Source organism: Paenibacillus lautus (genome assembly GCF_050482385.1).
In the GTDB taxonomy this organism is placed as follows: Bacteria; Bacillota; Bacilli; order Paenibacillales; family Paenibacillaceae; genus Paenibacillus_AQ; species Paenibacillus_AQ lautus_B.
The window spans coordinates 230,686-397,138 of the sequence record NZ_JBCNHV010000015.1 but is presented as its reverse complement, the minus strand read 5'-3'; the positions used below and the strand labels follow the sequence as shown (position 1 = coordinate 397,138).

136 protein-coding genes, 2 pseudogenes and 2 other annotated features (1 of these 140 cut by a window edge) are annotated in these 166,453 nt (G+C 47.5%); of the genes and pseudogenes, 116 read left to right on the top strand and 22 right to left on the bottom strand.

The genetic code is table 11. The annotated features are described in order from the left end of the window. Window positions 1-448: 448 nt before the first annotated feature. From ABEW73_RS20170 to ABEW73_RS20145, 6 genes and pseudogenes are all read left to right on the top strand, one after another. Entirely contained in the window at window positions 449-1,273 is an 825-nt protein-coding gene (locus ABEW73_RS20170; protein ID WP_430172375.1) for a class I SAM-dependent methyltransferase, read from the top strand. A 272-nt stretch (window positions 1,274-1,545) separates the two neighbouring features. Then, entirely contained in the window at window positions 1,546-2,295 is a 750-nt protein-coding gene (locus ABEW73_RS20165; protein ID WP_430172373.1) for a class I SAM-dependent methyltransferase, read from the top strand. Between the two features lie 196 nt (window positions 2,296-2,491). Next, entirely contained in the window at window positions 2,492-3,199 is a 708-nt protein-coding gene (locus ABEW73_RS20160) for a hypothetical protein (RefSeq protein WP_430172371.1), read from the top strand. Window positions 3,200-3,478: 279 nt separating this feature from the next. After that, window positions 3,479-4,360: a GNAT family N-acetyltransferase gene (locus ABEW73_RS20155; protein ID WP_430172369.1), complete on the top strand. Its 882-nt coding sequence runs from the start codon at window positions 3,479-3,481 to the stop codon at window positions 4,358-4,360. A gap of 88 nt (window positions 4,361-4,448) precedes the next feature. Further along, window positions 4,449-4,850 (top strand): hypothetical protein, encoded by a 402-nt coding sequence (locus tag ABEW73_RS20150; protein ID WP_430172367.1) that lies wholly within the window; start codon window positions 4,449-4,451, stop codon window positions 4,848-4,850. A gap of 316 nt (window positions 4,851-5,166) precedes the next feature. Further along, a pseudogene (locus tag ABEW73_RS20145) lies at window positions 5,167-5,369 on the top strand (helix-turn-helix domain-containing protein). A gap of 72 nt (window positions 5,370-5,441) precedes the next feature. Here ABEW73_RS20145 and ABEW73_RS20140 read toward each other — a convergent pair. Both ABEW73_RS20140 and ABEW73_RS20135 read right to left on the bottom strand, forming a co-directional pair. Continuing rightward, on the bottom strand, window positions 5,442-6,311 hold the full coding sequence (locus ABEW73_RS20140; RefSeq protein WP_430172365.1) for a cation diffusion facilitator family transporter: 870 nt from the start codon (window positions 6,309-6,311) through the stop codon (window positions 5,442-5,444). 1,001 nt (window positions 6,312-7,312) lie between these two features. After that, the gene (locus ABEW73_RS20135; protein WP_430172363.1) at window positions 7,313-9,259 is read right to left on the bottom strand and encodes a GTP-binding protein; all 1,947 of its coding nucleotides are present in this window, start codon (window positions 9,257-9,259) and stop codon (window positions 7,313-7,315) included. Between the two features lie 275 nt (window positions 9,260-9,534). Here ABEW73_RS20135 and ABEW73_RS20130 point away from each other — a divergent pair, with 275 nt between their 5' ends. The 5 genes from ABEW73_RS20130 to ABEW73_RS20110 all read left to right on the top strand — a co-directional run bounded on the left by ABEW73_RS20130 (window position 9,535) and on the right by ABEW73_RS20110 (window position 13,763). Next, the gene (locus ABEW73_RS20130; protein ID WP_430172361.1) at window positions 9,535-9,978 is read left to right on the top strand and encodes a GNAT family N-acetyltransferase; all 444 of its coding nucleotides are present in this window, start codon (window positions 9,535-9,537) and stop codon (window positions 9,976-9,978) included. A 237-nt stretch (window positions 9,979-10,215) separates the two neighbouring features. Then, window positions 10,216-10,980, top strand: coding sequence for a metallophosphoesterase family protein (locus ABEW73_RS20125; protein WP_430172359.1), 765 nt, complete (start codon window positions 10,216-10,218; stop codon window positions 10,978-10,980). Window positions 10,981-11,018: 38 nt separating this feature from the next. Further along, window positions 11,019-11,507, top strand: coding sequence for a translation initiation factor IF-3 (infC, locus tag ABEW73_RS20120; protein WP_430172357.1), 489 nt, complete (start codon window positions 11,019-11,021; stop codon window positions 11,505-11,507). Window positions 11,508-11,592: 85 nt separating this feature from the next. Continuing rightward, window positions 11,593-11,850, top strand: a binding site (T-box leader). A 78-nt stretch (window positions 11,851-11,928) separates the two neighbouring features. Beyond that, on the top strand, window positions 11,929-13,617 hold the full coding sequence (locus ABEW73_RS20115; protein WP_430172355.1) for a glutamine--tRNA ligase/YqeY domain fusion protein: 1,689 nt from the start codon (window positions 11,929-11,931) through the stop codon (window positions 13,615-13,617). Further along, window positions 13,593-13,763, top strand: a complete 171-nt coding sequence (locus ABEW73_RS20110) for a hypothetical protein (RefSeq protein ID WP_430172353.1) — start codon at window positions 13,593-13,595, stop codon at window positions 13,761-13,763. The genes ABEW73_RS20115 and ABEW73_RS20110 overlap by 25 nt, the downstream gene beginning before the upstream one ends. On the opposite strand, the gene ABEW73_RS20105 is transcribed toward ABEW73_RS20110, so the two are convergent. Continuing rightward, entirely contained in the window at window positions 13,760-14,623 is an 864-nt protein-coding gene (locus ABEW73_RS20105) for a pentapeptide repeat-containing protein (RefSeq protein ID WP_430172351.1), read from the bottom strand. The genes ABEW73_RS20110 and ABEW73_RS20105 overlap by 4 nt on opposite strands. 357 nt (window positions 14,624-14,980) lie before the next feature. On the opposite strand from ABEW73_RS20105, the gene ABEW73_RS20100 reads away from it, so the two are divergent. The 14 genes from ABEW73_RS20100 to ABEW73_RS20035 all read left to right on the top strand — a co-directional run bounded on the left by ABEW73_RS20100 (window position 14,981) and on the right by ABEW73_RS20035 (window position 28,860). Continuing rightward, entirely contained in the window at window positions 14,981-15,406 is a 426-nt protein-coding gene (locus ABEW73_RS20100) for a DMT family transporter (protein ID WP_071224242.1), read from the top strand. Window positions 15,407-15,457: 51 nt separating this feature from the next. Next, a complete protein-coding gene (locus ABEW73_RS20095) occupies window positions 15,458-16,159 on the top strand; it encodes a Crp/Fnr family transcriptional regulator (protein ID WP_430172349.1) in 702 nt (233 codons plus the stop codon). 39 nt (window positions 16,160-16,198) lie between these two features. After that, window positions 16,199-16,657, top strand: coding sequence for a DMT family transporter (locus ABEW73_RS20090; protein ID WP_430172347.1), 459 nt, complete (start codon window positions 16,199-16,201; stop codon window positions 16,655-16,657). 33 nt (window positions 16,658-16,690) lie between these two features. Next, the gene (locus ABEW73_RS20085) at window positions 16,691-17,095 is read left to right on the top strand and encodes an NUDIX hydrolase (RefSeq protein WP_430172345.1); all 405 of its coding nucleotides are present in this window, start codon (window positions 16,691-16,693) and stop codon (window positions 17,093-17,095) included. A gap of 340 nt (window positions 17,096-17,435) precedes the next feature. Then, window positions 17,436-18,683 carry an MDR family MFS transporter gene (locus ABEW73_RS20080; protein WP_430172343.1) on the top strand — a complete coding sequence of 416 codons (1,248 nt, stop codon included), beginning with the start codon at window positions 17,436-17,438 and terminating at the stop codon, window positions 18,681-18,683. Window positions 18,684-18,871: 188 nt separating this feature from the next. Then, window positions 18,872-19,324, top strand: a complete 453-nt coding sequence (locus ABEW73_RS20075; protein WP_430172341.1) for a DoxX family protein — start codon at window positions 18,872-18,874, stop codon at window positions 19,322-19,324. A 30-nt stretch (window positions 19,325-19,354) separates the two neighbouring features. Then, entirely contained in the window at window positions 19,355-19,981 is a 627-nt protein-coding gene (locus ABEW73_RS20070; protein WP_430172339.1) for a TetR/AcrR family transcriptional regulator, read from the top strand. Further along, window positions 19,978-20,439: a DUF2269 family protein gene (locus tag ABEW73_RS20065; RefSeq protein WP_430172337.1), complete on the top strand. Its 462-nt coding sequence runs from the start codon at window positions 19,978-19,980 to the stop codon at window positions 20,437-20,439. The genes ABEW73_RS20070 and ABEW73_RS20065 overlap by 4 nt, the downstream gene beginning before the upstream one ends. Window positions 20,440-20,615: 176 nt before the next feature. Then, window positions 20,616-23,123, top strand: a complete 2,508-nt coding sequence (locus ABEW73_RS20060; protein WP_430172335.1) for a WG repeat-containing protein — start codon at window positions 20,616-20,618, stop codon at window positions 23,121-23,123. A 112-nt stretch (window positions 23,124-23,235) separates the two neighbouring features. Next, window positions 23,236-23,649, top strand: a complete 414-nt coding sequence (locus ABEW73_RS20055) for a hypothetical protein (RefSeq protein WP_430172334.1) — start codon at window positions 23,236-23,238, stop codon at window positions 23,647-23,649. A 23-nt stretch (window positions 23,650-23,672) separates the two neighbouring features. Next, window positions 23,673-24,896 carry an MFS transporter gene (locus ABEW73_RS20050; protein ID WP_430172381.1) on the top strand — a complete coding sequence of 408 codons (1,224 nt, stop codon included), beginning with the start codon at window positions 23,673-23,675 and terminating at the stop codon, window positions 24,894-24,896. 115 nt (window positions 24,897-25,011) lie between these two features. Next, window positions 25,012-26,616: an alkaline phosphatase family protein gene (locus ABEW73_RS20045; protein WP_430172379.1), complete on the top strand. Its 1,605-nt coding sequence runs from the start codon at window positions 25,012-25,014 to the stop codon at window positions 26,614-26,616. 215 nt (window positions 26,617-26,831) lie between these two features. Next, the gene (hisC, locus tag ABEW73_RS20040) at window positions 26,832-27,959 is read left to right on the top strand and encodes a histidinol-phosphate transaminase (RefSeq protein ID WP_430172332.1); all 1,128 of its coding nucleotides are present in this window, start codon (window positions 26,832-26,834) and stop codon (window positions 27,957-27,959) included. 241 nt (window positions 27,960-28,200) lie between these two features. Further along, a complete protein-coding gene (locus ABEW73_RS20035; RefSeq protein WP_430172331.1) occupies window positions 28,201-28,860 on the top strand; it encodes an FMN-dependent NADH-azoreductase in 660 nt (219 codons plus the stop codon). A gap of 106 nt (window positions 28,861-28,966) precedes the next feature. On the opposite strand, the gene ABEW73_RS20030 is transcribed toward ABEW73_RS20035, so the two are convergent. Next, window positions 28,967-30,361 (bottom strand): PLP-dependent aminotransferase family protein, encoded by a 1,395-nt coding sequence (locus tag ABEW73_RS20030; protein ID WP_430172329.1) that lies wholly within the window; start codon window positions 30,359-30,361, stop codon window positions 28,967-28,969. 122 nt (window positions 30,362-30,483) lie between these two features. Here ABEW73_RS20030 and ABEW73_RS20025 point away from each other — a divergent pair, with 122 nt between their 5' ends. After that, a complete protein-coding gene (locus ABEW73_RS20025) occupies window positions 30,484-31,452 on the top strand; it encodes a DMT family transporter (RefSeq protein WP_430172327.1) in 969 nt (322 codons plus the stop codon). A 321-nt stretch (window positions 31,453-31,773) separates the two neighbouring features. Here the strand turns inward: ABEW73_RS20025 and ABEW73_RS20020 are convergent, their stop codons facing one another. After that, on the bottom strand, window positions 31,774-32,286 hold the full coding sequence (locus tag ABEW73_RS20020; protein ID WP_430172325.1) for a DUF3231 family protein: 513 nt from the start codon (window positions 32,284-32,286) through the stop codon (window positions 31,774-31,776). Window positions 32,287-32,557: 271 nt separating this feature from the next. Between ABEW73_RS20020 and ABEW73_RS20015 the strand changes: the two genes are divergently transcribed. From ABEW73_RS20015 to ABEW73_RS20005, 3 genes are all read left to right on the top strand, one after another. Then, window positions 32,558-33,151 carry a DJ-1/PfpI family protein gene (locus ABEW73_RS20015; RefSeq protein WP_430172323.1) on the top strand — a complete coding sequence of 198 codons (594 nt, stop codon included), beginning with the start codon at window positions 32,558-32,560 and terminating at the stop codon, window positions 33,149-33,151. 173 nt (window positions 33,152-33,324) lie between these two features. Next, window positions 33,325-34,305, top strand: coding sequence for a homoserine kinase (locus ABEW73_RS20010; protein WP_430172321.1), 981 nt, complete (start codon window positions 33,325-33,327; stop codon window positions 34,303-34,305). A 19-nt stretch (window positions 34,306-34,324) separates the two neighbouring features. Beyond that, entirely contained in the window at window positions 34,325-34,876 is a 552-nt protein-coding gene (locus ABEW73_RS20005; protein WP_430172319.1) for a GNAT family N-acetyltransferase, read from the top strand. 71 nt (window positions 34,877-34,947) lie between these two features. Here the strand turns inward: ABEW73_RS20005 and ABEW73_RS20000 are convergent, their stop codons facing one another. Beyond that, window positions 34,948-35,385 (bottom strand): SgcJ/EcaC family oxidoreductase, encoded by a 438-nt coding sequence (locus ABEW73_RS20000; RefSeq protein WP_430172317.1) that lies wholly within the window; start codon window positions 35,383-35,385, stop codon window positions 34,948-34,950. Between the two features lie 353 nt (window positions 35,386-35,738). Between ABEW73_RS20000 and ABEW73_RS19995 the strand changes: the two genes are divergently transcribed. The 4 genes from ABEW73_RS19995 (at window position 35,739) to ABEW73_RS19980 (ending at window position 38,381) form a co-directional block, all read left to right on the top strand. Further along, on the top strand, window positions 35,739-36,299 hold the full coding sequence (locus ABEW73_RS19995) for an RNA polymerase sigma factor (protein WP_430172316.1): 561 nt from the start codon (window positions 35,739-35,741) through the stop codon (window positions 36,297-36,299). Further along, entirely contained in the window at window positions 36,260-37,225 is a 966-nt protein-coding gene (locus tag ABEW73_RS19990) for a hypothetical protein (RefSeq protein WP_430172314.1), read from the top strand. Before ABEW73_RS19995 ends, ABEW73_RS19990 begins: the two co-directional genes overlap by 40 nt. Window positions 37,226-37,342: 117 nt before the next feature. Further along, the gene (locus tag ABEW73_RS19985) at window positions 37,343-38,134 is read left to right on the top strand and encodes a hypothetical protein (protein WP_430172312.1); all 792 of its coding nucleotides are present in this window, start codon (window positions 37,343-37,345) and stop codon (window positions 38,132-38,134) included. A gap of 130 nt (window positions 38,135-38,264) precedes the next feature. Further along, window positions 38,265-38,381: a YjcZ family sporulation protein gene (locus tag ABEW73_RS19980; protein WP_430172311.1), complete on the top strand. Its 117-nt coding sequence runs from the start codon at window positions 38,265-38,267 to the stop codon at window positions 38,379-38,381. A gap of 45 nt (window positions 38,382-38,426) precedes the next feature. Here the strand turns inward: ABEW73_RS19980 and ABEW73_RS19975 are convergent, their stop codons facing one another. Both ABEW73_RS19975 and ABEW73_RS19970 read right to left on the bottom strand, forming a co-directional pair. Further along, window positions 38,427-38,684, bottom strand: a complete 258-nt coding sequence (locus tag ABEW73_RS19975) for a hypothetical protein (protein ID WP_430172383.1) — start codon at window positions 38,682-38,684, stop codon at window positions 38,427-38,429. After that, complete coding sequence (locus ABEW73_RS19970) at window positions 38,681-39,304, bottom strand: ANTAR domain-containing response regulator (protein ID WP_430172309.1); 624 nt, start codon at window positions 39,302-39,304, stop codon at window positions 38,681-38,683. The genes ABEW73_RS19975 and ABEW73_RS19970 overlap by 4 nt, the downstream gene beginning before the upstream one ends. Window positions 39,305-39,661: 357 nt before the next feature. On the opposite strand from ABEW73_RS19970, the gene nirB reads away from it, so the two are divergent. The 6 genes from nirB to ABEW73_RS19940 all read left to right on the top strand — a co-directional run bounded on the left by nirB (window position 39,662) and on the right by ABEW73_RS19940 (window position 47,538). Beyond that, entirely contained in the window at window positions 39,662-42,091 is a 2,430-nt protein-coding gene (nirB, locus tag ABEW73_RS19965) for a nitrite reductase large subunit NirB (protein ID WP_430172307.1), read from the top strand. A 12-nt stretch (window positions 42,092-42,103) separates the two neighbouring features. Next, window positions 42,104-42,424, top strand: a complete 321-nt coding sequence (gene nirD, locus ABEW73_RS19960) for a nitrite reductase small subunit NirD (RefSeq protein ID WP_430172305.1) — start codon at window positions 42,104-42,106, stop codon at window positions 42,422-42,424. A gap of 22 nt (window positions 42,425-42,446) precedes the next feature. Continuing rightward, window positions 42,447-43,322, top strand: coding sequence for a formate/nitrite transporter family protein (locus ABEW73_RS19955; RefSeq protein ID WP_430172304.1), 876 nt, complete (start codon window positions 42,447-42,449; stop codon window positions 43,320-43,322). Between the two features lie 8 nt (window positions 43,323-43,330). Then, on the top strand, window positions 43,331-44,086 hold the full coding sequence (gene cobA / locus ABEW73_RS19950) for a uroporphyrinogen-III C-methyltransferase (RefSeq protein WP_430172302.1): 756 nt from the start codon (window positions 43,331-43,333) through the stop codon (window positions 44,084-44,086). A gap of 323 nt (window positions 44,087-44,409) precedes the next feature. After that, complete coding sequence (locus ABEW73_RS19945) at window positions 44,410-46,059, top strand: FAD-binding dehydrogenase (RefSeq protein ID WP_430172300.1); 1,650 nt, start codon at window positions 44,410-44,412, stop codon at window positions 46,057-46,059. Window positions 46,060-46,206: 147 nt separating this feature from the next. Then, on the top strand, window positions 46,207-47,538 hold the full coding sequence (locus ABEW73_RS19940) for an MFS transporter (RefSeq protein WP_430172298.1): 1,332 nt from the start codon (window positions 46,207-46,209) through the stop codon (window positions 47,536-47,538). 48 nt (window positions 47,539-47,586) lie between these two features. On the opposite strand, the gene ABEW73_RS19935 is transcribed toward ABEW73_RS19940, so the two are convergent. Next, window positions 47,587-48,504 carry an aldo/keto reductase gene (locus ABEW73_RS19935; protein ID WP_430172296.1) on the bottom strand — a complete coding sequence of 306 codons (918 nt, stop codon included), beginning with the start codon at window positions 48,502-48,504 and terminating at the stop codon, window positions 47,587-47,589. A gap of 429 nt (window positions 48,505-48,933) precedes the next feature. Further along, window positions 48,934-50,190, bottom strand: a complete 1,257-nt coding sequence (locus ABEW73_RS19930; protein ID WP_430172294.1) for a cytochrome P450 — start codon at window positions 50,188-50,190, stop codon at window positions 48,934-48,936. Between the two features lie 238 nt (window positions 50,191-50,428). Between ABEW73_RS19930 and ABEW73_RS19925 the strand changes: the two genes are divergently transcribed. Beyond that, a complete protein-coding gene (locus ABEW73_RS19925; protein ID WP_430172293.1) occupies window positions 50,429-50,938 on the top strand; it encodes an AraC family transcriptional regulator in 510 nt (169 codons plus the stop codon). Window positions 50,939-51,235: 297 nt separating this feature from the next. Here the strand turns inward: ABEW73_RS19925 and ABEW73_RS19920 are convergent, their stop codons facing one another. Then, on the bottom strand, window positions 51,236-52,246 hold the full coding sequence (locus tag ABEW73_RS19920) for a serine hydrolase domain-containing protein (protein WP_430172291.1): 1,011 nt from the start codon (window positions 52,244-52,246) through the stop codon (window positions 51,236-51,238). Window positions 52,247-52,584: 338 nt separating this feature from the next. On the opposite strand from ABEW73_RS19920, the gene ABEW73_RS19915 reads away from it, so the two are divergent. The 3 genes from ABEW73_RS19915 (at window position 52,585) to ABEW73_RS19905 (ending at window position 56,646) form a co-directional block, all read left to right on the top strand. Beyond that, the gene (locus ABEW73_RS19915; RefSeq protein WP_430172289.1) at window positions 52,585-53,568 is read left to right on the top strand and encodes a phosphotransferase family protein; all 984 of its coding nucleotides are present in this window, start codon (window positions 52,585-52,587) and stop codon (window positions 53,566-53,568) included. Window positions 53,569-53,760: 192 nt separating this feature from the next. Next, window positions 53,761-54,672 (top strand): NAD(P)/FAD-dependent oxidoreductase, encoded by a 912-nt coding sequence (locus tag ABEW73_RS19910; protein ID WP_430172287.1) that lies wholly within the window; start codon window positions 53,761-53,763, stop codon window positions 54,670-54,672. 237 nt (window positions 54,673-54,909) lie between these two features. After that, window positions 54,910-56,646: an ABC transporter ATP-binding protein gene (locus tag ABEW73_RS19905; RefSeq protein ID WP_430172285.1), complete on the top strand. Its 1,737-nt coding sequence runs from the start codon at window positions 54,910-54,912 to the stop codon at window positions 56,644-56,646. Window positions 56,647-56,757: 111 nt separating this feature from the next. Here ABEW73_RS19905 and ABEW73_RS19900 read toward each other — a convergent pair whose 3' ends face one another. Further along, window positions 56,758-57,582, bottom strand: coding sequence for a TerC family protein (locus ABEW73_RS19900; RefSeq protein ID WP_430172283.1), 825 nt, complete (start codon window positions 57,580-57,582; stop codon window positions 56,758-56,760). Window positions 57,583-57,857: 275 nt separating this feature from the next. Beyond that, a complete protein-coding gene (locus ABEW73_RS19895) occupies window positions 57,858-58,772 on the bottom strand; it encodes a DMT family transporter (RefSeq protein ID WP_430172281.1) in 915 nt (304 codons plus the stop codon). A 127-nt stretch (window positions 58,773-58,899) separates the two neighbouring features. On the opposite strand from ABEW73_RS19895, the gene ABEW73_RS19890 reads away from it, so the two are divergent. The 3 genes from ABEW73_RS19890 (at window position 58,900) to ABEW73_RS19880 (ending at window position 61,686) form a co-directional block, all read left to right on the top strand. After that, a complete protein-coding gene (locus ABEW73_RS19890) occupies window positions 58,900-59,769 on the top strand; it encodes a LysR family transcriptional regulator (protein WP_430172279.1) in 870 nt (289 codons plus the stop codon). A gap of 158 nt (window positions 59,770-59,927) precedes the next feature. After that, window positions 59,928-60,521 (top strand): RNA polymerase sigma factor, encoded by a 594-nt coding sequence (locus tag ABEW73_RS19885; protein ID WP_430172277.1) that lies wholly within the window; start codon window positions 59,928-59,930, stop codon window positions 60,519-60,521. Next, a complete protein-coding gene (locus tag ABEW73_RS19880) occupies window positions 60,487-61,686 on the top strand; it encodes a DUF4179 domain-containing protein (protein WP_430172275.1) in 1,200 nt (399 codons plus the stop codon). Before ABEW73_RS19885 ends, ABEW73_RS19880 begins: the two co-directional genes overlap by 35 nt. Window positions 61,687-62,044: 358 nt before the next feature. Here the strand turns inward: ABEW73_RS19880 and ABEW73_RS19875 are convergent, their stop codons facing one another. Next, on the bottom strand, window positions 62,045-62,647 hold the full coding sequence (locus ABEW73_RS19875; protein ID WP_430172377.1) for a flavin reductase family protein: 603 nt from the start codon (window positions 62,645-62,647) through the stop codon (window positions 62,045-62,047). A gap of 119 nt (window positions 62,648-62,766) precedes the next feature. On the opposite strand from ABEW73_RS19875, the gene ABEW73_RS19870 reads away from it, so the two are divergent. Further along, on the top strand, window positions 62,767-63,456 hold the full coding sequence (locus tag ABEW73_RS19870; RefSeq protein ID WP_430172273.1) for an ArsR/SmtB family transcription factor: 690 nt from the start codon (window positions 62,767-62,769) through the stop codon (window positions 63,454-63,456). A gap of 141 nt (window positions 63,457-63,597) precedes the next feature. Here ABEW73_RS19870 and ABEW73_RS19865 read toward each other — a convergent pair whose 3' ends face one another. Further along, window positions 63,598-64,137: an NADPH-dependent FMN reductase gene (locus tag ABEW73_RS19865; protein WP_430135282.1), complete on the bottom strand. Its 540-nt coding sequence runs from the start codon at window positions 64,135-64,137 to the stop codon at window positions 63,598-63,600. Between the two features lie 306 nt (window positions 64,138-64,443). Between ABEW73_RS19865 and ABEW73_RS19860 the strand changes: the two genes are divergently transcribed. Continuing rightward, window positions 64,444-65,616: a GNAT family N-acetyltransferase gene (locus tag ABEW73_RS19860; RefSeq protein WP_430172271.1), complete on the top strand. Its 1,173-nt coding sequence runs from the start codon at window positions 64,444-64,446 to the stop codon at window positions 65,614-65,616. A gap of 17 nt (window positions 65,617-65,633) precedes the next feature. After that, the gene (locus ABEW73_RS19855) at window positions 65,634-66,413 is read left to right on the top strand and encodes a GNAT family N-acetyltransferase (RefSeq protein WP_430172269.1); all 780 of its coding nucleotides are present in this window, start codon (window positions 65,634-65,636) and stop codon (window positions 66,411-66,413) included. Between the two features lie 1,422 nt (window positions 66,414-67,835). Here the strand turns inward: ABEW73_RS19855 and ABEW73_RS19850 are convergent. Beyond that, window positions 67,836-68,528: a DUF421 domain-containing protein gene (locus ABEW73_RS19850; protein WP_430172267.1), complete on the bottom strand. Its 693-nt coding sequence runs from the start codon at window positions 68,526-68,528 to the stop codon at window positions 67,836-67,838. Window positions 68,529-68,791: 263 nt separating this feature from the next. On the opposite strand from ABEW73_RS19850, the gene ABEW73_RS19845 reads away from it, so the two are divergent. The 13 genes from ABEW73_RS19845 (at window position 68,792) to ABEW73_RS19785 (ending at window position 88,604) form a co-directional block, all read left to right on the top strand. Then, the gene (locus ABEW73_RS19845) at window positions 68,792-68,938 is read left to right on the top strand and encodes a hypothetical protein (protein WP_179090733.1); all 147 of its coding nucleotides are present in this window, start codon (window positions 68,792-68,794) and stop codon (window positions 68,936-68,938) included. Between the two features lie 453 nt (window positions 68,939-69,391). After that, window positions 69,392-71,302: a threonine--tRNA ligase gene (thrS, locus tag ABEW73_RS19840; protein ID WP_430172265.1), complete on the top strand. Its 1,911-nt coding sequence runs from the start codon at window positions 69,392-69,394 to the stop codon at window positions 71,300-71,302. Window positions 71,303-71,412: 110 nt separating this feature from the next. Next, on the top strand, window positions 71,413-71,943 hold the full coding sequence (locus ABEW73_RS19835) for a ClbS/DfsB family four-helix bundle protein (protein WP_430172263.1): 531 nt from the start codon (window positions 71,413-71,415) through the stop codon (window positions 71,941-71,943). Between the two features lie 625 nt (window positions 71,944-72,568). Beyond that, window positions 72,569-73,690 (top strand): glycoside hydrolase family 88 protein, encoded by a 1,122-nt coding sequence (locus ABEW73_RS19830; RefSeq protein ID WP_430172261.1) that lies wholly within the window; start codon window positions 72,569-72,571, stop codon window positions 73,688-73,690. Then, the gene (locus ABEW73_RS19825; RefSeq protein ID WP_430172259.1) at window positions 73,680-75,851 is read left to right on the top strand and encodes an alginate lyase family protein; all 2,172 of its coding nucleotides are present in this window, start codon (window positions 73,680-73,682) and stop codon (window positions 75,849-75,851) included. The genes ABEW73_RS19830 and ABEW73_RS19825 overlap by 11 nt, the downstream gene beginning before the upstream one ends. 68 nt (window positions 75,852-75,919) lie before the next feature. After that, window positions 75,920-77,644 (top strand): cache domain-containing sensor histidine kinase, encoded by a 1,725-nt coding sequence (locus ABEW73_RS19820; RefSeq protein ID WP_430172258.1) that lies wholly within the window; start codon window positions 75,920-75,922, stop codon window positions 77,642-77,644. Further along, window positions 77,641-79,230: a response regulator transcription factor gene (locus tag ABEW73_RS19815; protein WP_430172256.1), complete on the top strand. Its 1,590-nt coding sequence runs from the start codon at window positions 77,641-77,643 to the stop codon at window positions 79,228-79,230. Before ABEW73_RS19820 ends, ABEW73_RS19815 begins: the two co-directional genes overlap by 4 nt. A gap of 360 nt (window positions 79,231-79,590) precedes the next feature. Next, window positions 79,591-80,511: a carbohydrate ABC transporter permease gene (locus ABEW73_RS19810; protein WP_430166272.1), complete on the top strand. Its 921-nt coding sequence runs from the start codon at window positions 79,591-79,593 to the stop codon at window positions 80,509-80,511. Between the two features lie 18 nt (window positions 80,512-80,529). Then, window positions 80,530-81,366, top strand: a complete 837-nt coding sequence (locus ABEW73_RS19805) for a carbohydrate ABC transporter permease (protein ID WP_430166288.1) — start codon at window positions 80,530-80,532, stop codon at window positions 81,364-81,366. A gap of 149 nt (window positions 81,367-81,515) precedes the next feature. Beyond that, window positions 81,516-82,898, top strand: a complete 1,383-nt coding sequence (locus ABEW73_RS19800) for an ABC transporter substrate-binding protein (protein ID WP_430166270.1) — start codon at window positions 81,516-81,518, stop codon at window positions 82,896-82,898. 122 nt (window positions 82,899-83,020) lie between these two features. Beyond that, the gene (locus ABEW73_RS19795; RefSeq protein ID WP_430166268.1) at window positions 83,021-85,372 is read left to right on the top strand and encodes a glycoside hydrolase family 95 protein; all 2,352 of its coding nucleotides are present in this window, start codon (window positions 83,021-83,023) and stop codon (window positions 85,370-85,372) included. Between the two features lie 75 nt (window positions 85,373-85,447). Next, a complete protein-coding gene (locus ABEW73_RS19790; RefSeq protein ID WP_430166266.1) occupies window positions 85,448-86,707 on the top strand; it encodes an alpha-L-fucosidase in 1,260 nt (419 codons plus the stop codon). A 37-nt stretch (window positions 86,708-86,744) separates the two neighbouring features. After that, entirely contained in the window at window positions 86,745-88,604 is a 1,860-nt protein-coding gene (locus ABEW73_RS19785) for a glycoside hydrolase family 35 protein (protein WP_430166265.1), read from the top strand. 15 nt (window positions 88,605-88,619) lie between these two features. On the opposite strand, the pseudogene ABEW73_RS19780 reads toward ABEW73_RS19785, so the two are convergent. Continuing rightward, window positions 88,620-88,769: pseudogene (locus tag ABEW73_RS19780) on the bottom strand (transposase); the annotation flags it as partial. A gap of 311 nt (window positions 88,770-89,080) precedes the next feature. Between ABEW73_RS19780 and ABEW73_RS19775 the strand changes: the two are divergent. The 9 genes from ABEW73_RS19775 (at window position 89,081) to ABEW73_RS19735 (ending at window position 102,519) form a co-directional block, all read left to right on the top strand. Then, window positions 89,081-94,060, top strand: coding sequence for a polysaccharide lyase family 8 super-sandwich domain-containing protein (locus tag ABEW73_RS19775; protein WP_430166263.1), 4,980 nt, complete (start codon window positions 89,081-89,083; stop codon window positions 94,058-94,060). 191 nt (window positions 94,061-94,251) lie between these two features. Further along, window positions 94,252-95,913 (top strand): hypothetical protein, encoded by a 1,662-nt coding sequence (locus ABEW73_RS19770; protein ID WP_430166261.1) that lies wholly within the window; start codon window positions 94,252-94,254, stop codon window positions 95,911-95,913. Window positions 95,914-95,939: 26 nt separating this feature from the next. Next, window positions 95,940-96,611: a bifunctional 2-keto-4-hydroxyglutarate aldolase/2-keto-3-deoxy-6-phosphogluconate aldolase gene (locus ABEW73_RS19765; RefSeq protein WP_430166259.1), complete on the top strand. Its 672-nt coding sequence runs from the start codon at window positions 95,940-95,942 to the stop codon at window positions 96,609-96,611. A gap of 242 nt (window positions 96,612-96,853) precedes the next feature. Then, the gene (locus ABEW73_RS19760; RefSeq protein ID WP_430166287.1) at window positions 96,854-98,323 is read left to right on the top strand and encodes a spore germination protein; all 1,470 of its coding nucleotides are present in this window, start codon (window positions 96,854-96,856) and stop codon (window positions 98,321-98,323) included. Between the two features lie 57 nt (window positions 98,324-98,380). Beyond that, window positions 98,381-99,589, top strand: a complete 1,209-nt coding sequence (locus ABEW73_RS19755; RefSeq protein ID WP_430166257.1) for a Ger(x)C family spore germination protein — start codon at window positions 98,381-98,383, stop codon at window positions 99,587-99,589. Then, window positions 99,586-99,807: a hypothetical protein gene (locus ABEW73_RS19750; protein ID WP_430166256.1), complete on the top strand. Its 222-nt coding sequence runs from the start codon at window positions 99,586-99,588 to the stop codon at window positions 99,805-99,807. The genes ABEW73_RS19755 and ABEW73_RS19750 overlap by 4 nt, the downstream gene beginning before the upstream one ends. Window positions 99,808-99,828: 21 nt before the next feature. Further along, window positions 99,829-100,923 carry a GerAB/ArcD/ProY family transporter gene (locus ABEW73_RS19745; protein ID WP_430166254.1) on the top strand — a complete coding sequence of 365 codons (1,095 nt, stop codon included), beginning with the start codon at window positions 99,829-99,831 and terminating at the stop codon, window positions 100,921-100,923. Window positions 100,924-101,086: 163 nt separating this feature from the next. Next, on the top strand, window positions 101,087-101,866 hold the full coding sequence (locus ABEW73_RS19740) for a MerR family transcriptional regulator (RefSeq protein WP_430166252.1): 780 nt from the start codon (window positions 101,087-101,089) through the stop codon (window positions 101,864-101,866). Further along, entirely contained in the window at window positions 101,863-102,519 is a 657-nt protein-coding gene (locus tag ABEW73_RS19735; RefSeq protein ID WP_430166250.1) for a GAP family protein, read from the top strand. The genes ABEW73_RS19740 and ABEW73_RS19735 overlap by 4 nt, the downstream gene beginning before the upstream one ends. Before the next feature lie 89 nt (window positions 102,520-102,608). On the opposite strand, the gene ABEW73_RS19730 is transcribed toward ABEW73_RS19735, so the two are convergent. After that, a complete protein-coding gene (locus tag ABEW73_RS19730; RefSeq protein WP_430166248.1) occupies window positions 102,609-103,307 on the bottom strand; it encodes an aspartate/glutamate racemase family protein in 699 nt (232 codons plus the stop codon). A 218-nt stretch (window positions 103,308-103,525) separates the two neighbouring features. Here ABEW73_RS19730 and metE point away from each other — a divergent pair, with 218 nt between their 5' ends. The 22 genes from metE to ABEW73_RS19620 all read left to right on the top strand — a co-directional run bounded on the left by metE (window position 103,526) and on the right by ABEW73_RS19620 (window position 130,948). Further along, window positions 103,526-105,814 carry a 5-methyltetrahydropteroyltriglutamate--homocysteine S-methyltransferase gene (gene metE, locus ABEW73_RS19725; RefSeq protein ID WP_430166247.1) on the top strand — a complete coding sequence of 763 codons (2,289 nt, stop codon included), beginning with the start codon at window positions 103,526-103,528 and terminating at the stop codon, window positions 105,812-105,814. 322 nt (window positions 105,815-106,136) lie between these two features. Next, the gene (locus tag ABEW73_RS19720; protein ID WP_430166246.1) at window positions 106,137-107,576 is read left to right on the top strand and encodes an N-acetylmuramoyl-L-alanine amidase; all 1,440 of its coding nucleotides are present in this window, start codon (window positions 106,137-106,139) and stop codon (window positions 107,574-107,576) included. Between the two features lie 89 nt (window positions 107,577-107,665). Beyond that, window positions 107,666-108,364, top strand: coding sequence for a winged helix-turn-helix domain-containing protein (locus ABEW73_RS19715; protein ID WP_430166244.1), 699 nt, complete (start codon window positions 107,666-107,668; stop codon window positions 108,362-108,364). A gap of 3 nt (window positions 108,365-108,367) precedes the next feature. Next, on the top strand, window positions 108,368-109,822 hold the full coding sequence (locus tag ABEW73_RS19710) for an ATP-binding protein (RefSeq protein WP_430166243.1): 1,455 nt from the start codon (window positions 108,368-108,370) through the stop codon (window positions 109,820-109,822). Continuing rightward, on the top strand, window positions 109,819-111,027 hold the full coding sequence (locus ABEW73_RS19705; RefSeq protein WP_430166241.1) for a hypothetical protein: 1,209 nt from the start codon (window positions 109,819-109,821) through the stop codon (window positions 111,025-111,027). Before ABEW73_RS19710 ends, ABEW73_RS19705 begins: the two co-directional genes overlap by 4 nt. A gap of 441 nt (window positions 111,028-111,468) precedes the next feature. Next, window positions 111,469-112,770 carry an ABC transporter substrate-binding protein gene (locus ABEW73_RS19700; protein ID WP_430166239.1) on the top strand — a complete coding sequence of 434 codons (1,302 nt, stop codon included), beginning with the start codon at window positions 111,469-111,471 and terminating at the stop codon, window positions 112,768-112,770. A gap of 21 nt (window positions 112,771-112,791) precedes the next feature. Next, window positions 112,792-114,210: an ABC transporter substrate-binding protein gene (locus tag ABEW73_RS19695; RefSeq protein WP_430166237.1), complete on the top strand. Its 1,419-nt coding sequence runs from the start codon at window positions 112,792-112,794 to the stop codon at window positions 114,208-114,210. A gap of 42 nt (window positions 114,211-114,252) precedes the next feature. After that, complete coding sequence (locus ABEW73_RS19690; protein ID WP_430166236.1) at window positions 114,253-115,647, top strand: ABC transporter substrate-binding protein; 1,395 nt, start codon at window positions 114,253-114,255, stop codon at window positions 115,645-115,647. Beyond that, a complete protein-coding gene (locus ABEW73_RS19685; protein WP_430166234.1) occupies window positions 115,640-116,521 on the top strand; it encodes a carbohydrate ABC transporter permease in 882 nt (293 codons plus the stop codon). The genes ABEW73_RS19690 and ABEW73_RS19685 overlap by 8 nt, the downstream gene beginning before the upstream one ends. 17 nt (window positions 116,522-116,538) lie before the next feature. Further along, window positions 116,539-117,417, top strand: a complete 879-nt coding sequence (locus ABEW73_RS19680) for a carbohydrate ABC transporter permease (RefSeq protein WP_430166233.1) — start codon at window positions 116,539-116,541, stop codon at window positions 117,415-117,417. Between the two features lie 24 nt (window positions 117,418-117,441). Beyond that, window positions 117,442-118,584 carry an efflux RND transporter periplasmic adaptor subunit gene (locus ABEW73_RS19675; RefSeq protein WP_430166231.1) on the top strand — a complete coding sequence of 381 codons (1,143 nt, stop codon included), beginning with the start codon at window positions 117,442-117,444 and terminating at the stop codon, window positions 118,582-118,584. Window positions 118,585-118,805: 221 nt separating this feature from the next. Continuing rightward, window positions 118,806-119,261: a hypothetical protein gene (locus ABEW73_RS19670; RefSeq protein WP_430166229.1), complete on the top strand. Its 456-nt coding sequence runs from the start codon at window positions 118,806-118,808 to the stop codon at window positions 119,259-119,261. Between the two features lie 76 nt (window positions 119,262-119,337). Beyond that, complete coding sequence (locus ABEW73_RS19665; protein ID WP_430166227.1) at window positions 119,338-120,225, top strand: YwqG family protein; 888 nt, start codon at window positions 119,338-119,340, stop codon at window positions 120,223-120,225. A 26-nt stretch (window positions 120,226-120,251) separates the two neighbouring features. Next, window positions 120,252-120,980 (top strand): class I SAM-dependent methyltransferase, encoded by a 729-nt coding sequence (locus tag ABEW73_RS19660; protein ID WP_430166225.1) that lies wholly within the window; start codon window positions 120,252-120,254, stop codon window positions 120,978-120,980. 148 nt (window positions 120,981-121,128) lie between these two features. Next, window positions 121,129-121,731 carry an RNA polymerase sigma factor gene (locus tag ABEW73_RS19655; RefSeq protein WP_430166286.1) on the top strand — a complete coding sequence of 201 codons (603 nt, stop codon included), beginning with the start codon at window positions 121,129-121,131 and terminating at the stop codon, window positions 121,729-121,731. Beyond that, on the top strand, window positions 121,698-122,678 hold the full coding sequence (locus ABEW73_RS19650; protein WP_430166223.1) for a hypothetical protein: 981 nt from the start codon (window positions 121,698-121,700) through the stop codon (window positions 122,676-122,678). Before ABEW73_RS19655 ends, ABEW73_RS19650 begins: the two co-directional genes overlap by 34 nt. A gap of 138 nt (window positions 122,679-122,816) precedes the next feature. After that, window positions 122,817-123,155: a bacillithiol system redox-active protein YtxJ gene (gene ytxJ, locus ABEW73_RS19645; protein ID WP_430166221.1), complete on the top strand. Its 339-nt coding sequence runs from the start codon at window positions 122,817-122,819 to the stop codon at window positions 123,153-123,155. A gap of 39 nt (window positions 123,156-123,194) precedes the next feature. Beyond that, window positions 123,195-123,527, top strand: a complete 333-nt coding sequence (locus ABEW73_RS19640; protein ID WP_430166219.1) for a thioredoxin family protein — start codon at window positions 123,195-123,197, stop codon at window positions 123,525-123,527. A gap of 98 nt (window positions 123,528-123,625) precedes the next feature. Beyond that, a complete protein-coding gene (locus ABEW73_RS19635; protein ID WP_430166285.1) occupies window positions 123,626-124,045 on the top strand; it encodes an N-acetyltransferase family protein in 420 nt (139 codons plus the stop codon). A gap of 507 nt (window positions 124,046-124,552) precedes the next feature. Continuing rightward, complete coding sequence (locus ABEW73_RS19630; RefSeq protein ID WP_430166218.1) at window positions 124,553-126,337, top strand: methyl-accepting chemotaxis protein; 1,785 nt, start codon at window positions 124,553-124,555, stop codon at window positions 126,335-126,337. A gap of 54 nt (window positions 126,338-126,391) precedes the next feature. Next, on the top strand, window positions 126,392-130,120 hold the full coding sequence (locus ABEW73_RS19625) for an amino acid adenylation domain-containing protein (protein WP_430166217.1): 3,729 nt from the start codon (window positions 126,392-126,394) through the stop codon (window positions 130,118-130,120). Window positions 130,121-130,270: 150 nt separating this feature from the next. Then, on the top strand, window positions 130,271-130,948 hold the full coding sequence (locus tag ABEW73_RS19620; RefSeq protein ID WP_213644743.1) for a serine/threonine protein kinase: 678 nt from the start codon (window positions 130,271-130,273) through the stop codon (window positions 130,946-130,948). Between the two features lie 122 nt (window positions 130,949-131,070). On the opposite strand, the gene glsA is transcribed toward ABEW73_RS19620, so the two are convergent. After that, complete coding sequence (gene glsA, locus ABEW73_RS19615) at window positions 131,071-132,012, bottom strand: glutaminase A (RefSeq protein WP_430166215.1); 942 nt, start codon at window positions 132,010-132,012, stop codon at window positions 131,071-131,073. 133 nt (window positions 132,013-132,145) lie between these two features. Between glsA and ABEW73_RS19610 the strand changes: the two genes are divergently transcribed. The 8 genes from ABEW73_RS19610 (at window position 132,146) to ABEW73_RS19575 (ending at window position 140,662) form a co-directional block, all read left to right on the top strand. After that, entirely contained in the window at window positions 132,146-132,466 is a 321-nt protein-coding gene (locus tag ABEW73_RS19610; RefSeq protein ID WP_430206394.1) for a hypothetical protein, read from the top strand. A gap of 217 nt (window positions 132,467-132,683) precedes the next feature. After that, window positions 132,684-133,451 (top strand): ABC transporter ATP-binding protein, encoded by a 768-nt coding sequence (locus tag ABEW73_RS19605; RefSeq protein ID WP_430166212.1) that lies wholly within the window; start codon window positions 132,684-132,686, stop codon window positions 133,449-133,451. Further along, window positions 133,438-135,369: an ABC transporter permease gene (locus ABEW73_RS19600; RefSeq protein WP_430166210.1), complete on the top strand. Its 1,932-nt coding sequence runs from the start codon at window positions 133,438-133,440 to the stop codon at window positions 135,367-135,369. The genes ABEW73_RS19605 and ABEW73_RS19600 overlap by 14 nt, the downstream gene beginning before the upstream one ends. Window positions 135,370-135,391: 22 nt before the next feature. Further along, the gene (locus tag ABEW73_RS19595) at window positions 135,392-135,757 is read left to right on the top strand and encodes a YxeA family protein (RefSeq protein WP_430166208.1); all 366 of its coding nucleotides are present in this window, start codon (window positions 135,392-135,394) and stop codon (window positions 135,755-135,757) included. A 26-nt stretch (window positions 135,758-135,783) separates the two neighbouring features. Then, complete coding sequence (locus ABEW73_RS19590; RefSeq protein WP_430166207.1) at window positions 135,784-137,988, top strand: M1 family metallopeptidase; 2,205 nt, start codon at window positions 135,784-135,786, stop codon at window positions 137,986-137,988. Between the two features lie 94 nt (window positions 137,989-138,082). Beyond that, complete coding sequence (locus tag ABEW73_RS19585; RefSeq protein WP_430166206.1) at window positions 138,083-138,790, top strand: response regulator transcription factor; 708 nt, start codon at window positions 138,083-138,085, stop codon at window positions 138,788-138,790. A gap of 3 nt (window positions 138,791-138,793) precedes the next feature. Next, window positions 138,794-140,266, top strand: a complete 1,473-nt coding sequence (locus ABEW73_RS19580) for a sensor histidine kinase (protein WP_430166205.1) — start codon at window positions 138,794-138,796, stop codon at window positions 140,264-140,266. A 45-nt stretch (window positions 140,267-140,311) separates the two neighbouring features. Continuing rightward, complete coding sequence (locus tag ABEW73_RS19575) at window positions 140,312-140,662, top strand: DUF2512 family protein (RefSeq protein WP_430166203.1); 351 nt, start codon at window positions 140,312-140,314, stop codon at window positions 140,660-140,662. Between the two features lie 90 nt (window positions 140,663-140,752). On the opposite strand, the gene ABEW73_RS19570 is transcribed toward ABEW73_RS19575, so the two are convergent. Further along, window positions 140,753-142,549, bottom strand: a complete 1,797-nt coding sequence (locus ABEW73_RS19570; RefSeq protein WP_430166201.1) for a hypothetical protein — start codon at window positions 142,547-142,549, stop codon at window positions 140,753-140,755. A 487-nt stretch (window positions 142,550-143,036) separates the two neighbouring features. Here ABEW73_RS19570 and ABEW73_RS19565 point away from each other — a divergent pair, with 487 nt between their 5' ends. The 13 genes from ABEW73_RS19565 to aac(2')-IIb all read left to right on the top strand — a co-directional run bounded on the left by ABEW73_RS19565 (window position 143,037) and on the right by aac(2')-IIb (window position 160,952). After that, entirely contained in the window at window positions 143,037-143,450 is a 414-nt protein-coding gene (locus tag ABEW73_RS19565; RefSeq protein ID WP_430166199.1) for a YugN-like family protein, read from the top strand. A gap of 266 nt (window positions 143,451-143,716) precedes the next feature. Further along, on the top strand, window positions 143,717-147,169 hold the full coding sequence (locus ABEW73_RS19560) for a glycoside hydrolase family 2 TIM barrel-domain containing protein (RefSeq protein ID WP_430166198.1): 3,453 nt from the start codon (window positions 143,717-143,719) through the stop codon (window positions 147,167-147,169). 149 nt (window positions 147,170-147,318) lie between these two features. Next, window positions 147,319-149,703: a polyprenyl synthetase family protein gene (locus ABEW73_RS19555; RefSeq protein WP_430166196.1), complete on the top strand. Its 2,385-nt coding sequence runs from the start codon at window positions 147,319-147,321 to the stop codon at window positions 149,701-149,703. Window positions 149,704-149,908: 205 nt separating this feature from the next. Then, window positions 149,909-150,577, top strand: a complete 669-nt coding sequence (locus ABEW73_RS19550; protein ID WP_430166194.1) for an alpha/beta fold hydrolase — start codon at window positions 149,909-149,911, stop codon at window positions 150,575-150,577. Between the two features lie 148 nt (window positions 150,578-150,725). Continuing rightward, window positions 150,726-151,589 carry an alpha/beta fold hydrolase gene (locus ABEW73_RS19545; RefSeq protein ID WP_430166283.1) on the top strand — a complete coding sequence of 288 codons (864 nt, stop codon included), beginning with the start codon at window positions 150,726-150,728 and terminating at the stop codon, window positions 151,587-151,589. Window positions 151,590-151,719: 130 nt separating this feature from the next. After that, entirely contained in the window at window positions 151,720-153,057 is a 1,338-nt protein-coding gene (locus ABEW73_RS19540) for a helix-turn-helix domain-containing protein (RefSeq protein ID WP_430166192.1), read from the top strand. A gap of 114 nt (window positions 153,058-153,171) precedes the next feature. Continuing rightward, window positions 153,172-153,582: a VOC family protein gene (locus tag ABEW73_RS19535; protein WP_098745104.1), complete on the top strand. Its 411-nt coding sequence runs from the start codon at window positions 153,172-153,174 to the stop codon at window positions 153,580-153,582. Between the two features lie 391 nt (window positions 153,583-153,973). Further along, window positions 153,974-155,209: an RICIN domain-containing protein gene (locus tag ABEW73_RS19530; protein WP_430166191.1), complete on the top strand. Its 1,236-nt coding sequence runs from the start codon at window positions 153,974-153,976 to the stop codon at window positions 155,207-155,209. A 461-nt stretch (window positions 155,210-155,670) separates the two neighbouring features. Then, window positions 155,671-156,330, top strand: a complete 660-nt coding sequence (locus tag ABEW73_RS19525) for a phosphatase PAP2 family protein (RefSeq protein WP_430166189.1) — start codon at window positions 155,671-155,673, stop codon at window positions 156,328-156,330. A 137-nt stretch (window positions 156,331-156,467) separates the two neighbouring features. Beyond that, window positions 156,468-156,827 carry a hypothetical protein gene (locus ABEW73_RS19520; RefSeq protein ID WP_430166188.1) on the top strand — a complete coding sequence of 120 codons (360 nt, stop codon included), beginning with the start codon at window positions 156,468-156,470 and terminating at the stop codon, window positions 156,825-156,827. A gap of 72 nt (window positions 156,828-156,899) precedes the next feature. Further along, window positions 156,900-157,164 (top strand) — a binding site (T-box leader). Window positions 157,165-157,359: 195 nt separating this feature from the next. Beyond that, window positions 157,360-158,445 (top strand): aspartate-semialdehyde dehydrogenase, encoded by a 1,086-nt coding sequence (asd, locus tag ABEW73_RS19515; RefSeq protein ID WP_430166186.1) that lies wholly within the window; start codon window positions 157,360-157,362, stop codon window positions 158,443-158,445. 233 nt (window positions 158,446-158,678) lie between these two features. Beyond that, complete coding sequence (gene nhaC, locus ABEW73_RS19510; protein WP_430166184.1) at window positions 158,679-160,055, top strand: Na+/H+ antiporter NhaC; 1,377 nt, start codon at window positions 158,679-158,681, stop codon at window positions 160,053-160,055. A gap of 174 nt (window positions 160,056-160,229) precedes the next feature. Beyond that, window positions 160,230-160,952 carry a kasugamycin N-acetyltransferase AAC(2')-IIb gene (aac(2')-IIb, locus tag ABEW73_RS19505; RefSeq protein WP_430166183.1) on the top strand — a complete coding sequence of 241 codons (723 nt, stop codon included), beginning with the start codon at window positions 160,230-160,232 and terminating at the stop codon, window positions 160,950-160,952. Between the two features lie 386 nt (window positions 160,953-161,338). On the opposite strand, the gene ABEW73_RS19500 is transcribed toward aac(2')-IIb, so the two are convergent. Then, window positions 161,339-162,208, bottom strand: coding sequence for a serine/threonine protein kinase (locus ABEW73_RS19500; RefSeq protein WP_430166181.1), 870 nt, complete (start codon window positions 162,206-162,208; stop codon window positions 161,339-161,341). 133 nt (window positions 162,209-162,341) lie between these two features. Continuing rightward, complete coding sequence (locus tag ABEW73_RS19495) at window positions 162,342-163,214, bottom strand: helix-turn-helix domain-containing protein (protein WP_430166180.1); 873 nt, start codon at window positions 163,212-163,214, stop codon at window positions 162,342-162,344. Window positions 163,215-163,362: 148 nt separating this feature from the next. Between ABEW73_RS19495 and ABEW73_RS19490 the strand changes: the two genes are divergently transcribed. Beyond that, on the top strand, window positions 163,363-164,922 hold the full coding sequence (locus ABEW73_RS19490) for a HEAT repeat domain-containing protein (RefSeq protein WP_430166178.1): 1,560 nt from the start codon (window positions 163,363-163,365) through the stop codon (window positions 164,920-164,922). A 205-nt stretch (window positions 164,923-165,127) separates the two neighbouring features. Beyond that, on the top strand, window positions 165,128-166,453 hold the 5' portion of the coding sequence (locus tag ABEW73_RS19485; protein WP_430166177.1) for a DUF5054 domain-containing protein. It continues 759 nt past the right edge of the window; the window shows 1,326 of its 2,085 coding nt (coding positions 1-1,326); it begins with the start codon at window positions 165,128-165,130; its stop codon lies beyond the right edge, outside the window.

Below are 166,453 nucleotides of genomic sequence, written 5' to 3'. Positions count from 1 at the left end.
GATTGGACAATTATGTAAGATACTTTAATTTGATTCAAATAGATTATGAACAATGGTAAAGAGCATATTACAGGTGGTGGTGAATAAGGGACGTACAAGAAATCCTAACCATTCAACGTATTTCACGACTGTGATGTTACTAACTAAATAATTGTTATCCACCAGGAGCGCCTCAGCAGACACGGAATGAGTTGCGTTAACGGGAAGCGATTAGTTAAGAAACAATGATTTTGTATTTCGAAGAAGACGCTGACATCCTATAACACAATATTCGCGCTGCGGGCCGTTGGCCCTTGATCTGCCAGGAGTTTTTTCGAAGAAGAGGAGACAGGCAGATACATCCATTCCCCTAAGATAGGAGCTATCTAAGGCCGGCTCGCGTCGTGAATACAAGAACGTTATAAGAAATCCCCGCCCGCAAATAAAAAACAAGATTTGGAGGAGCCCTATGAAAGACCAGCGTTCAACTTACAATATCCAAAGTGCTATCTTAGGTTTTCAAGAGGAAGTAGAGCGATTGAGAGTACAAGCAACGATGGGTTGGCAGAAAGAGTTTCGAACCATGAAGTGGTACGGATTGCAAGATGGTATGAGTGTTTTAGAAGTTGGAAGCGGACCTGGATATGTAACTGAGCAATTACTTAATAGCTTACCAGACAGTCATATTACCTCTCTCGAAATAGACAATACATTACAAGAACAAGCCAAAAAATTACTGAAAGACGTTCCTTCAGAACGATTAAAATTTGTAGAATCGTCGGTTTATAATACGGATCTACCCGATAATTCATTTGACTTTGTAGTAGCAAGATTAATTTTTCTCCATTTAAACAATCCACTTGAGGCAGCACGAGAGATTTATCGAGTACTGAAGCCTGGTGGGAGACTAGTAATCATTGATATTGACGATGGGGTTTTTGGTACCGTAAACCCAGAAGTCCCATTACTACATAACATATTAAAGAAAATCTCGGATTATGTTGCACAAAAAGGTGGAAATCGATTAATAGGTAGAAGATTACCGCGCCTCTTATTAAAGAGTGGGTATATAGATATAGATATTGATTCTGTAATTCAACATAGCGATGTGCATGGCGTTGATGGATTTAAACGACAATTGGATATTAATCGTTTTGTACATTTTTATAAAAATGGTGTGATCACTTCAGATGAATTTGAACAATTGAAACAAGCTTCTGAGGCAATTAATAATTCTTCTGAAGCGTATGCGATGATGAATTATATTATGGTATGTGGTAAAAAACCTTTGTAAGTCAATTAAAAACTATCAAAAGAAATCATAGAATCATAAATCAACAAGCAAAGCTTCGCTTTGAAGACAGGGACATCTTATAACAAAACATTCCTGCTGCGTCGCTTTCTCTCCTTGGTCGCCAAGAGGATTTTCTGAAAGTGGAATCAGGCGTCACATCCAACCGGCTAAGTCTGAGGACCCGTTACTACGGTCACTTAAGGCGTAATCAGGCGACAACGATAGCAAACTATTGTGAAGTAAGAGCATTTATATTACGTGGAGGTAATCATATGAACAAAACTATTAGCAATATACATAACACGAATAAGATTTATTGGGACGAGAATGGTAACGATTTTTTAGAAGCGATTGTACTGCCTTATTACGGTTGTAATACTTTTACGGAAAAAGAATTAAACTTATTTAGTGATGTAGCAGGCAAAAAACTTTTAGATATTGGCTGCGGCAACGGTGAATCTCTTAAATATCATGGCAATAACAAGGCCGCTGAGCTATGGGGAATAGATATTTCTAAAGGCCAACTTGAGAAGGCAGCGAAATGCCTTTCAGAAAGTGGCTATGCAGCTAAGCTGATTTGTGGGGCAATGGAAAAGGAACACGGACTACCAACCGATTATTTTGATTATGTTTATTCAATTTATGCAATTGGCTGGACAACGGATTTACAGGATACATTTAATAGGGTTGCATCATATTTAAAAAAGGATGGCGTGTTTATATTCAGTTGGTCGCATCCTATCCATATGAGCGTGGCATTCGAAGAAGGAAGAGCCTATTTTAAAAATAGTTATTTTGATGAAACATGGTCTGAGCGAGATCTTGACGGGAAAAATGTTTTACTTTGCTCCCGTAAAATATCAACTTACGTAAACGCCTTGGCGAAGGCAGGTTTTGTAATCGAGCAGTTGATTGAGCAGACAAACGACGAAACTTTGCAATTAACAGGCGAACTTAGCGATTGGAACAAAAAATCGCAAATGGTTCCGTTAACAGCTATTTTTAAAGCAAGGAAGCTGTAGTCGGGTGATATCATACTTGCAAATGGCTAGTACGAGATAACTCAGACGACACACGAGCCGACCTAAGATAGGAGTTATCTAAGGCCGGCTCTTGTCGTGATTGCTAGAGGGGTATCGAAGCAGCGGATTCACTATTGCCTAACATTAGAATTATGTGAGGTAAAGTTTACTTATGTTTGATGCAGGAGGTTCTGATATGAAAAAGACAATATTGATTTTTATGATATCTTCGCTAGTGGCACTCACAGGATGCAAACAAACCCATGATATAAAAGACAAAACATTAAGCGAAGAAACTCAATCAGTTCCAGCTGAAACCAGTATGGCATCCCTCGAGAAGAAGACAAAGGATATGCTGAACCAACTTGCAAATCAAGACTTTTCTATTCAAGGTGAACATCTTAGCAATGCAGATGACGAAACGATTATAGAGTTTGGGAAGGCATTTGTAAACTTATTTAACGGTGCAGTTGCAGAGCAAGAAAAAGTATTATTTGAAAAATATATTTCGAACAAGAACCTACGAAAATTCGCAGATAAAATGTTGGAGATAACGCAAAAACAGGATTTACAAAGTGAAAATTCTATAAATTACGGGTTGAAAAATGAGTTTAAACAAGCCAAGTTACAACATACAGAAGATAACTTTTACTATCTTGAATTGGCATTTCAATTTGAAGGTTCAGGAATGGAAAGTAAAATGCTGATTACCGCCGAAAATAAGTCTTTAAAGATTGTGGACTTCTACTTTGGAAGTAAGGACGGCGCGGATACGTTTGCCACAGGTCATCCTACGGAAAGAGAGATGAGCAATCCCAATTTATGGTTGGACGAGGAATGGCTAAAGAAGGTTTTTGATAAATTGGAGGATTTTGAGGCAGGATTGACTCTTGATGTCACATAATATGATGACCATAATCTGTTTCTGTAGTTAAGATACATTCTTCATACTAATGGAGGATTATAGAGTGCCAACGCCACATCACATTATACAATATAGCATTCCTACGTCGTCGCTGATGTTCTTATCGCCAAAAGGCTGGGGCGTTTCGTGAATGGCTAACGGAGTAGATCAATTCAGTTATAATTGAACTTTATCGCCTAACTATTGGAAATGCGCGGTATAATTTATTTATGGCCTTTGAAAAGCGTCGTGAATTTTTTTATTTTATGGGGGATTGAAGTGAAAATTGTTTTTAAAAATTTCGATAGTTCTTATTATGATAAAGTTTGTCAATTTTTGATTGAATTATCAAAGGATGATCGTAATCATATAAATTGGAACTGGGCAAGGTGGGAATGGATGTTTTTTCATCCTGACTTTAATAGTGACTTAATGGATAAGATTGGCTTGTGGTATTGTAATGACGAGATAGTAGGAATAACGACTTATGACCATTATTTCGGCGAAGCATTTTTTGCAACTAAACAAGGGTATAGAGAATTGGGAAAAGATATACTGGAATATGCCATTGCTATTTTTAGTAATGAAAAAGGCCTTGGGATTGCGGTGAATGATGCGGATACTCACACTCTAGACTTATTACGTAGCAAGAAATTTGTAAAGAATGATCAGACTGAAAATGTACTAGAACTTGAACTAGAGAATGTTAGTCTTGATTACATAACTCCAGAAGGCATAACAATGAAAAATCTCAATATAAAAAATGATTTATATAAGCATCAGAAATTACTATGGAAGGCATTTGACCATGAAGGACATGTGCCTGTTGATGAAATTACTATTCATAAGCAACAAAAAATGTTGTCAGCAGCGAATTTGAATCCATTCTTACATATTGTTGCAGAAAATGAAGATGGGGAATATGTTGCATACTGCGGCTTATGGTATAGTCAGAAAACGGATTATGCTTATGTTGAACCAGTATGTACGATTCCAGAGTACCGGCATAAGGGACTTGGTAAAGCGGTGGTTTTAGAAGCCTTAAAAAGAAGCTGTTCCTTAGGTGCTAAGAAAGCATACGTTATTTCTGATCATCCTTTTTATAAGTCCATAGGCTTTCATCAGCATTCACATTATACTTTCTATTGGCATAACATCTAAATAGCTTAATTAGATTTGTGTCATTTATGGGGAGTTTGGGAAAACCATAAAATATTAATTCAGAAATCGAGGAAGTGAAAGTTTTACAATGCAACATCAAATCATAAATACTGAACTAGGTGTAATCTCAGGTCGAGATGCAATCTACCTAGATAAGTTGAATTTTACATCTACAAATGAGGTAGAACTAATTGGAGAAATAAATGCAAGTCTCTGTTCACAAGTGAATGATGAAAAATACATACCATATAAGTTCATAGTAAAGGGGATTTACTACTTCAATATGGTTGAACTAGATATAAGTTATACAAATGTATTGAGAGACGTTGAAGTGAATTCAAGTTTGATTGAAGTAATTGGATCAGATCTACTGACAACAATTAAAGAAGTCAGAGGGCTTAATCTTAGACATCTAATTATCTGTACATATGATGAGATTTTTGAAATTGCTTGTAAAGCGTTTGAAATGAAATTCAACACAAGCGATTAGTAACTTGCTCTTTGAGGAAGCATGTACAGGTGATAACCCTGCGAGGCTAAGTCCGTCGAACGCGGTGGCTAAGCCCCTTAAGCCTCTCGTGTTCGTAGATACAAGAACGTTATCACGATAGAATCGAATGTAAAAAAGAGCCGACTGGCTCTCAATCTAATGATGTATGTAATTCGTTATGCAGATGAAGTGCGTCCTTAAAACCTTGCAAATAAATCTCACGTTCTAAAATAGCTCGAAGAGAAAGGTCTGCATCATCGTAAAGGAATAGGGTCTTTTGTAGAAAAATTCGCTTTGTGTGTGAAAGGGAAATCATATGATTAGTTACAAACCTTTTCAAAAATTGTTGATCGACAGGGATATTAAAAAGCAGGATTTACTTAAAATGACGGGGATTTCATCTGCTACAATGGCGAAGCTTAATACTAAGAATATGTTTCGCTTGAAGTCATTGATAAATTATGCAGCGCTTTAGGTTGTCAGCCAGGAGATCTGCTAGAACATATAGCAGAGCAATAAGAGAAAGGTCCGGCCAATAGAAATATGGCCGGACCTTCTTCGTTGGTTATGACACTTGGTAAAATTGGAGGTTTAATTCGGTTCTATATGAACATGTACGTCATAAACACCGTGTGTTTCTTTTAATTCATGCTCTACCTGGTCTGATATATCATGGGCGACCCGGATATCTAGATTCGACTTGACCAGGATGACGATGTCGACAACCGTGTTGCTGCCGTAATTCCTTGCCCGAATGTCTTTAACTCCCTTAACCCCAACCACTTGCTTTACGGTTTCTTTGTAGTCTTTGACAATGTTCTCATCGAAGCCATCAGTTAAATGATGAGAAGCATCCCGGAATATATCCCAAGCGGTTTTACATATCAGGAAGCCTACCAATACGGCGGTAAGCGGATCGAGCCACGGTAGATGGAATTGGGCGCCGATGATACCCACAACCGTACCGATGCTGACCCAGGCATCCGAAAGATTGTCCTTGGCCGCCGCCATAACGGCTTGACTGTTTACTTTGGTGGCCAGGCGCTTGTTGTAGCGGTAGACCAAGTACATCACAATGGCACAGCCTATGCCGGTCCATGCGGATATGAGATCAGGAGATTCATGGTTTCCTTCAAACATGGAAGAGACGGCCCCGAACAAGACCTGGATCCCGACGGCCATCATAATAAAGGAGGCGATCAAGGAGGCTACCGTTTCCGCTTTCCAGTGACCGTATGGGTGGTCCCGGTCTGCGGGTTTTTGCGATAATCGCAGTCCGATCAATACAGCAATGGACGCCACGATGTCTGTAGCATTATTTAATCCGTCTGCCCGCAGGGCCTCGGAGTTTGCCGTGTACCCTATTAATAATTTAATTGCAGATAAACAGATATAAGCAATGATACTGACGATGGCACCTTTTTCACCCAATTTTAAATCATGATAACGTTGTTGTTCCAAATCTAGCCGACTCCTTCCGCACGCCCCAAAAAATAGTACCTGATTATATTACCAAGCAGAGCAGGGGTGGGTCTAGAGCAACGTTTTTTCCTATCGCTTAATAAGTGACAAGGGGCAAAAAGAGTTGCACCAGACTAAGAAAGATAGAGTGGAGCCACGCTTGGGAGGCTTTAGACTGATCGTGTAGAGTTGAGCGTATTCACGATGGTTATATACTCGGCGAAACCTAGCGCAGGAATCAAATGAATGCACAAAAGCCGCCAGCATTAGACCGGCGGTCATCTGCAATGTATATCAAACGGCGATAGGCAGCCTCTACGAAGAGCGTTCGCCTATCGTTTTTTTCTCCGGGATTTGCGCCGGATAATGCCTATCGTCAGCATGATGGAGAGAATCCCGATTATGGCATGCATAGGCCTCTTGCCTCCTAAAGAATCATGATGGATCATCGCTACGCATTCATATTATTCGCAATGGGAGGACAGTGCTTGGGTTGTTTTACTCAGTACGGCTATATAACCGAGAGAGTACAATTCACATTGATTGCTTAGTCACTTGCTGTGGCGTTCGGTTCGTTTCCCTCGCTTTTGCTATTGATTGGCGGGGGACCAGAACCGTGGGGAGCTTGATCTGCTGGTACGCGCTGCTCTGATTCTCTATTTGCTCCATATACCGTCGAGTGGAGCGGGGGACATGGCGAGATGGCGATCGAGGCTTTAATCGTTAAGCAACTGGAAGAATGAAGTCACCATTATTCTTTATTTGCGCCAGGGAACCGGAATGAGAAGGCACGGGGATTGATTCGGGTTAGCCTGTGCATGTAATCGCTTGTAGCGGGCTTGCACAGGCTTTTTTCGTGTGGGAAGAAGAAGAAAAATAGCGGGCGAGATCCTCTCTCGACACCGCTATCTGTCTTTACATCCTATTTGGATGGCCGGCCTAACACGAAACACGCAGAATTACATGCCAACATTCCATCAGCCGCATTTCCACCTACATTCTTACATAATCTTGTTCAAGTGAAGCATATATTCACCGCGATTCAGCGGGTTGACTTGTCGCCGTATATTCTCAGGGATGGTGGTCTGCACCTTCACGTAGCCGCCTGGTCTAACGGAGAGCATGCCTTCACCGCTTGTCAGGGAATGGACTTCTGATTTCAACTCGTCGGAAGTGCGCACAGGAATCGTGCCATGAAGATGAACGGCGTTGTTATGGAATTCAGGTTCCTGATACGTTCCTTCAAGTGCAGCTAACCTGGATAAAACTTTGCTTAAGCTGCTTTCCGGCAGGATGAATTGGATATTGTTCATGGGTTCGTATACCTCCGTCCCGGCTTGGTTCAGCGCTTCCATGAGGACGAGCGGGGTCAGGCTGCGAAAATCCTTTGCCGTCGAAACCGGACTTGCGTAACCCGTATGCGTCAGCGTCACGATGATATCGGTCACGGACCATCCATACAGCCCCTCTTGCAGCACCTCAATCACGGTATCTTTAATCGCTTTCTGAAAGGATAAGGGGAGGGAGCCCAGCTCCACTTCCAGACGATACTGGAGTCCGGTTCCCTTCTCGCCAGGTTCAACTCGAAAGCCAACCGTTGCATAAAAAGGACACTCGCCCATATATTCAACAGCCTCTCCAGTCGCAACAGGTTTCTCGATACAAATGACCCGCGGTGCTGAAAATACAGCTTCAATGCCGTATTGCTGCTGGATCGTTTCCAGCAGAATTTCTTGCTGGACTTTGCCGAATACGTGGATGATATGTTCCTTGGTTTTCGCATCCTGGATATATTGCAGGAACGGATCTTCTTCGGTAAGATCGCTTAAGGCCGTGTGAAGTTGATGCTCCTCCGCTGGATTCTTGGCTGAGACCTGGACTTGAATCGGCGGCTTCTGAAAGTGGACCCTCTTCATCCTGTCGGAAACAGCACCGATGACGTCGCCCACCTTGAGTTCATCGGTAATGAGAATCGCAATGTCTCCGGCATCGATCTGGTTTACCGGAATGGATTTGCCATGATCCAGAGCATGTAGGTGTTTCACCTTGAGCATGGTGGTGTTTCCGTTCTGCGTGATCACCGTAATCTCGTCTCGTGCCTGGATACTGCCGGCGAACAGCCGGAGGTATACGTTCCGTTCCCCATTTGGAAGTTTGATGACTTTGAACACCAGGCCGGATAACGATTCATGCTGAAGCTCCAAGGCGTCAATGACAGGGAAACATTCACCAAGCGCATGAAGCAGGGACTCGATGCCGATCCCTTTGGCTGCTGATCCTGTAAATAGGGGGTACACTTTACCTTGTTGGGTTTGCCTGCGTAATTCCTGCTGCAGCCGCTCGCGAGATATGGGGATATCTTGGGCATAGTCGTTCAGCAGATCGTCATTGGCTAGTGCCAAAATTTCAACCCACCCGGCTTTATGGGGATCGGCCAAGTCCACCCGAACGGTTGTACTGCCTTCATGAGTTACAGAGCTCATCTCGCAAATATGTTCATCCAGCAGATTCCGTATCATGGTAGAGACTTTCTCGTAATTCGCGCCCATTCGATCGATCTTGTTCATAAATAGAAGGGTGGGAATCCCTTGTTCTTTCAGTGTTTGCATGAGCACCCGCGTCTGGGCCTGTACGCCCTCAACCGCGGAAATGACCAGAATGACGCCATCCAGCACACTTAGTGAATGCTCGACCTCCGAGATGAAATCGGCATGTCCCGGCGTATCGATCAAGTTGATTTTTAGATCGCCCAGCATGAACGATACCGCAGCGGATTTTATCGTGATGCCTCGTCTCCGTTCAATGTCCAGCGAATCCGTGATGGTATTGCCTTGGTCAACGGAGCCCGCTTGATCAATAATTCCGGATCTAAATAGGATTTGCTCCGTTAGCGTGGTTTTACCGGCATCAACATGGGCCAAAACTCCAATATTCAATATTTTCTTCATATATAATAACCCTCATTCGTTTCATTGTTAGTTGTCCTTTCCGTTGGATGTTCAATTGCCGCATAAAGATCGCCTCCATGAAAAATAAAGTTACTTATAGTTTATCTATTGAGAGATAATCGGAATATGTAATAAATGCTTATAATCATTCATTATCTTGTTCTCTATCTGGCAACGTGCAGCGTCATATTTGAATTTACATATTTAATACCGTGAAAAATGGTCGGCATTGGATTAGGATAAAGGCATACACCATATATGAAGGAGTCTTGCATTTGATAACACTTCATGCCATAGATAAGGACAATTGGGAGGATTGCATCCGACTTAAACCGAGACCTGAACAGGAGAAGTGGATTGCCCCCAATCTATACTCAATAGCGGAAGCTCAATTCATGGAGGGCTTCGAAACGCGTGCGATCTACCATGATGAAGAGATGATCGGATTTGTAATGTATGGTCTGCATCCGCACGATGATAACTACTGGATATACCGGTTTATGATCGACGGTAAGTTTCAGGGACTACATTATGCCAAACCCGCGATTCGTTTGATTCTCGAGGAGATTCGAACCTCGCCGGATACAACGGACGATGTTATGCTATGTTACAAACCCGAGAATGAGCGTGCGGAAAAACTATATTCCGAAATCGGGTTTAAAGAAGCCGGGATCGCCCCCTGGGGAGACGTGATGGCTAAATATCGTTTTATAAAATAGGCTATAAATAGAAAGCCGTGCATTCAGCCATTTACTATGGCAGAACGCATGGCTTTTTAGCTCGATTCTTTATGGGGCGGATGAATTTGGACTGTACACGAGTGTTTTTTTACCAAAAGCAGAGGTTTGCCAAGAGAAAGGAAGTTTGGTTTCCTCACAAGGCGTAGCTCCGAATTCAATTGCATGTTGGTATGAAGGAGAATATGCTATTATACCTAAATAGCAAAGTTGCTCGGAATGGAGGGGACTACGATTCGAATATTAGCGATTAGCGACATTCATGGCTGCTACGATGAGTTTAATCAGTTATTGTCTGACGTGCAGTACAATCCTGATAAGGACAAGCTGATCTTGCTTGGGGATTATGTGGATCGCGGATTAAGAAGCAGGGAAGTCATTGAGCAAGTGATGGAATTGCGGGATGAAGGTGCCATCACTCTTCGGGGGAATCATGATCAGATGATGCTGGATGCCATTTTGCTTGATACGGATGAAGTGAACTCACGCTGGATTCGCAATGGAGCTCGACATACAATTGAAAGCTACTGCGGCGCCGATTTTTTTGAGGGTGAAATGGATATTGCCAGATATAACGAAGGTAAAGCCTTTATTAAAAAACATTTTGAGCAACATCTGTCCTTTCTTGATACGCTGGCTCTCTATTATGAAACAGACACCCACATATTCGTGCATGCAGGGATCAATCCGGGTGTGGATGACTGGAAGTTGCAGCCTCACCATGATTTCATCTGGATTCGCGATCCATTCTATAAGTATCCAACAGGCCTTAACAAAACCGTAGTGTTCGGGCATACGCCGGTCATGAACTTGCATGATTCGGAGCAGATTTGGTTCTGTCGTGAAGGAGACAAAATTGGTATTGATGGAGCGTGCGTGTACGGTAAACAGCTTAACTGCCTGGAAATCACGGAAGAGCAGGAATACCGAACACATTCTGTTCGGTTCATGCACAATGATGTGAACGTAGAGGAAGCGCAATGAAATGAACGAATACATACTCTCGATAGGAGGATCTATCCATGTTAATAATGAATGAAAAGATAAAAGCTCGCGAAGTAGAGCTGACCGGCCTAAACGGCGAAGATCTGGGAGTCGTCTCCAGGGATGAGGCGCTTGCGCTGGCGAAAAATCACAAAGCCGATTTGGTGTGTACCTCCCTATTTAGCAGTCCCCCGCCCTGCAAGCTCGTAAGTCGGGGACAGGCGAAGCAGGAGGCCGTGAAAGAGAAGAAGGGTCAGCAAGCTTCATCCGGTCCGATGAAAGTAAAGGAATTCCGCTTGTCCGTACATATTGAAGAGCATGATTATGACACCAAACTGTCGCAAATGCATAAGCTGCTGGAAGCGGGCAAAGCGGTTCAGCCCGTTATTCGCATTCAAGGCAAGGAGGGCGAAGCCGCTCGCAAGCTGCTGGAGCGACTCGTTCAAGATCTGGCTGAGGCAGGCAAGAAGGAGACGGGCATTCAGGTCAGCGGCAAGCAGGCTACCGTGAAGCTGCTGCCGATCTAAGCTGACGGAACGCATTTTCAGGTGTTTATTTTAGTAAAGTTCCATGTTTACTTTTTTATATTTAGATGATACTATGGATCAAATTGTAAACGCCATGAAGAGAAGAGTAGATGAACGGGAATCCCCACAGAGAGCTCCGGTAAGCTGAAAAGGAGTTGGAAGCCATTCATTGAACCAAGCCTCTGAGCGGCGCATCGGAACTTAGGATAAGGGATGGTGCGACAGGAGCTCCTGTTACAGAGCTAGGGTATAAGCGATCGCGTGATGGCCGTACCCGATAAGGCTGGTATTGTGAAATACCGGCGAATAGGGGTGGCATCGCGAAACCAATCTCGTCCCCAAGACTTATGTCTTGGAGACGGGATTTTTTTGTTTTTTACGGAGTTACGTCAGAAAAAATCAACGTAAGGAGGAGTCAGGTATGAGCGAGAACAAAAACAAGGCAGAAGAAACGGTGGATTTTTTGACCAAGATGATCAAGGAGGATGTAGACAACAGCGTGTACCCCAGGCCGGTGGCTACGCGATTTCCGCCGGAGCCCAACGGTTATCTCCATATCGGCAGCGCCTATGCGATTTACATCAATCATTCCATCGCCAGCCGGTTCCATGGAACTTTCAACCTTCGGTTCGACGATACGAATCCACTGAAGGAAGATATCAAATACGTGCATGCGATTCAGGAGGATATCGAGTGGCTTGGACTTAAGCCGGACGTTTATTACGGGTCGGATTATGCGTTTCAAATCGCTGAAGCGGCCAAGAAACTCATAGCCAAAGGGAAGGCTTACGTCTGTGATCTCACGCCTGAACAAATGACGGAATACCGGGGAACGCTGACCGAAGCCGGCATCAACAGTCCGTTTCGAGAGCGCAGCGTGGAGGAGAATTTGGCGTTATTTGAGCAAATGATCGCAGGGGCATTCCAACCGTCGGAAAAAGTACTCCGAGCCAAAATCGATATGTCTTCCCCCAACATGAACCTGAGAGATCCGGTTCTGTATCGTATCCTTCATGCAGAGCATTACCGTACGGGGACAACATGGTGTGTGTATCCGATGTACGATTTTGCCCATCCGATCCAGGACTGGATCGAAGGAATTACCCATTCGTTATGCTCAGCCGAGTTTAAAGATCATCGACCGTTATATGAATGGGTGCTTATGGAGCTGGAAGTGACGGAGCCTCCAAAGCAGCGGGAGTTCGGAAGATTGAATATCTCGGGATACGTTACGAGCAAGCGATACCTGAGGGAGTTGGTAGAGGGAGGTTTTGTCGACGGATGGGATGATCCCAGATTACCTACGTTGAAAGGATTACGGCGGCGAGGCGTGACACCTGAGGGTATCCGGCGTTTCCTGGGAGAAATCGGGGTGTTTCGCGGCAACAGCTTGGTGGATTCGGGCATGCTTGATCATTATATTCGTCAAGACTTGAAGGAACGGTGTTATAACGCGATGGCTGTCATGAAGCCGCTGAAGGTGATCATCACGAATCTTTCAGAAGATTGCACCGAGGTGCTTGCCCTACCGAATCATGAAAGTGACGAAACGTTGGGTGAGCGGGAGGTTCCTTTTTCACGAGAGCTGTACATCGAGCGAGAGGACTTTATGGAGGAGCCCGTTCCCGGATTTCACCGGTTATCTCCTGGTAAGGAAGTGCGTTTGAAAGGAGCCTACTTCATCCAATGCGAACATGTGGTGAAAGCTCCAGCAACGGGGGAAATCATGGAGATCCACTGCACGTATGATCCATTAACGAAGAGCGGGAGCGGATTTAATGAACGGAAGGTGAAAGCAACGCTGCATTGGGTGTCTGCGAAGCACGGGATCCCGGCGGAACTTCACTTGTATGATAAGCTGCTGAAGGAATCAGCCGAGTTATCAGAATCGGATAATGTCTGGGAGGATCTGATGAATCCCGCATCGTTGATTCGAATCGAAAACGCCATATTGGAGCCTGCCATGCTGGAAGCGACGATGAACCGAACGTACCAATTCATCAGACACGGTTATTTCTGCGTGGATTCCAAGTATACGACAGAACGCAGGCTGGTGTTTAACCGTATTGTTCCTTTGAAGGATTCGTGGAAGAAGCCGATCCGAAAATAAAGCACAGCCGCCATAACCCCAAAGCGCTTAAAGTTGTTGAATACAAGCCGTTCAGCCAGCACCAAAAAGCCGGAAGCAAATCAGCTGCCGGCTTTTTGGTGCTTAAAGTAAATGATCAACTGTTTTTCCTATATATTGAGCGTTAACGCGTCCAATGTCCCGGTCGAGATAAGGATGGAGGCAGTTTGGTGCTGGCGTCTCCTTTTGCTGCGTTAACCTGGAATTGAGTAAGGAAGAGGCTGTTTGCTAGATTGGCCCCGCTAAGGTCTGCATCCCTGAAATCGGCACCGATCAGATCGGCAGCCCGCAGATCGGCTCCTCTGAGATCCGCGGCAATGAGATAAGCGCCTCTCAGATTGGCGTATCTCAGGTCTGCGCCTTTAAGTTTTGCTCCCATCAGGTCAGCACCGCGCCCCCCGATCTTTTGACGCACGGGTGGCCCTTTATGCTTCTTGCGCGCATCATCCCGCACAAGTTCACTGGTTCGAAGAAGCAGCTGATTCACTTCTGCCCGATGTGCTGCCACATCCAGCTCTAACAGGGATTCGGGAGGAAGCCGAGTCAATCGTCTCGTCTCTTCCAGCGACAATCTCAGATCGGTATGAATGTCTTGAGCCGGTTGCAAAGTAAGGGCTTCGTTCAGATACCATAACAGCTCGTGAAGTTGTCGCATAATCGGGAATACGTCAAACATTTCCTTTGCCGTCCCAGGAGCCTTCCTCCAGTCGTGTCCGTTATAGGTAACCTGTGAAACCATTTGACCTGCTCCAAAGCAGTCGTATACGGTGCAGCCTCTCATACCTCGCTGCCTCAAGCTGCTGTGCACACCGCAGCGGAAGTCGGATTGCAGATGGTGGCAAGGGGTTCCGCCGTCTTTGTCCATGGCAAAATCCGTGGAGGCGGCGAAGGGTAAAGCGACGCAGCATAATCCAAAGCAGCGTTCGCAATCTGCTTGTAATTGTAATCCTCCCTGTTCATCGGGGACTTGTTCTTGTTTGTCTAGCATAATGTTAGAGGAGCTCCTTCCAGTCGGTGTTACATCAATAAAGTGATATCTAGTTATATTTTAAAACAAAATGATCAAAGAGTCATAGATGCAATCTTGGTTTAAATGGTTTTATACCTTGTAAAGGGATTAAAATCAGAAACCCCGGGTGCTATAGTTCACCTTAAGCTGCCAAGGAAATTCCGGCGGCTTTTTGTATGTTACATGCTTAGCCAACCGATAGTATATAATGAAATTCGTGTCTTTGGACAATCGCTTAATTTGGAATTTACATCATTTCAGGACATATGTCCTTTCCTGAGTTTGGGGAATTCACTTTTAATAGTATACAGACCTATAGAAGAAGGAGTTATTATCGTGAGAGGAATCTTATTTGCATTCATTGGCGGTGCCTGCATCACGCTGCAAGGGGTGGCCAATGCCCGGATTAGTCAGGATATGGGCACCTGGCAAGCTGCTACGGTTACGCAGTTGACCGGATTTATTATGGCACTCATTATTCTTCTGTTCGTCCGCGACGGAAGCAGGCAAGGATTTGGACAAGTGAAGCCGCTGTATCTGATCGGTGGAGCCTTGGGGGCACCCATTATATTCAGTGAGGTGACAGCGATTCAGAATATCGGTGTCACATTAACGATATCCGCCTTATTGATCGCCCAGTTATTCTTAACGTTCCTGATTGATAGCAACGGATGGTTCGGCGTGGTGAAAAAGAGAATGAGCTTGCCTCAATTCATCGGGATCGGGATGATGATCGCCGGTGTCGTGATTATCAAATTATGATATGGAAGCAAGTGGTTCATTAGATGGAGTCTCGGGAAAGGGGAGAGGGACGTGAAGGAAATTCATAATGCGGAGCTCATGCAGCATTTTTTGCAGAGCAATCAGATCCAGTCCGTATTTCACGATGATTTGATGCCTTATCTGGTGTTGTATCACTACGATCAGGGCGACATCGTCTGCACGCAAGGCGAGCCGGCCGAGATGCTGTACATCCTGGTTCAAGGGAAGATTAAAATCTTCACGACCTCTGCGGAAGGCAAGGCGCTTGTGCTATCTTTCAAAACACCGCTTGAGGTGATCGGAGATATTGAATACATTCAAGGCAATCCGTTGATCAATACGGTACAGGCCGTATCGCCTGTCTATATGATCGGCGTACATTATCGCTGGCTTCGCAAATACGGACAGGAGCATCCGCCGCTGCTTCAATTCTTGCTGCGGATCATTACGCGGAAATTTTATATTAAATCCAATTTTTTAAGTTTCAATTTGCTGCATCCGGTGGAGGTACGACTGGCCAGCTATTTATTGTCCGTTTCGGAGGGGGAGTCGGATACGTTCGCTACCAATAATCCGGCCGCGTTCAACCTGACCGATATCGCGAATTTACTTGGAACCAGCTATCGGCATTTAAACCGGGTGATTCTGAAATTCAGTCAAGAAGGGCTGATCGAGCGTCACAAGGGGTACATTCTGATTAAAGACCGGGATGCGTTAACGCGCGTAGCCGGAGGCAATATTTACGAAGAATAACACACGGTGATGATGAAACATGAACGAAGGAGATGGATCATGTTAGCAGGATTGGTATTGGCACTAATCGCAGGTTCATTGGTTAGTTTGCAGAACATTTTCAATAATAGAGTTAATGAGAAAACAGGCTCCTGGTCTACAACGACGTTGGTGCTAGGCATGGGCTTCGTGGCTTCGCTTGGCATGAGTCTTGTTGTAGAAGGAAAGGGGACGTTCACCCTTCAAAACATGGAGCCTTGGTACTGGATTAGCGGGTTGATTGGGGTCGGCGTGGTGATTTGCCTGGTTCAGGCGACAAGGCTGCTGGGTGCCACATTCGCCATTTCGGTTGTCATGACCTCGCAGCTTGGCTTCGCGCTGTTGTGGGACTCCTTGGGATGGTTAGGTTTAGAGAAGGTTCCGTTTACCATGAATCAGCTGATCGGTGTTCTTGTCACTGTCGGGGGGATACTGGTATTTAAATTAGGCGGGAAACGGGAACAACAAGAGACGGCTTAGCATGAATTTTATAACATGAGGGGAGGAATCCGTATGATAACGGAGATTGACAAAATCGCTTGGATCCACATCGTAGACGGACGCATATTAGGCGCTCGTTCCAAAGGCAAGGATACGTATTATCTGCCGGGAGGAAAACGGGAACCGGGAGAATCCGATATCGATACGCTGGTGCGGGAAATCAAGGAGGAGCTGTCCGTTCGGATCAAACCGGAGACCGCGGCGAATGCAGGCAGCTTCCGGGCTGGCGCTCACGGCAAATCGGAGGGTGTTCGAGTAACGATGTCCTGTTACACAGCGGAGTATGAAGGAGAGCTAAGCTCGCCTTCGGAGATCGAAGAATTGGCTTGGTTAACGTATAATGATCGGGAGCGGGTCTCTGAGGTTTGCCAGATGATCTTCGATCATTTGCATGAATTGAAGAAGCTGGCTGATTAAGCCATAGGCCGGGAAAAGCAGCCTGCATTCAGGCTGCCAACCTGCTGAGCGTATTCTATATCCATGCGGGTCCAACGGAAGGATAATTGAATACATCATGCACCGAAAAAAAGACGCTCCCACGGGAGCGTCTTTCATATATGGAACAAATGTTCGTTTTGTGGGTCATCTAAATTGAAAAGGTCGATATTCGGCTTTCATATTATTAGTATAACTCAGCGCTCATTATAAGTCTATATTTTGCCAGGGAAATGTTTTATAGTTTGTAATACCCGGCCGGGGAACGTGCTATATTGTAAGCTTTATAACTTGAGTTGTTCGGATAGAGAGAGGGAGTCCTGTGCAAATACGATTATGGGATAACAATTTAAAGGTTCGATTATTGGGTGAAGCGCTGTTCAATATGCTGTTTTGGATGTACTTTCCGTTCATAACGGTTTATTTCGGAGCGGCATTAGGCAATCATATCGCTGGAATCCTCATGACGGTTCCTCCGATATTCAGTATCATCGGCAGCTTGCTCGGCGGTGCTTTAGCCGATCGGCTGGGACGCCGACCCATCATGCTGCTTGGCGCCTCGCTGCAGACGGTCATGTTTGCGCTGTTCGCGTTGTCGCCTTCGCGCTGGATCGATTATGCCGCTTTTATCGGCATCGGATTCGGGGGAGCCATCTATAGGCCTGCCAGCTCCGCGATGGTAGCCGATCTGGTTCCGCTTCAAGAACGGCGGCAAGTATTTGCAACGTTTACGACGGCGAACAACTTGGGTGCCGTGCTTGGTCCGGCACTTGGAGCCATTTTCTTTTTTCAGTATCGGCAAGAGCTTCTGTGGTCTTGTTCTTTCGTATTGCTAATCTATTTTATCGCGATTTACTTCATCGTTCATGAAACCCTGCCAGGGCCTGCGAAAAGCATAAAGGCAACGGGGTCGATTCTTCAGGTATTCAAGGAACAGTGGAAGGGATATGGCATCATTTTTCGGGATAAAGTGTTTCTGGTTTACATACTGGCGGGGATTTTTGCCCTTGTGACCATCATGCAGTTGGATTTGTATTTAGCGGTATATGTGATCGATTATGTACCATCCCAGGCGCTGTTCTCCTGGAACGGTCATTCGCTTAGGCTATCGAGCACGGAGATATTAGGGTGGGTGCTGGGGCTTAATGGTCTCTTGTTCGTTCTCTTTATTCTCCCGGTCACCAAGTGGTTTCGGAATTGGAAGGAGCGTGACGTATTCGTACTGTCTTCCTTGTTATCCGGAGTAGGTACTTTTGCCCTCGGACTGAATACGAACATCTGGTTTTTGTTCTTCGTAACCATTATTTTCACTTTCGGCGAAATGGTTCGTTCCCCGGTGACGCAAAGTTTTATTAGCCGTTATGCTCCAGAGCACGCAAGAGGACAGTATATGGGAGCTGATAGCTTACAGTTTACGATCGGAAGATTTCTGGCTCCGATGACGGTATTTCTGTCCACTTGGCTGCCGCCTATGGGTATATTCAGCATCATCTTGCTATCGGCATTAATCAGTGTGGCGCTGTATATCCTGCTATTTCGAATGTATGTAGAAGAAAAAGACGCGGTATAACAGGCAATGATATGTGCGTAGAAAAGAGAGCAAGCCCGGTTGTAACGCAGCCGCACGCTTGCTCTCTTTTTTAATAAGATACTGAACATGCCGGAAGCCATTAAAAGAATAAATTTGAAATTCCAATTTACAAACCGATGGTCGGTATATATAATAAAACTACGAAATTCGGAAGGTTGGTGAGGTCGATGATACCCTTTGTCGCCATGTTGGTTTCGCTTCTTTTGTTTCGGACGCTGGGCTTCGCAGGCTGGGAGTATGTAAATGACTGGGTCATTTCGCTCAGGTTTGCGGTTGCGGTCCTGTTCCTGGTAACAGCTTCTGCCCACTGGGGAAAACGACGACCCGATCTGATCGCCATGATCCCGCCGGGAATACCGAAAGCTGCTTTCTTGGTTACCATCACCGGGGTGCTGGAGATTGCGGGCGCTATTCTCATTCTTATTCCGGCTACCACAGCCTTGGCATCTGCAGGGCTGGCACTCATGCTGGTAGCCATGTTTCCAGCCAATGTATACGCAGCGAATCGCCATTTGTCACTCGGCGGAAAGCCGGTCACTCCAATCGGGCTGAGAACGGTTCTGCAAATCGTGTTTCTGGCCTCGGTTCTCATGGCGGGCTGGCTTCCGCCTCAGGGGTAGTCAATTTATCAATCAAGGAGGAGTTATTAGATGAAGCAGGAAGAAAGGCGAGAGCAAACCAAGCGAATACTGCTTGAAGCTACAGAAGAATTGATAAGGGAGCAAGGCTGCAGCCAAACCACCCTTAATGACATCATGAAGCGTTCCGGTTTGTCGAAAGGGGCCATATTTCATTATGTTTCAAGTAAGGATGAGCTGTTTGTGCACGTATTACGAGCTAAACTTGCCGAGCAGAACGAGCAGTTCATGAGTGAAGTGAACAAGCAAGGGGACATCAAACAGTTTGACGGACCGATGAATGCCATTACCAACAGCATGTCGAGACTGGAAAGCCGGGACGATGTAAGCAACCTGATCTTAATGTACCTTATTGGCAAAAGCGATCAGCCTGAAATCGCCGACATTGTGGCTGGTTTCTATAGGGAAGCGACAGCGACTTCGAAGAAATGGATTGTTACAGGCCAGGAAGCGGGGGTCATACCGGAATCCATCGATGCGGAACGGACGGCTGAGCTATTCGAGCTGTTGTCGTTCGGACTGCGGATGCGGGGACTAATCGGCGTAAATAGTCATGTATTCGGCACGAAGGAGTATGCGGATTTCATCATCGATATTCTTCGGCCCGGGCACCGGAAAGAGGGGAAGGATGGCTTATGACACTGTGGTTGTTTCTGCACATCGCCGGATGTGTGTTATTCCTTGGTAATATCATTACGGCGGCGTTCTGGAAAGTAAGAGCTGATCTGAAAGGGGATCCGGATGAAATTCACAACACGGTCAAGAATGTCATGTTAGCCGATATGGTATTTACCCTGCCAGGTTTGCTGCTGATCATCATTTCAGGCGTTGTGATGGCTGTTCAAGCCGGATATGGAATGGGTGGAATGAGCTGGCTGATGGCTTCCTTGATTCTGTTTGGTATGACGGGGATCCTGTGGGCTGGTTTTTTGATTCCGCTGCAAAAAGGGATGATTCGGCATAGTATGCAATCCATAAGGGACGGGGTCATTTCGGCAGGTTATAAAAGAGTTTCGGCGTATTGGGCGGTAGGCGGGACGATAGCCACGCTGCTCCCGGTCGTTATTTTATATTTCATGGTCAGTAAACCATTTTGAAGCGAAGAGAACGATCGATCTGATTCCCTCCCATGATCAGGTCGTTTTTTTTGATTTATCGGTCATCCAACAATGGAATAGGATTGAGAAGTCCCCCCTCCCCTCTGCAGGTGCATATTTGACCATCGTCTGCATACGATTAGGCGAGAAAGCTCTGAATAAGGGAGGATGCTCAAATGTCTGTTTACGATCAGCGGCTGGCCCAAATCGCCATGGCCTATCTGCCACGCGATGCTGAACTTGTGCGAATCGATAAGCCTGTCGAACATCCCGCAGTCATAGCAGCCGACGTCACGGGAGATCACATACCAGAGATTGTCGGTGTGTCCCGATTGAATCATGAGCTTTATTTATTTGTGCTGCTTTACCGCAATGGCGGATATGAGGTCGTTGCCAACGTCTTGGGACAGGGATATGGGGTTACTTCATTGACGGCGGCCCCTGTGTTGAACCCTGGTATGAATCAATTAATCGTAGGTTGGCAGCACGGTTCCATCTGGTCAAAATTGTCGATATACGCCTGGACGCCAGAGGGCCTTCAAGATATCGCACCTGCTGATATATATTACAGTTATATCGATATTGTGGATATGCCGGGTGCTTCAGGCCCGGATGGTCAGGCTGAAATCGCGCTTTGGATTCACGATACAGGCGAAGCTTATCGAGTCGAGGTCGTCAGGTGGAGCCAGGGGTCGTTCGTGACTGCACCGGATGTATACCCCTATTATTTTCCGGTCGTTGTAAGGTACTACGAGAGACTGACGTTAGAACATCCGGATTATTCTTATTATTGGTATTACCTGGCGGATGCACAATATCGGGCCGGGATGCCCGAAGCAGCCCTTGTATCGGTCCGCAAAGCACTAACGTTCGCCGAACCTTACCCGGCGCGTGACACGCTGCTTGAACTTGAGAAGCGGATCAAGGAGATGCTGGCAAGCAGAGGGCAGTCGCAGCAGCTTGTCGGGTTATTTCCGGCATCCGTGAAAACAACGAACGGAACGAAGTGGGGATACATTGATCGCAGCGGAAGCATGGTCATTCAACCGAAGTATGACGATGCACAGGATTTTCAGGACAATGGTCTTGCGATCGTAGGCGTGAACGGTAAGTATGGCCTCATTGACAGGTCTGACCGTTTCGTAGTGAAGCCTATATATCAGTCCATCAGCCCGTTCTCGGAGCATCGAGCGACCGTGATCGATGATCAAGGTTTTAAGATGATTAACGAACAAGGGGAAGTGCTGACACGACGAGGATATCCGTATATAGCAGGGCTAAGAGAAGGAAGGGCGGTTTATAATGTAACTGATAATGGCAGTGGAGATGGTGCGAACAGCCGATACGGCTACCTCGATTCCGCGGGCCAAGAGGTGATCTCAGCGCAATATGAGGAAGCGAATGATTTTGTTGATGGCAAAGCTGTTGTGAAAATAAAAGACAATCTTTACGCGCTCATTGATCTCCATGGCCGCCGATTGGCCAACTATCCGTTCGCCTACGTCGGACCGCCTGGTGAGGGCTTGCTTGCCTTTCAGAAGGATAGCACTGGAAAATACGGTTATATCGATGAACAGGGAAACATCGTCATTCCGCCGACATATACATCGGCATTTCCTTTTCATCATGACAGAGCGATCGTCAACACGGCAGAAGATTACAAGCCGAAGTATGGCGTCATTAATAAGCAGGGCGAGTGGGTAATCCGGCCGGAATATAACGATATCCGGGATTTGAAAGAAGATCGGTTTGCGCTTGGGCGTGCAATTGATCCTGAACAGCCGTATATTGGTTCGATTTATGCCATTGCAGATTGGGCCGGGAAGAGGTTATCTGGTTTTGCATATCGGGAAGTATCTGAATACAAACACGGATTGGCCTCGGTTTATGATGCGAAACAGACGTATTTTATTAATCGAACCGGCAGAGCGGCCCCAGGGTATCCTCGAGTGAATGGCAGCGGTTCGCTCACGCTGGAACCAGGCGGGCTAATTAAGGCCCTGGTCGATCAGCGACTCTCGTACCTGGACCGGTCGGGTTACGTCATATGGAAGCAGAACACGGTGATTCCGCTGCAGCCACCCTATAAGGTAATGGAAGAAAAGTATAAACCTAATCCGGATTACTTAGTCTACTACCCACAGATCGATGGAATGAGGGATCAAGCCGCTCAGCACACGCTGAATACGAAGCTTAAAGAAATGTCACAGGTGAAATTCATTCCTCCGAATCAACAGCTTGATTATACGTATACAGGCGATTTTGACGTCATTTTCTACAAGCAGAAACTGCTTGAATTGGAGTTGAACGGTTATAACTATCCCTCTGGTGCCGCACACGGCATGCCAACGAAAGTATATGCCATTATCAATCTGGAGAACGGCAGGATGTATGAATTGAAGGACTTGTTTAAGCCGGGCAGTGATTATGTGAAGGAACTCAGCCGCATCGTTGGCGAGCAGATTCAAGAGGATCCTCAGTATTCGTACGTATTTCCGGGCAGCTACAAGGGAATTGCAGCAAACCAATCCTTCTATGTAACCGAGGACGCGTTACATCTGGTGTTTGCACCGTATGAGATAGCCCCTTATGCAGTGGGTTTTCCGACGTTCACGATTCCTTTTGCACAGATCAAGGACATCATCGATACCGAGGGTGAGTTCTGGAAGGCGTTTCATTCCTAACCTTCCATCTTCTAGAAATGAAAGCCGTGTCGAATCTTTCCAGATGACCGAACAAGGTTTAGAATAGTTGAAAACTCCCCTTACATAGGCGCTGGAACTAGGAGGTTTGGTTATGGCAGATGGTGTTGCAGGCAAAGAAGATTTTCTTATCACATGCGAGGAGGATTGCGGGAACGCACCGAAGAAGGAGTTGCTGAAGAAACTCCACATCGCTTTGGCTGGCATGGATGCACAATTTATGAATGAGAATTTCACGGATGGGATACAGATGAATTACGTTGGGGAAAGAATCGTTCATGGGAAGGATCAAGTGATTGAATCGTTATGTCAGGTGAAGTATGGCAGGACAGCCGAACTGCATATTCATCATCTGATAACGCATGGCAGCACCGGTGCAGCGGAGGGAATCCTTGTATTCGATGACCGGAAGCGCCTGGCATTTTGTAACGTATACCGGTTCAGCAGCAGCGCCAAAATCGCCAAAATTAAGGAGATCAATTCCTATATAATTCCATTGTCTGAATGATCAAGTCGTAGAAAGGACCTTTCATTGTGGTAACATTTTTTCTTCTTATTATATATTTGGCCTTTATCAGTTTAGGGCTTCCGGATTCCTTGCTCGGGGTCGCCTGGCCGGCCATGCAGCCCGATATCGGTGCTGCCTTCGAATCCGCAGGATGGCTATCCATGGTTATAACCGGGGGAACAATCGTATCCAGCTTGATTAGCGGGAGCGTGATCGAACGTTTCGGGACGGGTATGGTTACGCTTGTCAGCTGTTTGTTGACAGCGAGTGCGCTGCTCGGTTTTGCGTATGCGCCATCGCTGTTCTGGCTTATTCTGCTGGCGATTCCGCTGGGCTTAGGAGCAGGGGCAGTCGATACTGGATTGAACCATTATGTGGCAAACCACTATAAGGCCCACCATATGAGCTGGCTGCACTGCTTCTGGGGCGTTGGCGCAACGTTAGGGCCGATTATCATGTCCTATTCCATGGGTACTTACGATGCATGGAGAGACGGATATTTTACCGTATCCATGCTGCAGTTCGCTCTGGTCTTCATCTTGCTGCTCACGCTCCCACTCTGGAGGATCGTGGCAAGTCAGCATCGGCAGCCCGAAGACATGATTGAAGAACAAACGGGAAATGAATCAACGAACAGCGATGAAGCCATTGTCCAGAAGCACGGAAAGCCTCTTCAAATCAGAGGGGTAAAGATAACCCTGTTGGCGTTTTTGTTCTATTGCGGAGTGGAAGCGACCATCGGATTATGGGGAGCTAGCTTTCTCGTAGGAACCAGAGATCTGCCTCCGGAAACAGCAGCAGTATGGGTGTCCATGTATTATGGAGGCATCACATTCGGTCGATTCATTACAGGATTCGTAACGCTGAGGCTGAATAATCGGACGCTCATCCGCGCAGGGCAAGTGACGGCCATTGCCGGTGCAGTCCTGTTGTTGCTACCGCTGCATTCCTATCTTTCTCTCATCGGACTCATTGTTATCGGACTCGGGCTTGCACCCATATTCCCTTGTTTGCTGCATGAAACACCGGCCCGCTTCGGCAAAGCTCAATCGTCCAGAATCATGGGTTATCAGATCGCTGTTGCCTATACCGGCACCACGATATTACCCCCTCTGTTTGGTATCGTTGCGGCTCAAATATCGATAGGTTTATTACCCGTCGTCATTCTGTTGTTTGCCCTGATCATGCTAGTGAGCTCCGAGAAGGTGAACCGGATCCTTTATCAAAGCAGGAAAAACGAGGCTTGATTAGAACTGGCGAACATCATATTTGAACATAAATGGATCATCGTAATATGCAAAATATCCCTCGAATGACATTTCCACTTTAGTGATAAAATGTACTAAGGTGGTGAATGTGAAAATGCGGATAAACAGGATGATCCTCGTAATGCTGTCCCTTGCACTGATCTTGGTAATGGGATGCCAGCATCAAAAACCTGCCGAACAGGATTTGCTGCGGGTTAAGTCCCACCAAGGGGCCGCGCATAAGAAAGTCATATTTCTGATGGTCGACTCATTAATGGCACAAGCGATCGATAAGGGCATTTCTCAAAAACAGCTGCCCACCTTTCAATATTTGATCGAACATGGACAATACTACAAGGATCTGGTCAGCTCTTTTCCTACGATGTCTGTCACGATTGACAGCACGATGTTGACGGGAAAATATCCGAATGGCCATGGCATACCAGGGCTTCTATGGTATTCGTCCGACGATAAAAAGATGATCAACTACGGAACAGGGCCGATGGAAATCCTCAAACAAGGCATCAATCCGGTTCTGACTGATGCATTAATCCATTTGAACGGGAAACATTTAAATCCAAATTCTCGTACAATCTACGAAGAATTAGCCCGTCTTGGCTTGAAATCAGGATCGATTAATGGCTTGATATATCGGGGACCGACCGAGCATACGCTGACGGTCCCCGATTGGATTCAAGGTCCGACCTCTCTGCCGAAAAAAATAAAAGTCAAAGGCCCCGATTTTTTAACCTTGGGCGCCTTGTCCAATCCCCTAGAAGGTACGGAGGATCTGCCTGATGATCTCACCGATCGGATGGGGCTGAACAATAAGTATGCCATCGAAGCCGTTAACTATCTGATTCAAGCCAACAAGCTGCCGGATTTTTTGTATGTTTATTTACCGGACTTGGACCAGAAGCTTCATAAAAAGGGTCCGTCCGAGCTCGAAGGCGTCAAAAAAGTGGATCAGCAGCTCCAAGCCTTATTAAATGCCTTCGGATCGCCGGAAAAGGCGTTCAACGAAGCGATTTTTGTCATCGCTGGGGACAGCGGAATGACACAGCTTCTTCCGGCGAAGCAACGTTCGGAGATTAATATGCCCGCGATGCTGAAAGGCATCTCTGTTCTAAAGCCGGGCGAAGACGTGAAAGCGGAGACCGAGGTCGCCCTCGCAGTCAATGAGACGATGGCTTATGTATATAATTTCAAGCCCAGTCGTTCCTTGCGAAGTTTGGCGGATATCCTGAGCAAGGATGACCGCATCGATTTTGTTGCTTGGAAAGAAAAAGGATGGATTCATGCCCTTCAAGGCTCCACTTCGAAGGAACTCCGATATAAGGCGAAAGGTAACCTGATCGATCGCTATAAACAAACGTGGACCGTGAAGCAGGATGCCGAGGTACTGGACCTTAAATTGAATGCCGATCATCGAACCTTGGATTACGGACAGTATCCCGATGTGCTGGAGAGGTTGTCCGGTTCGCTAAATTCTCATAAAGGAGAATTTTTGGTCGTGACGGCTAAACCGGGATACGAATTGGCGGACCGGAGCTCTCCGACGCATTCGGGGGGCGGGGGCCACGGCTCGATTCGCCAAAAGGAGTCGCTTGTCCCGCTGATCATTGTTGGAACTAACGAAAAGCCTACGTATTTACGAATGGTTGATCTAAAAGCCTATTTACTTGATCTGTTGACAAATCACGCACAGAAGACAAAATAATTTGCAAGGCAATTTAGTCATGGTTCATGACTATGCCATTGTTGTGAAATTTGCAAGATATTAGGCACTCTTTTTCGATTGTTATGGAAAAAGGTGCCTTTTTCGTAGCGATTTATTTGAACTTTACCGTTATAATATAATGTAACTTAGATTTGATTACAGCGAAGTGTCGAAGATGAATGTACATAAATACACGGTAACGGGGGGAGAACATATTGAATCAAGCAGGGGAAGATAAAGTGTTGCAAGTAACGCCGCGGCAGGCATTAGGACGATTGAAGCCTTACACGGCAGGAAAGCCCATCTGGGAAGTGCAGCAGGAATACGGCTTGGATCGCGTCATCAAATTGGCTTCCAATGAAAATTCACTCGGTCCTTCGCCCAAGGCATTACAAGCCATTCAAGAGCAGCTGCCTGATCTGCACCGTTATCCCGACGAACGTTCTTCGGGACTCACGGAAGCGCTTGGCGAGCACTTGGGGTTGACAGCGAATCAATTCATTGTGACTAACGGCGGTGATGAGCTGATTATGCTGATTTCCCGGGCTTATCTTGAGCCTGGCGACGAGATCGTGGTTCCTGATCCGACATTCAGCGAATATGAGTTTGGCGCTTTTCTTATGTCCGGTACGGTCATCAAGGTACCGCTGCGTGAACCATATGCCTTCTCTGCGGAGGATATATTGTCCGTGATTACGGAACGAACCAAAATTGTGTATCTATGTACTCCCAATAATCCAACAGGTACCTACATTCCCGAGCTTGAAATGAAAAAGCTTCTGGACCGTCTTCCAACTCGCGTGCTGGTTGTAATCGATACGGCATATCGTCATTACGCGACAGCCTCTGACTACTCGGACGGGATCGATTTCATCAAGAAGGGATATCCGGTCATCACCCTGAACACTTTCTCCAAAATCTACGGACTTGCGGGTATTCGCGTTGGCTATGGCGCTGCTTCGGAAGACATCATCCGCACACTGCTTCAGGTTAAGGAGCCCTTTAATGTCAATGCGCTGGCACAAGCGGCGGCATCGGCCGCGCTTGGAGATGAGGAGCACGTCCAGGCATCGTGCCGGATGAATGAACAAGGCAGACAGCAAATCTATGAGGGACTGAGTCGGTTAGCGATTCCTTACCAAGAGAGTATGAGCAATTTCATTCTGGCGGAGCTTGGAGAACATGCGGAGATCCTATATCATAAGCTGCTGGAGCGGGGGATTATCGTCAGGTCCGCCAAAGGTTGGGGACTCCCAGGGCATATCCGGATTTCGGTAGGGACGCCGGAAGAAAATCAAGCGCTACTTGATGCTTTGGGCGAAATCTTAGGGCATACCAAGTAACCTATGGTAAGTACAAAGCGTTAATAAGGGATGCTGGTATCCGGTAAAAGCCCGCAGCAAGAGCAGGTATGCGAAAATACATAAGGACCGCAGGCGCGGTCCTTTTTTTTGATGGATTTTAACTATTGGATATCATTTCCATCGCGGCCTTTGATTTATGCATAAAATCATAAGTTGATGTCACAATTGGATCGGCTTGTTTGTCTACATTATGAAATAGACGAAAAAGGAGAGATATCAGATGGAGAACATGCTCATTATTAACGCACATCCGAAGGTGGAGTCAGCGACATCGGTCAGCTTGCGGGTGCTTCATCATTTTTTGGAGGCGTACACGAAATGGAATCCAGCAGGAGCTATAGAACAAATCGATTTATACCGTGATTCTATCCCTGCCATCGATCATATGGTTCTAGAGCTATGGAGCAAACAGGGAAGAGGGGAGCCGCTTAACGAAGAGGAGCAACGGATAACGGACCGCATGTCCGCCATTCTGAAGCAGTTTAAGGCGGCACGGAAGTATGTCATCGTCATGCCGATGCACAATTTCAACGTTCCTTCCAAGCTTAAAGATTATATCGACAATATCCTCATTGCACGTGAGACATTTCAATATACGAAGAACGGTTCGGAAGGTTTGCTAACCGATGGCCGCAGTCTGCTGGTCATTCAGGCAAGTGACGCCATTTACACGAATCAGGACTGGTATGCGGAGGTGGAATATTCCCATAAATACCTTAAGTCCATGTTTAACTTTATGGGGGTAATGGATTATCAGATCATCCGCGCACAGGGAAATGCAATCCTGGATCGAAATCAAATCCTCGCACAGGCCTTTCAGGAAGCCGAAGAAGCTGCGAAACGTCTGGCGAGCACGGAGACAACAATAAACATTAAATAGGAATGGATGCATGGAGAAGAGAATAGAACGGTGACTTAAGCATTAAAAGGCTGCCTGATGGCAGCCTTCACTGTTTGGATGGAAGTTTGAAGGGATTTTGAAGTTGTCATACGTACCCTTGATTCCTCAAATAAGCATGCAGCAAGGAGATCCCACCGCGGATTTCAGCAGGCTCCAGGTGACCGTAACCGAACAATAGCTTATTTGCATGGATCCCTTTTTGAATACAATGGTAGTCCAGCGGCGTGATGCGTATCCGATCCTGCCGGGCTTTCTGCCTGAAAGCCTCGTCAAAGATCGCCCCGGGAAATTCAACAGCCAGATGCAGTCCGGCTGCATCTCCCCAAGAACGCCAAGTATCTCCGAAAAAAGCATGTAGCGAAGATAACAGGACCTGTCTCCGTTCGCCGTAGATCTTGCGCATTTTCCCGATATGCCTGTCAAATTTCCGGGTGTGTAACAACTCGGCTAAGGCAGCTTGCTCAAAAGGGGGATTCTGCACATCGGTATGGGTACGCAGATGCCCCCAGCGCTGTTGAAGCTTACGGGGCACAATCGCGTACCCGATCCGAAGGGCTGGGAACAGAACTTTGCTGAAGGTGCCAACATAAATGATCCTCTCGGAATCCATGGCATATAAAGGTGCGACCGAATCCCCGCTATACCTGTACTCGCTATCATAATCGTCCTCGATGATATAGCTGCCGTTTTTTCTGGCGTAACGGATGAGCGTAGCGCGCCGGTCGGCTGGCAGAATGCCTCCAAGCGGAAATTGGTGAGAGGGTGTCACGTACACGGGACATCCAGGCTTGTCGTTCAAGTGCTCGGTCTGAATCCCGTGCTCATCCACGGGGACATGATGAATTCGATACCCTTTGTTTATAAACGTCTGCAGCATCTCGATGTTGCACGGATCTTCAAACCATATTTCCTGATTTTCCTCATAGAGCAAGTCCGCAAGGATATTCAGTGCATGTGTCGCACCTGCCGTTATGAATATATCTTGAGCATCAACCATGAGGCCTTTGCTGCGATAAAGCCACATTGAAATTTCGTCACGAAGTGAGGGCAGGCCCTGAGGACCTGTATAACCTAGCAGAGTGGGGCTCATATCGCTGAGCGTTTTCATTGAAATTTGCTGCCATACGTAACGCGGAAATAGCCGGAGTTCAGGCTGTCCTGTCCGGAAATCCACTGCAAAATCAGGAGGGGCTATTTTTCGCGGCGGCGGATCTACCTCAGCCAGGTTATCCAGTACAATGCCTTTCGCAACCCGTGTCGGAGCCCCTTGTCGGCTAACGATGTAGCCTTCGACGTTCAACATGTCAAACGCTTCATTGACCGTGTTACGAGATACCTTGAGTTCTAACGCCAATTGACGGGATGAGGGCATGGCTTCTCCTGGCTGCAAGCTTCCTTGAACAATCCGTTCCCTTAGAGCTAAATAAATTTGCCGTTTAAGCGATACTTCGCTGTTTCGGTGCAGCATGATTCCCCACATGAGGCTCGTCCTCCAACTGGTCTGTATCATTTCATGTTTAACTGGATCTGTAACCATACCAGTCTATCTCCTATGATTGTAGCATAGATTCTGTCGCTATCGATCTGCGATATCTGGAGGATGTGATCTTATTGGAACGATGGAAAGGGATGCTTTATTTATGCGGGGCGTTCACGCTTGCAGGGACTTCGGTCATCACGGCATGGTTTTTGAACGGAAAATTAGGGACGTTTACGATCACGGCAGCCAGCTTGTTATTGGCTTTGCTATGTATGCTTCCTCTATGTAGGAAGGAGCTGGCGAGGACGGTTCGACAATTAACATTTCGGGAGTGGAGGCTTCTGTTCTTTCAGGCGTTACTTGGGATGTTTCTGTTTCGGACGCTGTTGCTGCATGGCCTTCTTCATACCAGCACGGCAGAAGCAGGAATTCTAACAGGCGCAACACCGGCCTTTACTGTCATGCTGGCATTTGGGTTCCTGAAAGAATCGATGAACGGCATGAAGCTGGCAGGCATTCTTAGCACAGTGGCAGGCATTATGATCATACAAGGAATACTCACGCCGGGCCATGCATTCGAGGTACAACATCTGTACGGTAACCTGCTTGTGCTCTGTGCAGCATGGAGTGAATCCGGCTTTAACCTGCTGTCCCGCATCGGTTCGATGCAGCAAACGGCTTCACAAAACAAAGCCATTCATCCTATGGTACAGACGACGCTGGTCTCGGTGATCGCCTTGATGTTATGCCTGATACCCGCATGTTTCGAGAAACCGCTGGCTTCACTGGCAGCAATAGGATTGCAGGAATGGCTTGCGCTTGTTTGGTACGGACCGATCGTAACGGCCTTGGCCTTCATGCTGTGGTATGCCGGTATCAAGCGCTGCCATGTATCCACAGCTGCCGCTTTTTCTGGTATGATGCCTTTCACGGCTTTGTTATTATCGGTCCTCGTATTAAAAGAATCCGCAGTATGGGAGCAATGGTGCGGCGGCATCCTAGTTATTCTAGGCATGTTTCTCATCGGCTGGCATCAGGCAGCCATTAACCCGCTCCCCCAACAGCCCCCGCCGGAACATGGAATCAATTAAAGAATGAGTTAGAAACAAAAAAGAAGCAGCATCCAAGCTGGCCTCTTTTGTTGTATAGAAAAAGGGTTATCGTCTGAGCAGATTAAGATGCCAACTGTCTGAGCGGCTAAGCGATCGCTTGTTGCGGGCTGTATTCACGGCGCTAACGAGTAAGAATATCAAGGCAGAAGAACTTACATTCTATTCATGAGGGGGTCGTATGGTAATAGACAGATCGAAAACGAAAATTTTGAAGCGATAGAATTTTAATATATGAATAGAACAGAACAGCAAAAACACCCTGAGCTTCATCAGATCAGAGTGTTTTTTTGCTTGATTATACTATTCTCCTTCAGGTCTCTTGATTTGAAGCGGCGGCGGAATGAGCCAGCCTTTTTCCTTGTTCATCTGAAGGATACGTACACCTAGCGCAGTCATGGTGAGATGATATTTAGCGAATAACGCTCCAATATCTTCTCGGATGGATTGTCCCATGATTTGACTGCATGCTACCAGTCCGAGCGATGTATCAGCAGCGATTTTGACCGCAATTTCCGGATCTGTGAACCTTGCACCCGCCGGAATATCCTCCAGTTTGACGGAAGGTCTTTCGGGAAGTGCCGGTGCAGGGGTGATTCCGTTGTCGGTAAGCAATTCATCACATTCTTTAATCTCAAGCTTAGCTTGATCCAACAGATCATGGAGGATTTTTTTGAGGTCTTTATCGCCTGCATGATTCAAATAAGCCTCGTAGCAGGACACCATGCCTTTTGCCAACGTGGATGCTGTCCATACGCTAAATATTTCTCCATAATGCATGGGTTCGTTTTTAGGATTGCCGCTTAAAATTCCCAATCTTATTCGCTCCTTTAATATTTATTCAAACAGAGTTATTATGGACAGGAGATTGTTATTTAATTCTTTCGAAGTAAGCAGAATACATTCATTCAATTATGCAGGTTGGTTATTGAACAAAAAGAGGCAGTCATCGGGCTGCTTCTTTTTGTTATTCATTTGTTTTTCAGTTGAATTTAGAGAGAAGTATAGATTAAGATAGAACACAATCCGATAGATCGGGATATCTCTTAAGATCATATAGTGCGACAAGGACGGGGGAGGTTGGCTTATGAAGAAAGTGCTTTTGCTGTTGGCGGATGGATTTGAAGCTGTGGAAGCGAGTGTATTTACCGATGTACTGGGGTGGAACAAGCTGGAGGGTGACGGGACCACTCAGGTTGTGACTGCGGGACTGCATGACAGGTTGAAATGCACATGGAACTTTACCGTCATTCCTGAGGTCACGCTGGACTCGGTTAAGGTGGAGGATTACGATGCTCTGGCGATTCCTGGCGGGTTCGAGGAAGCGGGCTTTTATAACGATGCATATGACTCCAGGTTCTCCAGGATCATTCAGGAATTTCATGCGCAAGGCAAGTGGATTGCTACAATTTGCGTTGCAGCCCTTACGCTTGGCAAAGCCGGCTTGCTGGAGGGACGTAAAGCCACGACTTATGATCACCCAACCAGCATTAGAAAATCGCAGCTGCGGGAATTCGGTGCCCATGTCGTGGAAGAACAGATCGTTGTTGATGGGAACTTGATCACTTCATGTAACCCGGCAACGGCTTTTGATGTGGCTTTCACTTTGCTGGAAAAGCTGACATCCTGGGAAAATACCCTGCATGTGAAAGAGCTTATGGGATTTACAAGCAAATCATGATTGAAGACTAAATGGATTTTAAGCAGTAAGCCTGTTCGAAAGAAGACAGAGCTTATTGCTTTTTTTTGTGATTACGACGTACCGCGGTTTATATAAAAAATAATTATAATCATACAGCCTATATGTAAGAGTTTGTCGAGGATGATACCCTTAAGTGCAAGGAGGGATTTGGGTTGAGATTATTTCCTGTCACTTACTCGCTTCTATCTAAACAAGCGGTAGGGTTACATATCCAACATCATTATGAGGTCGGTTCCGTTGTGAAAATTCAGTATTTTCTGCGGGGCATGAACGATACATACGAAGTAGAAACGGATGTTGATAAGTATATCTTCCGGATCTACAGGGCTGATCGAAGAAGCCGGTCTGACATCGAGTTTGAATTGGAATTGCTGCGCTTTCTCGGTGCGAACGGGATCAGCGTGTCAGAGCCGATTCCGGGAAAATACGGTGCTTACCTTAGAGGGTTTAGCGTCGTGGAGGGAACCAGGTACGGGGTCCTATTTCAATATGCGGAAGGGCACGAGAGACCGATTCACACCACAGCGGACAGTTATCGATTCGGTGAATCCATTGGCCATATGCATAAGGCGGCAGCGCATTTTGAAAGTCGTCATGCAAGGGAACAGTTGGATATGGAGTTTCTTATAGATAGGCCTTTATCCTTCATCAGACCCTATATGGAGCATCGGTTGACGGATTACAACTACCTAGGTGAACTGGCAGTGCAACTAAAGAAACGAATCTCGGAATTCAAGGTTAAAGGTTTAGATTGGGGCGTATGCCACGGAGATCTTCATGGAAATACGAATGCCGCATTTGCAGAGGACGGAAAGCTGACCCATTATGATTTTGATTTATGCGGTTACGGCTGGAGAGCTTACGATATTGCCGAGTTTAGGCTGGCCAGAGAAATACATAGCGGGCATGACCCGGAGGAAGTGGAAGAATTGTGGAATGCCTTTCTGAGAGGATATGGCAGTGTCAGATCTCTCAGCGAAAATGATCTTGCTGCTGTTCCTGTTTTTGTTGCCATTCGTCAGCTATGGCTCTTTGGTCTATGTTTTCGAGATTCGGAGTTTGTAGGGATTGCCGACTTTGATGAAGGTTTTATAGATAGCAAAATGCAGTATTTCAAGAGTTTGGGTTATTGACTAGGACGGAGGAGAACCTATGAAAGTTACCGTGGAGTTAACCGATACGTCCACCAAATTTATCATTAATAATATCTATCCGCTGTATTTGCATGATTTATCAGGGATATGGGGATGGAAGCCGAATCGTTATGGCGTCTATGAGGATGATGACACAAGAACCTTGAATGACCAGATCCAAGTATTTGATATATGGTGGGAGAAACCCTCGATTTTGTTTCCTTACCTGATTCGTGTGGATGGCATCCCGGCAGGATTTGCTCTGGTAGCAACCCCGCCATACACGTTTGGCAGTGAATTTTACATGAATGAGTTTTTTGTTATGAAACCCTTCCGTGGAATACATGTTGCGGAGAATGCTGCATCGCAAGTGTTCGATGAGCATGCCGGCAGCTGGGAAGTCCAGACGAATGCCACGGATCGCAATAAGCGAGCGCAGGCATTCTGGAGAAAGACGCTGAACAACTATGCTTCGAACTCAGGCGTGCAAGAATTTATTGATAGGAGAAACGACCATGAGAAGCTGATCTTTCAGTTTGAATCATCGCGACCAGGTCCTCCGATCCTATGATCGAGAACCTGGGTTTTAACATGGGAAATGATGTTTAAGCTGCTTGGATGATAGACTCAATCTTATTGTGTTTATCCTTTACGGTGCGAATGAATTAAAGTATTCTGGCCCGCAGCAAGGAGCCATGTGTCTTGGTCCTTGACCATCACATAGATTGCCAGGCTTCCTTGTCCGTCTTCGATGAGTTCCCCTTTCGATGTAGCCGGATACTGTCGTATATGCGCTATGGCCACATCCTGGCGTAAGAATACAAGCTTCTCAACGAAATACTTTGCGTATGATTGAAGAAGCGGCCCTGTTAAAACAACTTTATGTGCGTTATTTATTTGCTCCCAGCCTGAGAGCATCTCCCCCATAACATTGACCCAAGTGGAGTCTTGGGTAAAGTGACGATCCAAGGCATCGGCGTCATGTTGATTAAATGCAGATTCCATATCGGAAATCGTTTGTCTAATGATGCGACCTTCCTGCTCTTCTAGTACCTTGTGATTCTCCTGGTTGTTGGACATTGTGTATAGCCTCCTTTTATTTGTACTGCATTATGGACTAAGACCTCTTCATCCTTATTCATTGATTTCTGTGATCTCATCTTAGAGGATAAGATATATAATTAAAAATATATTTTATGGCAAGAGTATATGCCCTCAGGTATATAAGCAAGATGTGGGATAATCAAGACGTTCGGAGATCTCGCTACTGATAACAGAAAAGGATCAACATTACATCAAAACAATACATACTTAAGGCAGGTTTTTTTTATTTATGTTACAGGTGTCCCTTTTTTGGCAGAAGAGGTGTTATACAAACGTAAATAAGATTTATGCGGAGGTGCGTCTTCGAATTGGATTCGATAGAGGAGTGCGTGAGGCGCGTTAAGGCCGGTGAGGTGGATTGTTTCGAGCCTATCGTTGAAACGTACAAAAAACAGATCTACATATATTGCTGCCGGATGCTCGGCTGCAAGCAGGACGCACAGGATGCCGTCCAGGATATCTTCATTAAAGCGTTCACCAAGCTTCATACCTATGAAGCGAAGGTTTCGTTCTCATCATGGTTATATAAGATATCCTATCATCATTGTCTCAATCTGCTTCGCAAGAGACAAGTTCGAATGCGAGTGAGCCGACTCATCAGATCGACAGGGTATGCTGATAGCGTGGAACAGACGCTGGAGCGCCGGTGGTTCAGCGAACCGCTGGAATATGCCATGACCAAGCTCTCGGTGGAGGAGCGGAATCTGCTCGTGCTCCGGGTTTTCGAAGATAAACCATTCATGGAGATTGCGCAGATTCTGGATAAGAATCTCAGTGCAGTGAAGAAAAAGTATGCTCGAATGAAACAGAAAGTCATCAAGCTGATCCAGGAGAAGGAGGGGACGGAGTTATGCGAGATTCGGGACAGCCGGAGCAAGATCGAATTCTGAGAAGTATGGAATTGCACTCCGTGGAAGAAGAGGTGGACGTGACCCCCGCCATCATGCACAAGGTGCGTCAAATTCACCGGAAGAAACACGGGAGAAATGACGGCAATCGGAAGAAAACCTTCATTACTGCGATGCTTACTGCGATTTTGATTCTTTCATCGCTGACTGTTTACGCAAGTAATTACTTGATTCAGATCAAGAACAAGGAAGGCGAAGTCATTCTGTCTACCATAAAGCCATGGAAATATTCCGAATCGGAATATAACGCCAAACGGAGAAAAGAGACGGAAGAAGAGCTGAGCAAGAGGTTAAAGCCGGGTGAACAGGCGGTATATTATATCAAGGACCAGCATATGACACCACTGGTCAAAGAGCAGCCTTTGAATTATTTTTATAGGTTGACTAAGCATTCGAATTATCAGGAACTCGCAAAAGAAATCGAGGAGAAGGGGGCTCCAGTGCTTCAGAAACCTGATTATGTACCGGAAGGGTATCAATTTGATTTTGGACAGATTCAAATTAGGAACACGCCCGTATGGAATACGCCGGAATATCAAATTCTTGAGGATGAACTCAAAGCGCAGGCTGAGAAGTCGGATGAAGAACAGGGGCTGTTCTATAAAATTGTTCCATGGTTCGAGATTGCCTCTACAGGAATGGAATATCGTAAAGGCGAAAACCGGATCAAGATGGTAGCTTTTGCACGGGAGAAGGGTTCCAAGGCCGGGGTACCCACAAACCAAGCCATAAAAATAAAGGTGAAAGGGAAAGAAATGATTTTTTCAGCCAGTCCATCAAGCCCTTCGCGCAGCTTGACTTGGCTAAGCGACAGTGAAGAGGTTCTGTATATAATTACGGATGATCCAAAGGATCCGCTGTCCAAGGATGAGTTTGCGAAGATTGCAGCCGGTCTTGTTTCGGAATAAACGGTTTTTCATTATTTTTTACAGAATGTCCCTTTTGTTGTCAGCAAGGTGTTATACGAGATGTATTTCAACACTATTTCAAGAGGCCTTACCGCCGAAAGGAGCACACAGTTTATCATGATGAAAAACAAAATGAAAGTCGCATTATTTCTCGCAGCAACGATGATGGTCGGATCTGCGAATGTTTATGCAGCAAGCAATGCAAGTACGACTGTTCCACAGATGACGGCAGCGGTTTCTGCTGCCAAACCGGAGAAGACATCCGTTTCGTTTGATGATCGTATCAAGGAGTTGAGTGACAAACTTACGGCAGGACAGATGGTTGCCTATTATGTTGCGGACCAGGAATATAACCGGTTAGATGAAATCTACTTTACATCTAAAGGCTTTGGCTTCACCAAGTATTCGGACTATGTGGCGAAGGCGAAGGTTATGAACGCTCCAGCGCTAACGAAGCCTGCTGGCTTGCCGAAGAGTTGTTCTTTTCAAAACGCGATTATATTCTTAAAGAGTCCTGAAAGAACGTCGAGCTTGTACGAGGAGATTGATCAGGAATTAAGGGCGAAGGCCGCAAACGGCGAGAAATTCGTTTACTCCGACATCATGAAGGCGAATGAAGCGTCCACGGTGATCCTTAATTTTGATAAGGGAAAAGTAAAGCTTCAAGTCGTCGCGAGTTATATTGTTCCTGAACTGCCAATAGGCGGAACGCCTGTGCCATATGAGAAACCGAACGAGAAAAAGGAAACCATCGTCATTAACGGAGTGGAATGTGTCTACACAGCCGACTCCAAGGGTAGGGATCACCTGGATTGGGTGGATGAAGAGCAGCAGATTCGGTACAGCATTTGGGCGGAGAGTGCCAAATCGGACGTACTAAACTATGCCAAAAAAATGATTGCGAAATAAAGCTTCGCCTTAAAATCCGGATTCATATTGACCCAATTCCTGTCTGTTTTTATTTTTCCTCTAGAGTCTACGCCCTTTGACATCACGAGCATAGGATGTTGTGTTCGGAAAAGTAAAGGAGGTTGGAGCAATGGGTGAAGTAGCTGGGTACGGCGGAGGATACGGATCATCTGTTGGAGCAGTACTGGTTCTCTTTATTCTCTTGGTCATCATTCTTTCTGCGTTCGGATTTGGATTTGGAGTCTAATAGGTAATGAAAAAGAAACCCGCACCGGTTGCCCGGTGCGGGTTACTACTGTTCAAGGCGTTGCATGCCTGACGATTGGCGAGGTCCAACCTTCATATGGGATAGGCTTTGAAAGCAAAGACGACCATTTGTCGTATAACGCCCACGGTTTACCGGAATCCAGAAGAGCTTTGCAAGTATTCGACGCGTGTATATCCGATAATGCAATCCGAGAATCGATTCTCCAGCCTGCAGCGCTTCCGCATAAGTCAGGTCACGCGCACCCCGCTTGCCGCGGCCGACTTCTTTTAATAAGTGGATCATGATTTTGTTGCACCTCCAGAACCGGTCTCCTGCAGCAATTGATACAACTTGACGATCGAGGTTGCCACATCCACCATTCTTTTTCTTTCATTCATTGCCTGTTTCCGCAGGACATCGTATGCTTCGGATTCCGAAATATTATTCATCTTGCATAGAATGCCTTTGGCCATATCGATCCATTTCCGTTCTTCAATACGGGCAAGGAGCTGCGTTCTTTCATGATGCCATTGCTCTCGTTCGTAAAAATGTTTGGAACTAAAATGCAGCGCCCAATGCAGCTCATGCTCCTTCATGGTGGGAAATAAAAGTCCATCAATGATAACATCATCCTCACATGCTTCGAGAGATTGCGAAGCGGCATGATCGCTGCACCACCACAGAACCGGAATGCGCTTCTGTTGTTCGAGGGCGCTGGACCACGATTTGATTGCGGCAACCGGGAGGTGAAGAACCATTCCGTCTGCTTCCAATATTCCGGCCAGCGCTTGCTTCTCATTGCGGGCAAGGTGGACCTTGTAGCCATATGAACGAAGGATAAATTCCGGAAGAAGCGCCTTGGCATCTGTGTCACTTCGCTCTGAAGCGGGGACTGGATGTTGGATAACCAGCAATGAACGCATGGATTGACGCTCCTTTCATAAATGATATCCTGTCACAGGTTAAGCTCATGCAAAAGCCAATATTATGTTAAATTATATAACATATATAACAGGCAGATGTCGATATTTAATTAATTTTCTTTATTTCATGTCAAATATGTTGATAAACAGTTTGAGTGTAGTGTATATTTCCCTCAAGAACTTTATATTTCCCGGATACAACGGTGTATCCCCCATTAGCGGCAAAGAAGCCTGTTTTCGTTCCCGGTAAGAGTGTGCCTACTCTACTGGAGCGAATGCAGGCTATTTTGGTTTCTTTAAGCTTCTGATGAATCAACAAGTATATTCTAAGGTGTTAGACGGAAGGGAGCGCAAACCATGACAAAAAAGAAGTTAGTCATGATCGGGAATGGCATGGCAGGGGTACGGGCAATCGAGCATTTGATTAAGCTTGCGCCGGATGCTTATGAGATTACGATATTCGGATCGGAGCCTCATCCGAATTATAACCGGATCATGCTGTCATCTGTCCTTGCAGGTGGTATCGATATGAAGGAAATCATCATTAATGATTGGGATTGGTATAAGGAGAATCGGATCCAGTTATATGCGGGTCATACGGTGACCCGGATCGACACGCAGATTCGCAAAATTTTCTCCGATCAAGGCGCCGCCGCTGACTATGATGTATTGATTATTGCCACCGGTTCCAATCCATTTATGCTGCCATTGCCGGGTGCCGACAAGGAAGGCGTTATCGCATTCCGGGATATCCAGGATTGCGAAACGATGGTGAAGACGTCGCAGCAATTCAAGAAAGCGGTGGTTATCGGTGGAGGCCTGCTGGGTCTGGAGGCCGCTAGAGGGCTTTTGCATCTGGGTATGGATGTATCCGTGGTTCACCTTAACCCCTATCTGATGGAACGGCAATTGGACGAAACGGCGGGCAGAATGCTGCAGGGTGAACTTGAAACCCAAGGGATGAAATTTTTGCTGAATAAAAATTCGGAGTCCATCTCAGGGCGGAAGCGGGTGAAGGCACTCCATTTTACGGACGGAAGCCGTGTCGAGACCGATCTGATCGTAATGGCCGTCGGGATCAAGCCGAACGTTTCCTTGGCACATTCCTCCGGGATTGAAGTCAACCGCGGAATTGTTGTTAACGACTATATGGAGACGAATATCCCCGGCATCTATGCGGTGGGCGAATGCGCAGAGCATCGAGGAATCGCTTATGGTCTTGTGGCACCGCTATACGAACAGGGAGCAGTTCTTGCCAAGCATCTGGCGGATGTGGAGACGAGTGGATACGCCGGTTCCGTAACGTCAACGAAACTAAAGGTATCCGGCGTGGATGTGTTCTCAGCAGGTCATTTTGCAGACCCGGAAGGAACAAGATCGATGCGATATCAAGATGAGGTCGAAGGGGTATACAAAAAAATCGTCGTCCGCGAAGACCGGCTCATCGGGGCCGTGATGTTCGGCGATACGGGGGATGGACCGAAGCTGTTCTCGCTCATGAAAAGCGGCGAATCCATCAAGGGCCGGGAGAAGGAGCTTCTGTTAGGCACGGGTAATGCAAGCATTGTATCGATGGAACAGCGGCTGGCTCAGCTAGCGGATGATGAGATCATATGCGGCTGTAACGGCGTGTCGAAAGAAGCGATAAAAGATGCCATTCTTACGAAAAATTGCAACACCGCCGCTTCCGTTAAAGCTTGTACCAAAGCATCGGGATCCTGCGGCGGCTGCAAACCCCTTGTTGAGGGACTGGTTCAGTTATACGCCGGAGATGCTGCAGGGGAACCCGTAAAGGAAGGGATATGCGGGTGTACATCGCTAGGACGGGATGAAATTATCACAGAAATTACCCGTCTTGGACTTGGAACCGTCAAAGAAGTGATGAATGTGCTGGGGTGGGACAATCCGGAAGGGTGTTCTAAATGCCGGCCATCATTGAACTACTATCTGGGCATGCTGTTTCCGGAATCCTACGTGGATGAGAAGGAATCCCGCTTCACGAATGAGCGATACCATGCCAACATTCAGAAGGATGGCACCTATTCCGTTGTTCCCAGAATATATGGCGGGGTGACGTCGCCTTCGGAGCTAAAGAAAATTGCAGAGATTGCGGAAAAATTCGATGTACCAATGGTCAAGATTACAGGCGGACAACGGATCGACTTGCTTGGCGTTAAGAAGGAGGATCTGCCGAAGATGTGGGAGGAGCTGGATATGCCTTCCGGTTATGCTTACGGTAAAGCCCTCCGTACCGTTAAAACTTGCGTGGGGTCCACGTTTTGCCGATTCGGCACCCAGGATTCCATAGGCCTGGGTGTGCGCTTGGAGAAAGAGTTTGAGCGGCTGTGCACCCCGGCTAAAGTGAAACTCGCGGTTTCCGGATGTCCTAGAAATTGTGCAGAAGCGACCATCAAGGATTTTGGAGTCGTAGCGATTGATGGCGGATGGGAACTGCACGTCGGCGGCAATGGAGGCGTTCATGTTCGGGCAACGGAGTTATTATGCATCGTGAAGACGGAAGATGAGGTGCTCGAATGGGCCGGGGCATTTATCCAATACTATCGGGAAAACGCGCAGTGGAATGAGCGGACATCGGTTTGGATCGAGCGAGTAGGCTTGGACCATGTGAAAAAAGCATTAGAGAAGAAGGAGGACCGCGTCGCGCTCTTCTCGAGAATAAAGCTGGCTTTAAGCAAGCAGAAGGATCCGTGGAAGGAAATTACGTCGGACAGCGGGCTTCGTAAAAACTTCGTGCCTTTGCCTGATGCTGAACCTGTGACGAAATAGGGGGAATCCAAAATGACGAAACTTCATGTAGGATATGTGAACGAAATTGATCATAAGGGCTCAAGGACCATTGAGGTCGGTGGAACGGAAATCGCGCTGTTCCGTTTATCGGATGGGGATATTCTGGCCGTGGAGAACAAGTGCCCGCATAAAGGAGGCAAGCTTTCGGAGGGAATGGTGTGCGGGAAGCAGGTGCATTGTCCGCTGCATGATTGGAAGATCGACTTATGCAGCGGGCAGGTTCAAGAGCCGGATACGGGAAATGTAAACACCTACCAGGTAGAAGTTGACCCGGTGAGCGGCAGAATTTACCTGCAGGATCGTACTGCTTAACGCATAAGAGAGGGTGCACGATATGGATTATGTGAAACCGAATCAGGTAATGAATGACATGATCGAGGCCGGTGCTGCGAAAGCCCGGCTGAAGACTTCGCAGATGCTCATCCGCGGCATGTTGCCAGGCGCCATCCTGGCGTGTGCCACCACGCTAGCTTTTAGCGCTTCAAACCAAACGAATATCCCGATGGTGGGCGCACTCCTATTTCCGGTTGGCTTTGTGATGATTGTACTGCTGGGCTTAGAGTTGGTAACTGGAAGCTTTGCACTCTTGCCATTAGCCGTCCTGCAAAAGAAGGCTTCAAGTGCTTCCATGCTTGCGAATTACGGATGGGTTATTCTCGGACATGTGATAGGCTGTCTGATTTATGGGGGGCTCTATGCTCTTACCGTGACCAAGATGGGGACGGATATGAGCCATCCGCTTGTTCAGATGATCATCGACACGAGCGAGACGAAGACACTCGGCTATAAGGAGCTGGGCATGAGCGGTATGCTGCTGGTGGTGATCAAGGCTATGCTCTGCAACTGGATGGTGACGTTAGGCGTTGTCATGGCGTTTACGTCAAACTCAACGATAGGAAAAATCGTTGCGATGTGGCTGCCCATCCTGATCTTCTTCGGTCAAGGATTCGAGCATGCCGTGGTTAATATGTTTGTGATACCGGCGGGCATGATGCTCGGGGCGGATGTTAGTATGGCCGATTGGTGGCTTTGGAACCAAATCCCCGTACTCATAGGTAATTTTATTGGCGGAGCGGTATTTACCGGGGCGATGTTGTACTTATCCCAATACGGATTCGGAAAGCGGAGCGAGGTTAAACCGATTGCGAAGACCCAGCATGGACTCAGCGCTATGGAGACGACGGCGGTCCCGGTCGATAAAAGACGATGAGGTCGGGCATGGTGTATATTGTTGGCGCAGGTCCGGGAGATCCGGAGCTGATAACGCTGAAAGCCCTCCGGCGTATTCAGGAAGCGGACGTCATCATGTATGATCGGCTGGTGAACGATGAGCTGTTGAGTTACGCAAAAAAGGATGCTTTGCTCGTATATTGCGGTAAGGCACCCGGCAGCCATTCCGTTCCGCAGGAGAGAATTAATGAGAACATGGTAACCTTTGCCCTTGCCGGCCATCTTGTCGTCAGGCTCAAGGGAGGTGATCCGCTGATCTTCGGACGGGGCGGCGAAGAGGCGTGCGAATTGGCTGCTCGAGGCATTCCCTTCGAGATCGTGCCCGGCATCACCTCGGCTTTAGGCGCAGCCTCCTCCACAAGGATACCTCTGACCCACCGTGGGGCCAGCACTTCGGTAGCTTTTGTGAGCGGAACGAGCTGCCATGGAAATGAACGAAGTGTGAGGTGGGACTTGTTGGCTCACAGTGTGGATACGCTTGTGGTGTACATGGGCGTCAGCAGAATGGACGATATCTGTAAGGAGATGCTCGCTCATGGCAAGCCCCCATCGACTCCCGTTGCTATCGTTGAACAGGGGACCCGGGCAGAGGAGCGAACCATAATGGGAACGCTCGGAACCATCCACAAGATTGCCTTTCTTATGAACGTGAAGAATCCGGCACTTCTGATCATCGGTGAAGTTGTGCGAGTGAGGGATCAGCTCCTGAAGCTGGCTGCGGAGGCGGAGGAACGAACAGGATAAAGCTTATGCAGGCGTAAGGACGATGAATGGCGAAGCATGAGCATCGTTTAGTACATTGGAACGAAACACTGATACGCTGACAATAAAAGTGAACCCTATTATCCACTTGGGGTTCACTTTTATTTTGGTGTAGAACATGTTTGTGGTACAGGGAAGGCATACACTATATGGATCCGGCAATATGCGGTTTCACGATTCCAATTCACAGTAAGAGGGAAACGCTTACGCATCGGAGAATATCATGTTTACACAACCAATCATGATATGGCCAGAGTGTCGTAGGTTTTACTTCTTTACATCTTAAAAAAATGGGGGTGGCGCACATGAAGTATGACGTAATCGTGGTGGGAGCAGGCTTATCCGGTCTGGTGGCAACCGCAGAACTGGCCGAGGCCGGCAAGCGGGTGCTGCTGCTCGATCAGGAGCCGGAAAGCTCGCTGGGCGGGCAGGCATGGTGGTCTTTTGGCGGGTTATTCCTTGTTGATTCGCCCGAGCAGAGAAGACTGGGCATCAAGGATTCCCGTGAACTGGCATGGCAGGACTGGCTGGGAGCCGCTGGTTTCGATCGAGAGGATGACGAAGATCTGTGGGGGCGAAAATGGGCTGAGGCTTATGTTGACTTTGCGGCTGGCGAGAAGCGGGCATGGCTTCATTCGTTAGGGGTTCGATTCTTTCCCGTCGTAGGGTGGGCCGAACGCGGCGGATATCTCGCGGAGGGGCATGGTAATTCCGTGCCACGCTTTCATATTGTGTGGGGAACAGGTCCTGGAGTCGTACAACCATTCGAGTCCAGAGTCAAAGACGCCATACGTTCAGGAAGGGTTGATTATCGCCCCCGTCACCAAGTGGATGAACTTATTACGCGGGATGGTGCCGTGACAGGCGTAAGGGGTTCAGTCCGTGCTCCGAGTTCGGCTTGTCGTGGCGAAGCAAGCACACGGGATGTGGTCGGCGACTATGAATTTTTTGCAGAGGCCATTGTTGTCTCCAGCGGAGGAATCGGCGCCAATCATGAGCTGATCCGGCAGTGTTGGCCGTCTCGGCTCGGTAAGCCTCCCCAAGCGATGCTCTCTGGCGTTCCCGCACATGTGGACGGACGGATGCTGGGAATTACGGAGCAAGCAGGCGGGCGGGTCGTCAATAGGGACCGGATGTGGCACTACACGGAAGGGATTAAGAATTGGAGCCCGGTCTGGTCACAGCACGGAATCCGGATACTGCCAGGTCCTTCTTCTGTTTGGCTTGATGCCAAGGGACAAAGGCTCTCTGCCCCGAATTTCCCTGGCTTCGATACGCTGGGAACCCTGAAAGCCATTCAGGATACAGGCTTTGATTATTCCTGGTTCATTCTCACCAGAAAAGTGATAGAGAAGGAATTCGCCTTGTCCGGATCAGAGCAAAACCCGGATTTGACCGGAAAGAGCATCCGCAAAGTGTTTGGCAGAGCAGGTTCGGGTATCCCGGGGCCGGTGCAGGCATTCCTGGATCAAGGGGAGGATTTTGTTGTTGCCGATTCCCTGCCCGAGCTAGTGGATGGCATGAATAAACTGACAGGCGGCGATCTGATCAAGCGGGTGGACATTGAGCGTCAACTGGCTTCAAGAGACCGCGAGATGGATCATGCATTCACCAAGGATTTGCAGATTACGGCGCTTCGGGGTGCAAGGAATTACATCGGCGATCGTCTGATACGCGTAGCCAAACCGCATAAATTTCTTGATCCGGCCCATGGTCCTCTGATCGCGGTACGCTTACATATTCTTAGCCGGAAAACGCTGGGCGGGCTGCAGACGGATCTATCTGGGCGGGTACTAAATGCAAACGGCGAGCCGGTTCCCGGACTCTACGCGGTTGGAGAAGCCGCGGGCTTCGGAGGGGGAGGCGTTCACGGATACCGTGCATTGGAGGGAACGTTTCTGGGAGGCTGCCTGTTCACGGGGAGACAGGCCGGCCGGAGCATTGCAAAGCTCTGATGAGAGGCTGTCCATGTTTTGGGTTAACCCCACGGGAGATTGCCGACTAGTTGGCAGATCCTATATGACCAAGCGAAATGAAAATTTCTTCTTACTGTAAGATAGTCTATGGTATTCTGTTTGGTAGCACATGAAAGGAGAATGTCCATGTCCCATGAACAGGATATTACTGAAACCAACACAAAGCGGCTATCTCATATTCAATCTTACATAGATTCGCCCGACTTGCAGAACAAGCTGTATAAGAAGACCCTCATCGTTGTGATCCTCTCGCAAATATTCGGTGGGGCTGGCTTGGCCGCAGGATTGACGGTGGGTGCGCTTTTGGCACAGGATATGCTCAAGACGGACAGCTATGCAGGAATCCCGGTTGCTCTTATAACGGTCGGTTCCGCACTGGGGGCCTGGTATATTGGCCGGCTTACCCAGCGATATGGAAGAGGGCCGGGTTTGGCTGCCGGATTCCTGGCGGGCGGAATTGCCGCGATCGGAGTCATATTGGCTGCCGTTTATCAAAATATGTATCTGCTGTTCGCTTCGTTGTTGATATACGGTGCAGGTACCGCCACGAATATGCAAGCTCGTTATGCAGGCACGGATTTGGCTAAACCTTCACAGCGGGCAGGAGCGGTCAGCATGGCGATGGTTTCCACCACCTTCGGTGCCGTTGCAGGTCCGAATCTGGTGGGGGTTATGGGGAACGTTGCGGAATCCTTCGGGATTCCTGGATTGGCAGGACCGTTTATGTTGGCGGCCGTGGCTTTTATTCTGGCAGGCCTGATACTGCTATTATTCCTGCGCCCGGATCCCTATGCGATAGCCCAAGCGATTGAGGAAGCTAAAATAAAAATTTCCGGCGATTCTTCTGCCGGGGCGGCGAACGGATCAGAACGAAACAAACGGGGGATCATGGTTGGTACATGTGTGATGATATTGACTCAGGTGGTCATGGTATCGATCATGACCATGACGCCCGTCCATATGAAACATCACGGACATGACCTGAGTGCGGTAGGTTTGGTGATTGGCATTCATATCGGAGCGATGTACCTGCCCTCGTTAATCACGGGTTTCCTCGTGGACAAAATCGGCCGCATCCGCATGTCAATCGCTTCTGGAGTCGTGCTTCTGAGTTCCGGGATTCTAGCCGCTGTGGCTCCTGCCGAATCCATGGTGCTGATCATAACGGCGCTGGCTTTACTGGGTCTGGGTTGGAACCTTGGCTTCATCAGCGGAACGGCACTCATCATAGATGCTACCCATCCTTCCGCCCGCGCCAGAACGCAGGGGACGGTGGACGTCTTGATTGCTTTAGCAGGAGCATCGGGCGGCGCTTTATCCGGCATGGTGGTTGCCCATACCAGTTACGGTACCCTCTCGATTGCGGGAGGTTTGCTGTCACTGGTAATGATACCTGTTTGTCTAAGCTCGGTAAACAAGCGCAAACCTTCGTCATCCTCAAAAAACGCGGCATTATAATGAAACAGCCTCCTATCGACCACGATAGGAGGCTGTTTTGTAATGCCATTAAGGAAGGATGTTGCCTGCCGCACGGTAAATGGCATACCATTCTTCGCGGGTGAGCGTTACATCGCCGGCTTTAATGCAGTCTTGCAAACGATTGATATTCATCGTCCCGATGATCGGCTGCATGTGTGCAGGGTGACGAAGAAGCCATGCGATGGCAATCGTGGTGTTGGTTACGTTGTATTTTTCTGCAATCTCATCGATCTTCTGATTAAGCTCAGGGAACTTGTCGCTTCCAAGGAATACGCCTTCAAAGAACCCGTATTGGAAAGGCGACCAAGGCTGAATCGTAATGTCGTGAAGTCGGCAGAAATCCAGTACGCTGCCATCACGGTTAACTGCTGCATCATTTTCCATATTGACGTTGATCCCGCTTTGAATCATGGTGGTGTTCGTGATGCTAAGCTGCAGTTGGTTGGCTACGAGCGGCTGCTTCACTGCTTTTTTCAGAAGCTGGATTTGCATCGGATTCTGGTTGGATACGCCGAAATGACGCACTTTACCGGAGCTTTCGAGCTGATCGAATGCCTCAGCCACCTCTTCAGGCTCAACTAACGCATCCGGACGGTGAAGAAGGAGTACGTCGAGATACTCGGTTTTGAGTCTTTTCAGGATGCTATCGACGGAATTCAAGATATGTTCTTTGGAGAAATCGAACATACCCGGACGAATTCCGCATTTGGATTGCAGAATGATTTTCTCCCGGACTTCTGCATTCATATGTATAGCATCTGCAAAAATTTCCTCGCATGCTCCGCCGCCATAGATGTCGGCATGGTCGAAGAAGTTAGCGCCTTCCTCCAGTGCGGATTGCACGAAACGCTCGGCTTCCGCTTTCTCCAGCGAATTTATACGCATGCAACCCACGGCTACAACAGGTACTTCTAGTGAACTGTTTCCAAGCTTCATCGTTTTCATGATTACGGTCCTCCAATTCAAAAATAGGTTGATTGTGCGACCACCTCGCTGTAGTTGCAGGGGCAGCAGTGAACGTGTAAGCGAAACTACATAGTTGAATAGGTCCATGCTGACAGTCTCTAGTTTATTGTGACATGTAGGTGGCAAGGTGTACAAGCTTAAATTTGATAAGAGAGTCCGCATGCAAAAAGAATGACGATCCTTCATCCTGAATACTTTGGAGCTCTTTTGCCTTTGCATCCGCGATGATAGCACCCATATCCGGAAAACTGGTCAGCCACGCTTCATTAGTTGAACAGCACTCGAGCATAAGTAAGTTCAGTTAAACAATAACCATTTTCGCCTGAAGAAAAAAAGTCAGCGGTAGTTGGGATACATAAGTAAGTGCGTATGATGTACCCCTGACTACCGCATAACTTTGGAGTTTTATTACAGCGCTTTGACATTCCGGATGACGATACGGCTGTGAGGAAGAGACGGCATATCATGAAAGCTGAAGCTTACATCCTGCACGGGCACTTCATAACTCATCTTGTTCGCGAGAAAGTCGAGACTCTCCTTCATGATCTCAAGCGTAATCCACTCACCGGCACAGCGGTGTCCCGTATGATGGTCTCCGCCTCCTTGGGGGATGAAATTAAAGGGGCTCCCGTTCCAATCGTCGAAACGATCCGGCTTAAACAGCTCCGGCTGCTCCCACAGACCCGGATGATGGTTTGTTCCGTATAAATCGAGGATTGTGAGCACGCCTTTATCGAATGCATATCCGTTCCAGGTAAAATCCTTCCGTGCACGCGCAGGCGCAAAGGGGAAGAAGGGGTAGAACCGCCGTACTTCCTGAACAAAATTCTTGAGCTGCTTCTCGTCGGAGGTCATCAATTTCTCACGCTCTTCGGGCTGCTGAATGACAGCTAAAGCGGTAAAGCATACGTAAATGGCAACCGCTACGATGGGGCGAAGAATGTTAAGGATTTCTACCGCTGCGGTTTCGTTGTCCAGGAGCTCGCCCCTAAGATCGCGGTGCCAGGACATTGTATGCAGGGTGCTGCCCTGTTGCGGATCTAATGCTCCACTGCGCACGTCATCTACGAGGTCCTGTATCCATTTTTCCGCTTTAGCCCGGGCATTTCTTCCCTTCCTATGCTTGATACCCAAGGCTGCTGTAGCTTCAATCATGTCAGCAAGCCAGCCCGTTTTCTCTTTCAATTCCGCTTCGGAAAGCGGCACGTCCGCCCACTCACAGGCCGCTCGACATAGAATTTCTTGAGCTTCCTTATAAATCTCGACTTTATCCTCGGATTCCCATCGTCTTACAGCAAGGTCCCAATGTTTACGGGTGATTTCTCTCATGCTGCGAAGAGCTTCCCTGGACATCAAAGACATGAACATCGCTTTGCGATGATGATGCTCTTCGCCATCCAGTGTCTGTACACCGTCTTCACCGAACAGGGTTTTCAGCACGCGTTTCGGCGCAGCGCCGCCTCGAACAAACTTCTCCTGGTCATAAAATAGCTTGGCCGCTTTTTCTCCACGCATGCAGATAGCACGTTCGCCCAATAGACGCGTCTCGAATAGATCAGATTGAAAGCCGATGGTTCTGTTGGTAATGAACAAGTAGCCTTCGCGCAGTACATTCAAGCTGTGATCCAGCCCCTCTTCCTTGGGAATCGATTTGATATTTTCCATAACGGTCGCCTCCTGGATATTCAAGATTAGAAATGATAACGTGCTTCCAACACAATATATCTTAAATACCCGTTCTTATCCGATTTGAACAAACCTAGCTTCTATTCACATGTCTAAAGACTGGCCACATGGATTAGAAATATGCGGGCTTATGGTCTATCCTTTGCAGGATTCTCATGCTTGCGAGAGAAATTAATTAGAATGTACATAACTAAAAATGAGCAGGAGGGTGAGGATCGTGACAGCAGAAGTAACCAAGGTATATAAAGAAAATATCCCATCAGCGCGCTTGATCGGCAAACGGTATTCCGATGAGCATCGGAATGCGGCGGGAAGCTTCGCGGACCGATGGGATGAATGGTCCGCCAAGGGCTGGTTCGAAGAGATCGGGAAGCTAGGCGCACTGCCAGAATCGGAGGGTTCTTCTTACGGACTCATGCGAATGAGCGGAAATCAGTTTGAATATTGGATCGGGATGCTGTTCCCGGAGCACACGGAAGTTCCGGTAGGATTTGATTATGCGGATCTGGCGGAAGGCGATGTGGGGATCTGTTGGTTGTACGGCGATAGGGATAATGGTGAGCTTTTCGGTATGGAGCCCCATAACGCATGTATGGCTAAAATCGCCGAACAAGGCTGGATTTTGGACGACAATCCGTGGTTCTTCGAACGCTATCACGATATCCGATTTATGACGCCGGATGAACAAGGGAACGTCATATTGGACTACGGTGTTTACGTGAAATGAGACGTATGATTCGCTTCGTATGTATGAGGCCGTCCCAAAAATAGATTTAGTTTCTTGACGTACGGCTCTCATAAACAGAAACCAGATGGTGTAGCGGAGAGGACGAATCGATTCCGGACAAGTGTCAGCGCTCGCCTTTACCTCCACATTTCGTCCTTGCTCAGAACCATTCCAAGAAATGTGGGGGCAACAGCGATGGAAGGAACGATTCGTACATGGAGCGTCTTCTAACAGCAAGAAGAGGGCCTCTAGCAAGATCTAAGATCTTTTGGGACACCCCCCATCTATTCTTCTGATTCAGTTGCGCAGACTACATGCCAGAACCTGATCGCCAAATGACCGGATATCCTCCAGATAGTTGTAGCCCGGCGGATTAGGCTCCGCCTGGTTATACATCCGGACAGCAACGATCTTATGGTCGGGGATGACCAAGCAAGCGCAACCGGTGATCCCTAATATTTGATATGTACCGCTGGGGAGCGTGCTGCCTATTTCCGAGATGGCTCTCGGTTTGTCTTGTATCCACCAAGCATAACCGTTTCTCGGCAAACGATCGTCAAGGACCGGAGGGCTTTGATTGGTGGTGGTCTGTTCAAAAATGTTGCGAGGGATAATCTGCTTCCCCTGAATCAATCCTTTATTCAAGTGAAGATATCCCCAAAAAGCCAAATCGCGAGCACTCACAAATAGATTCGCTTGATCACCGCTGTCGAAAGTATATTCTTCACCTAACCAAACCAGATGTTCGTCTCGGTTCATGGTCCATCCTGTCTCCATGAGATGACATGGCCGGAAGACTGTGTGCATCATAACTTGGGCCAGAGACATGTCAAAGACCTGGTGAATAAGCCTACTCAGCATTTTAATGCCCACGTTATTGTAATGCCACCCGGTTCCTGCAGGAAACCGCCTTTCCTGATGGTTTAAGAGCCCGTGCGTATGGGTCAATAAGTGCCTGATGGTCGTTCCCCTCACGATATCCGTGTCCAAATCTGCCAGGTAATCGGCGATCTCATCATCTATGCTTGCTATTTTTTGCTGGTGCACCGCTAACGCGATGGCGAAGCCGATGTATGATTTGCGGACGGAAGCTACGTTAAAGCGGGTAGGGGCTGCAACGATTTTCTTATCCGCTTCATATTCGTAGCTGCCACTGTAGAATTCGTTAACGACCACATCCTGATGAATGATGTAGGTTGCAGCCGCTGAACAGGCAAGCTGTTTTTTTATGTCGAGCACATACTCGTTAAGCAACTTGTATTTGTCGGTAAGTACGGTTTTCAACCCTTTATTCGGCGTGGCCTGCATGCTTGATTTCACCTCGTTTACTGGAATTTTATGAGTGACTCGAGCTCTCCGTTTCTAGGGGAATGCTCGAGTCACCATTCGTTCAGCTTCTGCTCACGAATTTCTTTGCGTTGTCTACTTTTAGCCTTTTAATATGTTGAGTTAATAGATTCTTGTCGCTTACGAAACCGATATGCCTTGCGGTGTTGAACTATTTATAAAGCTATCTGTCATTATATTACTCTCCTTATCTGTTAAGATGATTTTATAAAATCACACTAGAATATGTAAACTATAAATAGAGGTAACGGCAATACTGCATGTCAACTTTAAAATTTTTATAATAGGAGGACATCGAGATGAAAGAAGGATGGGAACGCGCAGTGCCGCCGATGCAACTAGACATCACACAAATTCATGACATCATTTCACCCATATTCCCCGGTAAAAAAGTAGCAACCGCTGAACGGATCGGTACCGGACTTAGCAATACCAACTACAAAATTCGTCTGGAAGGCACTGCAGAGCCTTACGTGCTGCGCTTGTTCAGGAAAGGTCGGGAGATTGCAGAAAAAGAGCTGGCTATCATTCGAAGGGTACGCCAAACCGTTCCTGTTGCCGATTATATCTATGCGGATATGAGCTGCGGCATATTCGATAAGCCATGGGCGATAATGGAGTGGAAGGAAGGCGGTCTTCTTCGTGACGTAATGCGCGATGGAAGCAAGCAGGATCTCGTTGCCGCTGCAGCCTCCGCCGGACGCACTCTCGCCAATATCCATAAACATACATTTACGGAATCCGGTTTCTTCAATGGGGACATGGAAGTCCAGGATCCGATGAGGATGGACGGGGAACGGTTTCTCGCATTTATTGAACAAAGCCTCTTTCAAGAGCTGTGCGGCCAATGGCTCGGGGAAGAGCTAGCTCAATCGGTATGGTCCTTCAGTCAAACGTATAGTCATTTATTGTCGGAGATTGAAGATACGCCTATGCTTGTTCACTCAGACTATAATGGCTTAAATATATTAATGCGGCATGGTCCTGAAGGATGTGAGGTTTCGGCAGTGCTTGATTGGGAGGACGCTTTTTCATGGAACCGATACGTAGATATAGCCAATATGCTTCGATACGAACCCGATGGATCTGTATTTGAAAAGAACTTTGTTCGTGCATATCGTGAGGAAGGAGCGGTTCTGTATGATCATTGGAAAATCCTGTCCAAGCTTGAGGATCTTGTTGCCTTGTGCGATATGTTAACCCATTCCAGCTTGGCTACGCCCAATCGAATGCATGATCTTCAGTGTTTAATTGCGGGAACCGTTCAGGTTACGAAGGGCTGAGTTTTTTTCTATTCGTCAATCAAAATAAGAATTTGAATTGCATTATAGACTTTATTTATCTATAATAGACATTGTAAGTCTGTAATAATGAATCTTGGTGGTAGTCTTCCTTAAGCACGAAGAAAAACAAGAAGGAATGTCTTCTTGTACTATTATTATAGACATTAAAGATCCAGAAAGGTGTTGGTATAAATGACTGAACAAATGCATGATGTCCTTATTATTGGCGGGGGACCTGCAGGCTTGAATGCAGCGTTGGTATTGGGGAGAGCGAGAAAACATGTGGTGCTGATGGATGAAGGGAAGCCGCGAAATCGGGTTACCCGCGAGACCCATGGTTTTCTTACCCGAGATGGCATTAGCCCATCGGAATTTCGCAGAATCGCAAGGGAACAGATTAGCGTTTATCCTTCTGTTAGTTTTGTAGAGGATACTGCTGCTTCTGTCACAGGTGTCGATGGTGATTTTCAAGTTACAACAGGTCAGGGGACGGTATACCGCAGTAAAAAGCTGCTCTTTGCCGTCGGGAAGAAAGATAGCCCATTGGATATTAACGGATTGGCAGACGTATATGGGAAGAGCGCCTTCGTCTGCCCATATTGCGATGGATGGGAACTGCGGGATCAGCCGCTTGTCGTGATTGCCAAGGGTGCGGGTGCAGCGCATTTGGCCAAAGTCATTGCAGGTTGGAGTGATCGTTATACGATCTGTACCCATGGACCGGATGAACTGACGGATGAACAACGCCAAGAATTGGAGGAGCATAACATCCCCGTATTCAGCTCTCCAATTCATCGCATTGAGTCGAACGAAGGGATGGTACGGCAAGTCGTATTGGAGGATGGAGAGGTCATTCCTTGCACGGGCATCTTTTTTGCGCCGAACCTGGTCTCCGGCTCTGAATTGCCGGCCGCCATCGGCTGTGATATCAATGAAACCGGAAGCGTGGTCATTGATTCCTTCGGCAAAACGACCGTACCAGGCGTCTACAGCGCCGGTGATGCAGCCACCGAAATGTATCAAGCCATTGCCGCTGCTTCGATGGGAGCCATGGCTGCGGTAGCCATCAATGGTGAGTTGCTTAACGAACGTTGGAATCGTTAAAACTTGAATATGCGAGAGGCAGGCTTGGTTAGTATCCATGCCTGCCTTTTTTATACCCTTTGGGATTTTTTGATTATAAATGATTCTTACACTTCGGGGTGGTGCCGTTTGTGGGTATGATGGAGTTATCAAGTAAAAGGAAGGGTGTTTGGAATGAGAAAAACAATGGACTACATCATGAATCAAGTTTGGAGGGATATGAACATTTAACCCTCCGACATTACGGAGGAGATCGATTTGAATTCTCGAACCAAGAAATTTTTGTCCTATTATAAACCGTATCTGGGGTTATTATTTGCAGATTTGGCATGCGCTTTTGTGGTTTCGGCCATTACACTCATGCTCCCGCTGTGTATACGATATATCACCATCAACGTGTTGGAAGGGAATTCCCCGAATCCGCTGAACCAAATTTATGCGGTAGGTGCCGTCATGCTGGCTATGGTCCTAATCCATACCTTCTGCGATATGTTCATTTCTTATAAAGGACATATGATGGGGGCTTATATGGAGAGTGACATGAGACGGGAGCTGTTTGACCATTTTCAGAAGCTGTCTTTTGGGTTCTACGATGAGAACAAAACCGGGCAGCTCATGACCCGCACCACCAATGACATTCTATCGCTAACCGAATTGTATCACCATGGACCCGAAGATATCCTCATTTCCGTTCTGAAGTTCCTCGGCGCATTCATCATCTTAATGTATATTGACGTGAAGCTTACCCTGATCGTGTTTCTCTTTCTGCCGGTTATGGCCGTGTTTGCTTTTTATTTTAATAAGAAGATGAATGTGGCACTCCGGGTAAGCAAGGATCGGATCGGGGATATCAATGCGCAGGTGGAGGATTCTCTATCGGGTATCCGCGTGGTGAAGTCGTTTACGAACGAACATGTGGAGAGGAACAAATTCGCCTACGCTAACGGGCGGTTCGTTGACAGCAGAAGGGAAGGGTATAAGAGTGAAACTTACTTTCACGAAGGGTTGGTCGGGTTTACCCAACTTATTACCATAGCGGTCATTGTGTTTGGTGGAGCCGCAATTGTGGATGCCTCGCTGGAATTGGCGGATTTGCTGACGTTTTTCTTATGCATCGGCATTCTCATCGAACCGATCCAGCGGCTGGTTAATTTCGCTAGGCTGTATCAGGAGGGCATTACGGGATTTGACCGGTTTATGGAGATTTTGGAGGTAGAGCCGGATATCGAGGATTCCGTTGATGCTGCGGCGATCACGCAGGTTCAGGGGAATATCACATTTCAGAACGTGAGCTTCAAATACAAAGATAATTATGGATATGTGCTGAAACATGTATCACTGGGCATCAAGCCGGGTGAGTATGTGGCATTGGTAGGTCCTTCCGGCGTCGGCAAGACGACATTGTGTTCGTTGATTCCGCGCTTTTATGAAGTAAGTGAAGGACGCATTATGCTGGATGGACGCGATATCCGGGATATCACACAGCACTCGTTAAGAAGGCATATTGGGATTGTTCAGCAGGATGTATATTTGTTTGCGGGAACCGTCTTCGATAATATCCGATATGGCAATATGAAGGCCAGCGAGGAGGAAATCATCGAAGCTGCGAAAAGAGCGAATGCCCATGATTTCATCATGGCACTGCCGGACGGTTATGATACGGATATCGGGCAGCGAGGCGTCAAGCTGTCCGGAGGGCAGAAGCAGCGGCTCAGCATTGCACGCGTGTTCCTGAAGAATCCGCCGATCCTCATTTTTGATGAAGCGACCAGTTCCCTGGATAATGAAAGCGAGCGAGCCGTCCAGGATTCGCTGGAACGGTTGAGTAATAACCGGACAACGCTTGTCATCGCTCATCGCCTGACAACGGTACGGAATGCACAGCGAATCGTCGTTTTATCCGAGGACGGAATTGAAGAACAGGGCACGCATGATGAATTAATTGCTCGGCAAGGCGCTTATGCAAATTTATATAATATGCAATTAACGATATAAGCAGGAAGAAAGGCGATTTGTGATCGGTTTATGCACCGGTCAGCAAATCGCCTTTTCCTATCGTTGGATCGATCTATGGATTATGTTGTCCTGTTTCATCCGAAACGGGATTTACCCTTGAAGCGTTTTTCCAGGCTGCTGATCTTCCACTTCCTTGATTGCATTGTCTTCGTCTTGTACGTTCTCTTTCGATGAACTAAACCATCCGATAACGGCAATCAGCACAAGAACAATATAGAAGGATGCCTTCCAGATCGAGCTCTCCGGGAAGTGATGGTCGATCAAGGCAACATCGGGATGCGCAAGGGTGATAACTGCAAGTTTGACCCCTACCCAACCGACAATGAGGAATGCTGCCACTTCAAGTCCTGGGCGCTGCTGCAGCAGCTTCACGAAGTAGGATGCCGCAAAACGCATGATGATCAGACCAATGAATCCTCCCAGGAAGATGACGATGAATTGACCTCCGTCCAAGCCGCCGATGTTCGCCAGACCGCTTGGAGGCAGTGCCACAGCCAGCGCTACGGCTGCGAGTATCGAGTCTACAGCAAACGCGATGTCTGCAACTTCCACTTTGAAGACGGTCATCCAGAAGCCGGATTGCTTCTTGGGTTTGTCCGGTTTCGGCTTGGCGTCTTCCGTCGGTTTCTTGCCTTTGATCACGTGTTTCAATGTGTGATTGATCGAAATGTAGAGAAGATAGAGTGCGCCAATGGCTTGTACTTGCCATACGTCCACCAGGAACGAGATTAAGAACAGCGATCCGATGCGGAAGACAAACGCTCCCAGCAATCCGTAAAATAAAGCCTTTTTACGCTGAGCCTCGGGTAAATGTTTTACCATAATGGCAAGGACCAGCGCATTATCTGCTGCGAGCAGCCCTTCCAGTGCGATGAGCACCAACAGTACCCACCCATACTCCAATAAAAGCTCCATACCAATTCCTCCTAGTTATATTAATTGAAGGCGCAAAAAGGACCTCCACCGGCAGGTGAAGGCCCTCAGAATCAAAAAGAGACCTTCACCACAGAGTGTGTGGTAAAGGTCTCGCAAACAACGTATCGTTGCCAACAAAGCCGGGGAATGTTCCCGTAATGACGACTTTGTTGTGTCAGCTACTCCCCTTTAATCACGTTCCTGCATAACTGATATCGTCATCAGTTAAGCCGTGATATAAAGATATAAATTTTTGGGACATAAGTCAAGCTTTTTTACTTGAATTCAGCAGAATACGATTCCATCGGAACGGGTCTATTCTTAATGATAGAGCGTCTCCTCACTTTTACATTAACGCTTGATAAAACCACGCTAAGGAACACAAGGGCAGCACCCCAATATTGATTGGCATTCATGATCTCGTGAGCAAACCAGAATCCGACCAGCGCCGCGAACACAGGTTCCAGGGAGAACACAAGTCCCGTCCGGGTAGCCGTTGTATATTTTTGAGCGATCGTCTGGAAGATGAACCCGACCGCGGTGCATACAACGCTAAGAACAAGAACGGCAATCCACGAGTGGGTCGTGCTAGGCCATACTGGAGTTTCAAAGAGTAGAGACGAGATGAACGCATACAATCCCGTGAACCCAAGCTGCAGGATGCCGAGGTTTAGCGTATCGACCTTCTGCGCGGCAGTGCTTACCATATTAATATGAAGCGCATAACATAATGCCGCCGCAATACAGAACAGATCACCGATTTTAAATGAAAAAGGAAGCTGGATGGTCAACAGCGCAATGCCGGTTAAGGCTAGCAAAATACTGACAATTACTTTGTTCTCTATTTTTTTCTTAAATAGAAACGTATGTAATAAAGGGACAAACACCACCGTTAAACTGATAAGAAATCCGGCATTGGATGTTGTCGTGGTCTTCAGACCAAAGGTAAGCGCGGTGAACATGATAAATAATATAAAGCCTAGGAGCATGGCATACCGAATCGTCTTTACGTTAACCTGGCGCAAGCGGGGGAAGAAAATCAATCCTGCGAGTATAAAGGCCAATCCGAAGCGTAGGGCTATCAAATTAAACTCTCCTAGCGAATCCAGTCCCACTTTCATAAAAAGATAGGACGAGCCCCAACAAATGGTGATGAACAAAATCATAAGATCGGCCTTCAGCGGTTTCAAGTTCTTTTTCCTCCTTCTAGTGATTGAACTAAATCAGTATACTCACGTACAATAGACAAGTAAAACGAATGTTTCTAATAATAAATATGAGTAAAATTCATGTATGAAATGATCAGGAGGATTTCCCATGAGTATAAATAAATTCAAAGTATTATTGAAGGTCGTCGAGCTCGGCAGCTTAACCAAAGCCGCCGAAGTCATGGGATTTACACAGTCCGGTGTCAGTCACATGATCAACAGCCTGGAAGACGAGTTAGGTTTCTCGTTGCTGATACGGAATCGTTCGGGAGCGAAACTCACGACCAATGGTGAGGAGATTCTGAAGACGATACGTGAAATCCTGAAGTGGAACGAACATTTGGAGCAGCAGGTGGCTTCCATTCATGGTATCGAGCTGGGTACCATTCATATCGGTACCTTTACGAGTGTCGGTGTTCACTGGCTGCCGGGGATTATTCAGGATTTCCAGCGGGATTATCCCCATATCGAGATTCGATTGGTTGAAGGAGATTACCGGGAAATTGAGGATTGGATCGCGGAGGGCAAGATTGATTGCGGGTTCCTGTCACTTCCAACGCTGGATATATTCGATGCAATTCCCCTGCATCAAGACCCGATGCTCGTATTGCTGCCTATGGAACATCCGCTCAGTGCCGAGGACTCTATTACATTATCCCAGATTGAGAATGAACCGTTTGTTATGCCCAGTAAGGGTTCCGATTATGATGTGAACCGGATGCTGGAGAAGGCCAGGATCAAGCCGGATATCAAATATACGCTTAGTGACGATTATGCCATTATGGCCATGGTGGAGAAAGGCCTGGGCATCAGCATTCTTCCTGAACTGGTGCTGAGAGGGCAGCAGCGGAAGATACGGTTGATCGAATTGAAGGAGAAGAGCTTCAGATCGCTCGGCATTGCCGTAAATTTCATGCGGGAAATATCACCAGCGACGAAGCGATTCTTGAATTATGTTAAGGGTTACCCCAAGCTGTAGCTACTAAACGGGGGCTAGATGAGGCTCATACCTAGCATCCAGACTCTATTTCAAGGCAAAAGCTTCGTTCATGTTATTTCACTACATCAAACAATTTGTGTCACAAAATCGCTTGTTGGGATTGTTATATAGGTAAACAAAGAAGGAGGTGAGCTCGCTTGCAGCCAACCATCCCCGGGGAAGCGGAAGGAAAGAGAGAAGCCATTGAAGAGGTTGTAGAACAAGTCAAATCAGGAGATAAACACGCATACCAAGCGATCATCCTCCAGTTTGAGCGGCAGATGTACACGTACTGCTACTATATTCTGAAAAATCATACGGAGACCGAAGATGCGGTACAAGAAATATTTATTCGTGCCTATGAACATCTTCATCAGTACAAGAGACAAGTGTCTTTCTCCGCCTGGTTGTATAAAATGGCCTATCATCATTTGATTAATATCAAAAAGAAGCAGAGCCGTTTTCTTAACCTGATCGAGCATTACAAGGAACAACAGCCGGTTATGCAAATATCTCAGCACGAGCCGGTTGTGTACGAGCTGTTAACCTACCTGACAGCAGAAGAACGACACATACTGCTGCTGAAGGCGGTTGAACAGTATACCTTTGAGGAAATCAGCGACATTATGGGAATCAAATCAGCAACGATACGAAAGAAGTATGAACGGTTACGACACAAACTGATGGACCGAATAAGCAAAAAGGGAGAGGTAGCACGTGGGACAATCGCCGAAACAAACGGAATTCGCTGAAATGAATGCACTAGAAGATATGATTCGAGAATCGTCTTTACCGAAGAATAGCATGAGCTATCAAATTATGAACAGGATTGGAGAACGTGAAATGACAAGAACAAGAACATCATCCAAACGAAAATCGAATGTTTTAAAAAGAACAATACTCGTTGCATCCGCAGCAGCTGTGCTGGGAGGAAGCGTAATCGGGTCAGGATTTGTATCGCCGGTCATGGCAGCGACCCTGAAGCAAATCCCAGTGCTTGGCGTGCTATACGAAGGAACCAGCGAAGATGCAGTTAAAGCCGCTATAGAGCAAGGGATTCTATCCGAACCTAACTTGAGCGTAACTCACGATGGCGTGACGTTGAAGGTAGCTGACGTTCTATATGATGGCACCCGGTTGTCCTTTATACTGGAGCGCGAGGGAGTGGATTTACCGAGTACAGCTTCTCCGTATATAAGCGAAGATGCTAAATTCATCGGTAATCCTGATAGCGAGTATATTAAGTCGAGGACAGTAGCTAAGGAAGATCAGGAAAAAGGCTATATCGAAGCGCCACGAATTCTGGTAGACGGACAAGAAGTGGCGATGGGCGAAGGCACCTTCGGAGACTATCCTCAACTGGACAATGCCTATATCGTTGAGCTTACCAAGGGTCTGAAATTGCCTGATCAATTCGAGCTGACCATTCAGGCCAACGTAACTCAAGTGAATGATACCTTTGAATTCAAGGTCCCTGTAAATGTCACTAATAAATCGGTTGTCGTGAAGCCGGACCAGGCTACGAAATCGGATGGACCATTCAGTTATACCGTCAAGCAATTGGATCTTTCACCGGTATCGACTCGCCTGGTTCTGGATAGTAAAGGCGAGGTGCCGGCTTCTGCAGAGCAAACAGGCGATTACAGCGCGAGCATGGTCTATTATGAACTTGTGGATGATCAAGGGAATGTGCTGAATCCGCGGAAGTTTGATTACTTTAACAGCAAGCCCGAGACTGAATATCATATCGATCAATTGTTCAGTCCTGTAAACGGAACTCCGAAATCCATAACGATTAAGCCGTTTACCCTGACCGTAAATAACAAGAATTGGAGCGTTGTCGGTCAAGGGAAGGACAGCCACGGGGATAAAACATACCTGAAGGATCTGGAAATGACCATTCCGGTTCAACCATAACAACGAATGTAAGCATAGCGGGGGCCTCCCAAAAGATCTTAGATCTTGCGGGAGGCCCCCTTCTTGCTGTTAGGAGACGCTCCATGTACGAATCGTTCCTCTCATCGCTGTTGCCCCCCACATTTCGAGGATTCCGGCGATTTCTGCTTCGGGGCTTGCAGAAAGTGAGCCTGGAGGTCGGGTGGCTATCGCTTGCTCAAAAAGGAAGCCAATGATCAAAACAGAAGCCATGGCGGTGTGGGAATAACATCCTGAGCACCGCCATGGCTTTATTTGACACACGTTCTGTTTATGAGAGCCGTACGTCAAGCAACTAAGTCTACTTTTGGGAAGGCCCTTTTATTTATCATCACGATGCTTAAGTTTCGGCCCGAAATGTTTTGCCTAACGGGTTGCCAAGGCCATAATAATGCCGAAAATTATAGATTAGCGGACTCCATTTGTCGGGATCAATGTGATGTTCATTCAAGATGATGCCGCTATGGGCGTGTACATGGATCGCCTGTGTTTCGACAATGGCAAACATGGAAGAATAGTCTGGAATCCGAATGTTTTTCACGGTAGCCTCGATTTGAATGGGACACTCCATAATGCGCGTAGGTTTTACAGTGACGGAATCCGCAGGAGTTAACCCACTTATCGCATACTTGTCTTTTTCATATGTAAAACCGTTCTTTCGCTTAGCATCCGGAACTGGATATTTTCCTGTATGAGGGGCTAGTAACTCAACATTCTCCCATAAGGAAGGGTCGGGAATGTTGATGACACATTCAGGATGCCTTTCCAAGTTCTCAATCGCTTTACCCCCGAGTCCGATTCCTAAAATAATATATTCCCCGAGCGCCCATGAAGAGGATATGGGACTAATATTTACGGTATCATCTTCATTTAGCGTATTGAGTAAAATAACCGGAGTTCCATAGTAAAGAATTTTCGGTTTAATGATGTCCGTGCCGATCATGCCAGTAATTTCCTTCATAAAAAAGATTCCTCCCCAATGATCTGTTCTATCCAAAATCATTGTAAAATAGAAAAGATTCGATGCGCATCGAAATGTGGATTACATGAGGAGGGGTGAAGATGTATGCGAATCCAAACGCAGCCTTGGTAGCATCACTCGTTAGTGAGGCATCGAGAGCCGCCATATTAACCGTCTTATTGGATGGGCGATATCACCCGGCAAGCGAGCTGGCGTACATGGCAAAAATCAAACCGCAAACGGCCAGCTTCCATTTATCGAAAATGGTAGCGGCGAATCTGGTCACCGTCGAACAACAGGGAAGACATCGCTATTACGGAATACAGAATCAGGAGGTTGCCCAGGCCATGGAGACACTTCTATCGATAACGCCCCCTGTCGAAATAAGATCATTAAACCAAGCTTCGGAGACAGAAGCTATACGTCAGGCGAGAACTTGCTACGATCATCTTGCGGGGAATTTGGGAATCCAATTGACGAATTCGCTGCTCAGCGCAGGGGTCATATCCGAAGTGGAAGCTCAATATACAGTTACAGAAAAAGGGAAAGACTTCTTCAAGGCATTTCAGATTGATCTGGGACGTGTTAAGCGCAAACGCCGATCTTTCACACATCGATGCTTGGATTGGAGTGAAAGACGCCATCACCTGGCCGGCGCATTGGGCCATGCCCTGCTAGAAAGGTTGCTCGAGTTACATTGGATACAACGTGTTCCGAGAACAAGAGCCATACAAATTACGCCCGAAGGCAAGAAGGGATTGAAAGAAACCTTCCATATTGATATGGAGTAGGAACGGGGCTTCGGTATAGGACTGATGGTGCAGATCGACGATACAGATATACTTATGGATGCAGAAAAATGGATGCAGAAAAATAAAAAGGACTGCCCTCACCTCATCAGAAGATGAGGGGGACAGTCCTTGAATTAGAGATTAGCGCAGTGTTTTCAGTGCTCCGCTCCATGCAAGCACCTGGTCAAGCATGCCATTCAGGTTAACGAGATGCAGATCAGCCGGTTTGAACACAGAGCCATTCTCGAAATCAGTGAATAACGAAAGTGCTGGGTGAACACGGACATCCGCTACGGACAATTCGCCCAGAATTCCGCGCAGATGTTCGGCAGCACGAGCGCCGCCAACAGAACCATAACTTACGATACCTGCAGCTTTATTGTTCCATGGCTCACGAGCAAAATCGAGTGCATTTTTCAAAGAGGCAGAGATGCTGTGGTTGTATTCTTGTACGATGAATACAAAGCCGTCAAGACTATTCAGCTTATTGTTCCAAGCGGTTGCTTGCTCTGTAGCATCAGCCTCGCCCAAAAGCGGAAGCTTGTAATCAGCGATGTCAACGATTTCGTAGTTTGCATCTCCGCGCTCATCGGCTATACGCTTAACCCATTCACCTACTTGTGGGCTCAAACGGCCTTGACGCGTGCTGCCTAAAATGATACCGATATTCAATTTGGACATTGTTGTTACCTCCTGATTATTTTGAATTTATTTTTATCTCGATGTGTTTGTTATTTTGCATGAGCTAATCATAATCTCAGGGGGTTAACTTTGTCAAGTAGCTTACAAAAAGTTTGTGAGGTATATTGAGTTTTTTTGTATCCAAAGTACGGTTGGATTTGTGCCTGACTCTGACGGTATTTTGTATCCCTAGAGGCAGCAGCAATGTTATACTGATCTTAATGCCCTGGAACGAAATTTCTGTGTCAAGAAAAATGGTAATTCAACAGCAAAAGTACATATAAAGATTGGTGAGGTGGAGCAAGTATGGAACTTAGACAATTAAGAGCCGACGAGTTTGAGATCAGTACAAAATTATCCGAATACGCCTTTCAATATACGCTATCACCGGAGCAGCGAGAGTCCAGTCAAAAGCATTTTAAACCTGAACACTTCTGGGGGATTTTTGATGGAGAAGAGCTGCAAGCGAAACTGACCATCATCCCGCTGCAAGTGTATTTGCACGGAAACATATTCGATATGGGCGGTATTGCCGGCGTGGCAACATGGCCGGAGAACCGCAGACAGGGACATGTATCTACATTGCTCAAACATGCATTGCAAGAAATGAAGAGCAAAGGCCAGACCCTTTCCTTTCTGCATCCGTTTTCGATACCGTTCTATCGTAAATTTGGCTGGGAACTTTACGCAGAATTTAAAAAGTACATCATTCCAGTATCTAAATTCCCGCGTAAGGTGGAAGTGCCTGGCCGCATTGTCAGAGGTGTAACCGATATTCCTACACTGGACGGCATGTATCAAGCCTTTGCCAGCCGCTACAACGGTACGCTTGTGCGGGATGAAGCATGGTGGACAAGATCCGTGCTGCAGGGTGACAACCATAGCGTTGTTTATTATTCAGATGAAGGCAAACCGACGGGCTACGCGTTATATGAGCTCAAAGACAAAGATCTCGTGTGCGACGAATTTGTGTACCTGAATGAAGAAGCCCGAAGCGCACTCTGGACCTTTTTTGGAAATCATGATTCCAGAATTGAGCAGGTTACGATGACAATGGTGCCTGGAGATGATCAGCTGCCATTTATGCTGCCGGATCCACGCGTTACCCAGGAAACGGTCCCATACTTCATGGCCCGCATCGTGGATTTGAAATCTTTTGTGGAACAGTACGCTTTTGAAGTCCATCGAGAAGCCGTGATGACCATCGAGGTGGAAGATTCCGCTGCGCCTTGGAATGCAGGCCGATGGAGTTTGTCGGTTAATCAAGAGGGGAAAGCGGAGCTGTCGGAGCTTCCGTCCGATCATGGGGAGCAGGCTGATCTGTCGACCGATATTCAGACGTTGTCGGCGTTGTTTGCGGGATACAAAAGGCCGCAGGCACTGCATGCCATTGACCGTCTGACCGGAAATCCCAAGGCTGTAACACAATTGGAGTCGATGATTCCTGCCGGTCAAACCTACCTCATGGATTTCTTTTGAGAAAAGGAGAAGGCTTGGTGATTCGCAGACTTTTGCCTGAAGAGCTGGGGAGCCTCTTGGATACGATCAACAGGGAACAGCATTTCTTATACTATTCCTACCTAACATTTCGGAAGAATCATACCGTTCATTATGGGCAGTTCTCAGAACATGGAGAGCTGCTGGGTGTTACGGCTTTTCTGAAAGGATTGCCTTTCTATGCCTTTTCGGTGTATCCTCTTCAGACATCATTTCGATTTCAGTCCGTGCTGTCCCAAATGAAACGAGATTTGGAATTACCCGTTGGGGCAAGGGGGAGCTTTATCGTGAATGAGGATGAATGGGAGGTTCTTAACTCTGAGATTGATGTGATGAAACCTTCCGCAGGTATCCTACTCATGAAGCATCGACATCTTGAAGATTTGCCGTTAGGGGATGACAAGGTGTTTCGTTTAGACCCCTCATACTTTGATATGATCGAGTCGAAAATGGTGGAATTCCATTCGATGGCTTTTGCAAAGGAAGAGCTTCAAAACCCCTTCTATGGGGTGGTTCAGGATCAGGAGCTCATCGCTGTTGGCGGATACCATATCTATAGCGATGATTATGTTGAGCTTGGGAATATTGGCACGGATGCTGCGTGGAGAAGACAGGGGTACGGCAAAAAGGTATGCGCGGAATTAACCCGTAAGGGGCGTGCAATCACTCCCCATGTGTATCTGAATGTGCTGGAGGAGAACGTAAACGCGATACGTTTATATCAGTCGCTGGGATATGTTACGGTGTGTAAACAGTACATCGTTGAATTTGCTCTGTAGTTAGAAGCAAGAAAAAGAAGCCTGACCCATCAGGCTTCTTTCGTATGATGAGGTCAACCAGAAACAGCTGGTTGGCCTTATTTTGTAGTTGCTTTAAATGGTCGATATCCGGTATAACGAGGGGCTTCTAGGAGAACCGACCCGAAACAAAACCGTTCTCCCACTACCGTCCCGTGAGTTTCTCTCGTTTGTGCGATTTTTCATACAAATCTCTTACAGCTGCTGGCATTAGGATCTCGTTTGTACGATTTTTCATACAACTTCTGCAGTCGTTACCTCTTAACCCTCAGATTTGTGCGTTTTTTCGTACAAATCTCTTACAGCCGCTGGCATTAAGATCTTGTTTGTACGATTTTTCATACAACTTCTGTAGTCGTTACCTCTTAACCCTCAGATTTGTGCGTTTTTTCGTACAAATCTCTTACAGCCGCTGGGATTAGGATCTCGTTTGTACGATTTTTCATACAACTTCTGCAGTCGTTACCTGTTAACCCTCAGATTTGTGCGTTTTTTCGTACAAATCTCTTATAGCCGCTGGCATTAAGATCTCGTTTGTACGATTTTTCGTACAACTTCTGCCGTCGTTATCTGTTAACCCTCAGATTTGTGCGTTTTTTCGTACAAATCTCTTGAAACAGCTGGCATTAGAATCTCTATTGTACGATTTTTCGTACAACTTCTGTAGTCGTTACCTCTTAACCCTCAGATTTGTGCGTTTTTTCGTACAAATCTCTTACAGCCGCTGGCATTAGTCTCTCTGTTGTACGATTTTTCGTACAATTTTATGTTGGACTAAATGACGCACACAGGTTGGTGATCATAACGCAGAATTCCAATCTATTATAAGTCGATTACTATAGTGAATATAGCGAAAAAAAGTGGAGTAGGCTTTATTTTACGGACTAAACCAGTTCGAGCAATATCTTGTTGACGCGTTGCAAAACAAGAAACCAGAAGAGGTTATGAATTCACTGATTAATGGCAACGACAGGATAAAACGTTCTATTAACTCTTTTATGATTTTTAAAAAACTCTTTGAAAAAACAGAACTAAATAGTCAGTACATGGATCTAACTCTAGAAAAGATCGATGAAGCTACGTTTCCGGATTTCCTCTCGGATTGTTTCGAGGGACAGGAATATAGCCCATTAGAAGTCGCTTATATTGCGCTTTTCGTATGATTAGGCCCAACCCCAAATAGCGGCTTGGCCTTATTTTGTAGCTATATGGTCGACAGCCATCCAAGCATGCCCCGAACAACGCATCGTGCGCACAAGGTACTTCGAGGGGCGTTACAACCTGTTTTCCGAAACGACGCACCGTGTGCTTGCGGGTAGCCTATGGGGCGAAAGGGAGTCGGAAAATCTGGAGAAGAGACAGAAAGGTCTCATGCAAAATCAAGGTGGGATAACCTATATAAGATCAATCCTGAACCTCCCTTTTAGAATAAACATAAAGCTTTCCGTCATCTCCATATTCCGCATAAGCGATATCCTCCAGGGAGTCAAAACCTTGCTCCCGGGCTTTCGATTGGACCTCGCTGTGATCAATGGGTTTGCCCAGCATCGATTCCTCGAGCAGCTTTCCCTTATCGATGACCGTTACCGTAAAGGTATCCGCCTTGGTTTCCATACCCATATCCTGCGCTGTAGGCGGCTCGTACTCGGGTTTGCGCATGACGGACAGCGATCCGTCCGTTTCCAGAATGGCATATTTGACTTCAGTTAACGAGAAAATGCTTTGCCGTCTCAGCATGGATAACAGCTGTTTATATTCCATATCGTATTTGTTCAACAATTTTTGGTTGAGCTTACCGTTATCGATCAGAAGGACTGCCCGGCTTTCCGTTAAGTATCCGAACTTAACAAAGTGGGTGGTTGCCTTCTCGAAGAGGTAAGACATCGTCGTCCAAAGCGCAAGAGCGAATATCAAATGATATATGTTTACTTTATCATCATAGAGGCTCGCCCCGACGATTTCACTCAGAATTAAGGAAGACAAGAAGTCGAGCGGCGTAAGCTGGCTGATGGTTTTTCTCCCCGTAACAAAAGTGATAATCCATAACCCAAAAAAGCTGATGACCAGTTTAACACCTAAATCCATATACATGTCCATGGGTCAGCCTCCTTGAATGGCAATAGAATATGCTAAGATATTAAACGCTTTGGCTTCAAGCAGAAACAAGGGAGATAGAACCCTATTCTTCGAGGGTTGTGGAAAGACCGGAAACCAATGCCGTTACGCCCTCCGCGATCGCCTTAAACCTTACTTTTTTACGTTAACCACTTGAAAGTGACGCAACGTCATCTTGTAAGATGTATTTCGTGATAGATAATTACGATCTATGTCATAAATACATACAGAGGGAGATGGACGGAATGAACAAGGGAGATGTCATTATTTACGCTTGCGTCATCATCGGGGCGGGTATTGGTTTAGCGCTGGGCAGTGCGTTTCCAGGGGTTCTGGTCGGTTTAGGTGTTGGATATTTGATTAAAATATCTATGAACAATGAAGAAAAGTAACCATGATAGAGATGCTGACATAAGATATATTGGGAGACTGGAGGTTATCCATATTAACATGGATCTGTCAGTCAGATTCTGTTTGACAATTAGAAACAACTGACTTATAGTACTTTACTATCAGCAACCATCAAAGACATGATTCTTGAAACGACCTGCCCAGAGAGGGAAGCGATTGGTGAAAGCTTCCTCCGTGCTTGCTTCTTGAATTACCCCTTTGTAGCTGTGTTTTTGAACCCTGCTCGGTCGTTCGACTATCGAGATACGGTACTAGAAAACACCGAATCATCCCCGTTACCGGATGTCTGAATGAGGATCGAAAAGAGCACGCTGGCCGTATGAGCGCCTGCAATTTTTCGATCAAATTAGGGTGGAACCACGAGCTGAACGCACTCGTCCCTTAGGGATCGAGTGCTTTTTTGCGTTCAATCAAAATTTGATGGAGGGATAACAATGTCAATTGTAGTAACGCTGCCGGACGGAAGCCAAAAGGAGTATCCCGCACAAACGACGATGAGCCACATCGCGGAATCCATACATTCAGGTCTAAGGAAACAGGCTGTTGCAGCCAAAGTGAATGGGAAACTCGTGGATTTGGATTATGAACTGCGTCAAGATGCGGAAGTAAGTATCATAACGCTGGATTCAGAGGATGGACTGTACGTGTATCGGCACAGCGCGGCTCATCTGATGGCCCAGGCCGTTAAACGGATCTATGGCAGCCAATCTGTCCATTTGGGAGTAGGACCGGTCATTGAGGATGGTTTTTATTACGATATGGATCTGGGGCATTCGATTACAACCGATGACTTGATGGCCATTGAGCGAGAAATGCAGAAGATCGTTCAGGAAGACCTGCCGATTATTCGCAAGGTGGTTGGTCGTCAGGAGGCCGAACGTATTTTCAAAGATGACCCATACAAGATGGAGCTGATCCGTGAATTGCCGAAGGACGAGGTCATTTCGGTGTATGAGCAGGGGGAGTTCATTGATTTGTGCAGGGGGCCGCATCTTCCTTCGACGGGCCGAATCAAGGCATTCAAATTAATGAGTGTGGCGGGCGCTTATTGGCGGGGGGACTCGGACAATAAAATGCTGCAACGAATATACGGAACGGCGTTTCCGAAGAAGTCTCAGCTCGAGGAGCATCTATTGCTGCTGGAAGAGGCCAAGAGACGGGATCATCGGAAGCTGGGAAAAGAGCTGGGGCTCTTTATGTTCTCAGAGGAAGCGCCCGGCATGCCTTTCTTTTTGCCAAACGGGATGATCATCCGCAATGAACTGGAGCAATTTGCAAGAGGACTTCAATTTCATAGCGATTACGATGAAGTACGCACGCCTCTGATGATGAACAAGCGGCTGTGGGAAATGTCTGGTCACTGGGATCACTACAAAGACAATATGTATTTCACGCAAGTGGACGAGACGGAGTATGCGCTGAAGCCGATGAACTGTCCAGGGCATATGTTAGTCTACAAAAATTCGCTGCATTCCTATAGAGAGCTGCCTATTCGTATTTCCGAATTTGGTCAGGTGCACCGCCATGAGTTCTCAGGCGCTCTTAACGGCATGATGCGGGTGCGCACGTTTTGTCAGGATGATGCACATATTTTTGTAAGACCGGATCAGATCCAGGAAGAAATCAAGCAGGTTATCGATTTTATCAGCCAGGTTTATCAAGTTTTTGGCTTTGATTATACAATTGAGTTATCGACAAGACCGGAAGATTCTATGGGTTCTGAGGAATTGTGGGAGCAGGCGGAGTCATCGCTCCAGCAGGTGCTGGATCAACTAGGGCTGCCGTATCGGATTAATGAAGGGGATGGCGCGTTTTATGGACCGAAAATCGATTTTCATATCTTGGATTCCTTAAAGCGAAGCTGGCAATGCGGTACCATCCAACTGGATTTCCAATTCCCTGAAAAATTCGATCTTTCCTATATCGGAGAAGATAACCAGAAACATCGGCCGGTTGTTATTCACCGGGCGGTATTCGGATCCATCGAGCGATTTATCGGGATTCTTACAGAGCATTACGGCGGTGCTTTCCCGATGTGGCTCTCTCCTATACAGGTTATGATTATACCGGTATCAGATCACTATATCGATTACTCGTTAAAGGTGAAGCAGCGTCTGGAGAATGCCGGCATACGGGTGAATGTCGATGTAAGAAATGAAAAGCTGGGTTATAAAATCCGTGAAGCGGGTCTGTTGAAAACGCCTTACACGCTGGTTCTTGGCGAGAAGGAAATGAACTCCGATCACGTATCGGTCCGTAAACGGGGCGAGGGCGAACTTGGTGAAAGCTCCATCGATCAAGTGATTGAACGGCTTCAGAAAGAGATAGCGTCAAGAGAATATTAATTCATCGGACGGACTGCCCCTGTAAAGGGGCAGGATGATTTTCATCACCGTACATGGCCTCAGGACATGGTATAATTTGGATGTCCCTGTTAAGTGGGTGGAACATGTAAATGATGAAGGAGAGGGTACCGTTGCAAACGTACCAGAGCAAAGAAGCTTTAATCACTGAAATTCAAAAAACGTACAGGCTTTTTGACCAAGAATTTGATGATGTTGCAGAGGATAAAAGGAATCTTCGTGTTGGCGAAGTGGACAGAACACCTCAAGAGATGATCGCCTATCAGCTCGGATGGCTAACGCTGGTGATGAGCTGGGAGAAGGATGAACTTGCGGGTAAAGAAGTTACGACGCCAACCCCTGACTATAAATGGAATCAACTGGGGGCGTTGTATCAGCAATTCTATCATACGTATGATGGATATTCTTTGGAAGAATTACGTTCGTTGTTGAAGCAGAAGACGGAAGAATGGTGTGAATGGATTAGCCAATTGAGTGAGGAAGAGTTATTTCATTCGGGTGTTCGCAAGTGGACGGTAACTAGTGCCAACTGGCCGATGTGGAAATGGCTGCATATCAATTCCGTCGCACCGTTCAAAAGCTTCAGAACCAAAATCAGAAAGTGGAAGAAGTACGACGGCTAGACTGTATCGCTCGGCAGACATGAGAGGCCGTCCCAATTAGATCTAGTTGCTTGACGTACGGCTCTCATAAACAGAAAGTGTGTCAAATCAAGCTATGGCGGTGCTCAGGATGTTATTCCCACACCCCTATAGTTTCTTTTTGATCAGATAGAGTGGGTCCATGGTATATTGAATGTACAAAAGAAACCGTTCCTTTCGTAAATGGTTTGGGTCGACCTCCATTTTACCAAAGAACGGTTTCTTTGCGACTAAAAAAGTAAGAAATCTGCACGGCGTAGCGGAGAGGACGAATCGATTCCGGACAAGCGTCAGCGCTCGCCTTTGCCCCAACATTTCGTCCTTGCTCAAAACCATTCCAAGAAATGTGGGGGGAACAGCGATGGGAGGAACGATTCGTACATGGAGCGTCTTCTAACAGCAAGAAGGGGGCCTCCCGCAAGATCTAAGAAGCCCCTTTTTTCAGTTGGATTCGAGCGAAAAGGAACAGGCTTGTTTCATTTTTACCGCCCTAGGGACCCGAAAGTCAAAATATTGCACATCAAGGCAAAAATCGGCTCTACAAGAACGGGGTGACTCTCCTTATCATGAATCGTAATCATGATCGATTTGAAGGGAGCAAGAGGTTATGTGGAGCAGTGCGATTAAAGATGCCGTAGAGAAAATCAGGAAGAACATGGATACCTTCGGGACAAGATTTCCCCATGTCAGCAAGGACGGAGCTTATTTGCTGAATGACAATGACGACTGGACGAACGGCTTCTGGAGCGGCCTTCTCTGGCTATGTTATGAATACACAGGTGACGAGGCCTTCAGATTGGGGGCTGTGCGAACCGTAGAAGATTTCCGCCAACGCTTTGCGGATAAGCGGGTGCTGGATCATCACGATATCGGATTTCTGTATTCCTTGTCCTCCAAAGCGGAGTGGATCGTTGATAAGAACGAAAGTGCCCGCCAGTTGACGCTACAGGCTGCGGACTTGCTGCTGAAACGCTGGCGACCGGGCGGAGGATATATTCAAGCCTGGGGTCCTGAAGGGGATGAACAGGAGGGTGGCCGCATCATTATCGATTGTTTGATGAATCTGCCGCTCCTGTTCTGGGCTGAACAGCAAACCGGCAATCCGGTATATCGGCAAATTGCAATCATGCAGGCGGAGAAGACAAGGCGTTATCTGGTGCGGGGAGATGACAGTTCATACCACACCTTCTTCTTTGATCCGCATACCGGGGAGCCGATCGGAGGTGCTACGCATCAAGGCTATACGAACGGGTCGACATGGACGCGGGGTCAAGCCTGGGGGGTATACGGCTTCGCACTGGCATACCATTATACAGGAAATCATGTATACCTCGAAACTTCTAAAAGAATGGCAAGGTATTTCCTTGCGCACTTACCGGAGGATCATGTCGCCCTTTGGGACTTTAATGCTCCCGTAACCGCCGAGACTTATCGCGACAGCTCGGCCTCCGCCATTGTGGCCGCAGGCTTGCTGGAACTGATTGGACATCTGGAGGAGGAGGATCCCGAAAGAGCCGACTTTGAACAAGGTCTGAAGGATTCCATGACCTCGTTGGTACGAAATTATTCCACGATCGGCCAAGAGGCGGGAGGCCTGCTGCAGCATGGCTCTTATCACGTGCGCGGCGGATTGTCTCCGGATGATTTCATGATCTGGGGGGATTATTTTTACCTGGAGGCTTTGATTCGGATGGAGACAGGGAGCAAGGGGTACTGGTATGAACGCTGATGCCACGGAAGCTTCGGTGAATGCCGTTTTGGCGGTTTTGAATCTAGAGCATCCTGCTATTCGTCCGATGCTAGATGATGCAGACGACCAAGGTCAACGGCACGATATACTGAGTAAGCTGCACAAGCACTTCTCTTGTCGGAGGACACCCGGATGGTGGACGAGCAGTGAGGATAAGCACAGAATTACGGAATATGTGAAGCGATACTGTGCAGATGACCTGGAAACCGTGATGAAGACAGCGGATGAGGTGGTGCGGCAGACGTTCCTGTTCCGCTTTCCATGGGATATGGAACGGAGTGTGGTGCCGGTCACGTTTGACGGTGATATGGACTGGTGCCATATCCCCGATCAAGACGTGGAGTGGGCATATATGCTGAATCGCCACCGTTATTGGGTTGCGCTAGGACAAGCGTATGCGATGACAGGCGATGAGAAGTATGCGGAGGTGCTTGGCTGCCAGCTTGAAGACTGGATCAATCGGAATCCTGTCCCACAAGAACCTACGACGGATACGTTGACGTGGCGCCCGATCGAAGCGGGCCTGCGCAGCGCGAACTGGATCAAGGCACTTCGATACATGATCGGCAGTCCATCCCTGACTCCGTCGCTGCTTAGTAAAGTGCTGATTTCGCTTCACGAGCACGGGGAGTATCTGGCTGCTTCCTTCACAAGCTGGAAGCATATCAGCAACTGGGGTGTTCTGGAAACTTGCGGTTTATACCATATTGCACTGTTCTTCCCCGAGTTCAGCAAGTCGGCACGGTGGCGGGAAATGGGGGAAGAGAGACTGAAGGAGACGGCCCGGCTTCAGATCATGGCGGATGGCATTCACTGGGAGCAATCGCCAACGTACCACCATGAGGTGCTGGCTTGTTATCTGGACTGCGTTCACCTCGCCAATCTCAACGGGTTGGAGCTTGACGGTTCATTTTGTCGTACGGTCCGCGAGATGGCTACAGCCTCACTGTACTGGGCGAAGCCGAATCACAGGCAGCCGATGCTGGGAGACAGCGACGACAGTGATATCCGTTCCATTCTGACCTATGCCGCGTGGCTATTTGGCGATTCCGTTTTGCGCTTTGGCGGAAATGCTCGACCGGATTATGATAATGCCTGGCTGTTCGGCATAGAGGGAATCCGTGATTACAAAGCAATGGTTCCCGCGGAGCCGCCATACCTAAGCCGAGCTTTTGCCCATTCCGGTCATTATACAATGCGAACGGGCTGGGACGAAGAAGCGCTGTACCTTTATTTTCACTGCGGTCCGCTTGGGGGAGGTCATGGGCACGCCGATATGCTGCACATCGATCTCCAAGCCTACGGTCGTGATCTGCTCACCGATCTTGGAAGGTACAATTATAGCGATCATACACCACTGAGAAAAGCATTAAAGGAGAGCTCAGCCCATAACACAACGGTCGTTGACGAAATCGGGTTTACAGGGGTCAAGGACACCTGGTCTTTTGATCGGATAGCCGGGCCTCTGAACTGCAGATGGATTAGCAGGCCAGAGTTTGACTATGTCGAAGGGGCGCATGACGGCTATCTCTATGGGAATGAGCCGTTGTATCCGCGCAGAAGGATCATCTTTATCAAGCCTTATTATTGGCTGCTGATCGATAGCTTGGTGTGCCTTGAGCAGCATACCTTTACTCAGCATTTTCATTTTCCGCACCCGCCAGGAGAAGTCTTGATGGAAGCGGAATCATTAATTTGTCGTACAAACACCCTTGGGGAAGCAAATCTATCCATTATCCCCGTAACTACAGACGGCCTGCTTGGGGAAGTGAGCGAGGGCGTCATATCCCGTGAATATAACCTGCTGGAACCTAATGCGAATGCGGCTTACTCCCGGACAGGGAAAGGTTTGATCAGCATCATGCAGGTGCTTTATCCTCATCGTCCAGGCGAAACAGCCGCTCCGCAAGTCCGTAAGGTACCTGTATATCGTCATACGGGCGAGCTGGTTCATGACGGGCAAGCTGAGGCATGCGGGGTTCAGCTCCCGGGAATGGAAGAGGAGTTTATTCTCGTTGTTAGTCACCGTGCGCCGTCCGGTCATTATGATTCTTATGTGGTGGAGGGCATGCAGATCTTCGGAGAGGTTGTGCTTATGACCCTCCAAGGCAGAACTAAGCAAGTAACCGTGATCATTTAATGAATGCTTCCGGCACAGAGGACTGATAGAATAAAGAGGACAATAGCATAAGAGAGGCGCAGAGAAAAATGTTCAAATTCACCTACTACAAACGCATCCAGCTGTCGTTTCTTTTGCTGATCTTTATACCGCTGATTGCGGTTTCTATCATTTCGTTTGTTCTGATCCGGGATACGATGGTAGAGAAGCTGCAGCTCAGCAACGAGAATTTCCTGAACGTCATGACGGATGAGCTGAGCAAGACGATTGACGATGTAACGTTTGCTTCCCATTTTATCGTGAACGATACTAATGTTCGCAATATCCTGAAGTCCTTTGCAGACACGAACCGGCTGGCAACTTATCAGGATTATGTGCATTTTAGACAAATTCAGGATGTGTTTTCCCTGATCAACTCCAAGCCGCTGAATAATAACGTTCGCATGTACTTGGTCAACCGTCAGCACTTCGTCATCTCTTCCGGCACGGGGGATTTGACCGCAATTAACGAAAGTGTCGACGAACTGATGCAGCGCGTCGATCTCAATAAACCGGAAACCCTGCAATGGCTCGGGATGGCCGGCGGCGACTCGGCAGGGAAGGGAAAGAGTTACTATATCGCCAGGGTGATCTATGACAGCCGCGAGAAGAGGCAAGTGTCCGTATTGCTCAGCGCGATTTCCGATACGTACTTCAACAGGCTGCTCGGTACGGTCGACTTTGGTAAGGTGGCCCTCCTGGATACAAACGGGGAAATCATAGCAGGCAATTCGGGGCTGATCCAGCATCATACGGAGACCAAGGGGAGTGTCCGAACGGACAGAACTATTTTGAAATCGAACTGGAAGCTGGCCTATGAGGCTTCGGAGAAAGAGTGGTCGGGGCAAATCTCCCGGACATTTTATACCGGTCTTGCTGGGGTTCTTCTGCTGTTTCTTGTTTTCTCCGGGATGTCCATCCTGATTGCGAAAAGGTTGCATAGTCCGATTCTCAAGCTGCAGCGGGTTGTACGCCAGTTCGGAATGGGAAACCTGGACGTCAGACTGGAGGTTAAGGGCAAGGATGATATCGCCGAATTGGGGCAGACGCTGAATACGATGCTGGATCAATTACAGCGGCTGATTCACGATATCGAACAGGAGCAGGAACAGAAGCGAGTGATGGAGCTCGAAGCCTTGTTTATGCAAATTCGCCCTCATTTTTTGATCAATACGCTGAATTCGATCAAGTGCAGTCTGATCTTGACAAAGGATACACTTCATAGTGGAATTATTGATTCCCTGATGAGTTTGCTCCGAGCCTATCTTAAGGTCAATGAGCCGGCCACTTTGCGCGAGGAATGCAAGCTGCTGGGCCATTATGTCGACATTATGAAAATCCGCAATGAAATCCCGCTTCATTTAGAGGTCGATCTGGATCCGGAAACCGAGGGGCTCATTTTGCCGAAACTTATTTTGCAGCCTGTCGTTGAGAATGCCATCGTCCATGGGCTTGTAGACCATCAGACTCCACGCATTGAGATCCGTTCCCGAAGCAACCCGGACGGAATCCGAATTGTGATTACAGACAATGGCGTCGGGGCCGATGAAGACATGCTCCAATGTCTGAACCGTAGGCTGGGAAAACGAAGCGGTGAGCAGGATGGGGCTTATGAGAGAGTGGGTCTTATGAACGTCGTCCAAAGACTCCGATTGACCTTCGGACAGGAAGCGAGCTTGACACTCGCCAACCTTCCGCAGGGAGGAATGTCGGTTTCACTGTATTTGCCCCAAAGTCATCATCATGGTTATCTACCGGAGGGAGAGGAAGAATGATGTATAGAGTAATGCTCATAGACGATGATGTTCCTATGCTCAAGGTACTGCAACAGATGATTGACTGGGAGGCAAACAATCCGCAGATTGCCGGCAGTACGTATTCCAGCGCGAAAGCGCTGCATATGTTTGAGGAATTACGTCCGGATATTGTCATTACGGATATCGGACTGCCGCAGAAAAACGGCATTGAGTTGGCGGAACACTTTATTCACGTGAAGCCGGAGGTTCGGATTATCTTCCTGACCTGTCATGAGGATTTTCATTACGCCCAGCAAGCCGTAAAGCTGCAAGCGGATGATTATTTGATCAAAGATCAGCTCACGGCTGAGCAGTTGGAACAGAGCCTTGGCAAGTCCATGCACTTGTTAAAGACGCGAGCCGGTCTGATTAATCGCGAGGCGGCGAGTTACAACAGCCAGCTCTTTCGGCAGGATTTGCTGCAAAGGGTAATCAATGGCTCGCCGTCCGAAGCCACTTTGGCTTATGCGGCACAGATCGGCATCTCCTGGACGTATCCGTGGTTTATGCTGGGACTGGTCAGCATTCAGCTGTCTAGCTTTGACAAGCGTTTCAGACAAACGGAATTTCCACTGATTTTATACGCTGTCTACAATATCGCGATGGAATTATCCGAATCGTATGAAGGAATTACGCCGTTCATGGAGCAGGGGAACATTGTGATTCTGCATAACTTTAGGGTGAATCTCGCACAGAATGCCAGTTTGCATCTTCATAATTATTTGCAGCGGCTGCGTTATCAGTGCGTCCACTTTCTCAAAATTCAACCCAACGTTATCGCAGTCACAGACAAAATGGAATTAAGCTCGATTGGTTCCATCTATCAGGAAATTCTCCATGGCAAGTGCGAGTTTTACGCAAATACCGACTATACGATATCCGAAATTTCACAGATCCGATCTCGTTGGTTTCAAGCCGCGCCGCAGGGGTTTCTTGACAGCTACGTTTCAGAGCTCGAACGGATGCTCATCAAGCAGGATCTTGATGGTATTCGCACTACCCTGCATAAAATCGCCGGGAATGCAAAAGAGCTGTCGATTGATCCGGGCGACTTTACCAGGGAGCTTTCCTCCATGCTTCGCGGTATCGAGTTGATGTTTTCCAGTCTGAAATTCGATGAGGATCTGTTCGCCTATCTTGCTTTAGCCCGCACCTTGGAGGATATGATGGAACTGGTGGAGAGAAAGCTGACCCAGGTTATCGGAACCCGGCAAACGGGAGTAGGAAGCTCTCCGAATGAGCCAAAGCTGCAGGTGATCCAGCAATATATCGATCAGCATCTTGACGATAACATCACGTCGATCGACATGGCACGCTATCTGTTTTTGAATCCGAGCTATTTTTCGCGATATTTCAAACGGATGACGGGGTTGACCTTCACGGATTACGTGCATCAATACAAGATGAAGATGGCCACCAAAATGCTCAGAATGTCCGGACAAAATCTGGAGTCACTGGCCATGGGATTAGGTTATTCGGACCGGACGTATTTTTCAAAAGTGTTTAAAAAATACGTGGGGACCACGCCCAGCGAATATAAAGCGAAGTATACCGCGCGAAAATAAGTGGACCGCTACAGTTCAATTCACATTTACAGCAGCAAGCCGCCTGGCAAGGGCGGCTTTTTAAGATTTAAGAATGAATAAGCTTTCAGCGAAGCGTTAGCAATAATGTATTCGCATTTATATGTTTTGGGGTCCCCGCAAAGTATTTGGATAAGCATCGAAGCATAGGTTCCACTTTGTGGGGCTAAATGTTTTGGGGTCCCCGCAAAGTATTTGGAATAAGCATCGAAGCATAGGTTCCACTTTGTGGGGCTTTTTTTAGGTCAAAATCTTGCACATGGCTGGTCATAATCCATCCTTCTTGCCGGTGGCGGATGTATTACTATAATGACAACTTACAAATTGTTGAGGTGATGCTACATGGAGGCTGTACAACAACCAGTGCCCAAGAGCCGGCGGAAGTTTTGGACTCCCAAGCGGAAAGAGGCTTTAGTAGGGTGGCTGTTTCTGGCCCCGGAAATCGTCGGGATGCTGCTATTAAACGTATTTGCCCTTGGATTTTCCTTATATTTGAGTTTATCCGATTGGGATATGCTGTCGGGAGTCCAGGGTATCGAGTTTACCGGACTGGATAACTACATCAAGATGTTCCATGATCCGACCATTATTCAAGCGATTAAGAACAACTTGATCTATATGGTGTTTACGGTGCCGATCCCCATTGCGATCGCCCTGGTGCTTTCGGTATTGATTCACAACAGCGTGTTCTTCAAGAGTTATTTTAAAGTCGCGTTCTTTATTCCTTACATCTCTTCGATCATCGCAGTTGCTGCGGTGTGGAGCGCATTGTTCCACCCATCGCTGGGGCCGATCAACCAGTTTCTGATGGAACTCGGGATCAGCAATCCGCCGAAATGGCTGGTCGATCCGAAAACGTCGCTCTTGGCGATTTCAATTATCAGTTCCTGGGCGGGCCTGGGCTACACGATCATTATCTATATGGCCGGACTCACGAACATTTCAAATGAAATTTACGAAGCGGCGGATATTGACGGTGCCAGCGCGATTAAAAAGTTTTTTGCGATCACGGTTCCGATGCTCCGTCCGACGACCTTCTTCCTGTTAATTACGATGTTGATTGGCTCGTTTAAAGTGTTCGACATCATCGCCTTTTTAACGGAAGGCGGCCCGAACAATTCTTCTACCGTGCTTGTATTCCGCATCTATGAGGAAGGCTTTAAATACTACAATATGGGATACGCTTCGGCCATTTCCTGGCTGCTGTTCGCGGTTATCGGCCTGATTACCGCGCTCACCTGGAAAATGAGAAATGAAGAATAAGGAGGGAGAGGAATGTACATGCAGCTGCTTCGAAAAAACATATCCAAAGTGGTAACCACCGTTATCATGGGGGCATTGTCCATCGTGTTTCTCGTTCCGCTCATCTGGATGATTTCCGCGGCTTTTAAATTTGAGAAGGATGTTATGCGATTCCCGATTCAATGGATACCGGAGAAAGTGAATCTGGCGTACAATTTCAAGATGGTTTGGATGGGAAGAGTTCCTTTCTATGATTTCTATCTCAATTCTTTTAAAATAGCAATTATTACAACCTTAATCACGCTGATCATCTCATCTATGGCAGCCTATGCGTTGACGAAGGTTCGATTCAAAGGACGGAATCTTGTCTTTATGGCCTTGCTCTCGTTCATGATCATTCCGGATCAGGCGACGCTGATTCCGAGATTTCTACTGATTCGCTGGTTTGGTCTCTACAATACGCATGCGGCCATCATCTTCATGAGTATGTTCTCGATCTACTTCACATTCCTGCTTCGTCAGTTTATGATCGGTATCAGCGATGAATATTTGGAAGCGGCCAGAATTGACGGAGCGGGTCATTTGCGGACATTTGCTTCCATTATGGTTCCGCTGTGCAAACCTGTGCTTGCAACGGTAGCAATCATTAAATTCATTTGGACATGGAACGATTACCAGAATCCGCTCATCTTCTTGCTGGACAAGGACTTATATACGATTCCGCTGGGTATGACGCTGTTCCGTGATGACTACACCAACAACTATGCCATTATGATGATGGCGGCGGTATCGGCGATCATTCCGCTGGTCATTGTGTTCATCGCGTTGCAAAAGCAGGTTATAAACGGCATTGCTTTAGGTGGGGTAAAAGGTTGATGCGAAGTCAATCGTTAACAATCAGAAGTTACCGGAAAGTCAAAAATGTATTCCTAGAACCTCAAAATTGTGCACTTGATCGGCCAAGCCGCTGCCTATAATGAACATGTAAGCGCGACAACTAATTTATCTGTGCAGGGGGAAGTAAGATGAAGAAAAAAAGCAAACACAGATTATCGGTCATTCTTAGTACGATCCTAGCGAGCACCCTGGTATTAAGCGGCTGCGGGAAATCCGGGTCGGAAACGGGTGCCGGCAGCAGCGGTGGAAGCGGCCAGACGGACAAGCAGGTTACCGTCAAGTATTACAACTGGGATAACGAAGCTCAACAGGCGGGTACGGACGCGATGCTCCAGGAGTTCATGGATCAGAATCCGGATATCAAGGTTGAACACGTGGTTCTGGTTCCGGGCGATTCCGTGGAGATGATGAAAAAGTTGGATTTCCTGATCTCTTCCGGTGAAGCGATTGATGTTATTCAATTTCCAAGCTTGGGCGGAGTTCTCGAACGGGCTACACGCGGAGCTCTTGCTCCCCTGAACGAGTTCTATGAGCAAGAAAGTCTGGTTCCAGAAGACGAGTACTTCGTCAATGCCAAGGTAGACGACAAGTATTATGGCATGCAGTACACCAAGAGCATGAACTATGTGATGCTCAACAAGAATGCTCTGGATGAAGCGGGACTTGAAGTTCCGAAATTCGGCTGGACCTGGGATGATTACCGCGACTATTCCAAAAAGCTGACCAAGGGCGAAGGCGTTGACAAACGTTATGGGTCTTACTTCCATACGTGGGAGCTTTATATGAATGCTCCGGCGCAAACCATGATGAAAGATCCGTTCGTATATGAGGACGGAACGACCATTCTGTCCGATCCGACTTACAAGTATTTCTTCCAGCTCCGCAAAGATATGGAGGAGACGGACAAGTCGGCCAAACCTTACAGTGACGTACTTGCCGCGAAGTTGAACTACCGTACTGAATTTTTCAATGAAGAAGCTGCTATGATTCTTACAGGCAACTTTACGATAGCGGATCCTGGCAATACGGAGCAATATCCGCATGATTTCAAAACAGCCTTCGCTCCTGTACCTGTGCCTCCTGCTGGCTCGGAACCTAAAGAGTATGAAGGAAAATATTTCACCAGCGGCAGCATGCTGGCGATGGGCGCCAATTCCTCCAACAAGGAAGCTTCTTTTAAACTTATGAGATTCATGACAACAGCCGATTCGGACAACAGACCAGAGTTCTCTGGCTACAAGAAGGCGAATAACGAAGAACTGCTGACGAAGCTGGTTGCCGGTAATGAGGATAAGTACGATATGGATTCGTTGAAATATACGCTGTTTAGCGATGAAATCCAGTATCTTGATGCTGCCAAAGTCATGGTGACATCTACCTCGGAATTGACTAAGATCATTGATGACGGATTTGCGAAATTCATGCTCAGCAATGAGCCGATTGATGAGGTTCAACAATGGATGGTCGATGAGGCTACAAAAATCATTAACGAAAAAGGCGTTGTTAAATAATCGGGCCGGACGGAATCCAAAAAGGTTGATGCTTAGCTATTGATTGGAAGGGCTGTCTTCAGTAATCATACATCTGAGGCAGCCCTTATTCTATTGTGATACTCAAAAATAGGAGCAGAGCGATGATCAACGAAACTAGAAAGCTTGTAGAACGACGGCCTGCAGAGGTCTGGACGGAGGCATTTCCTGTCGGCAACGGGAGACTCGGAGCGATGGTATTTGGCGGTGTGTCCACCGAGCGGATTGGTTTGAATGAAGATTCCGTCTGGTATGGCGGACCGAAACAGCATGACAATCCAGAGGCGTTAGAAAAGCTTGATGATATCAGATCTCTTCTTCGCTGTGGGGAGCTGCGAGAGGGGGAGCAGCTGGCGCTTACACATTTTACAAATGCTCCGCAATACTTTGGACCTTACCAACCGCTCGGAGAGTTGCTGCTTCAGTTCAAATCTGGCACGTCAGAAGTTCATCATTACAGGCGTGAGCTGAATCTGAGGACAGGTGTTGCTTCCGTAAGCTGGGAAGAGAAAGGGATTCTCTATGACCGAGAAGTCTTTGCTAGCGCTGTTCATCAAGTGCTTGTCGTTCGTATTTCCGCATCAGAACCTGCAGCTATTCATTTATCAGCCCGATTAAGCAGGCGCCCCTTCGATGGAAACATAAAACGAGAAAATGAACGTACATTGGCGATGGAGGGCATATGTGGGCCGGATGGTGTTAAATACGCGGCAGTACTTCATGCTAATACGATTGGCGGCAAGTGTCAAACGGTTGGCAATTACCTCAATATTCAGTCTGCCGATGTCGTTACTTTGCTGCTCGCCGCTCAAACATCGTTCCGCTGTGATGATCCGTACCGGGAGGCGCTGCGACAAGCGGAATCTGCTATATTGCTTCCATATGACTCATTGCTGGACGAGCATATTGCTGATCATTGCGCTTTATTTGAGCGAGTAAGTCTGGAAATCAAAGCGGCTGATACCTTGATAACTCCGGTAACGGAAGAGGGCGCTTCAGAGGCAGAAGATGCACTTGTTGATAGGCCTACTTCGGAGAGACTGCAGCTTTATCGGCAAGGGGGCAATGATCCTGGGCTTGAGGCGTTGTTCTATCATTATGGTCGTTATTTACTGATGGCAAGCTCGAGACCGGGGAGTTTGCCTGCCAATTTGCAGGGAATCTGGAATGAGAGTTTCACGCCACCCTGGGAGAGTGACTATCATCTGAACATTAATTTGCAGATGAACTATTGGATTGCCGAGACCGGTAATTTGCCAGAATGTCACGAGCCATTGTTCGATTTTATCGATCGTTTGGTCATAAACGGGCGGAAGACGGCGAAATCTCTGTATGGGGCGAGAGGCTTTACGGCGCACACTTCATCAAATCTGTGGGCAGAGAGCGGCTTGTTTGGAGCATGGACACCCGCTATTTTCTGGCCGATGGGAGGGGCATGGCTGGCACTGCATTTATGGGAGCATTACCGCTATAGTCTGTCAGAGTCATTCCTGCGTGAACGGGCTTATCCAGTCCTGAAGGAGGCTTCCTTATTCTTTCTTGATTTTCTTGTTTTTGATGAGAACGGCTATCTGGTTACTTCGCCTTCGCTCTCACCGGAGAACAGCTATATTAACGAGAAAGGACAGATCGGTTCCTTATGCTCTGGTCCTTCAATGGATTCACAAATTTTATATGCGTTATTTACCGCCTGTATTGAAGCAGCGGATATTCTGGAGCTGGATGAGGAATGGAGTAGACAATGGAGTGGTACGCGGGCGAAGCTTCCTCAGCCTCAAATCGGCCGATACGGACAGGTCATGGAATGGGCTGTTGATTATGAAGAGTTTGAGCCGGGTCATCGCCATATCTCACATTTATTCGCTCTGCACCCGGGGGAACAGATTATCCCTCATCAAATGCCCAAGTTAGGGGAGGCTGCCAAGGCAACGCTGGAACGGCGCTTGAAGAATGGCGGAGGACATACCGGTTGGAGTCAAGCGTGGATTACGAATTTCTGGTCCAGACTTGGCGAGGGAGAGAAAGCGCATGACAGTCTTCGCGAGCTGCTGGTCAAGGCAGTACATCCGAATTTGTTCGGTGACCATCCCCCTTTTCAAATCGATGCCAATTTCGGCGGAGCGGCCGCGATCCAGGAGATGTTGCTGCAATCCCATGGCGGCGAAGTTCGTTTGCTTCCTGCTCTGCCGTCCTCATGGGCAAGTGGTTCGGTAAAGGGACTGCGTGCTAGGGGCGGTTATACAGTAAATATTAGCTGGAAAGAAGGCAAGCTTGAAACGGCTGAGATTTATTCGGAGAATGTCCGGGATTGTGTTTTATTTAGCGGGCAGCAGCTTGTAATACTTGATTCTACGCATGTTCCTGTACCTATAACATGCCTGTGCTCAGGCTTGGGCTATCAATATACGTTTGCGGCTGAGAGGGGAGAGACCTATCAGATTGCATTAAAACGATAATGAACCATGTTATTTACTGCGTTGGATCCAAGTTTCATACTGAAGCGAAAATCATGTCAGGGAGTGAAAAAAAAGATGAATGATGATTTGAAGCAGAATACGGATTATGTTGCGGCTTTGCCGACCCCAGAGCAGCTAGCCTGGCAGGACTTGGAGCTCGGGATGTTCTGCCATTTCGGAATCAATACGTTCTGTGACCAGGAATGGGGGGAAGGCAAGGATGCTCCGTCTTTGTTTAATCCGGACCGTCTGGATGCCAAGCAGTGGGTCCGGTCCGCGAAGGAAGCCGGATTCCGTTATTTCATATTGACGGCCAAGCACCATGACGGCTTTTGCCTGTGGCCGACGGCGACAACGGACTACTCCGTTGCCTCGAGTCCGTGGAAGGATGGGCGGGGCGATGTCGTAAAGGAATGCGCAGATGCTTGCCAGGAAGAGGGGATCGGCTTCGGTATTTATGTATCACCTTGGGACAGGCATGAGCCGTGTTATGCCGACCCGCAAAAGTATGATGACTTTTATTGCAGACAATTGGAGGAGCTTTTAACCGGCTATGGTCCGCTGGTGGAAGTATGGTTTGACGGTGCGGGGTCAGAAGGCCGCAAATATGACTGGCCTCGAATTATGGATCTCGTTAAAAGGTATCAACCCAGCGCCATGGTGTTTAATATGGGCGCGCCCACGATCCGTTGGGTCGGCAACGAGGATGGTGTAGCACCGTATCCTTGCTGGAACACGGCCGATTCTTCACGGGGAAGCATGTTCAGCGAAGAATCGCTGAAGTGGCTGCCGGAGACGCCGGATTGGGTGCCCGCCGAATGTGATGTCCCCATTCGAAAAGACCGCTGGTTCTGGCATCCCAACGAAGAACACTTGCTGTTGTCTGTTGATCAACTAATGGAAATCTATTATCGGTCGGTCGGACATGGGGCGACCTTGCTGCTCAATGTCGCTCCGGACCATCATGGCCTGCTTCCGGAAGCCGATGTACAACGTCTTCTGGAATTTGGCAGAGAGATCGAGCGTCGGTTTGGTCATGCCCTAGCCGAAAGCTCGGAATCGGGAGAGGTCGTTGAGTTGACCCTTCCCCAAGCAGGCGTGATCGATCATGTCGTTGTCATGGAGGACATTGCTTACGGAGAACGGGTAAGTCAATATGTGCTGGAAGCCTTCATTGATGGAGAATGGCTCGAGCTTACACGCGGAAGCGCGATCGGTCACAAGAAAATCGATGCGTTCTCTCCAGTATCTCCCGACAAGGTGCGTTTACGGGTACTGCAATCGGCAGCAAGTCCGAAAATCAAAAAAATGGCGGTTTATCGCTGCGGGCAATAAACTTTGGACTTTAAACATGAGGCGGAGGGGATCTGTAATGGGAATGCTCACTTGGGAGAACGGACAATACTTGTTGAACGGGCAGCCGTACCGGATCATATCGGGAGCGATTCACTATTTCCGTGTCGTTCCTGAATATTGGGAGGACAGGCTATTAAAATTAAAGGCATGCGGATTCAATACCGTTGAAACTTATATCGCCTGGAATGTACACGAACCCAAAGAAGGGGAATTTACCTTTAGCGGCATGGCTGATGTCGTATCGTTTATCGAATTGGCCGGGAAATTGGGCCTGCACGTCATTGTCAGACCTAGCCCGTTCATCTGTGCGGAGTGGGAATTTGGAGGATTGCCAGGCTGGCTGCTTGGTTATGGAGAAGTCCGGCTTCGTTGCAGTGACCCGCTCTATTTGAGCAAGGTGGATCATTATTACGATGAGCTGATCCCAAGACTGGTTCCGCTGCTGTCTACTAACGGAGGACCAATTCTGGCTGTTCAGGTTGAGAATGAATACGGCAGTTATGGCAACGATCACGCTTATCTTGAGTATTTGCGCGCAGGACTGGTACGGCGCGGGGTTGATGTGCTTCTCTTTACCTCCGACGGACCAACCGACGAAATGCTGCTAGGCGGATCCATTGACAATGTGCACGCGACGGTGAATTTCGGTTCCCGGGTAGAAGAATCCTTCAGCAAATACCGGGAATATCGTACGGATGAGCCGTTGATGGTCATGGAATTCTGGAACGGGTGGTTTGATCACTGGATGGAGGACCATCATGTGCGGGATGCGGCCGATGTTGCCGGCGTACTGGATGAAATGCTAGGGAAAGGCTCCTCGATTAATATGTATATGTTCCATGGTGGAACCAATTTCGGCTTTTACAGTGGAGCGAATCACATCCAGACCTATGAGCCAACAACGACTAGCTACGATTATGATGCTCCTTTGACGGAGTGGGGGGATCAGACGGAGAAATATGAGGCGGTGCGGTTGGTGCTTGGCAAGCATGGTTTTAAGCCGGGTTGTGTCTTCCCGGATCCCATTCCAAAGGTAGCCTACGGAAAGGTCTCGTTGTCTGAAATGGCAGGGCTGTTTGCGGATGCCAATTTAGAGCATCTCTCAGAGCCGATACAAAGCGTATGCATCCAGCCGATGGAAAAATTCGGACAGTCCTATGGCTTTATATTGTACAGCACATTTATTCAGGGACCGCGGCAAGGACAGCAGCTGCATATTCAGGAGGTCCGGGATCGTGCCCAGGTATTTCTGGATGGTCGGCCGCTTGGCGTTATCGAACGATGGAATTCAGAGCCGCTCGATATTACCGTACCCGCAAACGGAGCGAGACTGGATATTCTCGTCGAGAACATGGGCCGGATCAATTACGGGCCGCTTATCCGCGATCCCAAGGGAATTACGGAAGGTGTGAGAATCGATAACCAGTTCCTGTATGACTGGACGATCCGGACCCTGCCGCTGGAGCCCGAGATGCTGACCTCTCTCTCTTATAAACCGGTTACGGATGAAGGCCAGGCGGAGCAAGAAGAGCTGTCCATGCCGGAGCCGGAAAACGCGGGCCAGCCTGGATTTTACCGCGGCTGCATTCAGGTGGAGGACATCGGGGATACGTTCCTTCGCTTTGATGGCTGGAACAAAGGTGTCGCCTGGATCAATGGCTTCAATCTCGGCCGGTACTGGAAGGCGGGGCCGCAGAAGGCATTGTATATTCCCGGCCCTTTATTGCGTAAAGGGGAGAATGAGCTGGTTCTATTTGAACTGCATGGCCGTCCCGCATCTTGCGAGGTCGAACTGTCAGATCAGCCGGACCTTGGACAGACCGCGGCAGTAGACGAATCTGTGCTTAATTTCGTACAGGATGGAGAAGACAAATAGTCCATAAACACACGGCTCGGAACGAAAGCGATTGATGGTGCGGAAATCCGGACGCTGTCTCCCGGCAATCCACATGAACATGACATTCTCGCGAACGGCTTTGGCGATCTGACGAGAAGAGTAGATCCGTTGTGTGTCAGCGTAGACGATGACTTTGGTGAGCATCAAAAAGAAACCGTTCCTTACGTAAATGGTTTGGGTCGCACCTCCATTTTACCGAAGAACGGTTTCTTTGCGTCTAAACGTAAGCCATCTGCACGGCGTAGCGGAGAGGACGAATCGATTCATGTACAGGACAATGTCAGAAATGTATACGCTTTCGGTCAAAATTCTCCACATCCTATTTTTTCAACTAAGTAAGATTACAAGTAACACGAGGCCTGATGCGGGTATGGAGCCGTAGGAGTCTTAGAAAGCTGAGGTGTACGCGTACCAGGTTTGTGGCTTGTACTTTAACCATATGGCGGGGTGAATTAATGCGAAAAACCAGTTTTTTGTTAGCGCTTACGCTTGGGATAGATCTCTTGTCCGCAAGCATCGGAAGTTTCACAGCCGGGGTAGCGTCGGCTGCATCTACCAATCTAATGCTTAATGGAAGTTTTGAAGAAACGACTTCCACGGTAAGCGGGGCCTGGAAAGGGATCGCGGATCCGATTCCGGTTCATTGGGATTTATGGATTCCAACCGGCAGCGGCAAAGAGCCGAACAAAACGGCAACGGTCAAAATTGATACGGAACAATCGCATGACGGGAAACAATCACTTTTGTTTGATGCTTTTAACACGAGTCGGGTATCCGTCAACCAGGTGGTCACATCTGTGACACCCGGCAAATCCTACAAGCTTAAGCTATGGCTAAAGACGGATAGCGTATCTGGCCAGGGCGTTTACTTCCGGACACAATACTATAATACGGCCAAGGTGGGGGACGGACCTGCTTCCGAAAAATGGACGGGAACCCGGGATTGGACGATGCAGCAGGTGGTTCTGACGATTCCCGAAACAACAACCAAATTGATCATTGAGCCATTTCTGGAGACAGGGAAAGGGAAGGTCTGGTTTGACGACCTGGTGCTGGAGGAATATTCAGGTTATACCGGAATCACGCTGGATCAAACGGCTTTATCCATAGGAGTTGGAGGCAAGGTTACGCTGTCTCCGACCATGACGCCATCTACGGCATCGGATAAACGTGTAAGTTGGACTTCGAGCAACCCCGATGCGGCGATCGTAAATGATCTCGGCGAGGTTACCGGCGTAGGTATCGGTACGACAACGATCAGACTTTCAACACCGGATGGTCTTACGTCAGCAGAATGTTTAGTGAATGTGGAGTCTGCTTCAGACATGGAGGCTTACGAAAGTTTACGTGAAAAATGGCATACACGTCTCACTGGCGGCGCCTTTGACGAGAGCGATCCTGATATTGTTGAAGCCGTCACCGCCCAAGCGGATAAGGCTTCTGCATTCTGGAAGTCGCTGGACAAGTCATCCGGGCGTACACGGCTGTGGAGCGATCTGACCAGCACGACCGATTCCAGTCAAATCACGACGGCTTACAATCGATTGAAAACGATGGCTTTGGCGTATTCCGTTCCGGGCTCCGATATGTTCGAAAACAAGGAGCTTGCCAGCGATATTGCCAGCGCACTCGACTGGATGTACGCCAATCGCTACAATGGCAGCAAAAAAGCCTACAACAATTGGTGGGACTGGGAGATCGGCGCTCCACAAGCGCTCAATGATGTGATGGTGTTGATGTACGACCATCTGTCTCGGGAACAAATCAACCGATTCATATCGGCAATCGATACATTCTGTCCGAACCCGAAGACAGGCTCCGTGCTTGGCGTCAGCGGGGTCAAAATGACCGGTGCCAATTTATTGGATAAAGCGTTTGTGGTCACCGTCCGAGGAATTATCGGAAAAAACAGTGCCAAAATTATGCTGGGTAGAGATTCCATCGGTTCCGAGTATGTTTATGCGACAAAAGGGGACGGCGTATATCGCGACGGCTCCCTTGTGCAGCATTCGAATATCGCGTATACCGGAGGTTACGGATCGGTATGGTTGAAAGGCACGGCGGACATGTCCTACCTGTTGACCGATTCGCCATGGCCGATCACGGATCGTAACGTATTGAATGTGTATGATTGGGTATCGCAGACCTATGAACCCATCATTTATAACGGACAGTTCATGGATATGGTCAACGGAAGGGGGATCTCCCGCAGTGGCAGCGGCAGCGCCCGCGGTACGATCATTACCTTGCTGCGCATGGCGGAATCCGCACCAGCCGATGTGGCCCTTTCCATCAAGCAAATGGCAAAGGAATGGATATCCAAAGATACAACCTACAGTAATTATTACGAAGGATTGTCCCTTGGCGATATCATGGTCATTAAAAAGCTGATGAACGAGGATTCGATTACACCGAGGGGCCATCTGGTAAAAAATCAGGTGTTTGCAGGCATGGACCGGGTCGTTCATTTGCGGGATGGTTTCGGGTTTGGTCTGAGCCTGTTTTCGGATCGAATTTCGGCCTTTGAGAAGGGAAATAACGAGAACTTGCAGGGCTGGTATACAGGCATAGGCATGACCTATTTGTATGATCGGGATTTCGGGCAGTACCGTCATGACTTCTGGCCGACCGTCGATTCCTTCCGCTTGCCAGGGACCACAACGGATGGATCCGGAAAAGGACGGGTACCCGGAGAATGGACCTCGTATATGAATACTCAATCTTGGGTCGGGGGCGTATCGCTGGATGGCGAATACGGAGCCGCCGGCATGGATTTTTCGTTGGCTAAGGTGACGGGCAGCGATTTGAAGGGCAAAAAGTCCTGGTTCATGTTCGATGATGAGATTGTCGCGCTTGGCTCCGGCATTACCAGTAATGGAAGCGGGCCTCAAACGGTTGAAACCCTAATCGAGAACCGCATGTTGAATGCTGCCGGGGACAATAGACTCATTATGGACGGCGTTGACCAGCCGTTAGCGACCGGATCGCCGTATAAGACAAGTGGTGTACATTGGGCACACCTCGACAGTAATACAGATGGGTCCGGAACGGGGTATTACTTCCCGGATGCAGCGGAATTATCGGTACTCCGTGAGAGCAGAACCGCCAGTTGGAAGGAGATTAACAGCTCGCAAGCGAGTACTCCGATTACGCGGAATTATTTAAGTCTGGCCTTCGATCACGGAGAAACGCCAGCTAATGCCTCCTATTCGTACGTCCTGCTGCCTGAGCAGGGTGGGGAGGCAACTAAGCAGTACAGCGAGAATCCGGATATCGACGTGTTGGCAAACACGATAGACATTCATGCGGTGAAGGAGAAGAAGCTTGGCCTCACAGCGGCTAATTTTTGGAATCCGGGTACTGTGGGCGATCTGCGTTCGGAGCAGCCAGCTTCGGTGATCATGAAGGAAACGGACGACGGCTTGAGTCTCACGGTCTCCGATCCGACACAGCAGCAGTCCGAAATAACGCTGTATTTAAATCGCGCGGGGCTTGTATTAGCAAGTGCTGATTCGACTGTAACTATTGAACAAACGGCGCCGTACATTAAACTGCGCTTGAACACGAACGGATCATTAGGTGCGGCGCATACCGTTGTTTTTAAGAAAGAGGTGCCTGTCTCTTCCTTGCATTCGACGCTTCAAACCGAAACGAGTGTCGATCTGGAATGGAAGGTCCCGGATGGCGTGTCGGGAATAGAAGGTTATGAAATTAGCAAGGACGGTATTACGGTGAGTGACGCTACTTACCGCACAGTGACATCCGACACCTACACTGCGACCGTAGACGGCCTGCTGCCTGGCACCATTTATCACTTTGCGGTATCGGGCCTTGATGGAGGCGGCCAGCGGGTAGGAGACAGCCGGGAGATTACGGTCGCGACTCGTGATGACACCCCGCCAAGCGCGCCTGTGCTGAGTTATACATCGGTGACAGATACTTCAATTGCCTTAAAGTGGTCCGAGTCTTCCGACAATGTAGGAGTATCCGGCTACAGCCTTTACAGAGATGGGCAGTGGGTGACGAGTGTGTCTGCGTCGGTGTATAGCCAAACGCTGGACGGGTTGATTCCAGCAACCGAATACGTTTTTAGTGTGAAGGCATCCGATGCCGCAGGAAATCAGTCGGAGAGCAACAAGCTGCGAGTAACGACGGATCCATCCTCTACCGAGGGTGGAACGGATAATGGCTCCGGTAACGGGAATGGATCGGAGAGCAATTCGCACGACAACACGTCCGGCAATGAAGGGACGCAAGGTAATGCGGACACTTCAACGGAAACGAGCCATCATGAAGCGACCCACGGGGTCAAAATCGTGAATGAGAAGACGCTTCGGGGGCCAGTGGACGGTGTAGTCTCGATCTCACTCACTGAAGAGGAAACCAAGATCAGCCTGCCCCAACAAGCCGGAGCGCTCCTTGGTAAGAGCAAGCTGGAAATCAAGAAGATGGGCGTAACTCTTACAATCGATTCGGCGCTGCTTTCGGCAATCGAAGCCGATTCGGTCGGCCATACGGCGGTACTGCTGACATTCGAACCGATTGGGGAACAGGAAGCGTCTATTTTAGTCAGTGGTTCCCGTGGATCGAATCTTCAGCTCCGATCAGGCGGGATGATGAAATTCGGCGTATTTCTTGTCGGAGCAGATATGGAAAAGGAATATAATCAACCTTTTGTGGTGCCTGCCCGGATCCGTTTTGACGCCTCGGCTTATGCCGGATTGGACCCTGAACTGTTGGGGATTTATGTATATGATCAAGATGTTCAAACATGGAAGGATGTCAGCGGGTTAACCGGGAACCACAAAGAATCAATCGAAGCTTACATAAATAGTCCTGGATTATACACGGTGCTGGAATACAACAAAGGGTTTAACGACCTGCCTGCTTCGCACTGGGCGCAACGCGCAGTTAAAGTATTGACCGCACGGCATGTTGTAAATGGTCGGACGGAAACGGAGTTTGCTCCGGACTCGGCGGTAACACGCGCCGAATTTATTTCATTGATCGTACGGACTTGGGGCTTTGCGGCAAGTGACAAAAACGCATTTAATGACGTCAAACCGCAGGCCTGGTATGCGGATGCGGTTGCCGCCGCCTATGAAGCCGGGCTTGTTAAAGGTAAAGCGGATGGTACATTTGACCCCAATGGGCCGATAAGCCGGGAGGATATGGCTGTCATGGTTGCAAGACTTTCAACGATTATCATGGGCAGTACGGAAGGACAGGTTAAAGAAATCAAGTTCATAGACGCGGATCAAGTATCCGCTTATGCACGGGAAGACCTGAAGCTTGCCGTAAACCTTGGTTTAATGCAGGGAAGGGGAGAAGCTTTCCATCCCCAAGGACAGACCACCCGTGCAGAGGCGGCGCAGGTAATGCTGAATATGATCAATTTCCTGGGGATGAATAACCCATTAATAGAGGGCCGTTAGGCCCTCTTCTGGGGTAAAGGGCAAGCGTTGCAAGATAAATGAAGGCTTTGGTTTTTTAAATATAGCTTCCCTTTTTGTTCATTTAGGTTTTTAATGTTTATATAGGTTCGAATTAGGTTTCTTTTGGTTCTTTTTTTATTCTGCATTATGTTGGGAAGCGGCTTTACCATCGGATTGGGAAAGGAGAACACATGAACGATTATAAAGAGAGAATGAACCGGATTGTTCGGAACGTTGCGGAACAAGCATGGAGGCAGCCTTTGCTATCCAGTGGGCTGTGGTTTCACAGAGATGTTCGTGATAACTTCTATTACGCTTCTTATCTGTTTGCAGCTTCGGTAGACTTCGAGCATGATCCGCAGTTCAACCGGCAGGAAGGTAAACGGTTGGCGGAGGAGGTTCTGGATCGTGTGCTGCGGCTGCAGAACCGGGATGCGAAGAATCCCATGCACGGGCACTGGCCACTGAACCTAGGGACGAAGCCGGAAGAGGCGAGTCCGCATGCGCTGCCGGTGGAATTGATGGGAAGTTTGATGGTTTTTTTCCATCGTAAGTTTGAAAGTGAGATGAGCGAGGGCTTGGCCGCGGAGTTTGAAGCTACGCTGGAACACATCTACCAAGGAGGTTTTTTTCGCAAGCCCCTTACCGTGTGCAATCATCATGAGGCTAAATATACGGCAGCCAAGTTAATATTCGGCCAGCGCTTCCGCGATAAGGAACTCCTGGAGGACGGAAAACAAAGTCTTCGGGATACCCTGAGTCTGCTCCGCCGGGAAGGTATGGCTGAGTACGGGTGCCTGCCGTGGTTCTGGCATTGGACACAGGCGTTCACCTGCGCACTGGAATTGGCGGAGGAACCGGAATTGAAGCAGGAGCTGTATGAACTGTTAGATGAGCTGTGGAGCCTGCGCACGTCCTATTATTTGAAAGGGGCGTGGGTAGGAGCCCACTCCAGGGGATGGCCGCATGATGCGCCGAGGGATGCCAATGTACTTCACGATTATGTCCAGTTCGGTGATTTCAGCCTCCCGGAGGAGATGCCGCGCACGGAGTATGCCGGATTTCTGTTCCATAAAGCCCCGGAAGCTAAACGGCGTCTTGCCCTAAACCGCAGAGAACCGACGGAAGTGCGCAAGCTTTTGTTGAAATCGGTTGACGGCGAGATGAGGCAGCTGCACTCCTATGCTTATGTGACAGAACATTATGCGGCGGGCGGATTGTGGGAGCGGGTTCGTGAGTTCGACAACGAGCAGCTGCGCTGGATGTTCAGCCTCCCAATTCGCGACGGCGGCAAGGCAAATCAGCTGTATTTTTTTCACCCGGGAGAGGGATATGATCCTTCTGGTGGCGATTCCCGCCACCAAAGCGAGTGGATGGAGGTGCTGTATCACAAAAATGTGGTGCTGACTCTGTATCCGCTGCCGGAACCAGCGGGCGCCGGTGGTGCGGAAGTTGTCGGCGTTCTACCGGAAGGGGAATGGTTGTATGAGGCAGAAGCTTTGTACGGTAAAGTGGATGATGTCTATTTTGCCGTACATTTGAGCCCCGGGATTACTTATGACATTAGGGAACAGTCCGGATATCATCTGGTCGTTTGCCATGGCGCCGGAATGGCTCTCACCGTAGAAGCGGTGTCCGTTCCGGAAGCGGAGAACAGGGGGATCGGACAGCTGGCGGCGTTCGCACGACGAATGTCTGAGCACAGACCGGAATTCAAGACAGATGGTGGGCTTGAGGTTGCGTATACAGGATGGACAACGGAAGATCGACTCATTCTGAAGCATATGACTTCAGGTAGCTCGGCGAGAACGATAAACGGAGCGGAGTGTACGTTTGAATCGTACTCTGTGTAGTTACCGAATAGAAAAGAGGAGTAAAGATGAAGAAACTGCAGCTGATTCAAAAAATCACGGAAGAAGGCGTGGTCGCGGTCCTGCGCGGCGAAACGCCGGAGCAGGTTGTGGAGATGGCCGAACAGGCGATTGCCGGCGGTATCAAAGTGATTGAGGTGACGATGACCGTACCGTTTGCGCTCCGGGCTATTGAAACGTTGTCGCGCAAATATTCATGGAACGCCGAAGATCCATCCTCCTATGCCATCATTGGGGTAGGTACAGTGCTTGATCCGGAAACCGCGAGTGCGGCGATATTGAGCGGTGCCCAGTTTGTTGTTGGGCCGTGCCTGAGCAGAGACACCATGATGTTGTGCAATCGTTATCGGATTCCGGTTATGCCGGGGGTCATGACGATCAAGGAAATCCAGGAAGCACTGGAATTGGGGGCGGACATTGTCAAGCTGTTCCCTGGCAACCTGTATGATCCGTCGATGATCAAGGCGATCAAGGGCCCGCTGCCGCAGGCGAATATTATGCCGACCGGTGGTGTCTCGCTCGATAACCTTGGCGAATGGATCAAAGCGGGGGCGATCGCCGTCGGTATTGGCTCGGATCTGACAAACGAAGCTTTGAAGCGTCAGGACTACAGCTTGATTGCCCAAAAAGCGGCCGAATACAAGCGAGCCTATCTGCAAGCTAAAGGGATGACGCATTAATAATATTTTAAAATGGTAGAAAATTTTGATCAGATAACGCCTGTTGCGGACTCCCTGAGTCTTCCATAGGCGTTATTTGTTTTTTTGAAAGTTCATTCTGAGTATAGAATGAATTTCAGCAATTCGTACAAAAGTATATTATATCCAACTGCGGGAACAGTAGAGGAAAAGATACATGAGGGTAATTGAATTCCTTGTAAGGCAAAGCTGACCTTGAGGGCAAACGAGGAGTCGTTAACATGATGAAGAACACAACGCGCGATCATGTTTCACAAGAAAAATTGCCTGTTTCCATAACGCAATTTATCGAAAATATGAAGAGTCGATTCGGACTGAGCGGGGATATCATCTATCGAGAGATGAATGTGGGCTCCATACCTGCAGTGATGGTCTATATTGAGGGCATGGGAGATCCCCGACTATTAATCGAAGCCATTCATAAGGATTTGCCGCTATTTATTGAATTTCCAAATCAGTCTCCGGAAGAACGCATGAACATGCTCAAAGAACTCACGATCACAATGGGGAAAGTGGGGGAAGCCAACACCTTTCAAGAAGTTGAAGGGAAATTGTTATCCGGGAATACAATCATCTTCATGGATGGAACATCAACCTCACTGTACGTTGGTACTGAAGCGCTGAAGCAGCGCGGAGTTGAGGAAGCCAGCTCACAATCCGTGGTAAGAGGGCCGAGGGAAGGTTTCACTGAATCCCTCCGAGAGAATACGGCCTTAGTCCGGCGGAGAATTCAAAGCCCTAAGCTGCGCATTGAAGAAAGAACTGTAGGCGAGCACACCAATACGCAAGTGGCCGTGATGTACATGGACGGGTTATGTGATATCGATGTACTTGATGAGCTGCGCAGAAGACTGGATGCAATCAAGCTGGATAGCGTTCTTGAGAGCAATTATATCGAGGAAATGATTCAGGATCATCGGTACAGCCCTTTTCCGACGGTATATAATTCAGAGCGGCCTGATGTTATTGCTTCTGCTGTACTGGAAGGGCGAATTGCTATTTTTGTGGAAGGAACGCCCTTTGTGCTGGTGGTTCCGGCGTTGTTCGTTCAACTGTTTCAATCGAGTGAGGACTATTACCAGCGATGGGATTTTGCCAGCCTGGTTCGGCTTCTTCGATATTTTTGCTTCGGAATAGCGCTTCTTACCCCCTCATTATATATTGCGATTACCACGTTCCATCAGGAAATGCTGCCCACCAACTTGTTGACAAGCTTAATTGGCCAGCGGGAAGGGGTGCCCTTCCCCGCATTTATCGAAGCGCTGATCATGGAGATTACGTTCGAGATTCTGCGTGAGGCGGGCATTCGATTGCCTAAATCGATCGGCCAATCCGTCTCCATCGTAGGCACGCTGGTCATTGGGCAGGCCGCCGTTGAAGCGGGTCTCGTATCGGCGGCGATGGTGATCGTTGTGTCCATGACGGCGATTGCGAATTTTGCCCTGCCGGCTTTCAACATTGGAATCTCGGTGCGGATATTACGGTTCGGGCTGATGGGAATCGCTGCGTCATTTGGGTTGTTCGGGATGATTATCGGCATGATCATGATCGGCCTTCACCTCTGCAGCCTGCAGTCCATGGGGGTTCCATATATGTCTTCATTTGCACCCATACGATGGCGGAGCCAGAAGGACGCTCTGCTGCGAGTGTCGCGTCACAGCATGAAGAAATACTTGACCAAATCCAAGACATGAGCCGACTATAACTCATAACGCGGATTCTCTATTTTAAACAGATGGGACTGGTTATGTATGCTGGAAAGAAAAATACTTTCAGTCCTGCTCATATTAAGTCTGGCCGTAACAACTGGATGCTGGAGCAGAAAAGAATTAAATGAGCTTGCCGTCGTCATGGCACTTGGAATCGATACGCATGAGAATGGGTACGCCATTTCTGCTCAAGTGCTCAATTCCGCTGAGGCTAGGACCAAAAAAGGCGGGTCGATGGGAAGTGCCTCGGTCGTAACCTACAAGTCAGTCGGCAAGACCATCCCCGACGCCCTTCAGCGGATGTTAAGCTTGGCACCCCGCATGCCGTATCTGTCCCACGTCCGGGTGCTGGTATTTGGGGAAGATTTGGCCCGGTTAGGGGTCAGCGATGTGCTCGATTATATCTCTCGGAATCATCAGCTTCGAACGGATTTCTTCATGCTCATTGCCAAGAACGGAAAAGCCTCGGACATCCTTGAGGTCGTTACGCCATTCGAGTATGTTCCGGCCAATTCGCTTTATTCCTCGATTCTGATATCGGAGAAAAAATGGGCAGCGACGGGGAAAGTCACATTACAGCAGTTTGTGACGGAGTTAAAGCGCAGCGGCTCAGACCCTGTATTATCCGGGGTCCAATTAAACGGCAGTTTAGCCGAAGGACAGTCCATGGAGAATGTGAAGGAAATCAGTCCTTCAACGCTGCTTCAACATACGGGACTAGGCGTGTTTAAAGGGGACCGTTTGGTGGGATGGCTGGGGGAATCGCCCAGCAAGGCCGTCAATTATGTCCTCAATAGAGTGGACACTACATCGGGCTTTATTTCATGTCCGGATAGCGGCATTGTCGGGTTCGCCGTGAACAGGGTAAACACATCGCTTGATGTTACGCTCAATTCGGAGGGGATCCCTGAATTTTCAGCCGAGTTGGAAATCGAAGCGGACGTCAATTCCGTTCAATGTCCGATTGATATTACTCAACCCGCTGTCATCGATGAAATAGAGAAAAGTATCGAGGATAAATATAATGCCAATATCCTGAAGCACATCAAGGGAGTCCAGCAGCAATACGGGGCCGATATTTTTGCATTCGGCGAGGTCCTGCACCGAAAATATCCGGATGTATGGAAAAAATACAGGGACCATTGGGGAGAAAGCTTTAAAACGATGAGTATCCACGTTAATGCCGATGTCGCGATTCGGCGGATCGGATCCATTATACAACCCTTAAAGCAGAAGGTGGTTGAGCCGTGAATTGGCATTGGCTATTCATATTGTTTCTGATCTTCGTGTTTGTTATGGAAACCCGGCATCTTCTGAAGCTGCGCTCTCTCAGGGACATGGTCGTATTCTATGCGGTATGGGGAGTAACATTGCTGGCCTTGATAGGGGATATGATGGAGGTGCCTTATCTAAGGCCGCTGGATTGGATCAGCACCTGGATGCAACCGCTGAACAGGTTGATCTCATAATGAAGAAGGGGATGGTAACACGTGATCAAATACAAGGATATCGCAGCCCGGCAATTTTTTATACTGACCTTCGGGTTGACCATCGGAACCTCGATCCTGGTTACCCCCTCCGGTTTAGCTCATACCGCCCGGGAAGATGCGTGGATGGCCTCCCTCTTCAGTTTGTTCATTAACCTCCTTATGGTTGTGCTGTATATTGCCATTGCGCGTGTCTATCCGGGCCAAACGATCTTTGAGATCCATGAGAAAGTTCTGGGGAAACTGCTGGGAAAGCTCCTCTCGATAATCTACCTTTTTTATTTTTTGATTCTTACGGGTACTTTGCTCGGCAACTTGGGTTTTTTCCTGAGCAGCGAAATCATTCCGGAGACGCCGATCGAAGCCATTCAAATCTTGTTCTTGATCGCAGCCGTCATGTGCGCCAGGATGGGCATTATTATCTTAGCCCGGGTCGGTGAATTGATGTTTCCATGGATTGTATTTCTGTTTATGGTCCTTGTTCTCTCGCTCATTCCCCAGATCCATTGGAACTATATCAAGCCGATGCTTGAGGATGGTTGGATCCCTGTTGCCAAGGCCGGATTCCATGCTTCCATGTTTCAGGAACTGATTGTGCTGATGGTGTTCCTGCCTCTGGTTAAGGGGAAGAAAAAAGGGGAGAGAGCATTGATGGGGGGAGCCGTTGCAGGCGGGTTCGTGCTCAGCATGACTGTCCTGCTCAGTGTCCTGATTCTGGGAATTGAACAGACGGAGAATAGCACGTTTCCGGCATTTGCACTCGCGAAGACGATTAACCTGGGGAACTTCTTTCAACGTGTTGAAGGCATCTTGATTACGCTTTGGATTCTGACTTTTTTTATCAAGATCTCTCTATTGTATCTTTCCATTCTTCAAGGAATAAAGACCGTGTTCCGACTGAAGGAACAAAATCCGTTAATCTATCCGTTGTCCGTGCTGTTTGTCATCGTGGCGTGGAATACATACATCAACACCGTCTATGTTGGTGATATCATTCAGAATGTGTGGTCAAGCTATGCGCTTCTCCACTTGTTGGTGATTCCCATGGGTCTCTATCTGATCGGGTTAACCAGAACGAAAATTCTCAAATTGAAGTGAAATTCAGGATGTGTTTGAACAAGCCCGATAGCGTGGGCTTTTTTTTTGTGCCGGCTGCATCGAATCACAATTGTAATATTTTTTCGTGAAAAAGCTTGAAAGTGACGTAACGTCATCTTATATACTGAAGGTATCAGAGAAAAGAAAATTATGAAAGCAGGTGATGAAGTCGATTCCCATTCAAGAATTGTCCAAACAGACGGGGATTACGGTAAGAACGCTGCGGTATTATGACCAGATTGGCCTGCTGATTCCTGCCGCCAAAACACCGGGCAAACATCGTATATATAGTGATGATGAATTAAAGAAGCTGCAGCAAATACAGTTTCTTAAAAGGCTGGGCTTCAGTTTGCAAGAAATATCGGATATGATTTCAAACCCGGAATGGAACTGGTCCACCAGTTTGATGAATCAGTTGGACTTCGTTATGAGCGAACAAAAAAAGCTGGACCAGATGGAATCGGCGCTGCGAGCTGTGCTTCATAGCATCGCGGTGGAAGGTGAGACAAGCTGGGATGTCATTCAGAAATTAATTCACCTCTCCGGAAGAGACCCATCGTTAAAACACTCGTTCCAGCAACAAATGTTTGAGAAGCGTGAAGTAGAGTTGTTAAGTCTACTCCCTAATATGAACAGCACGGATCCAGACTCTCTCGAGTGGATTGCTCTGTTGGGGCAGCTCAAACGGCGGATGCAGGACGGACCCGACTCACCGGATGTGCAACGAATTGTGCGGCGGATGGATGAGAAACGATTGGAGGTTTTTGAAGATGAAGACCCCTTCGTAGATAAGCTGTGGGAGATTCGTAAATCTCCGGCGCAGTCCGAGCAGATGGGGTTATATCCCATCGAGGATGAACTTCTTCAATTCATGGAACAGGCGTTTGAAATTTATGTATTACACAAGGACAAAGAACAAATTGGAGAGGGGGCGACATCTTGATGCTGGAACTGCTGCTCTCCATTGGAGCCTTATCACTCTTGGACACGCTGAGTCCAGCTACGCTTGGCGTAACGGTGTATTTGCTTTTGACCGAACGGGATCGGCTAATCGCGCGTTTATTCATTTATTTATTCACAGTGGCGGGTTTCTACTTCCTGGTAGGCGCTGCGCTTATGCTGGGCTTGGATGCTGTTCTGCAATCCGTAACCGGCATCTTTCAGAATCGAGCGGTCAGCTGGGTCATGGCCGTGGTAGGCGGAATCCTGTTTGTCGCCAGCTTTTTTATCCCTACGAAAAAAACGTCCGAGCCGCCCCGTCCAAGATCCAAAAGCTTCGGGGCTATGATCGGGCTTGGGTTCACGACTGCCCTGCTGGAGGTAGCAACAGCCCTTCCATATTTTGCGGCAATCGGGCTGATGATAAAGGCGCAGTTAACTACGGTTCAATGGATGCCCATCCTGGCTGCCTACAATATCGTGATGGTACTGCCTCCACTTCTATTGCTTGGCTTACATCTCGCGTTTGGCCGCATGATGCAGCGTCCGCTAGAGAAGCTGCGTCTGAGAATCGCCAAGAGCTCCGGATCGATTCTGTCATGGGTGTTGTGCATTGCCGGACTGATCCTGGTGCTGAACAGCATTGACAACTTGTAAAGATATCCGATTTTGAATTGAAAACTCGCTCGCTGAGAGGGGGCCGAGAATCGTTGGCAACCTCTCCCGAAATCGGGAAAACTAGCCGATTAAGAGTCAGCTTGGAGCGATTTATGAACAGCTTCAATGGCGTGTATGAAGGTTGTATCAAACAGTGGAACTTTGGAATCCTCGGGTTTTATTAATAATCCGATCTCCGTACAGCCTAGAATAATTCCTTCAGCTCCATCTTGAATTAGCCGTTCAATGACTTCTTTATAATAAGCTTTTGAATCCGATTGGATGCTGCCGAGACATAATTCCTCATAAATCACTTTATTGACGATCTCCCGATCTTGTTTATTGGGGATGAGCACTTTGATATGATTAGATTCTAATCTTTGCTTGTAAAAATGCTGCTCCATGGTATATTTGGTTCCAAGCAAGCCTACCGTGCTTATCCCATGTTCCCGGATTTGATTAGCCGTGGCATCGGCAATGTGCAGCACAGGGATGCTTATTTTTTCTTCTATATCCTCTAGTACCATGTGCATCGTATTGGAACATATCAATAGAAAATCGGCACCGCCTTTTTCTAAAGAAAGTGCAGCCTCACCCAATGTTTCACCGGCTTTTTTCCAATTTCCCTCGGATTGATAGCGTTCAATCTCTGCGAAGTTCACGCTGTACATAAGGCATTTGGCCGAGTGGAGGCCACCCCATTGGCTTCTCACCTGCTCATTTATGATTCTGTAGTATTCAATGGAGGATTCCCAGCTCATTCCTCCGATAAGTCCAATCGTCTTCATAGATAATCTCCTTTACAATCCTAAGTAATCTCATTATAGAGTATTATGAAAAAACCGTGTTCATATAGCGGTTTTTTTATTGGCTTGAAACAAGATTACATATACACCTGTCTAGCTATAGCCATAGGCTATAACTAGATATAGCTTATATGAGTTACACTATATCGATCAATACATGATATCTTTCTTGTAACAATTTGTATAGGAGTGTTACATAAATGGCAAAAAGCAGTGTACTGGGATATCCGCGTATTGGTGCTGATCGTGAGTGGAAAAAAGCCCTGGAAGCATTCTGGGCAGGCAAGCTTGATGAATCGGAGTTTCACCGGCAGCTGCAGGAGATTCGATTGAATCATCTACGGAAGCAGCAGGAAAGCGGGATCGATCTTATTGCGGTGAATGATTTTAGTTATTACGATCATGTTCTGGATACGGCGACGATGTTTGGTATCGTACCGAAGCGCTTCTCTTATGAGGGCGGCGTTGTGCCATTGTCTGTATATTATGGTATTGCACGCGGAACGAAGGATGCTACAGCAAGTGAAATGACCAAGTGGTTTAACACCAATTATCATTATATCGTACCTGAATTGGATGGGGCTACTCCGGTTCTGACGGAGAACAGACCGCTGGCAGCCTATCGGGAGGCTAAGGAGAAGCTCGGCATTGAAGGCAAGCCGGTTATTGTCGGTCCGCTAACCTTCCTGAAATTGTCCAAAGGGTACCAGCCGTCGGAGACGGATGCCTGGCTGGAAAAATTGCTGCCGCTCTACGTGCAGATTCTCCAGGAGCTTGCTCAAGAAGGCGTTCAATGGGTCCAGATTGATGAGCCGATCCTCGTCACGAAATTAAGCGATGCCGATATTAAGCGGTTAACCCGCATTTATGAAACGTTTGCGGCTTCGACACCAGGACTGAACATCATGCTGCAAACCTATTTTGAATCCGTAGAAAACTATCAGGACATCATCCAGCTTCCCGTTAGCGGTATCGGGCTTGACTTGGTGCATGGATACGAAGGCAATGTGCAAGCCATTAAACAATCAGGGTTTCCTGCGAATAAGGTGCTTGGCGCCGGGATGATTGACGGACGCGGCATCTGGAAGGCGTCGCTTCGCGAGAAGCTGTCGCAATTGGAAGAGCTGACGAAATACGTAGCCGTTGAACGGTTGATCGTTCAAACTTCGTGCAGTTTGCTGCATGTTCCGGTGACGGTGAGCAGCGAAACGAAGCTGCAGCCTGAACTAAAAGGTGCGCTCGCCTTTGCAGACGAGAAGCTGAGTGAGCTGGTTCTTTTGACGAAAGCAATCTCCACAGGTACATCCCGGATTGCGAAGGAGCTGGAAGAATGCGATGCTGCCCTTCAGGCGCTTAAACAATCCGAAGAGCGCAATCGACATGACATTCAGCAGGCAGTTGCCGAGATTAGTGTGCAGAATCCGGTTCGCAGTCTGCCGTTCGCGGAGCGTCATGCCGCTCAACAGAATAAGTGGCAGCTGCCGATTTTTCCGACCACGACGATCGGCAGTTTCCCTCAGTCAGCCGAGGTGCGCAAGGCACGCCAGGCGTGGCGCAAGGGAGAATGGAATCATGAGCAGTACGAGCGCTTCATTCAGGAGCAAATCGATATTTGGATCAAGCTGCAGGAAGAGATCGGCCTGGATGTGCTTGTGCATGGAGAGTTCGAAAGAACGGATATGGTTGAATTTTTCGGTGAGAAGCTTGGTGGCTTTGCCTTCACACAATTCGGATGGGTTCAGTCCTACGGCTCACGCTGCGTGAAACCGCCTGTAATATTCGGGGATGTCGCATTCGAGAAACCGATGACGGTGGAGGAAACGAAATATGCACAGTCGAAGACTAACCGCCCCGTGAAAGGGATGCTAACCGGCCCGATTACAATCATGAACTGGTCGTTCGTCCGCGAAGACATCTCGCGGGAACAGATTGCCTATCAATTGGCTTATGCCCTAAGACAGGAAGTAGAGGCGCTGGAGCAGGCGGGCATCGGGATGATTCAGGTGGATGAGCCTGCGGTTCGCGAAGGGTTGCCGCTCAAGGAGGAAGATCAAGCGGAGTATCTCGCTTGGGCGGTTAAAGCCTTCCGCATGACCACATGCACGGTGCAGCCGACCACGCAAATTCATACTCATATGTGTTATTGCGAGTTCCATGACATGATCGATTCGATTGAGGCGATGGATGCCGATGTCATCTCGATTGAAACCTCGCGCAGTCATGGCGAGCTGATTCATAGCTTCGAAGTCAATACGTACAGATTAGGGATTGGACTCGGCGTGTATGATATCCACAGTCCACGGGTACCTCGAGTGGAAGAGATGACAAGCATGATTGAGCGTGCACTGCGGGTCCTGGATCCGAAGCTGTTCTGGATCAACCCGGACTGCGGTCTCAAAACACGCGGTAAGGAAGAAACGGTCGCATCCCTTCGCAATATGGTTCAAGCCACGGAGATCGCTCGTTCGTCCTATTCGCTGAACGTGTAACCGTAAAGCTGATTTGTTGTTAGGGTGGGCAGAGATATGAATCGCTAAGATAGTATAGAAGCAAGCTGCATTGGCAGCCTGCTTCTTTTTTTGCTAACCAAGCCGATATCTATCATGAAGCGTATAGTAGGTATGGAATCCGACTATCTGAAAGTTTGGCTCTAAATAAGTGACGTCTATATGTCTATGGAAGTCTCCTGACATTTGCATAGAGTAAGTTGGACACAAGTTGTTGACATCTTGGTAAAATCGTTATCACATTCGGCGATTATATTCTTCTTATGGAATCGTATCTAGCACGATCACCTAAGAAGGAGGAACCATGATCTATCACAAGAAACGAAAGAAATTTACCAGAGTCTACTCTATTCTATTCATTGCAATCCTATTTATTGTCGGCTTCAAAATGGCATGGCACGTCGGTTCATCAACGGTGGAGTTGGTGCCGGCATCATCTGCTAGACTTGCAGAGAACTATAAGACGCTTCCAGCTGTTCCTAATCCAAATAAAACGTATCGGATCGTAATCGACCCCGGTCATGGGGGGAAAGATCCGGGAGCTACCGGAGTAAGCGGTGCTTATGAGAAAGCGTTCAATCTATCCCTTGCCGGGCGGGTTGTTGACCTCCTTGAGGAGGACCCTTTGTTTGAACCTATCTTGACACGTTCGGATGATCAATTCGTTGAATTGGATGAACGGGCAGCCAAGGCGAATGATTGGAATGCGGATGCGATGATTTCCATTCATGGCAATACCTATACGGACCCCATGACATCGGGTACGGAAACCTTATACCGACACGAGGACAGCATCCCATTGGCCCAAAGCCTTCAGCAGCACGTAGTGGAGGGAATTGGCCTTCGTGATCGCGGGATCAAGGAAGAACAATTAAAAGTGCTATCTACGCCAAGAATGCCCGCAGTGCTTATCGAAGTTGGATATCTCACCAATGCGGAGGATGAGCGTTTCCTGCTGAGCAATGAAGGTCAAGAACTTGCCGCGCAAGCTATTGTTGATGGGCTTAGGGACTATTTTGCGGGAGCGGAGGAACTTTCCCTAGAGCAAGCACAGAATGATTCAGATAAAGAGAGATCACCAAACACTTCTCTTAACGGAAACCAGTCTATGGAGAAAAAGGTGTATTTTAATGGCTCGGCCAAGGACGGTAAACAGGTTGCACTTACATTCGATGATGGGCCCGATGCCATGGTTACGCCCAAAATCCTTGATATCCTGAAGGAAAACGATATTAAAGCGACCTTTTTCATTTTGGGAAACCGGGCGGAGGCCCACCCTGAGACTGTGCGGCGAATTAAAGAGGAAGGTCATGCCATAGGAAATCATTCCTGGTCACATCCCAACTTTACAGAAATATCGATGGAAGAAGCGCTGAATCAGGTAAAGAATACGCAGGATGAGCTGAACGACATTATCGGATTTCGTCCATCCTTGTTTAGGCCGCCTTATGGCGCATTGGATGAGGACAAACAGGAAGCTATACAAAATATGGATTTAGCGATCGTGAACTGGTCCGTGGACACGATGGATTGGTCAGGTCTGCCCGCGCAGGAGATCATGGGAATCATCCACAAGCAGTTGAAGCCTGGAGGCATCATTCTTCAGCATACCGCAAACGGCAAGAACCATCTTTCGAACACGCTGGAGGCACTCCAACTGTTAATACCGGATTTGAAAGACCAAGGATACTCATTCGTCACGGTCCCGGATCTGCTGCATTTACCTGAATCACAGTCTTCGTAAGCATGTAACGGATCAGGCTTATCATTTACAAACGGTATATGCTAAAATCGATTCATCAAATAGGTCTATGGAATAAGAATGGAGACTTCATGAAAAAAACAAAAATTCTCATTATCGAAGATGAGGGGCCAATCGCAGATTTACTTGCCTACGGCCTCAACATGGAGGGTTTCGAAACCCGCATTGCAGCCAGTGGAGCTGCGGGTTTAAAGGAGCTGGGGTCGTTTCATCCGGATCTGCTCCTTCTGGATTGGATGCTGCCGGACCAAAGCGGACTCGATATTTGCAAAAAAGTAACCGCGAACTTCAACATCCCCATATTCATGATTACGGCTAAATCCGATATTACGGATAAAGTGCTCGGGCTTGAATTTGGTGCCGATGACTATATCACGAAACCCTTCGACCTGCGGGAGGTTGTTGCCCGGATTCGTACGATCCTCCGGCGACTGGATCAAGCGAACCATGGGGATAGGGAAGGGGCACAAGAGACTGTGATCCGATTTAAAAGCATTGAGATCGTAATGGAGGAGCGGCTGGTCAAGAAAGACGGCAGCTTGGTTGATCTCACGCCTAAGGAATTTGACCTGCTCATGACCTTGTATGGCCACCGAGGGAAAATTTATACGCGCTCAGAGCTGTTGGATTTGGTCTGGGGTTATGATTTCATCGGGGATACACGGACGGTGGATACGCATATTCAAAGGCTCCGCAAAAAGCTGGATGCCAGTGATCTGATCACAACCGTATTCGGCATCGGGTACAAATTTGAGAAACAGGCGGAATAAGTGATGATCCGGACCATCAGAGCCAAGTTTATTGTTGGTTTTTTTCTGATCTTCTGTCTCTCGTTCCTCGTACTCAATCAGACCGTGAAGGAGATCATTCGGACAAGCAATCAGGAGATCGTAACGTCGGATCTAGTCGGACTAAAAAACAACAGTAACGTATATGTAAGGCAAGCATTTCTTATTAACCATTTCACGAACAATACGCTTTATTTCGGACAGATGGCCGAGGAAATGGTGAATGATTTGAATCATGCGACATCAAGCCATGTTAGTGCTTACACCGTAGATGGCAAGTTATTGTTCTCATCGGACCAGAGAGAGTTCTCCGGACAGTCGGACGAGGATCTCCGGCAAGCGATCGAGGGTAAAACGGCTTATACCATCACGTATGGACGGAACAGCGGCACCGTTCTATACTCATACCCGGTTATCATCGATGGAGTGAAGGTGGGCATCTTGAGGTTTACCAAAGATTTCACCCTGCTCTATGAACAAAGCGGGCGCATCATGGACATCATTTTCTACATCGCGCTCGCCATATTTGGAGCGGCGTTTCTATTCTCCTATATGCTGTCCCGGCATATCACCATTCCATTAGTGAAGCTGACCCGGGCTTCCACGGAAGTGAAGAACGGGAATCTCGATGTTCGAATCCCGTTCCGGCGAAGAGATGAAATTGGCGAGCTGGCTCTGAATTTCAATGACATGATTGACCGAATCGGAAGCCAGATTTCCACGATTGAGGGTGATCGGGATCGCCTTCAGGAACTTAACGATCAGGAAAAGCGTTTTTTCGACAATGTCACCCATGAGCTTAAGACGCCGCTGACGTCCATTCTTGGTTATGCCGAGATTATTCGGGAGAAAGGGGATGACGACCGGGAGTTCTTCCATAAGGGCATGAATCACATCGTTGAAGAGAGCCGGCGGCTGCATAACATGGTGCTAAGGTTGCTGGAAGTATCCCGCAGAGCTTCGGACGACCATGAATTCGAAAAGGTGGATGCGGGTCAAATTTTGCAAGACGTTAGCGATTCCATGTCCTTCCGTGCCAAGCGTTATAAGAAGCGCATTGTCTGCCAGGCGGATGAACATTTGTATGTAAACGGACAACCGGACAGGCTGCGCCAGCTGTTCATCAACCTGCTGGACAATGCGATCAAATACAGCTCTCCCCAATCGGAGATTTCTGCTAAAGCCGAACTGAACGCCGGACTCGTTCGCTTTGTTTTCCACAATCCGGGTGAACCGATCCTACCTGACCAGCTTGAGCACCTGTTTCAGCCGTTCTATTCGGCGGGCCATAAGTTCATGGAAGAAGGCAGTGTCGGTCTGGGTCTCAGTATCGCCAAATCGATCGTCGACGACCATGGAGGGACCATCCGCCTAGTCAGCCGGGACGGGCAGATCATGGTATACGTGGAATTACCTTACTTCAGGGAGGAGAGATCATGATGATACGGAAACGATTTGCAGGTTTGTCCGTGTTGCTTGCAATCATCATCCTCTTGTCCGGATGTGAGGGAGGGCTGCTGTCGGAGACCATCGTTATTCCGAGCTCGGAAGAGGAGCATTCGGCCGATCCGGCCAGCAAGCCATTCCAAGTGAAAACCATATATCGCCTTCCGGTTTCGGACACGAAGGACGCTCAATTGCTTGGTTGGGAGGATTCAAAATCCGTTCTCGGTCTTTTTCAGGCCCCCGACTCAAAGATGCGCTTGGCGCAATATCTGCAGCGGCTCTCACCGCCGTATGAAAAATTCGAGACGCTGCAAGGCGTGGACGTTGATCATTGGAATTTTGAACTGTCGCCAAACGGCAAATATATCACCGGTATTAAGAAGACAAATGACGGCAATGTACTGAAGTTGATATCGCTTTCTGATGGACGGGAAACCATCATGGCCACCATAAAGCCCCGTCATGATCTGCTCTTGACAGAGCTCACCTGGTCGGATAACAGCAGATATATCTCTTATCTCGTCACAGACGTCACTACAGATGTAGCTACAGGCCCCGTCAGTGGACAAACCGATGTGGGTGCCGCCACTAACCCCGTTGTTAAAATGGCCGTGTATGACACAACCGCCCGGCAAGTCAAGGTCTATCCGCTGAAAGGCCTCCGAAACACAGGCATCTTCTCCGAGGTGAAAATGTCGGACGATGGACAAAGCGCACTGATTGTGGTGCAGAATGAACGGACCATTAGTATCAGCATGGGGACGATAAACGGAAGCAGCTTTCATATCGAATACGAGCATCAGGCGGGCGGTGATCAGATGGCATGGCTTAATAAAGATCAGTTTGTTTTCCTTGGAACGGAAGGCGAGATCTATGAGTACGATCGACGAAACATGGCTCTCTCTGTCATGCTGGAGAGGGTCCTTAGCTTTCAATTATCGCAAGACAGGAAGTATATTGCTTATTCCCAGAAAGACAACGATACAATCTCAATTTTTGCAGGAAAGCTTCAAGGAAACAACGTCCTGTACAAAGAATCGGTCTATCAGGGCGTCTTCCCGTCGGTAATGTATTGGAGTCCGCATAATGACAGTCTTCTGGTAAATGGACGAAAAATATATTCCACTTCAAGACAACAAACGAATCCGGAGCCAAGTGTCGTCTCGAATAATCAACCGTTTATTATTAAGTTTCAATAGCTAACCTAACCCTTCAAAGTGGAGCTATGCTTCGATGCTTATTCCAAATCCTTTGTCGGGACCCCAAAACATATATATTTTTTAATCATAGTATCCTTATTTGCGGCAGACCGAACGAAATAACGTTCGGTCTGCCGTCTTTTTTTCGAGACAATTTGTTTACAAGTAGGTGAAGTTTCGGAGACATCTTTGCTTTATATTTGGAAAAGTCAGCGAAGAAAGTTTCAATTCTTTTTACAAGGATCGTCTTCACGGATGACAAGGGGGCTTCCCGGAGAGTTGAAGGCTATTCCATGAACGAATGGCTGGCCACGCTGCTTAAGGAAGTTAACGGTAAAGAAAGGTGAGTCATTGATGAAGAAAATAGGCTGGATATGGATTTGTCTAATCCTCTGTCTCTCCGCATGCAGTGGAGCTCAGGGAAATAAAGGCGAAATGGCAATGAAAGGAGCGACAGCGGCGCAAGACGGAAATACGAAAGAAAGTGTGGATTCAAAAGGACATGTGAAGCTCGTGTTCTCGACTTTTTATCTGAGCAATCACATGCAGACGGCTGTGAAGAAGTATGAGAAACTGCATCCCAACATCGAGATTGAGCTGCAGGCTACACCCTCTGAGGGGAAGGATCTCGACGAGCTATCTGCAAATATTGAAAAATTCGTTACCTCCTCGAACACATCCATCTTGGCCGGCAAAGGTCCCGATCTGATTGAGCTTGATATGCTCCCGGCAGATAAATATGTAAGCCGTCATCTGCTTGTCAATCTAAGCGACATGTTGGAGATGGATTCATCGCTTCAGACGAAAGATTATTTCACTAACATCTTGGACAACTCGAAGATTGACGGGGGACTTTACGGGATGCCGCTTTATTTCTCCCTTGCCGGTTTGATTGGCGATGAGGATGCCCTCGGAAAGAGCGGAGTCAAGATCGATGACAGCAGTTGGACATGGAGCGATTTTACGGATATTGCCAAGCAATTGACACAGAAAGGCGAGTACAAGAATGTGCTCATTAGCGAACCGCATTATATGCTGAGTGAGATGGTCGCTGAAAACTACCGCCAGCTCGTCACAGAAGGAAACGGGAAAGCCAATTTCGATTCGGTGCGCTTTGCCGGGTTAATGCAGCAGATCAAAACGATGTTCGATAATGGCTTGCTTTACGACATGGTTACAGATGGCGGTGGCAGAGGCAGCGAAACTGCCAGGAATGCGAAAGCTTATTTCAACGAAGAAACCATCAGTTCCCTCCGAGGGTATCTGTTGAACAATTTCGCCGAGCATACCAAGCTGTATGCCAAACCGCATCCGCAAGATGTGGGGGCTGGAGGTTATTTTAAAAACTCTGGAATGATCGGGATTAACGCAAGCTCGCCTCATAAGAAAGAAGCCTGGGACTTTATCAAATTTCTCATAGAGGATGAGGCACAGTCTTATACCGATGTGTATGATCAAAGCCCTGGTTTTCCAATTAACAGAATTGCCTACGAAAAACAGCTGAAGCAGCTAAAAGACGAAGGAACGATTCATGAGGCTGATCTTCCCGCGGTCAAGGTTGACAATGCATCGCTGGACCAACTGGACGCCTATATTACGGGAGCCGTTCATTCCACCGAGAAACAGTCCAAGATTGATGAGATCATTTCCAATGAATCAAAGTCTTTCTTCAGCGGACAGAAATCAGCGGACATTGTCGCGAAACAAGTTCAGAACAAGATCAATCTATATCTCAACGAATGAAACGATGAGGAGAATCGTCATATGAAGAAAATCGGGTTAGGATTATTGGTTAGCTGTTTTATAGCCTTCTCTTTAACCGCTTGCGGTAGTGGAAGCCCAACAGGGGCAGCATCATCAGCGGGAACCAGCGGCGGCAATGAAGCGTCCGCAGGTACAAACGACGGTGGTTCGGTGCAGAACAAAACTCAGAATGATGAATCAGCCTTCGGTGGCAAAAAGACCATCGTCTTTTCGATGTTTTTCCCAGATGAACTGTTTCAGGAAGCAAAGAAGAATTACGAACAGCTTCATCCGAATATCGAAATCAAGCTGCAGTCGGGTTATACCGACGATTCGCACATAGAGGCGGATGAGGAGAAGTTCGTCAAGAATACGAATACGGCGATGCTGGCAGGCAAAGGCCCCGATCTGCTCCAATCTGGTGAATATGTGAATATTCTGCCTACTGATAACTACGTTAAACATCATCTGCTGGTTGATCTCGGTGAATGGATGGACAAGGATTCCACCTTCCGAAAGGAAGATTATTTCGGTAATATCCTGGACAATTCTCGAACCGGCAAAGGACTTTACAGCATGCCGCTCGCATTCTTTCTGGAAGGCTTTGCCGGAGATGCAGATGCCATCGCGCAAACCGGGATTCAGATTAACGACAAAACCTGGTCCTGGAACGATTTTATAAATACCGCAAATCAGCTGGCGGCGGCTTCCAAGGTATACCCATCAGCGCTGGTATCTGGTGGACCCGAAAACCTGCTGGCAGACATTGCACTTGACAATTATTCCTTATTTGTGGATACGGAGAGCCGCAAGGCCAATTTCGAATCGGCCTCCTTTACCGGTCTGATGAACCAGGTGAAGTCCATGTACGACAATCATATCGTGACCACGGATCCTCGGAGCAAGGCTTATTTCAGAACCATCCATATCAACTCTCCTTGGGACTATCTCGTATCTCTAAGGGAATACGGCGAGAATATGAATTATTACATGAAGCCTCATGCCCAGGAAACGACAGCCGGCGGTTATTTCCGGCCTTACAAGAGCATTTCCATGAATGCGAACTCCAAAGTGAAGGAGGAAGCGTGGGATTTCATAAAATTCATGATGTCCGGAGAAATCGAAACGCCTTCCACGAAGGCAGGATTTCCGATCAACAAGAAATCATTTGCCAATCAGATCAAGCAATTAAAGGAAGAAGGTACGGTTAAAGCCTATGAGGAAGGCCCGCTGCAAGGAATGGCGATCAAAGTCGATCAGGCCAAGCTGGACCAACTGGAGAGTTTGGTGGGTGGAGCCACTCATCAGGTCGAGTACAAGTCCGCCAAAGTGAATGACATCATCGTAAATGAGTCCAAAGCCTTCTTTACCGGACAGAAATCCGCAGATGATGTCGCGAAGCTCATCCAGAATAAAGTAACGACCTATCTGAATGAATAGAAGAATGGATTAGAATTTCCAAACGGAGAGGAAGGCTCGATCATGAGACGAGTATTTACGCTATTCATATGCTGTCTGTTCGTCTTCGCTACCGGATGCAGCGGCACGGAAAACAGGGAGACGGCGAAATCAGCTGCTGAAGGGAATTCGGCGGGAGCGGACAATCAGGTGGACGGATTGAATAAGACGGACCCGAACGAAACGGCAACGTCGGATGGAAAGCCCAAGACCATAACGGTCTCGATGTATTATTACAACGCATATTACGAGCAAGCGAAACGGGAGTATGAGGCGGAGCACCCGAATATTACGATCGATCTACAATACGCGGCGAAGGAGGACAGCGATCTGACCGGACAAATGCTTGAGAAATTCAGGAAAACGACCAGCACCGAGTTATTAACCGGCAAAGGTCCCGATCTGATAGAGATGGATTGGCTGCCCACGGACAAGTTCATCGGCCGGAAGCTGCTAGTGAACCTGAGCACCATGATGGAGCAGGATTCATCATTCAAGAAAGAGCAGTATTTCCAGAATATTCTGGATCATGTCAACCAGGGCAACGGCATCTATGCCATTCCTCTTCATTTCAACTTGCATGCACTGATCGGGGACAAGGAAGCAATAGAGCGATCGAATGTGTCGTTCAATGATACAACGTGGAATTGGAACCAGTTCAGCAATGTATTGAAGCAGCTCGTCCAGAAAGGCGATTATGAGTACGGCTATGTAAACAAGGCGCAAATTAGTTTTATCGATGATATGGTCCGTGGCAACTACTCCCGGCTTGTGGATCATGAGAATAGGAAGGCTAACTTTGATAACGGTCTATTTGTCCAATTGCTGGAGCAGACCAAGGCGATGGAGGAGCAAAGGATCGCTTCATTCGATTTCCGTAACTTTAAGAAAAGTTATTTCATCCCCGTGAATATTTACTCACCCGGTAGCTACGTTTCAAACTTGAAGCACTCCAACTACGACAAGGCCGCCTATTACCTAGAGTCGAAAGGAGATGGACAACAGCCGGGCGGTTTCTTTAGCACATACCACAACTTAGCGGTTAACGCGAACTCTCGCGTTAAAGCGGAAGCCTGGGATTTTCTCGAATTTTTGATGTCCGGAGATGCGGAACTTTCGAATGAGCAGTACTTCCCATTAAGTAAAGCCGCATATGAAAAGCAAGTAGGTCGTGTGTTGAAGGACGGGGTTACCGTGGAAACCGGAGAAAATCAGAAGGAGACGATCCAGGTGAAGGAAACCGATCTTCAAGATCTGGATGCATTCATTGCAGAAGCAGTTAATATGAAATCCGATATACCAGGAGAAATCGATAAAATCGTGTTCGACGAGGCTCCTGCCTTCTTCAGCGGACAGAAATCCGCAGATGATGTCGCCAAGCTCATCCAGAATAAAGTAACGACCTATCTGAATGAATAGAAGAAGTTTAAGGAGATGGATGCGCAAAGACGGGATGAAGGCTTTATGGTTCTTGGCTCCCAGCCTGATCGGCTTTGCTTGCTTTTATATCATCCCGTTCATAATGGGCATTTACGAATCGTTCACGGACGGTTCATTGGAGGGCACATTAGTTGGCTTCGATAACTACAATGAAGTGCTAAGCAGCGGCTCCTTCCACAAGGCATCGGTAAATATGCTGATTTTTACCGGCATTGGCGTTCCGCTGGTCATCGCGTTGTCGCTCATTCTGGCATTACTGCTGAATCGGCCCTTGTTTATGCGCAATTGGCTTCGAACCTCCTTTATTATGCCGCTTGTCGTACCCGTCGCATCCGTTGTGATGATCTGGCAGATCCTCTTCGATTGGAACGGAACCTTAAATGCATGGCTGCACCATTTCCATAAAGAGAGGATCGACTGGATGCAATCGGATTGGTCGATGAGCGTGGTCATCCTCATGTATTTGTGGAAAAACATCGGTTACAACATGATTTTATTTCTGGCCGGACTTCAATCCATTCCGAAGGATTATTACGAGACGGCACGTGTTGAGGGCGCGGGGCGGATCCGTCAGCTGTTTCACATCACGCTAATCTATTTGACGCCTACATTATTCTTTGTCGTGCTGATCTCCATCATCAATTCTTTCAAGGTCTTTCGGGAGACGTATCTGCTTGCAGGCGATTATCCGTATGACCGGATCTATATGATGCAGCACTATATGAACAACATGTTCTCCTCGCTTGATATTCAGAAGCTGACGGCTGCAGCCACGCTGATGGTCGGCTTCATCGTCATTCTGGTGACGGGACTATTGAGCGTTGAGCGCCGATTTCGGGATAACTTGGAGTGACCAAAGGGAGGCTCATCATGAAAAATATACGGTGGATTCCAAAGCTGGTACTGACGCTGCTGCTCGGATTGTTAGCCGTTGTCATGCTGGTACCGATTCTGCTTACCTTTACGAACTCCCTGATGACGGAGCAAGAGATTGGGCGGAATTACGACCTTCTGGGGCAGATGGTCGACGTTGCAAAGGGTGGCAAGGACGCGTTCGTCAATCTGAAGATTATTCCTGATTGGCTATCCTTTGGACAGTATGCCGAGGTACTGGTTCTGACCACAAAATTTCTAAGGATGTTCTGGAATTCCGTCGCCTTGGTCGTGCCGATTGTTGCCGGACAGGCAGTCGTCGCCTCGCTTGCGGCTTATGCCTTTGCCAAACTTCGCTTCATTGGAAGGGACAAGCTGTTCATGCTTTATTTAATGACCATGCTCATGCCGTTTCAGGTAACGCTTGTTCCGAACTATATCGTTATAGACAAGTTTGGACTTATGAACCATCCCGCCGCCATTATTTTACCTGGCATCTTTGGAGCCTTTGGCGTCTTTATGATGCGACAATTCATGGCCCATATTCCCGGAGCATATTCCGAAGCGGCCATGATGGACGGTGGAGGAGCATGGGTCATCTTCTGGCGTATTATCCTGCCGCTGGCGAAGCCGGGTCTGGCCGCGCTGACGGTTCTATTGTTCGTCGACTATTGGAACATGATCGAGCAGCCGCTCATATTTTTGGAAGATTCCTATAAACAGCCGCTATCTCTATATCTTGCGCAGATAAACAAAGACGCACTGGGAATCGGTTTTGCCGCATCGGCATTGTATATGGCACCTATGATTCTGCTATTCCTGTATGCCGAGTCTTATTTTATTGAAGGCGTTCAATTGTCGGGCATAAAAGGTTAGTTTCAGTACTAGGAGTGATGGATATTGGAAGAGGTAATTTCCCGGTCAAGAAAACGCAAGGTTAGCATAACAGCCGGACTGTTTATAAGTATTCTGCTTATACTTACTTTTATTGGTAACACCCTACAAGCCTTGACGCTGCCTAAGGTAGTGATTACATCGGTAAACAAAGGCTCACTGGTTCATTCCTATGTCGGCCGATCGACGATAAATCCAAAGGAGGAGAGGGAACTTATCCATCCTTCGGGCTGGAAAGTCGATAAGGTGCTCGTTAAAAAAGGTGAGATGGTGCGTAAAGGACAAGTTCTTATACAATATGATGGCAGTGAGGTTAAGCAGCAGATTGCTGTGGAGCAGTCTGCTCTGAAGAAGCTGAATCTATCCATGGAACTTCTCGAATATAATGTCATTCAAGCGATGCAGGAAGAAGATGAGTCTCTTCTTATAAGTGCCACAAGCGCGTTCGAAACGGCAAAGCTTGATATTGCGGCACAACAGCAGCAGATCGAGAACCTGAAACATACGCTTTCAGTTAATCGGCAGATGGTGGCCCCTTTTGAAGGTAATGTTATGGAGATTGGTGCGATGGAGGGATTAGGTTCTACTGGGAAACCGGATATCACGATGAGCCATTTGGCAAAAGGGTATGGGTTAGAAATGTATGTACCTTCAGGTATCGCTGCCACGCTGAGCGTAGGGGATGTTCTGGATAACATCATGCTTGAAGGCAAGGAAGAACCAACGATTACGGGTGAGATTGAAAGGATAGATGAGGATATGAACTCGCTCAGTCCCGATGTTGACGAAGACGCTGAGAAATCAAGCAGTTCCATGACACGTTTATTCGTTAAACTAAAAGGGAGTGGGCTATCCGGTGGCGAACAAGTGAGGATCAGTATAGTCAAAACTAAGAGCGACGAAGGGATCCTCATACCGAATAAAGCCGTTCACAAGGACAGCGAGGGCGCTTATGTCTACACCGTAAAAGAAACACAAGGCCCTCTCGGCAATGCATATTATGCTGTTCGCACGTCAATTCAAATTAACGATTCCAACAGCCATACCACCTCCGTTGTCGGTGGTCTGTTCGATCAACAGGAAATCATTGTGGACAGCAGCGATCTAATTATGGATGGAGCACGTGTCAACGTTTATAACCAGAACTAACACCAGAATGTCGCCAAGGCTGAAAAATAGGATTGACAGGACAAACCAAAAGATGTTAAATTATCCGGCAACCAAAGCATGGTTTATGGGGTTTATATAGTGATAGGTGCTAAGCTTATAATGAGGGGAACTTATTTATTATATATGTGCAATGGAGGGGGATATGAAAAATACGCTTATGAAAAAGCCCGAATTCCTTAGGTTTTCAAGACGGAATCGTGATGAGTGACAGGTCATGGCGAGTCTTTTTTGTTGTGGTTGCATTGATCGTACTGACTGGAGTCGTCTATTCATTGATTCAATCCAGTACTTCCTTTAAAGAGTTGATGAGCGATCAGGTTTATGATACAGAGAAGATTAGTTACATAAGAATTGAGAAAATGGGCAGTCCATACGATGATAAAAATAGTGTGGAAATTACCGACCCGGCCACTATTGATCGCATCATAAACGGCTTCTCCAATGCGAAACTATGGAGGACTGAAAATTATGCAAGAGGTATGATGTATAGTATATGGGTTAACGTCGAATATACTCCTTTTTCTATATATTATACCGAGCCCGATATCATACGTATTAATCCAAATAGAGGTGGACATAAGAAATACTCCTGGAACTACAGGATCACTAATGGCTATGACAAGTCGATCATTGAAGATCTCTTTAAGGAAGAGTAGAGGAAGATCACGATTCCCGGACATTATCGTAATTCTCATAACATTCTAATTTATTGAAAAGAAGAGGAACTAGACTATGAAGCTAAATGAACACAACTTGATCAAGATGCAAAATATCATCCAAGAGCACGAATTTGAACATGCAGCAGACTATTTGATCGAACATACTCGGCAAGGCATGCGTTTATCCAAACAGGGAGAGGAGGACTACGCCGGCTCGTGCAATTCACGGATTGGCGGAGACCCCGATCTTCCTGAAGGAATGGAATGGCCGCTGACTTCGGATGGTACACCGATGACGTTTTTGGCACAGCTGCAGTTGAGGGATTTGGCAGCTCACGATGCCACGGCTTCACTTCCGCATAGCGGAGTTCTGTATTTCTTCGTTGGCGTTGATGAACCTGCTTATAACATTGAACACCGGGTGTTGTATCTGGCCGAGGATCAGACAGCGGCCGCTAGTCGATGCCGGGCGCCTGAGGGGACCGCGTTAGATGAAGAATTCGCAGGCTACCGTATTGAAGCAAGAGCCACACTTGAGCCCCCGAATTACGCTTATGTGGATGATGAGCTTGTCGAGGATGATGAGCATGATTTTGAATCTTACGAGGATCTGTGTCATCAATTGACGGGGCAGGATTCTGACGACATCGCGACGATCTTTGGCTACCCTTCTACCCAGCATGGAGATTGTGAGCACGAGGCTGCTTTAATGCTGTTAACGGGATCAGAGTACAATTACTCCATGGAGGCGGCTGTGCAGCAGATTGCCGATCATTTCGGCGGCAACGCGGAACAGGCTCAGCAGGAGATTCGGGATACACTGCTGCTGCTGGCCATCGATTCGGACGACGAGATAGGATTTTGCTGGTGGGATGCGGGTGAACTGCAATTTTTCATCCGCAAAGAGGACTTGCTGGCCAGAAATTTCGAACGCACGTATTGTTCGCTGTACTCAAGCTGAGCCCAATATATATGGGGGGATGATCCATGAAGGAGAAGGTCATTGAGGCATACGATAAGCTGGCTGGAGACTACGAAAGACATGTGGATTCGCAGAGCGGGCATAATGCTTATTACGAAAGGCCAGCCATGCTCAAAGTGTTACCGGCGGATATGGAGCAAATGACCGTCCTAGATGCTGGTTGTGCCGCAGGATGGTATACGGAGCAATTTATTATACGCGGGGCCAGGGTTACAGCGGTTGATCTGAGCCCGGCGATGGTACAAGCCTGTAAGAGACGAGTCGGCAATGAAGCGACTGTATTTGCATGCGATATAACCGAAGACCTGCCCTTTGAAGATGAGGCGTTTGATCTTATCGTAAGTTCATTGACGCTCCACTACATCGAGGATTGGACGCCGACCTTTCGCGAATTTCAGCGAGTGCTGAAACCTGGTGGAGGTTTGATTTTCTCCGTTCATCATCCTTTCATGGATGTTAAACATTTTGATCGACCAGACTACTTTGCCCGTGAGTTATTGACGGAGGTTTGGAACAAACAGGAGTCTGGACCCGTAGAGGTTACTTTCTATAGAAGACCGATTCAAGAAATCATTAATGTAACTTCATCTCGGTTTAGAATCGAACAGATCGTTGAGCCGCAGCCCAGTTTAGCGCATAGGGACAATCCGGAAGCTGCGGAATGGGTGGCCAAATGGTTTGATCGCCTAATGACGAACCCTCATTTTCTGATTGTGAAAGCTAATAAATCGTAACTCGGAATCCATACATATTCATAGGGGAACCGCGTCCATCGCGGTTCTTTTTGTGGTCATATGGCCTCCGCCATATATTTCATGGGCCGATTATTTCGAATGAAGTCCGCTTTTCGTTTGCTGCATGGTTATATAGGTATCCAAGTTTCTGGAGAGGAGGGGAAGGATCATCAACGCGGAAACGATTGAAGAATATGTTCAACAGACTCAGGATGGGCATGCAGAGGCATTTATTCCTATCGTAAGTGAGTACCAGCGCCAAATGTATATTTACTGCTGCCGACTACTGGGTAGCGAACAGGAAGCAGAGGACGCAGTGCAGGAAATCTTCTTGAAGGCATACAAATCGATCACAAAGTATAAGCCTTCGGTCAGCTTTAATGCATGGTTATATAAGATCGCTTACCATCATTGTCTGAATGTAATTCACCGGCGGCAATTATCGCAGAAGCTGGGAAGATTGTGGAAAGGACAGATTTTCGCCGAAAGCGCAGAGCAGGAGTACTTAAGAGGGACATTCAGCGAACCGCTAAGGAGAGCACTGGTGGATCTTACGGTAGAGGACAGAAGCTTATTAATTCTGTATGCATTTCACGACAAGTCGTATGCAGAAATAAGTGAAATAACAGGAAAGACATCGGAAGCCGTCCGAAAAAAGATAACCCGAATCAGAATAAAACTGAAGGATGCCATGAATAAATGGAAGGAGGAAGAACAATGGGAAACATCGTTGATCCAATCGAAGAGTTGAGGCAGCATTCTGTACCGGACAGTCATTTTCGTGATGTTGAGTTTGTTTCAAGAGTCAGACAACATATGGAGGACGAGCAGCATAAAAGACGTTCAGGACTCCGATCCTTCAAGCGTAAAACCGTAATGTCTATCATAATTTCGTCTGTATTACTAGTCTCGTTCACTGCATATGCAGCAACAGGGCATATTCAAATCTTTAATAGTAAAGGGGAAATCGTTCTTAAAACAGCCGATCCATCATCGTCAGGGCTGCCAGCCAAACTGAGCAATCTACTGGAGGAATACAGGACGAGAGTAAAGTCCACGCTGAAGCCGGGAGAGCTGGCCGCCTATTACATCAAGGATGATTACATTAATAAGGACAACGGATATGATACGGCGAATCCCATAAAATTTGAATATCAACCGATAGACTATCTTTCCTATAAAGATTTTCAAAAGGAACTTGTTCGTACCTCGGCACCCACCCTAGAGATGCCTGGTTATCTTCCCAAGGGTGTGAAATTCGCTTATGGTCAAGTTTTTCCTTTCGGACCGGCACGCTTTGGAGAAAAAGACCGGGTGGAATATGATGAACTAAAACAGAGATTGATGAATCAGGCCGAATCATCCAACAGTGGAGAGAAGCTGTTTGTAGAGAAGCTGGATTGGTCGAAGGCCTTCAACTCCTTTGTATACTTATCCGATGGCAAGAGCAGCACAGCTGTATCGATCATGGCGGGGTATGGTCAAAGTGCAAGCTTAACCAAGTCTCTGAAAGCCTCTTCCGAGAAAATACAGCTGAAACATGTTGAAGCTATTTATCTCCAGGATGAGTCAGATGGAGATAGGATCAGTTGGTATGATAGCAAACAAAACATCGTATATACCATTATGGTAAATGTAAATGGTCAAATGACTAAGAATGACCTGAAGGCAATGGCAGAGAGCATGATTATTGACTAGTGAGATGGATTTGAAATAGGATTCGATCGGTTGAAGATGAACTCTAAACATGAAAACGAGTCGAGTTTACGTGTATAATAGCTATTAGTTATATAATAGAAGCAATGAGTTATATCACATCAAAGGGGAGAAAATCACATGTTATGGAATGAAATTACGACAATAGAAGAATGGGAAACGATTCTGAAAAAATCTTCCGAGCGCGGCCAAGTTATTTTGAAGCATAGTACCACTTGTCCGGTTAGCTCTAATGCTCTTTCGGAGTTTGAATCTTACTTGAAAAAGGCGCCAAACGGCGATGTGGATTATACGCTGGTTAAAGTCATCGAGTCCCGGCCGGTTTCCAATAAAATTGCCGAGGATTTGAACGTAAAGCATGAATCGCCGCAAATTATCTACGTGAAGGATCAAGCGAAATATTGGACGGCTTCACACTGGGCGGTTACGTCTGCGCACATCACCGCGGTTCTGGACTGAACAAAATCCTTTGTTGCGCCCGAAAGTATGGTGTAAAAGATGAAAGAACTGGAAGAACTAACATCAATAGAGGCCATCGAGCGGTTTATTCAAGATCACACCTTCAGTTTTTTATATGTATCTAGACAAGATTGCAGCGTATGCCACGCGATCTTACCCAAACTTAGAGAATTGTTAGAGCAGTTCCCTCGCATCTCATTGGGACATATCCAAGGCGAAGCCGTTGGGGAAATCGCCTCGAGATATTTGATATTTACCGCACCGGTACTCCTCTTATTCGTAGAGGGAAAAGAGCTTCTGAGAGAAGATCGATTTGTACAGTTTGGCGCGTTAGAACGGAAATTGGAAAACTTGATGGATCTCCTTAGCTAGCTGCCTTTGTATCGAGTCATGATGGTATGAAGCTGAACTTATGAGTACAATAATTATTTAGGAACGTATCTTCTTGGCTGAAAGCGAGTGTGGAGTATTTGAAGATAAGAGAGGCTAAGCTCGAGGATTACCCTGAGCTTAGGGAAATATTCTTGGCATCACGACGAGAAAATTTTCATTGGGCGGATGCAAACGAGATGGCGTTGGGCGATTTTGATAAGCAAACGGAAAAAGAATTTATACTATTGGCAGAGGAAAATACGATTATCCTTGGATTTACTGCGCTATATTTGCCAGACAACTTTATCCATCATTTATTCGTTCACCCGGATCATGCTGGCAAGGGAGTGGGCAGACAATTGCTTGATGCTGCGATTGAGAGGATGAGAAAGCCGATCCGATTGAAGTGTGTATCCGCAAATCACAAGGCGCTGAAATTCTACGAAAACAACGGCTGGGAAAGAGTGGTTGAGGAAGAGAAGCACGGCGAAAAGTATTGGGTTATGGAATTCAGATAACGCTTAGAAGAAAACTGGGAAACCAGTATTCAATGCAATTAATACTGAAGAGGACCGCGTAAATCGCGGTCTTTTTGCGTGCTCAAAATGATAGGAAACTACGTGCTGATTTCAAAAATTGAAGGAACATAAAAATTCGATTAATTGTCGAAAACAGGGGTTTTTTTGCAAGTTGTTGTTACTAAAGTATTAAAAATATTCGGATAAATGCCGATCTATAAATAGTACAAAAGATGCAATGGTTATGGAATCATAACGTGAATATGGATCTATTGAACTGGAATTTCACTTAACAAGACATTTTGTGAAGTGAGCCTATGTCAGAATATTGATGGAGGGGGAACGCGGTTCATTCAAGATGAACATTTTTGAAAAATGTAATGTATTCATGAAAGATTGCGGAAATATTCAATGTTTCCAGGAAAGTAGGTGATGCGAATAGGTTCGCTAATGAAATCCCTATTTTATATGGAAAATACATAAGAGATATCAAAGGAGAGACACCAAGTGAGTGACCAAGTGAGTGAGACAAAAACGTTCTCAAAAGGACTGCGTTTTAAGAATCTGAGTATTGTTACAAGAAACATGTTATGGACCAGCCTGTATATCATTATTACGGGTGTCATCGTGATTGGTTCAAGCTATTATATCCAGGACAGCGTACTGACGAAGCAGCTGCAATCCGATTCGGGAAAAATTATGGATACCTTGGTTAAGTCCGTATCGCTGGAAGATGCTCAAGCGGTGAAAGGCCAAACCGACCGCAATGCGGATATCCAAAAAAAACTTACCAAAACGTTTGATGAACTATCCCTAAGTCATCCCAACATTGCACAAGGCTATATTTTTGGACCGGAGCTCGAGGGTGGCAACAAGACCTCGATTATTGCCATGCCAACGGCAGTGCTTGATATGTTTGCCGAAGAAGACTTGAATCTGGGCGACTTATACGAACAACCGGAGATCCATGCTGACGCCGTGAGAGAGATGCTGAAAACGAAAAAAACCGTCTACACCAAAGGCTATAAAGATAATTATGGTACCTGGATCACCGTGCTGTATCCTTTCCAGGATGCCAGCGGCGAAATTTTTGCTTACATGGGGATCGACGTGGATGCAAGCTTAATCGCTTCCGGGAAACAGGCATTGATCACCAATACGGTTTTTGCGCTGCTGATTACCTTGCTGATTGTATTAGCGCTGCAGTACTTCACCATTAGACGTACCTTCGCACCGATCCAAGCATTAATGGGGGCGCTGGACAAGCTAAGCAAAGGTGACTTTACCGTCCAATTAAAAGCTAGCGATGATGAGCTGGGGCAGGTCAATGCCAAGTTCAATTCGACCGTTAATCAAATTAATGAACTTGTCACAACGATCAAAACGGTATCGGAGCACTCTGCAGAGCAGTCTAAATTCCTCTTCTCGGCTGTGGAAGTCAATAATAACAACTCTTCCGCTATTACTAAAAATATGGAGGAAATGTCGGAACGAGTCGCGCTGCAGAGCACTTCCATTACCGAAAGCGTGGTTTCGCTTGAGGAAATCTCATCTGGCGTATCAACGATTGCCGGCAATACATCGGATCTTTCCGAGATATCCGTGCACATGAAGGAGCAATCGGAACGCGGTAATCAAAATGTGGAGCAGGTGATCGAACAGATGAATTCGATTGATCATTCGGTCAAAAACTCGGTGAATATCATCGGAAAGCTGCAGAACCGTTCAAATGAGATCGGTCAGATCGTGCAGGTAATTACCGAAATTTCCTCTCAGACAAATCTGTTATCACTTAATGCCGGTATCGAAGCGGCAAGAGCGGGCGAAGAGGGCCGAGGTTTTGCTGTGGTTGCCAGCGAAGTTAAGAAACTTTCGGAGGAATCAAGAAAATCCGCAGACCAAATCATTGAATTGGTTCGATACATTCAGGATGAAACGGCATCTGCGGTAGAAGCCATCAGCGAAGGGGAACAAAACGTCGCCAAGGGAATTGAGGTTGTCAAAGAAACCGGTGAGCTGTTTAAAGGCATGCTGGTGGCAACCGATACAGTGACCAGTCAAATTCAAGAGGTGTCTGCAGCTACCCAGCAAATGGTTGCCGAGACCGAACAGATTACGGCAGCGATTAAACAACTGGCTGAGCTCGCAGAGAGAAACTCGTCTGTGTCGGGTGAGATCCGGATTAGTAGCCAGGAACAGCAGGCATCCTTTGCCAAAATCTTCGAGTCTGCGGAGCAGATTAACCAGGTTTCCGCTGAGCTGGAGGCCCTTGTAAACAAATTGCATGTGTAGTGTGTAGTACTACGAGGACAGAAACAGTAGAGAAAAAAGATGGAGCTGAAACCTTTGAATACAACATTGATGATCGAACAAGGCAAAGAATATTGGTTGAATGAACTGCAGCTACCTTTACCGGGATTCTATCTGTACACCGATGGTCCAGCGCATCTTCAGCAGCAAGAGCTTGATCATATGGCGATTAATCTTCGTATCGAAACCGGTAAGATCAAGCAGTTCAGCGATTCATATGACATGAAGGCATGGATGCTCACAAGCTATGTCGTATTTCTGTACCGAATGACGCACGATACCGATTTGCTGATCGGCGTGAACAATGAGAAGGGCAATCTCCTTCCGCTGAGAGTTAACTTAAGCAGTAGCGATTCATTCGCACAGATTCATGAGCAAGTTTTCGCCAAAATGGAGCAGATTGAAGGAAGCAGCTTTTCGCTTGAGGATATAGAAGGCTTCACCGGTCAATCGCTCGCTCTCCAAACGGTCTATGGAAGTAACGGGAAGGGTTATGCCTATAGTTCCAGCGGGCTGAACTGGATGGTTCAGGAAGAGACGGAGGACGAGTGGACACTCTATGTATCCTATGCACGGCCTTTGTATAAAGAAGAAACGATCGAAAAATTCAGCAGGCATTTTGAGCTGCTTGCTTGCGCGGCTCTTGAGCATGCGGACATGCCGGTTAGCCGTTTGCCTATGCTGACTGATGAGGACCGGAACGCATACACGATTCTCAATGACACGAAGCAGGAGCTGCCGGAAGATCCTACCATTGTGACAATGCTTGCTTCCATTGTGAAGAAATTTCCGGAGAGAATTGCACTATCGTCGAATCATGAGCAAGTAACGTATGAACAGCTTGACCGGTTGTCAAACCAAATCTCACATATGCTTCTAGACAAGGGGCTGCGTAAAGGCCAATTCGTCGCGATATTTATGAAGAGGGGCCTGGATACGATTGTTAGTATGCTCGGTGTGCTCAAGGCCGGTGGAGCCTATATCCCGCTGGATCCATCACATCCAGATGAAAGAAATGCCTATATTATCGAGGATACCGAATCGGCGATCATTCTTACACATCAGGATTTCACAGCAAAGCTGGATGGGCTCCTGGCAGGTTTTCAACCGAAGCCAGAATACTTCTGTCTTGATGATAAATTCCTTTCGTACTCGGATGAAGCCTGTGGCGTTCGCGTTGAAGGTGATGATTTGGCATACATCATCTATACCTCCGGTTCAACAGGCAAACCAAAAGGGGCCTTAATCGCCCATCAAGGCGTCGTGAACTTGGCACTGGCCAATCAAGAGAAATTACAGATGAGTGAACAGGATATCATTCTTCAATATTCCACCTTCAGCTTTGATGCTTCCGTTTACGATATATTCGGATCGCTGGCTTGCGGTTCACGACTGCATCTTCTCTCCGATGAGCAGCGTTTCTCCATAGACGCCTTTACGGAGGCTGTGGCAGAAACCAATGCAACGCGTGTCGCGATACTGCCTACGGTGTTTTTTAATCAATTGGCAGCGTATTTGCCTATGGAAGATACTCACGAATACCGTAATATCAAAACGATCGTGGTTGGTGGGGAAGCACTGGCCGGAGAAACCGTTCGTATGTTCCAGAAGAAGCTGCAGATTCCAATCGTGAATCTATACGGCCCAACGGAAACGACGGTTGTAGCAACAGGGCATGTCGTGAATTATGCGGTTCCGGACGATCTGGCCACCGTGTATATCGGGACGCCTTTTGCCAACTATGAATTGTATATTGTGAATGAGCATAATGAGTTATGTCCAACTTGCGTAACCGGAGAGCTGCTGATCTGCTCGATCGGCGTAGCCAAAGGGTATCTGAATCAGCCTGAGAAAACCAAAGAAGCCTTCATTCTGGATCCGTTAACACCAGAATCTGGTAAACAATACTACCGTTCCGGAGATTTGGTTCGCCTGCTGCCGAACGGACAAGTAGAATACCGGGGACGAAAAGATTCACAGGTGAAGATCAGAGGCTTCCGGATCGAGATTGGAGAGATCGAGGATAATCTGGCGAAGCATGAACGCGTAAAGGACATCGCGGTCATTCCGAGAATGGACGAGGACGGAACCAAAATGTTAGCGGCATTCTATACAACCCATAATGGACAGGCAGCTTCCGCTAAGGATTTGGTGCAATTTTTAAGTCAGAAAGTACCTAGTTATATGGTTCCTAAATACATGTGTTTTGTAGAAGAGATGCCACTATCCCCGACCGGCAAGATTGATCGTAAGAAGCTGGCATTGTACGAATTGTCGATGGAGATGGAAGAGGATGACTCCCACTACGAGGCACCGGTTAATGATATTCAGCGGGATATTGCTGCAGCCTGGGAAAGAGCACTCGGACAAACCAAAATCGGCATCCATGACGATTTCTTCGATATTGGCGGGTATTCTCTGAAAATCCTGGAGATTCTAGTGCTTCTTAAGCCGCAATATCCACAGTTGAAGATCAATGATTTCTTTGTTTATCCGACGATTGCAAAATTGGCGGAGAGAGTAGAGGAACTGGGTCAGCAGACGATTCCATCCGATCAAACAGAGAATAGGGATCTTCCTATTCAGGATTTGGCTGAGTATCCGATCTCATTCCCTATCAACCAGGGTTCGGGACAACCTATCTATACCCAGCAGCATATTTTGCTGACAGGCGCGACGGGATATTTGGGATCACATCTGCTGAATGAACTGCTGAAACAATCGACCGCTACCGTGTACTGCCTGGTTCGACCGTCGAAGCTGATGGAGCCCTATGCTCGCCTTGAGCAGATCATGACCGGATATTTTGGCGAAGAGGTCAAGACTCGTATGGATAAAAGGGTGATCGCGATTCAGGGCGACTTGGAGCAGGAGTTTCTCGGGCTCGGAGCCCAAGACCGTGCATTGATTGAAGCGCGCATCGATTCCATCATTCATTGCGGAGCTGAAGTGAAGCATTTTGGCGATTCCGACTATTTTGCCAGAGTGAATGTGGAGAGTACGGACCGCTTGTTGGCTTTGGCTCAGAGAAGACCTCATATCCGATTCCACTTTATATCTACGCTTGGGATCCCTGAAGATTTGGCACTGGGTGGTCAATGGGATGCCATCGTTGCCGGAACGGGATATGAAGAGTCCATCATCGAGAATGTCTATACGAACAGCAAGCTGGAGGCAGAGAAGCTGGTCATTAAAGCCGGTGCAGATAGAGGAATCCCGGCAGCGGTTTATCGCGTGGGGAATCTGTCTTGTAACTCGGAGAACGGAATATTCCAGAAAAACATCGACAACAACGCATTTTACCGCATGCTGAAAGCGATGCTGCTGTTGAAGAAAGCGCCTGGCGTGAGATGGGAAGTGGATATTACGCCGATTAACTATGCCGGGGAGGCCATTACCGCTCTGCTGCTTCAACAAGAAACGGTTGGGCGAGTGTTCCATATCTGCAACCCGGTTGCCATTCCTTATGAGGACATGGTGGGGCATTTTAAAGCCTATGGATATGACATTTCAGTAATGGACTGGAAGGCATACGAGGCATGGTTATTGGATCCGCAGCAGCCGAAGGATAAGGAAGGCCTTGAGCTGGCGATGGCACAGTTCGAAGGCGACGGAGCAAAGAATTCCATCTACCGGTATACTTGTCCGCAAACATCGGAATTCCTCAAGCACACGGGAGTAAAATGTGCTGTACCGGACAAGCTGTTATTCGAAAAAATGATAGAGTATGCCGTTAGTATCGGATATTTCGTGAAACCGGAGTAACGATATGTAGGCAAGAAGCATGAAACCGCGAGAAGCTCTCGCGGTTTTTTTGTGGTCAGGATCAGGCATCACTGGCAAATATTTTTTTTGAAACGTGAGTGTGGTACGATCATACTGATTTAAGTCCAGTAACACCAAATGAGGTGGCCTATGAATCACGAACATTGGAAGCAGGCAGAAACCGCACTGGCTTGTATGGAAGTTATCAAGAACGGTGATAACGACCCTGTCACGATTGAAGGTGAATCAGATGACCTGCGCTGCATCGGAATCGGGACGGATGCTGCAGTATTCGTATACGAACCTTTGCCGGCCTACGCGTTCAAACTGTATGCTGCAGAGGCGCTGCCTAAGAAGGAAGCGGAGATTAAGGTCTATCAAGAGCTGGTGGGCAGCCCCTATTTCCCTGCATTTTATGGGGCAGGTGAGCGTTATGTGGCGATCAGCCATGAATCCGGATTAACCCTGTATGACTGTTTGCTCTATGGTGTGTCCGTTCCAAGGCAGGTCATCGATGATGTGGAGGCAGCACGCTCCTTTGTCCGCAGCAGGGGCTTAAACCCGCGGGATATTCATTTGAAGAATGTACTGCTGCAGGAAGGCAGAGGGAAGGTGCTCGATGTATCGGAGTATATTCAGGAAGGAAACGACAAGCGATGGGAGCATCTCGTATGGGCATACGACAACGTATATCCGCTGCTTGAGGGCAAGAAGCTACCGCTATGGGTATTGGAGGCCGTGAAGAACGGATATTACCGTCTTGACCCATCCAGTGTGAATATGCAGGAATTTGCGGACCGGATTGGGCGACTGTTCTTCAGAAAATAGGACCCATTCGAAACAGGTAGGAGCATCCCCTCTTAACAAACGAAACGAAGCGCTATCTTAAGAACATATTTGGCGGATTCAATCCCCCTGAAGCTGTAACTGCTCCAGGGGGATTTTTGTATTTAGAAGATACTCCAGTCCATCTCCCGAGATATGGACTGGAGTAAATGCACGCCGGCGTAGCTGTTTCCTTTATCATTCAATGCAGGGCCCACCACGCCGATGCCATAACGGCCAGGCACAAAAGTTAAAATGCCCCCTGAAACGCCGCTCTTGGCGGGTAAGCCTACCTGAATGGCGAATTCTCCTGATGCGTTGTACATGCCACATGTCGTCATGAACGTCTTGGCGATTTGAACATATCTTCTCGGTATGAGCGCTTTGCCGGTTAGCGGATCCGAACCGTTGCAGGCTAGCACCAATGCCATTCTGGCTAAATCGGCGCAATCCACAGCGATGGAGCAGTGCCGAAAATACACCTCTAAAATCTCTTCAACATCTCCGCTGAGCACCCCGTTTTCCTTCAAAAAGAATGCTATGGAGCGATTCAGATTCCCTGTTTCCGATTCGGAGCGGTAAACGCCCAAGTCATATTCCAAACCAGCGTTGCCGGCTAGCTCTTTAAGGAACTGAAGAATTCGGTCGGATTTCTCGTTCGGGCTGTCTCCGCGAATTAAGGAAGAAACGGTAATCGCGCCTGCGTTAATCATCGGATTAAAGGGAATACCGGGTCTGACTAACTCCAGCTTCAGCATGGAATTGAAGTTGTCTCCGGTCGGCTCCATGCCGACCTTGCTGAAGACGGCATCCTCTCCATTGTCCATCAGCGCTAATATTAGCGTAAACACTTTGGAGATGCTCTGCATCGTAAAACGCAGCCCGCAATCCCCGGCGGTGACCGATTCACCCTGCGTGTTCATTAAGGTGATGCCCAAAGCATCATGGGGAGCTTTGGACAGCTCGGGGATATAGGAGGCGACTTTGCCTCTGCCGACACATGGCGAGCTGGCTTCCAGCCAGCCGGGGAGCTGCTGGCGGATGGCTTCGATTTCGGGTGACATCATCTGTTAAACCCCTTTCTTGGCCTCTAGTTAAAATGCTTCAGTCAAATCACAGGCGATTTCAAGTTTGAACAGAAGCCAACAGGCTTTGTGCATGTTCAGGGTGTTTTATGACCACGCCAAGGATTCAGAAAGCATGTATTACGCATGGGTATCCTATTTGCTGCAGACACCCGGGTATTGGACCGGAGTAACGGGCGGACTGCGTTATTTCGACGATCAAAATATGCTGAAGCTGCTTGAAGATACTAAGCAGTTGATTGAGGCGCGATGCAACAAACGCCATGTCCCATTAGAGATGGCATCCGTTCAGGATCTCGAACAGGATCATGAATTATTTCTTGGTATGAAACACTTATATGAAAGATTTAATGAGATCGCTCCCGATAGCTTGAAACGGATCAGCATGTTTATTCGTTCCAATCCGCAGGATTTTGTCGTGTTAAAGGAAGAATAGTCCTAATGTCAGAATGACTTGAATAACAGAACGCTATAGCCCGCCATGGCCATGCCCATGCTGCGGGTTTTTGTTTTATTCTGAGCCAGCATGTTTGTGTAAGTGCACTCAACAAGTTTGTTAAGCTTTATGTAAGGTTCGTATAAAAATCGTGTAAGGTTCGTCTTCTATAATTACATCTGTGCTTAACTAACGATGACTTGAAGGAGAACGCGATATGACAACCATATTACAAGCAAAACATGTTGAAAAAACATTCGGTAGTCAAGGAAATCAATATACGGCATTGCAAGACATCAATCTTGAAATTCAGGAAGGTGAGTTTGTTGGTATTATGGGACCTTCCGGGGCAGGCAAATCCACGCTGCTGAATATTTTCTCAACGATCGATACACCGTCAGCAGGCGATATTACCATTGCCGGACAACATATTGTATCGATGAATGAGGAGCAGCTATCCGATTTTCGCCGGAATCAGCTCGGATTTATCTTTCAGGACTACAACCTGCTGGACACGCTCACCGTCAAAGAAAATATTTTGCTTCCCCTGGCATTGTCCAAGGTGCCTGCAGCCGAGATTGAAAAACGGGTGAACGAGATCGCCGATACGTTCGGGATTCGCGATATCTTAAACAAATATCCTTATCACATCTCGGGTGGTCAGAAGCAGCGTACCGCGGCCTCGCGCGCCATTGTTGCCAATCCAAGCCTCATATTGGCGGATGAACCGACAGGGGCGCTGGATTCCAAGTCGGCAACCAGCCTGCTGCAAAGCTTAAAGAAACTGAATGAGATCCAGCGTGCCACCATCATGATGGTCACTCACGATGCTTATGCAGCAAGCTACTGCAAACGCGTCATTTTTATAAAAGACGGGCAGCTATACCAGGAGCTTCATCGAGAAGACCAACTGCGCAAGGTGTTTTTTGATCAGATCCTGGAGGTACTGGCTGCACTTGGGGGTGAGCATGATGACACTGTTTAGCATAGCCAGAAAAAACATCCGCAAAAATTTCACCAATTACTTTTTATATTTTGCTTCGATGATCTTTAGTATCGTCATTTACTTCACTTTTGTTTCACTTAAATATGATACTGCGATTCAGTCCGCAACGGAGGGGTCGACAAAAATCAGCTCGGCCTTTAGCGGTGCCGCCGTTGTGCTGATCATCTTCGTGGCTATATTCATTTGGTACTCCAATTCCTTCTTTACCCGCAAGCGCAAGAAAGAAGTCGGATTGTATTCATTACTAGGTGTTCGGAAGAAACAAATCGGTCGGATGTTATTTTATGAAAACTTTCTGATGGGCGTGCTGGCTCTACTGGCCGGGATTGCCCTGGGCTCCGTGCTGACGAGATTTTTTGTATCCCTGTTAATGAAGGTCATGGGATATGATGCGGTATCGAACTTCTCGATATCGCCTGCGGCCATCATCAACACCGCCATTGTGTTTATGATCATTACGCTTATCACGTCACTGCAGGGTTACCGACTGATCTACCGGTTCAAATTGATTGAGTTGTTCCATGCGGATCAGGAGGGAGAACGGGAGCCAAAGGCTTCATGGATCACCGCTGTATTGTCACTGGTATTCATAGGCACCGGATACTGGCTTGCTCTGCAGAACCTGCTGGAATCCAAGGCTTGGGCGGCGATGGGATTCATGCTAACGCCACTCGTCATCCTGACGACGGTGATTATCGGAACGTATCTGCTGTTTAGTACTCTGACCGTGACATTGTTGAAAATATCCAGAAGTAACAAGAACAGATTCTGGAACGGGATGAATATGATCGGTGTCTCCCAGCTTCTATATCGGATCAAAGGCAATGCGCGTACACTCACGATCATTGCCGTCCTTAGCGCGACAACACTTACTGCTGTTGGGACGGCTTACAGCTTTTATTACGGTAATGCAAGCAATGCCGGGCAAGCGAACCCCAACAGCATGATGTGGATCTCCCATGATAGCAGCGTGACCAAGCGAGCCGACGAGTTGATAGACTCAACTCCGCAGCACGAGCTGTTATATCATGCGTCCGTCCCTATCTTGGAAGTGGATGCTGATGTCAGTGGGCTGAACGATGTTTTTTCGCATGACATCCAATCATACAGCGTCATCTCCCAGCATGATTTTAACGAGCTGGCGAAGATGCAGGGCCGCAAAGACACCATCACATTAAGTGGAGACGAGGCAGTCGCCTTGGATCCGGCCTATTACGAAGGAATTTCACCGACATATGTGGGTTCTACGGTGACACTCAAACCAAACAAGCAGGAACTGCCAATTACCTTTAAGGAACTGAAGAAATACAGCGTGCTGAACTTGGGTACGGTCTATTCTACTGTGGTTGTAAGCGATGAACGGTTTGCCCAATTGGAGAAACAAGCGAACACGATCATACTGGAGGCCTATGGCATATCGAATCAAGACAAAGCGAAGCAGCTGACGGAGGATCTCGAAGGCATCTTGCCGGAAAGCGCGTCATTTGCCAGCTATTATCAGGATTATGCTAGAGGAATGGAAGGGTCAGGCCTGTTGATTTTTATGGGAGGATTTCTGGGGCTTGTGTTCCTCACGGCGACCGGCAGCATCATATATTTCAAGCAATTAACCGAGGCAAATTCGGATAAGGCAAGATATCAGATATTAAACAAGATCGGCGTAAATCGGCGTGAGGTTAAAAAGAGCATAGCCCAGCAAGTGCTGTTCATCTTTGCTTTACCGCTCGTTGCCGGCATTGCCCACTGTGCTGTCGCACTGTCCGCGTTGTCCAAACTTCTGCATATGAATCTTGTGATTCCGGTCGTGATCTGTATGGCCGTCTATACCTGTGTTTATTTGATCTATTACGTCGTTACCGTTAGATCCTACTATAAAATTGTAACCAAAACTAAATAACCTATCATAAAGGAGTAAAGTCATGAAAAAAACGATGATCTTCGGCGGCATCCTTGTCGCCATCCTCATTGGATTTGTTGTATTTATTCAAAATGTGAACATTAACCGTCTCGGAACGGATCAATATTATGTGCAAATTGAGGATGGAACCCGAGTGGAAGAGAAAGCGGATAATGGAGAGAAATACATCTACTATGAATACAACTTGGAGGGCTTCAACAAAGAAGGGAACGCGAAGACGTTAAGCTTTAGGGCGAACAAAGAACTGCGAAAGGAAGCGTACTTGCGTTTATACGTCAAGGAAAAGGGTGTCAGTTCCTATCAAGAGGTACAGGCAAGCGAGCTTCCGGAACCAGCCAAGGTTAAGCTTGAAACGTTAGGAAAATAAGGACGATATCAGAGGGAGAGAATAACATGACGCATGTAAAAGAAAAAACGACGATCCTATCGAAAAAGGCTATTATTGGCTCACTTGCATTGACATTGACTGCATGCCCGCTCATCAACGCGGGTCATGCAGCGGCAAAGGCCGGTTCCCCGACTACAATTTCACAAGTCTCAGCGAGCGTTGAAGCGCATGCGCCGATTCAATATCATATTCAGGCGAGACTGAACGAGAAGAACATGACCATGCAGGGAAGCAGCATGGTTACCTATCGAAATACCAGTCAGGATACGTTGAATCAGCTGGTATTCCATACCTATGCCGATGCCAACCGTTCGAAATCGACACAAACGTCCATGTTTAAACGATCGAACGAAGAAATCAGCAAGAACCATCCCGATAAGAAGCCGGAAGATTTTCTCGGAGGTATTGATATTCAAGGAGTGAACGCTAACAGCCAAGCTCTCGAGTTCCATAATCAAGATCAGGCTTTGACTATTCAATTGAAGGAGCCCCTTCAACCGGGCGCAACGATATCGGTACATATGGATTTCTCTCTGAAAATCCCGTATGGTTCGCAGCGCTTATCGTATTACCAGGATATTGTGAACGGCGCGCACTGGTTTCCGGTTTTGTCGGTCTATGACGAGGAGAAGCATCAATGGAATACCACCCCTTACAGTCCATCATTCGAAACCGATTATTATACTTCTGCAGATTATGAAGTAGAGTTCAACGTTCCCGACGCTTATCAGGTGGCGATGCCAGGCAAGATAACGACACGGAATAACGTGGAACCCGGCCGCAAGATTGTTTCTGCTGTTGCCAACAACACAAGGGAATTCGTATTTTTTGCCAGTCCCAATTTCAAAGTGGACAGTGTTACCCGCAACGGCTTGACGATTGAATATTTATATTTTGATAACGAACCGGGAAAGAAACAGGTCATTGATCGGTATATCGATCAGGCCTTTAAAGCCATTGAATTTTTTGGTGATAAATACGGCGCTTATCCTTATCCGGAATTTCGAATCGTCGAGTCTTACGTGGAGGGTGTGGCTATCGAATATTCGCGGGTCATCCAGATGGGACAGGTTCACAGTAAAGCCGATCCCGCGCAGGACACGGTATTCGTTCATGAAATCGCTCATCAGTGGTTCCACGCTCTAATCGGGAACGATTCGGAGAAGGAATCTTTCCTGGACGAAGGTTTTGCCGATTTTTCCAAGGTGTATTTTGCCGAGAAGCAGGGAGATAAGCTGAATGGTTTTAAATCCATTCAATTTGACGATTCCAAGATGGAGCTTGCCATAGCATCGACCAATGACGAGGTGGGGGATTTGGCTAGCCCGGTTTATTACGAGAAAGGTCGCCAAGCGATCTACCAATTGTACCGGTCGGTTGGCGAAGAGAAATTTGACCACTTGATGAGGGAATATTTCAAACGCTATGTATACAAAAATGCTACCATTGAAGGACTTCTCCAAACGATAGAAGACGTGCTCGGAAAAGAGGCGCGAAACGAAATGGCAACGGCCCTATATCAACCGGGGTTTGTGCTTAAGCCTGAATTCCAACTGTCCGAAGAGGAGAAAACCGCATATATGCATGATCAGTTTCAATTGCTGTACCAAACAGCCCTTTCCCAAATTCCAGGTTTGCCCTACGAAACGATGAGCCGCATCATGGAGAAGGCTCTTCAGGGAGAGCCATTATCGATCGTCCTGAGCGATCAAGTCAGCAATCAAACTCGCAAGCAGCAAGAAGCCATGGTGAACCAGCTCACGATGCTTCTTGATATCGGCGGGGTGAAATATGACGTTATTCGGGATCGCCAGGTGTTGAAAAAGAAATTGAAGAAGGAACTGGGGACAAGCAATCTGATCGTGATCGGTAACGGTAAAACGAACGGGGTGATCCAGGCCCTGAAATCCGGTATCATCGAGCGGGTGAACAAAATGGGCTTCGCCTGGAAGGATACCATGAATCAACCGAATGCTTCCGGGGCGTACGTGATCAAGCATCCATTCAATCAAAATCGCTTGATGCTGCACTATTTTTGGAATGGAGATCATGTAACAGATGAGGCCTTGGAGACCTATATGGCGAAAATGCAGGAATCCCTCGGATTCACGAGCGCTTTTTATCAGTACTATGTGATGGACAAGAAAGGCAAGGTGGTGTTAGATAAACAAGAGGAGAACCCGCTATCGAAGTTTTTTGCGGAGGAGTAAGCTTGATGTATGTTTCCTTCTCAATGCACCATGCGCTGTTGAATAGCAGCCTGGCAGGAGGGAAAAATGTTGGTTATAGCAGGGGGTGAACGAATTGGCGTTTGATCAAAAGGTACTTGTCGTTGATGACGAGGCGGATATTGTCAGGCTTCTTCAAACCGTGCTGATCAAGGAAGGCATCGATCAGGTATATACCGCAGCAACAGCGGAAGCAGCATGGCTTGAATTCCAGAAGTGGCAGCCCGATCTTGTCATTCTGGATATCATGCTTCCGGATGGAGAAGGATACGAGGTATGTAAAAAAATACGCAGCGTCTCCAATGTTCCGATATTCTTCTTATCGGCCAAGACCGAAGAGATTGATAAAATCCTGGGTTTCGCCATCGGCGGCGACGACTATATCACCAAGCCCTTTAGTCCGAAGGAAGTGGCTTACCGGATCAAAGCCCGGTTTCGGAGACCGGATGTTTCTGAGCATGAGGACAAACTGAATCGCGTGATTAAGAAAGGCCCCTTTGAATTAGATGAAGAGAAGGTGGAGCTGAAGAAGAACGGCAAGGTTATTCCACTAAAACCGAAAGAGCTGGGATTGCTTACGCTGCTGCTTAAACATCCGGGCCAGATCATCAGCAAGGAAAGTTTATATGATCAGGTATGGGGTGAGGAATTCTTCGGATTCGATAATACCGTGATGGTTCACATCCGGAGGCTGAGGGAGAAAATAGAAGAGGACCCTTCCAATCCCCGGTATCTGCTTACGGTAAAAGGCCTTGGGTATAAGCTTGTCGTAGAGGATGAATAAGGGATGAAGTGGAAGCTGACCGGCAGGTATCTGGTCTCCGTGGTTCTTATCGTTGTCATCGTTATTATTATGAACATCGTGGTGATTATCGGCTTATTCGTTCTACAATCGGTGAATGAGGATTTCCCACTTTTAAATCGGCAAACCTCAGCAGAATCGATATCCCGATCCTTCCAGGAACATATCGTAATATCGGGATCAGGTGCTTCGATAAGTGAGAAAGGCAAGGTGATTCTGGAGAAGAATCAGGCATGGGTTCAAATTCTGGATGAAGATGGCCGGGAAATCTACCGCTATCTTGCTCCGGAAGAAGCCAAAACAAAGTACGCCCCCATCGATATTGTGCAGATTTATAAGTATGTCGAGAAGGAAGTGCTTTCCACCGTCTTTATTGGCGAAAAGACAGGCTTCGAACATCGTTACAGTTACTTGATTGGATTTACGACGCCATACCTGGAGCGACAAGTGTTAACCTTCGATTCACGGAACTTTGCACAGATGTTTAAGGTGTTTAGTGTGTCCCTCATCATCGTTGACGGATTCATCGCCTTATGTATCGCTTATATCTTCAGCAAGCGGCTGACCAAACCCATGTTTATCTTACTCGACAGCATTAAGCGTTTAGCTAGCCGTGATTATAACGTCCATCATCAACCTAAGGGGATATATAAGGACGTGTTCGCCAATATCAATCTTTTGGCCCAAGAGCTGAAATCTAGCGAGCAGGAAAGAAAGAAATTGGATGCGATGAAGGAAGAATGGATCGGCAATATCTCGCATGATATCAAAACGCCCCTTGCATCGATTCAAGGCTACGCGGAGATGATAAAGGACACGGAATATCAGTTCTCCATGGATGAAATACGGGATTACGCTGGGATCATCGAAGGAAAGTCCAAATATTTGAGAGACGTTATCGAGGACTTGAATCTGTCAACCCGCTTGAGGAATAAAAAACTAACGTTGAATAAGAAAAATGTAAACCTAGTAAGCCTGGTACGCAATGTCGTGATCGATACGCTGAATGACCCGAGATACGCCAATCGGGACATTGACTTTAGCAGCAGTCATGAGATCATTAAAATTGAGGTTGATGATATTCTGATACGCAGAGCAATCAGCAATCTAATCTATAATGCGATTGTTCATAACCGTGAGGATATTTCGATCAAGGTCCAGGTCGAGAAGTTTGAAGAGCATATCCTGATTCGTGTGGAGGACAATGGAAAAGGCATTAAGCAGGAGGAGCTCGGAAGAATCTTCGATCGCTATTACCGTGGGACCAATACGGGAGAACTCCATAAAGGGTCAGGTCTTGGCATGGCTATTACGCATGACATTGTGATCGCGCATGGAGGACATATTCAGGTTCATAGCACGCTTGGCCAAGGCACAGTTATGGAAATCAAACTGGTACAGAACAGCGCCGATATGAATGATGGTTTTCTGACGGTTAAAGACCATGGTCAGGAGTAAATATACGCAAAAGGGATACACTACCGCAAAAGGAGTGTATCGCTTATGAAACTGGTTGTAAAGTTATTGGTGCATGGAGTTTTGATTACCGCACTGCTGGTTGCACTTACCGATGCTTCGTTCACAGGGGCTTTATTGACGGCATTAGGAATTGGCATCGTTGCTTATTTGGTGGGAGATTTATTTATTCTGCCACGTACCAGCAATATGATGGCAACGATTGCCGATGCCGGATTGGTATTTGTAATGCTGTGGATTATTGGCGGTGTTGCGAACTGGACCCTTGATTTCTCGGAGGTGCTGCTGATTGTAGTACTTGCGGGAAGCTTTGAGTATTTATATCATATGTGGCTCAGGGGCGAGCATTTGTTTGAAAAGAGACGGCGGGCCTCGTAACCACAGTAAAAACCTTAAATCGATAAATATGCGTATAAAATAACCCCATGGCTCGTTCAAGAGCCATGGGGTTATTCAGTTTCTTACCTCTTAAGGCTTAGCATTCTTCCAATAAGCATAAGCATGCACCAAGCTACCGGTAAAGGACGGCGAATCCTTCAATAACTCAGGCAGCTTGGCAAGCTCTTCCTCCATGTAAGCTGCTCCTTCTTCATAGAAGGTAATATGATCGCCTTCATGGCTGGCTTTGATCTCGACGGAAATCTTGATCGGTTTGCCCAGCTCATCGGCAAATGCAATCTCTTCCTTAGCGACTGCGATAATCCCGTTCGATCCTTCCGCTTTATCCCGGAAGGCCATGAGTGAAACATGGTCCATTCGGTTGATCATCCACTTGCTGAGCGACATATCTTGTCCGGTAACTTTGTATTTATCCAGCCACACGGCCATATCCATACTTGCTTCTAGATTGGAATCCTTTTTCAATTCCGTAACAAAGGCATCCAGATTCGCGGTCCATTCGGAAATAACCTGCTGCGAATTTTCCCTCCACGCAGGCAACACATAAGGCTCAATGTCTAGGTGAATGCCGTGAAAACGCTCATCGCCTTCCACAGCGCGATTGTAGTTCTTCACGTAATTGACCAATCGCATCATTCTGGGCCGGTTCTCCTCAAGTGCCCATATCGGATGGCCACCCAGAGCGTGAACCTCTATTCCAGCTGCAGCTGCTTGTTTAACAAACGATGAGTACTTTGTGTAAGGCTGCTCCAGGTCCAGTCTTACATATAGCCAGTTCAAGTTCTTCTCTTTTGCAAAATCAAGAATTTCCTGACTGTTTCGAATCACTTCATGGGCTTCCCATATATATGTGCCTCTTACGACAGGGTCCCGTGTAATGGGATCCGCATCTGGCACACGATCGCCTTCTCCCGGTTCAGGATTCGGATCGGGGTCCGGGTCCGGTGGTGGAGTAGTAGGTTCCTCTTCGTCTGGCGGTACGGTCACATCACTGGACATGTTTTGCCAGTTGCGAATATCGTGGATAGCGATCCCGGCAAAGGATGCATATGAACCGAGCGCACTTGACAGATGTTCCATTTTCGCGTTCAATGATTCCTTGCCATATCCATAAAAGGTGGTGTGAGGCTCTCGCGGCATTTCTTTCGTGTTAACCCCAATAAGAATCTGCTTACCAAGTCTGTTGGCAAGCTCAAGCTCATCACGCGTCAGATCCAGAATGCCATTCTCGGATTCTACTTGGTTCCGATAGGCCATCACGGTAACCTGGTCAAACGTACCGATCAACCATTCATTCAGACTGGTTCCATTACCCAAGGTGTATCGATCAAACCAGAAGGGGATGTCAATTCCGAGTTCGAGGTCGCTACCGGATGCTTGATTCAAGAACATTATAAGATTTTGCTCCCAGGTGCTGATGACTTCGTCCGTCTCATCCTCCCACTGGGCAAGTACATACGGCTCTATATCAAGATGGATTCCGTCAAATCTGGCACCGGTCGAAACCTTGCCGTTATAGTTCAGCACCCAATCAGCGAGTCCTAGCATATCTTCCCTATGTTCGGTGAGGGCCCATCTTGGATCTCCACCTAAAGCATGCACTGCGATTTGATTCTCATGCGCACGCTTTATAAATGCCTCGTAAATTTCAGGAGGCAGTTGACGATCAATCTGTAAGTAGATTAGAGTAATCCCCTCATCACTGGCAAAATGAAGCAGTTCTTCGCCTCCATCTTTAATCAGATCCGTCTGCCAGATCCAAGTTGCTCTTGTTGTAGCGTTTTCTCCATAAGCCGGGGTTTGAAGCCCCACCAGAAGCATGACAGCTAACAAGCTGGCAAGCATCGGGTAACCTTTCACTTTCATGTTTTCCCTCCATTTCTCTGCGAGAACTCCACGTATTCTCTATTTAGTAAACGGGGTTATTATAGCATTGATACCTCAAAAAAAGATGAGCCCTTGTTCTTACGGGACAGGCAGCAAGGAACACAGCGAACGAATGATCCGTTTAAAAAGAACTACGCTATATTTGGCAAAAATTGACTAAATAATATAAAATATATGAATTTGAACAAAATTAAGGCTAACTACTCAGGAAGAAAGTTGTGGTTTTGACTTCGATATGGTCTAGTGTCACTGTTTTAATAACGAACGTCATTAAATTTATGGGTTTTGAAGATTCGAAAGCTTACATCATAGCAACTAGTAATTTAAGGGAGGGTGCCACTAGTCAGAGGCCGAAAGTGAGACTCAGCATATAGAAATGATTCATCATGTTGAATTTGTAAAAAACACCCGTATACGGCTTGGAATTCAAGTCCATCCTAGAACTAAAAACATAAGGTGGGCGCACATGATAAATTTGGAATCCAGATTGGAGAATATCGAAGACCGTTTTGTGAATATAGATACCTATCTATGTAAACATGATTTTACGTTAGCCGGCAATTGGGATTACAAGCATGGTTATCTGGACCGGCGCTTGGATCAGGAGCGGATGGTGTGGCTTCGGATCCCTTTTCTGGTAACCAAAGGCAGCTTGGATGGCGAATGTGGCGGCTGCCATGCTACGATAAAGCTCGGTCGTCCATTCGTGTTTAGACATATATACAATACGGGAACCGACAAGCATGCGGCACCTCGTTTATTGGGAGCTCTCTTTGATCAATTCCAGGCTCCGATCGACCCTGACGCATCGGTGCACGATATGTGGATTGAACAAGCAAGACAAGTGTTGGACGAAGTGGAGACAGGGTACTTGCAGTAACACCCTAATCGTGGAGATCGAGTTTTCTTGATCTCTTTTTCATATTTACATCATAACAAGCAAGGAGCTCTGACGTTTGCTGCAGCCAAAGGGCTCCTTTTTGTATGAGCAGAAAGAAATATGGAGATTAAAGAATATCCTTTGAAAACTTTAGAACTTTCGTAAAAGAGGGCTCAAATGATAAAGCATCCTGATATAGTAGGATAGACTTCAATATGCTGCCTCACGTGGATTTATTAAATAAATGAAGAAGGTGGATACCACTCATGAACAAAAAAACATTGTTTAATGATGGATGGACATTTGCAAAAAGTAGTCTTGACCTTACGGATTCGGCGAATCTTATATTCCAACCCGTGGATATTCCCCATGATTGGCTTATTTATAACACGGAGAATTTATATGAAAACAGCATGGGCTGGTACCGGAAGCAATGGTCGTGGAATAACGAGGGCGCTCAGGTTCTGCTGTGTTTTGACGGTGTGTATATGGATTCTTCGGTCTATGTCAATGGTCATTACGTGGGCGAATGGAAATATGGATATTCCTCCTTTGAACACGAAATAACGGATTTCCTGGTCGAAGGGGAGAATGTCATCGTTGTGAAGGTTGTGTTTCAAAGTCCGAACAGCCGATGGTATTCGGGGGCGGGCATCTATCGTAATGTATGGATAAAGACAAGGGAAGCGAACCATATCGCAACAGACGGTATTTACATATCAACAAAATGCCAGGAAAATGGATGGTTGGTCGAAGTCGAGACAGAAGTGAACACCGCAGATGATGTGCTTATCCACCACATGATCACGAAGGATGGTCAGAGGATCGCAGAGGTATCAGATCGCGTCAACGCTAACAACACTGGCAGTATAATGACTACGCAAACATTAGCTGTAGAGAATCCATTGCTCTGGAGCCCGGAAGAACCTCATTTGTATCAGTTGGTGACCGAAATGAGGGTGATTAGAACAGATTATCCGGCAGACCAGCATGATGAAATTGTAGAATCGGTAATACACAACGTGGGATTCCGCCATATCCAGCTTGATCCGAATCAGGGGTTCCTACTGAACGGCAGCAAACTGAAATTATACGGCGTATGCGAGCATCATGATCTCGGAGCATTGGGAGCAGCGTTCAACAAAACGGCCTTAGCCAGAAGATTTACCATTTTGAAAGACATGGGAGTTAACGCGATCCGCACCGCACACAATATGCCTGCTAAGGAATGGATGGATCTTGCGGATGAAATGGGGCTGCTGATCGCATCGGAAGCCTTTGATATGTGGGAACGACCGAAAACCCCTTATGATTATGCAAGGTTTTTTCCGGATTGGGTTCTGCGTGACGTGAGGAGCTGGGTCAAGCGGGACAGGAACCATCCGTCCCTTATCATGTGGAGTATCGGTAATGAAATATATGATACCCATGCGGATGAGAGAGGTCAGGCAATAACAAGTATGCTAATGGCAGAGGTTAAGCGATACGATCCCAAGCAAAATGCAAGCGTTACCATCGGATCGAATTATATGCCTTGGGAGAACGCACAACAATGTGCCGACATCGTGAAGGTGGCAGGTTATAATTATGCCGAGAAATATTACGAGAAGCATCATCAGGAACATCCGGATTGGATCATCTATGGCAGCGAGACCGCCTCGGTCGTACAAAGCAGAGGCATCTATCATTTCCCGTTTGAGAAATCCATTCTGGCCGATGATGACGAGCAGTGTTCCTCCCTCGGAAACAGCTCGACCAGTTGGGGAGCGAAATCGGCGGAGGCGTGCATTCTGGCTGAGCGGGATACGCCTTTCTCGCTGGGACAGTTTATATGGACCGGATTCGATTATATTGGAGAACCTACGCCGTATCATACCAAAAACTCTTATTTTGGTCAGATGGATACGGCAACCTTCAAGAAGGATTCCTATTATATCTATCAAGCGGCCTGGACGGATTACAAAACAAAGCCCATGGTGCATCTGCTGCCATACTGGGATTTCAACGACGGTCAAATGATCGATGTTCGCATCTGTTCCAATGCGCCTAGGGTTGAGTTGCAGCTAAATGGGGAAACCATCGGTGAACATGATATTGACCATGCACACGGAAGACAGCTTGTGGGCTGGTGGAAGATTCCTTATGTGAAGGGCGAATTGAAAGCGATGGCTTATGACGAAACAGGCCATATCGTGGCTACGGATATACGAACCTCTTTTGGCGATGCCAAGGGCATTGTTTTGCGCCCGGATAAGGAAGAATTAAGAGCCGATGGAGCAGACCTCATCTTCGTCGAAATCGCGATGGAAGATGAGGACGGCCATGCTGTCGAGAACGCGAATAACCGGGTGGAGGTCCATGTCACGGGTGTCGGACGATTGCTTGGACTCGATAATGGGGACAGCACGGATTACGATCCGTATAAAGGCCGAAGCAGAAGGCTGTTCGGCGGGAAGCTGATGGCGATCATCGGATCCACATTGGTGCCTGGCCAAATTCAAATCGAAGTGTCTTCGATTGGTTTGGAGAGCCGATGCCTACTTTTAACATCCATTCCCGCACAGGAAGAAATGACAACAGGCATATCGGCAAGCATGAATAACGAAGATGGGCCGTGCCTGACGGGGAGCATGCTTGAGCTTCCGCTTCGCAAGATTGAACTGATTAGTGAAGGAGGTCAAACATTTCATCCGTCCAATCGGCACATGGTGGTGCGTGCCAGGTTACATCCGCCGGAAACCTCTTATCAAGAGGTCGAATGGGCTGTCGTGAATGATGCCGGCATCGAATCCAATATCGCCAGTGTGGAAGCCGATGGTCATGAAGCTATCGTGACAGCTCTTGGTGACGGTGAGTTTCGTTTGAGGTGTACGAGTCGGAACGGGACGGATAAGACCAAGCTCATCTCCCAGCTTGAATTTCAAGTCGATGGTTTGGGTGCGGCCTACAAAGATCCATACTCCTTCATTTCGGCAGGACTGTATGACTACAGTCAAGGTGATGTGGGAAACGGGAACGAAAGAGGCGTAGCTACGAGCAGAGACGGTGAGACGCAGGTCGGATTTCAGGACATCGATTTCGGTCCACATGGCTCTGATACGATAACCGTTCCGATATTTGCACTCTCAAGCGAAGCGTACTCTCTGCAAATCTGGGAAGGCATGCCCGGTGAGGAGGGCAGCTCCTTGCTGGCTGATTGTATTTATCAGAAAGAGTCCAAGTGGAACGTGTATCAGGAAGAAACCTACCGGTTGTCCAAGAAGCTGCGCGGCATCACGTCAATATGCTTTGTCCTTCGTCAGAAGGTGCACATCAAAGGGTTTTATTTTCACGCGGGGAATAGAGCCTTCGAGCAGAATTTTGCCGCAGATTGCGATCGGATCTATGGAGATACCTTTACCATTATGGACAACAAGGTTGTTGAAGGCATAGGAAATAATGTGTCCCTCGAGTTTGACCCGATGGATTTCTCAGAAGCAGGTGCATCGAAACTGATTGTATACGGCCGTTCGGTCATAGATAAGAACACAATTCTTATCCGGTTTGCCAATTCGGAGGGAGAAAGCAACCAGCTTGTTGAATTTACGCGGTCTGACGGATACGAAGAGCAATTGTACAATCTGGAGCATATAACCGGCAAACAGAAGGTGACGTTCATCTTCCTGCCGGGAAGCCAGTTTGATTTTGGCTGGTTCCGGTTTATACGACCAGGTTCATAATACAGAGTGATCGCTATGGAATTCTGGACCCAGGCTATCGATTTGTTTCAACGCTGCAACTGAATGTAACCCGATTGATACTTCTACGTATATAGGTAATAAACATGGGTACATGTTAAACACTTAAAGAAGTTGAGGGATTCCATCATATGAATGTGGCGTATACAGATTATGCCGATACGGGATATCGGCGGGCTGAACAGAAGGCAGCTCAGTATTTTGCATCACTTTATGTACAGGTTAAGGAAAAGAGTTATGTGCCGATCCTGACAGAAGACATTCTATTGTGGAAAAGAAAGCATATTCGTCGTCCTTCATGGCTGTCTTTTTTATCGCCGGGAAAGAAGAAACCGGATACCCGGGATTATCATAGATATATCGGATGGCTCCATTATACAGGTGAATTGGATGATTACTTGGATCGAAGCATTTCCTATATTTATATGAGAGATTTGGGTATGGCACTGGACTCGCCTGACACGAAGGCCAGAATACGGCGTGTTGTTGCCGATACCAAAAAACTCCTGCTTCGCTCCACCAGTACGAACGGAGGAGACACGCCGGATTATATGAGTTTAGCCGGGCTGTACCGATGGGCCCAAAAGGAAGGGATCGAAAATGCCGTCATTTGGGTCATCAACAAACTGAAGCATGTGGCGGCTCATATTCCAGAGGAGATGGATGCGGACCAAGCCCAACGCAAATTGATCAAAATTATCGTCGGTGTTGTTATGCATGTCATTGAAGATATGGAGTCAGAGACTTCGCCCGTGGAGCGTTCGGCCCGCCTTGATGATGCCATCCGATTGGGTTATTCATACGGGTTGACCTATCCTTTTATCGACGATCTGCTCGATTCAGGGGTCTTGAACGCTCAGGAGAAGGAACAATACTCCCAAATGATACGTCAGGCGCTTCTCACTGGAACCGTTCCGGAGATGGGTCAGTGGAGCGGGAAAAACATGGATCTCGTTCATTTCGTTCATAAGGAGCTTCGAGATGCATTTGAGTATATTCAGGGACATCAACGCCCGGAAACGCAGCAGGCTTTTTTTGAGCAGTCTAATGTGTTTTTTCATTCCCAGCATATTGACCGCATTAAGGATCTCGCCAATCCCAATTACAGCAACGAGGAATTATATCTGCCGATCATTCTGAAATCATCGTCCTCCCGGTTGATCGTCCGCTCCGTTATCAGCGCTTCGGCAGATGAAGGGTTTGAAGACCGGACATTCTTCTACGGTATCTACAACCAGTTGGCCGATGATTTTGCCGATATGTTTCAGGATATGGAAGACGGTGCGGTAACACCGTACACTTACTATTTAAAATATCGCGGTCAGCGTACGGATCTTATCAATCCTTTTGAAATGTACTGGGCGGTGATCTCCCATCTTATTCATGAGGTGTATCATTCGGACGCCAAGACGCGAGAGGTAATGCTGGACCGGGCCATCAATGGCCTGAAGCGTTGTAAAGAACGAGTCGGGGCTGAGAAATATCATGAAATCATGGATATTTTTGCATCCGGGAATCCGGAATTTAATCGGCTCATCCAGCAAATGGTGCTAAAAGCCGATCAGGTGGATTTCTTCGATAAATTGCTGCGGGACCAGATGGTTACGGTGCTTAGAAACGAGCGGAAGGAAAAGGATTTTTTTATCGATACCTTTAAAACCGTTCGGAATGAGATCAACAACAGCTTGCAAATCGCGAAACTCCCTGGCATTCCACCAATGAAAGAGTCGTTGATTGATGCCGCCAATTATACGCTTGAAGGGGATGGCAAACGTCTAAGACCTACCTTGACTTGGGTCATGGCCGTGAACGAATACGGACTGCGGGCTTCCTCCATCGTGCCGCTGCTAAGGTCGCTTGAATACATGCATACTGCTTCCTTGATATTCGATGATTTGCCCTCCCAGGATAACGCCTCTACCCGTAGAGGGCGACCGACTTTGCATCGGGTTCATGATAGCGCAACGGCGGAAATCACCGGTTTGTTCCTGATTCAGAAGGCTATCGAAGAACAATCGTCCCTTGAAGGGTTTGATCCGAAAACGGTGCTGAAGCTAATTCAATATTCGTCCCAGCGGGCTGGAGATATGTGTTCGGGCCAGGCGATGGATTTGAATTCAAAAGGGAAGGCATTGTCCTTGGAGGAGCTGAATACGGTCTGTTATTACAAGACGGGTATTGCGTTTGAGGCATCTCTCGTTATGCCTGCCATCCTTGCTCAGGTGAAGGAGAGCGAAATTGCGACACTGAAGAATTTCGCTTACCATGCGGGCATAGCCTTTCAAATCCAGGATGATTTGCTTGATGTGCAGGGGAATTTGGAGCAGCTCGGGAAACCCGGAGGACAGGATGCGGAGAACAACACATCGACCTTTGTGAGCATTTTGGGTCAGGAAGGCGCCAGTCGGGAAATGTGGGAGCATTATTGCCTGGCCATGGAAGCACTGCAGGAGATGCCGCGGAATACGGCGTTTCTCAAGCATTTATTAAATTATATGGTAAATCGAGATCGTTAAATTTCTTCTATTATATTGTTCAATGTTGAAAAAATATCCCGTGAGGAAGTGTTGGCGTGAATGCCAGCACTTTTTTTGGTTTCGACATTCGTTTAGGCTCATGCGTGTTACATGGATGGTTTTGTGCAAAAGCAGCAATCCAGAAGAAATACGGCATATTTCCTATAGATATAATCAGTCTAACCTTACTTGGAAAGGAGCCTGTATGCACGATACGCAAGTATTTGCCCAGGCATTCACCGTTTACAATTATGACCGAAGAGGGCGCGGTGACAGTGGCAACACTGTGCCGTACTCGATGGAGCGAGAAATCGAAGACATTGAAGCCATCATTGAGGCAGCGGGTGGCTCCGCATACCTGTACGGGCATTCCTCCGGAGCGATCCTTGCCCTTGAAGCCGCCATGCGGCTGGGAGACAAAGTAAACAAGGCAGTCCTGTATGACCCGGCTTATGCGCACGATGAGGCAGATCAGTTGGAATTCAAAGGATTGATTCATGGGTTAAATCAGCTGCTTGAAGTGGGGAAGTATGACGAAGCCATAAGTCTATTTTTAGAGGGAATCGGTATCCCTAAGGAAGTGATTGACGGAATGCAGCATTCGCCTCAGTGGGCCATCATGACTGCACTCGCGCCTACGCTTGCCTATGATACGCTTTTAGCCAGTGACCTGCCGCCGCTTGAAAGAGCGTCCCGTCTGACCACACCGATCCGTATCATTGTTGGCGAGCAAAGTCCCGTATCCATGCTGGAGGTTGGAAACCAGTTAAGCCGAGCTATTCCAGCAGCCCAAAACACGATACTAGAGGGCCAAGACCATATGCCGGATCCGGAATTGTTGCTGCCATTACTCTCAAGCTTTCTTCACAAGTAGGTGAAGTGGAGAAGAATATAGGCTTTCCACCAGGAAAGTCTTTTTTTGCCATGGAATCTACAAAACCGGGAAGCGCAACCGATTGAGGAAAATTCGACAAAGGACTATAATCTCAATAGCTATGGTTTATTGAGAGGTTGTGATTCTTCTGGATCGTAAAGTGAAACGTCTGAGCGTTGGGGAAATAACTTTGGAATATACTGTTGTAGGTAAGGGTGTGAATATACTAGTATTTCATGGTGGACACTCAAGCTGCATTGAAGAATTCGGGTACCAGACCTTGTTGTCCTCCGGATATTCGCTCATTACTCCATCAAGAGCAGGCTACGGTAAGACTTCACCGGTACAGGACTTGAAAAAAATGTGCGGAATCTATCATGCGTTGTTAGATCATCTGCAGGTAAAAAAAGTACATATTATAGCAGTATCGGCGGGTGGACCAACCGGTGTTTGCTTTGCGGCTATGTTTCCTGACCGTGTTGCAAGTTTGACACTTCAGAGTGCCGTCACTAAACCCTGGCTCAAACCCCAAGACAAAGAATATAAAATGGGACGTCGTATTTTTAAACCCGGTGTTGAGAAAATAACGTGGAACATGATTGCATTCATAAACAATATACTGCCACGAACTACATTCAAATTAATGCTGCCATCCTTTTCCAAGCTCCGTTTTAGTGAAATCCGCGAAAGACTTGATGAGAAATCAACGGAGGAGTTTCGAAAAATGAATAACAGACAACGTTCCTATTCAGGATTCCTCATTGATTTGGAACAGTCACAAACCGATTATACGAACGAATTAAGGAGTATTCGTGCCCCGACGCTGATCCAGCATAGTAAAAATGATAGTGTTGTCCCCTTAACCCATGTTGAGCAAGCCCAATCTTGTATTCCACATGCAGAAGCTAACGTGCTCGACTCGTGGGGGCATTTGATCTGGATCGGACAACATGCTCGTCATTTTGATGAAAGACTGTTACATTTCTTATCCAGCAACCAAATTTACGACTAGGATCGCAGTTCTGTTTTAAACAGATCGTTCATCTCATTTTTTTGATAAAAAAGTACAGTTTTTGCTCCAAGGAATTTGGTATGATGACCTCATAGCCAATCCACATAGATAGGGGGCAAAAGAACTTGAAATGCAGAGCTGTGAAATCGTTCAACGCGCCATAGATTATATCGAAGATCATCTAACGGAATCGCTGACACTCGAGGAAATTGCCGGCGTGGCGGCCATGTCATTGCCAAATTTATACCGATTGTTTCATAGCCTGACGGGACACCCCATCAAGGAGTACATACGTAAACGCAGAATCAACGAAGCCGCCATTTGCTTGCGGGATACCGACTTGCCGACAATCGATATCGGATACCGCTGCGGATTTGAGTCCTACCAGGCATTCATTAAAACCTTCAAGAGGCTCACGGGACTGACTCCAGGACAATACCGGAGATCTCAGTTGGTTTACAGTTTCGAACGGATGAATCTGAATGAACATGTATGCTATCTGGAAGAGCGGGATTTATCAGAACGATTTCCTGAGGTAAGGGTGATCCGTCTGAATCCTCAGCAAGGGATCGGCTATCTGTTTGTTTCCGAGTCTGAGAGTGGCATAGAAACCGCGGCGATTAATCATTTTCGCGAATTATTGTCTTCACACCGTATCGACATCAATGGCTTGAGGCTCTTCGGTTGGAACGTGGATATGGAAGGTGAAACCAAGCCATTCGGTTATCAGCTGGTCGCCGTTGACTTGATGAACCAAGCCGAGATGATGAAGCATCCGGAACTACATTCCATGGCTCTTGACGGCGGCCTGTATGCCGTGGCTAGATCCCCATCGGTGGCGGAAGACAGTATTCAGAACACCTGGAACCGTTTGTTCTCCGAATGGCTGCCCCGCAGTGTGTTTGAGCAAGGAAAGCATGAATTCATTGAAGAATATGCTCTGAACCGAGATCATATCGTTAGGTTGAAGTTATATCTTCCGGTGGAACGAAGCAAGCTGGTGAAGCGTATTGAAATCGTGGAGTTGTCTTCGTTTAAGGTGATGCGTTTTCGCAGAACGGGTGCAGACTGCGTCCAACAAGCGGATGAAGCTTCCATTTCCTGGTTATGCCGTAATGGATTCATTGAAGATTCGCGAATTCGTGTATTCATGCACTGTGACGGTGGACTGCTGGACGAAAGCTCTTCGTACGAGGTTTATATAGCCCCTCCTGAGGAGTTTCTTGCTTCCCATGAAGAAGTAGATCTTCAAGTTGTGCTGGAAGGCGGCCTGTATGCCTGTCTGGAGTCAGGTGCTTATGGCACCATGACAGGTGTGCTTGAAAGAGTGGACCGATGGCTCGATATGTCAACCGAGTACAGGCCAGATCCAGCGCGCTCTTGGTTTGCGAGTTACTTACCTAAGGAAGAGGCGGACCACGGGATTTTCAAAGTGAAGTGTTATGTTCCTGTTCAAATCATGCCATAGGCATAAGAATGGAGGGAGTTGATGAGTCGATTGCCTATCGAAAGAGTGCAGCCGGAAGGGTATCGCCCGTTTACGACACCCCGCGTGTTAAAAATGATACATGGAGGCAAAACAATGAACGAACAAATGCAGGATGGTCACAACCATGCACAGGCTAGCCCGATAAAGAACAAAGTAGGCAGCATTTTCATTCCGGTTCGGGATATCGAAAGGTCGCGCAGCTGGTACTGCCGTGTACTCGGAATAGCGGAAGATGATTGCCAGGTGATGAATGGTCATCTATGCCCTTTGCCCATGGAAGGAACGGGCGTGATCCTGGATACGATGCCGAAGTGGGGAGGAGATCAGCCGGGGGGAGCGCCGTCTATCGATACTCCTGCGTTCATGCTGCTGACAGAGGACCTGGAAGGATCATTAGCCTACATGAAAAAGCTCGGAGTGGAACTCGTGACGGAAATTGAACATAATCATTGGTTCGTCGTGAAGGATCCCGATGGAAACAAACTCATGATATGTCGTGAATAAGTATGGACGATATCATGTTGTCCCTAATAACCTGAATCTCCATGCGAGAGTTCAGGTTATTGTTGTTCCATCAAAGGAAACTATAAGCCGGCGCTTGCAGCCGGTTTTTTGATAGGATACGGAAGCATTACAGATTTTAAATGTAAAAAAATATAAATTGAGGTTGATAGTGGTATATGATAGTTTTATAATGGAAATGTAAGCGTATTATTTTTGGTGTTTTATCCTCGAACAACAAGTGATTCTTCCATCATAGATTGGTTGTATGGCAAACAATAGAGGACAGAAGGAGAGGTGATTCGAAGCTCTTCAGTAGACGGTTCGCTTAAAGAACAGCTAGAGGTGCACTAGTATCCATGAAGCCTTAATCCGATAATAATTAGGAGGGAACATGATGCTAAGAAAAGGAATAAGTGTAGTTATACTGTTTAGTCTTCTGGTCGTTCTATTGCCTGTCAACAAAATCAATGCGGCACCGAACTGGAATTTGGTATGGAGTGACGAGTTCAACGGAACCTCGCTCAATAGAGCGAATTGGACACCGGAAATCGGTACCGGCAGCGGCGGATGGGGAAACAATGAACTGCAGTATTATACCGACCGGGCACAGAATGTGCAGGTTACTGGCGGTAACCTTGTCATTACAGCGCAGAAGGAATCTTATGGCGGGATGAATTACACTTCTGCCCGGATCAAAACCCAAGACTTGAAGAGCTTTACTTACGGGAAAGTGGAGGCGCGGATCAAGCTGCCTTCGGGTCAAGGCTTGTGGCCGGCGTTTTGGATGCTCGGAAGCAATATCAGTTCGGTTGGCTGGCCGAAAAGCGGAGAAATTGACATTATGGAACGGGTAAACAATAACCCTTACGTGAATGGTACCGTACACTGGGATGCAGGTGGGCATGCCGATTTTGGACGAGTGTCCGGCAATTTGGATTTCTCCCAATTCCATGTCTACAGCATAGAATGGGACTCTAAATATATCCGTTGGTTCGTGGACGGCCAGCAGTTCAATGAGTTCTATATTGAGAATGGAACCGGTAATACCGAGGAATTCCAGCGCCCGTTCTTTATATTATTGAATCTGGCGGTCGGCGGAAATTGGCCTGGAAGTCCGAACAATTCCACACCGTTCCCATCGCAGATGCTGGTGGATTATGTACGCGTCTATCAGGACACGGGTGCATCCAACGTGATCAGTGACGGGATTTACACGATCGCTTCCAAGGCGAGCGGCAAAGTGATGGATGTTGTGGATGTCTCCACGGCAAGGGGAGCCAAGATACAGCAATGGACCAACTACGTCGCCAATAATCAAAGGTTCAGAGTAGAAAGCACCGGAGACGGGTACTACAAGCTCACAGCCGTACACAGCGGAAAAGTTCTCGACGTGCCGAGTTCATCCACATCCACTGGCGTTCAGCTGCAGCAATGGGATGATAATGGATCGAATGCGCAGCGATGGAAGATCGTTGATGTGGGCGGAGGGTATTACAAACTTGTGTCCAAGGTGAGCGGACTGGCAGTCGATGTAGCCAGTGCTTCCACAGCAGATGGGGCTGTTGTCCAGCAGTGGACGGACAATGGGACGGATGCGCAAAAGTGGTTGTTTACCAAAATTAACTAAACTTATACAAGCAGCTCCGTGAGGGGCTGCTTGTTTGTGTAAGCTTAACGGAAGCGATCGAATTAGGAGAATATGCCGATTTTACCGTTGTGAATCCTTGCTTTTGATGATATGGATCCGGATAAACTGCTGAAGACGAAGATCAGAAGACGATTGTCAATGGGAAAACCGGTTATACGCAGTAACTTATCCAATCGAGCAGTCCAGCAATGGGCTTGCTCGATTTGTATGTATGGTTGATTTTTACTGACATGAAGATGGGGTATTGACTTGAGCCTTGCTTGACGACATGGTATATTGTGAAGTTATCGGCAAATTCGTCGTGCAAAATGAGGGGATGACATTCAAACCATATGATATTACGGCTAAAATCGTTGGTTAATGTCAAAAACAGGTGGCGCAATTGCGTTGTTGTTTCATATATTTAAAGAGACTGAAGAGTCGAAGAAGGGAGGAAGCCAATGAACTTAAAATGGAGGACATATCTCCCACTGCTATGGATCCTGGCCATTCCTGTGCTCAACATTTTTTATGGTGTCTTGAACCATGCACATACGCCAGTAAAAAGCTTAGTGACGGATCTTGACACCGTGATTCCGTTTGTACCGATATTCATTATACCTTATCTGGTATGGTACCCTTTTATCATTATCATGCTGTTTTTGTTCTGTGCCAGAGATCGCAATGTGTATTATCGAACACTGTTGACCCAGTGCATTGGACTAATTGCATGTTACATTATCTTTTTCTTGTTCCAGACGACGGTAGAGCGGCCGCCACTTATGGGCACAGGGGTTCTTGATTGGTTGGTAAACCTGGTGTACAGTACCGACAATCCCTACAACTGTTTCCCAAGCATCCATGTCCTGACCAGTTACTTGATGATAAAAGGGGCAGCAGCTAGTGCAGGTTTTACCAATAAAGATCGGGTTGTCGTGCATATCTTTGCTTGGTCGATCATTGTTTCCACGCTATTCGTGAAACAGCATGTTCTGCTGGACGTGGTTGGTGCCATCGCTTTAGTTGAGATTCTGTGGTTTGGGGTAGGAAGATTATCTTCAGCACTCCGGGCTAAAAATAAGGGAGTTATCGTCCGCGGGGAGAATATGTGGGAGCAATGAAAGTCCGGATGGAACGATAGCCGTTTAGCTTGAAGCATTATGTACGAACCGATCATAAGAATGATTCGTAACACTGAAAAGCTCATCAGAGAATTTGGACCTCATGATGGACTATATGGTGGAGTGCATAACCGCATATGATTGGTAATTATCCAAAGTTGCTTGTGTCGTTGATCGTTCACAGGCTGCAGGTGCTGCATGATTTGATGCAAGTGAAGCTGAGTGATAATCTTCAACCCCTCTGCTTTGCTGTGACGAATAAGGAGCTGTTCTCCGATCTCTACACGCAGTTGTTCCAATGGAGCAACGAGTATAAAGATGATTCCATGACTGGCCGGATCCAACATGTTTTAGGATACGATCACCCGTTGTTGAATCAATACATATTATTAAGAACGAGAATGGAAATGGCGATACACCGGGAAATGAACTGGAAGCACTGCGACTTCAGCCATAAATTGGTTCCGACAGGTATCGATTGGAGTAACAGCTCATGAAATCAGCCGAGTTTTCCGAAAATTTAATAAATAAGGTTTACCACCGAAATGGTTTTATATATAATAATCATAACAAATGCGATGAAGAGACGAGTAAATAAACGAATTCTTGTACAGAGAGCTCCGGTAGCTGAAAAGGGGCAAAGCGTTCTTTATTGAAAAAAGACTCAGAGCAGCACACGGAACCCTCATGTAGAGGAGGATGGTGTGCCAGGAGCTCCTGTTACAGAGCTAGAGTATCCGCATTACCGTGTAATGCCGTACTCGATGAGGCGAATATGGTGACATATTGGCAAATTTGGGGTGGTACCGCGAGTATAACAATCTCGTCCCTAAGACTTATGGTCTTGGGGGTGGGATTTTTTTATATCACAAGAAAGATGAAGGTTCAAGGTAGGAAGCCTACACGAATCGCGCCGGATTGAATAGTTATCTAGAGGAAGCTCATTTACTGCATGCTTTTGTCCGTACGGTTGATCAGAGTCGATGTATGGGGAACATGACGCCACGATTGAAAGGATATGAGTAACGAATGTCAGAAAAACTTAAAGTCGGTATTGTCGGTGGAACGGGTATGGTCGGTCAACGTTTTATGCAATTGCTGGATGGGCATCCATGGTTTGAAGTCACTTCCATTTCAGCCAGCAGAAATTCAGCCGGCAAAACGTATGAAGAATCCGTTCAGGGCCGCTGGAAGCTTGCGACGCCAATCCCCGAGCAGGTGAAAGGCATTATCGTGCAGGATGCTTCGCAAGTGGAACAGGTAGCAGCAGAGGTTGATTTTGTTTTTTGCGCGGTTGATATGAAGAAGAATGAGATACAGGCATTGGAAGAAGCTTATGCCAAAACGGGTACGCCCGTCATTTCCAATAATTCCGCTCATCGCTGGACGCCTGACGTTCCGATGGTCATTCCGGAAATTAATCCCGGTCATATTGACGTGATTGCCGCACAGCGCAAACGTCTGGGAACGACAACAGGGTTCATCGCGGTGAAGCCGAATTGCTCCATTCAGAGTTATGTACCGGCGCTTCACGCTTTGCTTGACTACAAACCCACCCAAGTTGTTGCCTCCACCTATCAGGCGATTTCCGGTGCCGGTAAGAACTTCACCGATTGGCCGGATATGCTGGACAATGTGATACCGTATATCGGCGGGGAGGAAGAGAAGAGCGAGCAGGAGCCGCTGCGCATTTGGGGCAGCGTCGTGAGCGGTGAGATCGTGAAAGCCCAATCGCCATTGATTACGACGCAATGCATTCGAGTTCCCGTAACCGATGGCCACTTAGCCACCGTGTTTGCATCATTCGAGAACAAACCTTCGAAGGATGAAATCCTGGACCGCTGGCAGAAGTTTAAGGGAAGACCGCAAGAGCTGAATCTTCCAAGTGCGCCGAAGCAGTTCATTACGTATTTCGAAGAAGAGAATCGGCCGCAGACGAAGCTGGACCGTGATATCGAACGCGGCATGGGCGTGTCGGTGGGCAGACTGCGCGAGGATTCCCTCTACGATTACAAATTCGTAGGACTCTCGCATAATACGCTGCGCGGCGCGGCAGGCGGTGCCGTTCTGATTGCCGAACTGTTGAAAGCCGAAGGTTACATTCAAGCGAAATAATAACTATACTCGTTTAAGACAAAGGCGACTGCTTGATGCAGTCGCCTTTTTGTGTGCATTGTTCATGGTTCGTACATTGACGAAGTTCGTATTTATCGTATATAGTGTAATTCGCGCTTCAATGCAAAGAAGCAAAGAAGCCGAAAAGCATAAAAGCGAAAAAGTTCATCGTTATAAAACAAGCGGACGGGAAGGAGCTCCCGTCACGACCATGTATAAGGAGTCTTAGCACCATGGAACGACATCTCAGTTTCTCAAAAAGCATCATTCTTATCGCGTTTATACTGGCAGTTCTGTTTGTCTCCATCTTTCTTCTTAAGGCAGAGCCGCATATTCCGCTCCTGGCAACGACCGTGGGTATCGCCGCCTTGCTGCGGTTGTTCGGATTTTCTTGGAAGCAGCTCGAATCCGCGATCATTCAAGGCATTCAAACGGCGATTATGCCGATTCTCATCCTTTCGCTCATCGGCATTCTAATTGCAGTATGGATGATGAGTGGCACCGTCCCGACCATTTTATACTATGGAATGGATTATATTGAACCGCATTATTTTGCCGTGAGCGCTTTATACGTGACCATAGTGGTTTCAATGTTTACCGGAAGCTCCTTCACGACAGTCAGTACGGTTGGCGTTGCTTTCATGGGAATCGCTGTAACGACCGGGATTTCTCCGGCTCTGGCAGCAGGAGCGGTGATCTGCGGCGCTTGCTTCGGCGATAAAATGTCGCCGCTGTCCGACACAACGAACTTTGCTCCGGCGGTTGCCGGTATACCCTTGTTCACCCACATAGGCAACATGATCTACACCACGGTGCCGGCACTAATCGTGACAACGGTCTTATTCCTGCTTGCACCAACGGCGAATACCCTGGATTTAACCTCGATAAATCAAATCAAGGCTGCTCTGAATGACGGATTCCATATTCATTGGCTCACGTTGATATCGCCGCTTGCGGTCATTGCTTGCTCAATTAAACGGATTCCGATTCTCCCGACGCTGATCGTGGGCATTGTTACCGGACTCATCGTAACGGCCTTTATACAGCAGCAGACGGCAGTCGAAGTTTGGTTCAGTGTCATGCAGAGCGGTTACAAGAGCGCGATCGCCAACGAAACCGTTGCTTCCATTGTCAACCGCGGTGGATTGCAATCGATGATGGGGTCCGTATCGTTAATCTTGATCGCGTTATCCTTAGGGGGGCTGCTTCAGCATTGCGGCGTCATTGAAGCCTTCTTCCGTAAAGTCATGCAGCCGCTGAAGCGGAAAAGCAGCATTGTCCTGATGACGGGGGCGTCCTCGATTGCGGTTAACGGCATGACGGGCGAGCAATATTTATCGATCCTATTGCCTGGTCAAATGTTCAAGGAGGAATATGTCCGCCGAGATATTCCGGCGAAGACGTTGTCCCGTACATTGGAGGATTGCGGTACGCTTGTTAACCCATTGATTCCATGGGGGGTTAGCGGTGCCTTTTTCGCAGCTACGCTTGGCGTACCGGTCATTGAGTATGCGCCGTATGCAGTTTTCCTGTGGTTAAGCCCGCTCTTCACGTTTGCATATGCCTTAATACCGCGATTGCAGCGGAACTCGCTTGGCAGGAAGATATGAGGATTACCCATAAACATAGATCACGTGCTAGACCTTGCCTCCCGGATAGGGGAGTCAGGGTCTTTTTGATTAAAGCGATTCATACCCAACCTGTTCTTCGATTTATCTGATACGATGGAAAGTGATATGCGAGCCAACATCGTAGATTCATTTTTTTGAGGGAGGGATATAAGCATGAATCATGGGGTAAATAAAGCGCCAACCGCCACGGCGCTGATGGAATTGCATGTTCAGGCGATGTTTACGCATGACCGGGATATGCGAATTCGCAGCATCAACGAGCCTTGGCCGGGAGAGGAACCTGCTCCCAGGTTTTTCCTGGGTCGAACGATAGACGGTTCCGCGATCTGCAGGTTTCGTTATGATGTTCCCGAAAGAATTGCCGGGCAATTGAAAGCGTTGGTTGAAGATGAGCCGATTGTAAACGATGAGGTTCAGTCGAAGCCTAAACATGTTGCCGCTTATATGAATCTTCTTCGTACGGAGCACTATACGAGCGGACCCTGTTATCGGATACCTGACCAAACAACACCGGCCAAACAGACGGTAAGGATCACCCAAGAAAATATAAACGAATATTCGCTCACCGGTTTTGAATGGCTGATCACGGAAATCGATTATGGTCAGCCTTATGTTGCGCTCATTCATGAGAACAGGGTGGTGTCGGTTTGCCGCAGCGTTCGGATTACTGAAGGAGCACATGAAGCCGGACTTGAGACGTTAGAGGAATTTCGCGGAAGAGGTTATGCGGCTGCCGTTGTTGCGGGATGGGCCATCGAGGTACGTAAGATGGGCGCGCTACCGTTGTACAGCACGTTATGGGAGAATAATTCTTCCCGGAGAGTGGCAAGTAAATTAGCATTGTCCTATTACGGGGTTAATTTCGCAATCCGATGAGATGCCGGGCAGCGTGACCCCCTTGCTAGAGGAAGCCATAAAGAAATCCCTCAAAAAATTTGAGGGATGAAGTGCACCATGATTATGTTAATGATTAGCTCGAGCTGCCTCTTCTGTTCTTATAATAGCCATGACCTTGGTTACCATGTCTATGTCTTAAATCGGATGAGGAACCTTTACGACGCGAATAGCCATGACTGCTGCTGTATTTTCTTCCATAATTCTTCGAGGAACTGCTGTAACGCTTTCGGCCATGACTATGGGATGTAGAGTGGAGAAGCTTGTTCATGATCTTTCTTAACATGCAAAACATCCTCCTTTCTTGCTCGTAATCTTTCCATATAAATTTAATCGGATCGTAACATAAATGAAACCCCATATTCAAATTAAAGGCTGCCCTTCTTATCTGAGGGGTGGTTTCTTGTTTTAGCGAGCGACTGCAGTTCGTGCAGGAACTCCAAGGAACTTGAGTAAGGTTCGCTCCATTGCAGCAAGCGTTTGATCATATTCTGCAGTCCAATCGAGAGAGGCAGTTCTTCCTGCCAGCTTCGCTCCACGGCTGTGCTCCGGTCGTAATCCGGCTCGTAGGTGGAATAGAGCATGAACAACATAAAGTGACCGATGTCCCGAAGATCCTCGCTTTCCTTGGAGTCCTTGTAATGAACAGAGGACGCCAAGCTGTTTCGCTTGAACTTTTTTCGTACAGGTACTTGGAGCGGAGGGGGTTCACCGATCCTTCTCGCTAGTCCAAAATCAATAAGATTGATCCTGCCATCCTTAAACAGGACGTTCGGAATCCGCAGATCAAGATGTACATAGCCTTGCTCGTGTATGTATCGGACCAGCTTCAGAAGCTGCAGCGTGATCTCGATGCATTCGTCTTCTTCGTATTTCATGTCCTGTTCAAATATCAAATCTTCAAGCGTATCACCGTTCATATAAGACATGACCAGATAACGATCGCGGTTATTCGTGAAGAAATCCCGATATGCCGGGATTTGTGAATGCTGAAGGGAACTTAATACCGCTGCCTCCCGATCCAGCAATTGTCTGCCATAATCGCCTTTGCTGGGTCTTGATTGTTTGACCGCCACCACATCGCCGCTCTGTTGATCCATGCATTTATACAGGATGCCGTAACTTCCTTCCCCAATCATCTGTTGAACGGTATAACGATTCCCCAGCACCGTATTTTCTTCAGCCGGGTAATCCCGCCAATTGTTTATAAAGGAGCTTAGGTATGAAAAAAAACGCATATCGATTCCAATCTCCTTTTGGTCCTTCTAATATATCTAAGCATCATCCCTTGTTATCGTACATTATAAGCTTTTTGATAGGACTATACGAATAGTCGGTATATTCGATCGGATTTGAATGCACCTCCTCTAGTCAATCGACATCCACTCGATCTTTCCTATAATCTAGCGGCGATAAGCCGTTAAGTTGCCGGAACAGCTTCGAAAAATAATGGATGGAAGAGAAGCCGTGCTTTTCGGCGATCTCCGTGATGCTGATGTTCGTATTGCGCAAATCCTCCTTGGCCCGATTGATGCGGAACTGGTTAATGTATTGGGTCGGCGGCAAGCCCGTCGATCTTCTGAACAATTCGAAAAAATAACCTCTGCTGATCCGAAGTTCCTCGTAATACGACTCCAATGGACGCAGCTTGCCATGCAGGATATCCTGATCCAGTCGCTCCAGCAGCTTGTTCATTCTATGATCGGGAATAGCCTCATCCTGCAATGCGAATGCAAGAAAATACTCGATGAATTGCAGGAACCGGCTTTGTGTCCTTACGCTGCGCATATAGGTATGCTCATTCTCGAACTGATTCCCGGTGTAGAATTTTTCAAACAGGTCGCTCCATACGTTGATCTTCTCAACTCTCATGAGCTCGGGTATGTCATAGGGAAAAGAAGGGCCTACATAGGAAGGAATCAGCTGGGCAATGTCATAACAGATCACGCTGGGATAATCGGCCAAAGCCCGGCGGTCCACATGGGCCCAGTCGAAATAACAGCAGACATGTACCATGGGATCCTGGCTGTCCGCTATCCAATCATGCGGCTGCCCTGCCGGTATATATACAAGGGAACCCGGGTTGGTATGGTATGTGCGGCCTCTGGTGCGAATGATGCCTTTACCCTCGGTAATTAGATAAAGCGATGACGAATAGCAGTGCCGGTTGTTATTGCTTTGACCTTTGGAAAAGGGATACCGTGTCGCATAAAGCACATAGGGATGGAAGACGGCAAAATCCACGTATATAATTCCACATCCTTATAAGATAAGATTCAATAAATATTCGCATGACGATTGTACAAAAGCCTGACGTTTATGTAAATACAGCGATCGTCACCATTGCTATACTAGCACTGAATTCATTTCATGCATGAGGAGGGAACTAAAGATGTTGGATCGTCAATGCCTATTGACGGATGAACAAATAATTCAATTTATTACGAAGGGGTATGTGGTGCTTCACAACGAATTGCCGGATCAGCTTCATGCTGCGGTCAGGGATAAAATTAATGTTGTATTGCACGGAGAAGGAAATCCTGGCAATAACATCCTGCCCCGTGTGCCCGAGATCCAGCAGTTCTTCGAAACGCCGGTCGTTAAGGGGGCTCTGACGAGTATACTTGGGCCGGATTACTATATGCATCCACATCGGCACTGCCATTACAATCAGCCTGGAAATCAACTGCCGGGGGGTGGGCAGTGGCACAAAGACGGTTACTGGTCCAGCATGCGCAGCCATCGGCCCTGGTGGGCGATGATATTTTATTACATGCAGGATATCACCGAGGAAATGGGACCGACCGCCATCATGCCCGGTACCGCATATTACGAGAAGTTTGTAGGCGATCAAGGCAAGACGCTGCTGCCGACCGGCAAAGCCGGAACAATGGTTCTGGTTCATTTTGATTTATGGCATAAAGCTTCGCTGAATGTGTCTGATATGGATCGATACATGTTAAAGTTTCAATTCGTTCGACTGCGCGCGCCGGAATCGCCGAGTTGGAATCATCACGAGAAAGAAATGAGCCTCACGGGCGGAACACCTTACATGCATTTGAATCTATGGAGGGACATATGGAACTGGATGCGTGGCGAACCGGGTCAGGAGATGCCCGTTACATCGGGAGACCAAGCCCAAGTAGAGCAACTGGCAGAAGCCCTTAAGTCCGAAGACGAGTTCGCTCGCGCCAGGGCGGCGGATCAAGCAGGATTGTTAGGCGAGTCGGCCGCTTCATTGGCACCTGAACTGGGGCGTCTGTTGAATGACAGCGAACCGGTAGCCTTGAATGCCTGTTATGCGCTCGGTCGATTAGGTTCAGCAGGGATCGGTGAGTTGGTTCGCCGTATGTCCGAAGGAACAACGCAGATCGCGCAGCGAGCGGCTTACGGACTGCAAGGTGCCGGCGCTGGAGCCGTTCCAGGACTGCTAGCGCTGCTGGAACACGCAAACGAGAAGCGCAGGGCGCTTGCCGTATTCGTACTCGGCATGATCGTCCCGTCGTCGCATGAGGCGGTGTCTGCCTTGAAAGCGTGCTTGCAGGACCCGAGCGATTGGGTTCGCCGAAATGCAATCGAAGCGCTGGGTATGATGGGGAGCGAGGCAGGCGATGTGTGTCAGGCCTTGGCAAACGTATTGAAACAGTCGCTTCTGCAAGAGGGAAGTGGAACCGCGGAAACCGATGAAACGGACTTCAGCCAGCAGAGCTATATCCTAAATAAAATGGGATATACTGCTGCCCTGTCGCTGCTTCGCACCGCCAAAGCCACGGATGTTCCCATCGTGATCCATTCGCTTGAGCAAGCGCTGCACAGCAAGGATCGATATGTAAGGGCGTATGCCTTCGAAACGCTTACCCATTTGCGGACCCCCGAGGCGATGGATGTCCTGATTCGATATTATCGACCGGCCAGATGGTGTCCGGACACAACGAAGGCGAGCACTTTCTGATATCTGCATGCGGTCCGAAGACCTCTTATTCCTGATGGGAACGAGAGGTCTTTGTATATGTCTAGACTTCGATGTGATTCACGAGCAGGTGTCCTTTTTTTGCAAAAGCATGACCCTTTCATGCAAAGACTTGTGCGATGCGCTCTAGTAAAATGAGGCTCAAAGTTCGGCGTTAGCCGTTTATTGTTGAAAGGAGCAGTCATGCATGGGAACATCAATCAAAAGAGTTCATGTCGTGTTCAAGACCCATCTGGACATCGGGTTTACCGATATCGGAAAGAACGTAATCGAGCGTTATATGGAGCATTTTATACCCCGGGCTTTGGAATTGTCCGAGCAGCTGGCTAACGAAGAGGGGAACGTAAAATTCGTATGGACGACCGGCTCATGGTTAATTCATGAGTTTTTGGGAGCCGCTGCTCCTGACATGCGGGCGCGTATGGAAAAGGCCATTGCGGAGGGACGGATCGTTTGGCATGGGCTGCCGTTTACGACGCATACGGAAATCATGGATGCCCGGCTATTCGAATTCGGAATTTCCATTTCCAATGGCTTGGACAAAAAGTATGGAAAAACCACGATTGCCGCTAAAATGAAGGATGTTCCGGGTCATACCCTTGCAATGGTACCCTTGCTGGTTGAACACGGCATTCAATATTTGCATTTGGGCGTTAATATGGTATCCAAAAATCCCAAGGTGCCGGAGATGTTTGTATGGCGGGCTTCCGATGGCTCGGAGATCATCGTTCATTATGCGGATAGTTACGGTAAACCGTTTCAGATGGAAGGGTTGGAAGATGCCTTGTATTTTGCCCATACCCATGATAACCATGGTCCATCCACGATGGAGGAGATCCGTGTTTTATTTGAACAGTTGGAGCGGGATTATCCAGGGGCGGAAATCATGGCCTCGACACTTGATGCATTTGCCCGGCGGCTTCAAACCATAAAGGACCGATTGCCTGTCGTGAGCGAAGAAATCGGGGATTCGTGGATACACGGTATTGCCTCCGATCCTTGGAAAATCGCCCGTTACCGGGAATTGCTAAGGCTCCGGGATCGCTGGATCGAATCCGGTCAATTGGACAAGGACAGTGATGCGTACGCTCGATTTTGTAACCGTCTGATGTTGATCCCCGAGCATACATGGGGGCTGAACAATTCCGTCTATCTCGTCGATTTCGTTAATTATTCCACGGGCGATCTAGCCGCTGCAAGAGCGCGGGATGTCGTTGAAGACAATCAACGGAGGAAATTCGATTACCTATGCCAGCAGGCGAATGGTACTCGGTCGTACAGTCATTACGAGAGCTCTTGGCAGGAGCAGCGGGATTATCTTGAGGAGGCCGTTCAGTCGCTGCCGAAGGAGTTGGCAGCTGAAGCGCGAATGGAGCTGGATCGGACGAGTCGGCATCATACCCTCCCAGGCTCGGAGCCGATGCAGTACAAACAACCGATCGAAACAAACGAGCTTTACGAATTAGGTCAGTTTCAGGTAAGTTTCGCTGACGACGGCTCGATAAACCGATTA

Bases quoted from the DNA above. Each gene is read 5' to 3' on its own strand.
- ABEW73_RS19500 (WP_430166181.1), bottom strand. From the start codon at position 162,208: ATGCGTTTTTTTTCATACCTAAGCTCCTTTATAAACAATTGGCGGGAT.
- ABEW73_RS19685 (WP_430166234.1), top strand. From the start codon at position 115,640: ATGAATAGAAGAAGTTTAAGGAGATGGATGCGCAAAGACGGGATGAAG.
- ABEW73_RS19805 (WP_430166288.1), top strand. From the start codon at position 80,530: ATGCAGCTGCTTCGAAAAAACATATCCAAAGTGGTAACCACCGTTATC.
- ABEW73_RS19825 (WP_430172259.1), top strand. From the start codon at position 73,680: ATGAACGCTGATGCCACGGAAGCTTCGGTGAATGCCGTTTTGGCGGTT.
- ABEW73_RS19870 (WP_430172273.1), top strand. From the start codon at position 62,767: ATGTATGCGAATCCAAACGCAGCCTTGGTAGCATCACTCGTTAGTGAG.
- nirB (WP_430172307.1), top strand. From the start codon at position 39,662: ATGACAAAAAAGAAGTTAGTCATGATCGGGAATGGCATGGCAGGGGTA.
- ABEW73_RS19785 (WP_430166265.1), top strand. From the start codon at position 86,745: ATGGGAATGCTCACTTGGGAGAACGGACAATACTTGTTGAACGGGCAG.
- ABEW73_RS20000 (WP_430172317.1), bottom strand. From the start codon at position 35,385: ATGTCCAACAACCAGGAGAATCACAAGGTACTAGAAGAGCAGGAAGGT.
- ABEW73_RS19665 (WP_430166227.1), top strand. From the start codon at position 119,338: ATGAAGCTAAATGAACACAACTTGATCAAGATGCAAAATATCATCCAA.
- ABEW73_RS19935 (WP_430172296.1), bottom strand. From the start codon at position 48,504: ATGAAAACGATGAAGCTTGGAAACAGTTCACTAGAAGTACCTGTTGTA.
- ABEW73_RS20090 (WP_430172347.1), top strand. From the start codon at position 16,199: ATGTTAGCAGGATTGGTATTGGCACTAATCGCAGGTTCATTGGTTAGT.
- ABEW73_RS19890 (WP_430172279.1), top strand. From the start codon at position 58,900: ATGAGTATAAATAAATTCAAAGTATTATTGAAGGTCGTCGAGCTCGGC.
- ABEW73_RS19815 (WP_430172256.1), top strand. From the start codon at position 77,641: ATGATGTATAGAGTAATGCTCATAGACGATGATGTTCCTATGCTCAAG.
- ABEW73_RS19535 (WP_098745104.1), top strand. From the start codon at position 153,172: ATGAACGAACAAATGCAGGATGGTCACAACCATGCACAGGCTAGCCCG.
- ABEW73_RS19610 (WP_430206394.1), top strand. From the start codon at position 132,146: ATGTATTACGCATGGGTATCCTATTTGCTGCAGACACCCGGGTATTGG.
- ABEW73_RS20170 (WP_430172375.1), top strand. From the start codon at position 449: ATGAAAGACCAGCGTTCAACTTACAATATCCAAAGTGCTATCTTAGGT.
- nhaC (WP_430166184.1), top strand. From the start codon at position 158,679: ATGGAACGACATCTCAGTTTCTCAAAAAGCATCATTCTTATCGCGTTT.
- ABEW73_RS19530 (WP_430166191.1), top strand. From the start codon at position 153,974: ATGATGCTAAGAAAAGGAATAAGTGTAGTTATACTGTTTAGTCTTCTG.
- ABEW73_RS19695 (WP_430166237.1), top strand. From the start codon at position 112,792: ATGAAGAAAATCGGGTTAGGATTATTGGTTAGCTGTTTTATAGCCTTC.
- ABEW73_RS19525 (WP_430166189.1), top strand. From the start codon at position 155,671: ATGAACTTAAAATGGAGGACATATCTCCCACTGCTATGGATCCTGGCC.
- ABEW73_RS20115 (WP_430172355.1), top strand. From the start codon at position 11,929: ATGAGCGAGAACAAAAACAAGGCAGAAGAAACGGTGGATTTTTTGACC.
- nirD (WP_430172305.1), top strand. From the start codon at position 42,104: ATGACGAAACTTCATGTAGGATATGTGAACGAAATTGATCATAAGGGC.
- ABEW73_RS19900 (WP_430172283.1), bottom strand. From the start codon at position 57,582: ATGGAGCTTTTATTGGAGTATGGGTGGGTACTGTTGGTGCTCATCGCA.
- ABEW73_RS19945 (WP_430172300.1), top strand. From the start codon at position 44,410: ATGAAGTATGACGTAATCGTGGTGGGAGCAGGCTTATCCGGTCTGGTG.
- ABEW73_RS19845 (WP_179090733.1), top strand. From the start codon at position 68,792: ATGAACAAGGGAGATGTCATTATTTACGCTTGCGTCATCATCGGGGCG.
- ABEW73_RS19690 (WP_430166236.1), top strand. From the start codon at position 114,253: ATGAGACGAGTATTTACGCTATTCATATGCTGTCTGTTCGTCTTCGCT.
- ABEW73_RS19575 (WP_430166203.1), top strand. From the start codon at position 140,312: ATGAAACTGGTTGTAAAGTTATTGGTGCATGGAGTTTTGATTACCGCA.
- ABEW73_RS19620 (WP_213644743.1), top strand. From the start codon at position 130,271: ATGAATCACGAACATTGGAAGCAGGCAGAAACCGCACTGGCTTGTATG.
- ABEW73_RS19940 (WP_430172298.1), top strand. From the start codon at position 46,207: ATGTCCCATGAACAGGATATTACTGAAACCAACACAAAGCGGCTATCT.
- ABEW73_RS19670 (WP_430166229.1), top strand. From the start codon at position 118,806: ATGAGTGACAGGTCATGGCGAGTCTTTTTTGTTGTGGTTGCATTGATC.
- ABEW73_RS19830 (WP_430172261.1), top strand. From the start codon at position 72,569: ATGTGGAGCAGTGCGATTAAAGATGCCGTAGAGAAAATCAGGAAGAAC.
- metE (WP_430166247.1), top strand. From the start codon at position 103,526: ATGGCAAAAAGCAGTGTACTGGGATATCCGCGTATTGGTGCTGATCGT.
- glsA (WP_430166215.1), bottom strand. From the start codon at position 132,012: ATGATGTCACCCGAAATCGAAGCCATCCGCCAGCAGCTCCCCGGCTGG.
- ABEW73_RS19490 (WP_430166178.1), top strand. From the start codon at position 163,363: ATGTTGGATCGTCAATGCCTATTGACGGATGAACAAATAATTCAATTT.
- ABEW73_RS20045 (WP_430172379.1), top strand. From the start codon at position 25,012: ATGCGGATAAACAGGATGATCCTCGTAATGCTGTCCCTTGCACTGATC.
- infC (WP_430172357.1), top strand. From the start codon at position 11,019: ATGTTAATAATGAATGAAAAGATAAAAGCTCGCGAAGTAGAGCTGACC.
- ABEW73_RS20160 (WP_430172371.1), top strand. From the start codon at position 2,492: ATGAAAAAGACAATATTGATTTTTATGATATCTTCGCTAGTGGCACTC.
- ABEW73_RS19740 (WP_430166252.1), top strand. From the start codon at position 101,087: ATGAAGTCGATTCCCATTCAAGAATTGTCCAAACAGACGGGGATTACG.
- ABEW73_RS19640 (WP_430166219.1), top strand. From the start codon at position 123,195: ATGAAAGAACTGGAAGAACTAACATCAATAGAGGCCATCGAGCGGTTT.
- ABEW73_RS20085 (WP_430172345.1), top strand. From the start codon at position 16,691: ATGATAACGGAGATTGACAAAATCGCTTGGATCCACATCGTAGACGGA.
- ABEW73_RS19910 (WP_430172287.1), top strand. From the start codon at position 53,761: ATGACTGAACAAATGCATGATGTCCTTATTATTGGCGGGGGACCTGCA.
- ABEW73_RS19720 (WP_430166246.1), top strand. From the start codon at position 106,137: ATGATCTATCACAAGAAACGAAAGAAATTTACCAGAGTCTACTCTATT.
- ABEW73_RS19765 (WP_430166259.1), top strand. From the start codon at position 95,940: ATGAAGAAACTGCAGCTGATTCAAAAAATCACGGAAGAAGGCGTGGTC.
- ABEW73_RS19730 (WP_430166248.1), bottom strand. From the start codon at position 103,307: ATGAAGACGATTGGACTTATCGGAGGAATGAGCTGGGAATCCTCCATT.
- ABEW73_RS19835 (WP_430172263.1), top strand. From the start codon at position 71,413: ATGATGAAGGAGAGGGTACCGTTGCAAACGTACCAGAGCAAAGAAGCT.
- ABEW73_RS20165 (WP_430172373.1), top strand. From the start codon at position 1,546: ATGAACAAAACTATTAGCAATATACATAACACGAATAAGATTTATTGG.
- ABEW73_RS20005 (WP_430172319.1), top strand. From the start codon at position 34,325: ATGAAAGTTACCGTGGAGTTAACCGATACGTCCACCAAATTTATCATT.
- ABEW73_RS19570 (WP_430166201.1), bottom strand. From the start codon at position 142,549: ATGAAAGTGAAAGGTTACCCGATGCTTGCCAGCTTGTTAGCTGTCATG.
- ABEW73_RS19755 (WP_430166257.1), top strand. From the start codon at position 98,381: ATGCTGGAAAGAAAAATACTTTCAGTCCTGCTCATATTAAGTCTGGCC.
- ABEW73_RS20060 (WP_430172335.1), top strand. From the start codon at position 20,616: ATGTCTGTTTACGATCAGCGGCTGGCCCAAATCGCCATGGCCTATCTG.
- ABEW73_RS19990 (WP_430172314.1), top strand. From the start codon at position 36,260: ATGCGAGATTCGGGACAGCCGGAGCAAGATCGAATTCTGAGAAGTATG.
- ABEW73_RS19850 (WP_430172267.1), bottom strand. From the start codon at position 68,528: ATGGACATGTATATGGATTTAGGTGTTAAACTGGTCATCAGCTTTTTT.
- ABEW73_RS19760 (WP_430166287.1), top strand. From the start codon at position 96,854: ATGAAGAACACAACGCGCGATCATGTTTCACAAGAAAAATTGCCTGTT.
- ABEW73_RS19590 (WP_430166207.1), top strand. From the start codon at position 135,784: ATGACGCATGTAAAAGAAAAAACGACGATCCTATCGAAAAAGGCTATT.
- thrS (WP_430172265.1), top strand. From the start codon at position 69,392: ATGTCAATTGTAGTAACGCTGCCGGACGGAAGCCAAAAGGAGTATCCC.
- ABEW73_RS20055 (WP_430172334.1), top strand. From the start codon at position 23,236: ATGGCAGATGGTGTTGCAGGCAAAGAAGATTTTCTTATCACATGCGAG.
- ABEW73_RS20105 (WP_430172351.1), bottom strand. From the start codon at position 14,623: ATGCTAGACAAACAAGAACAAGTCCCCGATGAACAGGGAGGATTACAA.
- ABEW73_RS19820 (WP_430172258.1), top strand. From the start codon at position 75,920: ATGTTCAAATTCACCTACTACAAACGCATCCAGCTGTCGTTTCTTTTG.
- ABEW73_RS19975 (WP_430172383.1), bottom strand. From the start codon at position 38,684: ATGATCCACTTATTAAAAGAAGTCGGCCGCGGCAAGCGGGGTGCGCGT.
- ABEW73_RS19520 (WP_430166188.1), top strand. From the start codon at position 156,468: ATGATTGGTAATTATCCAAAGTTGCTTGTGTCGTTGATCGTTCACAGG.
- ABEW73_RS19865 (WP_430135282.1), bottom strand. From the start codon at position 64,137: ATGTCCAAATTGAATATCGGTATCATTTTAGGCAGCACGCGTCAAGGC.
- ABEW73_RS19860 (WP_430172271.1), top strand. From the start codon at position 64,444: ATGGAACTTAGACAATTAAGAGCCGACGAGTTTGAGATCAGTACAAAA.
- ABEW73_RS19795 (WP_430166268.1), top strand. From the start codon at position 83,021: ATGATCAACGAAACTAGAAAGCTTGTAGAACGACGGCCTGCAGAGGTC.
- ABEW73_RS20015 (WP_430172323.1), top strand. From the start codon at position 32,558: ATGAAGAAAGTGCTTTTGCTGTTGGCGGATGGATTTGAAGCTGTGGAA.
- ABEW73_RS20135 (WP_430172363.1), bottom strand. From the start codon at position 9,259: ATGAAGAAAATATTGAATATTGGAGTTTTGGCCCATGTTGATGCCGGT.
- ABEW73_RS20150 (WP_430172367.1), top strand. From the start codon at position 4,449: ATGCAACATCAAATCATAAATACTGAACTAGGTGTAATCTCAGGTCGA.
- ABEW73_RS19555 (WP_430166196.1), top strand. From the start codon at position 147,319: ATGAATGTGGCGTATACAGATTATGCCGATACGGGATATCGGCGGGCT.
- ABEW73_RS20125 (WP_430172359.1), top strand. From the start codon at position 10,216: ATGGAGGGGACTACGATTCGAATATTAGCGATTAGCGACATTCATGGC.
- ABEW73_RS19700 (WP_430166239.1), top strand. From the start codon at position 111,469: ATGAAAGGAGCGACAGCGGCGCAAGACGGAAATACGAAAGAAAGTGTG.
- ABEW73_RS19800 (WP_430166270.1), top strand. From the start codon at position 81,516: ATGAAGAAAAAAAGCAAACACAGATTATCGGTCATTCTTAGTACGATC.
- ABEW73_RS19915 (WP_430172289.1), top strand. From the start codon at position 52,585: ATGAAAGAAGGATGGGAACGCGCAGTGCCGCCGATGCAACTAGACATC.
- ABEW73_RS19705 (WP_430166241.1), top strand. From the start codon at position 109,819: ATGATGATACGGAAACGATTTGCAGGTTTGTCCGTGTTGCTTGCAATC.
- ABEW73_RS19650 (WP_430166223.1), top strand. From the start codon at position 121,698: ATGGGAAACATCGTTGATCCAATCGAAGAGTTGAGGCAGCATTCTGTA.
- asd (WP_430166186.1), top strand. From the start codon at position 157,360: ATGTCAGAAAAACTTAAAGTCGGTATTGTCGGTGGAACGGGTATGGTC.
- ABEW73_RS19790 (WP_430166266.1), top strand. From the start codon at position 85,448: ATGAATGATGATTTGAAGCAGAATACGGATTATGTTGCGGCTTTGCCG.
- ABEW73_RS19605 (WP_430166212.1), top strand. From the start codon at position 132,684: ATGACAACCATATTACAAGCAAAACATGTTGAAAAAACATTCGGTAGT.
- cobA (WP_430172302.1), top strand. From the start codon at position 43,331: ATGGTGTATATTGTTGGCGCAGGTCCGGGAGATCCGGAGCTGATAACG.
- ABEW73_RS20030 (WP_430172329.1), bottom strand. From the start codon at position 30,361: ATGTGGGGAATCATGCTGCACCGAAACAGCGAAGTATCGCTTAAACGG.
- ABEW73_RS19955 (WP_430172304.1), top strand. From the start codon at position 42,447: ATGGATTATGTGAAACCGAATCAGGTAATGAATGACATGATCGAGGCC.
- ABEW73_RS19680 (WP_430166233.1), top strand. From the start codon at position 116,539: ATGAAAAATATACGGTGGATTCCAAAGCTGGTACTGACGCTGCTGCTC.
- ABEW73_RS19930 (WP_430172294.1), bottom strand. From the start codon at position 50,190: ATGGAAAATATCAAATCGATTCCCAAGGAAGAGGGGCTGGATCACAGC.
- ABEW73_RS19660 (WP_430166225.1), top strand. From the start codon at position 120,252: ATGAAGGAGAAGGTCATTGAGGCATACGATAAGCTGGCTGGAGACTAC.
- ABEW73_RS19540 (WP_430166192.1), top strand. From the start codon at position 151,720: ATGCAGAGCTGTGAAATCGTTCAACGCGCCATAGATTATATCGAAGAT.
- ABEW73_RS19970 (WP_430172309.1), bottom strand. From the start codon at position 39,304: ATGCGTTCATTGCTGGTTATCCAACATCCAGTCCCCGCTTCAGAGCGA.
- ABEW73_RS20035 (WP_430172331.1), top strand. From the start codon at position 28,201: ATGGAGAACATGCTCATTATTAACGCACATCCGAAGGTGGAGTCAGCG.
- ABEW73_RS19710 (WP_430166243.1), top strand. From the start codon at position 108,368: ATGATCCGGACCATCAGAGCCAAGTTTATTGTTGGTTTTTTTCTGATC.
- ABEW73_RS20065 (WP_430172337.1), top strand. From the start codon at position 19,978: ATGACACTGTGGTTGTTTCTGCACATCGCCGGATGTGTGTTATTCCTT.
- ABEW73_RS19980 (WP_430172311.1), top strand. From the start codon at position 38,265: ATGGGTGAAGTAGCTGGGTACGGCGGAGGATACGGATCATCTGTTGGA.
- ABEW73_RS19595 (WP_430166208.1), top strand. From the start codon at position 135,392: ATGAAAAAAACGATGATCTTCGGCGGCATCCTTGTCGCCATCCTCATT.
- ABEW73_RS19810 (WP_430166272.1), top strand. From the start codon at position 79,591: ATGGAGGCTGTACAACAACCAGTGCCCAAGAGCCGGCGGAAGTTTTGG.
- ABEW73_RS20070 (WP_430172339.1), top strand. From the start codon at position 19,355: ATGAAGCAGGAAGAAAGGCGAGAGCAAACCAAGCGAATACTGCTTGAA.
- ABEW73_RS19775 (WP_430166263.1), top strand. From the start codon at position 89,081: ATGCGAAAAACCAGTTTTTTGTTAGCGCTTACGCTTGGGATAGATCTC.
- ABEW73_RS19985 (WP_430172312.1), top strand. From the start codon at position 37,343: ATGATGAAAAACAAAATGAAAGTCGCATTATTTCTCGCAGCAACGATG.
- ABEW73_RS19715 (WP_430166244.1), top strand. From the start codon at position 107,666: ATGAAAAAAACAAAAATTCTCATTATCGAAGATGAGGGGCCAATCGCA.
- ABEW73_RS19875 (WP_430172377.1), bottom strand. From the start codon at position 62,647: ATGATCGGCACGGACATCATTAAACCGAAAATTCTTTACTATGGAACT.
- ABEW73_RS19550 (WP_430166194.1), top strand. From the start codon at position 149,909: ATGCACGATACGCAAGTATTTGCCCAGGCATTCACCGTTTACAATTAT.
- ytxJ (WP_430166221.1), top strand. From the start codon at position 122,817: ATGTTATGGAATGAAATTACGACAATAGAAGAATGGGAAACGATTCTG.
- ABEW73_RS19770 (WP_430166261.1), top strand. From the start codon at position 94,252: ATGAACGATTATAAAGAGAGAATGAACCGGATTGTTCGGAACGTTGCG.
- ABEW73_RS19565 (WP_430166199.1), top strand. From the start codon at position 143,037: ATGATAAATTTGGAATCCAGATTGGAGAATATCGAAGACCGTTTTGTG.
- ABEW73_RS19560 (WP_430166198.1), top strand. From the start codon at position 143,717: ATGAACAAAAAAACATTGTTTAATGATGGATGGACATTTGCAAAAAGT.
- ABEW73_RS20075 (WP_430172341.1), top strand. From the start codon at position 18,872: ATGATACCCTTTGTCGCCATGTTGGTTTCGCTTCTTTTGTTTCGGACG.
- ABEW73_RS19920 (WP_430172291.1), bottom strand. From the start codon at position 52,246: ATGCAGGCCACGCCGAATAAAGGGTTGAAAACCGTACTTACCGACAAA.
- ABEW73_RS19580 (WP_430166205.1), top strand. From the start codon at position 138,794: ATGAAGTGGAAGCTGACCGGCAGGTATCTGGTCTCCGTGGTTCTTATC.
- ABEW73_RS19600 (WP_430166210.1), top strand. From the start codon at position 133,438: ATGACACTGTTTAGCATAGCCAGAAAAAACATCCGCAAAAATTTCACC.